This window comes from Mesorhizobium sp. M3A.F.Ca.ET.080.04.2.1 (assembly GCF_003952525.1).
Lineage (GTDB): Bacteria > Pseudomonadota > Alphaproteobacteria > Rhizobiales > Rhizobiaceae > Mesorhizobium.
In genome coordinates this window covers 115,344-346,029 of record NZ_CP034451.1, presented here as the reverse complement: position 1 = coordinate 346,029, position 230,686 = coordinate 115,344, and the positions used below count along the sequence as shown (strand labels likewise).

The following is a 230,686-nucleotide window of genomic DNA, read 5'->3' as shown; positions in this document are numbered from 1 at the left end:
GACGCCCACGCCATGGTGAACGTGGCGAAGCCTGACCAGAATCGCTTCTGCTGGGTCAAAGGTGCGGCGACATTCGACGCATTACGCCAGGCATGTATCGAGCCGCGCCGCGCATATGTGGGTGAATCCCCTACCGCTGGCGCGACGCCTTCTCAGGTGATCTCTCGCATCGAGATGCTAGGGTGCGACTGGGCCACTACCCCAGACATCGCCCTCAACCCGGGCATGGTCGCGATCATCGGCGCGCGCGGTTCAGGGAAGACCGCACTTGCCGAGATCATTGCCGTGGGTTGCGACGCGTTCCCCGAGGTCGTGAACAGCAAGTCCTTCCTGAATCGGGCCAACGAAGACGGCTATCTGGCTGGCGCCCAGGTGCGTGTGAGCTGGCAGGACGGCATAGATCCTGTCGTTCGCTCGCTCGATAATCCCGTCATCGACGACTGGGACAGGTACCCGCGCGCAAGATACCTGTCACAACAATTCGTTGATGAGCTGTGCTCCTCAGTGGGCATGACCGACGCGCTGTTGGGTGAGATCGAGCGGGTGATCTTCGATGCCCACCCGTTCGCCGAACGTGACGGTGCCGTGAGCTTCAAAGACCTTCTCGATCTGAAGGCGTCACGCTTCCGCGAGGCGCGGGTGCGCGAGGAGGCAGCGCTCGCGTCCGTGTCCGAGCGCATCGGCCAGGAGAGGGACAAGGTCAAGCAGACGCCCGCCCTCCGGCTTCAGATCGACGAAAAACAAAAGCTCATCGATCGTTATACCTCCGATCGGTCCAAGCTGATCCCGAAGACATCGCCGAAGGAGGCGGAGCGCCTCGCCGAACTCGTCCAGGCGGCCGAACAAGCCAGATCGAACGTCCGCTACTTCGCGAACCAGCAGGCGGCGCTTGCATCCATTCGTGACGAGGTCGCCGACCATCGTGAGAACCGTGGGCCGGAGGCACTGCGGACGATCATGGAGCAATATAAGGTCGCCCGGCTCGACGACGACCAATGGAAACAGTTCCTTCTGGATTTCAAGGGCGATGTCGACGCTGTGCTCAAGGACCGCGACGGGGCGGCCCAAAGATCGATCGCGACCTGGAAAGGTCAGGCCCCGGCCGCGCCGGCCTCGGAAGATATCCCGCTGATCCCTCCTGAGGCGGACATCTCAAACCTCCCACTCGCGCTTCTCGAAGCGGAAATCAAACGTCTGGAAAAGATCATCGCAGCCGACCGCGATACGGCGCAGCGGCTTGGAACGTTGACGAAGCGCATCTCCGAGGAAACCTCCGCGCTTCAAGTCCTGAAAGATCGACTTCTGGACTGCGAAGGGGCTAGGGACCGTGCCGAGCAACTGACCAAGGATCGAGAGTCCGGCTACAAAAAGGTGTTCCAGGCCATCCTGAGTGAGGAAAAGATTCTCGCTTCGCTCTATGCCCCTTTGATGACCCGCTTGGCCGCCTCCGGCGGCACTGTCCGGAAGCTGACCTTCTCCGTCGAGCGGACCGCCGATGTCGCGCAATGGGCCAAGCGCGGCGAGGACCTGCTCGACGGCCGGAAGAATCCCCTCAAAGGTCAAGGAAGCCTGCTGGATGCGGCTACCCGCCTACTGCTGTCAGCCTGGGAAAAGGATGATGCAGATGCGGTCTCGGCGGCAATGGCGTCGTTCAGGGCCGAGTATCAGGACGATTTATTGGAAGCGGCAAAGGTGCCGAAGGCCGACCAGTCCTATCGGGCTTGGTCGCGGAATTTCGCGCAGTGGCTGTTCAGCACCGACCATATCGGCCTGCGTTACGGAATCGATTACGATGGGGTGGAGATCACCAAGCTGTCTCCCGGTACACGCGGAATCGTGCTTCTGCTTCTCTATCTTGCATTGGACGATGCTGATGATCGCCCGCTCATCATCGACCAGCCGGAGGAGAATCTTGATCCGAAATCCATTTTCGATGAACTGGTCGGCCTGTTCCAGGCCGCGAAGGCGAAGCGGCAGGTCATCATCGTGACCCACAATGCAAATCTCGTCGTCAACGCCGATGCAGACCAGATCATCGTGGCCGGCGTAGGCCCTCACCCGTCTGGTGCCCTTCCGCCGATCACCTATACATCAGGCGGTCTGCATGAAGCTGGAATCAGGACGCAGGTCTGCGACATCTTGGAAGGGGGCGAGAAGGCGTTCCTGGAGCGTGCCCGACGGTTGCGGGTACCGCTAAAGAGGACGTCTCGTTGACAGCGCGATACGGGATGGGGACCGGCGAATGAAGGAGACGAGAGATAGCAGTCTGGAGCCCAGGGACACCTTCGAAACGCTTGTCGACGATATCGTCGCAGGTCGCGTTTCGATTATGGATGTGATGCGATCGGCGCCCGCTGGCGATTATTTCGCATTCGTGCAGCAGTTGCGGCTCTCGCGAATGCTGATAGCCGATCGCCGGGTGCTGGATCGGCTTACGATCGAGATGCGCGAAAAGATGATCGAAGCGGGGGTCAATCCCGACAATCGCGATATCGGGAAGGAGCTGTCGCGTAAGGACGGCGCGCGGCGCTTCCCGAGACTGCTAGAGGAGCGATCGAACGCGATCAATACGCAGCCTTCGCTGCTCACGGGCACCACCTTTGAAACAAGGCTCGAACAGTACAAGACGCTCATATCGTACGTCGAAAAACTGTGGTCCGACGCGTGTCAATTGTTCCATCGCGGCAATTTCCCGATCGCTGCCTTCTTGTCGATCCTCGTCATCGAGGAGGTCGGCAAACTGACGCGCCTGGCCGAAGAGCTCATCTATCTTGATGAGCCGCTGCCGATCGCCGGCAATCCCTCCGTCGAAAAGAATCATCGCAAGAAGCACTTCATCAGCGTCATGTCCGGCGCACTTATCAATGCCAGGCTGGACCGTATCCTAGGAAAGAATACGGTCCAGCGTGTGCTCCATGAAGCCGAAAGCGATGACCTGGAAAAGACGCGGCAGCAGTGCCTCTATATCGATATCGAGAGCGGCCGCGCCATCACGCCTGCCGCGAGGATCACCGAGCTGCGTGCCCGGGAACTCACCATCCTCGCCGGCGAGCTTATGGCCGAGATACTTGGGCACTTCCCATGGGAATTCCAGCGGATGATCAAGAACGTCGTCAGATTTGAGCGGTCGATCGGCCTGTCCGAAAAAAAGATATCCCGCCGCTAGCTCGGCGCTGGCGAGCGCGCCGTTATCACTCGGCACACAAGATGTTCGTCGCCCCACCGTGTGGTGAAGGTATTCGACCCTCAACACCCAAAAGCGGGCCGCCGTTGTCGGCACAACGACGACATGGCGGCTTCGCGCCTCACCATCGTCGTTCAGCCCCAAGCTATGGTCCCTAGAAGCTGCACATTCAGGTTTCAGCGGGGCTGCGTTCTAATCTTGACGACGATGGTGAGCCATGCTGAGAGCGAAGTTGGGGATGTCTGTGGGGGAATCATGGAAAAGGGTTTCCGGCTGCTGCACGCGCGGCTGGCTGAAGCAGAAAACAGGCCGCGCTGGCGAGTCGAGGACATGCCTACGCAGTCGACAGCTGTCGAAATCTCGTTCCAGTCCGCGACGAGCGAAGCAGCCCGTTCTACCAACGACAGTCACCTATCTGTACTGCTCGGCAGAAACGGTGAAGGCAAGAGTCGGATATTGTCGGGGATTGCCACGACATTCCAGCTGCTTCAAGACTATGGCCGGAGCGGTTCGTCACGCGGCGTTCCTCTGTCGCGCCTAGAATATCTCGCCGAGGGCAGCCACCATTTGGTTACCTGCGAGGGCTCGAAGGTCCTGCTTAGCATCGACGGCGCAGAGGCTCCCCTCTATGAGGCCATCTTGCCGAAGCGTGTGATCGGCCTGTCTATGACACCATTTGATAAGTTCCCAATCGGCGGGGCGCGGCATCGACGCGGCCTGTCCGATCCGGAGTTCCCCGACATCTACTCGTATCTGGGCATGCGGGAGCGGATGGGGCAGGTGTCTACCGCAGCGCTATTGACGCGCGCGCTTGAAGGGATGGTGTCGCGCATAGCGCTCGACGACCGCGGCCGGCTGACTCGAGTCTTTGAAATGCTAGGGTTCCTGCCCGCCCTCGATGTCGTCTACCGCCTTCATGAACGAAGCGTGCTGGACGGCCTCGCGGGGGAGGTCAGCCTCGACGAGGTGCTCGAGGCACGTCGTCGAGATTCCATTTATAGCGCCAGGTTGCGTCATCTGCTTGAGAGGGACGAGGTAGTGCTCGGTGAATCGCGTAAGGCCGCCCGCTACGCACTGGACGAATCGAATAGAGGGTTCGTCCATCTCAGGTTCGATCTTGAGCGTCCCGACCTTTCGGCGCTGCGGTCGTATGAGAGGCTACAGTTGCTGCGCCGGCTCGGGCTCGTCCGGCTGTATGCTGTCGAGGTTGGTCGGAAGGACGGAGGGATGATCGATCTCAAGGAGGCGAGCTCCGGTGAGCTGAGCATCGCGATTACCTTCATGTCCTTGGCCGCTGGGCTCGAGGACAACTCGCTTATCCTAATTGACGAGCCAGAGACCAATCTGCACCCCGAGTGGCAGGCTCGCTACCTCGATCTCCTGCTCAGCACCTTCGGATCCTATCGCAACTGCCACTATGTACTCGCCACCCACTCTCCGCTCATTCTCAGCGACGCGCCTCCCAACGCAACCCTAGCGTCACTGAGTAGTGCTTCTCTGAAGCACGGCAGCGAAGTCTCCGGTCGGCCCATCGACTACCTTCTGGTCGAGGCATTCGACGTCGCGAGCGGCGACAATTATTATGTCCGAGAACAGCTTGTGAAGGCGCTCCGTCTTGCGGCTGACGGGGGGCGAGAGGCGCTGAATATCAGGATACTGTCCGTGCGCTCGTCAGAATTCGACCGATGATTGAAGACAGCCCTGGCGTCGTAGAACTAATCGGCGATCTGGAGGCAATTGCGCGGAAGGCAGTGGTAAGGTGATTGCCAATCCGGTGGTCTATGATGGCGACGAACAGGCTCTCGTCGATGCGATGCTGACCGAGTACGGGTTCGACGGCACTTTCTGGGGCAAGGAAGAACTCGATGAATTGAAGTCGCGAACCAAGCAGCACTACATCCGCGAACAGAATTATCGCTGCTGCTATTGTCAGCAGCCTCTTTATGCCCATCACGGGCGCGTCTGGGACCTCGAGCACGTCATCGCGCGCGCGACGCGTTGCGATTTCATGTTTGTTCCCCGTAATCTAGCCGTCGCCTGTGTTGAATGTAATCAAGCGAAGGGGGTCGTGCCGGTGGCCGATCCCAGCCGGAGGAGCTTTCCTGATCGCGCCGACCTCTACCGAATTGTGCATCCCCATTTCCACACTTGGGAGGACCACATCGAGCTTGAGGGCGAGGGCACCTATCATGCCCTTTCTCCAGAGGGAAAGTTCACGATCTACCACTGTGATTTGTTCCGCTTCCGCGAGCGCGTGTTGGGAACTAGACAGCCTATACGCGACCGCAGGTTCGAGCGCGACATAGGCGAACTTCGATTGGCGAAGTCTCCGGCGGAGGCGCGGCCAATCATTGCCTCAATCATGGCTCGATTGGAGATCGAGGACGAGCGCCGGCAGTCCGCTGATGGGAGCGTCTGACGCAGGCGTCGTCTTACCTCTGCGGGTGCAATGTCCTTCGCCAATCGGCGTGTTACGCGCCATCAGGCTTTGGGCAGCCGCCCACAACCGAGGGGTTAGGATCGCCGGGTGGTTTTGTCGGCTTCCTCCTGTAGTCGAGCGAGTTGCGTTCGGCAGATATCCTCAGTCCGATCGATGAGATCCGAGACTCGTTCTGAGAGCCAGTGGAGTGCTTCTTCCGTGATCTCGAAGTGGCGCGAATAGCGTGCCTTCACATAGGCTTCGTTGATGACGTTGAACCACGAAACGAATCGCTGTTGGTCGCGAGGCCACACTTCGGCAAGTTCCTGGGCCTGGTCCTCGGCCAGACTGCGGAGAAATTTAATGTTGTGCGATGCGGGGCTGTAGTTCGTAAGGACCAGCAACAACGCCGCGTAGGCTTGCTCGATGGATTGATGGAGGAGGAATGCAGCTTCTTTGTAGTCCTTCTCGTGAACAAAGAATATCGCACCCTTCACGAACTTCTTGGCATGGGGTAATCGGTCATGAAAATATTCGGTCGCAAGCCGAACGGCCTCGGTCATGTTTGCAGAGACCGGATTCGCCAACGGCTCCTCATCCAGTTCGTAGAGGACGATGCCGTCGCGCCGAATGTCGACGAAGAAATACTGACCTTCCCTCAGGGCCGTGTTCACCTCCCTGCGTGAGTGGACGATGAAACTGACGGGAGTGTTGACTTCGCGCATCAGCCGGTCTGCCGCGGTCTGCCAGTAGCTGGCGAAATCGGTGAGCTTGCGGTTGTTCACCACCACGAGGAGGTCGAAATCCGACCGGTATCCCTTCCTCGTATGTGGCTCGTCGACCCAGCCGCCGCGTGCATAGGATCCGAACAGGATGACCTTGAGTATCCGACCGCGCTTCTTGAAATCCGACGTTCCTCCCTTGACCGCGTCGTCGAATTCCTCGAGCAGTAGGTCGACTGCTTTTCTCAGCTCGCGCTGCTTTGGAGGCGGGAGATGATCGATGCTGGATTTCATAAACAAGGGTCGTTCGTCCATTGCACATGCATAGCCGGGTGAAGGCCGCGAATCTACAGCCTGACGGCTCCGGTAGGTTTGGGCAACAAGAGAGTTAAAAAATATCATTGAAAAGTGTATTGCAGTAATATGAAGAATAAACGAATGCTGCTTGCTGTTACGCGAAGTCGTAACCGGATGCCAAGGAGGGACAGGGCGTAATTTCTTTGAGGTCATCTACGCACGATTCGTGCTGGTGCCACCTCAAGCACCCGCTGAGCGGTCCTTATGAGGACCATGCGCAGCTGGAGCGCAGCAGGGCGGAAGTCGTCAACGCCGTCGCCGAGCGCATCGGAGCCCTGATGCGAGAGATCAACCGGAGCGATTTCGAGCGCGTGTTCACAACCGCCCACGTGCGTGTTAGGCCCCTAGGATGCGTAATCCGACTATTCTTCTTCTAACCGATCGACCGGACGCAGTTCTCGAGACACTGGGTGAGTTGCATCCGGACCTGCGGCCGCATGTCTGTGACACCTACGCCGGGTTGTCAGAGAAGCTGGCTGATACGAAAGCCGAGGTGGTCTACTCTATTTTACTCAGTGGCCAAGCGAAGTTCCCCAAAGATGTTCTGATGCAGGCGCAAAGCGTCCAATGGATCTCGGTAGGTGGTTCCGGCATTGACCATCTCGGGTATTGGGACCCGGGGAAGATTATGGTCACCAATTCCCGCGGCTTGGCTGCTGGCATGATGGCGGAATACGCATTAGGGACGATACTCTCATTTTCGCTGCGGCTGCGTCATCTTGGCCGGCTACAAATAGCACGCCAATGGTCGGTCGGACGAGTCGAGCCAATTGAAGGCAAGACTATACTGATTGTGGGCGTTGGAGGAGCAGGCAGGGCGGTCGCCGCTCGCGCCAAGGCGTTGGGGATGCACACCCTTGGCATTCGCGCGCGACCGATCCCGATAGCGGATGTGGATGAAGTTCACGCCCCAGCCTCTATATGCGATGTGGTTGGCCGTGCGGACTACATCGTTTGCTGCGTCCCCCTGCTTCCCGCCACACGCGGCCTTATCGGCTCTGATGCCTTTTCGGCCATGAAACCTTCAGCGTTTCTGGTGAATATGTCACGCGGAGGTGTCGTTGACGAGAAGGCCCTCGTGGATGCTCTCGACCGCGGGTTAATAGGGGGCGCGGCACTCGATGTATTTGACGTGGAGCCCCTGCCACCTGATCATGTATTGTGGGGATATGAAAACGTCGTGATCACCCCACATTGTGCCTCAGCCTATCCCGACTGGGAACGCGATTCGGCACGCATGTTTTGCGACAATTTAACAAGATGGCGTAACGGTGAGGCGCTGGTAAACGTCGTTTACCCGGACCGCGGATACTAGCCTTAAAAGGCGGCGGATTCTGGGGGCGTTCTCAATCAACGGAGGTTAGACGCTCCAGCTTGCCGCCGGATAACCAGAGACGTCGGAAACGTGCGACGAACCGGTCGATCGCCACCATAGCATTGGTTAAGCAAAGAGGCGCATGCGCTTTCTACGATGTCGGCGATAGGCACAGTGACGGTGGAGACCTTAGTGGCTATGTAGCTTAGTAGGTCCCAGCCGCCATGCCCGAAGATTTCCGGGGGATGATCGGTGCTGGAGAGGATGGCTTCGGCGGCGATAGCCTGTTCATCGTTTCCGCAGCATACCGCGCTAAATGGGCGACCGATGGCAAGCAGTCTTTCAGCGGCGACTTTTCCACCGCAAAAATCGAGACTGCCCTCTATAATCAGGTCCGGGTCGACAGGAAAACCAGCCGCTGCAATCGTATCCACGAAACCTTTGTGCCGAAGGCTTGCGTCCTGATAATGCTCGTCGGGGCCTTTGACGGCTGCAAACTGCCTATGTCCTTGCCGCAATAGGTGCTCAGCTATCGAATGGCCGACGGCATAATGATCAACAGAAAACGACGCATTCGGCTGAAACGTTAGCTGCCGGTTCACAAAGACTATCGGCCTCGTTCTCCCAGCCAGCACCTGTGTGAGTTCGCGTTCAGACCAGGTGCATCCAAGCACCAGAATGCCGTCGCAATCGCGACTATCGAGAAAAGAGAGCGGTTCTCCGTTACACCAGTCAGAATCTGCCTGGCTGGGAGAGGAGGCGATAACGGCATGCTTGCCGGCGAGCCGGATCTCGCGCTCCGCAACATCAACCGCCCTGGCGAAAAAGGGCGAGCGAAAGCCTTGGGTTAGCACGCCGATCATATCTGACTGGCGCTTTGATAAGGCCCGCGCAATGGACGATGGCCTGTAGTTTAGCTGGCGTGCGGCCTCACGGACGGCCGTTTGCTTTGCTTGCGACACTCCAGGCTTGCCGGCCATCACATTTGAAGCGGTTCCAGACGCCACCCCGGCCAGCTTTGCGACATCGTGGATCGTGGTCATGGAAAGGGACGATGTTGTTTGTTTGGGCATATCCATACCCGCGCCGAAGGCTGGGTTTCTCCAGGAACCCGCGGGGCGTGCTTCAAATTATGTGCCGTTAAATAACAATGTAATCGTTGACATTCGATCACAAAGACGTGTTGTATACGTTAACATGTCCCCAGCGCGCCGGCAGTGGCGCTTTTCGTATGCACCGAACGTCCTCCACCCGGTGGACCATCCGGATTTTAACAGTGGGTGCCGCCGGACGCCCATAAGGGAGAGAGAAAATGAAGCAATTGATTATTGGGGCCGTCGCAATGGCCCTTGGAGCGGCGCCCGCCTTGGCTGGTGATATCGGCGTGGCCATATCCCACACCGACTCTTTTCTCGCCGTCATGGTCGAAGGAATGAAAAGTGAAGCTGCCAAAACCAACCAGCCGCTTCAGATCGAATTCGCGGAAGCTGACGTCAATAAGCAGCTGTCCCAGATCCAGAATTTCATCGCCGCCAAGGTAGACGCGATTATTGTGAACGTGGTCGAAAGCTCTGTTTCGCCGACGATCACCAAGATGGCGGCCGACGCGGGCATTCCGTTGGTTTATGTAAACAACACGCCTGACGATCTTAACACCCTGGGACCCAAGGCAGCCTTTATCGGATCCGCCGAGCTCGAGGCAGGGACGATCGAGACCAAAGAGATTTGCCGCATCCTGAAGGATGAAGGAAAGACAAAAGATGCCGGTATCCTGATTATTCAAGGAATTTTGGCGCAGCACAGCGCTGTGATGCGCACCAAGGCCATCCACGATGTCATTGGCACGCCCGACTGCAGTTTCATGAAGGTCATCGATGAGCAGACCGCGAACTGGGATCCGGTCAAGGCGCAGGATCTGATGAGCAACTGGATCACGGCCGGGTACAAGCCTGCTGCGGTGATCGCCAACAATGACGAAATGGCTCTGGGCGCGATCAACTCAATGAAGGCTGCCGGATGGGATATGAAGGACGTGGTTGTGGGCGGCATCGACGCCACACAAGAAGCCATGCACTACATGCAAAATGGCGATCTTGACGTGAGCGTCTTCCAGGATGCCATCGGCCAGGGAGCCGGCTCGGTGGATGCGGCCATCAAGCTTGCCAAGGGCGAAAAGGTTGCTTCTCCGGTATGGATTCCGTTCGAACTGGTGAACCCTGCCAACGTCGATAAGTATCTGAGCAAGAATTAGTTCTTCGACGGCGAGTAGTGGTCGGTGGCAGCTTAAAAACTGCCACCGACCCCGCCCTTGAACCAGCCGGCAGGTGTCGTGTGCGTTCTCGATTGAAGCCGCACGCGACACAAGTTGGCTATCTCGGGCTGGCGCCGTGATCTTAGAGCCCTTTTGGCCCGCCCATTTGGTCACGATCAAACGGGGTCGACGCTCCGATTGGCTTTGGCATATCGGCCAACGTGCACGACGGTTCCTTAAGGTGCCATGGCCAATGCTAAGAGCCACATGGTGCGAGGTGGCCCCGCGGATGCTAAGCTGACTTTCGCAGCTTCAGTTTGAATGGCAAGATCAAGCTCTCTTCCCTGCCTTCCAGCGAAGGTGAGCCAATCAGATTGGCGATCGCCGGTCCAAAATCGTCAGCCGATACCTGCACGGTTGACAGCCAGGGGGCCAACCAATCGTTCATCCTGTTATCGTCAAATCCAAAGATAACCAGATCCTCGGGCACGCCGAGACCGCGTTCGACGGCCGCCCGATGTAACCCATAGGCAATCATATCGTTACCGCAAAAGACGGCGTAGCGTCGACGGCGGCGGGCGAGTAGCTTTTGGCCGCACTTGTAGCCGCCTTCCATTGTGAAGGGGCTCTCGAACTGGAGGACCGGCTTCTTCTTCCCGAGGCCGGCAAGAAACCCTTCGAGGCGTTCGCTACTGCCGGAATAGTGATGGGGTCCCGAGATCGCGACGCAGTTTTCATAGCCTTGCTCAACGAAGTATCGACCGACCGCCAGGCCAGCTGCGTGGTTATCAATGCCCACATAAGGAGCAACGATCCCAGGCGCTGGGCGGCGATTGACGAATATGATGTTATCCTGGCGCTCGGTCATCTGACGAAGCTGCGGTGTGTCTATGGCGCCCTGCAGAATGATTGCCCTTGCCCGGAGCCCGTGCGCGTCCGTCAAAAGTCGGTCCTGCTGATCAGGATCCTCGGCCGAATTGGCAAGCACCATGGACAGTTCGTATTGTTTCAGTGCCTGCTCAACTGACGCGGCAACGTCCGTCGTAAACGTGTTGGTGGCGTCCGGGACCATCATGACAACAACACGGCTGCGTGCCAGCCTGAGGGAGCGGCCGATTTCTGATGGTGTATAGCCGAGCGTCTCTGCGGCTTTACGGACGTTTTCGAGTGTTTCGGGCGCCAGAGCGCTGGCCTTGCCTCCAAAGTAACGAGAGACCGTTGCGGTGGAAACACCCGAGAGTCGCGCGACGTCGTGAACTGTAGGTGGTTTCGACATGAGGACTTTCTAGCGCGCCGGCCTATCTTAGACTTCTCAATTACCGGCTGCAAACTAGGGACATCGAACAGCCGAGAGGAGGTCGACGCCCAAATCGAGTTGGACGTGAGCGGGAATCGCCTCCCTGGGCCATATTTGAATGCCAGCGCAACATCGTCAACGACCACGCGCAAGCTTGGCGCGTATAGGCTTTGAAAACGTTGACATACTTATAGTAAACGTTTACATCGCGCTGCTGATGGCTGCTGGCACGTGGGAGAGTGTGGGCCTGCAATGCACCATCGGTAAAGATCTGTAGTTTTCCTGCTCCGCGGATCCTTGGGCGCGGGGGCCGCCGCTCGATATTTGGCTGGTTCTTGGGAGGCATTTGCTCGATGGTTCGATTTGGAATTCTGGGCTGTGGCAGAATTGGGCAGGTGCATGCCGGCTCCCTTCAACGCATCGCTAACGCCAAGCTCGTCGCGGTTGCCGACGCTTCACCGGAAGCGGCGCGGGCATGTGGGGAGCGTTTCGGGGCAGAAGTGCGCGAGGCGTCTTCCATCGTTTCCGCCGCCGATATCGACGCCGTTATAATAGCGACGTCGACTGATACGCATTACGATATGATCCATCTGGTGGCGCGCGGGCGAAAGGCAATCTTTTGCGAGAAGCCGATCGACCTTTCCTCGGAAAGGGTGCGCATTTGTATCAAGACGGTTGAAGACGCAGGCGTTCCCTTCATGACCGCGTTCAATCAACGTTTTGATCCCCACTTTGGTGCGCTGCAACGTCGCGTTGCCGAGGGCGAAATCGGCGATGTCGAGACAGTCTCGATCGTTTCGCGCGACCCTGCTCCTCCTCCTGTCTCCTATCTGAAAAGTTCCGGGGGCCTGTTCCGCGATATGATGATCCATGACCTCGACATGGCGCGTTTCGTTCTGGGAGAGGAGCCGACCAGGGTGTTCGCCATTGGATCAACCCTGGTCGATCCGGCGATTGAGCAGGTCGGGGATGTCGACACTGCCGCGGTCATTCTCACAACCGGATCCGGCAAGATCTGCCAAATCACCAACTCCCGCAGGGCGACGTATGGGTACGACAAGCGGCTTGAGGTGCATGGCTCCAAGGGTATGCTGCGTGCTGCCAACGTTCTGGAAAATTCAGTCGAGAGCGCTACAAGCAAAGGCTTCACCCTCGCCAAGGCAGAAGCTTTTTTCCTTGAGCGATTTGGCGCGGCGTATCTTGCCGAGTTGCAGTCTTTTGTCGATGCAATCCTCAACGGCCGCAAACCGCGGCCTGACGCCCAGGATGGTTTGAGAGCCCAACTGATCGCCGACGCGGCAACGCAGTCTCGGATGGAAGGGCGGCCAATCGAAATTCCGGCTTAGGTCTGCCGGCAGCTTAGCCGCGGGCACATTTGTTCAAACCAAGGGACTGCCAGATGAAGATGGGTATCATAGGGCTCGGACACGTCGCCGAGCTTCATGTTCAGGCTTTGAAACAGATTGGTCCAGATATATTCGCGGGCGGGTGGAATCGCTCATCTTTCCGTGCTGAAGAGTTTTGCGCTCGCTTTGGCGGCATAGCCTACGCCAACATTGGTGATCTCCTAGCAGACAAGGAAGTCGCTGCGGTGCTGGTTGCCACAAGTACTGCCTCGCACTTTGAGTTCGCGAAAAAGGCACTGGAGGCAGGAAAGCATGTCCTGTTGGAAAAGCCGCTTTGCGAACGGCCCGCACAAATTCGCGAGCTTGCCAGGATTGCTGACGCCAAGTCGCTCGTGTGCATGCCGTCGCACAACTACATCTATGCTGAGACCATGCGGCGTCTGCACGCCCATATCGAGGGCGGTCGCCTCGGTAAGGTCGTGAATTTCTGGGCGATCTATAATAAGCGACATGATGCTTCGATCGGCGCGCCGGATCTCACCATGCGCGAACTCATGATCCATCATGTCTATTGCATGCTGTTTTTCCTTGGCCGTCCGGCTCAAGTCTATGCGACCGGGACGAGCGTTCATTTCGAAGACGCGTCCGCACACGACCAGCTCATGATCACGGCCGAATATGCTGACGGCAAGATTGCGAACCTATGGGGTAGCTTTTCTGCGGATGACCGAAGCCGCGAGCCGTGGTCCTGTTATTTCAAGATTATCGGCATGGAGGGGACTGGCGTCATTCCCTGGGACGTCACTAAATTCGGTGAGCCTGAGTTGCCGTTTTGGGATGACGCGACTTATTGGGATAGTTTCCTGCAGGTGCAGACCTATTTCTTGAACGAGTGTCTGGGAAAGGGACAACAACCTTTGTCGAACCTCGACGACGCGTACGACGCCGCAGTGATTTTGGACGCAGCGCGCCAATCGCTTGTAGACAAGCGGCGGATCGGAATTGACTTTAATTGACGCCGATTAGCGTGGTGCGTCGGGTGGACGCCGGAAGCCTGCCGGATGGTCAGCTCCAGGCAACACCGTTCAACATCAGTGCCCTGATCAACGGTACCGACCTGCCTGCCGGTGCGCCTCGTCCTGTCTGCGGTTGCGCCAGAATGTCTTCCTTCCCAGACGTCCTCCGCACCGCCTCACGGATGGTCTGCAGGAGGACCGTTAGGGCAGCTTGGAGCCAGGAATGGGCATCGGCTGATACCCTGACGTGAACGTCGCCTGAGCTTTCAGGGCGGGCCTAGGCAGTTGCAGGCGCGACGGCTTCGTCGACGACATCGCACAGCCGCTTCAGGCGATCGCGGGAATCGGTTTGAAGTGCGGTCAGCGGATCAGCGGCTGCAATTGCATTCTTCCAGATCGCCCGACCTGCCAGGAAGCCTCGGGCGCCTTCCTGACAGGCCCATCGAACAGCCATCGGAAAGCGATCAGGCAATACGCCTGACGACAAAACGACCCACGGCGATCGGATCAACTGGGTGAGCTCCGCGCATTGACGGCGGATATCATTCTCCTCGCCCTGCGCATGAAGCGGAACCTCTGACTTGTATAGGTCCTGTCCTCTGTTGCCTAGTTCGCGTGCCGCTGCAAGGATGCCTTTTTGGGTATCGGTGGCGCGGCCATCGCGCGCTTGACGGGATACGGGCTCGATAATGCTTATCAGGCCTGCCTGCCGGCAACGGCTGACGAACTGGTCCACCATCGCCACGCGTGCTTCGGGGCTTTCATCAGGGCGCCATATTACCAGAAGCTTGAGAGCCTTGGCGCCCTGTTCACGCAATTCAGCGGGCGCAATCCGGTCGTCGATCTCCGCGCGAGCCACGATTTCATCGCCGCTGGAGTAGAACCGGTCGGCGGCAGCTATCAGGCTGCAATTTGGCGCGGTCACACCCTCTTGGACCGCGCGGTTCCAGGCGAAATCCCTATCAATGAGAACGGCAGACGCCAGTGGAGAAAGCGTCCTGAGCGCCGACAGCTTGAACTCGACAATCTGCTCATCGCTGACGGGTGCCTGCTGCCGTTCCGCAAACATTGCTCGCATCGTCTCGCGCTGATCAAGCGCAAGCATCGCGAAAGCTCCCGATGGCCGCGTCAGCGCCGATAAGTCGAAACTTTGGTTGTTCGTCATTCCTGTGATCTTTCTCGTCCGGTTGGCCTTGCCCCTTCACGGCGTGGCCGAACTTGCCCCATCGGTTTCAGCCCGAGAGCCAAAACCCGTCTTCAGACGTATCGAATTTTCGGCTATTGTAAATACGTAAATACATATTATAACCCTTGCCGGCCGACAGAGGCCCTGGGCGCCCAGCAAAAAACGAGGGCATCCGCTTGTCGGTTTGCGTACGACGCTGCGCCAGAAAGATCGCCTGGCCTGGCTTATCGGAGGGACAAAAGAAGTGGCACTGTTTCGGGCTACCTTGGCTCGCCCCGACATTAGCGGCGCTGGCCCATACGAGGCAGACCTTCGATCCGTCTGCCCTGACATCGACCACTCCCACGGACGGGCAGATTGCCGGGGGCGGCTCTTTGCTGACCACGCAGAGTTGACCATGGACTTCGTCGGCAGGGACGGTGATCCGAGCGCACCCGCCACCGTCAGGACAGAGTTCGCACGAGCCGTTGCTGCCGGCGTCTCGCATGAGATAGACATCAAGGGCGCCCTCTATATTCAGCGGCTGCTTGATCGGGCAGAGCGGACGCTGGCCCCTTGATCATCGCCTCTGCGAGACCGCTGCATGCATAGACCAGCAATTGCCGACCTTCCGGACTCGATTTTCGAGATCGATCGAGCCTCGTCGGTTCCGATCTATCGCGAACTGGCCTCGCGGCTCGCCGACGCCATCACTTCGGGAAAGCTGCCGCCCGGAGCGCGTCTGGAGAACGAGACCTCGCTCAGCGAACGGCTGGGAATTTCACGCCCGACGATCCGTCGGGTCATAGAAGAGCTGGTCGGGATGGGCCTTCTTGTTCGCAGGCAAGGCATTGGTACGGTCGTGGTTCCACCGGCGCTGTCGCGCAAGATGGAGCTGGTCAGCCTCTGGGACGATTTGCTTAAGATGGGCCAGAATCCATCGACGAAGTTGCTCAAGCGCGAAATCATACCGGCAGACGCCCATGTGGCGGCAGAGCTGGGGATCACATTGGGAGAGGACGTTCTTCACTTGCGCCGACTACGTCTGGCCAACGGCGTCCCCCTCGTGATCATGGAGAACTTTCTGCCTGGCCAGTACGCCGACATTTCCGCGGAGGACCTGACAAGTCGCGGCCTCTATCAAAATCTCGGACGCCGGGGCGTAACCATCCAGGTCGCACATCAATCGGTCACGGCACGCCTGGCAACCTCGGCGGAATCGGATCTGCTCGACCTGCCCTCCCATGCTGCGCTGTTGACTTCCAAACGAACGGCCTACGACGCTTTGGGTAAGGCATCGGAGACCGGCAACCACTGTTACCGGCCCGATCTCTACGCATTTGAGTTCACACTGGTTAGAGGATGATGTGGCCTCCGCCTTTGGGGCGTGCCGCGATGTTTATGCCAATGTCTATTTCGTCAGATGCGGCTTTGAAACCCTCGCTTGGCATAATAGCCGACGATTATACCGGCGCGCTCATGGTCGCGTGCTATCTCGAGGCAGCCGGTATTTATGCTCCCCTGGTATTTGATGCAAAAGCGGCGGTGCCCGGTGCCCGGGTCATCGTGGCGGGCACTCGCACCAGACTGGCCCCGGTCGAAGAGGCATTGTCGGATATCAAGGCAATCGCCGATGCTTTCACGCAGCTCGGCTATTCGCGACTCTCCTACAAAACCTCCGCCGGCTTCGATTCGACAGAACGTGGCAACATAGGTCCAGTCGCGGACTACCTGGCGGATCGTCAGGGAATTCGTCCCGTGGTCATGGCCGCAGGATTTCCAGAATTCAACATCACGACGCATCAAGGTTATCTTTTTTACCGCGGCCGTCTCGTGTCGGAATCGATAAAGAGGTTCGATCCCCTGACGCCAATGTCGGACCCGGACCTGGTTCGTTTCCTGTCTCGTCAGACCACACATGGTGTTGGTCTGATAAATCATATTCAGATGCGTCAGGGGCCGGAGGCAGTTGCATTGGCAGCTGATGCCTTGGCAGGTGCCGGAAACGGGCACATTTTCTTTGACATAAGCGACGACCAGGACATTGAAATCGCCGCCCGCTTTGCGATCGAGCGCGAGTTGGTGGTGGTGGCGAGCGATCCTTTTGCCGTGGAATACACCAGGATGCTGGCTTCCGGCGAAGGACCACAAAAGCCAGCTCCCCATCATGCAAAGGGACCTGCGGCCGTCCTTGCAGGCACTGTCGGACCGGTCATCTTGCGACAGCTGGAGGCTTTCGCGAAAACTTACCCGGTGCTTTCCCTTGACCTTCTTGATCCGCGAGGCAGCGAGGCGGTCATCGGCGGCGCGCTCGCCTGGGCCGATCAGCATATCGGTGCTCAGCCATTTGCAATTTCGACAGCCAACGATGCTGGTGCGGCTGAACGGGCTCAGGCGGCGTTCGGACCGATCGCGGCTGCTCGCAAAGCTGAGTACATTCTTGCATCGATCGCCAGCGCACTGCGAGACCGAGGTATCCGACGCTTTGTTGTGGCCGGCGGAGAGACCTCCGGTGCCGTCGTCAGGTCGCTTGGTATCGGCGCGGTTCGTGCCTTCGCCGAAGGGCCGATAGGAACGGGCTTTTGCGTGGCCGAAGGTCCGGACCCGATTTCGCTGTTTCTCAAGCCGGGTAAGCACGGGGGAGATGACATTCTGATCCAGGCTCTTGATCACATGGTTTAGCAAAGCATTGTCGGGTGATCGCAGAATGCGACACCAGAAGTGTGCCTGATGCTGCAGTCGATTGGGAACTGAAAGGTCGGACCGGTTCGACGCGACAAGCCAACGTCATTCGAAACTGAAACTGCAATGCTGGAGGTTGTTATGACAAAGCGGTGGAAGGTGCGTCCTCAGAATTCAAATTGGGGCGAGTTCGGTGACGACGACCAGATTGGCAGGCTCAATCTCATCACATCCGAATGCCGGCGCAACGCAGCCAAGGAAGTGATCGAAGGCTTGGCATTTTGTCTGAGTGTTCCTCTCGACCTGCCGGGAGGCAATCTGCTGGTCTCCAACAGGCTTCCTCCCACCCGCACCATCGCAAGAAAGGAAGGGCGGCCATTCGTCAACTTTCCGTTCTGCTGCGATAATCCTGACTGGAACGATATCGGCAGCGATGATGCCGTGACGATCTATACGCAATATTCGACCCAGTGGGATGCACTTGGCCATATCGGCTACGAGTTCGATGCCGACGATGATGGTGTCGCCGAGGTTGTATATTACAACGGATATCGAGGTGGCCGCGATATTGTGGGGCCGGATGCGGAAGGCGGCGCCGGTGCACGTCGACTTGGCATCGAAAACATGGCCGAGACCTGCGTCCAGGGACGGGGCGTGATGGTGGATGTGTTTTCGCGGTTCGGGGCAGACCGCAAGTTCGTCGGCTACGACGACCTCATGCAAATAATGGAACAGGACAAGGTCGTGGTGGAGCGAGGCGACATGCTTTGCATTCACACCGGCTGGAGTACCGCGGTGGTGGAGCGCAAGGATAACCTTGACACTCAGCTGCTCCATGAATCTCACAGCGTGCTTGATGGCTCCGACGAGAAGCTTCTGCGCTGGATTGATTCCAGCGGCGTTTCGGCCATCATCGCGGACAACTTCGCCGTCGAGGGTTTCCAGACGAGCAGCGCGGACGGGAGCAAGCGCTTTCCCGCGCTCCCGCTTCATCGGCGCTGCATCGTGGAGCTGGGCATCCATTTGGGCGAGCTTTGGCTTTTGTCCCCGCTTAACGCCTGGCTTAAAGCGCATGGCCGGTTTCGGTTTCTGTTGACGGCTCCGCCTCTGAGGATGCCGGGTTCCTTTGGTTCTCCCCTTACACCGGTGGCGACGGTCTAGGCAGTTCGCCGCCCAGTCTGCCTTGAGGCTGCTCGAGCCTTTTTTGCGAAGCGCCGGAATGGCGCTTCGGCGGTGCGCTGCAGCAAATGTAATCGTTGACATGCCGATCCTCCTGTGATGTATACGTTTACACGGCTCCCGCTGGCCGTGATAGCCGGTGAGACGTACCGCTCAAAATTGATCGCTGCAGGCGATTGCGCCCGGACAGACAGGGGACTTGCGTTGGAAAAACTTAACGTTGCGATGATCGGCACAGGGTTCATGGGGAAGGCGCATTCCATCGCCACCGCGGTCGTGCCGATGTTGTTTGGGGCGCCAATCGAAATTGAGCGTCGCGTGATTGTGGACGTCGAGGAGACCCTCGCCAAGAACGCCGCCAAAAATTACGGATTTTCCGAATACAGCACCAACTGGCGCGAGGTCGTCGAGCGCCCCGACATCGACATCGTCGACATCTGCACGCCGAATGATACTCATGCCGCGATCGCAATTGCCGCAGCCAAGGCCGGCAAGCACGTCATGTGCGAGAAGCCGATGGCGATGAGTGTGGCTGAGGCGGAAGAAATGTTGGCCGCAGCCAAGAAGACCGGCGTTGTGACGATGGTGTCCTACAACTACCGCCACACACCCGCCCTGCAGATGGCAAAGCGACTGATCGACGAGGGGCGCATCGGCAAGCTGCTGACGTTTCGTGGCTATTACCTCCAGGATTGGGGCGCGGATCCGAAGGCGCCGCTTTCTTGGCGCTTCAACAAGGCAAAGGCTGGCTCGGGCACGCTTGGCGATATCGGAACGCACGTGATCGATGCGGCCAGGCTCCTGGTCGGCGAGGTCGAGGCGGTCAACTCGATCGTGAAGACCTTCGTGCCGGAGCGTCCCTTGCCGGCAGGTCACTTCTTCGGCCAGCGGGGCGAGGCCTCAAAGGAAATGGGCAAGGTAGACGTTGATGATCATGCGCTCACCATGATCAAGTTCACCAATGGCGTTTTCGGCACCATCGAAGTCACCCGCAACGCGTACGGCCATCATAATCAGCTTGGTTTCGAAATCGCCGGTACGTGCGGCACCATCGCATTCGACTATCAGCGTCTCAACGAATTGCGTGTCGCTTTCGCAGATGACGCTCCGGACGCCTTTGGCTTCCGCACTATCTATTCGGGCCCTAACCAGCCTTACGGCGACTTGCTCTGGCCGGTTGCGGGCATGGGTCAAGGTTACATCGATATCAAATCGATCGAATGGTACAACTTCCTCAAGGCCATTGCCGAAAAGAAGCCGGCTGCGCCGAACTTCGAAGATGGTGTGCAGATCGAGCGTGTAGCCGAGGCGATTCTTGCCTCGGGTGAAAGCGGTGCCTGGGAAAAGGTGCCGCAGCTGGCCCACTGAGATTTGAGATTCAACGAAGCCGCGCCGCGCTGGGCAGTGCGCGATGGCCTCGACAATGGAGATACCCAATGACCATCAAGCTCGCCATGCATACCTGGCCTTATGCGAGCAACCCGACGTGGTTGCCGGCCTACACGCTTGAAGAAACCATCAGGCGCATCAAAAAGATCGGCTACGACGCCATCGAAATCGGCGCGGCCAGCCCGCACGTTTTTCCGCCGACGCTTAGCAAGCAGCGCCGCAAGGACATCGGCCAGATGCTGAAAGATTACGACATGGACCTGGCCGCGATGCTGCCGGCCCATGGCGGTGGCCCTGGCAACAACGTGGCGTCGCCAATTCCGGAGGAACGTCGTTGGGCGATCGATCACTACAAGGATATGGCGCAGCTTACGGCCGACTGGGGCGGCAAGCGACTGATCTGCCTGCCGGGATGGTACATCTTCGGTACGACATATCGGCAGGCTTGGGACTGGGCTGCCGAGGCAATCCGCGAGATAGCACGGTTCTCAAGGGATATTGGGGTCGAAATCGTTATCGAGCCCACGCCCGAAGACAGCAACATCGTCAACACCTGTGACAACACGATCGACATGATGAAGGACGTCGGCGAACCCAACGTACGATTGATGTTCGACGCCCATCACGTCATCACGGAAAAGGAAGTGATGAGCGACTACGTCTATGCCATGGGCAAGGACCTGGTCCACATCCATGCCTCGGACAACAACCGGCTGCCGCCGGGCAAAGGACGAGGTGACTTTCCGGCCTTGATCGAGGCGCTGCACGAAACGGGCTTCGACGGCTATCTATCGATGGAATGCGGCTTCCATCAGCGTGGAATCGAGCCTGACTGGGTGGCGCGGGTGTGCCTGGAATACCTCAAGCCACTTGTTGATGCCGCTAACAGGTCGGTCACGCCCGTCAAGGATAGAGCTCGCGCGTAATCATTTGGCGTTGGCTCTCCGCTGCAATGACACTGCTTTTCGACAAGACATTCGGGGCATTGCGGAATTACTCAGAGGTCGCCTGCATAGAGATGACCAAGAAGCCTCCAACCATCCGCGATGTGGCGCGCCTGTCGGGCGTGTCAACGGCCACCGTCTCACGTTTCTTTTCTGGCAAGGAAAGCGTGATTGCTCCCGAGACCGGCGAGAGCGTTCGTAGTGCCGCGCAGGCGCTGGGCTACACGCCTTCCGAAATCGGCCGTTCTCTACGCCTGGCGCGCAGCAACGTCGTGATGATGCTGGTTCCTGATGCGACCAATCCTTTCACGGCCGACGTCGCGGCATCCGTTGAGCAGTCACTCAACGGCCTTGGGCTTTCGATGGTGCTGGCCAATGCATCGGAGGATGCCGATCAACAGGATCGGCTGCTGGCCGATGCAGAGGGACTTCGCGCTCGCGCCGTCATCTTGCAGGGCGCCATGGATACGCCGCGGCTGCGCGAGATGGCCGTGCGCCACAACAACCTCATCTTTGTGAATCGCCGACCTGCGGAAGGCATTTCAGCGCCTTATGTTGGAATTGACAATTACGCCGCCGGCGTCGCCGTTGGCCGCTATTTTTCGGAACGCGGCTACCAGAACCAGGTTGCCATCCATGGTCCACGTCCATTCTCAGGCAGCATCGAGCGTCTGGACGGGTTCCTCGAAGGCCTGGGCGGTCCAAATGTTTTAAAGTTTGAAAGCTCGTACAAGATGGAGGCCGGCTATCACCAGGCCTTGGGTCTCCTGTCTGATCGCAGCCGTCGATACTCGGTCTTCTGCGGCAATGACATGATCGCCTACGGTGTTTATCGCGCTGCCTCTGAACTGAAGCTGAGCGTACCCGAGGATGTTGTCATCTTCGGTTTCGACGACAATCGCCTGAACGAATGGCTGGCTCCTTGGCTGACGACCGTCAAGGTGCCGGCTTTTGAGTTCGGGCCAGCAGTTGCTGCGTTGATCGACAAATCAAACGAGGATGAGTGCGAGCAGAACGTAATCTTGCCTTTTAAGCTGCAGATCCGGAAGTCGGCCTAGCGAGGATAATACGCAAAGGGCGATCATGTCTGAAAGCAGACACGAGAGGCAGGATCATTCGGGAGGAAATGTTCATGAAGGAAATGTTCTTTTTAGGAGCTGTAGCGCAAGGCCGGACAATCGAAACATCGGTCCGAAAAGCACTCCGGAACACTGAGATGTACTTGGGCGGCAACTAGACCATCTGTGGATGATCCCGCGCGCGGATCATTCTTGTATTTGTCGCAGTCCAAGGAGGCCAGTTCAATGCTCAGTTCATCCACAATCCAGGTTGTGCGCGAAAGTGGTGCCCCTCCCGGCTCGCAATATCTTCTCGACGTCAAAGGCGTCCGCAAGGAATTTCCCGGTGTCCTTGCTCTCGATGACGTCGAGCTCTGTCTGAAACCCGGCACGGTTCATGCCTTGATGGGCGAAAATGGCGCCGGCAAATCCACTTTGATGAAGATCATTGCGGGAATCTACACACCTGACTCAGGCTCGTTCAAACTTCGCAACCAGGAAATACGGCTTTCATCGCCCCTCGACGCGCTCGAGAATGGAATTGCCATGATCCATCAGGAGCTCAATCTGATGGCTCCGATGACGGTTGCCGAAAACATCTGGATCCGTCGCGAGCCAAAGACTGCCTTGGGGTTCATCGACCATCGCGAGCTCAGGCGCCGAACCGGAGCCCTCTTCAAGCAACTTAATATTGGCATCGACCCAGACACTGAAGTCGGCATGCTGAGCGTCGCCAATCGCCAGATGGTCGAGATCGCGAAAGCCGTTTCTTACGATTCCGATGTCCTGATCATGGACGAGCCGACCTCGGCACTCACAGAGCGTGAAGTCGAGCATCTTTTCGAGATCATTCGCACGCTGAAGGCCCAGGGCAAGGGCATCATCTACATCACCCATAAGATGAATGAGCTGTTCGAGATCGCCGATGAGGTTTCGGTCTTCCGTGACGGCAAATACATCGCAACGAAGCCAGCTGGTGAAGTAACGCGCGACGAAATCATTCGCATGATGGTCGGTCGCGAGATTTCGCAGATGTTCCCGAAGGCAACTGTACCGATTGGCGATGTCGTCCTGCGGGTGCGTGATCTTGCCCTGAAGGGAGTTTTCGAAGGTATCAGCTTCGATGTCAGGGCAGGCGAGATTTTAGGAATAGCCGGCCTGGTGGGGGCTGGCAGGTCCAACATCGCTGAAACCATCTTTGGTGTTACCCCGGCCACTTCGGGCACGGTCGAGATCCAAGGCAAGACTGTTTCGGTCACCACTCCAGCGATCGCCATGCAGCACGGGATGGCGTTCCTCACTGAAGATCGCAAGGAGACGGGCTGCTTTCTCCTTCTGGACATTCAAGAAAACGCTCAAGTGGCAACGCTGGGCAGTGGTTATGTCCGCCACGGATTCGTGGAAGAAGGGCGGCTCACGCGCGATTGCGAGGCAATGACGAGTGCGCTGCGCGTCAAGACCCCCGATATGAACGAGCCGATTTTGAATCTGTCGGGCGGCAACCAGCAGAAGGTCCTAATCGCCCGTTGGCTTTTGACGAAGCCCCGGATCCTTATTCTGGATGAGCCAACACGCGGCATCGACGTTGGTGCTAAGGCAGAGATTCATCGAATGATCTCTGACCTCGCAGGGCAAGGCGTGGCGGTAATCATGATCTCATCCGAGATGCCCGAGATACTTGGCATGAGTGACCGCATCATGACGGTTCGTCAGGGCCGCATGGCAGGCATTCTCGATCGCGCCGAGGCGAGCCAAGTCAAGATAATGGAGATGGCAGCACAATGACTTTGACACAGAGCGCCACCTCAGTGGCCAAATCCCAAAAGAGGAAAAAACTGTCGAACGAGCTGTCGATCCTGGGCGTGCTCCTTGGGATCGCCTTGATATTCGAGGTACTTGGCTGGGTCTTCGTCGGTTCGTCGTTCCTGGCCAATCAACAACGGCTGTCGATCATCATTCTCCAGGTTTCGGTGACCGGCATCATCGCGGTTGGTATGACGCAGGTGATCATCACCAGTGGTATCGACCTGTCGACGGGGTCGGTCGTTGGCCTTGCAGCCATGGTGTCGGCATCGCTCGCGCAGAGTTCCACCGATATGCGTGCCATCTATCCCGCTCTCACGGATTTGTGGCCGATTTGGCCAATCTTGTCGGGGCTCCTCGTTGGCTTGCTTGTTGGCGTCATCAACGGGCTTTTGATTGCCAAATCCAACATTCCACCTTTCATCGCGACTTTAGGTACGATGGTGGCGGCTCGGGGCTTGGCCAAATGGTACACCAATGGCCAGCCCATTGCCCTGCTGACGCCTGAATTCACCTGGCTTGGCCGCAGCTTCAATATCCTGGGCTTTCCCCTGCCACTGCCTGTGATCATCTTCCTCGTCGTTGCGCTTTTGGGCCACATTGCGCTTCGATATACGCGCTACGGCAAGTTCACCTATGCCATTGGCGCGAACCCGCAGGCCGCGCGCGTATCGGGCATCAACATCGGAGCCCACCTCATCAAGGTCTACATCGTGTGCGGCCTGCTGTCCGGACTTGCGGGCGTTGTCACCGCGGCACGCGCAGCTTCCGCGCAAGCCGCAATGGGCACGGGCTATGAACTCGACGCCATTGCCGCCGCGGTGATCGGCGGAACGTCGCTTGCGGGAGGTGTTGGACGCATCACCGGTACCGTGATCGGCACCATCATCCTCGGCGTCATGATGTCTGGCTTCACCTTCCTGAAGGTGGGCTCTTACTACCAGGAGGTCATCAAGGGAGCCATCATCGTCCTTGCTGTCGCGATCGACCAATATCGTCGCGCGCGACGGACCCGAGTCTGAGCTCACTTCCACGAAACAAAACATCGGCGAGAGATAGATGTCCGCGTTGCAACTTTCCCACCAAGACCTTCTGAAGATTTACCGAACGATGCGCATGATCCGCCGTTTCGAGGAACGGGTTATGGCCGAGATGGCGACCGGCGACATTCCGGGCAACACCCATCTCTATGCTGGCCAGGAGGCGAGCGCTGTGGGGGTTTGCCTGCAGCTTGAGGAGGGCGACTACATCTCGTCGACCCATCGTGGTCATGGCCATTCGATCGCCAAGGGCGTCGACATCGACAGCATGATGGCGGAGCTGTTCGGCCGCGCCAGCGGCACCTGCGGCGGCAAGGGGGGCTCTCAACACATAGCGGACCTCCGCAAGGGGATGCTTGGCGCGAACGGCATCGTGGCGGCCGGCGCGCCGATCACCTGCGGGGCGGCGCTCAGCATGAAGGTGCTGGGCTCCAGGCAGGTCGCGGTGGCCTTTGCCGGCGACGGCGCCATGAACGAAGGGGTGATGTCGGAGAGCTTCAACCTCGCCAAGATCTGGAACCTGCCGATCGTCTTCGTCATCGAGGACAACGGCTTTGGCGAGGCCACCGCCAACGCGGCTGTGTCGGCCGGCAGCTTCACCCGGCGCGCCGAGAGCTATGACATCCCGACCCTGGAGGTCGACGGGACGGACGTGTTTGCCGTCTACAGCGCCGCCGGCGAGGCGGTGGAGCGGGCGCGAGGGGGCGGCGGCCCGACGATGCTGCATGTGCATGTGCCGCGCTACTACGGCCATTACAGCGGCGACCCCGACACCTACCGCACGCCCGAGGAGAAGAAGGCCATGCGCCAGGAGCGCGACTGCCTGGTCAGCTTCCGCCGGCGGATGAAGGAGGTGTCGCTGCTGGAGGAAGCCGAGCTCGACGCGGTCGACCAGGAAGTCGAGGCGGCGATCGACCAGGCGGTCGCTGCTGCCCGGGCGGCGCCGTTCCCGCCGCTGTCGGCGCTGACCAGCGATGTCTATGTGAAGTATTTGTGAGGGGCTGACGGACAATGGCACAAAAATCTTTCCGGCAGGCGCTCAACGAGGCGCTGCACTTCGAGATGGCGCGCGACCCGCGCGTCATCATGATGGGCGAGGACCTGACCGGCGGCGCCGGCGCCAATGGCGTCAAGGATGCCTGGGGCGGCGCCTTCGGCGTGACCAAGGGGCTGCTTGGCGCCTTCGGCCCTGAGCGCATCCGCGACACCCCCATCAGCGAGGCGGCCTTCATCGGCGCTGCCGCGGGGGCCGCGCTCACCGGACTGCGGCCGATCGCCGAGATCATGTTCGTCGACTTTGCCGGCGTGTGCCTCGACCAGATCATGAACCAGGCGGCCAAGTTCCGCTACATGTTCGGCGGCCGCGCCAAGACCCCGCTGGTCATCCGCGCCACCTATGGCGCCGGCAGCCGCTCGGGCTCGCAGCACACCCAGGCGCTGCATTCCATCTTCACCCATATCCCCGGCCTCAAGGTCGTCATTCCCTCGACGCCTTATGACGCCAAGGGGCTGCTGTTGCAGGCGATCCGCGACGACGATCCGGTCATCTTCCTGGAGCACAAGATGCTCTACGACACGGTGGGGGAGGTACCGGACGGCGCCTACACCATTCCCTTCGCCGAGGCGCGGGTGGCGCGCGATGGCAAGGACGTGCTGATCATCGCCATCGGCCGCATGGTCTCGGTTGCCGAGGAGGCTGCCCGCAAGCTCGCCGCCGATGGGATCTCGGCCTGCATCATCGACCCGCGCACCACCTCGCCGCTCGATGAGGACACGCTGCTCGACTTCACCGACAAGATCGGGCGTGTCGTCATCGTCGATGAGGCCAATCCGCGCTGCAGCGTGGCCACCGACATCTCGGCGCTGCTCGCCGACAAGAGCTTCGATGCGCTGAAGGCGCCAATCAAGCTGGTCACCGCGCCGCATTCGCCGGTGCCTTACGCCCCCAATCTGGAAGACGCCTACATCCCCACGGCCGCGGCCGTGGCGAAGGCGGCGACTTCGATTGCCAAGAGGTAGATGAAGATGTCGACGATCGAGGCCGTGACGGTGCCCAAATGGGGCATGACGATGACCGAGGGCACCATCACCCAGTGGATGGCCAAGGAAGGCGACAGCGTCGCCCATGGCCAGGAACTGCTGGAGATCGAGACCACCAAGGTCACCAATGTCGTGGAGGCGGCGGCAAGCGGCATCCTGCGGCAGATCGTGCTGAAGGAAGGCACGACCGCGCCGGTCGGCGCGCTTGCCGGCGTCATTGCCGACCAGGCGGCAAGCCAGGAAGAGATCGATGCCTTCATCGCCTCCTATGCCGACCGGCTGGGCGCATCCGGGGACGGGCAGGCGGGCGCTGTGGCGCCGCGCGCGATTGCCGTCGGCGAGGGCGTCATCAACGTGCTGGAGACGGGACTGGCGGGCGAGGAGGCGGTGGTCTTCCTGCACGGCTTCGGCGGCGACCTGTCGACCTGGCTGTTCAACCAGGCGGCCATCGCCGAAACGCACCAGACCATTGCCATCGACCTGCCCGGCCATGGCGCTTCCTCGCCGCTCGCCGGTGGCGATGACCTTCTGGCCAGGATCGTGACCGCCGTCGAGGCAGCCCTTGAGGCGGTGGCGCCGACCAGGATCCATCTGGTGGCGCATTCCTTCGGCGGCGCGGTCGCCGCGGTCATTGCCGCCAGCCAGCCGCAGCGTGTCGCCTCGCTCACGCTGATCGCGCCGATCGGCCTTGGCAAGACGATGAACCGCGACTTCCTCACCGACTTCATCGCCGCCGAGCGCCGGCGTCCGCTGCTTGGCGTGCTGGAGCGCCTGTTTGCCGATCCTTCCAAGATCACCAGCGACATGGTCGAGGGCACGCTGCGCTTCAAGCGCCTGGAAGGCGTTCCGGAAGCGCTGACGGCGATTGCCGACATCATCGCCGACGACACCGGCCAGCGCCAGTCGATCACCGAGGCGCTCGCAGGCCTCAAATGCCCGGTGCTGCTGATCTGGGGCGACCAGGACCAGATCGTGCCCGTGCCTCAGGCCGCCGACCTGCCGGCCAACGCAAGGCTCATCATCATCCCAGGCGCCGGACACATGCCACAGATGGAAGCCGCCTCAACCGTCAACAACGCCATCAGCGAAAATATCAAAAGCGACACCTGAGCAAGGCCTGAGTCCAAAGTGCGAAGAACGTCAAACCAGCAGAAAACCTCATGACAGAGCAGGACTACTATCGGGCGCGGCTGTTGGGGTATTCCGATCGCCTCAGCGCCAGACGGGGTGAAAAGCTGACCTTTTTCGTCAGCGCCCCCAAGGGATCCTTCCAAGCCGAAGTTCGCCGTCTAATCAGCGTGGATGGAAGACCAGGAGCGGGTGGCGTCAAGCATGAGGCGGTATCAAGTTCATTGGCTGAGCAGTACGAGGGCTGTGAACAGCGCTCCTCCATTGGTGGTTTCGCCGCCTTCACAAATCCGGCCCTGCAGACCAATGGGCTGCCGCTCAGTCTTGCCTTCTCGTTTCGCCCGACGGTGCTTACTTCAAAAAGCCAGGTACTGTTTTCATTCAACGGCAAGGAGTCATCGACGGCCATTCGCATCCGCGACCGCAAGATAGAATTGGTCATAGACGGTCGGGGAAGATCGTTGCTGCCGCTGAACGTGGCCACTCAGAACTGGTATAGGCTGGTGATCGTCGTCTCGTCCAAAGAAGCAACGATCTTTGCCGCGCCGCTCAACGGGACCGGGGGCAGGGGACCCGTCGCGGAAGCCGTGGTTGCCCTGGAAGACAGCGTTTTCTTTCCAAGCGGCTTTGAAGGCGACGTCACGATCGCTGCTGCCCGACAGGAGCGGGACACTGTTCAGCACTTCACCGGCAAGGTCGGAGAAATCGAGATCTGCAATTCGATTCTTGGCCGCGAGCATGTGATGCTGATGCTAAACGGCGTCGAGGCGAAGATGCTTGTTGGGACTCAGGTGACCTCCTCCTGGTCGATGGGCAAGAATGTCGCCCCCATGACGATCCCTAACGATATAGAGGGCGGGCCGTCACTTTCCCTTTTCAATCTGCCGATGCGCGCCGTTACTGGATCTCGCTGGCGAGGCAGGTATGACCGCGCGGAACTGGTGCCGGAGGAGTACAACGCAACCCTGTTTCACAGCGACATGGTCGAAGGTGGCGACTGGAAACCAAGCCTGGAACTGGAGGTCGAGCGGGGTTGGCGTTCCGGAATCTATGCGCTGCGTGTCCATGACGGCCAGGATGAGGACTGGATTCCATTCTATGTGCGGCCGGCGGCCGACAGCAAACACGCGCGGGTGGCGTTCCTCGCTCCAACCGCCACCTATGTGGCCTATGGCAATGAGACGAACAGCACTGCCTCGATCGGCGATGATCTCAGTCTGATGAAGACCGAGTTCATCGGTCCCCAGGACGCTGACAAGTATGTATCGGTCCATCCCGAGCTTGGCCTGTCGATCTATGACAACCACCAGGATGGCGCCGGCGTCGCCTACGCATCAAGATTACGCCCGCTTCTCAATTTCCGGCCGTTCCATATCCACTGGCTCAACAACTCCTACAGGCATTTTGCCGGTGACTTCTATCTGATCGACTGGCTGGAGCATCATCGTTTCGACTATGATGTGCTGACAGACGATGATCTCCACCTCGAAGGGGTAGCCTCGCTGCGCAGCTACGCGGCGGTCATCACAGGCTCACATCCCGAATACTATTCGGAACGAATGCTCGACGCGGTCACCGAGTACGTCGATTCAGGCGGCAATCTGATGTATCTCGGCGGCAACGGTTTTTATTGGGCGACCAGCTTCCATCCGGACAAGCCGCATGTGCTGGAAGTCCGGCGCGGCTACACCGGCGCACGCAACTGGAGCTCGCCTCCGGGAGAGACGGTCCATGCCTTTACCGGTGAGCAGGGCGGCCTGTGGCGAAATCGCGGGCGAAGCCCCCACCGGCTGACCGGTATTGGAATGGCGGCAAACGGCTTTAGCAAGGCCGCCCCGTTCAAACGCACCAACACATCCGGCTCATCTGAACTCGACTGGATTTTCCAGGGCGTGGGAGACGAACTGATTGGTGCTGAAGGCATGATGCTTGGGGGCGCTGTCGGGGATGAGATAGACCATACCGATTATGATCACGGCACGCCGCCTGAGACGGTTGTGCTAGCGACCTCGACCGAGCTCTCGACCCATTTCCAGCCCGTAATAGAATACTACACGAACATGCTTCCGGAGCAGGGGGGATCAAAGAACCCTCTGGTGCGGGCGGATATGACCTGGCTGCGAAGGCCCGGGGGAGGCGCGGTATTCTCCGTCGGATCGATTTGCTGGATCGGCTGCCTTCCCATAAATGGATACGAGAATCCCGTTTCCCGCGTCACGCACAACGTTCTTTCCCACTTCGTGGGAAATATGGTTTAGGCGACAATGTAAACGTTGACATGAGCGGTGATGTAATCGATAACATGTGGTGCCGCCAAGGGCTTGTGGGCCGAGAGCGAATTTCACGATGCCCATGTTGTGATCGATGAGATCCGTCTGGGAGGACGGTTCCGGATAATCAAAGGTGCTTCCGGACACCGACAGTGAAATGGGAGAAGAAAATGAAGCGAATGATCATCACTGTAGCAGTGGTGGCGCTGTCAGCATCGAGTGCCTTGGCAGGCAACATTGCCGTAAGCGTCGCCCCGGCAGGCCAATTCACGACCGTCATGGTCGAGACCATGCAGAAGCGCGCCGCGGAGCTGAACCAACCTATTCAAGTGGAATATATTGAACGTGACGCGAATAAGCAGCAGTCACAAATACAGAACTTCATTGCCGATAAGGTCGATGCGCTTATCGTGGTCCCCGTGGAGACGTCCGCAAGCCCGCCCATCACGAAGATGGCCGCGGATGCCGGTATCCCACTCATTTATGTCAACGCGGGACCGTCCGACCTGGACCAGCTTGGTCCGAAAGCTGCATTCGTCGGGTCGGATGAGATACAAGCCGGAGTTCTGGAAACCGAGGAAATCTGCCGTATCCTCAAGGAGCGAGGCAAGACCAAGGACGCTGGCATTCTGATCATGGAAGGCATCCTTGCTCAGGAAGCGGCGGTGAAGCGGACAAAGGCTATTCATGACGTAATTGCCAAGCCTGAGTGCAACTTCATGAAGGTCATCGACGAACAACCCGCAAACTGGGATCCGGTCAAGGCGCAGGACTTGATGACTAACTGGATCACCGCCGGCTACAAGCCAGTAGCTGTTATTGCCAACAATGATGAGATGGCTGTCGGCGCCATCAATTCGATGAAGGCCGCAGGATGGGACAGGGAAGATGTTGTCGTTGGGGGCATCGATGCTAACGATGAGGCCTTGCACTACATGAAGAACGGCGATCTCGATGTCACTGTTTTCCAGGATGCTGTCGGCCAAGGTGCCGGGGCCGTGGATACCGCGGTGAAGCTTGCGAAGGGTGAGAAGGTAAAATCACCGGTGTGGATTCCGTTCGAGCTGGTGACGCCAGCCAACGTGGATAAGTACATCAACAGAAAATGACATAGCAGGCCGGCACAGACGCAAGTCCGCTGTGCCGGCTCCACATCTCATATGTCCAGCGCGCGCTCTGGCCGACCGGTTAGAGTGCGGCAGAAGCCCTTTTTTGGACTGATCAGGAGAGGACCATGTCGGAACGTATGGCTGGAAAGCGCGCCCTCATCACCGGAGGAGTCGCCAATATCGGCCTTGCCATTGTTGAGGCATTCGTGGCTGAGGGCGCGATCGTCACCGTCGCGGATATCGACGCAACCAGGGGGGCTGACCTGGAACGCCGGCTTGGCAGCAAGGTGAAGTTCTTCCAGACGGATCTGTCCAAGGAACAAGAGATCAAGGCTGTCATTGCCAATGCAGCCAAATGGATGGGTGGCATCGATACTTTGTGCCTGAACGCCGGTATTCAGCTGTCAGGCAAGGCCGAGAGCTTCTCGACGGCGGATTGGGACAAGGTTTTTGCAATCAACGTCACAGCCAATTTCGTCTTTGTCCGTGAATCCCTGAAATTCCTCAGGCAGGGTGGGAAGTCCTCCGTAGTGATGATGTCTTCGCTGGCCGGCAAGCGCGGAGCGCCAGGGCTGACCGCCTATTCATCCTCCAAGGCGGCAGTGATCGGACTGGCCACAACGCTGGCGCTTGAGCTGGCATCAGACGGCATTCGCGTCAATGCCGTGTGCCCGGGCTGGATCGACACACCCTTCAACCAACCGGTCATCAATTTCATGGGCGGCCGCGAGAAGCAGGAGGCGGCAGCCAAGGCAATCATCCCGCTCGGCCGCCAGGCGCGCGCCGAGGAAGTCGCTCCGCTGTTTGTCTATCTCGCCTCGAATGAGTCGTCCTATGTGACCGCGCAGGCAATCAACGTCGATGGCGGCGTCTACAACTGACGCCACCCGCTTCCGGTCAAAGCAAGGATCTCGTCATGACTAAGATGATTACGCATGAAGCTGTGCTGAAGGCGCTACAGGCAGGTGCGGCAAAGGCAAGAGAATTGGCAGAGCCCTCCTCCCTGGCGGTCGTTGATCCGGGCGGCAACCTGCTGGCGTTCATGCGTGTAGACGATGCTGCACTCTCAACAGTCGAGATCGCGCAAAACAAAGCCTATACCGCGCTTGCCCTGCGCTCGCCATCAGGCAACTGGCTCGAGGCCGTCCAGCCGGGGGCGGCGCTTTACGGCCTCGAGGCATGTGGCGGCAGACGGCAATTCGTCGTCTTCGGCGGTGGGCTGCCGGTACGCCATGCCAAGACCGTTATCGGTGGTGTCGGCGTGTCGGGCGGTCCAGTCGATGCCGACGTAGCGATCGCCGAGGTTATGGTTGCCATTCTTGAGCAGGCATAGCTCGTCGGCCGACAGCAGAAAGGGGCATTAAGATGTCAAAACACAAAATCCGTCTCGAATGGACTGCCAATCCTCACCCGCAGCAACCAACCTATAATCGCGATCACAAGGCAATCATCAGCCCGCAGGTGACAATCCCGGTGTCAGCGGCGGCGGAATATCTCGGCAATGCAATGCTGGCCGACCCAGAGCAACTGCTGGTCAATGCACTGGCGAGCTGCCACATGCTCTACTTCCTGGCGATCTGTGAAGGCAGCGGCTACAAAGTTACCAGCTATACCGACGAAGCGGTGGGCGAGGTATCCAAGGGCTCGGACGGCGCCCATTCGGTCTCATCCATCACGCTGCACCCCGTCGTCACCTTTGGTTCTGAAAAGCAGCCCGACCGCCAGGCACTGGAGCGACTTCATCATCGCGCTCACAAAGGCTGCTTCATCGCCAATTCAATCAAATCAAACGTGACCATCGATCTGGATTGACCCGCTTAGGATCGGAGTCTCGATCGCGACATTCGCCGACGACGAACACGGTCAAAGGCCGCCGGCTACCGGTGTGGTCGTCCGTTGGCGCCGCATTTGGGAGACTAAGGAATGAAAGTGGAAACGAACTTCAACGAGATGGAAGTTGGCTTCGACGTACCAGCCCTTCCGGGGATGAGCGTCGACGAAATCCAAACGCCGTGCCTGATCCTCGATCTTGATGCGCTTGAGCGTAACATCCGCAAAATGGGCGACTATGCCAAGGCCCACAAAATGCGCCATCGGGCCCACGGCAAGATGCACAAATCCGTCGATGTCCTACGCCTGCAGCAGGAATTGGGCGGAGCCATCGGCGTCTGTTGTCAAAAGGTCTCCGAAGCAGAGGTTTTTGTCCGCGGCGGCATCAAGGACGTGCTGGTTTCGAACCAGGTTCGAGATCCGCTGAAGATCGACCGGCTGGCGCGCCTGCCAAAGCTCGGGGCGCGAATTATCGTTTGTGTCGACGATCTCAAGAATGTTGGCGAGTTGTCCGCTGCCGCTCAAAAGCACAACACCTTGATCGAATGCTTCGTCGAGATCGACTGCGGTGCCGGTCGCTGTGGCGTCACCACAAGCGAGGCCGTTGTCGAGCTTGCCAAGGCCATCAATGCAGCTCCAGGCCTCAAGTTCACCGGGATCCAAGCCTATCATGGGGCCATGCAGCACCTGGACAAGTATGAAGATCGAAAGGCCAAGCTCGATGCCGCGATCGCACAGGTCAAGGATGCCACACAGGCACTTAATGCTATTGCCCTCGAGCCTGAGCTCGTCAGTGGCGGTGGCACGGGCAGCTACTATTTCGAGAGCAATTCCAATGTTTATAACGAACTCCAGTGCGGCTCCTATGCTTTTATGGACGCCGACTACGGGCGCATTCTTGACCAGGACGGAAAGCGAATTGACCAGGGCGAATGGCAGAACGCACTTTTCATTCTCACGAGCGTGATGAGCCATTCCAAGCCGGACAAGGCCATTTGCGACGCCGGACTTAAAGTGCAGTCGGTCGATTCCGGCTTGCCCTTCGTCTACGCCCGCAGTGACGTCAAATACGTCAAGGCAACGGACGAACACGGCGTCATCGACGATCCAAACGGTGTTCTCAAGATCAACGACAAGCTGCGGCTGGTCCCTGGTCACTGCGATCCAACCTGCAACGTGCACGATTGGTATGTCGGCGTGCGCAACGGCAAGGTCGAAACGCTGTGGCCCGTCTCTGCCCGTGGCAAGGCTTATTGACCGTAAGCGGTACGAGATGGCCCTCCCGCCAGCTAGCGGCCGGACTTAAAGCGGGTCGGCATCCAAAACTGACGCATGGCCTCGACGGCGGCCGGAATGTCGGACCATGCGTTTCGGCCGGCAATCGAAGAAGGTGGCACTCGCAAGGGGCGACCGTCTTCGGTATAGAAGCCCATGCACCAGGGCCGTGCGTCGACGCCGCCGTTGGCCATCCGCACGAAGAGCGGCTCGAAGCTCTCCGGCCTCGTCGATAGCGTTTCGCTGATCGCGTTGTGCCGCATGAGCGTGGCCGCGATCGCCGAGAACTCCTCCGTGTCGTGATTGAAGGCATCCGGATCGAGGCCCAGGAGGGGGCATACCCATTCTTCGGATGGCATAGAGACCGGTCCGGCGACGACCGCAGCCACGGCGCCGTCGAGCATCGAGAGCGAGCTTGCCCTGGGGCGACGAAGCGTCGCCGACTGCCCTCGCTTATCCAGCCAATGTCCGAGCTTCTCGAAGGACATCGCGTAGTCGGCCATGGTGGTCTTGGCAGGCCTGCGCTCCTGTCGTGGCTTGTGTCTGGTCATGCAGCTGCTCTTTCGACTTCGCGTGCCGCTTTCCAGTTCCAAACCAGGAGCTCGTGGAGTTGATCGTTCGTCGTGGCGCCGCTGACCATGCGCTCGAGAACGTCGGTGAGATAGGCTTCGGGATCGACGCCGTTCAACTTGGCCGAGTTGAGCAGCGAAGCCAGGATCGCCCAAGTCTGTCCGCCGCCTTCGTCACCACTGAACAGACTATTCTTTTTTCCGATTGCTATCGGTCGAATCGATCTCTCCACGGCGTTCGTGTCTGGCTCCAGCCGCCCGTCATTCAGGAACGCCGTTAGTCCGTCCCAGCGTTCGAGCGTATAATCGATCGCCTTGATCAGCGTCGACTGGCGAGAGACACCGTCCTTCACGGCTTCGAGACGCGCCTTCAAAGCCTCCATCAGCGGCTTCGTTTCCGCCTGGCGCACAGCTCGGCGCCTGTCAGCACTCAAGCCGCGGATGCGCTTCTCGATCGCATACACCGCGCCGATGCGCTCGATGACCTCCCTGGCGAAGGGCGAGTTCGTCGTCTTGTGGACCTTCACGAAGTTGCGGCGTGCATGGACCAGACAATACGCCAGGCGGATCTTGCCCGACGATTTGGCTCCTCCCGCCAACGACGTATAGGCAGCATAGCCGTCGACTTGCAGCACGCCCTTGAACCCGGCCAACTGGCCGGCAATCTCCTTTTTGCCACGGCCACCCGCAAAGACGTAAGCGACCGCCGGCGGCGCGGGCCCTTTCCAGGGTCGGTCGTCCGTCGCATGCGCCCAGAACTGGCAGGTCCGTGTTCGACCTCGGCCGGGATCAAGCACCGGCATTGGCGTTTCATCGCAGAACAGACGCTCGAAGCCATGCATCGTCTTCAGCTGCAGTTCATAAAGGCCCTTGGCCATCTGCGCGGCACTCTTCATCCAGCGCGAAAGCGTCTGCCGGTCAACCTCCACGCCCCAGCCCGCCAGTATCCGGGATTGACGATAGAGCGTCGACTGCCAGGCGTATTTCGCCGCGGCGACATGCGCGACCAGCGCCGTGGTCACCATGCCGCCCTCGATGAGCCGAGCCGGTGCTTTCGCCTGGACGACCGCTTCCTCGCAAACTCGGCAAGCGTATTTGGGGCGGATTGTCCGCATCACGCGCAATAGCGCAGGAACCCGGTCAAGTGCTTCGGCGACGTCCTCTCCGATCCGACGCATTCGCGCCGTGCAGCATGGGCACAGCGTCGAGGATGGTTCAATCACCTGCTCGTGGCGGGGCAGATGCGCGGGTAGTGCTCCAATGTTGCGCCGGGCCTTTGTGCGCTTCCTCCCCGCCGTGCCCGGTGCCGTATCGTCGTTGGCCGCAGTCGGCGCAGCAGCGTCCTCGCCTCCCAGGCCAAGCGCCAGTTGCTCGGCACATATCACCACCGCGCGCTCCGAGCGCGTCCCAAAAATCAGCGTTTTCAGCATCGAGATTTCCGCGCGAAGAGCGTCATTCTCACCCTGCAAGGCAAGCGCCATTTCGGTGAGCACAGCTGGATCGCGAGAAAGGTCTTCGGGCCGAAGGGGCATGAGGCAAGCTAACCAAATCACCCCAAAATAACCAGCAAAATCAGATACCTCAGGCAACATTTGTCGGCCGCTTGACTGCGCGCGGCTCGACCCGGTGCCACTCGCTCAGGCCCTCGAACAGCATCGCAAATTGCGTCGCCGTCAAGCGCATCGTTCCTGCCTGGATCGGCGGCCAGGTAAAACGCCCTTCCTCCAGCCATTTCGTCGCCAAAATCATCCCGCTGCCGTCAAAAATCAGAAACCGCAATTTGTCTGCGCGTTTCGACCTGAAGACAAAGACGTCCCCGCTGTATGGATTGCCCGCCAGCCCCTCCGCGACCAATGCGACCAAGCCGTGCACACCCCTGCGGAAGTCGACCGGCTCCGTCGCCACGAACACCCGCGTGTCCGATCCGAACGCGATCACCGTGTCGATCTCAGTGCCGCAACGATACTCCGAAGCGTCGCGGCATCCGCACCCTGAGGCACCCGCACCCGCGCGTCCCCAATCTCGATTTCGATCCTGTCGCTCGACGACGCATTACCCTCCTGCCTGCCGACAATCGAGCCGCCCGAAACGCCTTCCACCTGCATCTGCGCAAACATCGGCGCGCCGCGCAGTGCCTCTCGTGCCTGGCGCCGCCACACCGAAAGCAAACCCCGGTGCACCCCGTTGCGGCGCGCTACCTCGGAGACGCTGACATCCGGATCCGCGCTCTCGGCAACAATCCGTGCCTTCTCCTCGGCGCTCCAATCGCGCCTTCGCCGATCGCCGGTGATTACCTCGATGCGCCGGTAAGTGTCGGCATCATGCCTGTATCCATCCATGGAATTTGCAGCCTCTGTTAATCCGAAGCTGCGAGCCTCGCTCAGCGCGTGCGCGGGCGCCAGATGGGATGCTCGTACCGGTTACTATTGACCGACCGAACGATCCTTCGGCAGCCGACCAGTGTCGCTTGAGAGGCTGGGAATGCTCCCAGGATTCCACGAGCTCGCAATACGCAACTGATCGACAGCTTTTCTGGAGAAAAGACCATGCTTGATCCGTCAAGCCACAGCGGCAAGAAGATTGCCAGGACGATCGAGAATTTCATGACGCTCGACCTGACTGGCGTCGGATTGATCGGCAATCTCTATGATGCGCTCCAGAAGCGTCAGCCAGGTCCTGCCTGCATGAACGCTGCCAGTCTGATTTGCGAACGCGTACGGCAAGTTGGTGGACCGGTCGTGATTGCGACAGGCTTTCCGGAGGGCGCCGGTGTACCTGAAACCGATGGACCAGTTGGGGCGGCTCTCCTGGCGCGAGCCCTGTTTCTCGGGCTCGGTGTCGAGACCGTCATACTGACGGACGATGATTGGGTTGAGATGATGGTCGGCACCTGTCGCGGTGCCGGGCTTGCTCCGTTGGCATTTCCCTCTGACGGCGTGATCAGGCCGGTAGACTTCATACGACCGGTCTATGTCCGCAGCGTTCCGAAAGATGACGCGGGTTGCAAGGCCATCACGGACGGGTTGCTTGATGTAACCAAACCCTCCCTGGTTATCTCGATCGAACGGCCCGGCCGTAACGACCGTGGGCTATACCACGGTCTCGGTGGGCGGCCTCTCGACGGCCTTGTCGCCGACCTCGACCAATTCTTCCTGCGCGCCAAGGCTCAAGGCATTCCCTTCATTGCCATCGGCGATGGTGGCAATGAACTTGGCATGGGGCTCATCGCAGAGGACCTTCGAACATTCTCGCCCAAGGCCAAGGATAGCGGGCACGAAGGACGCGGTGGTGTTGCTGCGGCCACAGCCGCTGATCATCTGATCGTCTCCAACGTCTCTAACTGGGGTACCACAGGTCTCATCGCCGCACTTTCGGCGCTGCTGGAGAGGCCGTCTGTCTTTCACGACGGCGAGTTGGAACGCAGGTGTATCGAGCAGTGCGTGTCTTTCGGGGGCGTCGATGGCATGTTCATGGGACCCGAACCCGCTGTGGACGGAATTTCCGCGGCCGAATGGGCAGGACTTGTCACAAGCCTGCGCAACACTCTTGATCGCCTAAGCGGCCGTGTCATCGGCTGGAAGGGCCAAAGTGGCGACTGGCGACAGCTGAAGTAGCGCCCGCTGGGTATACCAGGTGAGCAGTTGGGCATTAAGACGCAGGCGCCGACATCCACAACCGAACGCTTGTCAGGTTTCTTCGCAGTGCTGCCCGGAAAATCTCTCCTCGCAAGGTAAAGCGCGAAGCCAAATGAAAAAGCTAAACTGCTGATCTATAAAGGCAATTAAAGACAAAGCGAAAATGGAAAAGATTTTCAAAAAAGTTTTGATAGCGGATCCTGTGTGTTAATGATTGTTCATCGCAGGAGGTTCAGCCGTGTATAATCAGAATCCGATCTTCATCCCCGGTCCAACCAACATTCCCGAGGCCTTGCGCAAGGCCATCGACATGCCAACCATCGACCACCGCAGTCCTGTGTTTGGTGAAATTCTGCACCCGGCCCTGGAGGGTGTGAAGAAAGTGCTCAAGACAAAGCGGTCTGCCGTATTCGTGTTTCCGTCGACCGGCACCGGTGGATGGGAAACGGCAATAACCAACACCCTGTCGCCGGGCGACAAGGTGCTGGCCACGCGCAATGGCATGTTCAGCCATAAATGGATCGACATGTGCAGGCGCCATGGCCTCCAAGTAGAAGTGGTGGCGCAGGAATGGGGCGAGGGTATTCCCGTCGACCGCTTTGAAGAGATCCTCACGGCTGACAAGGCCCACCGTATCAAGGCCGTTCTTGCCACCCACAACGAGACTGCAACCGGCGTCTGTTCCGATATTGCGGCGGTGCGAACGGCCATAGATGGCGCCGGACATCCGGCGTTGCTTTTTGTCGACGGCGTCAGTTCCATCGCATCGATCGATTTTCGTATGGACGAATGGAGGATCGATGTCGCCGTTGCAGGAAGCCAGAAAGGCTTCATGCTGCCGCCAGGCCTCGCGATTGTCGCCTTTTCACCGCTTGCCCTTGAGGCGGTTGCCGCCGCGAAGTTGCCGCGCACATTCTTCGATGTTCGCGACATGCAGCACGGATATCCAAACAATGGCTATCCGTACACCCCGCCAGTCGGTCTGCTGAATGGTCTCAAGTTAGCGACGCAGATGCTCTTGGACGAAGGCATCGAAAACGTCTTTGCGCGCCACCATCGTATTGCTGAGGGCGTTCGCAGAGCTGTCGGTGCATGGGGCCTTGGTCTTTGCGCGACACGTCCCGAACTCTATTCAGATACGGTCAGCGCGATCCGTGTTCCGGATGGCTTTGACGCCAACAAGATCATTGCGCACGCCCTCCAGACTTATGGCGTCGCATTTGGGACCGGGCTTGGCGATGTTGCCGGCAAGGTTTTCCGGATCGGTCATCTAGGAAGCCTTACTGATGTTATGGCGCTCTCCGGGATCGCCACGGCGGAGATGGCAATGGTCGACATGGGGCTCGACGTCGAATTGGGATCAGGTGTGGCCGCCGCACAGGATCATTATCGTCGCAGCGTCGCTGGACCTCGCAAGATTGTGGCGTGACAGATGGGAACCATGAAAATTCCAACCATTGGTGACATGCTGACTGCTCGCGGGCGGATCGCAGCTTGCTGTCACCACACTCCGGTCTTGACGTCGAGCCTGCTCAACGTGATGACGGGTGCGCAACTCTACTTCAAGTGCGAGAACTTTCAGAAAGCCGGGGCATTCAAGGCCAGAGGTGCTTCGAATGCCGTTTTCGGCCTTTCAAAAGATCAAGCGAAGAAGGGGGTCGCCACACACTCCAGCGGAAACCATGGAACATGCCTGTCGTACGCCGCCGGACGCCGCGGTATACCCTGCACAGTTGTCATGCCACGCACAGCCCCTCAGGCCAAGAAGGACGCCGTCAAGGGCTACGGTGGCCGCGTTGTCGAGTGCGAGCCATCCACATCCAGCCGTGAAGCAGTATTCGCTGATGTGGTCGCGGAGACGGCTGCTGAATTTGTCCACCCTTACAACGACCACCGCGTGATCGCCGGCCAGGCAACATGTGCAGCCGAACTGGTGGAGCAAGTCGAAGGCCTTGATGCTGTGGTCGCGCCCATCGGGGGAGGCGGAATGGTTTCGGGGACCTGCCTGACACTGTCAAGCCTCGCCCCCAAGGTGAAGATCTTCGCAGCTGAACCTGAAAAAGCCGATGACGCTTATCGCAGTTTCAAGGCCGGACATATCATCGCCGACGACGCTCCCGAAACGGTAGCCGATGGCCTGAAGGTTCCACTGAAGGAACTCACCTGGCATTTCGTCAGCAGATACGTCAGCGATATCCATACCGCATCTGAGCAAGAGATCGTTGATGCTATGAAGCTTATCTGGAAGCGGCTGAAGATTGTAATAGAGCCATCGAGCGCCGTGCCTCTGGCGACGATCCTGAAACACCCCGAAGTGTTCGCCGGCAAGCGTATCGGCGTGATCCTCACTGGCGGCAATGTGGACCTCGAAAAATTGCCGTGGAGCTAGAACAGCATGACGAGGCGCCTCCGTCTGGAGCCGCCCTAGGTGGAAACATGATCATCATCCCCGAACGCGAAATCGCCGGTCTCGTCTCGCCTGCCGACTGCTTGATTGCGGTCGAACGGGTGTTTGCTTCCATGGCAAACAAATCGGCCTACAATTTTCCCGTGGTGCGGGAAGCAATCGGGCACGCCGAGGCTCTTTACGGGTTCAAGTCGGGTTTTGACCGCGAGAAGCTTCTTCTTGGATTGAAATCGGGTGGCTTCTGGCCAAACAATGTCCAGCACGGGCTGTCAAACCACCAATCGACTATCTTTCTCTTTGACGCTGATAGTGGCCGGTGCCGTGCCGTGGTTGGCGGCAATCTGCTGACGGCCCTGCGAACTGCCGCGGCTTCGGCCATTTCAATCAAGTATCTGGCACGTCCCAAATCAAAGGTGATAGGCGTGATAGGCGCTGGCCATCAGTCGACCTTCCAATTGCGGGCCGCGCTCGACCAGCGGCCATTCGAAAAGATCGTCGCCTGGAATATCGATCCCTCGATGCTGGTTCGTCTGGAGGAAGTCGCGAAGGAGCGAGACCTTCCGTTTGAATCCGTCGATCTCGACCGACTCGGTCAGGAAGCCGATGTAATCATTACGATCACGTCATCCTTCAAGCCGATCCTGAAAGCGTCGCAGGTGCGACCAGGCACACATATCGCCTGCATGGGGACGGATACAAAGGGCAAGCAGGAAGTCGAGCCGGAAATCCTCGCCAGGGCAATCATATTTGCCGACGAGATCACGCAATCGGCGACGATTGGCGAAGCTCAGCATGCGGTCGAGCTGGGTCTGATCACCTCGGCAGAAATCACCGAGATCGGGGCCGTGATACGCGGCGATCACATTGGTCGTACCGACGCTGAAGAGATCACCCTATTTGACGGAACAGGTGTCGGACTTCAGGACCTGGCAGTAGCCTCCGCAGCCGTAGAAAAGGCCATCTCGAAGGGAGTTGCCGTTGAGGTGGATTTCTAGACCGGACCGCACGCGATTCGCGAAGAGCGCCAGGTCCAGTTTGCAAATAGCATGATCGTGCCGTGCCATGGACCAAGGAGTGGATTGAACAGGCTTTTCCAACAGGCCGCACCAGTCGCAACGACCAGCAGCTTCTCTAGACTAGCTGAGCTCAATGTGCCTACCCGCCCTTTCAGGAAGTGGCAACGTCGCGTGAGCTGCAGCCATGGCATCGAGCCTTGCCTTGACATCGTGCGGGAAGGGAACCACCCTCGGGCCGTCCAAGTCGACATGCAGCGACATAACCTCTGTGGTGGCCGCCAGCCACCCATCCAGATGATGGATCTCCTGGTACGAGCGTATTCGCTTTTCGTCAAAGTCGAGAATCTGGAATTTGACCACCACCCGATCGCCGGCGTGAAGGGGACGAACGAAGCAGACATGCGCTTCCGCCGTATAGAAAGACAGCCCGCGCCGGCGAGCATATCCCGTGCCCAATCCCAGGGATTCGAAGGCACCCTCTGCACCTCGGTCGAAAACAACATTATAGTAGGCGTTGCCAAGCTGTCCGGCGCCGCCGCACCACTCGCTCTGGATTTCTATCGATTCGGAGATGAACGGCGAGGGAATGGACATAGTCTTCCTTACTGTCTTCGACGGTGCGGACGAGCGCTTTCCAAACCGGTTTTCAACGAGGACCTTACGAGGCAGCGCGCTGCAGCTGTGCACCTAACCCCTTCGGTCGCAGAATTGGTTTCCATCTTTTCAAGGCCGCTTCAAGGCAGTTCGACATGTAGGAGGTGGTGGGCGTCCTCTTCCGCAAGGAGGTATCGACATGCAACATCAGGTGCTCCCCCGTCGCGACCGTTATGTTGCGGGCCTGATCGACCACATATTGGTAGATGTGCAGACGTACAGCGTCATACCCAATCATCTCCGTGAATACGCTGAGTGGCGTTCCAACTCGGCACTCCTTGAGATTGCGCATTACGCCATGCACTGAAAAGAAGCTGAAACCTTGTAGGCGGTATTGCTCGGTGAAGCCGAGCGCACGCAGGAAGTTTTCACCCGCGTCGGCGAGCACCTTGTAGTACTGCCACTCCGTCATATGGCCATTGTAGTCGATCCAGATCGGATCGACCGTGGTTTCCAGCGTCAACAGCGCGTTTTCCTGTGGCGCCTCGTCGGATGCCTCGGCGGTGAACCCTACAACCGGCATCTCAGTTGAGACCCATTATGTCGGCATCCATGTCGATGAATGACCCTTGTGCGACATTTATCTTGGCAACGACGCCAGCGATTTCAGCCACGACCGGCTGCTCCATTTTCATTGCTTCCATGATGGCAACGGTGTCGCCTAGATTGACGGCGTCGCCCTCCTTTACGCACAACTCCATTATGATCCCCGATAACGGCGCCTTGATTCCAGCGCGATAAAGCGGCGCATCAGTCTCCGACGAAGGGGTCGGGTCCTGTTCGGCTAATGATGGTTCCACGAATTCGGCTGCCGGCGGCTGGGGCAACGCAACGAGCGACTTGGCTGCATCAGCCAACCGTTGCAGTACGGCGTCTATCCATCGGGTATGGATGGCGAAGTTCTCGATCTCGCCCGCAGAAAATTCGGGGGATGAGAGGATTGCCTGGTGCAGCGGGGCGATCGTGGTAAGGCCGATCACCTTCATCTCGCTCAACGCTCGGCGGGCACGAGCCAAGGCTTCGGGCCGATCCGGCCCGGTGACGATGACCTTGCCGATCATCGAATCATAGTAGGGTGGAACGGTGTCGCCAGTGGCGTAGCCGAAATCAATCCGAACACCAGGCCCGCCCGGAGCCTGCAGCGCTTCAATGCGACCCGGTGTCGGGCGAAAATCGGCCCAGGGATCTTCGGCATTGATGCGAAACTCGATTGCATGTCCCCTGACTGGGGCAAAGCTCTCTGGCAACGGAGAGCCCTCGGCGATCTTGAACATCTCGCGAATGAGATCGACCCCTGTCACTTCTTCCGTCACCGGGTGTTCAACCTGGATTCTGGTATTTACCTCGAGGAAGAAGATGTCACCCTCGCCGGTCAGCAGAAACTCGCAGGTTGCCGCACCTCGATATCCGACCGCCGACAGCACCGCTATGGAGACCTCACTCAGCCGCTTGGTTTGCTCTTCGCTAAGAAATGGAGCTGGCGCCTCTTCGATCAGTTTCTGGTGTCGCCGTTGTAGGGTACAGTCGCGCGTCGAAATAACGGCGACCCGGCCGTGAGTATCTGCCAGGCATTGGGTTTCGACATGCCGAGCATGGTCGATATAGCGTTCGATGAAACATTCGGGGCGTCCGAACGCGAGTTCGGCCTCGCGCCGGGCGGCAGCGATTTGCCCTTCAAGCTCGGCTTGTTGGCGCACAATCCGCATGCCGCGCCCGCCGCCGCCATTTTGCGCCTTGACGATTACCGGCAGGCCATGTTCGGCGACAAACGCAGACGCCTTCTCGACGGTCAGCTCGTCTCCTTCCCACGAAGGCAGCAATGGCGCTCCGGCCCGCCGTGCGATCGCGCGCGCTGCGACCTTGTCGCCCAGCTGAGCGATGGCCTCGGGTGAGGGGCCAATCCAGGTGAGGCCTGCCGCCATGACGGCAGCGGCAAATGTTTCGTTTTCCGAGAGCAATCCATAGCCGGGGTGCACTGCATCGGCCCCAGCGCGTGCGGCAATGGAAAGGATCGCTCCCTGGTTCAGGTATGTATCGCGTGGCGCTGTGCCCGTCAGGATGTGGGATTCGTCAGCGCTTCGAGCATGAAGAGCCTGACGATCGGCCTCGGAGGCAATGGCAACCGAAGTGTAGCCGGCATCCCTGCAGGCGCGCACGATACGAAGCGCGATTTCTCCACGATTGGCTATAAGGATCTTCTTCATATCGTCGATGACTCGCTTTCGTCAGCTACCCAGAAGCACTGTCGCCGAACGGTCCCATGTGATCGACACGGCCTCGCCTTGCTGGGGAAGGCCGGACTTGTTGCATTCGACCAACAACTCTTTGCCATCGGGCGCCTTCACCGTGACCAGGCACCTGCTGCCAAGAAAAAGCGTCTTTAACACCTCGACCTTCAGCGGCTGCGCAAGTGCGCTCTGGGATGTTGCGGTAGGCGATGTCCGGTTGGAACTGAACGCAATGTCCTCGGGTCGCACCAACAGTGCGGGTGTTGTCGTTTGGCCGTTTGTGCTCGTGTGACCGGCAAAGCCGATCGATCCGTAGGCTGTCATGGCGTGGCCCTTGCCGTCCGTTGATTGAGCATCGATCAAGTTGGCCTCACCCAGGAACTCGGCGACAAATCGGGATCGGGGACGTGCATAGAGCTCGCCCGGCGACGAGTATTGCAAAATCTCGCCTTGGCGCAGGACGGCGATCTTGTCGGAAAGGATGAAAGCTTCTTCCTGGTCGTGGGTAACATAGACGGCCGTGATGCCGGTTCGCTGCTGCAGGTCACGAAGATCCGCGCCAAGTTGCTGCCGCAACCGGCGGTCAAGCGCGCCCATGGGCTCGTCAAGAAGCAGCAGCGACGGGCGGTAAGCCAATGCACGCCCAATGGCCACCCTTTGCTGCTGGCCCCCACTGAGTTGGCCAACGCTATGCCCGGCCGCATGCGAGAGCTCGATCAGGTCGAGTATTTCCTTGACGCGGGCAGTGCGGTCCGCAGCGCTCCATTTGTGCAGCTTTAGCGGGTAGGCAATGTTATCCGCGACATTCATATGCGGAAACAGCGCGTAGTTCTGAAACACGAAGCCGATGTTGCGCGCCTGCACAGGCAACGTCGTGACGTCCTTTTGGCCAATGGCGATACGGCCGCGGGTCGGAGTGACGAGGCCTGCGAGAGCACGCAACAGCGTCGTCTTTCCCGAGCCTGAAGGCCCCAGGAGCGTGCAAAACTGTCCTCCCGGCACGTGCAAGTTTGTAGACTTTAGGCCGACGTAGCCGTTCGGAAACCTCAACTCCAGGTTATCGATAGTGACGCTGTTTGCCTCTATCGGCGATCTGTCCGGATGGGCAGCCTGAACGTTCTGCATTGGCGATCCATTTTATTACTGCCGTCCTAAATACGGTTCGACCCAAAGGCGGCTATAAGTGATTTAACGTGGAACTTGCGCAAAAATCAAGTCGGTCAACGTAGCTAGATGGCGATCGTCTCATTTTTCGCGCTTGACGGGACGAGGTCTCGCTGCTTTTAATATCACAACTGTCTTAAATCGAAAAAGAAAGGGGAATCGCATGACGACGCTTAAGGCACTTGCTTGCGCGCTTATCTGCAGCGTGGGCGCACAATCCATCGCATTGGCGGCAGACATTCTGCCGAAGGAAATACGCGACAAGGCAAAGGGCGAGCTTGTTTGGCACGACGCGTCCGGCGGAGCGACCACACGCGCCCGCGACGATACCACCAACAAGGACTTCACGGCTGAAACCGACGTAACGTTGAAGTCGGACTTCAATTCAGACACGACGAAATTCTTCGCCGCAGAGGATTCGGGAGCGCAAATTCCGTGGAGCTTGATCGAGTTTCCGACCAAGGGCGACTTCATCCGTGCGCGCGATGCCGGCTATGTGGAAAAGCTCGATCCTTCGATCGTCGATTTCTCCAAGCTCGATAAGGATGCTCATGACGACTATGGCGTCGACGTGATGCGCTACGGCATCGTGCTTACCTACAATACAGACAAGTTCTCCGGCGCAAACGCACCAACCAGCCTGCGGGACCTCTATGACGAGCAAAAGTTCCCGGGAAAGCGCTGCATGTTCAAATATCCGCAGTTTGGCGCGGTTTTGGAATCGGCGCTGCTGGCCAATGGCGTCTCGCCCGACAAGCTTTATCCCCTTGATCTGGATAAAGCATTTGCCAAGCTGGATGCCATCAAGTCCGACATCTTGTGGTGGAGCAATGGCGACGACGCTATCCGGCTCTTGTCCAGTGGCGAGTGCTCGATCGGTGTAGCCTGGAGCGGTCGCGTCTATAATGCCGTCAAGCATGACAAAGCTCCGCTGGCCATCGCCTGGCAGGATTCGCTTTACTCGTCTGCCGTCTACGCTGTGCCGAAGGGCGCTCCGAATGCGTTCGCCGGGCAGGCGATGATCGCCCATTTCATTGCCGACACGGAGGGCCAAAAGGCGCTGGTGAAACAGATCACCTACGCGACAGGGATCGTGGGGTTGTCGCCGTCAGACTATGGTGAGGATGTTGCGCCATGGATTGTGGCGGGCGAGAATGCCAAAAAGGCAATCCTGGAGAATGCCGATTACTACGCAAAGAACCTTCCGGACGTAGTCGATCGGTTCAATCGTTGGGTCGCCCTGAACTGACCCACGGGAGATCCTGCCGCCATGCCTCGGATTGTGAACCACGAAGAACGGCGCCGCCAGATCTGCGATGTCCTGCTGGACATCGTGGCGGAGTCCGGGATGACGGGTGTCACAATCCGGGCCGTGGCGGAACGCTCCGGCTGGTCGACGGGCGTAATTGGCCACTATTTTCATGGTCGCCAAGATCTGCTGCTAGGTGGGCTTCGTCGCGCCGCCGAAATTCTGGCGGAGCACAACACGCGCGTGCTGGCAACGCTTGATGGGCTGCAGGCCTTGGAGCAAATCCTGGAAGGCAGCGTTCCGCTGGATGGCCGACGCCTCGCCCTGAGCCGGATCTTCTTCTTCTTCTTCGTGGAAGCCATCACGGACCAAGGGTTGCGTCAGGAAGTGGAGACTTATCTGGTGGGATGGCGCAAGTCTGTCGCAACCGCCTTGCGGCGAGCTCAGGAGCGCGGCGATCTTCCAGAAGACATCGACCGCAAGGCAATCGCCACGGACCTGGTCGGATTGGCCGATGGCCTCAGCCTGCATGGGCTCCTCGATGAGGACGTGATGGCGCGGCTACGCGAGCACTCGCCAATACGGTTCTGGATACGGCGCCTTACGACGTCCGGGGAGACCACGAACGCGATTGACCCCGCCGAGCAAGAAGCAGTTCGGGCGGCCGGCTAAAGCCGCCCATCCAGTCACGGAAGCAAAAAATTATGGTCATCTCCAGCATGAGTGCGCTCGGCTGCGTCTCGTCAATTCTTGGCGATTATGGTCCGCAGGCATTGCAGCGTCCCGACAAGCTCGCGCTTTTGTGGGAACATGGCTCACGGACATACGCTCAACTCAGGCAGCGGGCACTGCGGCTTGCCTCAGCGCTGCGGGAGATGGGGCTGGAGACCGGTGATCGCGTGGCGTCGCTGCTCTTCAACCGGGGCGAGACGTTTGAACTCTATTTTGCGTGCGCCTATGCAGGCCTGACTTTTGTTCCTGTGAGCTTTCGACTCACATCGCCGGAGATCGCTTCGATCCTGAACGATTGTCAGGCAAGGATCGTCTTTACCGAACCTGAGTTGATGAGCCTGCTCGATGGCGCATTGCCCTCCCTTGGTCGGCAACCTCATATCGTGGAAATGAAAGCCGACGCCGGAGGGGCCGTATTCGAGCAGTTCGCGACAACCACGTCGCCCATTGCCAGGCCAATCGCCACTGACGTCCAGATGATCCTTTACACCTCCGGTACAACCGGCCGCCCTAAGGGAGTTGCCATGCGATCGCAGGCGATCGTGTGGTGCGCCATGCAGCAGGTCACCCAGTTCCGCCACCTCGACCACAACGCCGTGATGCTCCTCAATGCGCCGATGTTCAACACGGCCGCGATGAATGAAAGTTCCATCCCTACGTTTTTCGTAGGCGGCACGGTGGCGATCATGCCGAGCCGCGGCTGGAGCGCCAGGCGGCTGACCGATCTCATAGAGCGCTGGCGGGTCACCCATGTGCTCATGTTTCCGTCCATGTTCCGCGAATTGATTGCCGCTGATAACGAAGAGCGCATCCCGCTATCGACAATGTCGTGGTGGTACACCGGTGGCGAAAACTGCCCACCGGCATTGATGGCTGAAGTCCGTCGTCGCTGGCAGCACGTCAGCCTGACCATCTCCTATGGCTCGACCGAATCCGGCATGGCAACGCTCATTGAAGGCGATGACATCGAAAAACATCCTGGCTCCGTCGGCAGGGTCGCGCCGGGCCAGTCGATCCGGCTCCTCGACGCCAATGGCGTCGACGTTCCGATTGGCGAGGTGGGTGAGGTCTGGACCGCGGGCCCGTCGGTGATGGCGAACTATTGGGAAAGCCCCCAACTTGACGCCGAGACGGTTCGCGATGGGTGGTTGAAGATTGGTGATCTTGCCCGCATGGATGACGAAGGGTGGATCTACATCGTCGGCCGGACGAAGGACCTGATCATCTCGAAGGGTCAAAACATCTACCCGGCTGAAATCGAAAACGCAGTGCGCCAACACCCCGCCGTCCTGGACGTCGCGGTTGTCGGCGTGCCCGATGCGGAATTCGGCGAAGCCGTGTGCGCATGCGTGATGCTGCGCAAGGGGGCGAGCGCCGGCAAGGACGAAATCCTCGCTTTCGCCCTGCAGCGGCTCGCCTCGTACAAGAAACCGCGTCACCTGCTTTTCCTCGACGCTTTTCCCGTTCGTAACACGACCAAGGTCGACAAGGTCGAACTCGCCCGCATTTGCGCGGCGATGCTTGCCGACAACAAAGTGGGGATCTGATATGGCTAGCGCTCCGCATCCAGACTGGACGCCTCTGCTGGAGGAATTGGAAAAGCGCCGGGTCGTCGCAATGGCGTCCGGCGGGCCAGAGCGCGTTGCGCGTGAGCACAAGAACGGCCGCTCCACCGCTCGCGAACGCATTCTCAAGCTGGTTGACGAGGGCACTTTCCTGGAGGTGGGAACATTCGTAACCACCCCCACGAAGGATGGATCGCTGTTGGGGTCGACTTATGTTTGCGGCCTTTGCGAGATCGACGGTCGCCCTGTCGCCATTGGTGCCGAGGACTACAGCGTCGAGGGTGGAGGGACCGGGGTCCATCTGCCGCGATATAAGGGAGGGTGGACCGGATTTATTGAAGACTTCGCCCTTGGTTATCGAATTCCGCTTGTCCTGTTGATTAACGGCGTTGGCGGTTCCGTCATCCTGCAGGAAGCAATCGGCTATCCCGAATTGCAGGCGGCAAAGTCCACATATCCGATGTTCGACCTCATGGACTACGTGCCAGTTCTCACCGCTGTCCTTGGCCCTACCGCAGGCAGTTCGGCAGCCCGTGCCCATCTGTCGCATTTCTCGGTCATGGCCAAGGACAATGGCTGCCTGTTTGCCGGTGGTCCACCGGTCGTCAAGCAGGCGCTTGGTCTGGACATCGACAAGTTCGCATTGGGCGGCGTTGACGTCCACGTGCGAACCTCGGGGATCATCGACAACCAGGTGGCGAATGAAGATGAAGCGCTGGCCACGCTGCGGCGCGTTTTTGCCTATCTTCCCGACAATGTGGGACAGCGTCCTGCCGCGTTATCCAAATGGTCGGCCAACGATCAGGAGGAAATCCTGGCGATCGTTTCACCGAGCGCCCGTCGGGTCTATGATGCCCAGGCGCTGCTGCGGTGCATCGCCGACACGGACAGCTTTTTTGAGATCGCGCCCGATTATGGTCGATCGGTCCGCACCGGCCTTAGTCGTATCGAGGGCCATGTCGTCGGCTTGATTGCATCTGACAACCGCTTCCTTGCCGGTTCGCTGGACGTGGCGTCCTCCCTAAAGCAGATGAAGTTTGTCGACTTGTGCGACCGTTTCCATATCCCGATAGCCTACTTTGCCGACGTGCCTGGATTTCTTGTCGGTCCAAAGGCGGAGGAAGCAGGCGTTCTCAAATTCGGCGCAATGGCGTTACGTGCGATCCAGAAAGCCAAGGTCCCTGTCTATACGGTGCAGGTACGACGCTCTTACGGCCTTGGCGGCGTCGCCACCGGCAGTGCCAACCCGATGAGCCTGCGCCTGTGCTGGCCGAGCGCGGCTTGGGGCGATATGCCAATCGAAGGCGGCGTGGAGGCCGCGTTCCGTGCTGAGCTCAGCGCCGTCTCGCCGGAGGAACGGCCCGCGCTCAAGGAGAAGCTGACCAAGCGCTTTGAAGCGCAGACGTCTGTCTGGCGCGCCATCGAGAACTTTTCTGCCGAAGAGATGATCGATCCGCGTCAAACCCGTGGCCATCTGGCACGCCTTGTTAAGTTGTTCTACGCGCGTCCGATCGCTGGCCCAGCATCATGACGATCATTGCTGCCGATAGCGGGCGCTGGGCAACGCGCGCAGGGCGCATGGCCCTAATGGCACCTGCGGCATTGCTGTTGGCCCTGATGCTGTTTTGGCCGCTTTACAGCATCGTGTTGCGAAGCTTGAACCAGCGAGGTCGCGCTGCCTTCGACAGTATCTACTGGGGAAATTACGTGGCGATCGCCAAGGACGATCTGCTGCGACAGGTGGTGCTGGAAAGCCTGATGCTTGCCGTCGTTGCGACGGCGATAACCATCATCCTTTCATTCCCGACAAGCTATATCATTTCGCGCCTGTCGCGTCAGATGTCTTCGCTCATGATGGTTGTAATCGTGATGCCCTTTTGGGTGTCCATCATCGTGCGTCTGTTTGCCTTTACGACGATCCTGGGACAGCAAGGCATTATCAATGCAGCGCTTGCCCCGTTCGACCTCGGCCCGTTCCCGCTCCTCTATAATACCTTTGCCACCATCACCGGCATGGTGGCTTACCTGCTTCCGTACTTGATCCTGGTGCTCGTCTCCGCGATGCGTTCGATCGACGTCTCGCTCCTGACGGCGGCCCGCACGATGGGCGCGGCCGAACGGCAGGTTTTCCTGGACGTCTATTTTCCCCAGATACGACCGACGCTGCTGAGCGGAACGCTGTTGGTCTTTGTGCTGGCGCTCGGCTTTTTCCTGACTCCGGCTATCCTGGGCGGTCCCCACAATTTGACTATACCGATTTTTATCCAGCAGCAGATTCAGATCTACCAATGGGGCAAGGCAGCCGCGATGGGCGTGGTGCTGCTGCTGGTATCGGCCGCAGGATATCTGGTCGCGTTGCGCGTTGGCGGCAAAGGCATCCTGACGCCGGTGCAATCCGGTACACGCGGCGCCGCGGCGGACGAGCCGCTGAAAATGACGGCTACGACGGTGCTTTGCTGGATAGCGCTGGCGATGGTGATGATCATCCTGATATCGCCGCTTCTGATTGTCATTCCAACAGCCTTCACCGAAACCACGCAGATCCGCTTTCCACCTCTAGGCTTCACGTGGAAATGGTTCGCGGAAGTTGTCACGTCCGATATTTGGATCGGTGCCTTCATGAAAAGCGTGCGCGTTGGGATCGCAACCGCGATCGTGTCGACGTTGGCAGGGCTCGCCCTTGCACGCGTTGGCTCGAGATTGGGCTCGGGCTTCTGGCAGGGCCTTATTCAGGTCGTCGCGATCGCGCCGCTCATCGTGCCAGTGATCCTGCTGGCGATCGGCATCTTCGATGTCCAGGGACGGCTAGGCCTTATAGGAACCGATGCGGGGCTCGTTCTGGCGCATGCGGTGCTTTGCGTCCCACTCACGTTCTTGGTTATGGCCAATGCTCTGTCCTTTGTCGACCTGTCGATGGAGCAGGCATCCTGGACCATGGGAGCAAGCAACATCAAAGCTTTCTGGTCCATCGTGGTTCCAAACATCATCCCGTCAGTCATTGGCTGCCTGATCATCGCTTTTGTAACGTCGTGGGACGAGGCCGTCATTGCGATGTTCCAGACGGGTTTCGACAAAACCCTCCCGGTGACGATCTACTCGCTGCTGCGCAGCGGCATCACGCCGGCTGTCTCTGCAGTCGCCGCCATTGTTACGGCACCAGTTCTCGTGGGCGCACTGATCTACGGCGTTCGCGCTGCCCGCAACGCCAATTGAAAGAGGATTGTGAATGAGCGCACACGAAAAGTTTCCAAGCGGATCCGCCTGTATCGTCGGCGCGTATGAATCGCCACGGCGCAAGGCACCCGACATTCATCCCTTCCAGATCCACGCCGAAGTAATCGCCGGGGCTCTTGCGGACGCCGGCCTCAGCCTGGCGGATGTCGATGGCTTCGCCACGGCCGCCTCCTTCCCGGCCGAAGCCGGCTGGCAACTCAGCGCGGTTGAGGTGGCAGAATATGTCGGATTGCGGCCCTCGTGGTTGTGCAGCACTGACATAGGGGGGGCGATGACGTTGAGCCATGTGGGCAACGCCGTTGCGGCCATCCAGGCGGGGCTGTGCAAGGTGGTTGTTATCAGCTACGCCGCCTCCGGTCGCTCATGGCGGCTGCCCGCGACCGACTTCAACACCGGGCGCACCGGGCCTGGCCAGTATGAAGTTCCCTACGGCGCTTCGACGATCTCGGCCTATGCGCTCGCCGCGACCCGCTATATGCATCAGTTTGGCTTGAAGTCCGAGCAACTGGCGCAAATTGCGGTGCAGATGCGGGCATATGCCAACCGCAATCCGCAAGCCATGTATCGTGACCTGATCACCGTCGACGACGTCTTGTCGTCGCCGATGATTTCCACCCCCTTGCACAAGCTCGATTGCTGCGTGGTGAGCGACTCCGGCGGAGCGATTGTTGTCACATCAGCGGACCGGGCGAGGGATACCCGGCGAAGCGGTCCGGCGGTGCTGGGCTTTGGTGAAGCAATCAGCCACGGTCAGATGAATCAGATGGCCGATCTGACAACGACAGCAGCCGAACATTCGGGCCGTCGCGCATTCGCTTCCGCCGGGTTGGGGCCACAGGATATTCGTGTGGCACAGATCTACGATTCCTTCACAATCACGGTCGCACTGACTCTGGAAGCCCTGGGTTTCGTCAAACGTGGCGAGATCGGCGATTTCATCGCCAGCGGCCAGCTCGGTCCTGAGGGCCGCCTGCCAATCAACACCGATGGCGGTGGTCTTTCCTCCAACCATTCTGGTCGCCGCGGCATGTATGCCGTGATTGAAGCTGTCAGGCAGCTTCGGGGTGAAAGTCCCGGGCTGCAATTGCCTTCGCCAGAACTTTGCCTTGTCAACGGAACCGGCGGCTGGCTCTCCGCCACCGCAACCCTGATCCTGGGGAATGCAAATGACTGAAATGGATTCGATCCTTCCCGTCCAGGATTCGGTGTCTGCCGTGTGGTTCGACGCCGTCAAGAACGGCAAACTCCTGCTGCAGCGCGACCCGGTCAGCGGACGGCTCCAGTATTATCCGCGCGCTCATGTCGTCGGCGCGCCCGACCGGCAGCCGGAATGGGTCGAGGCCTCGGGCGCCGGCACCCTTTATTCCTACACCATTGTGAAGCGATCTGTTCATCCCCAGTTCGCCAGTCACACGCCTTTCACCCTGGCTATTGTCGAATTGGCCGAGGGACCCCGCATGACGTCATGGATCGTGGACGTGCCAGAGGATGAAATCCACTGCGACATGAAACTGACTGTTGTTTACCGCGAAATTCATCCCGGGCTGATCATGCCCTGCTTCACAAAGGTCTAGCATGGAAATTACGTTCGATAAGATCGAGATTGGTACCGAGTACCATTCTGCCGGCCGCACCGTATGCGAGGCTGACATTGTCAACTTCGCCGGCGTCACCGGCGACTTCAACCCGCTCCACATGGACGAGCAATGGGTTCGCTCCAACACCCAATACCCGACCCGAATTGCGCACGGGCTTTTGGTTCATGCCATCGGGGAGGGCTTGCGCTGCGGCGAGCTGGACAGTTGGAAGATCCTCGCCTTCCTTGAAACGCAAAGAAGGATGCTTCTGCCCGTGTTGCCTGGCGACCGGATTCAACAGAGCTACCGCGTAGCTGCCAAGAAGCCATCATCGAAGGACCCTTCGAAAGGCGTTGTCGAAGTCGACGTCACGGTGACCAACCAAAAGGGCGAGACGGTGCAGTCTGGATACAATCGGTACCTGATTGGGGGAGCTTCTTGATGCGTGGGCTGAAAGACAAAGTCGTAATCGTTACAGGCGCGGCCCAAGGGATCGGCAAAGCAACGGCGCTGCGACTAGCGGAAGAGGGAATGATTGTCGCTGCCGCAGACCGCAACTTTGCCGGTGTGGAGCAAGTGGCGGAGGCGATCTCTGCGGCAGGCAGCCGAGCCCTGGCGGTGTTCCTGGACGTCGCGAGCCGTGTCAGCTGGAGCGAATGCGTCGCGCGCGTGGTCGGTGCGTTCGGCTGCATAGACGGGCTCGTCAACAATGCCGGCATGACACGTGACAGTTCACTGTTGAAGATGAAAGACGAAGACTGGAGCGACGTGATCGATGTCAATCTGCGAGGCCCATGGCTGGGTTGCCAAAGTGTGATCCCGCATATGACCGGCAAGGGTGGTGCCATTGTCAATCTGTCGTCAGAGTCGCGATGGGGAGCGTTCGGACAGTCCAACTATTCTTCCGCGAAAGCTGGGCTTGTCGGCCTGACCCGTACCGTTGCCTTTGAGCATGCGCGCCACCGCGTAAGGGTAAATGCGGTTGCACCCGGAACAGTGTCGACAGCAATGGTTGAAGCGGTTCCGGCCGATATACGAAAAGGCTGGCTGCAAAACATCCCGCTGCGCCGTGAGGCTGATCCATCAGAAATCGCTTCCGTCATCGCATTCCTGCTCTCTGACGATGCAAGCTATGTCACTGGCCAGATCATCGGTGTCAATGGAGGCTCCATCATCTGACATCGGCATCATTTACATCTTGTGGACTGCCGCGGCACAACGACAACTCAAAGGCATTGACTATGAATATTCCTTCAAGGGCTGACGTGGTGATCGTTGGCGGTGGGGTCGCGGGGTGTTCGATCGCCTATCACCTAGCCAAAATTGGCATCACCGACGTGGTGCTGTGTGAGCGCCGTCAACTGACATGCGGCACCACCTGGCATGCCGCAGGCCTGGTCACCCAACTTCGCGCCACGCAGCGTATGACTGAGCTGGCAAAATATACCGGAGAACTCTTCACGAGCCTTGAGGATGAGACTGGCCAGGCCACCGGGTTTAAGCGGAACGGGTCACTGCGCATCGCGACAACCCCGGCCAGGTACGAGGAATTGGCAAGGGGCGCTTCCATGGGCCGCAACTTCGGCCTCCCAGTTGAGGCTGTTACCCCAGGTGAAATCAAGGAGCGATGGGCCCCGGTAAACCTGGACGGAATAGTTGGAGGGTTCTGGTTCCCTCATGACGGCCAGGTCAACCCAGCTGACGTAACGATGGCTTACGCCAAGGGCGCTCGCACCGGCGGCGTCCGTATCGCCGAGAACCTGCCAGTAACTCGAATCCTTGTGGAGAACGGTCGCGCCATCGGTGTCATGACCGAGCAAGGCAGGATTGACGCTCGTACTGTCGTGATCTGTGGCGGCATGTGGTCGCGCGACCTGGCAGCCGAGATCGGCGTAACCGTGCCGCTCCACGCCGCTGAGCATTTCTATGTGGTCACGGAGGCCATTTCCGACCTGCCACGCAATCTTCCTGTGATGTTTCTGGGCGACGAGTGGACCTACTACAAGGAAGACGCGGGAAAGCTTCTCGTCGGCTTCTTCGAACCTGTGGCAAAACCTTGGGGGCAGGGTGGCATTTCGAAGGATTTCAGCTTCGATGCGCTCCCCGAAGACATTGACCATATCGCCCCGCACCTGGAAGCTGCGGCCAGTCGCGTGCCTCTTCTGGCGAACACGGGCATGCAGCTTTTCTTCAACGGGCCGGAAAGCTTCACCGCAGACGGCCGCTATCTGCTCGGCGAGACCGCTGAGATCTCCGGCCTTTACTGCGCCACTGGCTTCAATTCGCTTGGCATCTTGTCCTCCGGCGGCGTAGGCAAATCGCTGGCGTCCTGGATACGCGACGGCAGGCCGCCTGTGGAATTGATCGACGTCGACGTGCGCCGCACCCAGAGCTTCCAACGCAACCGGAAATATCTGGAGGACCGCACGGTCGAAACCCTCGGCCTCAACTTCGACATGCATTGGCCCAACCGGCAGTTCCTATCCGCACGCGGCGTGCGGCGATCGCCATTCCATGATCGCCTGGTTGCGGCCGGAGCCTTCATGACCGAAGCGGCGGGGTGGGAAAGGCCTGGCTTCTTCGGCACGCCCGAGGAAGTGGCCAACATCGAATACTCCTACTATCGTCCCAGCTGGTTTGCCAATGTAGGCGCGGAGTGCCGCAACACCGCCGAAAACGTGACTGTCTTCGACCATAGCTGTTTCGTCAAATACCGAGTTGAAGGTCCGGACGCGCTCAAGACGATGAACTGGATTTGCGCTGCCGACTGCGACGTCGAAGTCGGTCGCGTGGTCTACACGCAGTGGCTCAACGAGATTGGCGGTATCGAGGCAGACGTCACGGTGACACGTCTGGCGCATGACACGTTCCTCGTGGTTACCGTGGCTGTCTCGCAGCGCCGCGACCTCGCCTGGTTCAAACGGCACCTGCCAGAGGACGCGCGCGTTCACATCGTCGACATTACCTCCGGCCTTCCAATGCTTGCCATCATGGGCCCAAAGGTGAGGGAATTGATGGCGCGCGTGTCACCGGACGATTTCAGCAACGACGGCTTTCCTTTCGGTACGAGCCGCGAGATCGACCTTGGCTACGCTCGCGTGCGTGCCAGCCGGCTGACCTTCGTGGGCGAGCTCGGCTATGAACTCTATCCGGAAGCGGAATTCGCCGCCCATGCATATGAAAGGATCGTTGAGGCCGGACACGATCTCGGTCTGAGACATGGTGGCTTCTTCGCCCTGAATTCCTTGCGAATGGAAAAGGGCTACCGTCATTGGGGGCATGACATCGGCGAGGAAGACACCCCTTACAATGGCGGCGTGGGCTTTGCCGTCGCCTTGGACAAGCCTGGCGGGTTCTTTGGCCGCGACGCGTTGGTCAAGCAGCGAGCAGAAGGCCCGATCAAGCGCCGTCTGGTGCAAATCAAACTTGCCGGCGGACCAGACATGCCAATGCTGTATCACAACGAGCCGCTGGTACGCGACGGCGCCATCATCGGGTCGGTGACATCGGGGGCTTACGGCCATCGCATCGGTGCATCGCTTGGTCTTGGCTATGTGAGAAATGCCGAGGGCGTCACCAAGGACTGGCTTGCCAATGGCCGCTGGGAAGTCGAGGTTGCGATGAAGCGTTACCCGGTCGAGCTCCAGTTCGGCCCTTGGTATGATCCGCAAAATGTGAGAGTTCGTGGGTAGCGCGCAAAAGTATGTCCGGGCCGACAAAGGAGCGGCCTTAGCTGCTCGCGCCGTCGTCTCGCATCGCAAGTAGCCATTTAGCAAAAGTCTTGGCAGCAGTGGAAAGTGGAATGTTTCTCCGCCAGACCAGATAGATTCCACCGTCGGCCTGGATCTTGTCATCAAAAAGCTCGACCAATTGACCCGCTCGGACGAACTCGGTCGCGGTCCCGATCCATCCCAGCGCGATGCCTTCGCCGGCAAGGGCGGCCTGCATCATCGTCAAATGATTGTCAAAGTGCGGCCCTGGGAGCGAGTTGGTTTTGATGCCGTAATGGTCAAACCATTGCTCCCAATCGAACCAGGTTTTATCGTCGGCCCTTGCATGCAAGAGAAGATGCTTGGTCAGCTCACGCGGCGTTTCGACGGTCGGTGAGCGTGCAAGGTACGCAGGGCTTGCGACCGGCGTGATCAGTTCCGACAGGAGCAGTTCGGCGTCGCAATCTGCCCAATTGCCCTTGCCGAACCGGACTGAAAGATCGATTCTTTCCGATAGCTCGGGCAGGCCCTGATAGGCAGTCACCATGTTCACAGTGATCTGAGGGTGAATCTCATGGAATTCCTTCAAACGGGGCAATAGCCAGAAGTTCGCATAGGCGAGGTTGCACGAGACAGTCAGGCTGTCTGCATTACGGCCTCGCTGCAGCGCCTCGCCCTCTAGCCGAATGATATCAAGGCCTGCAACAAGTGCACTCACATAACGCTTGCCTTCAGCCGTGGTCCGCACCGGCCTGCTTTGCCTGTCGAAAAGCCTGACCGCCAAAAAATCTTCCGCCTGCGTCAGGAGATGGCTGACGGCCGACTGCGTGACATTGAGCTCGATGGCCGCCTTCGAAACGCTCTCCAGACGAGCTGTTGCCTCGATGGCCAGCATCACACGCAACGGCGGAACATGGCGCCAGTACTTCATGAGCTGCTCTCATAGTTCCATGAAGGGGATGTGCGTATCGTAAAGCCTCACACTGGCCTACGCTATGGGTTACTGCAATTCGCCAGCTTTCATTCGCATGAAGGCTATTAATACCTTTCGCAAGGACGCCGCGCACGTAATGCCTAGCCATCTTACGATCGAAATCGAAACCGGCGTCATGGTGGTGACTATGAATAAGCCGCCCGCGAACGCGATTGATACCGAATTCTCCAATGAATTGTATCGCGCCTTCAAGTTGCTTGAGGACGATGATGGCCTCCGTGTGGCCATTCTGATCGGCGGTGAAAACCGGAAGCGCATCTTCTCGGCGGGCTGGGATTTGAAGGCGGTCGCGCGCGGCGATGGACGCGATGCCGATAAGGGGTTCGACCTCGGTCCTGGCGGGATAGGCGGCTTGCCCGAATTCTTTGAACGGACAAAACCTGTAATCGCTGCGGTCAACGGCGCGGCGGTTGGCGGTGGCTTCGAGCTGGCAATGTCTACCGACATCATCGTGGCGTCCGAAGAGGCGTACTTTTCCCTTCCGGAAATGCAGCGCGGCTTTCTTCCAGACGGGGGCGCCGTGCAGCGCTTGCATCGCTTGGTGCCATACAACGTAGCCATGGATCTTATGCTGACCGGCCGCAAGATGTCTGCGCAGGAGGCCAGGCATTGGGGCATGGTTCGTGACGTGGTTCCCCGGGGTCAAATTCTGGGACACACATTGGAGATCGCGAGGAACATCGCCGCAGGCGCGCCTTTGGTCGTCCGGGCCCTCAGGCAGTTCATGCGCGCCACGGCACATCTGTCCACCGAAGCCGCGCATCAGATCAGCAAACAGGCGTGGGTTGGGCAGAGCGGCCTGCATCACTACGAACGCATGTTGACTTCGGAAGACTTCGATGAGGGCGCAATCGCCTTTACGGAAAAGCGTCAAGCTCGGTTCAAGGGGCATTGATGATTGTGTTTGCCGCCAATCCCGCAGAAGCACCCTGTTCCGCAACCCATAGACTGTCGCCTATGTTCGAAGCCCGTTCCATTGCGGTGGCGGGTGTTTCCGACCGCCTTGGATCGTTTGGACGTCGCCTGGCCCAGGCAATCACCAGCACGTCCTTCTCCGGCAAAATCGACTTCATCAACCCCAAATATGGCACTGTTTTAGGTCGGCCCTGCCACAGGCGGTTCGGCGATCTCGACGCAGCACCGGATTTGGCCGTGCTCGGCATGGGGGGCCGCCATCTCGAGCTGGGTCTGCTCGACGCCATTGAAGCGGGCGCCAAGTCGGCCGTCATCTTCGACGCCTGTTTTGGCGAAACAGCAGACGGAATGTCGTTGCTGGCCAGGCTTCGCGGGATTGCGGCGGAGCACAATATTCCGGTCTGCGGCGGTGCTGGGATGGGGCTTGTCAACGTAGGCTCGGGCTGTGTTGCCAGTTTCTACGGGGCCGCGCACCTCAAGCCTGGTGGGATCACCTTGATCGCCCATTCCGGATCGGTTTTCACCACGCTCGCGATGAACGACCCCCGCCACCGTTTCGACGTCCTTGTGTCTCCTGGCCAGGAAATCGGCGCGACGGTCGATGAATACATTGATTACGCTGCGACCCGGGACAGCACTAAAGTCATCGCAGTGTTCATGGAAACAGCTCGCAACCCTGGCGGCTTCCGAGCAAGCCTGAGACGCGCGCGCGAGCGTGGGATCCCGGTGGTCGTGTGCAAGGTAGGCCGATCCGAAGAGGCAGCCCGCATGGCCCGCTCGCATACCGGAGCTTTGGCTGGCTCGAAGGCTGCCTATGAGGCTGTGTTGGAAGAGACAGGCGCAATTTGCGTGCAGTCCGTCGATGAATTGATGAACCTTGCCTCGCTGTGCTCAACTGGTCGATTGCCCGGGAAGGGTGGGGCTGCGCTCGTCACGGACTCCGGCGGTCTCCGCGAACTGGCCATGGATCTGGCGGCAGAAACGCAGGCGGGGCTGGCGCGATTCACGGATAGGACCATTCAAAGCCTGCGACAGGTTCTGCCCTCGCAGCTCGAGCCTTCAAATCCCTTAGACTGTGCGGCGGACCTGACTGAAAACTTCAGCAAACCTTTTGAAGATGCCATCGACATCCTGTCGGGCGCTGAGGAAGTGTCCATGATCGGACTGGAGGCAGACCTCAGAGACGACTACGTATACGAGGAGCGGCTGCTGCGCCTTGCACTCGATCTCCCCCAACGCACGGGAAAACCGTGTTTTTTTTATTCTAGCTTCGGTCGGGCGAACAACTTCAAGCTTGGCGAAAGATTGATCGAAGGGGGCATCCCCTGCATCAACGGCATCGGGGGGGCCCTCAATGCCGTCACAAAACTCCAAGCCTGGTCGGAACGCGGTAGCCTGCCTGCCGGATCCGAAACCACGGTCTTGAGTGACAAGGATCTCGGGTGGAGGCAACGCTTGTCGACCGGCAAGCCGCTGGGAGAGCACGAGGCATTGTCGATGCTATCCGCCTTCGGCATTCCGGTGGTAGGCAGCGAAGTCCACAACGACCTCGACGGGGTCATGGCAGCCGGAGAACGGCTTGGCTATCCGGTTGCCTTGAAAACGGCCACTGAGGGTGTCGACCATAAGAGTGACGTTGGCGGTGTTCTCCTCAACGTAAGAAACAGAGACGAGCTTGCCCAAGCGTATGAGCGCCTCGCGGCTTCAATAGGGCCGCGGGTCATCATCCAGGCAATGGCCCCGCGTGGCGTCGAACTTGCCTTTGGCTGTGTGCAGGATCCGGACTTCGGGCCGCTGGTGATGATATCCGCCGGCGGCATCCTCGTTGAGCATTTCGGCGGACAGCAGTTTGCGCTGGCACCATTCGGTCAAGACCGCGCACTCGAACTCATCGACCGCCTCCCTGTCTCGCCTTTGCTTGATGGAACCAGGGGCGCCGCGCCTGCCGACAAGCTCTCGGCCGCGCGGGCATTGTCCCGCTTCTCAGCCATGTGTGCCTCACTTGCAGAGGGGTTGAGAGAAGTGGACGTGAATCCGGTGATCGTCTCGGCGAAGGGTGTTCTGGCCGTCGACGCACTCGTCGTGCCTGCAACAATTGGTGGCAGCATGGCGAGGATAGCCCCGGGACTCAATGTCAACAACTAGGCTCAAGACGGGCCGGTCTTGGAACAGCAATGCCTCGGGCCCATCGAAGGCTAATCAGCTAGCGGGATCTGAATGTCAGGAACTTACGACGCGATCATCATCGGTGGCGGGCACAACGGATTGGTCTGCGGTTCATACATGGCCCGCAACGGGCTGAATGTTAAGGTCCTGGAGCGGCGCTCCGTGGTGGGCGGAGCGGCCGTGACCGAGGAATTCCATCCGGGCTACCGGGCTTCGACGTTCTCTTACCTGATGAGCCTGCTGCACCCGAGGATCATCCGCGACCTCGAGCTCGCTAAGCACGGGCTCCAGGTACTGCCTTGCTCGGATATGTACTCCCCCCTCGACCACGACTACATTGTCTTCTCCGACAACGTGAAGAAGACGCAGGAACAATTCGGCCGCTTCAACCGCCACGACGCAAAGGTCTATCCGGAATTCGACCGCTACATCAGCGAAGCGGCCAATGTGGTGCGCAAGCTTCTGTTCGAGGTTCCGCCAGACCCGTCGCGAACCGACTTCAAGTCACTTAAGAGCCTGGCTTCGTTCGCCTGGAAGTACCGGAAGATCGGGGATCGCTTCTATCGCCTCATCGACCTGCTCACGATGAGCGCCGACGATTTCCTTCGGGAATGGTTCGATGACAGTCGCATACGGGCGGTCCTGGCCTACTACGCCTCGATCGGAACGTTCGTCAGCCCGCGTACTCCCGGGTCTGCCTACGTGATCATCCACCACATCATGGGCGAGCACGAGGGCGCCGGCGGGTGGGGATTCATCAAGGGAGGCATGGGCGCGATCACCCAATCCATCGCGTCCTATGGCCGTACCAAGGGCCTCCAGATTGAGACCGAAGCCGACGTTGAGCGGATCATCGTTGAGAACGGCAGAAGTGTCGGCGTCGCCCTGCGAAACGGGCGCGAATACCGCACGAAGATTGTCGTCTCGAATGCCGCGGCGCCCGTCACGTTCCTGAAGCTGGTGGACTCGAAGGAACTGCCGTCGGAATTCGTGCGCGACATCCGCAACTATCGTACGCGCTCCTCCGCCTTCAAGATCAACATAGCCTGCGAGCGCCTGCCGCAGTATCGCGCACTCGGCAAGGCGATCTCGGATGGGGCGCTCGGGAGCTTCACCTACCCCACATACGTCCACATCGCGCCCGATGTCGAATACCTCGACCGCTCGTACACGGACGCTAAGGACGGCTGGTATTCCACGGAGCCGTTCCTTACGCCTGTCGCCCCCACGGTGGTTGACGACACTCTCGCTCCTCCAGGAAAGCATGTCCTCAACCTATTCGGCGGGCACGCCGCGTGTGACCTGAAGTCCTCGAACTGGGAAGCCGAGAGGCCGAACCTCGTCAAGAACGTGATGTCCACCATAGACCGCTTCGCGCCCGGATTTTCGAACGACGTCATCGCCATGGACGTGCTGACGCCCGACGAGATCGACCGCCGGGTGAATCTGCCGTCGGGCCACATTTTCCACGGCGAACTCGCGCCGGACCAGCTCTTCTTCAAGCGGCCGGCCGCCCACTACTCCGACTACAGGTCGCCCATCGGCGGGCTCTATCAGTGTGGCTCGAGCACCCACCCCGGCGGCGGAGTATCCGGCATCCCGGGCCATAACGCCGCGCGCGAAATTCTCAGGGACCAAGGGAGGCGGATGCGCTGAGTTCGCGCCACCACAAACATTTCAGGAAGGACACACTAGATGGCGATGATCCGCCGGACGCCCTACTATCATAAGCATGCAGCCGCAGGCGCTGAGTTCGTGGACCGCATCGGCTTTGCAGCCGCCTTGCATTTTGGCTCCGTCGAAGCCGAGCACATAGCCGCTCGCGAGAAGGTCGGTCTCTTCGACGTCTACTCGCAGTACTTCCTGGAGGTGACCGGAGTCGATGCGCTTCGCCTGATGCAGAAGCTTTGCGTCAACGACATCGGGCGCATGCGGCCGTCGGGCGTTGTCTACACCTCACTGTGCAACGCCGAGGGAGGGATGATCGACGACCTGTTGGTCTACCGTATGGCTGAGGACACCTTCAGGGTTTGTCCCACGCCATCCAGGATCGTCGCGGTCGAAGCCTGGATACGCGAGGTGGCGGGCGACCTCCGGGTCCAGTTGATCAACTATGGCGCCCGGTTCGGTTACATGTCGGTGCAGGGCCCGAACTCCCGGGCGCTCCTTTCAAGACTCACCGACGCCGATCTCTCGGCGGCCAAGCTGAAGTACTTCAGCTTCGTCATCGGCGAACTGGCAGGCATCCCCGAAGTGATGATCTCCCGCACCGGCTATTCCGGCGAACTCGGATACGAGCTGTTCTACCCATCCGAGTACGCGGAGCACGTCTGGGACCGCCTTATCGAAGCGGGCACTGACGTTGGTGTGAGGCCTTGCGGACTTGGCTCGCTCGCCACCCTCAGGATGGAGAAGAAGTTCCCCCTGTACGGGCTTGACCTGTCGACGGGCAATACCCCTGTCGAAGCGGGGCTCGAATGGACGGTTCGTCTCGACAAGCCGGAATTCATCGGCCGCGACGTCATCGCGCGTCAGATGGAGGAGGGGCCGTCCAGGCGCCTTATGTTGATTGCGGCGGCCGATCTCGATGTGCCGCTGGAAATCGGCGCCGACATTACGGTCGACGGCAGGAAGGCCGGCACCGTCACATCGGTTGCCAAGGGGTTCACCGTCAGGAAGGCCCTGGCGCAAGGATACGTCATTTCGGAACTGGCAAAGGACGGGCAGCAGGTCGTTGTCGAAGCCAAGGCGGGGCCCAGCCAAGCTGTCCTTCATGGCGAGGCGCTTTACGACCCGAATAGGGAGCGCGCGAGGGCCTGAGGAGTCAGTTGGGCGAGAGCCTCGCCCCACTGGGCATGCGCATTAGACAGTGAATGGGAACAAGAACAGGAGGAGTGCATGAAATACTTCAAGTCAAATGGCGGGCGCGTTCCGGCGTCTGTCGAAGCAATGGCCAAGGACGCACGCGAGGGCCGAATGGACAGGCGCGAGTTCCTCGCCATTGCTAGCGTGTTCGGCGCATCGGCCGTCGTGGCCTACGGCATGGCGGGCCTTGCCCTGCCGCAGCCGGCTTTCGCTGAGCAGCCGAAGAGGGGCGGGACCCTTCGCGTCGCGATGTCCGTCAAAGGACAGAAGGATCCACGCACGTACGATTGGGGCGAGATGGCGAACGTCTCCCGCTGCTGGCTGGAGCCTCTGGTTCGCTACACGCGCCAGTTTACCTTCGAGCCCGTCCTGCTCGAGAGCTGGGACGTCAACCACGACGCCACGGAGTACGTGCTGCACGTGCGCAAGGGAGTTACCTGGAACAACGGCGATGCCTTCAACGCCGACGATGTCGTCTTCAACATCACGCGGTGGTGCGAAAAGGGAGCTTCCGGCAACTCCATGGCTGCCCGCATGGGCTCCCTGCTCGACGACAAGCCGGGTAAGGCGAAGGACGGCGCGATCACGAAAGTCGACGACTATACGGTCAAGCTGAAGCTGAATGGGCCCGACATTGCGATCATCCCTGGCTTCACCGACTACCCTGCGCTCGTCGTGCACCGCAGCTTCGAAAAGGATGGGGCGGACCCAATCAAGAAGCCGATCGGCACCGGGGCTTTCGAGCTGGTGTCTTATGCGGTTGGGTCGAAGGCCGTCGTCAAACGCCGCGAGAACGGCAAATGGTGGGGTGGCGAAGCTCCGCTCGACGGCGTCGAATTCATTGACTACGGCACCGACTTCAACGCCACCGTCAGCGCCTTCGACTCAGGCGAGATCGACTTGGACTACGAGACTCCGTCCGACTACATCGACGCGCTCGACAAAATGGGGCTGGTGAAGTCCGAAGTATCGACGGCAACGACCGTCGTGGCGCGCACGAACATCACGCACAAGCCCTATGACGACAAGAAGGTGCGCAATGCCTTGCAGATGGCCGTCGATAACAATGCCGTGCTGCAGCTCGGCTACAACGGCCGCGGCACGGTTGGGGAAAATCACCACGTCAGCCCGATTCAGCCCGAGTATTTCCCGCTTCCGAAAAAGGCGCGTGACGCCGCAGGCGCCAAGAAATTGATGGCGGACGCCGGGCAGGCGGATTTCGAGCACGAGCTGATCACCGTCGAGGACGATTGGCAGAAGGCCACCGGCGACGCAATCGCCGGCCAGTTGCGCGATGCCGGCATAAAGGTGAAGCGCACAGTATTGCCCGGTTCAACGTTCTGGAACGATTGGACGAAATATCCCTACTCGCTCACCATTTGGTACATGCGGCCGCTCGCCGTCCAGACCCTCGCGCTCGCCTATCGTTCGGGGGAAGCCTGGAATGAAACCGGCTACGCCAATCCTGAGTTCGACACCAAGCTCAAGGAGGCACTTTCGATCGCCGACGCCGCGAAGCGCAAGGAAGTCATGAAGGATATCGAGCAGATCCTACAGGATTCCAGCATCATCATTCAGCCGTACTGGCAGAAACTTTACTGCCACATGAGCAAGAAGCTGAGGAACTACGGCATGCACCAGACCTACGAGATTGACCTTCAGAACGCATGGCTGGACGCATAGCTAAACAGCAGCGCTACTGCGAGCTCTCTTTGCCGGCCGTCGCCCTTCGCCTTCCCGGCGAGGGGCGTGCAGTAACGATTGAACGACAGGGTAATCGCCACCGAGTTGGCCGTAAAATGCCCGGCATCTGATCATGTCGGGCTTTGGCCGTCCATGGTGTCTAGGTCAACATTGCGCTTCGCCGCAGGCTCTGCTCGGAAACACTGTTTCAACATCCGCTTCGAGATTGGACTCGGCAGAAAATCGTTGGGTGTCCTGGCGTGCAACGGCCGACCGTGGAGTTGATCGAGGTCGACACCCGCGCACACCGACCTTTCAACGAAACGGCACGTTTCGGGAGAAACGCAAGACCGCCGCCGCGACCCATGCTTGGTTTTAACGACACCTGCCAGAGCCGCCAGCCCACAACCTCGACGTCACGCCGACGCTCTTATCCTTGCCGTGAGGGGCCTGAAGGTGAGGCCACGAAAAGCCAAGATCGATCTTGCGGCTCGTGCCGACAACAAAGGCGTCCGATGACGGACGCGCCAATCCAGAAATTGGAACGAGCGAACTTCGCCTTGGCCGGCTTTCAAGAGATGGTCCCCGATCGACAGCGGAGAACAAGCGTGCCCGCGCCAATGCCCGGCGGCCCCTGCGGTACGCGCAATCAACCGATGCTTCAACATGTTTGACAACCGGGCCCACCTGTGGTGCAATATCAAAGAACGGGACAAAGTTCTATTTTCCGGGAAAAAGGGAGGAAAGCAGTGCTTGCTAAAATTGGAGAATGGGGAGGCTTAGGCGCGCTCCTCGCGGTCGCTCTGGCATCTTCTGGCGTCAGAGCTCAGGCCGATGAACCCATAAAGATAGGCTTTGCCATCGCGCAGTCGGGATGGATGGCCAATTATGATGTCGGGCCGTTCCAGGCAGCTGTCCTCAAGATCGAGGAAATCAACAAGGCTGGCGGCCTGCTTGGTCGGCAGATTCAATATAGCGTCATCGATACAAAGACGGATCAGACGCTGGCGGGAACAGCTGGCTCGCAGCTGTTGGACTGGGGTGCCGACATGCTCGTGGTGCCCACGGACTATGACTACGGTGCTGCGGCCGCGCTTGCGGCTCAGAACGCTGGAAAGATCGCGATCTCGCCAGGTGCAGGTGACCCGAAAATGGGTGTTCAGGGGGTTGGTCCATACGTGTTCACCGCCCACACGGCCGCACAGACGCAGGGCATCGTGATGGCCGAGTACGCAAAGAAGGTCATGGGCTTGAAGACAGCTTATGCCCTTGAGGACGTTTCCATCGAATATAGCAAGTCGGGCTGTGCAGGTTATAGGGCCGGATGGCAGAATGTCGGCGGCACGCTTGTGGGTTCCGACACGTTCAAGAACGACGAACCTTCCATCGCTGCACAGATTACGCGGCTGAAAAGCGCGAGCCCGGCACCCGATGTGATCTTCCTTTGCTCCTACACACCTGGCGGTGGATCCGCCGTCCGCCAGATCAGGGCGGCTGGTATCGATACGCCAATCGTTTCACTGACCGGCATGACGGATAACTATTGGCTTGGCGCGGTTCCCGGCCTGAAGGACTTTTACATCCCGGCGATTATGTCCTTGTATGGCGATGACCCCCGTCCGGAGATCGGCAAGTTTCTAGCCGCCTACAAGGCGCGGTGGAAAGAAGAACCGACTTCTTCGTTCGCGGTGCTGGGCTACAGTACGATCGAGCAGTGGGCGTATGCCGTCGAAAAGGCCAAGACGACCGACTCGCAGGCCGTTCTGGCGATGATGAACCAGTACAAGGACCAGCCGTTTACGGTCGGGTTAACGTCCTACACGGACCAGCTTCACATTCAGATCAACCGACCTCAGTTGATCATGAAGGTGGAGAATGGCTCTTTTCACGCCGTGGAGATGTATAGAAACGAGTTCATGCCGGACATGAAGCTCCTGTTCCGGTCTGGCCAGTAGCGGTCTGGACCTGCCAAAATGGCGTGCGCCGGTGTGGCGCACGCCCGCAAGCAAAGGCGCATTTTAAATGAGCAGGCATCGGAAGCGAGTGCTTGAGGCGAAGGACATTCATGTGGACTTCGGCGGGATCAAGGCGTTGAACGGTGTGACGCTGAGGCTTTCGGCTGGCGACATTCTTGGGCTGATCGGGCCCAACGGGGCTGGCAAGACGACGATGGTCAACGTCTTGAGCGGCTTTCAAAAGCCGAGCCCCGGCACTTTCGAGCTGGATGGACAGGACGTTTCGGCTTTGTCGCCCCGCAAGATGGCGCAGGCAGGGATTGGTCGCAGTTTTCAGTCGGCGCGGCTGTTTCGTAAATTGACGGTGCTGGAGAACCTGGTTGTTGCCGGCCTTGGCGTTGGCCTGTCGACCAAGACGGCGACGGCGCAGGCGCGCGAGATCCTGAACTGGATCGGCTACCGGCACGACCATGATCGTCGCTGCGATTCCCTGCCTTACAGCGACGAACGGCGCATCAGCATCGCCCGCGCGCTGGCCCTGCAACCCTCCTTCGCGCTGCTGGATGAGCCGGCGTCTGGAATGAACGAGCAGGAATGCGAGCAGCTGATGGAGACGATCACCAACATCCCGCGGCATTTCGGCTGCGGCGTCATGCTGATCGAGCACAACATGCAGGTGATCATGGGGGTCTGTCACAGGATCCACGTGCTGGACGGCGGCAGGAGCCTTGCCGAAGGCACTCCGCAACAGGTGAAGCAGGATCCGAACGTGCTGCGCGCATATCTCGGAGACCAGGCCTCGCGCGCAGACGCAGTCATATAGGATCTTTCATGGCGCACTTTTTCCAGGTCCTCATCGACGCTGTCGCTCTCGGCAGTCTTTACGCGCTCGTCGCGCTCGCCATCGGCCTCGTGTTTGGCGTGATGAAGCTCATCAACTTCGCCCAGGCTGACTACATCACCGTCGGCGCCTATTCGCTGGTCGTGCCGACCGCTGCCGCGTCGCCCGCTCTGATGTTTGGCTCACTGCCATGGGTGGCGATGATTTTCTGCGTTGTGCTGACGGTGACCATTCTGGCCCTGATCACCGAGCGAATGGCTTTCCGCCCGTTGCGCAATTCCGACCCGACCACCCTTTTGATCTCTTCCTTCGCCGTCAGCTACTTCCTGCAGAGCCTTATCCTGCTGCTGCATGGCGGCCGCCCCAAATCTGTGAGCATCGGCGATGCGCTGACGCGCGCGGTCGAGCTGTTCGGCATCCGCATCCCGGGCGTCCAGCTGCTCACGATGAGCGTGGCGCTGGGCCTGCTTATCCTGCTGGTCGTTTTCCTGAAGAAGACGCCGATCGGCATCCAGCTGCGCGCAGCCGCCGAGAACTTCCAGATGGCGCGCCTCCTCGGCGTTCCGGCCAACCGCATCATAGCCATAGCCTTCGCCATCAGCGGCATGCTGGGCGCGACGATCTCGCTGCTGTTCGTGATCCAGACCGGCACGCTCGACATCCGCATGGGCATGATGCCCACGGTCTACGCCTTCTTCGCCACCGTAATTGGCGGCATCGGCTCCCTGCCCGGGGCGGTTGTCGGAGGCTACGTCGTCGGCATCCTCAGTGTCCTTCTTCAAACCTATCTGCCCGACGAGATGCGTCCGTTTCGCGATGCAGGCGTGTTTTCCATCGTCATTTTGATCCTGCTCCTGCGCCCGCAGGGACTGATCGTGACGAGCGCAGCCAAGGAGCGAGTTTAATGCGGGTTGTTCAACGGCTGTTTCCCGTCCTGGCGATAATTGTCCCGCTGCTGGTCCTCATCATCGCCATCGATCGCTTCGGATCGCCAAGCATACAGCGTGTCACGACCGAGGCCCTCATTCGCCTCGTCTTCGCCGTCGGCCTCTACATCTTCGCCGGCAACTCCGGCATCGTGTCCTTCGGGCACATGACCTTTTGCGCGGTCGCCGCCTACGCGTCAGCGTGGCAGACCTGTTGCCGGATGCTGAAGCCCATCACGATGCCTGGACTGCCTTCCTTTGTGCGCGACAACACCATACCGCTTGTTCCGGCAGGGTTGATCTCCATCGGACTGGCTGGCGCCACCGCGATTGTCTCGGGCCTCGTGCTCATGAGACTTTCAAGCCTCAGCGCCTCGATCTCGACGCTGGCTTTGCTGTTCATCCTGAACGTCGTCTATTCAAACTGGTCCACCGTGACGATGGGCAATTCAACCATCGTGGGCCTGCCAATCTATGTTAACGTCTGGGTCGCCCTGGCGTGCGCGATTGTCGTCATCCTTGTCGCCTTCTTCTATCAGACATCGCGCTGGGGCCTCATGCTCAGAGCCACCAGGGAAGACGAGGTCGCAGCACAAGCCTCTGGCATGTCGCTTTATTGGTCGCGCCTGATCGCCTTCAGCCTGTCCGGCTTCGTGGCCGGCCTCGCAGGCGTCCTGTACGCCCACTTCATGGGCACCGTTTCCATCAGCAACTTCTTCCTCAACCAGACCTTTCTCATCGTCGCCATGCTCGTCATCGGAGGCATGCAGAGCCTGGCAGGCGCCGTCGTTGGCGTCACCGTCATCAGCGTGGTAACCGAAGTGTTCCGCCGCGCCGAAGCAGGCTTTTCCCTCGGCTCCCTCGACATCTCAATACCGCCAGGCTCTCAGGAACTCATCCTCGCCGGCATCATGCTCCTCATCCTCATATTCCGCAAAAACGGGATCATGGCAGGTCGAGAACTAAACTGGCCTTGGCCGGTGAGACAAGATCACGTTGTCGCCGATGGCACAGGCAGCGGCGCCGCCACGCCTGTTGGCGACCGCGCCTGATGTGCCTTCAGCGTGCCTCGCCGGCGACCGAGATGCGATCCGGCTAAAACACAAACAGGATAGATCATGATTATGCAAATACCCGAAAAGGGCGTTTCGAAGGACGTCATCATGCAAGAACTGCGGCAGATGAAATCCTTGGATTTCGACTGGCGCGCCGGCCGAGTGCCTTCTTACACTTATTTTGTCGATGACGAGACACTGGACATTCAGCGCGAAGCCTACGGCGAATACATCGCGGAGAACGGGCTTGGTGCGGGCCGTGCCTTCAAGAGCCTTGAGCGGATGACAGACGACATCAAGTCGATGTCGAAGGCACTCTTCAATGCACCCTCCGGCGCTGGCGCCTCTTTTACCTCTGGGGGTACTGAGAGCGTCTTCATGGCGGTAAAGACCGCGCGCGACCTGACGCGTCATAAACGGGGCGAGCATGGAGGGCGTTTCAACATCGTCGCCTGCGAAACGGCCCATCCTTGTCTCGACAAAGCCGGCCAATTGCTCGGTGTAGACGTCAAGCGCACCCCTCATAACGCCGAGTTCCGGGCGGATCCTGAATCTTTGCGCGCCGCGATCGACGATAGAACCATGATGCTGTTTGCGTCCGCGCCGAACTATCCGTTCGGCACATTCGACCCCATCCACAAAGTCAGCGCACTGGCACAGGAAAAAGGACTTCGTCTTCACGTTGACGGCTGCTGGGGTGGATTTCTCTCCCCATTTGCCGAACGGCTCGGCTACCCGATCCCCGAGTGGGATTTCCGTGTGCCCGGCGTTTCGAGCCTATCTGCCGACATTCACAAATTTGGATATGCGGCGAAGGGCGCGAGCGTTGTGCTGTACCGCGACGCAGAAGATCAGGAGTTTGAACGCTTTTCCTTCAGCGGCTGGCCGCGGGGGACTTATGCGACGCCAACCTTTCTTGGTACCAAGGCGGGCGGGGCAGTCGCGTCTGCCTGGGCGGTGATGCAGTATCTCGGCATGGAGGGCTATTTGCGTGCCGCTAAACTGACCATGGATGCCACCATGCAATTGATCGATGGCTTGAACGCGATTCCGGAGATCTATTGCCTGACCCCCAATGGCGAGAGCAACCTGATTTCCTTCGCGTGCCGCGATCCGGGCGTTGACATCTATGCGGTCGCGGACCGTCTGGAGGAGCGCGGATGGTTGAGAGGCCGCATGCGGGACCCTCAGGCAATCCAGCAGGGTGTCAATCCAGCTCACCTGGCAGTCGTCCCCGAGTATCTGGAGGCTGTTCGTGAAGCGATCAATCACGTGAAGGCCCGCAACTCCGCGCGGGTGGCTTATGACGAACACAGCTACTAGGCCAACCAGGCGATTATAGTCCTGCAGATAGTGGCAGCGCGAGGCTTGCGGTCGCATGGAGGATGCTCGCGCGGTTTCAGGAAAGGCCAGCGTTTGAGAGCTCGATGTTTATTGCGTGACTTGCGAGATGCGCTCGGTGAAACCGCCGTCAAGACGGACCCGAACGAGATATCTCCGTATCTTGTCGATTGGCGGGGTCGCTACAGCGGGACTGCAGAATGCGTCGTCGAGCCGCGTACAGCGCAGGAGATGGCACGCGTGGTCAAGACGGCAGTTGCACATGGCGCTGCCGTCGTTCCGCAGGGCGGCAATACAGGCCTGGTTGGCGGCGGTGTGCCTTCAAATGGGGCCGACGGCCGCACGCAAGTCGTCATATCGATGCGGCGCCTCAACCGCATTCGTGAAGTTGACCCGCTGGATAATGTCATCGTGACCGAGGCAGGCGTGATCCTTAAGCACGCACAGGAAGCTGCCGGCGCGATGGGTCGCCTTCTGCCGATAAGCCTCGCGGCTGAAGGCAGCGCGCAGGTCGGCGGTGTCGTCTCCACCAATGCCGGAGGTATCAACGTACTGCGGTACGGCTGCACGCGCGATTTGGTGCTCGGCCTCGAGGTGGTGATGGCAGACGGAGCGATCTGGAACGGTCTGCAAAAACTTCGCAAGAACAATACAGGTTACGACCTCAAGCAGCTGTTCATCGGCGCCGAAGGAACGCTCGGGATTGTCACGGCGGTCGCGCTAAAGCTTTTCCCGCTACCTCATTCGCACACAACGACCTTCATCGCCGTTCCCAACCCCGATGCAGCCGTCAAGCTGTTGCGGCACCTTCAGGCGGAACTTGGCGATTCCATTGTTGCCTTTGAACTTGTCCAGCGTGCTTGCCTCGATCTTGTACTCTCCAGCGTGAAAGACGCCCGCGATCCACTTTCGGAGCGATCGCCCTGGTACGTACTTGCCGAGGTGTCTGCGACCATGAAAGGATTATCGATCGACGATCTTGTCGAAGACAGCCTCGCGTCGGCGGCCGAGCAGGGTTTCGTCAGTGACGCGGTGCTGGCGAGAAGTGCAGCACAACGGGCCGAATTCTGGCGCCTGCGAGAGGAAATCACAGACGCAGAGCGTCGTTACGGGCCAAGTGCGAAGCACGACGTCTCCATTCCTGTCTCGTTGATCCCTGAGTTTCTTGCGAAGGCAGACGATGCCGTGCGATCTCGCTTTCCTGAGGCAAAGCCGATCGCCTTCGGCCATGTTGGGGACGGGAATATCCATTTCAATGTGCTTGCTCCCGTCAGTGACACGGAAGCAATCGGCATGGTCGTCTACGATCTCGTCTCAAACTTGGGTGGCTCGATCAGCGCAGAGCACGGCATAGGCCTTTCAAAGGTCGACCTTCTGCCGCGCTACAAGGATGACATATCGCTGACACTGATGCGGCAGCTGCGGCTTACGCTCGATCCCCTTCAAAGCTTCAATCCAGGCAAGCTCGTCCACGTGCGCCCGTTGGAGAACTGAGCCGCGACGAGCTGAAATGGTTTGGGGGGAATTGTCTGGAAGCTTCGGTCCGCCGATGCTGCAGCCGCTAGGCTGCATGTGTTGCGTTCTTGACGCTGTTTTGCTTGCGTGCGCGTAGCGAAAGGATGGGCGCGAGGGTTTTAGCGGTGTCTTCCAGGAGGTTCACGATCGTCCCGAGTTCTTCGGTAACGATTCTTGTTATCGGGCCGGTGATACCGACCGAATAGATCACACCATCCCCTGGAATGTGGATTGGGACCGAAAGCGCCGACATGCCCTCATGGATCGATTCCAAGCACATCGCGTATCCGTCCTTGCGAGCAGCCGCGATTTCCTTCCGAACGATCCGGGGATCGGTGACAGTATTGTGCGTAAAGGCCTCCAGCGGTCTCGCGAGCGCCTGGTCCACCAATTCACTGTTCTGATGGGCGAGAATGACCTTAGCGCTGGCTGCCGCATGTGGGGGAAGCTCCTGTCCAGGGACCACATAGCTCTTCCAGCGCGGGTCACCCGCGGCGGACGCGACAACGAAGACGCGATACCCTGCGAGCCGCGATACGAAGAGCGAAGCGCTCGGAAACTTAGAGGTAGCTTGGACCAGCGTTGGCAACACCGCTGCCTCGATCCAGTCAGCATGACCAGCCGCATAAACAAGCCGTGTCAGGCGGTTACCCAATGACAGGGTGCGGTCCCTCTGATCGCCCCCTTCGATCAAGCCGGAGCGGCTCAGCACGCGCAGCAGCCGGTGAGCAGTCGACTTCGGCAATTGAAGCGCATGTGCTGCGTCGGCAGCCGTCAACTCTCCGGGAAATGCCGCGATCAGCTCCAGCATCGAAACATATCGTTCAAGCGGTCCCGCAGCCGCTTCCTCATCATCGGCCATCAATGCTCTCCCTGGATGCTTCTTTGCATGAGCTTTGGCTGGAATACGCCTCAAACGACAAATTCGAAGGCCAAATATTCGGCACACTGTTCCAGAAAGTTGGTCGAATTGCAACGTGGCTCAGAGTCCACCGCGATTACATATGCTCCGAAATTAAACTTGAGAATGCGTTGAAGCAGTCTGCGTGGGGGCGCTGCATTTCCATGTGGAAGTCGCATGTGCGACGAGCGAGTCGGAGGAATCCGCCAGCCGCGATTCGAGGAAGGCAATGCTCTTGCCGCGCTTAATGAATTGACCGGTGCAGACGGCGCTTCCCGTTGTCAGGGGACGCAGGTACTGGACCTTCATCTCGATGGTGGCCCCGCTTCGACCGTAGATATGATGAATGAGATGCCCCATGGAGATGTCCATGATCGTGCCGATAATGCCGCCATGGAGTGAGCCTTGCGGGTTGAAAAGAAAGTCTTGAACGGGAAATCGGATCGTGCACGTGTCGTCGCTGTAAGAAATGTCCAGCGCCAGCAGCTGGGCCAGGAAAAACGCCCCGAATTCAGGCCTTTGATCCTTAATTGCGCGGTCGAATGCGCTTCTGGCCAATACTTCGTCCACTACTTTCACCATCCAATTCAAAATGCCGCTCACGGTTGGCTCAGCGCTGGCTGGGTCCCTCGCTAGGCCCTTGCGTTTTGCTCCGCCAGAGCGCGGATCAGGTCGCCATATTCGGAAATGAACGAGGTGAGGACCGATTTAGCCCTATCGCGATGCTCAGACGTCATTGGGAGCGACTGGTAGAAGTCGCCGCGTCCTGCAATGGCGATCCCGTTGAGCATGCCGAACATGTGAAAAAGAAGCCCGACCTGCCTGCTAAGAGGCGTGACGTCCGCGGCCTTTTCAAGGAGCTTGCCACCGAGATGCAAAGTGAAGAATGATCCGAGCCCGGTAAAGCTCAAAGGCACGGCTTTGGCGTCAGCGATGGTTTGAAAATCAACACGCATCTGCTCGCCCTCCTTGTGGAAGGCGTCGGCCCGCGCAGGCGTAAACACCTTAGTCAGGCCCGCAAGACCAGCTGCCATTGAACAGACATTGTTGTTGAAGGTTCCCGCATGCCGCAGCGATCCGGCTCTATGCGGGTTGAAGTGGTCCATGATGTCCGCACGCCCGCCAAAGGCGCCGGTCGGCAAACCGCCGCCCAGATATTTGCCAAGCGTCGTCAGGTCCGGCTTAATCCCGAACAAGCCTTGCATACCCCCCGAACCACAGCGCGACGTTTTGACTTCGTCGAAGATTAACAACGCACCTGCCGCCTCCGTTTCCCGACGCAGGGTAGAGAAAAAGTCGTTTGTACCGGGAAGGTTGCCACCCGCGCCCAGGATCGGCTCCACCAGGACCGCTGCCAAGTCGTTCTTGTTTTCCCTGATCCGCCGTGCGGCGGCGACGACGTCGTTATACGGGCTAATGATAAAATCGAATGGCAGATTGAGTGGATTTCCGCCAGACGGAAAAACGAGAACACCCCCATGATAGGCGCCATCGAAAACCAGAATCTTACGCCGGCGCGTGAAATGCTGGGCCGTGACAAGCGCAAGGATGTTCGCCTCGGTGCCTGAATTGCAGAAGCGAAGCAGTTCCATGCTCGGGAACCGCGCCTTTATCGCCTCGGCGAATTTTGCCTCGTAGACGTTGGGTCCAGCAAGCACGATGCCGCCGTCCAGTGCCTCCACAACCGCCTGGCGGATTACCGGCTCGGAGTGTCCATAGAGGCCTGCAGAAAACTCGCCGACGAAATCAAAATAGGTGTGGCCGTCGACATCGGTTACCTCAGCGCCTCTACCGGATGAGATCGTGAGCGGAAACGGTTCGTAAAACAGAACCGATCGTGTGCTGCCTCCAGGAAGCGCTTTTTGTGCCTCGCGTGCCGATCGTTCACTCAAGGGATTGCGCGCGGCAAATTCATATCTCAACCGGGCAATCGCGTGGTTCAACTCGTCAGTCGCATTTGCAAGTGAAAGCATGTCTTGATATCCGTCGGTCGAAAGCTCAGCGGCGTTGGTCTAACGACCTGCCCTTGAAGGCACCTTTAGAGGTAGCCCCTTTTTCCGTCATCCTCGGCCAGCCCAGGATCTCGATCACTGGGGTCTCCGTAGCCGCCGCCGCCCGGGGTCTTTACGTCAATCCAGTCGCCTGGCCGCAGGACATAGCCTTCGCCCTTCGACAGATGCTCGGGTATCTCCGCTGTGCCACCACGAGATACGACGATCTCGTTGGGGGATCCTGGCTGTCCGCCGAGTGTCCCTGGGGGACCCTGTCGCCCATGATCCATCATGAAGGAGGCCGCTGCCGTCCCTCGCAGCAGCTTCATCCGATAGGCGACGCCGAGTCCGCCCCGAAATTTGCCCGCACCGCCGGATCCATCTCGAAGTGAGTAATGGTCGAAGATGATCGGGTAACGCTGCTCGAGCACCTCAACAGGCTGGCTCTTGGAAATGCCGATCGTTGCACAGCCATTGCTGATGCCGTCGCCATCATACCAGCCTCCGTAGCCGCCGCCGGAGAAGTAGTACATCACATAGGTTTCGCCCGTCTCGGGATCCACGCCGCCAAGGCAGAGGTTCCCGCTGGTTCCAGCGGGAGGGGCAAATATCTTGTCGGGGATGGCTGGCGCCAGGGCCAGCAGGATCGCCTCGATAATTCGCTGCGAGACTTCGGCGGCTGAACCGGCCGTCGGCCTTGGATACTCGGCGTACAGGAAGGTTCCGCGGGGCTTTTCCACTGTGATCGGACGAAAGCAGCCCGCGTTCATGGGGACATCGGGAAAGACATGTTTCAACGCAATGTAGACCGCGCTGAGCGTGGTTGCCCAGACTGTATTGAGCGGACCTGCGCAAGGTTCGCTCGAACCTTGGAAATTCACGCGAATGTCGGATCCGGCTACCTCGACATTGACGTGGATCGTAAGCGGCGCGTTGACGATGCCATCACTGTCGACCTCGGCCGCCGCTCTCCACGTACCATCGGGGATCGTTTCGATGTGAGACCGCATCAGCCGTTCGGAGCGAACTTCCAGTTCCGAGATGGCTTTGTCGACAACCTCCTCGCCATAGCGGTCCAGCAGGCTTGTGAGGCGTTTTGCGCCGGCCCCGAGTGCTGCGATCTGAGCCTTCACGTCTCCGAGGGAGTCATTCGGTACTCTGATATTGTTGAGGATTAGCTGGAGAACATCATCCTCGATCCTGCCAGCCTTCACCAGCTTTATTGGCGGGATGCGCAGCCCCTCCTGGTGAATCTCCGTCGACTTGGTGGCAAAGCCTCCTGGAACCGAACCGCCGGTATCGCGCCAGTGGCCAACATTGGACAGATAAGCCCATAGGCGCCCCTTGTAGAAGAACGGACGCACCATTCGAACGTCCATCAGATGCGATCCGCCGAGATAGGGGTCGTTCATCACCACGATATCGCCGTCTGCAAGATCGTTCCGTGATTGGATGACGGTGTTCGTGGTGACCGCAAGTTGGCCCAGGAAGATCGGCAGTCCGAGCTCGCCCTGAGCGATCATCCTGCCATCCTGGCGATGATAGATGCCGTTGGCGCGGTCGTATCCTTCGGAAATGATGGGCGAGAAGGAGGTCTTCTCATGCACCAGATCCATTTCCGTGCAGACATGCTGCAAACCCTTTTCTATGACTGTCAAAGTCACGGGGTCGACGGCGGTGCCAGCGCAGGGTGCGTCGTCGCGTTTGAGAGTTTGAGGCGTCATGGTTTCCTCCAGTGGCGACTTCAACCGTGAACATGGACGAGCAGGTTGCCGATATCGTCCACCTGCGCGGTAGCGCCCGGATCAAGAACAAAGGTGCTGTCCTGCTGTTCGATAATCGCCGGCCCCTTAATCGTTGCGCCTTCAGGCAACTTGTCGCGGTCGTAAGTGACCGCCGAGCGCCACGCCCCATCGAAGTAGACGTCACGGGACCCCTTGATGGCGTCTTGGAGCCGGCCCTGTTTCGGCTTGAAGATGCCAAAGTCGATACCTTCCCGGACACCGACCACGGTGGTGCGGACATTCGTCAACATCGGGTGCATCTCGGGAAGCGACAGGTCGTAACGGGCCAGGTACTGTTTGACGAACTCTGCCTCAAGTTCCTGCGGGTCAAATCGGGATCCGCGCATCGGAACGCGTAGTGCATGCGACTGGCCGCGGAAGAGGAGATCGAACTCATGCGAGACGTCCACGCGAACGACGCTGACTTTTTCCCGAGCCAGCAGATCGCGGCCAGCCCGCTCCTGATCTGTCAGTATCTTTTGGATTGACGCACGGTCGAGGCCTCCGAGTGCTTCATTGACCCCCTGAACGAAGTCATGACGAACGTCGGCTAGCACGCAGCCCAGGGCCGAATTGAGCCCCGGATAGCGTGGTACCAGAACGCGCGGGATGTTCAGGTCTCGAGCGATGGAGACGGCATGGAGCGGTCCGGCGCCGCCGAAGGGCATGAGCGCGAAATCGCGCGGATCATGTCCCTTCTCGATCAGGACCAGCCGGATCGCGCCGGCAAGCTCAGCATTCGCGACTTCCAGGATCGCCGCTGCTGTCCTGCATGCATCCATGCCAAGGATATGTCCGATCCTGCTCTCAAATGTCGTCGCGATCTTGTCGAGCGGCGCCTCTTTCGACGAGCCGGTGATCGCCCGCGGATTTAATCGTCCTAACAGGAAATTGGCGTCGGTTATCGTCGGCTCGGTGCCACCTCTGCCGAAGCCTATCGGGCCGGGGAACGAGGCAGCGCTTTCGGGGCCGACGCGGATCATCCCGGCCTTGTCGAGGCGCGCGATGCTGCCGCCGCCAGCCCCCACTGTGTGGATGTCTATCATCGGGATACGAATTGGAACGGCATAGGCCAGTTCCTTTTCAGCTGATATGATCGGTTCGCCGTTGGCGACGATCGCGACGTCGAAGCTCGTGCCGCCCATGTCCCCCGTCACGACGTTGTCGATCCCCGCCCGCTTTGCAATTGCGGAGGCCGCCAGCACGCCGGCAGCCGGGCCTGACATGACCGTCTGCACGGCATGCCGGGCGACCAGTGAGGAGGCCATCATGCCGCCATTTGCCTGCATCACGAGCAGTTCGTTCTTGAATCCACTCTTTTTCAATTCCGAGGCCACGTCAGAGATGTAGCGGCTGACCACGGGGCCGATCGATGCGTGAATAGCCACCGTGCTCGATCGCTCGAATTCCCGCATCTCACGGATGATTTCGTGGCTTGCCACCACATGCTCGTTTGGCCAGAGGTCCCTGACGATTTGCGCAGCTCGTGCCTCGTGTTTGTCGTTGGCGTAGGAATGCAGGAAGATCACTACGATCGCTTCCGCTCCCATGTCGAGCAGGCGGCGCGTCGTGGCACGTACCGCCTCTTCATCCAACGCAATCACTATATTTCCATGGGAATCAATGCGTTCCGGCACCTCGAGGCGGAACTCTCGATTGATCAAAGGGCGGAAATTTCCAGATAGGCCGTAGGCGTAGGGTCGAGTCCGACGCCCGATCTCCAGGACGTCGCGAAACCCTTTTGTCGTTATCAAACCGCAGCGCGCGCCCTTGCGCTCCAGCACGGCATTCGTGCCGGCAGTTGTGCCGTGGATGAGCCAGTCGATGGCTGCCGGTTGCACGCCGAGCTCATCGAGACCCTGGAGGAAACCTTGCGATCGGTTGTCCACCGTGGTCGGCACCTTTGCCGTGTGGAACGTCAGCTTGTCCGTGTCCATCATGAACAGGTCGGTGAAGGTGCCGCCTACATCAACGCCAACGCTAATGCCCATAATCCATCCAATGCAATTGGCATGTTCCGAAAATCGGAACTTAATCCTATTTAATGGCAATAGAGACTGTTGGGAGGCGCTTGTCAAGAATGCTTCGGTGGAATCAGTTGTGGCAGCAGCCTCAGCTTCTGCGGCTCCCTCACGCAGCGGCAGCCCGTTTGACAACGCGGAAAAGCTGTGATCGTATGTCATTTACTGGGACATAGTCTCAGTTTTCGGGACAACGGGAGAACAGAAAAATGGGGAACTTTCGAGCCCTCCTAGGGCTAGCTGTTTGCGGCGTAATGGCATCATTGATGACGACGGCTGCTTTTGCTCAGGACAAAGAGCCGATCAAGATCGGATTTGTGACTGGATTGTCGGGTTGGCTGGCGGCCTATGATGACAATCCCCACAAAGCGGCAATCCTGAAGATTGAGGAGATCAACAAGGCGGGCGGGCTGCTGGGTCGGCAGATCGAGTACAAGGTTCTTGATATGAAGACAGATCTCGCCCTGTCTGGTTCCACCGCCAGCGAATTGGTCAGCTGGGGTGCAAATATGATGATTGTGCCGCCAGACTATGACTATGGTTCACCCGCAGCCCTCATCGCTCAGAACGCCGGCCTGGTTGCGATTTCCACTGGGGCCAGTGACCCGAAGATGGGGGTGCAAGGAGTGGGCCCATACGTATTCACAGCCCACACCGCCGGGCAAACCGCAGGGATAGTCATGGCCGAATATGGCCAAGCCAAGCTTGGTCTTAAGAGCGCTTTCATCCTTGAAGACGTTTCGATCGAAGCGACCAAGTCTTCATGTGCGGGCTTCGCAAATGCTTGGGAGCGCAAAGGCGGGACCATTGTTGATCGGGACACTTTCAAGAACGACGATCCCTCGATCTCGGCCCAGATCACGCGCATCAAGGGATTGCACAAGCAGCCAGATGCCATCTTCCTGTGCAGCTACACCCCAGGCGGTGCATCGGCGGTGCGTCAGCTTCGTGCGGCCGGCATAGACACCGTGATCTTGTCGGACACCGGTATGAGCGGGAATTCTTGGCTGAACGCGGTTCCGAACCTGAAGGATTTTTATCTGCCTTCCATCATGTCACTCAACGATGATCCGAGGCCAGAGATTAACAAGTTTCTCGAGGCCTACAGCGCACGCTGGGGACAGAAGCCGGAGACGGAGTTCTCCGTACTCGGCTATTGCGCGATCGAGCAATGGGCAAGCGCTGTTCAAAAGGCGAACGCCATCGACAGCCAGCCCGTTGTTGATGTGATGAACAACTTCAAGGACGAGCCCACCACGTGCGGGCCTACCTCCTATACCAGCGAAATCCACATTCAGGTCAATCGTCCACAGTTGATCATGAAGGTCGAGAACGGGGTCTTCAAGGCGGTGGAGAGCTACCGGAATGATTTCGTTCCGGACCTGAACATGCTGCTTCGCAAATCGAAGTAACGGTGTCGAGTGACGCGCGGCCCTCCGGTCGCGCGTTCCCATCCAACAGATGCTGCCATGACAGGTGATGATCCAGCAGTGACCTGCTGTGGTTGTGGCCACGCTGATCGTTTTTGAGGAATATATCGATGAAAGCAGTTAGGTTTTACGCAGCCAAGGACGTCAGGGTCGACGATGTGCCCGCGCCTTCGGAGATCGGCCCAAGCCAGGTTCTGATAAAGAGCTCACTTTGCGGCATATGTGGCACTGACTTGCATGAGTATCTTGACGGACCGCATTGGACGCCGAAGGTACGAAACCCCTATAGCGGTGCCGAACTCCCGCAAATATTGGGCCATGAATTCTCCGCCCAAGTCATTGAAGTAGGCAAGGATGTCGCAACCGTTCAGGCAGGCGACCGCATTTCCATTCAGCCCATGATTGGCCCGCCCACGGACTATTTCGGGCGCAGAGGACTTTATCACTTCAGTCCGCTGTGTTCGTCCGTTGGACTGGGCTGGCCCTGGGGCGGTATGGCCGAATACGCGGTGGTAAATGACTACAACGCAATTCCTTTGCCTGATGACGTCACGGATGAGCAAGGAGCGCTCATTGAGCCGGCCGCAGTCGCAGTGCAGGCCGTAGATCTTGGTGGCGTGCGCTCGGGCGACACTGTTCTTGTAACTGGCGGCGGTCCGATTGGCGTTCTTGTGGCGATGGCCGCAAGGGCCGCTGGCGCTGCGCAAGTCATTATCAGCGAGCCGAGTCTGGGCCGCCGGGGAAAGCTTGCTTCGCTGGCCGTGGCGGACCTCATCATTGATCCGACCGAAAGCGGCTTTGTCGAAGCTGTCCGTGCGGAAACGACCGAGAACGTTGGCGTGGATGTCGCGATCGAATGCTCGGGAAACCCTCGTGCGTTCAATCAGTGCACTGAGGTCACGCGTGCCTTGGGTTCGGTCGTCATCACCGGCGTGGTCCATGGCGGAGCGAATGTGGATCCGTTCCAGTGGCTACTCAAGGGCCTGACCGTTCGGGCTTCTCTCGCCTATTCGAAGGATATGTGGCCGCGCATCATCGCAATGATCCGCTCGGGCAATTTCCCTGTAGAGAAGTTGATTGACGGTACTATCAGCGCGGATCGAATCCTCGACGATGGTTTCCGTCGCCTGCTTGATCCAAAGGAATCGCTGCTCAAGATCTTGGTCAAGACCTGAACCGAATGTTCGCGCCGGTGCCGCGGGAGCTGTCATATGGTTGGTGGCCCTGATTGTGCGAGCAACTGCCAGCCGTGATACCGGACGAAAACCGGTGACCTTGCTGAATTCAATCGCACGTCGCGCTTTCGAGCTCGGAGAAGACAATGCAATACAGGAACATGGGTCGAAGCGGCCTGAAAGTCTCTGCGCTGAGCATGGGGACATTGTCCTTCGGCGAAGCCCATGGAGTTGCTGAAGCACGTCGCATGGTGGACGTCTGTCTCGATGGCGGCGTCAATATGTTCGACACCGCGAACATGTACAACAACGGTCGATCGGAGGAAGTCCTGGGAGAAGTGTTGGACGGCCGACGCAACCAGGTTTTGATCACGTCCAAGGCGCGGATGCGGGTTGGCGATGGCGCCAATGACGAGGGTGGGTCGCGCTACCACATTGTCCGAGAGTGCGAGCGCAGCCTGAAGCGGTTGCGCACGGATTACATAGATCTGTTTTTGATGCACGAATGGGACGGATCGACGCCACTGGAAGAGACAATCGAGGCCCTCGACGCGCTCGTGCGGCACGGGAAGGTTCGTTATATAGGGTGCTCAAATTACTCTGGGTGGCATTTGATGAAGGCACTGCATATTGCGGATACTAAGATGCAGTCGCGCTTCATCGCCCAGCAGATTCACTACACGCTCGAAGCCAGGGAGGCGGAGTACGAACTGCTGCCGATTGCAATCGACCAGGGGGTTGGCGTGATGGTGTGGAGCCCTTTGACGTCCGGCCTTCTCTCGGGCTTTTTCAGTCGTGAGTCGCCGCCCGACTGGAGCGGTCCGAACCCTGCGTGGAGTGGACCTCCCATTCGCGACAAAGGGCGGCTATGGCGCATTGTCGATGTAATTACGGATATCGCAGGCGCGCGCGGCATACCGATGTCACATGTGGCTTTGGCCTGGGTCCTCGCAAGACCGGGCGTGGCTTCAGTTGTAACTGGTGGGCTCACCGAGGAGCATTTTCGGGAAAACATCGCGGCTGTCGACGTGGCATTGAGCGACCAGGAACTTGAGCTGCTCAACGAGATCAGCCGGCTGCCATATATCTACCCTTACTGGCATCAGCGAAAATTCGCTGCCGATCTGCTTGGCCCCGCGGACTGGGCACTGCATTCTAGTTTCTGAATGCGCAGGATCAAATTTGTCGTCACCTGGCTTGACGATCTGCAGCTCGATCGAGCTTGCAGTCCTGTTCGACCAATTGGTAATCCGGCGAGAGCCCAAACGATCAGGAGGCGTCCGCGCTGTCGAAGCCGAAATATGCTGCGTTGACGGCCCGTCCGTCGCGGAGCTTGTCTGGGGTACCCTCAAGGACGACTCTGCCGTTGCGAACGACATAGATGCGTGAAGCGAGATCCATGATCCTTCCCGTCGACTGTTCGACGATGAGCAAAGTCAGGCCGGTCCGGTTCAGCTTCCGCAGACTTTCATAGACCTGGTCGATGACCAGAGGCGCCAACCCTAGCGAGGGTTCATCAATCATCAGCAGGGAAGGGCGCTGCAGAATGGACCGGGCGATGGCGAGCTGCTGTTGTTCGCCGCCCGAAAGATATCCCGCAATGCCGGTGAAGCGTTCTCGGAGGATGGGAAAGGTATCGAGAACGCTTTCCAGATCCGCACGTACCTCCGCGGAATTCTTCCTGATCATAGAGCCGACGCGCAGGTTCTCCTGGACTGTTAACGTCTTAAAGATGTGGCGACCTTCCGGAATCAACGTCAGCCCGCCGCGGCATAATTCCTCCGGAGGTTTCCCGTCGATCCTGCGGCCGCGAAATGTGATTTCGCCGGCGGTCGGCGTCATGAGACCGCATATGGTCTTCAGCAGCGTCGACTTTCCAGCTCCGTTCGGTCCGACAACGAAAACGATCTCACCCTCGTTGACCGTCAGGTCTACTTCCTTGAGAGCCGTAAGCCGGCCATAGCCGGCGACCACTTGTTTGACGCTAAGCACCAGAACCTCCCGGCTTCGGCAGGACGGGCCCCGTATCCCGGGGAGCGGGCCAACCTCAGCATATCCAAAGAACCGAAAAACAGTACGTCATCTTGTTTTTCGGCATTGTGCATGACGGAGGAGCCTTGTCAAATGCCCAGAGGGCGTGTGTTTAGTCCGATCATCATGTCCATTACGATTTACCCTTCTTCTGAGTTGACTTGGCAACATTTCACGACATACTCGCAATAAGCTGAATTGTGTCCCGAAATATGGAACTGATCCGATTGGGGCGACAGCTGACAAATTTACCAGGGCAAGTGAGAAAGAGGAAAAAATGGGAGCCACTACGACCCGCGAAATCGCCGAATTCGTTCGAGCGACATCTCTCGCGAACATGCCGACCGCGGTGGTCGATTACGCGAAACTGCTTGGCCTTAGTCATGTCGGGATGAACGTAGCCGGCACGAGGATGAAGGTTGGCAAAACAGTAATCGGTTACGTACAGAGCAAGGGCGGTCACAACGAGGCGGGCGTATTTGGCGCCGGCTTCCGCGCCCCCGTCGAGTATGCGACGATCGCCAATGCCAACTCCGCTCACGCCACAGAATTGGAAGACGATAGCTTCCCTGAAACGATGTATTCGTGCGGTCACTGGCCCGCTGTCTTCGCACTCAGCGAAAAATACAAGCTCTCCGGGGATCGGCTGTTGGAGGCGCTTATTCTTGGCTACGAAGTGGCTGCGCAGCTCGGCTTGGCCTTTGATCGCGGAATGAAGAAGGGCTGGGCGAGCTGGGCCGCTCTGGGCACCATCGGTAACGCCGTTGCTGCATCAAAGTTGATGGACCTCGACGTTGACCAGACCACGGCGGCGATCAGCCTCGCGGTTTCGCAATCGGCTGGTCTGCTGAAGCAGACCGGTAGCGGCGCACACATCATTGAGGCGGGCTTTGCCGGCCGTAACGGCATCTGTTCGGCTGAACTGGCATCGCTGGGCTATGTCGGGCAGCCCGATATCCTGGAAGGAACGCATGGCTTCGGCGAACTTTGGGCCGATACACCGACCTTTGACCTGGACCTGGGTGCCGACTACCGCATTTATCACGTTGGCATCAAGAAATACCCGTGCTGCTTCTTCAAGCACCGCAACATGGATGGCCTTCTGGAACTGATCCGTGAGCATGGCCTGCGTTGGGACGATGTCGAAAGCGTCGATCACGGCATCAACGTGACGCACTCCCAGATTTTGAAGTACGACCAGCCAGACAGCGCCGAGCAGGCTCGCTTCAGCCTGTCTCACGCCACCGTGGCATGCTTCTTTGAAAAGTCCGTCTTTTTGAGCAGCTTCTCTGATGAAAAAGCCGTGGACCCCAGGTGGCAGGAGGCCAGGAACAAGGTCTCAGTGACCGTTCATAAGGATTGGCCGAAGGGAGGCGTAGAGGCCTTTGATAGCCCTATTACGGTCAAAATGAAGGATGGCCGCGTATTCGAGAAACTGGTCCATGACTCGCCCGGTGAACCCGCCAACAGCCGTTTCGGCTCGAAGGAAGTCATCGCCAAGTTTCAAAAGTGCCTCGATTTCGCCGCGCTCTACTCCGCAGACGAGATCAAAGGCATCGAACGGCAGATGCTTGAGCTGGATCAGGTTCGCGATCTCACAGGCCTTGTTGAGACCTTGACCTTCCCGAGGCGGCTGAACGCCTGAACGTGTTGTCTATGCAAGCCAGCCGCGTCCACTTGCGAGGGAAAGACATTCGGCAATGCCAACGATAATCACTTGTGCCGTCACGGGTGGGGACGATTCCGCTCAACGCCATCCGCAAGTCCCGGTCACTCCGCGCCAAATTGCGGACGCGGCCATTGAGGCCGCACAGGCAGGAGCCGCGATCGCGCATATTCATGTGCGCGATCCGGCGACCGGCAAAGCGAGCATGAATCTTGATCTCTACCGTGAGGTCGTGGATCGTGTTCGTGACGCGAAAACCGATGTCGTCATCAACCTTACGACCGGCCCCGGCGGGCGGTTCGTCCCTAGCCTTGAGCAGCTCAACGGTTTCGAGGCAGGTTCAAATGTGAGGCCACCCGCCGAGCGGGTTCGGCACATCGTGGAGCTGAAGCCAGAAATATGCAGTCTGGATATGGGATCCTTGAATTTCGGCAAGGGAGCCCTGATCAACACGCCAGCTCAAATTGAGCTCATCGCCGCCAGCATTCGGCAGGCAGGGGTAAGACCAGAACTGGAGATATTCGAGCCTGGGCATCTCGCCTTGGCCGTTAAAATGATGGCGTCCGGTTCCATACCCTCGGATAGCTTCCTTCAGTTCGCTCTTGGCGTTCCTTGGGGCGCCCCGGCAAGCGCCCAGATGCTGTCATATTTCATGGGCGCAATACCACACGGGATGCAGTGGTCGGCCTTCGGCGTAGGTCGCGCGGAGTTTCCAATGGTCGCCCAGGCCTTCATTATGGGGGACATACGCGTGTGGGGCTGGAGGACAATTTCTATCTGGACAAAGGTGTCGAGGCGACATCGAATACTCAACTGGTGGAGAAAGCTGTAAGCATTATCCGTCTGCTCGGCGGCGAGCCGGCAACCGCTGCAGAAGCTCGCACGATCCTTGGGCTGAAGCATTGATTGCTCCGATGGGACACTGGTGGATGTCGACTATTTGTTGACCAAGCCGTGTTCACGGGTGCCGTCGATCTCAGGTCTCATCGGAGCATCCCGTCGTGCCCGTTCTGCGATCGTCACCTGGACGGAATTGATCCATACAAACGCCCAGCCATTTGCGGCGGTCGGGCCAGGAATGCGGGCTAGCGTGCCCAGGGCATTTCCCGTACGGGGTCTTCGGCAGTGACGGCTGTGGACGGAAGGATGAAATGAAGACCTATTCAATCGCCACCATTCCCGGTGACGGCATCGGGACCAGCGTGACAGAGGCTGCTTGGGCAGTCCTGGAAAAAGCGGCGGGCGGCGAGTTCCGGCTCGAAGGTAAGACGTTCCCCTGGTCCTGCGCATTCTACAAACAGACGGGCGCGATGATGCCCGCGGACGGGATCGAGATCTTGCGTGACTTCGACGCCATATTGCTGGGAGCAGTCGGCTGGCCGGCTGAAGTGCCGGACTCCGTATCGCTCCACGGGCTGTTGCTGCCTATCCGTAAGGCCTTCGTGCAATATGCCAACATTCGGCCGCACCGCCTCCTGCCGGGCGTGACTGGCCCGTTGCGGGCCGAGGGTTTCGACATTTTGTGCATTCGTGAGAACACCGAAGGCGAATATAGCGGTGCCGGCGGGCGCCTGCATCAAGGCACGACCGGCGAGGTGGCGGTGGAAACGTCCATCTTCACCCGTGCCGGCGTCGAGCGCATCCTGCGCTTCGGCTTCGCGCAGGCCCGCATGCGTCGCGGCAAGCTTGCCTCCGTAACCAAGTCCAACGCGCAGAAATTTTCGATGGTGTTTTGGGACGAGGTCACCCGGCTGCTATCAGCTGAATATCCCGACGTCGAGGTGACGAGCTATCATGTCGACGCCATGGCCGCGCGCATGGTGATGGCGCCCGAAAGCCTCGACGTCGTGGTCGCATCCAACCTGTTCGGCGATATCCTTACCGACCTTGGCGCGGCCATTCAGGGCGGGTTGGGTTTTGCTGCCTCCGCCAACATCAATCCTGACCGCACTGCGCCATCGATGTTTGAACCGGTGCATGGTTCGGCGCCCGATATTGCCCATCTTGGCATCGCCAATCCAATCGCCGCGATTTGGTCGGGGGCCATGATGCTCGACCATCTGGGCGAACACGCCGGTGCGGGACGGGTCATGGCAGCTATCGAGAAAACCACCGCGCAAGGCGTCGGTGTCGTTCCGGGGCGTCACAAGACCGATGCCATCACCGCCACGGTTCTGGCCGCGCTCGACTGACGGGGAGGGGGAGATGGACGTGACGAACAACATATATGGCGGCCTGCTGGTCCAGGCTGGATTGATCGACGGGCAGTGGACGGGGGCGGCGTCCAGCCGGACCGTCGATGTCATGAACCCGGCCACGCAGGAAACGATCGGCACCGTACCTGACATGGAGCGGGCCGAAACGCGCGCCGCAGTCGAGGCCGCTGCGCGGGCCTTCGGGCCGTGGAAAAAGAAAACCCACGCCGAGCGTGCCGCCCTTCTAGAAGCATGGCACAAGCTCATGCTCGAGAACCTCGAAAACCTGGCGCAGATCCTTACGCTGGAGCAGGGTAAGCCGCTCGACGAGGCGCGTGGCGAGATCCGCTACGGCGCATCCTTTGTCAAATGGTTCGCGGAAGAGGCGCGGCGCATCGGCGGGCATACGATTCCCTCACCGACGCCCGATCGCCGCATCGTGGTGGTGAAGGAGGCGGTGGGCGTCTGCGGGATCATTACGCCGTGGAATTTTCCGAACGCCATGATCACGCGTAAAGTCGCCCCGGCACTCGCCGCCGGCTGCACGGTTGTGATTAAGCCGTCCGAGCTCACCCCCTATTCCGCCATCGCCCTTGGTGTTCTGGCCGAAAGGGCAGGGATGCCCGCCGGTGTCGTCAACGTTGTCACCGGCATGCCAAACGAGATCGGCAACGAACTGATGCAGAACGAAGCCGTGCGCAAACTTTCCTTCACCGGATCAACGCGTGTCGGGTCGCTGCTAATGCGTGGAGCGGCGGACAGTGTAAAGCGGCTCTCTCTGGAGCTCGGCGGCAATGCGCCATTCATAGTCTTCGACGATGCGGATCTCGATGCCGCAGTCGAGGGTGCGATCATTTCCAAGTTCCGCAACGGCGGCCAGACCTGCGTGTGCGCCAACCGTATACTGGTGCAGGCCGGCGTCTATGACGCCTTCGCGGAGAAGTTGACCGCCCGCGTGAACGCCATGACGGTCGGAAACGGCATGCAGCCAGGCGTTTCCATTGGCCCGATGATTAACGAGGCCGCGGTCGACAAGATCAGCCGCCACCTCCAAGACGCGCTCGCCAAGGGAGCGAAGATCGTCACCCGGCGGCACGCCCTGCCGACCGGCCCCCAATATGTGGCGCCGCAGGTTCTGACCGGCGCGACGACCGAGATGCTGCTCGCGAACGAGGAGACCTTCGGCCCGGTAGCGCCGCTCTTTCGCTTCGAAACGGAGGAGGAGGCGATCGCGATCGCTAACGGCACGCCCTTCGGGCTTGCCTCCTATTTCTATACCGAAAGCCTTAGGCGCGCCTGGCGCGTCGGCGAGGCGCTCGAATTCGGCATGGTCGGTTTGAACACAGGCCTGATCTCGACCGAGGTCGCGCCGTTCGGAGGTGTCAAGCAGTCCGGCCTCGGCCGCGAGGGTGCGCAGCTTGGTATTGAAGAATATCTTGAAATCAAGACCTTCCATATGGGCGGCCTTAACTGAGGCCGTCCATAAGTCCTCTATGAACAAGGGATGCCTTGCCGGCACTTGGCCAGGATCATGCGCTACCGAAGACGGTGCCGATCCGCTGAGACCCGGATTCGTGGCGACGTCGACGCTGTTTCCGCTGGTCGACCTTCATCAGATGGAACGGGATCTCTCAACCTCCGGCTGGCTCGCCGGGCTTCCTCTGCTTGAGGCCTAAAGCGGGCGAGCCTTGGCCACGTGAAAGCCGAAGGTCTGGCGACGCTCGTTATGTGCAGATCGTGTCCCCGCAACCAATTTTATCATAAATCAATTACCGTCCCGGTCTAACCGGGGCGGTTTTTTGCGTTCAGGAAGGGCACGCAATCGCCGTCGCGGCCGCCGGGCGTACCGAAGCATTTCGCCGCTCTGGTTTCGAGCCGAGCAAAAGAGCCCTGATGATTCCCTTCGACACTGTACTCGTCCACCTCCGCGGCCACCGGTCAGCCGTCGACGCCAAGCAACTCACGCACGCGCTCGTTGAGCACGAGAAGGAACGCCCGGCTGCCAGGCTGCGCTCGTTAATCGGAGAGATCATGCTGACGCCCGGGGACAAGCCTGGGGAGGCTCGTGCCATCTGCGGTCCCGCTCTTCGGCATCGTCCTCGAACTCGGCAAGGCGAACCCGGCACACCCTGGAAGCTTCGATCCGCCTTCTGGCTGCGGATCGGCCTATGGGGCTTGACGACTTAGGAGAGCTTCCTGAGAAGGAAATCGAAGAACCGATCCTCGTCGGCGCGGGCAACATTGATCCTGATGCCGGCGGCCATCGGGTTCTGCTTGTTCAGACAGAAGACGCTGCCGGGGGCGATGAAGATCCCTTTCTGCGCCCCCAGTCTTGCCAGCTCGATATCGTTGATCCCCTGGGGCAACATCAAATAAAGGTAATACCCTCCACCATTCCCGGAGAAGATCGAATGCCCGGACCGGGCGAGGGCGCCATGAACCCGATTGGCGGCGGCCTCGATCCGTTGGCCAAGGCGCTTCAGATGGCGATCGTAATGTCCGTCGGACGCCACCCGGTGCAGCAGCCGCTCGACATGACCTGAGCTGTTGACCGTCGTCAGCATTTTGAGCTCGGCAAGCGCCGCGATCTTGTCTGCATGCCCAGCAATGTGACCCGAACGCAAGCTGGCCGACAATGTTTTCGAAAACGTGCCGATCGAGATCACATGGTTGAGTTGATCGAGCGTGGCAAGCCTGTTGGGCGGCGTCGGCGACAGGTCCGCGAACGGATCGTCTTCGACGATCGTTACATTGTGCCTGGCCGCTACCGTGAGGATCGAGTGCGCGACCGACAGGCTGATGCTGCCGCCGGTCGGGTTGTGCCCGATCGATTGCGTGATGAACAGTTTCGGCCGCTCCGTGGCGGCCTTGCCGGCAAAATCTTCGGCATCCGGTCCGTCGGGGAGCCGCCGGACGCCGACGACACGGACCTGAGCGAGCTTGAGCTTTGCAAACAGCGGATAATAGCCTGGCTCGTCGACCAGAACGACGTCGCCAGGCGTCAGGAAGGCCCTGATCACCAGGTCGAGCGCGTGATTGGCGCCGAAGGTGAGGATGATGTTCTTCTCGGACGCCTGGATATGCTGCTTTTCCAGCCGCCTGGCAATCTGCTGCCGCAGCGGCGGGAAGCCCCATGCGGAGCCATAGCCGTCCGTGCTGGAGGACGGCCCTCTGCCCACGAGGCCGAGATGACGCCGGATTTCGGACTCCTCGGTCCACGAGGCGGGCGGGCGGCCGTCGCCAACCCTGATCTCGAAGCTCTCTTCCAGCTGCGCGTTGAGCAGCGACACGATGTCGACCGCTTCGGACAGATGCTTGGGCCGGCCTGCCGTCGGCTGCGCGGACTTGGCGACCACGAAGCCCGACCGCGGCTTGGACACGATGTAACCGGCGGCCGCGAGGCGTTCATACGCCTCGACGATGGTGTTTTTCGAAACGGCGTATTCACGTGCCGCGTTGCGGATCGAGGGCAGCTTGCTGCCAGGAACGCGATCCCCCGACTGGATCTGCTCGATCAGCCGCGCCGTGACATTTTCCACCAGGGTGACGGCGCCTTGTCTTTCGCCTGAAGCAGCCATCTGCAGATCCCTCTTGTGGGTACAGATAAAGACAATTTCTCATATCTGTACCTTATGTGGATGGTAACAATGATCCATCTTGCCGCAAGAAGAAAATGACACATTGCGTGGGAGGCGCTTGTGACAGATCCCCAGAAGGGCGCGACGCGCCCCTCCGTCAACTCGCGGCTTGAAAATCTGCGCAACCTTGCGCCGGCGGAGCGTCTGGCCCGGGTCGCCGATGCCGTGGCTCTGACCGAGGCGGAGCGCGGGACCTTCGGGCCGGGCGGCCTGCCGCTGACGCTCGCCGACGGGATGATCGAGAACGTGATCGGCACCTTCGAGCTGCCGATCGGGGTCGCCGCGAACTTTACCGTGAATGGGCGGGACTACCTGATCCCCATGGCCGTCGAGGAGCCTTCCGTGCTGGCGGCGGCTTCTTTCATGGCGCGGCTGGCGAGAAAGAGCGGCGGCTTCTTCACCTCCAGCTCCGGTCCCATCATGCGGGCTCAGGTACAGGTCCTGGAGCTGCGCGACCCGCATGGCGCCAGGGCGCGCATCCTGAAGGAGCGGGACGCGATCATCGCGGCGGCCAACGTCAAGGATAAGGTCCTCGTCTCGCTCGGCGGCGGCTGCCGCGACGTCGAGGTCCATGTGTTCGATCAGACGGCGGCTGGACCGATGGTCGTGGTTCATCTCATCGTCGACGTGCGCGACGCCATGGGAGCCAACACCGTCAACACGATGGCTGAAGCGGTGGCGCCGATGATCGAGGCCATCAGCGGCGGGGTCGTGCGGCTGCGCATCCTTTCCAACTACGCCGACCTGCGCATCGCGCGCGCCATGGTGAGGGTCGCGCCTGAGACGCTCGAGACCCCGGAATACAAGGGCGACCGGATTGCCCGCGGCATCGTCGAGGCTTGCGCGCTTGCGGTCGTCGATCCCTATCGCGCCGCCACGCACAACAAGGGGATCATGAACGGCATCGACCCGCTTGTCGTGGCCACCGGCAACGACTGGAGGGCTATCGAGGCTGGCGCGCATGTGTGGGCGTCCCGTTCCGGGCGCTACACGTCCCTGTCGACCTGGGAACTCGACGCCGAAGGGCATCTCGTGGGCACGCTGGAGATGCCGATGGCGCTCGGGCTCGTCGGCGGCGCGACCAAGACGCATCCCGCCGCGCGCGCCTGCCTGAAGATCCTCGGCGTGGAAAGCGCACAGACCCTGGCCGAGGTGGCGGTGGCGGTCGGCCTCGCCCAGAACATGGGCGCGCTTCGCGCGCTGGCGACCGAAGGCATCCAGCGCGGGCACATGGCGCTGCACGCCCGCAACATCGCAATCGTGGCCGGGGCGACCGGGGACGAGATCGACAGGGTCGCGTCCTCCCTCTCTTCCAGCCACGACGTGCGCGTCGATCGCGCCAGGGAGTTGCTCGAGCAGATGCGGGCGGAGAAGGTATGAACCTTCGTCTTGATGGCGGTGAGCCCGTCGCCTCGACTAGCGTGCGATGATCGGCGCCGCTTCGCTGCCCGGCATCAAACCAAGCCATTGGAAACCAAAACGTGACTGAAGTGGATCCCAAAAGCGATTTTCCGGTGCGGAGCGGCCCGCTCGCCGGCGTCGTCGTCCTCGACATTACGCGCGTGGTCGCCGGACCGTTCTGCTCGATGCTGCTCGCCGACCTCGGCGCGTCGGTGATCAAGATCGAGAATCCGGAAGACCCGGACTACGCGCGCACCTTTCCGCCCTTCGTCGGCGAAGAAGGTTCCGAGCTCAGCGCCTTCTTCACCCAGTTCAACCGCAACAAGCTCGGCCTCACCGTTAATCTCAAGTCGCCCGAAGGCAAGGCCCTGCTCAAGCGGCTGGTGAGAAAGGCCGATGTCCTGGTCGAAAACTTCCGGCCGGGCACCATGGACAAGCTCGGCCTCGGCTACGAGGTGCTCAGGGCCGAGAACCCGCGGCTGATCTATACTGCCATCAGCGGCTTCGGCCGCACCGGTCCGAACTCCTCCAAACCCGCTTACGACAACACCGGCCAGGCGGCCGGCGGGCTGTGGTCGATGAACGGCTACCCGGACCGGCCGCCGGTCCGGGTCGGCACGATCATCGGCGACCTCGCGGCGGCGCTCTATGCCGCGATCGGGACGCTGGCAGCGCTGCGCCAGGTCGACAAGACCGGGATCGGCCAGGTGGTCGACGTCTCGCAGCAGGACTCCGTCCTGACGCTGACCGAGAACGCCGTCGTTCGTTATACGGCCAGGAAAGAGATCGCTTCGCCGCTCGGCAACGATCATCCCTTCGTGCGCCCCTACGGACAATTTCCGTGCAAGGACGGCTATGTGTTCTTCGGCGGCTACACCGACAAGTTCTGGGCGATCACCTGCGGCCTCTTCGGCGAGCCGGACAGAGCGACGGACCCCGAAATCGATACGATGGAAAAGCGCTTCGATCCGGTGGTCGCCGAAACGAAGGTCAAGCCGCTGCTCGATCGATGGTTCAGCCGCTACACCAAGGCCGAGCTCGAGGAGCTCGCCGGCGACAAGGTGCCGCTGAGCGCCATCAAGACCATCGCGGAGGTCGTCGAGGATCCGCATATCGCCGCCCGCAACATGATCGTCCAGGTGCCGGTCGGACGACAGCTTCTCGGCATGTTCGGCCTGCCCATCAAGCTCTCCGAAATGGCCGAAGCGGCGCCGCAGAAGGCGCCTGCGCCCGGCGAGCACAACGATCTGGTTCTCGCCCGGCTGGTCGGGCTCTCACCGCAAGAGCTGGATGTCATGAAATCGCAAGGGACGATCTAGGATGGCGATCGATTTCGGCGTCGACGGGCATATCGCCACGATCCGGATCAACCGTCCGGAAAAGCTCAATGCCTTGAGCCTTTCCATGTATGAGGATCTGGGCCGCGCCTTCGACGAGGTGCGCGTCGACGACCGGATCCGCGTGGCGGTGCTTGCCGGAGCCGGGGACCGGGCCTTCTGCGTGGGCGCCGACCTGAAAGAGTCCATTCCAGCGCTTGCTTCCGACAGCTTCGACATTTCCGCGTGGGACCCGGCGCACATCAAGACTTCAGGTTTCTACAAGCCGGTCGTGGCCGCCATACGCGGCCTGTGCATCGGCGGCGGTTTCGAGCTGATGCTGGCCACCGATATCAGGATCGTGGCCGAGGACGCCGTCTTCCAGCTGCCGGAACCCGCGCACGGCTTCGTCCCCGCCGGCGGCACGCTCGTCCGCCTCGTGCGCCAGATCGGCTACGCGCATGCGATGGAAATCCTGTTGACGGGAAGGCGCTTCACGGCGGCCGAAATGCTCGCCTGGGGCGTCGCGAACCAGGCCGTGGCGAGCGGCGAGGTTGAGCGCGTGGCGCGCGATATTGCCGAGCGCATCGCCTCCTTCAGCCCGACAGCCATCCAGACGATCAAGGAAGCGGTGCTGACATTGCAGCACCTGCCGCTTGGCGACGCCTTCCAGCAGGAAGCGCGGCTCGGACAGCGCACCTTTACGAGCGACGACGCCAGGCGCGGACTCGACGCTTTCGCCAACAAGGGCAAGTGACCGTGGCAACAGCATCCGAAAAAATGACGCCGAGCGCGACGACGAGGACCAGGCACCGGATCGGCCTCACCCAGGAATTGATCATCTTCGTCGTCGCCGTGCTGCTCTTTGTCTATTTCTCCGTCGCCCTCAACGGATTCTTGAGCTCGGAGAACATCCTCAACCTGATCCGCAACGTCGCCATGCTGGGCATGCTCAGCCTCGGCATGGCGGTGGTGGTCATCGGCCGCGGCGTCGACCTTTCCCTGGTCGCCGTGATGGCGGTGTCGCTCACTTTGTCGATCGTGCTTGCCAACCAGGGCTACGCGTTCTCGACCGCCTTGGCTCTGGGGCTGGCCTTCGCCATCGCCGTCGCGGTGGTGATGGGTTTCCTGATCGCCTATGTCGAAATCCCCGCCATCTTTGCGACGCTCGCGGTGTCGGCGATCGTCTATGGCCTCGGGCGAGGGGTGATCGCGTCGCTCGACGTCAACAACATCCCCGACAATCTGCACTGGTTCCTGTTTCTCGGGCGCGGCGCCGTGCTAGGCATCCCGATGCCGATCTGGCTCTTCGCGATCTGCTCGGCCGCGCTCTATCTCTTCCTCAGGAAGACTGGTCTCGGGCGCTTCATCTACGGCATCGGAGACAACATCTCCACGGCGCGGATCACCGGCATACCGGTCCGGCCGATCATCATCCTGCAATATGTGATCTCGAGCGCCATGGCCTTCCTGGCCGGCTGCGCGACGGCGGCCTCCGTGGCCAGCATGAACATGCGCATGGTCAATTCCACCCTGATCTATGACGTGCTTCTGGTCGTCATATTGGGCGGCATCGGCCTCACCGGCGGGCGCGGCGGCGTCCGCAACATCCTGGTCGGCACGGTGCTGATCGGCCTGCTGCTGAACGGCATGACCATCCTCAACATCTCCTACACGGTCCAGAACCTGCTCAAGAGCACCGTGCTGCTCTTCGCCCTGGTGATCGACGCCCTTCTCAACCCCCGAGACGAACAAACATCGCAGCAAGGGGACATCTGAAACCGACAGTCATCGAATGGGAGGAACCGAGATGATGATCCTGAAATACGCGGCGGCCGCGCTCACGGCGGCCTTCATTTCCACGGGCTGCGCGATGGCGCAGGAGGGCATGGCCGATGCGCTCAGGCAGCCGACACTCGATTCGCTTGCCGGCAAGAAAGTGGTCTTCGTGCCGATGTCGATGAGCTTCGACCTGCCGGAAGGCTGGGCCGCGATCATGGAGAAGGAAGCCAAGCGGCTCGGCTACACGATCGACATCCGCGACGCCAACTGGAGCACCGACACCGGCACGCGCGCGCTGACCCAGGCGATCACCGAGAAGCCGGACATCATCGTCGTGCAGAATTTCGATGTGGCCTCCTACGCGCGCACCCTGAAGAAGGCCGAGGATTCCGGCATCAAGGTCATCCAGGTCAACATGAAGTCGAGCTATCAGACAGACGCCTTCGTCGGCGCCGATTGGTACGGGATCGGCCAGTACGCCGCCAACCGCATGATCGAGAAATGCGGCAAGGCCAGCGGCAAGAGCGGCAAGATCGCCATCATCCAGGGTCCGGCCACAGCGGCGGCAAGCGTCTATCAGCTCAACGCCATCACCGAAACGCTCAAGGGACATGACGATATCAAGATCGTCTCCAGCCAGACGGGCGACTGGGACCAGTCCAAGGCACATGGCATCGCCCAGACGGTGATCCAGCAGAACCCGGACCTCTGCGGCATCATCGGCTTCTGGGACGTCATGGATGCGGGCACCGGCGCGGCCATTCAGGAGTCCGGCAAGGACATCTACCTGATCACCTCGGGCGGCGGAAACAAGACCGCGTGCCAGGGGGTGCAGAACGGCACGTTCAACGAGGTCATCTCCTATGATGTCGAGGGGCAGGGCCGCGACCTGAACAACACCATCAAGGTGCTGCTGCAGTCGAAGGAGCCGGCTGGCTCGCTCAAATTCGCGCTCTACACGCCCAACAAATTCATCACCAAGGACAGCATGTCAGCGAACAGCTGTTGGGACCTCGATCAGCTGAAGAAGTAGCGAACAGGCCGGGCCGTTGCGCGATGCACGGCGCCCGGCCAAGCCAAATTTGATTGGGACGTTGTGATGGAAGCGATCGAGCGCCTCTATTTTCGTTATTTTCCTGAGAAGGTGCTTGGCGAAGTGCTGTCGAAGCGCTGGAGCGACAACGCCGTTCCGGTCTTTGCCACCATCCTCACGATCGGTTTCTTCCTGCTGGAAAATCCGCATTTCTTCACCCTCGACAGCGTGACCGAGACGTCACGCCAGCTTTCGGAGTTCGCGCTGGTCGTCGTCGCGATGGGCATCGTGCTGCTTGCGGGCGGACTCGACCTTTCGGTCGGCAGCGTCTTTGCGCTTGCCAACATCACGGCGCTGATATGCATCTCCCTGTTGGGCTGGCCGGTCTGGGCCACGGTGCTCGCCACGCTGGCGGTAGGAGCCGTCTGCGGCGCGGTCAACGGTTTCCTGATCGGCTATCTGCGCATCCGGGCCTTCCTGACGACGCTTGTCACGCTGATCATCATCCGCTCGATCGTCGACCTCATCCTGCTCCACTATGCGGTCGACGTCTCGGCGGTGTTTCCGGATTCCGACCTCTGGGCCTTCATCGGCGAAGGCAGCGTCTTCGGGATCTCGTTCTCCTTCCTCGTAGCCTTGGTCGTCATCGTGCTGTGGCATGTCGTGCTCACCCGCGCCAGGACGGGCTGGCATATCACCGCTGTCGGTGGCAGCCGCCGCTCGGCCTACAATGCCGGCCTGAAGGTCAAGTTCGTCATTTTCTCGACCTATGTCTGGTCGAGCGTGCTGGTTTCGCTGGCCGGCGTGTTCTTCGCGGCCCGGCTTGGCAGCGCCGGGTCGGATACCGGCGTCGGCCTCGAGATCGCCGCGCTGACGGCGGCCGTCCTCGGCGGCAACAGCCTGGGCGGAGGCCGCGGCTCCGTCGTGAAATCAGTGCTGGGCGCGGTGGTCGTGCTCATCCTCACCGACAGCATGGTGCGCATCGGCATCTCCGGCGGCATCAGCTCGATGATCCTCGGCATCGTGCTGCTCTGTGTCGTGGCCATTGACGTGCGCTGGCTGAAGAACAGGCACAAGCTGCTCAACAAGGTCTATGTGTCGCCGAGCTATTTCCGCCTGCCGGAACTCCCCGACACCGATGCCGGATCGGCGAGCCCCTATGCGCTCAACGACCGGCTGAAAGACGTCACGCTGATCGGCAAGGGCGAGATCGAGGGGCCGGAAGACGTCATCTTCGACCGCCAGGACAACCTCTACTGCCCCAATCGCCATGGCGACATCGTGCGCTTCCTGGCGCCCGATTATGCGCGGTGGGAGATTTTCGTTCACATCGGCGGCCACCCGCTGGGGATGGCGTTCGACGCCGACGACAACCTCAATGTCTGCATCGGCGGCATGGGTCTTTATCAGGTCTCGCCGGAGCGCAAGGTGACCAAGCTCACCGACGAGACCAACCGCACCTTCCTGTCGGTCATCGACGATTCCCGCCTCAAGCTCGCTGACGATCTCGACATCGCGCCGGACGGCCGCATCTTCTTCTCCGAAGCAACCATCCGCTACGACATGCATGACTGGCCGACCGATGCGCTGGAGAGCCGCGGCAACGGACGCCTGATCTGCTACGACCCGAGGGATCGGTCGACGGCGACGATCCTGCGCGACCTGCAGTTCCCGAACGGGGTCTGCATGGCGGGCGACGGCGAATCCTTCTTCTTCGCCGAGACCTGGGGATGCCGCATAAACCGGTACTGGTTCGCGGGACCGAACAAGGGCAAGCGCGAGGTCACGATCCCGAACCTTCCAGGATACCCAGACAACATCAATCGCGCCTCGGACGGCAATTTCTGGCTGGCCCTGGTCGGCATGCGGTCGCCGGCGCTCGACCTCGCCATGCGCATGCCGTCGCTGCGCAAACGCATGGCCAAGCGGGTCGCCCGGGACGAGTGGCTGTTCCCCAACATCAACACAGGCTGCGTGCTGAAGTTCAGGCCCGATGGCGAGATCGTCGAATCCTACTGGGACCTTGGCGGCAAGAATCATCCCATGGTGACGTCGATGCGCGAGCACAAGGGCCATCTCTATCTCGGCGGCCTCTACAACGACAGGATCGGCCGCCTGAAATTGCCCGGCGCCGATCCGGACTGGACGTCGCAGGCCGCCTATTGGGGAGCGCGCGCATGAGCTTCTCGCGCTTCGTCGGCGGCATCGTCGACCGGTTCATGGGCGGCCGCGGCGAGCATTCCATCACCGTGCCGGTCATGGACGGCGCGCTGAAGCCGAATAATCTTCTCGAACAGGTCTCCAGCGTCGCAATGCTGGAAGGCGCCGACAACCTGGCCGTCGCCGGCAACCTTTTCCTGGCGTCATCGGGGAGGAGCCTGGTCGAGGTCGCGAGCGACGGCTCGGTCAAGACGCGGCAGACCTATGAGGCGGACATCACGTTCCTGGCGGCCTCCGCCGGCGGCGCGATCGCCGTCGGCCTGGATGGGCAGGGGGTAGCGATCGCCGGCGGGCCGCATGATGGAAAGCGCCTGCCCGTGAACATCGGCAATCAACGGCTCAATTGTCCGACCGCCGGCGTGTTCGTCGACGAAGACACGCTCGTGGTCTGCAACGGTTCGGGCGCCCGTCCGGTTGGCGAATGGGCGCGGGACCTTCTGGAGCTCGGGCGCAGCGGCAGCGTGCTGAAGATCGATATCGCAAGCCAGAACGCCTCGGTGATCCAGGGCGGCCTCGGCTATCCTTCCGGCGTGTGCATCGCCGACGGCGATCGTGTGGCCGTCAGCGAGGCATGGCGGCACCGTCTGCTGACGCTCGGGATCGGCGGCGAAGGCCGCGAAACGCCACTGGCGGATTTGCCTGCCTATCCGGGTCGCATCTGTCCGTCGAGCCGGGGAGGGTACTGGCTGACCCTGTTTGCTGTGCGCTCCCAGCTGCAGGAGTTCGTGCTGCGCGAAAAGCGCTACAAGCGCGAGATGATGGAGACTGTCGCTCCCGAATACTGGATCGCGCCCACGCTCTCCAGCGGCCACAGCTTCAAGGAACCGCTGCAGGCGGGTGGCGTCATCCGGCTTGGCATCCACAAGCCATGGGCGCCCACGCGCTCCTACGGGCTCGTGGTCAGGCTCGACGATCAATTCCAGCCGATCTGGAGTGCCCACAGCCGGGCCGACGGCAAACGCCACGGCATAACCTCCTGCGTGGAAGAGACCGGGCGACTGCTTTTGACCTCGAAAGGCTGCGGCGAAATCCTCGCACTCGATCACCTCGATCCCAGCGAGCCGGACATCGTTTCCACCGTGGATGCCGCAGCATGACACCCATTGTCGAACTCAAGGCGGCAACCAAGGATTTCCGCGGCAATCCGGCGTTCCTGGATGTCGATTTCCAACTGCTGCCTGGCGAGATCCACGCTCTGCTCGGCGAAAACGGCGCCGGCAAATCCACGCTCACCAAGGTCATAGCGGGGGTCTATCCGCTGAGTAGCGGCAAGCTGTTCATCGACGGCCGGGAAGAGCGCCTCAACACTCCGGCCGAAGGCCTCGCGAAAGGCATCGCCATGGTCTACCAGGAAAACAGCCTGGTGCCATCGATGACGGTCGCCCAGAACATCTATCTCGGCAAGGAAAAGCCGCTAAACCGACTGCGTGGCGTCTATATCTCGGCGCAGCAATTCCTGCAGTCGCTCAATTTCCATGTCGATCCCTCTGCGATTGTCGGCTCGCTCGGCGCTGCCCAGAAACAGATGGTGGAGATCGCGCGTGCGGTTCACCACAAGGCCAAGGTAATCATCTTCGACGAGCCGACGGCGACGCTGACGCCCGAGGAGAAGAGCTATTTCTTCAAGCTGATCAGGAAGCTGAAGAAAGAAGGGGTCTCGATCATCTTCATCTCGCATGCGCTGGAGGAAGCGCTGCTGGTGGCGGATCGCATCACCATCCTGCGCGACGGCAGGCTGGTCGCATCCGACAAGGCGTCCGCCTTCGACCGCCAGAAGATCATCCAGGCGATGGTCGGCCGCACGCTCACCGACGAGATCTACAGCGGCGCTTCGCGGAGCCGCGCGCCGCGTCCGCGCGGACCAAAAGTGCTTTCGGTCGAGAACCTGTCGATGGGCAACATGGTCCGCAACACGTCCTTCTCGCTTTATGCCGGCCAGGTGACGGGTATCTTCGGCCTGGTCGGATCCGGCCGCACCGAGACGCTGAAAGTCGTCAGCGGCGTGCTCAAGCGCGACTTCTTCCACGGCGGCGAAGTCAAGATCGGCGGCCGGCCCAAGCGCTATCTGGTGCCGGCGCCCGCCGTCCGCGACGGCATCGTCTACGTTACCGAAGAGCGCAAGGCCGAGGGCTTTTTCGAGACGATGAGCATCGCCGAGAACATCTATATGGGCCAGCTCGGCGGCCAGGCCTATGGCGGCCTGAACATCATATCGATGAAACAGGCGCGTTCGCTCGCCGAGGATTGGCGCAAGCGTCTGAACATCCGCGCCATCGACCCCAACGCGAAGGTCATCGAGCTCTCGGGCGGCAACCAGCAGAAGGTCGTCATCGCCAAGGCCCTGGTACAGAAGCCGAAACTGGTGATCTTCGACGAGCCGACGCGCGGCGTCGATGTCGGCGCCATCGCCGAGATCCACGCCTTCATCAACCAACTCGCCGACCAGGGAATCGCGATCGCGGTGATCTCTTCCTACTTGCCGGAGATCCTCACGCTGTCGGACCGGATCCTCATTGCGCGCCAGGGCAAGATCGTCGAGGAAATGGATCGCCGCAACGCAACGGAGGAGGCGATCATGTATGCCGCGGTCCATTAGGACCGCATATCCAAAGCGGTGTGTCAGTCGTGCGGACCAGCCTTCAACCGCAGCGCCAGGGCACGGGCATGCGCCAGCTTCCCGGCGTCTATTCCGGTGTCGTAGCCAGCCGCCGCCAGATGCGCGACGACGGCCTCGGTGGCGACATTGCCGGCTGCGCCCGGCGCATAGGGGCAACCGCCCAGCCCGCCGACAGCGCTGTCGAAGATCCTGATGCCGAAGGCCAAGGCGACGTCGATGTTCGCGAGGGCCTGGCCCGACGTGTCATGGAAATGACAGGCAAGCTGGGAAGCAGCAATGCCCTGGGTGGTCTCGGCCAGCATCCGATCTACCCGTTCAGGGCTCGCGCGTCCGATCGTGTCCGCGACGGCCACCTCCCCACAGCCGATGCCAATCAGGCGCTCGGAGACATCTCTGACCGCTTCCGGCTCGATCGCCCCCTCATACGGGCAGTCGATGGCGCAGGAGACGTAGCCTCTCACAGGAAGGCCGTGGACGGCGGCAAGAGCCATCACCGGCCTGAACCGCTCGATGCTCTGCGCGATCGTGCAATTGGTGTTCTTGCGGGCGAAGGTCTCCGATGCACTGGCGAACACGGCGAGTTCCTGGGCGCCGGCCGCGATCGCCGCTATGGCGCCTTCTTCGTTCGGCACCAGCGCGGAGAGGACCAGGCCAGGCCGGCGCGGAGCATTCCGCATGACCTCGTTATGGTCCGCCAGCTGCGGCACCCATTTTGGCGAAACGAATGCCGTCGCCTCTATCCGCGTCAGCCCTGCATCCGCCAGCAGCCCGATCAGGGCGACTTTCCGGTCGCTGGCAATGATCGTCTTCTCGTTCTGCAGGCCATCACGAGGGCCCACCTCGACGATTGTAACGTTCCCTGGCTGGGTCATTGGTCGATTGCTGTTTGCTCGCACATATTGCGCGCTAACAAACTCTCTCCGGGTCGTGCCCGAACAGGTACAGAGTCGAAGAAAATGGGATGATCTGTGCCCGAGCTTCGAACGGCTGGAGATTTGTCAAACTGAGTTATCCACGGTCAAGCAGGCGGCAGAATTGTGCCCTGCTCATCAGATGGACTGACGGCTAAAATGCTTTTCGAAAGAGGTGACCCCTCTTGCGAGCTCAAGTGTCAACGAACGTTACTCAAACCACCGCGATTAACGAATGTCGGGATCGGTGGCTACGTGTCCCCGCAACCAATTCTATCATAAGTCACTGGCCGTCTCGATCTGATCGAGACGGCCTTATTGTTTGCCCTAACGCCCCATCCTGCGCTGGGTTTCGCCGTTAACGAGACAGGGTCGGCCTCTTCCCTGCTGCCACCAATGCTCGCATTAGTCTCGAGCGCCATCAAATTTGCGGCAGAGCGGCGCGAACCAACAGGTCATTAAGTCGATCGAGGCATTCGCTGCGGCGACGCTCAAGATCGCGCCCCAGGCAGTGATCCCGTACATCGAGATATCCGCGTCGCTGTTCTAGCCGGCCATCCTTGATCCCGGTAACCAGTAATCCTCGCAGCTCGGTCAATTCATCGTCCAAGTCCTTCAGGCCGGCTTTCCAAGCAGGTTCATCGAGGTAGCGCCACCGTCCGTACGCCAGAATTGAGAGCTCATGGTCACCGGCGGCAAAGATAAATCGTTTTAAAATCCCTTGCTAGCGGCTGGACCTTTCCGATAAATCTCGCCCACAGCAACCGGAGCCGCACGTTCCATCGACGTCGAGAAGCGACTCTTGTTGCTCCAAATGTAACGATGGAAGGCCTCATGAAGCGTCAGACGCGACAATTCACCGTAGAAGTCAAACAGCGACGCCACTACCAGAAAGGATCAGGCTCGATCTGGGCTAACGTTGATTTGTCGGCAGCGGTCGCTGAGACAGCGAGGCATTTCCAGGACATGGAGCAGCATAATGGTGGGGTTATTGACTCCGGTCTTCCCACCGCAGAAGCTCATAGCTTGCACGAACCACGAGTGGAACCTCAAATGGCTAATCCTCTGGAAGACCCAGCAGAAGTTGCCGCCGAACCGGTTATGAAGGTGGCAACTACAGAAACGAAGAAGAGAGGCCTAAAGGCGCGAAAGGTTAAGAGCGGACGCCCGCAGTCAGCCCGGCCAAACGATGCCGCCGCCACAGCTTCCAAAGCGGAAGAAATCGCAACACCGACGACGCGAACCGGTCGCAAAATCTACTCCGAAAACGAGCGCGCGCACAAACTCGGCCAGATAGAAAAATCGATTGGTCGCGGTGGCACACTCAAGGCTGCGGTCAAGGAAGTCGGAATTACAGAACAGACCTATTATCATTGGAAGAAAGCCGCCGCCGGCCCAGCTGAGGGTGATGGTCTCAAGGATCTTGTGGCGCTCGAAGAAGAAAACAAACGACTGAAAGGCCTGCTAGCGGCGCAGCTCCGCAAGGAGAATGCGGAACTGAAGAAACGCCTTGGGCTTTGAAAGACCCGGAAGCGCAAATCCGTACGGCGATCTTGAGCTGGCCATCGGATTGTGCGCGCATGCGGGCGCTTGCGTTGGAGACTGTGCCCAGAGGTAGGACTGGTGATTAAGCGCGGCGGGGACTCTCGTCGTGCACTTTATGACTGCTCGATAATTTTCTCCGAAGTACGAGTCGGCATCGGCTTCATAGTACACATTTCCGTTTATATCCGTGCCCTGGCAGCAGCAAGAGGTTGGATGAGCTCCTTGTTTGCCATCCGGGTCAACCTGCATCTTCGTTAAGCGACGCTCTGGGCCGGCTGCTCTTAAAAGCGACCTTCTATTTCCGCGCCGCCGCAACGATTGTGGTGTCGTCCGATCCGGCATTGACACTCAGTATTCGGCGGACCAACCGAAGTTCCAGTCGAACGGATGGTGCTCCCGAATGTTGCTCACTTTGCGCCGTGGCAGCAGCAAATAGCTAAAAAAGGAACATACTATTTAGGTTGAGCGAGGTTATTTCCCGTGCACAATCTGCCGCAGGAACCATCCCTTGGCGCAATCGCAATCAAACATGAATTCGCACGGTTCAAGGTTACTGACTCTGGGCGGCGAGATATCGCAGTCGTACCAAGGTGAGCCCCTATCCGAGCGCGCTTCCGGCAAGATTTGGGCCTGGCAAGACCTCGAAGTGCGATCGTCTTTCACTGGAGCTTGGCCTTGCCGCCGGCGGCGCTGAGTTCGCACACCTCTGTTGCTCGGTGCAGTTCGCTCGCGTGGCAAATTCGGATTTTCCGAGGACCGTCAGAATCCTGTTGTCAAAGGAAATGCCATGAGGATCGTTGTTATCGGCGGAGGCATCGTGGGTGCGAGCATCGCCTATCATCTAGCGTGCAAGCGCGCTCAGGTGATCGTGGTCGAGCGGGGCGACGCAGGCCGAGCGACGTCGGCAGGAGCAGGCATTATCTGTCCGTGGTTGGACAGAGAGAATAGCCAGGCCTTCTATGAATTGGCCTACCGCTCAGCCGCCTATTATGATGACCTCATTCCGGCTTTGGCTGAGGAAGGTGAAACCGAACTCGGCTTTCGGCGAACTGGCGCCATGCTGTTGGCCATAGATTCCGACGCCCTTGCTGGGCCTGAGGCGCTGGTCCGTGCCCGCGCTGAGGCTGCACCTCAGGTCGGTCAGATTTCGCGACTCGATCCAGCCCAGACGCAAGACCTGTTTCCAGCGCTTGATAAGCAGTTTTCAGCTCTTCACATTGCTGGAGGCGCCCGCTTGGACGGACGCCTTCTGGCAGGAGCACTGGAACGAGCCTCTATTCGCCGCGGCGCTTTGTGGAGACGTGGGGATGCCAATCTGGTCGTCGAGCGGGGCCGGGCCGTCGGTGTTAATGTGGATGGCGAGACATTACACGCCGATGCGGTTGTCGTCACGGCTGGTGCATGGGCAGCCGAATTGCTGGAACGCTTTGGCGTAAACTTGCCGGTAAAACCGCAGCGTGGTCAGATTGTTCACCTGCGTCTGCCAGGTGTCGATACGGCTCCTTGGCCGGTGCTGCACCCGGCCGATGCCGACAGCTATCTGGTGACATTCGATGATTCGCGCGTCGTGGTCGGCGCGACCCGCGAAACGGGCTCCGGTTTTGATTGTCGCGTTACCGCTGGTGGGATCCACGACGTCATTCGCGAAGCCTTGCGCGTCGCGCCTGGTCTCGCAGGAGCCACTTTAGTCGAGACCAGAGTTGGCTTTCGGCCGGTTAGCGCCACGTCCAATCCGCTTCTGGGGCCAGCGCCAGGCATTGCTGGCCTTTTCATCGGAAATGGAATGGGTGCGAACGGGCTGACGCTTGCTCCATATTCGGCAAGCCTGCTGGCCAGCCAAGTGCTGGGAGAGCCGGCCTCGCCCCTGCTTGCAGCTTTCTACTTATAACGCCAAAAACCAAAAGGATCTCGTGAACATGGCCATCGAGCGCATCGGCCCATCCGAAATCATGCACAGCGTCGTTGCCAAGGACGGCACACTTTATCTGGGCGGCATCACCGCCAAGGACACCACCGGCGATATGTACGTCCAGACGAAGGATCTGCTCGAGAGGGCCGATTCAATTCTGGCAAGCGCTGGCTCCAGCAAACAACAGCTTCTTTCGGCCGTCATCTTTATCACCGACTTCGCACAAAAACCAAAGATGAACCAGGCCTGGGCCGAGTGGCTAAACCCGTCGGACATGCCGGCGAGAACAACCGTCGGTGTGGCCCAGTTGGGGCCTGGCGAATTGGTCGAGATATCCTTTACGGCGGGCCGCTAGTCAGCCCCTGCAGCGCAGCGACCATACGGACTGAACGTCGAACTCTATCCAGCCTTGATTGGACGGTGGCTGGGAAGGGGCGCCTCCGCAAGTTGCGGATGGCCGTGCTTGTTCAAGGCGGATTTCGAACGCGAAACAGCGTTTCGTCATTGTGTATGTCGTTCTTGATTGTCCGCTTGATTGCGGCAGGGATGACTACATCATCAGCGTCGACAGCGCCCAGCATCTTCAACGCAGCGCGAATATCAATCTTCTTCCCGAGATATTCCATTACAAGCCGGGCTGAGGTGATGGGACGATCCCAGCTATGTCCGAGGCCGATCACCATACCGTCAAGACGTTCCAGCAGCCGACGCTTTGGGTAAAGCAACATCATCGAAACCTCGCTTCCCGGCCTCGGATCAAAGTCGAGAGCGAACAGCCTGTCATCCAACGCTCCCACCACGCCTCGAAATGTAAGGTAGCGACTCGACGCCGCGCTTCTTTCATCCTGACCGAGATAACGTTGCTTGGTCGAGGAGATAAAAACTCCCTTTTCGTAACGCCAATAGACAAGCTCGCGCTTGATGCTGGGAATTCCGAGAAAAGTGTAGAAATATTTGAAATAGAACCCTTCGTACTCTTCGAGCGCCGAGGCGTTGTGCCCCGAAATCGATCGAATAAGTGGCTCCAAACGATCCAGAGCGAAAGGGGAGGGAGGTCCAGCCGTACGTCGCTTGAAAGATGCAACGAAAGCATCATGGGGTGTGAACAATTCCTCCTCTTCAAGCCCGAAGAAGTCACTGATCTTCTTGTGATTGTGTCGCGAAGGCGTCGTTGTTCCACCGAGATAGCGATTGAACTGTTGCCGGTTGATGTTGAGACGCCGGCAAATCTCAGACACAGAGCGATAATGGTCGCAGCAGAACTGAAGATTGGCGCAATAGTCGCGCTGCCGTTCAGGGCTCATAAGGCGAAGCCTCGCCAGGATGTCAGTCATGAAAGTATGCAGCTAACTTTAGTTGGAAGAGCAGCAATTAGCTGCAGTTAGCATACACAATTTACGTTGAGTCAAGATGCCTGCCGTGCAAGCATGCCCTTAAGCAACGTTCGCACTCGAAAGCGGCACGAGGTCGTGATGAGCGATTGGACTGTTGGCAGCGAGTCCCGGGAAAGTGCCGCGCACCTGATCAGACCAGACCGAGCCGCTGGCGGCCCGTACGAATAATCCGTGCATTCGTCGACGTGACGGCGGTTCCTCCGTCCGCTGCTCTGACGGCTCTTCCGAAAAAGAAACCGTGCAGCAAGGGTTGAAGGAAAGGTAGCTTTGTCCGCATTTCAGCAAAAGCTTGGCTGGCAGCCCTTGCCGAGCATCGCTCGCCTTCCAGCAGCTGGAACAACAAAAGCGCTGTTGATGGCCCCGTACCTGGCCTTAACCGCTGTATTTTTCGTTCTACCTTTAGCACTGGTAGTCACGCGCAGCCTCACATTGGACAGCCCGGCGCCAAATGGGGGCGGCATCACTCTGCAAAACTATATTGAGGTTCTGTCGAGTTCGGTGCTGCGCAGCGTGGTGGCCAGGACGTTCGCAGTCTCAGCGTACACCACAGTGGCATGTTTCACGCTCGGATTTCCAACCGCATATTTGATCTCAAAGCTGTCGAGAACGCCGGCAACGATATTAACCACGCTGATTTTCCTGCCTTTCTGGGTGTCAGTTCTGGTTCGGCTTTTTTCGCTGACGATAATTCTGGGCCGCGATGGGCTGGTCAATTCGGTGTTGATAGCGATGGGGGCTGGTCGGCTGGAGCTGCTGTTCAATACGACAGCAACCGTCATAGGAATGACAAACTATCTTTTGCCATTCATGATCATCATCCTCTATTCGGGCATGATACGTGTAGACCCGGCCATTCTTCTGGCTGCCCGCGCAACAGGCGCTACGCCAGGTCAGGCGTTCGTCCAGGTGTTTTTGCCGCAGATCAAGCCGGTCGTCGCAAGCGCGTGCACGCTCGTTTTTGTATTATCGCTCGGGTTCTTTCTGACCCCGGCGGTGCTCGGTGGGGCCAGTGGGCTGACCGTCGCCCTTTACATCCAGCAGCAGATTTCGGTTTTTCGTTGGGGAGTGGCAAGCGCGATCGGCGTTCTGCTGCTTGTCATCTCTCTGTTAGGTTACCTGATCGTCATCAGGCTGGCTGGGCTCTCACAACTTATTAGGCCGTCTTCGTCTGGAACGAAGGGAACCAGCGGGACTGAAAAACTCAAGTTCTCCGCCACGGTGACGTTGTTGTGGTGCGTTGCCGCAGCGTCGATCACATTCTTATTGCTTCCGCTGATCGTAACCATCCTCACATCGTTTGGCGCCTCCCGCATTATCCATTTCCCTCCTGAACGATGGACGTTCAAATGGTACCAAGACATCTTTCATGATCCTGATTGGATTCACGCCATAGGCAGGAGCCTGGCAGTCGGACTGCTGACGGCGATCCTTTCAACGCTAGTTGCCTTGGGACTTGCTCGTGCGGTTTCAGGGTTCCGTTCCCGATTTCTGCGCGCCGTGATGCAGACCGCCGTCTACGCGCCACTGGTGGTGCCGATCATCCTTTTGGCAATTGGGATGTTCGACGTGGAAACGCGCCTCGGCCTGCTTGATTCGATTTGCGGGCTGGTGCCGCTTCACATGGTGATTGCAATCCCGCTTGCGTTCGCGGTTCTCTCATCCGCCCTCGATGATTTCGATCCAGATCTCGAAGCGGCGGCACGCGCACTTGGATCGTCAAGAACCCGCGCATTTTGGAGTGTGACAATTCCCAATATCAAAGGGTCCTTGCTGGGGTCGCTGATTATTAGCTTCGTGACCTCATGGGACGAAGCTGTGATCGCCCTGTTCCAGACCAGCTTCAACAAGACACTGCCGGTCAGAATCTTTTCGTATCTCCAAAGCGGCGTTGAGCCGGTGGTTCCTGCGCTTGCGACGCTGCTGATTGCCCTGGTGGTGCTTGGGATGGCGATACGCGTTCAGCAAGTAAGATGAACGCCACTAACTTTTGATGAGGATTAGACCGTGACGATCAGCGTGCGAGAACTCAATCCTACAAGACCGCTTGAATCCGCGGCTCTCGATATCCGATCTGTGAAGAAGCTGTTTGGACAGCTCATCGCGCTCCATGAAATCTGTCTTCGTGTAAGGCACGGTGAATTCTTGACGCTCTTAGGATCAAGCGGCTCTGGAAAGACAACTCTCTTGCGGATCATTGCCGGGTTGACGGAGCCGACAGAGGGGGCCGTGTCGATCGGGGGACGCGATGTCACACATCTTCCTATAGAAAAGCGCGACATAGGCTTCGTCTTCCAGAACTATGCGCTCTTTCCGCATCTCAGCGTCAGAGACAATATCGGGTTTGGGCTCAAACTGAGAAGATACCCGGCCGCTAGGCTAAAAGCTCGCACCGATGAGATGATGGAGCTCACGCATCTATCGTCTCTGGGGAGCCGGTTCCCTAGCGAATTGAGCGGTGGCCAGCAGCAGCGCGTGGCGGTCGCCCGCGCTCTGGCACCGGCGCCAAAACTCTTGTTGCTGGACGAGCCTCTCGGAGCGTTGGATCGGCGCCTTCGTCAAGAGCTCGGTCTTGAGCTCAAACGCATACAGCGCGACACCAAAGTCACGGCCATTTACGTCACTCACGATCAGGACGAGGCATTTCTGCTGTCGGACAGGATTGCTGTCATGGAGGCTGGCAGGGTCCTCCAACTCGATAGTCCTCGAACCATATACCGTGATCCGACAAACCTTTTCGTCGCCAATTTTGTGGGCGAAACCTGCCGGATGAAGGGTCTGTTAAGGGAGATATCAGGTGGGGCAGGCCGTGTCGATGTAGGTGGACTTGTGATTGACGCGGTCCCCGCGGACGGCGCAACAGCTGGTATGCCAGTCGTTGTTGTGGTGCGTCCTGAGCAGATTTCCGTAAAGCGCTGTAAGTCGATGCAATCCCGTTCCGGTGCACCGGCTACTTTCGTCGGTGGCTTCGTGCGATCCCGCACATTCTTGGGAAATCGGCTGAGGCTGAAGTTAGAGGCGAGCGGAATTGACTTGGAGGCAGAGCTTGATGGCTCGCGTGACGAGGAATTCGAGGACGGATGCTTCGTCGAAATAGCGTGGCAGTTCGGATCGCCCAGAGCCTTTCCTGCGCAAAGTGAGAAAATAATCTAGGAGGAGATACCAATGCATATTGTCAGTCGTTCCACGATTGCGGCAATCGTCGTGGCTGGTTTGGCGTCATTGGCAACAGGCGCCGCGGCACAGTCGCGCAACAGCGATGAATTCCCCAAAGCAACCTTTCCGGAAAAGACGTTCGATGGCTTGAAAGGGGAAGTGTTGTTCTACGACACCAGTGGCGGCCCAACGACCGAAGCCCGCAACGCTACGGTCTTTAGCAGATTTGCGGATCTTACCGGAGTCCGATTTCGCTCGGACGTCTATCCTGATCCGACCAAGTTTTACGCCTGGATGCAAACCGGAAATCCGCCCCCCTGGTCGCTAATTGAGTTGCCGGGCACGTCGGAGTTGGAAAGAGCCAAAGCTGCAGGTTATCTGGAGAAGCTTGACCGGTCATTGATCCCGCTCGACCAACTCGACCCCGCCGATGTGGACGATTACGGCATCAGAATGATGAATTACAGCATCCAAATGATTTGGAACACGCAAGCGTTTCCCATGTCGGGTCCACACCCCGGAAGCTGGGCGGATTTTTACGATCTCAAAAAATTCCCTGGCAAGCGCTGTATGTTTAAGAATGCTCAGACCGGGGCAACCTTCGAATCCGCTTTGCTTGCCGACGGCGTCAAACCTGACCAACTCTACCCGCTGGACGTCGATAGAGCACTAAAGAAACTGGATACCATCAAAGATCAGATCGTCTGGTGGAGTAGCGGTGCCCAAGGCATTCAGTATCTGACGACGGGTGAATGTCAAATCGGGGTCAGTTGGAACGGACGCATCGCAGGTGCGGTGAATGAGGATCATGCACCTATCGGTTTGTCTTGGAACCAGGCGCTGTACAGCACTGCGGTGTTGGCCGTTCCAAAGGGAGCGCCTAATGATCGGGCCGGTCAGGCAGCGATCGCCATGTGGATTTTGGACAAGAAGGGCCAGATCAATTTCGTCTCTCGCGTGCCATACGCCACCAACATCAAGGGACTCTCACTCACCGATTACCCAGCTAATGTCAGATCCTATCTGGTCGGGGGAGAAAACCTTAAAACCGCTATAAGGGAGGATTCCTCATACTATAAAGAGAATCTGCCTTCGCTCACCGAGCGTCTTAACGCGTGGCTGCAGCAATAGGTCAGCTGAATGACGGCCGCCCATAGTGATCAGGCTTTTGGAGCAAATTCGTCAAAATGAGGAGAACCGCTTTGGCAAGGTCACCTCAATGAGGCAAGGATCCAATCGGCCTGCGATAATTGGTTTCATGCTACCAAACATGCTCGGAGGCATCGGAACGGGCTTCGTATTGAAATGGCGCTTCGATGTCGGCGTTATTGTTGTTACGCCCGGCGGCATAAAAGCGCCATCGGGGAGGCCCGGTCGATCTCATCCGCGCAAATGCGCGAGGCTATGTAAACGTTGACATATGGCATTTTCGGGATGTACAGTGCGATAAATTCTGCATGGCGCGCGGGAGGGCCGTTTGGAAGCCGGCATGAGACAGACACGATATCTGGCTGCTGTGTCGATCGTTCTCTCACTTTGTTTGATGGATGGGGCGCTCTTTGATTGGCGCGTCTCGACAGCTTTAGGCAACTTGCTCGCGCACAGCGTGGAGAGGCAGGCCGAAACCGCCGAGACCAAGGTCGAAATATATGACGCGCTTTGGTCCGGGTTGCTGGGTGTGCCTGTAAAAAAACGATAGCTGCCGACAGTTTCCAGTTGAGATCGCGGCAGCCGATTGCCGCTGCCATGCGTCACTTGGTGCTATGCTGGGCCGCGACCTGTTGAGCGATGTCGGCCACGATCGAGTTCAGGGGCATGTCGGCGCGCTTGAAGAAACTGGCCGTGAATGACAGCACAGGCATCTCGTGTCCGGTTTCGACGACGCGTAATTCCCCGGTCGCGAGATGTTCAGCGACCACTTGGCTTGGGATCGCGGCCACACCAATGCTGTCGAGGGTCATCCGGATGATCGAAGAGAGCGAGGAATTGGCGAAAAGGCGGACCTTGTGCAAATGCGCCTTCTCGAATAGCTCAAGCAATTGCCAATACGGCCGGGTGCGGCGAGCAAAGGTGATGATTGGAAATGCCGTCAGGTCCTCCAGCGTCACCGGGCTTGCCTTTAGCGGCAATTGTGCTGGCACGATCCAACTGAGGGGATAATCGCAAAGGGGCAGATTTGTCGCATTGCCGGCGTTGACCGGTCCAATAAGCAAGGCGACATTGATAGTGCCCTCCGTCAGCGCCGTGGCCAGATTGGCTGATCCGTCAACACTGATTTCCAGTGTTATGGACGGGTACTCCTGGTTGAGGCGTTTGAGCAAATCCGGCAGCCAAGTGTGCACGATGGTTTCCGACACACCGAGTTGGACTGTCCCGCCGAGCCCGTCGCGGCCGGCGACCGCCATCACCATCTCGGTTCGAAGCGCCATTATCCGTTCGACATAACCCAAGAGCTCCCGCCCTTTGGCTGTGAGGTGGCTGCCGCGCTTGTCGCGCTCGAGAAGTCTGACTTTGAGTTCTTGTTCGAGTTGGGCAATCCTGGCCGAGACGGCCGGCTGCGTGGTGTTCAGTTTCTCGGCCGCCCGATGAAATCCCCCGGTCTGCGCTACCACATAAAACGTCTCGAGCGTCCGCAGGTCTATCATGAGTTCCCCTTCCTGTGGACTAGTTAGCCCCATGGAGTGAGAGAACCCAAGCCAAAAATCAACAGGTCGCGTCCCGCAGACGTGCTAGACGCCTTCGAGGCCCAATCAACATAACTCCTCTCCCCAACCTCTCACACGGAAGCCGGCTCAAATTGGAAGCGGCCATTCAGCAGGTCTTCTTCACGGATATCTGTGATGAGCATGCAGCCCGGGCTATGGGTGATAGCAATTGGTGGCTTTGCCTCTGCCAGCGCCACTTGCGGTGTTACGCCACAAGCCCAGAAGAGCGGAATTTCACCTTCGTGTACCGGTACTGCATCGCCATAGTCCGGCCGGGCAAGATCCTCTATCCCGATTGCCGACGGATCGCCAAAGTGCACCGGCGCTCCGTGAACCTGAGGCATACGCGAGGTGATTTCTATTGCGCGGATCGCGGCCAGCGGCTTCATGGGACGCATCGACACGACAAGCTTCCCTGAGAAACGGCCTGCGGGCAAGCAGTCGATGTTTGTGCGGAACATCGGCACATTGCGACCAAGATCGATATGACGCACAGCGATTCCGGCGTTCTGCAGGGCCCATTCGAATGAGAAGGAACACCCGATTACGAAGGACACGAAATCCGGGCGCCAGTGAGCCGTAATATCTGGCGTTTCCTCGACCAGTCTGCCTTCCCGAAAGATCCTGTAGCTTGGCACATCCAAGCGAATGTCGATGCCCGCGCCCAGGCTCGGCAAGCCCGGGTCCCCCGGCTTGCCCACCGCAAGCAACGGGCACGGCTTGGGATTTGCCTGGCAAAACCGCAGAAAATCGGCCGCCCAGAACTTGGGCAATATGACCAAGTTGCCTTGCGCAAAACCCGCGGCCATGCCTGAGGTCTGATGGGCTATGCGGCCGGCGCGTATATCGGCTCGAATTGCTCGGGAATTGCGCTTCGCGATCGATTCGTCCTTTTTTAGCATGGCCCGCCTGAACCTCTCCTAGTCTTTCTTTGAGCAAGAGGATTTGTCGTGGAAGCGGACAGCGTCAAATCTCAATATTGGATGACCTCAGATAGAAATTCTTGATCAGGCAAGATTGGTGAAATTCAAACGCGGTCTGAGGCTGCGTTCGGATCGTGGAGTCTTCGGATTTCGAATCTGGGCGGCGCCAGTTAGTTCCAGCTGTTGAAAAGATAGGCCGCCGCATTTCGATGACGATCAGATACCCGCGCAGTTGAAGTGAAAAGCCCATGCGGGTCACTGCACAGGCGAAAGGCACCTGAAACGACAGACATGGTTCGATGCAGAGCCACAATTTCAAAGAGAGTTCCGACAAGGGGACAGGCGTGCGTATCTGCACCCTGCAGGATGTCACTGGCGACCTACCTCCCAACGCAATTAGCGCATCAATTGCGCATGGTGCCAGGCAGCAGTGACAGCTCGGGGAAACCCACATCAAGGATCATATGATCCACTTGACAATGATCTGGATCATGTTGTTTACTCGCCCCCGAGCTAATGCAACGACGGGCAGAAACGCCAGCAGCCGCGCAAAAATGCACGATGGGTGTAGGGCGGGAGGAAAGATGGTTCCAGGCGAACCTGGCGTTGGCCCCCTCTGGCGAGCGCGGCGACAGGGGGAGCTTCGCGATCCGGCTACGACCGCCGCTGTTTGTGAAATCGCTGTTTGGCCGTCATCGCCTTGGCGCTGACGGCATCTGGTGCAACGGAACTACTCCGGGGTGGTGCTTTTAGTCCCCTGACGGGCAAACGAGGATTGGGCCTAGATGACGCATAAAGAACGTACGACTGTCTATGACGTCGTTATCGTCGGTGCCGGGCCATCCGGGGCGGTAGCCGCAAGGCGTCTTGCGGAAGAGGGCATGTCCGTTATCTGTCTGGAACAGGGCGAATATCCCGACTACACGAAGCTGCGGCACTCCGGCTTCGAATTCGAACTGACCAAGAACCAATATTTTGCCTCCAATCCCAGGCGGCGCATGGCGCCGTCGGATTACCCCGTCAACGTTGTCGATTCAGACGTCGAACCGCTGATGTGGAATGGGGTCGGCGGAAGTTCAGTCCTCTATGCAGCTGCGTGGCATCGACTCAAGCCAAGTGATTTCCGGGTCCGGACCGTTGACGGAATCGCCGACGACTGGCCTTTGACCTATGCTGATCTCGAACCTTATTACACGCGCGTCGAGAATGATTTTGCTGTGTCCGGCGTAGGGGGCGACCCTGCATATCCTCCAGGGTACGAGATACCGCTGCCGCCGTTCCCATTAACGCAGATGGACCGCAAGCTTGCGGCCGCCCATGACCGGCTGGGATGGCATTGGTGGCCTGGCAGCAATTCGATCGCGACGGTCAAGCATAACGGGCTTCTTCCTTGCGTGCGTCGCGGTGCCTGCACATGGGGTTGCTTCGATGGCGCCAAGGCCTCGGTTGACCGGACGCATTGGCCTACATGTATCAGGCTCGGTGTGAAGCTCGTGCAGAACGCCCGTGTATTGCGCGTCGAGACCGGATCTGACGGCCTCGCAACAGGCGTCACTTATGTCGACAGAGGAACGGGGCGCGCTCATTTCCAGCCAGGTCGAACCGTTATCGTTTCTGCCAACGGCGTCGGCACGCCAAGGCTCCTTCTCAATTCCGCTTCGAAAGATCATCCAGATGGATTGGCCAATTCCTCAGGTCTGGTGGGCAAACGCTTGATGATGCACCCCTATGGCACGGTGAGTGGCCTGTTCGATGACTTCTTTGAAAATTGGCAAGGACCCTACGGGCAGCGGTCATACTCGCTGGAATTCGCCGAGACGCGTAAAGACACGAACTTCTACCGAGGCGCAAAGTGGCAACTGATGGGAATGGGCGGCGCGCTCGCAACGGTAGGCACCTGGCCCTGGGGCGGAAACAGCGATGTATGGGGTGAGAACTTTCATCCTACCGTGCAAAAGCGGTTCGGGCGTTCAGCATACTGGGGCATCATGGCTGAGGACCTTCCGAGCGAAGACAACATGGTTTCGCTCGATCCCGACCTGACCGACGCCGACGGTATGCCTGCCGCGAAGATCACCTACAAGGCCTCGCAAAACACCTGGGATCTCTTGCACTACAACCAGGAGCGCGCCGTTGAGTCCATGAGGGAGGCTGGTGCCTACGAAACGGCGGTGATGCCGCTTCAACGAGAGACCGGCTGGCATATTCTGGGATCGGTGCGCATGGGCGAGGATCCACGCAACTCCGTTGTCGATGCCTTCGGCCGGTCACATGACGTACCCAACCTTTTCGTGATGGACGGAAGCGTCATGCCTACATCCGGAGCGGTAAATCCGACTGGAACGGTTGCCGCGCTGGCACTGCGGAACTCTGAGGCCATCATTGAAAACAGACGCTCGCAGCCAGTCAGTAAGGCTGCCGAGGCTCTGCGCGTTGGATCCTAAGGCCATGACCCACAACATCAATGATTTTCAATCCAGGATCGCATGGGTGGCGGACACCTTGATTCCGTCAGACTCGAAATCCGGCATGCCTTCCGCCACAGAGGCCGGCGTGCCCGAACGTCTGCTGCCGCGTGCCCTTAAAGAGCGTCATGACCTGGCGCCGTCATTTTTCCTGGCCTTGTCGCGTTTGCCTGAGACTTGCCCAAGCAGCCCGTTGGACGCGATTCGAGCTCTGGGTTCCGACGATTTCCACACGATCTCGTTCCTGATTGCGGGAGCCTATTTCCTGGACGAAACAGTCAACCGGAAACTGCGCTATCCGGGACAGGAAGCGCTTCACGAGACGCCCGACTACGACGAGATCATGGAGGCCATAGAACGTGTCCAGGCAAGAGGCTCGGTCTATGTCGACGTCGCCTGAAGCATGTGGCCCGCGCAGACGTTTCGAAGCGTTAAGGACAGCCAGCGGTTTGGGCGACAGCGTGAGGTCGGATGGACCCCGGAGCGGCAGCTAACGGGAACCTATGGTGGGCGATGCTGATCGCTGCCAGCCCGCCAGCGTTGAAAGTCAGATCGGGCGTCAGCGTTCTGGCGGTGCGAGAAGTAAGCTCCCCTCATAACAAAGTGCCCAAGCCGAAGCCGGCTAGTCACAAAGGAAAACAAGATGAGTGAACCGAAATTTCGTGTGCTGCACACGATGGTGCGGGTGAAAGATCTCGAAAAATCAATAGACTTCTACACCCGCCTCCTCGGTATGAAGCTGTTGCGCAAGATGGACTTTCCAGAAGGCAAGTTCACTCTCGCTTTTGTGGGCTATGGTCCGGAAGAGACCCATGCGGTCATCGAATTGACGCATAACTGGGATCAAGAAACGCCCTACGATCTTGGTACCGGCTATGGGCACATCGCGCTTGGCGTGAGGAATATCTACGGCATATGTGAGGAACTGCAGGCAAGCGGCGCTCGGATTCCTCGTCCGGCTGGTCCCATGAAGCACGGCACGGCCGTGATTGCCTTCGTGGAGGATCCCGACGGATACAAGATCGAGCTGATCGACCTCGACACGATAAGTTAACGGTTGGCCAATTCCGCAGTTTTGCGATCCGGCACAACAGCTTCAGCAGGGGCTGCCAAGGCTTGGCCGCAGCGCTGCCCAAGCCCCGCCAAATGAATCGAATGAAAAGCGGAGATTTCGTAATATGGCAATGGCAAACGAGAAGGGGAGTATCCTTGTCGCTCCCCATCGATTCCCGAACCTCAACAGGGAACGTGCTTTGGCTGAGAGCTTGGGTCGCGAGATCGTGGTTGCGGAGGATCAGGCCTCATTTCGCAGTCGTATGGCTGACGCAGAGGTGGTGATGGTCACGCCCTATGCGAAGATGACTGCCGATGAATTTGGGCTATTGCGACGCTGCAAGGCAGTCGTGCGCTATGGTGTTGGCTACGACAACATCGATGTTACCGCGGCATCTCGCGTAGGGGTTCCGGTAACGATCGTTCCCGATACGGCATCCGAGGAAGTGGCATCGCATGCGCTGGCGATGGGATTGAGCCTGGCTCGACGCATCCCGCAGGGCCAGGCGGCCATAAGGTCGGGCGAGTGGGCGGGCGTCATCGGTCTGGATGCACCGAAGCTATCGAACCTGCAAGTAGGTGTCGTCGGAATGGGACGCATCGGACGACTGGTCGCAAATTGGTGGGCGGCTATCGGCGCCAAGGTCCATGCCTACGATCCAATGGCAACCTTCTCCAATATTCCTGCCGCAACTTTGAAGCAGGTTCTGGAGGAGTCGGATGTCGTGTCTCTCCATCTGCCTCTCAGCGAGCAGACCCGCCATCTCATTTCGGCCGAAGTGCTGGAGCGCATGCGGCGCAACGCGGTGGTCGTCAACGTCTCGCGCGGCGGATTGATCGACGAGGACGCCTTGGCCGCAGCCCTTTCCGCTGGCAAGATCGCGGGCGCAGGGCTTGACACGTTTGCACAAGAGCCCTTGTCACCCAGCCATCCGTTGCGCGAGGCCCCCAATACGGTGTTCACACCTCATGTGGCCTGGCGCTCCAACACCTCGCTCGATGCATTGCAGGAACAAGCTGTTGAGAGGGCAAGACGTGCCCTATCAGGTGAAGCGCTTCCAGATCTCGTGACGGCCTGATCTTCGGTTGGCGTCCTGTCACTGGCCATCTGGTTCTGCCATGGCGGTGGCATTCTAACAATACTGACGACAGAAGGGCCAGTTAGACATAGCGCTCGCCCGACAGACCGCGGACGCGATCTTCCAGGCAGTCGGATCAATTCGGTCCAGGCAGTCGCCTCGTTAAACCCAGGCGCAGCATGGGGTCGCGCGCAGTCTGACGACCCATCACCTGCGTTCGATGAAATCAAACTCTCGTACGGCGCCCTTCGCCGGGGGCTGTCGGTCCCGCATCCCGCTTGACGGCGGCGCTATGCTGATGCTCCTGCGGCCGCCCTGTTGAACCGGTCTCAGGGCCACGAACTTTCTCCAGCGCCGAAATGAAACTTTGGTCCCCTGGCCGGCATTTCGGCGCTTCCGCTTTGTACGTGCTTGTTGGTTTAAATCGGAGAAGGGGCGCGGCCCCCTCCCTGGCACGAGGGGTGACGACATCGCTCTCAGGCAAAAAGAATCCCGCCTTGGATCACATGATCCTGTTGACAACAGTCTGGATCATAGTGTTCACTGCTCAAGCTTTACTAGCGGATGGAGAGCAGGATGAATCTCGGGCTGGGTCAAAACGGAGGTGCGGTCGATTCGGCAATCGGCAAGCGCTCCGAGACCGCGTTCTTGCGAGAGAGGAAAGTGGTTCCGGGCGGGTCGATGCGTGCAGCCTCCTGGTTTCAGCCGCATCCGCCATACGCTGCTCGCGGCGAGGGGTGCTGGGTCGTTGACGTGGATGGTCGGCGGCTTCTGGACTGCGCCAACAACTTCTTTTCGCTTATTCATGGCCATGCGTTCGAGCCGGTTCTCGACGCTGTTCGTGCCGCGATGGTGAAGGGGACGGCCTTCGGGATGCCCACCGAGAGCGAGATCTTGCTTGCCGAAACGCTGGCGGCCAGGAACCCGAGGATGGAGCAGACGCGGTTTTGCAACTCCGGGACTGAAGCTGTGCTTGCCGCAGTCAAGGGCGCGCGCGGCATAACCGGCCGTGAGCGAATTGCAAAATTCGAAGGTTGCTATCACGGAGCCTATGACTGGGTTGAGGTGAGCCTCGATCCGACGCCCGCCAACTGGAACGACAACAACGGTGATCCCGCATCGGTGCGTTGCAACGCCGGCACACCGGACTCCGTGCTGCGGGAGACGCTGGTGCTGCCTTATGACGATCCTCAGCGTTGCGCCGAAATTCTGCGACGCGAAGGCGCTACGCTGGCTGCCGTCATCATAGATCCCCACGCCTCGCGGGCCGGCACGGTGCCGATTTCGAAGGATACGGCTGCTGTTGTACAGGAGGCGTGCCGCCGGGACGGCATACTTTTGATCGCTGACGAAGTGATCAGCTTCCGCCTGTCGTTTGAGGGAGCTTCGCCGCTTTTCGGCCTGGAGCCTGACTTGGTGACCACGGCCAAGATCATCGGCGGTGGATTGCCTATTGGAGCGGTCTCCGGATTGGCCCGGCACATGTCCGTCTTCGATCATTCGGCCGGCAAACCCAAGGTATCGATGGGCGGTACTTTCAGCGCCAATCCGCTGAGTATGGCGGCGGGTCTTGCCTCGCTTACGCACTACTCGCGATCGGCTGTGGATCGGATGAACGCACTCGGCGACAAGCTTCGGGCGGAGCTTCGCCAAGGCTTTGCCAAAGCTGGTGTGGCCGCAACGGTAACCGGCATGGGATCATTGTTCCGGCTGCATGTGGGTCCAGGCGAGGTTACAGGCTACCGCAGCGCGTTTGCCGACGCACAAACTGCCAAGCAGATCCGCCGTATCCACCTGGCAATGCTTGATGAAAACGTCCTGCTTACGCCGAACTGTTCGGGAGCGCTTTCGACACCCATGACCGAATCCGAGGTCCATTCGATCGCGGAAAAGCTCATAAAAGTCGTTCAAAGGGAGCTTGGCAGCCGCCCGGATGCGGCAGCCTGAAGGCTGCTACCCAGCATTTGCGAAGACAGCGCATATAGCGAATCCCAAGCAAGGATAAATGGACACCAATGTTAGTTGCACCCTACCGCGTCGGAGTTGATATCGGCGGTACATTTACCGATCTGGTCATGGTAGACGCCCGAGGGGCCGTGCGGGCATTCAAGGCCCCCTCGGTGCCGTCTGATCCAACGGAGGGTGTGCTCAACGCGGTCCGACTGGCGGCCGAAGCTTTGGCCACCGACGTGTCGACGTTCCTTTCCAATACAGAATTGTTCGTTCACGGCTCAACGATAGCCACCAACACGTTGCTCGAAAAGAAGGGCGCGAAGGTCGGGCTTCTCGTCACCGAAGGTTTTCGCGATTCGCTGGAGATCCGCAGATCCATTCGCGAGAACGTCTGGGACCATAGACGGCCCTTCCCAGAGGTTCTGGTTCCCCGCTATTTGCGTCTGCCGGTGACTGAGCGAGTGGAACATGATGGTTCGGTACGCATCCCCTTCGACCCTAAGAGCGTCGCCGCGGCGGCGCGCATCTTTGCGGAAGAGGGTGTCGAGGCAGTAGCGATCTGCTTCCTGCATTCTTATGCCAATCCGGCCCATGAGAGGGCAGCCAAGGCCGAGCTCAAGAAACATCTTCCCGATGTCTGGGTCACCGCATCGTCGGAAATCTCGCCGACGATTGGCGAGTACGAGAGAACCTCCACGACCGTCGTCAATGCATATGTCTCGCGACGGGTTGTCCCATATTTGGAGAGCCTGGCCGCGCGGCTCGCCGCGTTAGGGCTGCCGCGTAAGCTTTTGATGATCCAGTCGAACGGCGGAGCGATTTCTATCGACGAGATCGGCTATGCACCCGCGAGCCTGGTTCTATCTGGACCCGCCGCAGGCGTCGGCTCGTTGAAGTTCTTTGGCCAGGATACCGGATCGGAACACCTGATTTCGATCGAGGTCGGCGGAACGAGCTGCGACGTCACGTTGATGCAGCACGGCATGGTCTCCATGACCGATCAGATCGTGGTCGACGGCTACCACCTGAACATTCCTTCCGTCGATATCCACACCGTGGGCGCCGGCGGCGGCACGATTGCATCCGTGGATGGTGCGGGCCTCCTGAAGGCCGGCCCGGAAGGGGCTGGCTCGACGCCGGGACCCGCGTGTTATGGTCGTGGCGGCGAACGTCCCACCGTGACTGATGCGCAGCTTGTGCTGGGCCGGCTCAAGCCGGGTCCCTATGCAGGCGGCGCGATAAGCTTGAGCCTGGAAAAGGCGGTAGAGGCGATTGAAACCCATGTCGCCAAACCGCTGGGTCTCAGTGTCACCGATGCCGCGGCCGGCATCATCCAACTCGTCGAGCAGAACATCCTTCATGCAGTGGAGCAGGCCTCCCTGGAAAAGGGCTACAATCCAAGGACATTCACTCTTGTCGCCGCCGGTGGCGCCGGTCCTTTGCATGGTCCCTCCACAGCACGATTGCTCGGCAGCCCAAGCCTTTATATCCCGAGGCTTGCAGGCGTGTTCTGCGCATTCGGTATGTGCAATTCCGACCTTCGCCACGACTTCGTAAGAAGCTGGCTCAAGGATCTCGACAATAAGGCGGTGTCGGGGCCGGACCGGCTTGAGGATGCGTTCGAGGCGATCCAGGCCGAAGCGAGCGAAGTTCTCGCTCGTGAGGGGTTCACTGGAAGCAAGGCCCAGCTCAGGCGGGCCTATGATCTACGCTATTTCGGCCAGCAGTGGACTATTGCCGTGGAGTGCGCTTCGACCGAGGGGAGCGCAATACGGGCAGCCTTCGAACAGGCCTATCAACGCCTTTTCGGCTACGTGCAGCCCGCCGGCGCCATCGAGATCGTCAATCTGCGACTGGCAGCGATAGGCAAGCTGGATGCGCTCGATCTGGCAAAGGATTCTCCGCTGGTTTCCGATCCGGTAGCGCATTCGCGCCGCCCGGTATGGATCGACAGGAAAGTCGGCTTTGTTGACACCCCCGTCTACGACGGCACGGCGCTGACCTCACGCCAGCAACTGGTCGGGCCGGCCATTATCGAGGAAGCCACCACAACACTCATTCTTGGTATGGGCGATAAGCTCGTCATGACGGATGCAGGCAATTATCATGTCGATATCGCACATGGCGTGGCGGGTTGAAAAGGCGCGCCATCTGTTTGGTTATCGCGGGCCACGCAGCGCCTGGCGCGCATGGCAGCCCTTCTGGTGCCGGCAAGTCGCTTGATGCAAACGGTCGATAAGGTCAAACCATGAGCACTGCTTCCTCTATCGAGTACGATCCCATCCTCATTGCCATTCTGCAGCGCCAGCTGGATCACATCAGCCTGCAGATGGGGATGATCATGGTCCGCACTGCGCGAAGCCCGATCTTCAGTCAGAGCCATGATTTTTCTTGCTTTTTGAGCAACGCGAACGGCGAGACCATCGCCCAGGCCGACGGCTTGCCGATCCATTCGGGCAGTGGCGGGTTCGCGGTCCGCGCGGTGTTGAGGGATTTCGCCGGGCGCATCGAGCCGGAAGATGTTTTCATCTTGAGCGATCCGTATGCTGCCGGCGGCAACCATCTGCCTGACTGGACCCTTATCCGCCCCGTTTTCGTGGATGACGAACTGATTGGGTTTTGCAGCAACCGTGCGCACCAGTCCGATATCGGTGGCGGCGCAGCGGGTACCTACAATGCGAAGGCGACCGAAATCTTTCATGAAGGGATTCGCTTGCCCGTTCTCAAGCTGATCGAGAAAGGCCAACTGCGTGACGATCTGTGGCGCATGCTGCTCTTGAATTCGCGCTGCCCGGATCTGCTGGAAGGGGATCTCGGTGCCATGATCGGTTCGACGCGCATCGGCGGTCAGCGCCTGGCCGATGTCGTCAGCCAGCTGGGTGTCAAAAAGGGCAACGCCTACCTGGACGCCCTTCTCGATTACGGCGAGCGGCGGATGCGCCAGGCAATCTCGGAACTACCAAGCGGTACGTGGGAAGCGTCGGACGTCAGCGACACGGACTGCTTCGACATCGTCAACGTCGAAACCCGCGTCAAGCTTACAATTGACGGCGATACGATGACCTTTGATTTTGCCGGAACGTCACCGCAAATCAAAGGCTTCAAGAATAGTGGCATCGCCAACACGCACTCGGCTGTGTACTGCGCTCTTTCCGCGTTCCTGGATCCCGAAATTCCCCACAATGAGGGGACTTATCGCTGCGTGAAGATCATAGCCCCTGAGGGAACGATCGTGAATGCGCTGCCACCGGCGCCGATGACGATGAATACAGTCTATCCAGCAATCGATATTATGAACGCGTGCTGGGGGGCGCTGGCGCAGGCTGATCCGGAGCGCGCTTGCGCGGGCTGGGGCAAATCCGTATTCGGAATTTCGTCCGGCAAGAAGCCTTCCGGAGGCGTCTTCGTTCTGTACCACTGGCATGGCAGCTCGGGTGGCGGCGCGGTCAAGGGAAGGGATGGGTTCCCCACCACCAGCCACCAAATGACACTGGGCGGAATGTTCATCCCCAACATTGAAACCTATGAACAATCCTATCCGATGCGCGTGCATCGCTACGAAATGCGCAGCGATACCGGTGGCGCTGGCCAATACAGGGGCGGACCCGGCGTCGATTACGTTGTCGATGTGCTGGCCGGCGGCGAACATCTGCTACGCGGAGAAGGTGCCCGCAAACCGACAGGTGCCGGTGTCAACGGCGGGCAATGGGGTGTCAAGGGATCGATAAAGGCATTCGATCTGGCGACTGGCGAGGAGCTTCGTTGTCCGCCCTACGGCGTTGAAGAAGTCGAGCCGCTCCATCTGGTCATTGAAGCTTCAGCCGGCGGTGGCTGGGGTCATCCGCACTTGCGCGATCCGGAGGCCGTTTTGCGTGACGTCCGTGACGGCGTTGTCTCGCGGCAGGCAGCGCTTCAAACATATGGAGTGGAGATCTCCGAAGATGGGAAATCTGTTGTGTCTACCGCAGCGAGGCAAAGGTCAGGGGCGCAGCCGTTCGCCCACTGATTTTGGTGCATGTCCGAATGCTTCATTGCGGAGCTCCGAAACATGCAACTTTCTTTGATGCTTTCGGCAGGGATTCATACGCCGACGAAGGGATGGGACGAAAATGAGCAAAAAGCGTGCGATTGAGATTTTGCGAGACTATCACGATGCCTGGTCGAGTGGAGACATCGAAAGGGGGTGCAGCTTCTATGCCAAGAACCTGGTGGTCCACATGGGCGGTACGCATCCCGTCCTTTCCAGAGATTTTCATGGCGCGAAAGACTTTCTCGAAGGTTGGGTGAACAAGGTCGCAGCCTACACCGACAAGTGGATTACGGGGGGCGAGGCCGGCCACGATGAAGTCATCGCAGAATCGGATGACGCAATCCTCATCATGGTCCATGAAATCTGGTCGCGTGGCGACAAGCGGGTCCGTACCGACCGGCTTGCGGCCTACCGTTTCGAGAATGAAGAAATCGTGGAGTGTTGGTTCAGCGACATGCGCCAGGCAGAAGTCGATAGTTTTTTCGCCGGCATTCAATGAGCCAGATCATCATCCGTTGATCGACCCTTGCAGGCGGCTTGGCTGCGATTGGCCGAGGGTTGATCGTGTTCTCGATAGCTGATGCAAGCCTACATTTCGGGCAGACCTAAAATTGGAAGGAAGAAAGCGCCATGCCCGACTTCATCGTTGTAGGCGGAGGATCTGCTGGATGCGCGGTGGCCGGCCGATTGAGCGAGGATCCCGACGCGTCGGTGACATTGTTCGAGGCAGGACCCAGGGACAGCAGCATCTGGATCCGGTTTCCGGTCACGTTCTATAAGTCCTTCAAGAGCTCCTTGATGCAATGGTACAAGGTCGAAACCCTTAAGCATCAGAACAATCTTGAAACTCAGGTCGGGCAGGCGCGCGTCCTGGGCGGCGGCAGCTCACTCAATGGTTTGATCTATATGCGAGGGGCGCCTTCAGACTACGACCGCTGGGCTGCCCACGGGGCCGACGGCTGGGGTTATAAGGATGTCCTTCCGTACTTCCGCAAAGCAGAAAACAATGAGGTCTATTCGAATGAAGCGCACGGGCAGGATGGCCCGTTAAGCGTATCGAACCAGCAGCATACTCTTCCGCTGACCAAGGCTTGGGTAAAAGCCTGCCAGGAGGCCGGTATCCCCTTCAACCCGGATTTTAATTCTGGAGACCTGAAAGGAGCTGGCTTCTACCAGTTGACGACTAAAAATGGCCGTCGATGCAGTTCAGCAGATGCCTATATTCACCCGGCCCGAAAACGACGTAACCTGAACGTCGTGACGAACAAGCAGGTCACAAAGATCATCGTTGAAGGCGGCCGTGCAACGGGTGTTCAATACCTCGACAACGGCCGACTGGTGACCGTGCGTGCGGAGCGCGAGGTGGTGGTCTCCTCCGGGGCCATCGGATCGCCGCGCCTTTTGCTGCTTTCGGGCATCGGACCTGCAAGCGATCTCCAACGCATTGGCGTTGATGTGGTGCATGATCTTCCAGGCGTCGGTCAGAATCTTCAAGACCATACCGATTGCTTCCTAATCTATAACCTTAAGTCGGATACCAGCTACGACAGGTACAAGAAGCTGCGCTGGCAAGTGGCCGCGGGCGTGGAATACGCACTGTTCGGTAGCGGGCCGGTAACCTCCAACATTTGCGAGGGAGCGGCCTTCTGGTGGGGAGACAAGACGGATCCAACGCCCGATCTCCAGTATCACTTCCTGGCCGGCGCCGGCATCGAGGAAGGCGTTGAAACCACCGCGAGCGGCAATGGATGCACACTTAACGTCTATGCCTGCCGCCCGAAATCGCGGGGCCGGGTTGCCCTCAGATCTTCGGACCCGAGCGTTGCGCCAATTGTTGACCCCAACTATCTGAGCCATCCCTACGACGTAGACCGCATCGTTGACGGCATCCGGCTCGGCCAGGAGATCATGGCGCAGCCGTCGATGCAGAAATTCGTCAGTGAGGCGCATCTGCCTCAAAAGCCGCTCACAACGCGTGCGGAGCTCGAGGCCTTTGCCAGAAAGTACACGCAAGGCGCTTACCACTTGAGCGGCGCCTGCAAGATGGGGACAGACGAAATGGCTGTCGTGGATCCTCAATTGCGCGTCCATGGCATCGACGGTCTGCGTGTCGCCGACACCTCGGTCATGCCATTTGTCACATCCAGCAACCTGAACGCTCCCGCGATCATGATCGGTGAGCGCGCCGCCGATTTTCTCAAGGGAAATCGTATCTGAGACCTATCCATCCAGGAACTCTCGCGACGGCTCTGGCCAGCGGCCACAGATCTTCGATGCTTGATTGAGTAGGGCCCCGGAAGGGGGAGCAGGAGAACCAATGAAACTCGTTTCTTACGAACTATCCGGCTCTTGGCGGCCAGGCATCGTGCTTGAGTCCACGGTATTTGATATTGCGGCCATCCTTGGCGATCGTCACGGTCAAGCCCCTGGCTCGGTCTCCTCTATAAGCGCTCTGCTGCGCGAACACGGAGCAGCATTGCCGGAGCTGTCAAAGCGGCTCGCCGCTGGTGCCCGCGAAAATCCGCGGGCTGCTGTTGGACCACTCGAAACCACGCGGCTTGGCCCGCCCGTCACGGATCCGGCAAAAGTGCTTTGCATTGGTCTCAACTACAACGATCACGTTGCCGAGACCGGCCGGGCGCTTCCCACCCATCCCGATATCTTTGCCAAGTTCGCCAGCACGTTGATTGGCCCGTTCGAAGAAATTCGCTGCTCGAACATCACGCAGAATCTGGATTTCGAAGGTGAACTTGCGATCGTGATCGGTCGCGAATGTCGGGGTGTCAGCGCGCAAGACGCGCTCGACTTCGTGGCTGGGGTGATGGTCCTGAACGATGTCACGGCACGTGATCTTCAGTATCGCGGAACGCAGTGGTTGGCGGGGAAGGCGGTTGACGCTTCCACGCCTTGCGGCCCTGCAATTGTTACCCTTGACGAAGTGGGAGATGTGCAGAATCTTGACATCAAAACCCGTGTGAACGGAGTTGAAGTTCAGTCCTCCAACACGCGCTACATGATTTTCCCGGTGCGCGATCTGGTCTCTTACATTTCATTTTTTCTGACCCTCTCGCCGGGAGATATCATTACCACCGGCACACCTCAGGGCATCGGCGCCAAGCGCCAACCTCCATTATGGCTGAAGCCTGGCGATACCGTTGAGGTCGAGCTCCAGAAAGTCGGCCTGTTGCGAAACATCGTCCGCTAGCGAGAGGTTAGGCGACATCAAAGGATGTGGTGCGAGGATCGGGGATGGCAACGGGCCATCTCAGTCGGCACGTTGCAGTTCGCTATCGGGTCGTGCAGATACAACCCGGAGCCGTCTGGCTAGGGCGCCCGGTGTGGACCTTCATTTCTGGGTTGTCGAATGAAATAGCCTCAGCTCTTTTCTGAAGCGCGCCGGCGTTTCTTGGGGCCGTTCGATAGCAGGTACTCGCCGGAATTGACAAGAAATCGTTCATTCTCGCGGATTCTGTGCTGCGCCACCTCACCGAGCTTGCTGATGGTCAACGCAGCAAGGATATTAGAAATAGCAATCGCTCCTAAAGCGGATTCGGGAAACGCGCGGCCGGAGCTTTGTGCTACGAAATGCAACGGCCCCGCGAACTTGCTGATCGGGGCGGCGAAACTGTCGGTGATGGCGATAACTTTTGCACCCGCGTGAGAGGCCTTTTCGGTCAACCTGTGGACTAGCCTGTTGAAAGGAGCAAAAGTTACCCCAACGAAAGCGTCACCTGGGCGGATATCGTCAAGCGCTCCCTCAGGCGCTCCACCAGGAACATCCAATAGGACTATGTTTGGCCGAGCCTTCTGCAAAGTGTAGGCAAGGGTGAACGCGGGTGTGAAGGCGGTTCGGCGGCCGATCACATATATCTTAGGGGCGTGCACAAGCACTTCGACGGCATTGGCGAGCTTTTCTTCCGACAGATGGGACCTTGCCTGCTCAACGACAGCCAACTCGGTAGCGAAGAAGGAATCGACAAAATCCTTCAGCCCCGAGCTCTTTCCCATTTCGGTGATGAGGGTGCGCGCGCTCGACTCGTTGCGGCTGATGGACTGGCGATCGCGTTGATTGCGCTCTTGCGTTGCGTCGATGAACTGCTGCCGGAATTCTCCATAGCCGGCGAATCCCAACTTCTGCGCCAGCCTCACCAGGCTCACGGGTTGGATGCTTGCGCGTCGAGCAACTTCCCGCATCGTATAGAACGGGATGTCGTCGGCATTGTTTATTACGTAGTGAGCCGCATCCACCGTCTGTCCAGACAGTTCGACGCATATCTTCTTAATACGGTCAAGCAGATCTGTTCCGGTCAAAAGATCTCTCCGGCAAGTCGAGGGGGCACAGCGTCTCCCCGGGGGAGGTACGGCGTGGACCACTTGACGAATCCCGCCCACCCCTACTTGACACACTTCAAGCGTCGTCTGCAACAATTGATCCATGAGATTATCTCTTCAGCCGAGATCGCCTGGCATCATTTGGGCGCCTGGCTGGGTTTGACCATGGCGCCGACCGATGGCGAAGATTTCAGTCGCGCCCTGTCGTTCGCATAGGCGACCGCGCCTTGGACGGAACCCGAAAATTGGTTCACCCCGGACAGGCAGTTGAGTTGGCAAAACGCAGAGTTGATAAAATCCAAGTACTTCCACGTTGCTCATACTCGATGCGTCGGTGTCGCAGCCGCTCCATTTTGGATCTCAGCGCAGGGCATATGGATCGCAATTCGGTCCCTAGCAGTCCCGCCGTCTTCCACTGTCAAATGTCGATTTCGTCTCGATATCGCAAAGTCGATACGACCTCCCGGATTGCAGCCAAAAATGCTCGGATCACATGATCCACTTGACAAAGCATTGGATCATGCTGTTGAGTACAGAAACAAGAACCGCTGAGGATGGGTGAGAACGGGCTACGGATCAGGAACGGTAGGCGGGCCGCATGCTGCCGAGTGAACCAGCCAAAACGACCCCGTCTCGCCAATTCTGATAAAAATGGATGATCTGCTCCCATCACCGATCAAAATTTGACAGTGAGGGACGGGCGTCTGAAGGTAGAGACAGGAAAAGAACTGCCGCTTGAGCACTTGTCGGAGAACGAGGCTTCAGCTTGCAGGGGAACAACGATGATGAAAACGCCACCAACCATGGCAGATCCGCGGCAACGCTAACCGCCTCGCCAAAATCCGATCAAGGGAGACCGGCTGTCTCTCTAATCGCATTCGCAACGCGAATGGGGGTGAGATTGTTCTCGCGCGGCATTCGGCGGAACGGGCTTGGCATCGGCAAGGTCCATTGGTTGCTGAGGGAGAACTGGATTTGCAGCGTATCCGTTCCATCGAATGGTTGTTTGGTACTCCGGACCGAAGCGGCTTCTCCGGCAATAACAACGCAACGAACGTAGGAAGTATTAGCAGGACCATGGCTTCAGTAACATTCCAGAGCGTATGGAAGCGCTTCGGTGCAGCCACAATTATACATGACCTCAACCTTCAGATTTTCGACGGCGAGTTCATGGTTTTTGTCGGACCGTCTGGCTGCGGCAAGACAACGACACTGCGAATGTTGGCTGGCCTTGAGACCCCGACTTACGGCAAGATCTTGCTGGATCAGAAAGATGTGACGCTTACGCCGCCTGGCGGCCGCGACACGGCGATGGTGTTCCAGAGCTACGCTCTTTACCCCCACATGACGGTTCGCAAGAATCTGGCATTTGGTCCAGGCGTCCGCGGCGAACCAAAGGCCGACGTAGCGAACCGCGTCGAAAGAGTCGCGCAGCTGGTTGGTCTGGACAAGCTTCTGGATCGGCGGCCGGCAGAACTGTCAGGAGGGCAGCGTCAGCGCGTCGCGTTGGCCAGAGCCATGATCCGCCGGCCACGCCTTTTCCTGCTAGACGAGCCGCTTTCCAACCTTGATGCGGCCTTGCGGTCGCACATGCGGACGGAAATCTCGGATCTGCAAAGGCAGCTCGGGGTGACAACCGTTTATGTGACACATGATCAGGTCGAAGCCATGACGATGGGTCACCGCATCGCCGTCTTTGACAAGGGTCGTATCCTGCAGGTCGCTACCCCGGCGGAATTGTATCGTAGCCCCGCCAATAAGGCGGTCGCCACGTTTATCGGTTCGCCGAAGATGAACGTCTTGCCTGCCACGGTTCAAACGGAGGGCGGCAGCGCTCGCTTCAGCAGCCTTGGCACCACATTCAAGCTGGCATTGCAGGCGTTTTCCGATGCTCTGCCGGCGGAAGTGGAACTCGGCATTCGTCCCGATGACCTGCATTGGACGAAGGATGCCCCCTCGCGCTGCTCGCAAAAGATAACCGGTACGGTCGCGTCCATCGAGACAACCGGCTCGGAAACATTTGTGCTGGTCAATGTCGCTGGGACAGAGATCAACTCCAGATTTCCCAGCTTTGCTCCCGTTCGCATCGGCGACCAGGTCGATCTGGTATTTGATCCAAGAGACCTTCACTTCTTCGACAGTATTTCTGGCGCGAACCTTTGTTCACCTCAGAAAGAACTGCTGAGCGCGGCCGAACCGGCGCGATCGGTAGGTTGAGCAATGCAACTGAAATTCGGCCAACAGGTGGAACACATGAACTGCAGCAAGGAGGAACGAATGACCATTGCAAATACAGGTTGCTCGCCATCGTCGCGAAAGCGTCGTGGCAAGCTTATTACCGCGGCGCTGGTAGCATTGGCTTGCAGCGCGGCTGGATTCGTTCAGCAGGCTGCCGCCGCCAACGTCAAGGTTGCATATGCCCTTGACTACATGTTCTCCAAGCCGGAACTGATCACAAAATGGTACGGCAACATCAAGAAGGAATTCGAAGCCGCCCATCCCGGGGATACCTTGGAGCTCGTTCCAATTCCCGGTGGCTATGAAGACTTCATGACGAAGCTCAGCCTTCTGTACAACTCACCTAAAACGGCACCCGACATCATTCACGTGATGAGCGTCAGCATCGGGCAATTTGCCGATGGCGGTCTTCTGCTTCCCTTGGATGACAAGGCCAAGGCAGCTTCCTGGTGGCAGGACTTTCCGAAGCCCGTGCAGAACGAGGGTTTGGTCGATGGCACCCACTATGGCGTTGTCGTGGGCATCAATACCTACCAGCTGCTGTTCAGCCGCCCATTGATGGAGAAGGCAGGCCTGTCGGCCGATTGGACACCCAAGAACTGGGACGACATCCTCACCGCGGCGCGCGCCATCAAGAAGGCGGTTCCGGACTCCTGGCCTATTTGGCTCATCACCGGCACCGCCCAGGGACCAGCAAGCCTAGGTAATGGGCCTGGGCTGTTGCTGACGGCCTCCAGCGAGCCCAAGATCTACGACCAGAAGACCAAGAAGTGGGTTGTCGACAGCAAGGGCATCCGCGAGGTTCTGGAGTTCTACAAGAAGGCCGCCGCCGACAATCTGCTCGCCCCTTCGTCGCAGATCATGAACCCGAACGCGACCAACAACTCGGCGACCATCTTGCCTGAGGGTAAAACGGGTATCGTGTTTGCAGGCAACTGGATCCCGATTGACTGGAATCCCCAGGTTTGCACGCCGTGCTGGGGAGAAAAGGAGCAGGAGACCATCGGGTCGACGGCAGTTCCAACGTCGAATGGTCAGGCCCCGCACACCGCCGCGACGATGGATACTCAAGCCGCGGCGATCTACAAGGATACGCCGAATCCGGATCTGGCGTGGGCTGTAGTCAACATCATGACCGAAAAGCAGCAGCAACTTGATCTGAGCGCATGGGGCCCGGCTATTCCGCCGACTCCTGCGCTCAGCAAGGATCCGGTATATCTGGGTTACAGTCTGCCGCGGTTCCAGACGAGCTTTGCGGATCTTACTGCGACAGCGACCAGCATGCCGTCCAGCCCCGAGCTTCCTGTCTGGGCTTATGCCTTCCAGATGGCAACGCAGACCATGGTGCTGAAACCGGATACCTCGATCGACGATGCTGTCAAGGTGATGCACAAATACGTCGCCGATCAGCTGGGAGAGGATAAGGTCGAGACGCTGCCATGAGTTCGTCCCTGTCCTTTGGCGTGCCAATCGCCAAAGTCGGAGCTCAAGAAGGGGGGGCTGTCAGCCCCCCCGACGGCCCGCGCCTGGACAAGCCGCGCGTCGATCCTGTGAGCTTCGTGTTTCTTTCGCCGGCGGCCATCCTTCTCGGCGGCTTGTTCATTGGCCCGGTGCTCTATGCGATCTATCTGGGTTTCACGAACCTTCAGCTGATCGGGCTTCATGCAATCCACTATCAGTTCACGGGCCTGGCCAATGTCATCGATCTGGTGGACGATCCGACGTTCTACCAATCCATATGGTCGACCCTGGTCTTTGTCGTCGGATCCGGCGCTGTGGGAGCCACATTGCTGGGCTTGATCCTGGCGATTGCCATGCAGGGCAGTGCCGCGCCAGCCAGATGGGTCGGCAATACATTCGCCATCCTGGCCTGGACGTTGCCGCCAAGCACCATCGCCTTCGTCTGGCTCGCCACGACCACGCAGTCAGGCATTATTGCAATGCTGGTGGGCATGCCTAATCTGGATCTGCTTTATCAGCATGCCATGCTCTTTGTGTCGTTGGCCAATGCCTGGTCCTTCGCGGGCCTCAGCCTGATCATGTTTTCGGCTGCGCTGCGCAGCATTCCGGAAGATCTTTATGAAGCAGCCCGACTTGAAGGAGCTTCTTCAGCTCAATGCCTGATGCAGATCACGATACCGATGCTGAAGCCAACCATTGTTACGGTGGCGCTGCTGATGATGCTCCAGACGTTTGGCAATTTCACGATCGTCTATCTCATGACAGGTGGCGGACCCGGCAATGACAGCAACATTCTGCCGGTCTACGCCTATCTGCAAGGATTCAAGTTCCACAAGCTTGGCTATTCGGCACTTCTGGGCAACGTGATGGTCTTGCTTTCGGCCATACTCGGCTGGCTCTTCCTGTACTTCGGGCGAACGCGTCGCTGAATGCTTCCACCCAGAAATCATCGACCAGTCGGTTGTTCATAAGAGGTCGTGGAAATGCATGCATCCCCGCTCACCAAAACTGATCTCCCCTGGGGCGGTCCACCCCCGACGAATCCGCCTTGGGGCGATCTGCCGTTGAACAAGCCCAGGTCCTTCACCGTCGGCAAGCTGATCAGCAACACCACGGTATTGGTCATCACGCTTTTCTTTGCCATCCCAATGCTTTGGCTCGTGCTGGCGTCTATCGACCAAACGGCGTCGTTCCAGTTCAAGATGCCTGTCCCGACGGTCAACCACTACATCACGGCTGTCGAGGCGGAAAACCTGAGCGCATTGGCCAACAGCCTGGCTCTATCCGGCATCGCAATGGTTGTCGGTACAACCGCCGCATTCATGGCGGCTTATGTGTTCTCGAGGCATCATGTGCCCTTCAAGAACCCGTTGATGTTGACCATCCTGTTTCTATCGGGGATTCCGATCTCGATCCTGATCGTCCCGACGTATAAGATGTTTGCCATCTTGGGCTGGTTCTCGCTTGTGCCCACCGGGGTTCTCCTTGGTGTGACGGGGCTTCCGTTCCAGATCTACCAGTTGAAGAACTTCATCGATGCGATCCCTTCGGAACTCGAGGAAGCGGCCTTTATGGAAAGGGCCTCCAGCTTCCAGATACTTCGTCTGGTGATTTTCCCTCTCACCAAGCCCGGCCTGGCATCGGCAGCCATCTTCGGCTTCGTCAACGCCTGGGGTAATTTCCTCATCCCCATTGTGCTTCTGAGCGATGTTGATCAGCAGCCAGCACCTGTGCGTTTGTACGGCTTCATGGGATCCACCTCGATCAACTATGGGGCGGTGGCTGCCTATTCGATCGTCTATTCTGTTCCGGTGCTCGTTCTGTTCCTGAGCATGTCGCGCCAGTTCAAGGCCGGATTCTCGCTCGGAGGGGCCGTGAAGTAATTAGAGGCGGGAGCGGCATCCGGCGGGCCAAGGCATTTTGGATCGTCCCACGCTTGGCCGGGCCGGTGACCTCAGCGGCGTGACCTCTTCGGTGTTGATGTCGCCGCTTCCGCTATGTCGGACTGCGAGGAAAGCAAGGCACGGCTAACGGCTATGGCGTGCTCCACTTGGGCGTTCAGATCGCCCTCGTCGCCTGACCATCTGCACCAGGAGGTCGCGCTGTCCAACACGGCGACTACTACATGCACGGCGGTCTCGCAGTTTCTATAGCCCATTTCATGTGCGGCAGCTTCATACATGCGAGGAAACAGTTGCAGCCAATAGCCAATTTCCTCTCTGATTTCCGAGGGAAGGAACCCGCCAATGCGGTCCATGGCCACAAGAATGTCCCAAAGGTCGCTCTCTGGAAGCGAAAGCTGCCGCGAAAGATGTACCCGCACCATCGCATCCCAGATTTCGTTCGCGCCGTCACATTGATCGACTGCTTCGAGGAATGCGCTTCCCCATTCGTAGTAGTGCCAGCGCATCGACTCGGTAACGATTTCGTCGCGGCCGGCCGGGAAGTGGAAATAGATGCTGGACGCCTTTACCCCTATGGCCCTGGCGAGACGCCTCATGGTGACGGATGAATAGCCTTCCGTCGTGGCAAGCTTCAAAAAAGTCTGCAGTATCTCGCGCCGCCGCGCGGTCTGCCCTGCCCAGTCGAATTTGTCCAGATGGCGCCTTAGTTCGTCACGCGCAAGCTGTACCTGAGCTGGAAGAGACATCTTGGTTCCTATCACCCTCGGCAAAGAATCGATCCTCGCAACCGGGCTGTTTGTACCTTTTCGAAGGTGACGACGATAGCGTCACCGTGGAGCGCAAGCCGAGGGGCAGAAAGCAGCTATTGGCTGAATCATGGACCTTGCAAATGCGCATCGTTTTATCTAACGTACGTTAGTTAGGTTATGATGCCTTGCCAGTGGCGTCCATGATCGGAGTTAGCTTTGAGCGGGCAGGCCCGCCTTTGCAAAGAGCGGTCCTGGAGCTTGGCCGTTCTCGATCCAAACGCGTCATCGCCAGCGAAACCCATCTTGAGCCAGGGACCCGATGTCAGCTCTGCAACTCTCCCATGATGAACTTTTGAAGGTGTATCGAACGATGCGGATGATCCGCCGGTTCGAGGAGCGTGTGATGGAGGAAATGGGGACCGGTGACATTCCGGGCAACACCCATCTCTATGCTGGCCAGGAGGCGAGCGCTGTGGGGGTTTGCCTGCAGCTTGAGGAGGGCGACTACATCTCGTCGACCCATCGTGGTCATGGCCATTCGATCGCCAAGGGCGTCGACATCGACAGCATGATGGCGGAGCTGTTCGGCCGCGCCAGCGGCACCTGCGGCGGCAAGGGCGGCTCGATGCACATAGCGGACCTCCGCAAGGGGATGCTTGGCGCGAACGGCATCGTGGCGGCCGGCGCGCCGATCACCTGCGGGGCGGCGCTCAGCATGAAGGTGCTGGGCTCCAGGCAGGTCGCGGTGGCCTTTGCCGGCGACGGCGCCATGAACGAAGGGGTGATGTCGGAGAGCTTCAACCTCGCCAAGATCTGGAACCTGCCGATCGTCTTCGTCATCGAGGACAACGGCTTTGGCGAGGCCACCGCCAACGCGGCTGTGTCGGCCGGCAGCTTCACCCGGCGCGCCGAGAGCTATGACATCCCGACCCTGGAGGTCGACGGGACGGACGTGTTTGCCGTCTACAGCGCCGCCGGCGAGGCGGTGGAGCGGGCGCGAGGGGGCGGCGGCCCGACGATGCTGCATGTGCATGTGCCGCGCTACTACGGCCATTACAGCGGCGACCCCGACACCTACCGCACGCCCGAGGAGAAGAAGGCCATGCGCCAGGAGCGCGACTGCCTGGTCAGCTTCCGCCGGCGGATGAAGGAGGTGTCGCTGCTGGAGGAAGCCGAGCTCGACGCGGTCGACCAGGAAGTCGAGGCGGCGATCGACCAGGCGGTCGCTGCTGCCCGGGCGGCGCCGTTCCCGCCGCTGTCGGCGCTGACCAGCGATGTCTATGTGAAGTATTTGTGAGGGGCTGACGGACAATGGCACAAAAATCTTTCCGGCAGGCGCTCAACGAGGCGCTGCACTTCGAGATGGCGCGCGACCCGCGCGTCATCATGATGGGCGAGGACCTGACCGGCGGCGCCGGCGCCAATGGCGTCAAGGATGCCTGGGGCGGCGCCTTCGGCGTGACCAAGGGGCTGCTTGGCGCCTTCGGCCCTGAGCGCATCCGCGACACCCCCATCAGCGAGGCGGCCTTCATCGGCGCTGCCGCGGGGGCCGCGCTCACCGGACTGCGGCCGATCGCCGAGATCATGTTCGTCGACTTTGCCGGCGTGTGCCTCGACCAGATCATGAACCAGGCGGCCAAGTTCCGCTACATGTTCGGCGGCCGCGCCAAGACCCCGCTGGTCATCCGCGCCACCTATGGCGCCGGCAGCCGCTCGGGCTCGCAGCACACCCAGGCGCTGCATTCCATCTTCACCCATATCCCCGGCCTCAAGGTCGTCATTCCCTCGACGCCTTATGACGCCAAGGGGCTGCTGTTGCAGGCGATCCGCGACGACGATCCGGTCATCTTCCTGGAGCACAAGATGCTCTACGACACGGTGGGGGAGGTACCGGACGGCGCCTACACCATTCCCTTCGCCGAGGCGCGGGTGGCGCGCGATGGCAAGGACGTGCTGATCATCGCCATCGGCCGCATGGTCTCGGTTGCCGAGGAGGCTGCCCGCAAGCTCGCCGCCGATGGGATCTCGGCCTGCATCATCGACCCGCGCACCACCTCGCCGCTCGATGAGGACACGCTGCTCGACTTCACCGACAAGATCGGGCGTGTCGTCATCGTCGATGAGGCCAATCCGCGCTGCAGCGTGGCCACCGACATCTCGGCGCTGCTCGCCGACAAGAGCTTCGATGCGCTGAAGGCGCCAATCAAGCTGGTCACCGCGCCGCATTCGCCGGTGCCTTACGCCCCCAATCTGGAAGACGCCTACATCCCCACGGCCGCGGCCGTGGCGAAGGCGGCGACTTCGATTGCCAAGAGGTAGATGAAGATGTCGACGATCGAGGCCGTGACGGTGCCCAAATGGGGCATGACGATGACCGAGGGCACCATCACCCAGTGGATGGCCAAGGAAGGCGACAGCGTCGCCCATGGCCAGGAACTGCTGGAGATCGAGACCACCAAGGTCACCAATGTCGTGGAGGCGGCGGCAAGCGGCATCCTGCGGCAGATCGTGCTGAAGGAAGGCACGACCGCGCCGGTCGGCGCGCTTGCCGGCGTCATTGCCGACCAGGCGGCAAGCCAGGAAGAGATCGATGCCTTCATCGCCTCCTATGCCGACCGGCTGGGCGCATCCGGGGACGGGCAGGCGGGCGCTGTGGCGCCGCGCGCGATTGCCGTCGGCGAGGGCGTCATCAACGTGCTGGAGACGGGACTGGCGGGCGAGGAGGCGGTGGTCTTCCTGCACGGCTTCGGCGGCGACCTGTCGACCTGGCTGTTCAACCAGGCGGCCATCGCCGAAACGCACCAGACCATTGCCATCGACCTGCCCGGCCATGGCGCTTCCTCGCCGCTCGCCGGTGGCGATGACCTTCTGGCCAGGATCGTGACCGCCGTCGAGGCAGCCCTTGAGGCGGTGGCGCCGACCAGGATCCATCTGGTGGCGCATTCCTTCGGCGGCGCGGTCGCCGCGGTCATTGCCGCCAGCCAGCCGCAGCGTGTCGCCTCGCTCACACTGATCGCGCCGATCGGCCTTGGCAAGACGATGAACCGCGACTTCCTTACCGACTTCATCGCCGCCGAGCGCCGGCGTCCGCTGCTTGGCGTGCTGGAGCGCCTGTTTGCCGATCCTTCCAAGATCACCAGCGACATGGTCGAGGGCACGCTGCGCTTCAAGCGCCTGGAGGGCGTTCCGGAAGCGTTGACGGCGATTGCCGACATCATCGCCGACGACACCGGCCAGCGCCAGTCGATCGCCGAGGCGCTTGCAGGCCTCAAATGCCCGGTGCTGCTGATCTGGGGCGACCAGGACCACATCGTGCCCGTGCCTCAGGCCGCCGACCTGCCGGCCAACGCAAAACTCATCATCATCCCAGGCGCCGGACACATGCCACAGATGGAAGCCGCCTCAACCGTCAACAACGCCATCAGCGAAAATATCAAGGGGTGAGGCACGTCTGGGGAGGTCACCAAACCTTCGTTGAGAATTTATGACGGTCAGCCAAAAGCAGGAAGGTAAACGACGTTGAACTACTACAGCAACAAGGTGGTCATAATTACAGGTGCGGGGTCTGGTATGGGCCGGGCCATGGTCGGTGAGTTCGTGTCCAGGGGAGCAAATGTTGCAGCTTTGGACATCAACCTTGACCGCGCCATTGAAACGGTGGAGAAGCTGGAAAAGCCATCCATGGGCCTTCCCCTGCAAGTCGACGTAAGCGATGCACAAAGCGTCAAGAATGGCGTAGACGCGGTCATTGCCCAGTGGGGTCGAATTGACCTGCTTTGCAACAATGCTGGTATTCTTGACGGTCACGCGCCCGCCCACGAAGTGAGCCTCGAGGAATGGAACAGGGTCATGGCCGTCAACCTGACCGGGCCCTTCTTGATGTCGCGCGCTGTCATCCCGCAGATGTTGAAGCAGGGCAAGGGCGCCATCATCAACACCTCTTCGACGTCAGGCTTTAGCGCCGCAGGAGGTGGGTCGGCCTACACGGCCTCGAAGCACGGCGTTCTCGGACTGACGCGTCAAATGACGTTTGAATACGGCGCGCGCGGCATAAGGATCAATGCGATTTGTCCTGGCGCAACCGCGACGCCCATGGCGATGCCGGAGCATACCACATCGAACTCACCGGACATGGATCTGGCGATCAGCAAGGTGCCTGCGCGGCGATGGTGCAAGCCAGAAGAGATCGCCCGGTTGGCTGCGTTTTTAGGGAGCGATGACGCGGATTATGTTCATGGAAGCGCCTATGTGATGGACGGCGGCTGGCTCACGGCGGCCAGGGACCCATTCTGACAACTGCGCCGACCACTTTTTTTGATAATCCTGGATGGATAAAGGGTCGACTGCTGCAAAAAAATCGGCCATGTTTCCCAGGGATGTAAACGATAACATTTGAGGCCGTGGAGCTGACGGGAGAATAGTTCCCGTTGCCTTCGGCAAGCGTCCAGCAGAACTGCGAAAGGGAAAATCGATGAAGGAAAAGCTCGTTGTCGTCGCTTTGGTCAATGCCAACAAGGGCAGTGAGGACCTGCTTCGCCAAGGCCTCATGACTCTTGTCGAGGTGGCCCCCAAAGAGCCGGGCTTCGTCCAGTACGATCTGCACGAGTCACTCGAGAACCCGGGCCAGTTCCTCTTCTATGAAATTTGGGAAAGCGAGGACGCGCTCAACGTTCACAACAATACCGAAACGATGAAGGCGTTCGGTGCGAAGGCAGGTCCGTGGATTCAGTCGGTCACGCTGAGCAAATATAAGCGACTGCACTGAACGGCCGAAAGGCCGGCGCATGGGAAAATGGGAGAGGCCTACATGGTCAGAATGGAATGGCCGGCGATAGGAATTGATGGTTTCCGGCGCGGTTTCACGACCGTCGACGGCGTCAGGCTCCATCACGTAACCGGAGGACGCCCGGACGGCGAGGTGTTGGTTCTGTTCGCCGGCTTTCCGCAGAGCTGGTACGCCTGGCGCAAGATTCTGCCAGCGCTCGGCAAGACTTTCAGGATTGTCGCACTCGACCTTCCGGGGCAGGGCGATTCCGATCGCCCAAGAGCTGGCTGTGACACGATGAGCGTAGCCAAGATCGTCCGTAAACTTCTCGAAAAGCTAAACGTCGATCGTCACTACCTGGCTGCGCACGACATCGGTGCCTGGGTGGCGTACCCTTACGCAGCCTTGCACGGAGCCAGTGTCGCGGGCTTGGCCATTCTAGACACTGGTATACCTGGCATCAGTCTGCCCGACGCCCTGCCATGGTCTGCGGAAGTCGCATGGCGCACCTGGCATGTTGCGTTTCACAATGTGCCCGATTTGCCGGAAGCTCTCATCGATGGGCGCGAGCATATCTACCTTCGCTGGTTCCTGGAGCGCAAAGCGGCCAATCCGCAGATTTTCTCAGACGCCGACCACGAAGAATACTTGCGCGTTTTCCTGACCAACGGCCTCAAAGGCGGTCTTTCCTATTACCGCGCAGTCTCAATGTCTGCCGAGCAGAACCGTGCGTTGAGCGCCAAGGGAAAGCTTGAAATGCCGGTGCTTGCGGTGCGCGCCGACCAGGGATCGATGCCGGATCTGGTTGCGCAGCTGCAAAAGATTGCGACCAATGTCCGTGGCACAGCCGTAGAAGCGTGCGGCCATTATCTGGCAGAAGAACAACCCGACGCGCTTGCACGGGAACTGCTCGGCTTTTTCGGCTGATGCCGGCGCGTGGGCAAAATCTTCACCCTCCCAAGACGGGTGTATCGCGGCGGCTGCGGTTGATGGAAGGCCATCACCGCAGCCGTTCAACCTTGCTGGTATTTGGCAGGTTATCTCCGACCGGGGCGTCGGAAATAGTCGCTCTGCCCGGTTGCACAGGCGGGGGCTTTCTCCAAGGTATGTTGCCCCAGCATACCTCGGGTTGCTTCTAATCTTTCCCTGAGAGGTGCGAGATGAGTTTAGCGGTTGGTGTGATCGGCGCGGGTGTGATGGGTTCTGAACATGCCCGCATCCTTCGCAAGGAAACGATTGGTGCCCATCTGGCGGCAATCTGCGATGCAGACGAAGCCCGAGCTCGCTCAGCTGCCGGCGACCGTCAGGAACTGGTGTTCACTGACCCATTGGCCCTCATCAACTCCGATCGGGTCGAGGCGGTGGTCATTGCTGCGCCGGATTCCACACACAAGGGCCTTGCCCTGGCTTGCATAGAAGCAGGCAAGCCAGTCTTGTGCGAGAAACCCCTCGCGGTGACTGCAGCCGAAGCATTTGAGGTGGTCGAGGCAGAGGTCGCAAAGGGGCGGCCGCTCGTTCAGGTCGGCTATATGCGGCGTTTTGATCCGCCATACATTGAGATGAAGCGGGCTCGGGAAGCCGGCGAGATCGGGGATCCCGTGATCCTGCACAATGTCCACCGAAATGCCGTGGTGCCGGCGTGGTTCACTGGTGCGATGTCGGTTACGAACGCCTTCGTTCATGAAATCGATGTAAGCCGCTGGCTGTTGGGCTCCGAGATGGTGTCGGCCCAGGTTCACTGTGGAGAAGGCGGCGATCCGCTGATGATCACCATGGTGACCGATCGGGGCACGATCGTTTCGACAGAGGTGTTCATGAACTGCCGCTACGGCTACCACGTGCACGCGCAACTCGTTGGTCGCCACGGCACCATCGAGACAGCGGTGCCGGTCACGACGCTATCAAACGCTTCTGGAAGGCACGGCTTCAGCTATCCTGATAACTGGGTGCCCCGCTTTCGAGCCGCCTATGCAAACCAGATGAATGCATGGGTGACGGCCGCCGCCGGCGGCCAGAGTTGCGGCGGAGCAAATGCCTGGGACGGATACGTGACGACCTCGATCGCGGAGCAGGTCGTGGCTGCGCTGGAAACGCGGACGCTGACTCGACTTTCTCTGCCACCGCGCCCCGCCTTCTACGACTAGCTTGCGAACATGACAGCTTTTGCCTCCTGCGCAGCTGCGCAGTGTCCGGCCAGGTTGTCTCATTCAAGCCGGTCTTCTTCGACAAAAATGAAGGCACGAACTGTCTCGGCTTTTGAACTCGGGACGAAAAAACCAGGAAGATAAGCATGATCAGATACGCCGTTGTCGGAGCGGGTTGGATCGCTCAAGAGGCATTCATGCCGGCGATCGAACAGACAGGAAATTCTGCCTTGGCGGCCATCGTATCGGGTGATCAGGACAAGGCCCGAAAGCTCGCCGATTTCTACGGGGTCGAACGTGTGGTCGGGTATGACGCGTTCGATGCCCTGATCGAAAGCTCCGCGGTAGATGCGGTCTATATTGCGGTACCCAATCCGTTGCATGCAACTTATGCCATCCGAGCGGCCAAGGCGCGCAAGCACGTAATGGTGGAAAAGCCTATTGCGACAAGCGTGGTTGACGCGCAGGCGATGATCCGAGCGGCTCGGGAAAACAATGTGCTGCTCATGACCTCTTATCGTCTCCATCACGAAGCGGGCACCGTGGCTGCGTTGGACGCCGTCCGGTCCGGCAGGATTGGCGAACCTCGGCACATCTCGGCAATTTTTGGTTTTCAATCTCAGTCCGGCAATCATCGTCTGGATGCGCGTCACTGGGGCGGCCCGCTTCAGGATATCGGCATCTATTGCATCAACGCCGCACGGCACATTTTTGCCTCGGAGCCGGTCGAGGCGATCGCAATGACGGCGAAGTCAGTCAAGGATCCCCGTTTCGGCGAGATCGACGAGGCAGTCTCCGCGACCCTGCGGTTTCCGGGAGACAGGCTCGCTCAGTTTTACTGCAGCTTCGGCAGTTCCGAGATCGATATGTATCGCGTCGTCGGAACGGAGGGCGACCTGATGATGGAGCCTGCTTTTCGCTTTGAGAAGGCCAATCGCTTCCGTTTGAACATAAACGGCAAAGTTGAGACGTTTTCGTATCCGCTTTCCGATCAGTTTGCCGGGCAGATAGCCTATTTTTCCGACTGCATTCGCGACGGCACCGAACCGGAAGCGGATGGCGAGGAAGGTCTTGCCGATCTGCGCGTCCTGTTGGCCGTCGAGAAAGCGGCCCAGACCGGTCGGGCACAAAAGATTTCATCCCCCGCTCGCACCCGCCACCCAACAACCGATATGGTGAGAACCGCACGCACCACGACCAGACGACTGTTGGTTTAACCAACAGACCAGACACTTTGATCGCGATCGGGGCATTCCGGCCGATCGGGTGGCGCCGTGCGTCCCAGACAATCGGTCAGATGGAGGCGGCGCTGCGTGATGCCTGGTCATAATGACCAGAAAGCGCGCGCATGCGGAACGCCACCGAAGACAGCACCTCACTCGATACTTCCGTAGCCAGCACCGATTTGACGAGCAGCTCTTCGCGGATCGCGGCATAGCGGCGGCAGGCGGCCTCGCCCTCTGGAGTGATCATCGCCAGCTTCTCCTTGCCGCGCCGGCCGGACTTAACCAGTTTCAATCGCTCAAGCTTCTTCAGCGCGTAGGCGACGACATGAGTGTCCTCGACGTTGAGGACGAGACAGAGGTCAGCAAGCGTCTTCGGCTTGGCGCGGTGGGCGATGTTGTGAAGCACCAACACGTCGATGGCCGACAGATCTGGCACGCCGGCAGCCGTCATGCAGCGCACAATCCAGCGGTTGAAGGCATGGCTCAGCATGATCATGCCGAACTCTATCTCCGACAGAGCTGGCAATGCACCGCCGGCCAGATGTCCCGACGAAACGATGGGTCCTATCGGTGCCTGGCTGATGCCTGTGTTGTCTGCGTTTTTGCTCATCTGACCTGCCTCCATTTTCTTTTACGATAACATATTGACGACAAGATGTCGATAATTTATCGATGAAGTCACGACGAATGAGGAGACGGCCATGTCCGCACAGTGGGATTTCTGGATCGATCGCGGCGGCACCTTCACCGATGTGATCGGGCGCCATCCGAACGGTCAGCTTACGGCGCGCAAGTTGTTGTCGGAGAATCCCGGCGCTTACCGTGACGCAGCGGTGGCGGGCATCCGCTCGCTGCTCGGCCTGGATGCCGGCGAGCCCATTCCGGCCGGATTGATCGGCGACGTGCGCATGGGTACCACCGTCGCCACCAACGCATTGCTGGAGCGCAAGGGCGAGCGTTGCGCGCTTGTGACGACGCGCGGCTTCCGGGACGCGCTCGCCATCGGCTATCAGGCCCGCACCGACATTTTTGCCAAGCATGTCGTCAAGCCAGACCTGCTCTACGACCGCGTGGTCGAGGTCAACGAGCGGGTGCTGACGGACGGGACGGTCGAGGTGCCGTTGTCCGAAGGCGAGCTTCGTGCCGCGCTGTCCAGCCTGGTCGACGCGGGCTATCGTGCCGTGGCCATCGTGTTCATGCATGCGTACCGGCATCCCGAGCACGAACAGATGGCGGCGCGTGTGGCACGCGACATGGGTTTCGGCCAGGTCTCCGCCAGCCACGAGATCTCGCCGCTGGTGAAGTTCGTCGGCCGCGGCGACACCACCGTTGTCGATGCTTATTTGTCTCCGATCCTGGGGCGCTATGTTGCGCAGGTGGCCGAGGAACTTGACGTCGCGCGCACCGGCGCCCGTCTAATGTTCATGATGTCGTCCGGCGGCCTGACGGCGGCAAACCTGTTCCAGGGCAAGGACGCCATCCTGTCGGGCCCGGCCGGCGGCGTCGTGGCGCTGGCGCAGACCGGCGCGGAGGCCGGCTTCTCGCGTGTCATCGGTTTCGACATGGGCGGCACATCGACCGACGTTGCCCATTACGATGGCGAGTACGAGCGTGCCTTCGAGACGGAGGTGGCCGGTGTGCGGATGCGTGCGCCGATGATGCTCATCCATACGGTTGCTGCCGGCGGCGGTTCCGTGCTGCATTTCGATGGCGCGAGATTTCGCGTCGGCCCTGACTCAGCTGGCGCCAACCCCGGCCCCAAATGCTACCGCCGCGGCGGGCCGCTGGCCGTCACCGATGCCAATGTCATGACTGGCAAGCTTGTGCCCGAGCTGTTCCCGGCAATCTTTGGCCCCGGTCAGGACGAACCGCTCGACCGTGAAGCCGTGCGTCTCGCCTTCCAGGATCTGGCCGACCAGGCAGGTGACGGCCGTTCGGCGGAAGCGGTCGCCGACGGCTTCCTCAAAATCGCCGTCGCCAATATGGCAGAAGCGGTGAAGAAGATTTCCATTGCCCGCGGCTACGACGTGACGCGCTATGTGCTGAACGCCTTCGGCGGCGCCAGCGGCCAGCATGCCTGCCTCGTCGCCGACGCGCTCGGCATGACCAAGGTGTTGGTGCATCCGTTCTCGGGACTGCTTTCGGCTTACGGCATGGGCCTTGCCGACATCCGCGCCATCCGGCAGATATCGGTCGAGAGCAAGCTTGGCGAAGCAGCCGGAGCGATCGTCGAGGCGGCGGCGCCGCTATGCGCGGAAACCGGCGCCGAGGTGATCGCGCAAGGGGTTGGCGAAGCGAATGTCACCGTGCATGTCCGGGCCCATATCCGCTACGCTGGTACCGATACGACGATCGAGGTTCCGGCGCTGACAGTGGCGGCCGGCGTCCGGCCGGATGAGGCTAGCCTCGATGCCCGCGGCATGGCCGACGCCTTCGAAACGGCGCACAAAGCCCGATTCGGCTTCATCGATCGCAACAAGGAGATGGTGGTCGAAGCGATCTCGGTCGAAGCGATCGGCGGCGGCCGCAGGCGCGTCGCCGCCACGCTGCCGCCGGCGACGGGGGCGCTGCCGGACCCTGAGCGGCAAACTCGCTTCTTCTCGGGCGGCGCATGGTACGACGCGGTCGTCTACCTGCGCGAACAACTGCAAGCCGGGCATCAGGTGCACGGTCCGGCGCTCATCATCGAGCCCAACCAGACCGTGGTGATCGAGCCCGGCTGGGCCGCCACCTTGACCCCGCTCGACCACCTGGTGCTGGAACGGGTGGTGGCTTTGCCCAAGCGCGTTGCCATTGGCGCCGATGCCGACCCGGTCATGCTGGAGATATTCAACAATCTGTTCATGTCCATCGCCGAGCAGATGGGTCTGACGCTGCAGAACACCGCCTATTCAGTCAACATCAAGGAGCGGCTCGACTTCTCTTGCGCCGTCTTCGACCGCAATGGCGCGCTTGTTGCCAATGCGCCGCACATGCCGGTGCATCTCGGGTCCATGGACCGTTCGGTGGAATCGGTGATCCGGAACAACCCGGTCATCCATCCGGGCGACGTCTTTGTCATCAACGCGCCATACAATGGCGGCACCCACCTGCCGGACATAACCGTCTGCACCCCGGTTTTCGGCGAGGATGGAAAGTCGGTGCTGTTCTGGGTCGCCTCGCGCGGCCACCACGCCGACATTGGCGGCACGGCTCCCGGATCGATGTCGCCCAATGCGCGCACGATCGAGGAGGAGGGCGTCTACATCGACAATTTCAAGCTGGTCGACCAAGGTCGCTTCCGCGAGGCGGAGCTGGTGGAGATCCTTACGACCGCGCGCTATCCGGTGCGCAACGTGTTCCAGAATGTCGCCGACCTGAAGGCGCAGATCGCCGCCAACGAGCGCGGCGTGGCGGAACTGAAGAAGATGATCGCCCATTTCGGCCTGTCTGTCGTCGAGGCCTATATGGGCCATGTCCAGGACAACGCCGCCGAAAGCGTGCGGCGGGTGATTGCCCGCCTGTCAGACGCGGAGTTCCGCTATCCCATGGATCAGGGCTGCGAGATCAGGGTCAGGATCAGCGTCGACCGGGCGAGCCGCGAGGCGATTGTCGATTTCACCGGCACCTCGGAGCAGCGCGACGACAATTTCAATGCGCCCGAGCCGGTGACGCGCGCTGCCGTGCTCTATGTATTCCGGGTCATGGTCGAGGATGTAATTCCGATGAACGCCGGCTGCCTCAGGCCCATCCGCATCGTCGTGCCGGACGGCACGATGCTGTCTCCGCGCCGGCCGGCGGCGGTGGTGGCTGGCAATGTCGAGGTCAGCCAGGCGGTGACCAACTGCCTGTTCGGCGCGTTGGGCGCGCTGGCCGCTGCGCAAGGCACGATGAACAACCTCACTTTCGGCAACGACCGGTACCAGTATTACGAAACGATCTGCTCCGGTGCTCCTGCGGGCGAGGGGTTCGGCGGCGCGCCGGCGGTGCACACGCATATGACCAATTCGCGACTGACCGATCCGGAGATTCTCGAACTGCGCTTCCCCGTGGTGCTGGAGGATTTCCACATCCGCGAGGGATCTGGCGGCCGTGGCCACTGGCACGCCGGCGACGGCACCAGCCGGACCATCCGATTCCGGGAGAAGATGAACTGCGCCATCCTTTCCGGCCATCGCAAGGTGGCGCCGTTCGGCCTCAAGGGCGGCAATGCCGGCGAGAAGGGCCGCAACCTGGTCCGCAGACTCAACGGCAGCATCGAGGAACTGGCAGGGTGCGCCGAAACGATCCTGGCACCCGGCGAGGCGATCACCATCGTCACGCCGACGGGCGGCGGCTTCGGCGAAACTCCGCCTTCAGGCGCAAAGACCTCGTGAGCAGGCAGCCAAGCCGGAGGGCCTCCGCGAGGTTGGCGAGGGGCTGACCGCATTGATGCGCGAGACGAGGGCTCCCGATCCGTCCGGTGGCCACATCGGCGATCTCGTGCGTTGGGTCGAGGTCAACAAGCCCAAGCTAAGGGCCACAGAATTGTTATCAGGATACGAAAGTGCGCTGACGCCGATACTCGGCGGCATCCACCGAGGCTGGTAGGCAATTCCAGCGAGCCGATAAAGATGGCCAGCGGGCACACTTCTGGCGCGAACCATTTCAGGTTCGGGAAGCGTTTCGCGGTTGAAAGTCCCAACTGGGTTCGTAAGGCACGCGTCGATCTTGTCTTACCCATTGAGGCTGGCCGTAGATTGACGCGCCGCCATCAACCAACAATGAAGCACCGGTAATGAACCCTGCAGCTTCGCTTGCGAGGAAATAAACAGCTTCGGCGATATCTTGGGTCTGACCGATGCGACCGAGCGGCGTGTCTGCCAAGACCGCCTCGAGGCGGCCAGGTTCGGCGAGGGTCTGGCGGGTCATGGCCGTGTCCACAATTCCGGGAAGGATGGCGTTCGCGCGGATACGGTAGACGCCGAGTTCGGCCGCCATGGTGCGGATAAGCATCAAAAGCGCGGCCTTGGTCGCGTTGTAAGCGCCGGTCTGGTCTGTGTGGTAAAGAGCCAGGCAGGACGAGATGACGACGATGCTGCCGCCCGCGCGTTGCTCTGCCATTACCCGGGCGACGGACTGGCAGGTGTGAAACGTCCCACTCAGGTTCACATCGACATGCCGATCCCAGATCTTTTCCGGCATGTCCAAGAAGCTCGAGAGGCGAGCATAACCGGCATTCGCGACCAGCGTCCCGATTGGGCCGAGATCAGATCTAGCCCGCTCAACGGCTGTATCGACCGCGCCTCGATCGCATTGGTCCGCTGCGTAGACGCCAACCTGACTTGCTCCCAGGGCCTTGAGTTCGCCGGCGAGGGCGCCAAGCGCTTCATCGGTGCGGTCGAGCAAGGCAATTGCACGGCGATCCGCCGCAAAACGTCTTGCAAGAGCACCGCCCATGTCGCCTGCGGCTCCGGTCACGATCACGGCCGAGGTAGAGGTCATTTTCAATCTCCTGGAGTCCCGTTCAGAAGCGGGTCACAACGATGCCATCTGCAAACGCGCCCTCGGCAACCGAGAGGGCCCTGAAATGCTTCAGCCCTCGTTCGAATGGAATGGCCTCGACGCCGTTTGCGCCGGGCGGCACGTTGCCTTCCAGCAGTGCCAGCGCGGCCGCGGCCATGCCTATCCCGGTCCCGCGGCTCATCTCGCTCTCATCGGTGATAGTGTGCATCACAACAGGGCTGTCGCCTTGGAGGCCGATTACGTTGATCTGGGTAAAGGCGGGGCGTTCTCGCGGTGGGCTGGCATTGTGCCGAGCCCATAGGAGCTTCCAAAGCACCTCTATGGGCTGGATGGTCTGATCCCCAACAGTGACGGTGAGGTCATCATGGCCAAAGCCAATGCGACCAAGCGTCGAGAATGCCTGGTTGGCCCATCCTGGATACAGCGAACCCTTGCACTGCACCAGCTTGAGATCAGGTCTATGGCGCGCAAGTGTCAATGGTTCCGGGTGGGCGGTATCGTAGGCTTCGATCCTCCCGAAAGGAGGCGGGACGTCGAACGACATGGCCGTCTCGGGCTGGAATCCCTTCGAGTACTCCATCCGGCCGCCTCGCCAAATCGGGCAGGGCGCCACCGTCATGTGAAGCATGTGACGAAGCACGGCGAGACCCCCGGGGTCGCGCTCTCGCGTGATCCATACGATCTGGATTCCGTCAACGTTGCTGTTCGACTGGAGGATGTCGCATGCCAGCCAATTGGAGATGCCCGGCGAATTGCCCCCGCCCGTGATTACCGGCACCTTGCGCTCGCAAGCCGCCTGGTGAAGATCGAGGATTGTCTGCGTTCCCTCAGCATCATCACAGACATCGACATATGCAGCGCCGGCAGAAATTGCCGCGCGGGCAGCCGCGTCGGAGCCCAGGAAGAACGGACCGGCGAAATTCAGGACCAAGTCCATGCCCGCCGCGTCGACACCATTTCGCGAAATATCGCGCAATTCTCCCTCTATGCGGTCCGGGGCCACGGCCAGCGCGAGCGCCAGGTTCTCGGGGGATCGGTCGACAATCCTGAAGCGGGCATCAGGAAGCTGGCGCGCAAGCATGCCAAGCGAGCTACGTCCCATGTGCCCCGCTCCGATAAGCAAAATGGCCTTGCTCATAAAGCCTCCCATAACGAACGTTAATTCATAATTTTAGTCCAATCGCCCGTCAAGTCGGGGTGGGCGAGAGTTTCGTTCTCTCTCGGCTATGTGCCCTCTGCGGAGCCTTTGCGCCGTCGCGCGATCCTTGACAGTTGACGTTGCTTGCATTAACGATCGTTCACATTCCAAGGATGGAGGCTCTTTGCGATGGCCCGGAAGCCGAACACAGTGAACTGGGAGCGGGTGAACCAATGGGTGGCCCGCGAGGGTGTGCAGGCAAACTGGCAAGTCTACGGTGCGCCGGCGATCATGGCCGTCAACAAGACGGCCTTTTCGGATGCCGAGCCGATGCCGCGCTGGGCCGAACCCGAGAAGCTGATCCTATCGGTTGCTATCAACGGTGCTTTCTTCCGCAAGGACGAAAATCCCAACCAACCGATCTCGTCGGAGGAGATCATCCGCTCGGCACAGGAGTGCATCGACGCCGGCGCGCAGATCATCCATATCCATGCCCGCGATGAGCGAGGCTACAACGTGCTGGACACGGGCCTCTTCAAGGAGACGCTGACTCATCTTCGGCGTCAGAACAACCACATAGCGCTCGATGCCTGCCTCGTTGCGGTCAACGATGAAGAAGAAAAGATGATGAGCGAAATGATGTCGCTGGGTGTGATGGAGGGTGTACCGGTAAACGCCACGTCGATCGTTCTCGGCGACAATCGCTTTGTGAAGTCGCCGGCGGCCATGATCGAGAAGACGCGCCGCGCGCTTGCCCAGGGCCTGACGCCCCAAATCGCGGTCTATTCCGACGCTGACATCGACAACGCCCGCCGCTATCTGATCGACAGCGGACTGATTGAGGGTCCACTGAACTGGCTTGTCCTGCCCGGCCTACCCGGTTGCAGCCCCACCTACAGCCCTGAGACCATGATCGACGGCTTCATGCGACTGGTCCGGCTCATTCGGCATATCGATCCTGCATCGGTTATCGTCGCCTGCACCGGCGGACGCTCGAGCAGCTATCTTGCCACGCTTGCGATCCTTATGGGCGTGCACGTTCGTGTCGGCATGGAAGACACTGTATGGAAATGGCCGCACCGGGACGACAAGATCCAGAGCAACGTGGAAGTGTTCCGTCAAATCAGCGGCATTGCCTCGGCTCTGGGGCGCGATCTCATGGGGGCTGATGAATATCGCAAGCTGATGACGCTGGCCTCATAGTTTAGGCGAAGCGGATCCGATGGACGAGCTTGCAAGCCAGGAGAAACGGGCGCCATGCCATTGAATGCCGTCGTGACCGGTGGGTCGAAGGGGATCGGTTTTGGCATTGCGGCTTGCCTTTTGGCGCGAGGCTATGCTGTCACCATAGCAGGCCGCAACGAGACGGACCTCGCGGCCGCCGTTTCGAACCTCAATTCACTGGGGCCGATCGAGGCAGTCGTCGCAGACGTCACCAACGAGGATGACGTCGAGCGCCTCATGTCGCGCTTCGACGATCCGGCCAGACCGCTGTCATTGCTGGTCAACAATGCCGGCGTGTCTGACTACAAGACGCTCTTGAAGATGGATCTGGCGCGTTGGCGTTCGGTCCTCGACATCAATTTGACCGGCGTTTTCCTCAGCCTGCAAAGGGGCGCGCGGCGCATGCGGGTCTCAGGCGGCGGTGCTATCGTCAACGTAGCTTCCATCGACGCTGCCGGAACTGATGGGCGGCAGTCCGCTTACGGCGCGGCAAAAGCCGGCGTCGTCAACTTGACCAAAACCGCGGCGGTCGAGCTTGCGCCCTATGGCATCCGCGTCAATTCCGTAAGCCCCGGCTGGACACTGACCGCCATGATCAAGGATCATGTCAGCGAGGCCGCCCTCCGGCACATGACCGAGAGCTTCTCGCGTGTTCCGCTTGGCCGGTTGGTCGAGGTCGACGAAATTGCGCGCACTGTTGCATTTCTTGGCAGCGATGAGGCGAGCGGGATAACCGGTATCGATGTCCCGGTCGATTGCGGCACGCTTGCCAACCTCTATATCGCTGAAACCCTGCCCAAGGAATGATGCGGTCCGACCGATGACGAAGCCCGAGATTGCGTTGGTCAGTGGTGCTGGCTCGGGTATAGGGCGAGCCGTCTCGCTCGTCCTCGCCGCTCGCGGCGCGCATGTTGGTGTCCTTGATCTGTCGCGCGAAAGCGCTGAGGAAACTGTCGGATTGGTCGAAGGTGCGGGCGGAAGCGCAACCCCGCTTGCAGCCGATGTGAGCAGTCTAGAAAGCCTGGCGAGCGCAATAGACTCCTTCGCAGAAGCGAGCGAGGGGCTCGACACCGTGGTTGCGGCGGCAGGGGTCGCACGCGGCGGCCTCATCCAGCGCATGTCCGAAGCCGCCTGGGATCACGTCATCGGCGTCAATCTCAAGGGAACGTTCCTGCTGGCGCGGCAGAGCCTGCCCCTCCTGCAGCGTCGCGCCGGCGGGTCATTCGTTGCCGTCAGCTCGGACGCGGGCATTATGGGGTCTGTCGCCTATGGCGCGTACTGCGCCTCCAAGCATGGCGTGATCGGGCTCGTCAAAGCCATGGCCTTGGATCATGGGCGCGAAGGTATTCGCTCTAATGTGGTGTGTCCCGGTTTCGTGAACACGCCGATGGCGACGCGCATCTTTTCGAAGGCTCCTCCTGGCACCCGCGATGCCTTCGAAAATGCTGTTCCAATGGGCCGCTTTGCCGAACCGCAGGAGATCGCGGCGGTCATAGCCCACCTATCCTCTCGCGAGGCCGCCTACACCAACGGCTGCGTGTATCTGGTCGACGGCGGCAGTAGCGCCGGTCACCTGATCGGTCAGGACTGATGACGTAACCTGTAGTTGATTTGGAATGAAATTGTGAGCCAGCAGATTTATCCAACTATCGTCCATGCCTTGGAGGGGCGCGCCGTGCTCGGGCCCAAAACCACGGCGCTCACAGACGCTGACGAGGAACTTGACTACGCTCGCCTTCAGACGGAAGTGGACGCTGCGGCCGCGCGCCTGGTGACCCTTGGGGTAGCGCGCCAGGAGCGCGTGATTGTCGTCGGCGACAACACATGGCAATGGGTCGTCGCCTATCTCGCGATCCTTCGCGTCGGCGCAATTTCGGTTCCGATGAACAACCGGTTGGCCCCCGCGCAGGTGAGCGACCTCGTCACGCTGCTGGATGCGCGGATTGCACTGGCTGACGATGCGCATATCCACATGTTCGGCGATTGTGTCGGGCTACGGGTATTCTCGATCAATGGCACTTTCGCTGCCCCGTTTTCTTCCGTTGACAAAGCTTCCGCTCTTCCCGACCTGCCACGCCCGGCGGATAATGCTGTCATCAGCTTCACGTCAGGAACCACCGGAGCGCCGAAAGGCGCCGTGATCAGCCATGATGCATTGCGCAAAGCCTCCCAGGTCTATGTCAACCTCATCGGGGCAAGCGAGCAGTCCTCCACGCTCATTGTGGCCCCGCTTTTCCACAACACCGGTTTCGTCGACCAACTCGGCACGATGCTGCTTTGCGGAGGGCGCGCGGATCTTTTGCTGCGGTATCGCACACAAGAAGCGATTGCAGCCTGCCGTCGCAGGCCAACGACATTTGTAACCGCGGTGCCGAGCGTACTTCGGATGATGATGACGGCGGAGGGAGCCGACGCTGTCTACGGTCCAGCCAAGGACGTGCTTTTTGGCGGTTCTCCAATGCCTGCCCCCTGGTCGCTGGAGATGCACAAGCGTTGGCCGGGCTTACGGCTCTGGCACGGCTATGGACTTACCGAATTCACCTCCTGCTGCACGGTATTGCCGGCTCAATTGATCCTGACATACGGCGATTCAATCGGGTATCCGGCGGAAGGTGTGGAGCTGCGCCTTGTTGGAGAGGACGGCGAAGATGTTCCCGATGACACCGTCGGCGAGATCTGGGTCGCCGGAGACACGCGCATGCGGGAATATTGGCGGCGACCGGACGTCACTGCCGAGAAACTCAACGGGCGCTGGTTGCGAACTGGCGATCTGGCCGAGCGCCGGGAAAAGGGTCTGATTTATCATGTCGGACGCCGCGATGACGTCATCAATCGCGGTGGCGAAAAGATCCTTCCCTCGTTCATCGAAGCTGCCATGGCTGAAATCCCCTCTATCGCCCAGGCGGTGGTTTTTGCGGTGCCGCATCCGGTGCTTCAAAACAGTGTGCTGGCGGCCGCTGAACCGCGCCCAAAGATGGCGGTCGACGTTGCGGAGGTTCGTGAGTTCCTGCGCCATCGGCTGCCAGGCTACGCCGTGCCGGAAGACATCATCGTCAGCCCCGATCTGCCGCGTACGGCATCCGGCAAGCTCGATCGCCGAGCAATCCGCGCCGGCTACCTGGAATCCCTAAAGGAACCAAAATAGGAGGCCACCAGATGGCAAGGAAGTGGAAGGCCGTTGTCATAGGCGCGGGCGGCTCACAGGCGCAAGCCATGCTGCGAGCCCTCGCGCGCGGTGGGGCAACGCAGGGCTGGCTGGCGGTAGACCGCGCTTGGCGCGCCGAAACTAAGAATGCCGCTCAGTCCATGGGATTCGTCACCCAGCAGATGGATGCTCTCGCCGACATCGGCAAGCTCGACGAATTGCTCTCGCAGACCGAGCTCGTTGTTAACATGGCTGGTCCCTACTACAGGACAGGCACCGCGATCCTTGACCAGGCGATCGCCACCAAGACGAACTACCTAGACATCTCAGATGACGCCGACGTCACGATCCCCATGCTCACCCGAAATGCAGCAGCTGAGGCGGCCGGCATTTCCGCGCTGATCGGTATGGGATCTTCCCCCGGTACGACCAACATCCTCATCAGGGCCGCGGTCGACAAACTGGGGCCGATGGATGACGTAGACATCTATTGGACAGTTGATCTGGCCGACATGACGAATGCCGCGGTAAGGCATTTCTGGCATTGCTTCAATCTCGTGGATCCCGACGGCAGCACGCACGATGTCGCGGGCTGGGAACAGCTTGAATTTCGCGACATTGATTTTCCCGATCCCGTCGGCCGTCAGCGGCTTGTGCGACTTGCACACCCCGAACCTATAACGGTGCCAAAGTACTTGGCCGTGAAGCGGGCTTCCAATTTCGGAGGACTGAATCCCGAAGAGGCTTTGATCACTGGCTGGTGCTTGGCGCATATCGCCGACGAACGCAGGACCAAAGGAAAGCTGACTGACGCTGCGGTCGATCTGTTCCTGCATTATCGTGATCAGCGGGCCGGCGCCCCGCGCATTGGCAGCGGCCTGGTCATCGATGTCCACACAAATGGCAACGGTTTGCGTTTTGCCTCCGGAAGTGATGGGGGCATGGACGATTCGACAGGCATCCCTGCAGCCGTTGGCGCGATCTTGCTGATGCAAGGCCTGATCGAACGAAAAGGCGTATTCCCGCCCGAAATTGTTTCGCCCAAGGACTTTTTCTCGATCCTGCGAGATGTGAGCGTCGGCGGCGGCGGCCTGACCCTGTCATCCCTTGAAAATGGCCAGGCTGGCGACAAAATGCGGATCAGGGACCTGCTCGCTTGAGAGCCTTCGAAGCTTGGTCCCGACCATCCGGTTAAAGCTATTCGGCTTCGAGCATGCTGCGAGCCAGTTTGGAAAAATGCGCGGCAATCTTTTGTTTCGGGTATCGGCCATTGGGACGGTACCATGAAAGCACCTTGTCGCACATCGATCCAATCGCAAGCGCGACCAAGCGGACATCCTTAGGCTCGCGACCGGCATCGCGGACGACTTGGGTGCAGATGTCTGTCATTGTGTCGAGGTATTTGCGCAGCATTGACCTGATCGCCTCGCGCTGCTCGTGATTGAGGCGGTCCATCGCAGACGATTCAATCAGCCGATCATTGGCTTTCGCGGTGCGGGCGTGATCAATCTGGTAGATCACATGTCGCGATACGATGTTCTCAAGACGCTCGAGGCCTGACAAATTGGGATCGTCGCGTTTGGTGACCTCAGAGTGGAAGTCTCCAAGCGTGACCGTGATGGCCTCGATGAAGATCTCTTCTTTCGAGCGGAAATGATTGTACAGCGCCGGCGCCTTGATGCCCACTTCTGTGGCAAGGTCGCGCATGGAAGTCTCGTTGAAGCCGTTGGCACCGAAGAGTTCGACCGCGGCTTCAATCAGCCTGTCGCGAGTAGTCGAGCGCGGGACCCCGCGCGTGGGCTGGTTGGATTTCAGCTCAATGGTCGCTTCAGTGTCGGCCATTGGCCTTCCTCTTTCACCTTCGCTCTGCGTCATACTCAATCTATGTCGTCAATGCTCGTCACTATATACGGCAAACCGCTCTTTTTTGCCAAAAATTGTTTGTATGCCAAGGATTTCGGGCAGCAAAACATGTCGGTCAAGCTGACTGCCCGGGCAAACTCGCGAGGGAGCCGACATGCCCGGAAAATCCAGGCCAGATGCCACAGCGGGCGGAGCGTTCGCTACCCAAAGGCAGCAGCAAGGCGCTCAACGCCGCGGCCAGATCGAGCCAAATATAAGTTCGCGACCACCCATGATTCCGGCGGGGCGAAACATCATGACCAGGATCATCACCAAGCCGAGACCTACTTCCTGCAAGCCGGCAGGAAGACTCAATATGGTTCCGCCGACCGGGATTCCGGCTTCGAGACGCCTCAATATTTCGGTCACCGCAGTGAGGGCCATAACGCCGATGACCGCACCCGATAGGCTTCCTGAACCACCAACGATCAGCATCGCCAAGGTCAGGAAGGTAAGTGGCAAGTAAAAGGCATCGACCGTCACGATGCCGAGGAAGCCGGCATGCATCGCGCCGCCAATGCCGACAATCAGGCCGCTGAGGCTGAATGCGACTGTTCGAACAAACCAGACGTTGACGCCAGACCCCTTGGCCGCGGTTTGATCGTCGCGTGCCGCCCGAAGCATGAATCCGTATCGGGACTCCTGATGAAGCCAGGCAATCAATATGGCCAACGCCGCCAGACCGGTGCCGACTGACGGACCGACAAATACGGGCAAGTTCGCCAGAAGCGCTGTCCCGCCTGTTACGCCACTCCAATTCATGTAGAACGCATATTGCCCAGCCAGGAACGCGAAGGTAGCGATGGACGCGGCGGTTCCCGACAACCGCATCAAAATGGCCCCAACCACGATTGCCACGATGCCAGCCAGGGCGGCTGCTCCAAGCAGACCGATAGGAGGGCAACGCTATGTGTTGCAGGAAGATCGGCAGACCCCGCAGGTTCATCGGCTTTAGCATTGGCAACGTGCAGCAGCTCAGCCACACGAAGGCGTAGGCGCCGATCGACATGAAGCTGATGTGGCCGAACGACAAGATTCCCGAGTTGCCGACGAAGACATAGAGACCGACAACAAGGACCACGCGGATCATCATCTCGGTTACTGTCTGTGCCGAACCGCCAAAGTGGCTGCTGACCAACGCGATCAGTCCGAGCAGTATTACAAGCACTATCGGCGTCTGCGCCTGAGTCCAGACTGGGCGTGCTCCTTCGGACGCGATTGACGTTAAGACCTGGCCTCGAGCTTGCATCTCAGACCCTTTCTTCGAACTGCTTCAGTCGGATGATCCCCGAAGGGCGAACCAGCAGCAGCAGGATGACGAACAGGAAAACAAATGCGTCGCGGAACGCCCGGATGCTGTCGGGCAAATAAGCCTGCAGCAAGGAAGTGGCGATCCCGACGAGGAGGCCGCCGAGCACCGCCCCGGGCAAGCTGCCCATTCCGCCTATGACGGTCGCGATAAAGGCGAACGTCACGATGTTGACGCCCATGGTCGGCGCAAGCAGACCGGTCTGCACGACGTAGAGCAAGGCGACAACGCCCGCGAGAAGGCCGCTCAATGCAAAGGACAAGGCAATGACGAAGTCGGCGCGTACCCCCAAATAGCGGGCCATCCGAAAATCCTCAGCCGCCGCACGCATCTGGATGCCGAAAGACGTTTTGCGCATGAACAGCAGGATCGCAAGCAAAAGCAGCAACGTTACGCCGATCGTCACCGGTTGAAGGAGCGGAATCCTGATCCCGCCGAGCTCGGTGGCTTGTGTCAGGGACGACCACAGGCCAATGGCCTTCGGGCGCGCGCCATAGACCATCATCAGCAGATTCTGGATGATGTAGCCAAGCGCGAAGGACACGACCATCAGGTTCTGCGGTGCGGCACTGCGCAAGCGCCGAAACACCAACAAGTTCGAAAGGAGCGCGATTGCCATGCCAAACGCCAGGATCGCGAAGATCAACAGAGGCCAGCTCCAGCCACCGATCAACAGCTTGGCGGTGACGTCAGCCGAAGGAACAATGAGCGCATAGGCCGACATCGTCACGAACTCGCCATGCGCAAAGTTGATCAGTCGCATGATGCCGAACAGCAGCCCAATCCCCAAGGCGGCAAGCGCATAGAGGCTTCCGAGGCTTAGCGCATCGATGAACGTCTGGACAAAGTATGTCAGTGTACCGCCTCCCCGGAGTCGCGATCAAACGTTCCCGTGCCGAAATAGGCGTCGTGCAAGGCATGGCTCTTCGCCAAATCGGAGGGACGGCCCTTCAGTTGCACCCGACCGTCGCGCAGCACGATGATTTCATCGACAAAGTTCATCACGCGGCGCGAGCTCTGCTCGTTCACCAGGATGCTGACGCCTTCTTGCGATCGCAATCGATGCAGGATGGCGTAAACCTCCTCGACAATGCGAGGAGCCAGGCCAAGGCTCGGTTCGTCTATGAGTATGAGTTTGGGTCGGGTCATGAGCGCACGCCCGATCACCAGCATCTGTTGCTCGCCACCGGAGAGCTTTCCCCCAGCCTGACGAATGCGCTCTTTGAGCTTCGGAAAATAGTTCAGCACAAGCTGCAGATCGCGTTCCGCTCGCTGGCGGTCGCCACGCATGAAAGTCCCGATTCTGAGGTTTTCCTCCACGCTCAGGCTGCCAAAAACGTGGCGACCTTCGGGCACGAAGCTAAGCCCTGAGCGTGCGATCGCTTCGGGTTTGAGACCCAGGATCGGCTGACCATCGAAACGCACGTCGCCGGTGCCTGAAACACCGCCTGCGATCGCCGAAAGCGTCGAGGATTTGCCGGCACCGTTTGGCCCGACGATTGCCAGGAGCGCGCCGGAAGGTACATCCAAGGACACGCCGTGCAGGACCTGAACACGGCCGTATGCAATGCGCAGATCCGTGACACGCAGGATGTGGTCGGAACTCATCATTCCGCCTCCGCGCCGAGATAGGCGCTGATCACGGATTTGTTGGCTCGAACGTCAGCGGGCGTGCCTTCCGCAAGCGTGCGACCTCCATCGAGGACGTGGATACGAGCGCAAAGGCCGAGCACCACGGCGACATTGTGCTCGATCAACAGAACGCCGCACCCATGATCCTTGGGAATCGAACGTACCAGCGACATGAGTTCTTCACACTCATGATCCGACATGCCCGCAGCCGGTTCGTCCAGCAGCAGGAAATCAGGCGAACGAATGAGCCCTCGAGCAATGGCGACCCTGCGTTCGTCGGTGTAAGGCAGTGTGCTTGCGAGTTGTCCGCGCATGTGCCCGATACCCATCCAGTCTAAAAGCAACGCAGCCTCGTGGGCGGCCGCGCGGCGCGACAGGCCCAGGGCAACGGCAGTCACCTCGACGTTCTGCTGCACCGTCATTTCGCGGAAAAGCCGTCCGCCTTGGAAGGTGCGCGCGACACCTGCCTGGCGAAACGTTGCTGTCTTCCACTTGGTGGTATCGCGACCGCCGAGCGTAACCCGGCCTGCCGAGGGCTTTTGGAAGCCGGTGAGGCAGTTGACCAGTGTCGTCTTGCCGGCGCCATTGGGGCCGATAAGGCCTATGATCTCTCCCTTGGCGATGGACAGCGTTACGTCGGAAAGGGCTCGAAGACCCTCGAAGCTTACCGAAACTGCTTCGCTTGTAAGTGTGATCCCGTTAGAGAAGCTCACATCGTTCTCCGGGCGGAAAAGGCTGTTTCGAAACCGCGCTTCGTGCACTCAAGAAGCCCTCCTGAGCGCTGCTGTCGCCTCGACATCCACGTTGAGAGTTTCATCCGCCGTCGATCCGCTCAAGACCACTCCATAGATGGTCTTTGCGCGTTCAAGGGTCTCGTATCGTTCAAGCACGTCCTTGAGCACGCGTGCCGGGTCGCGGTCATAGGGCTTGCCATAGCCCCCGCCCGATGTATGCCAGCCCTTCAGTGTTTCGCCCTTTTGAAGGCTGATGATGACCAGGCTGGGAAGGAGTTCCTCAGTGCCGTCCGCACGAATGATCAAATGCCCCGCACGGGTACCGTCTTGACCGCCGCGAACTCCTTTCGGCGGTGTCTCGCCACCGTCGCAGGCCCAGATGAACTGAATGGGGAGTTCCTTCGGCGTTACGGCCATCTCCAGCGCCGCTCCGCCACGGAACTGGCCGGCGCCGGCCGTTCCCATGCGCAGTCGCACACAGACTACCTGAAGCGGGTGCTTGAGCTCGTCTATCTCGATGGAATCGCGATACATCAGTCCTGCCACGACGGGAATGCCGTAGGTGGGCCAGCCGTCGGCGACGGGGCTGCCGGGACCTCCTGCAGAACCCAAGACCAACTGGTTGACATAGGGCTCGCCACCGAAGCGGTGGTCCTGCCCGGAGACCACGGCGTAGCCCAAGCCCACTCCCAGCCCACCTTCGGCCAACCCCCAATCAGGACTAACCTCGGCAAAGGCGGCTTGCACCGTGTTGATGAGCCTGTCGGCAAGATTGGTCGTCGAAACCGAGCAACTGTGTGGGAATTTTGGCTTTCCGATCACTGAGCCGTCGCGAAATTGCAACTTGATGCGGCGAAATGATCCAGCGTTGCGAGGCACCGAAAAGCTGAGTGAGTTGAACACCCCGGCCACCGCGGCCGCCGAGGCGCTGGCCAGGCTCAGGTTGAGGCCCACCGGAACGGAATCGATATTGTCACGCAGATCGATATTCACCGTCGCCTTGGCCGGATCAATTTCGAGCGAGACGTTGAGTGGCACTCCCTGTGGCAAGAGACCCGGCAGCGGGTCGAGCCTGCCGGAATTGGAAAGACGTGTCGCAGGCATCGACCGCAGCGCCTTCACCATCAGGTCTTCTGAATAATCGAGCCAGTTTGCGATGAAGGCGCGGATCGTCTCCTTGCCATATTTGGCGCACAGTTCCTTCAGCCGACGTTCGGCGATACGGGCAGAGCCGATACCGGCAATGAAGTCGCCATGCCACTGGTTGGGAACCCTGATACGGGCCCGGCACATACGCACGATATCATCGTTGGTTTTGTAATCACGCTGGATCCGGACCGCGGGAAAAATCAACGCGCCCTCGGCATACTGGTCCGGCGCACCAGCCATGTAGGTCGTCGGCAGGGCATTGCCGATATCCGCCTGGTGGGCCTTGGCGACCGCCGTGAACAAGTGTTCGCCTTCCACGAACACCGGAACAAGAAAGGCGTGATCCGCAGCGTGGCTGTTTCCGCTATAGGGATCATTGTGCAGATAGCAGTCCCCTTCGCGAATATCACCAGGATGGAATTGCTGCATTGCCGACGTCAGAAGGTCGCTGCCGAAAATGTGGATTGGCAGCCCCTCGGCCGAGGCCAGCAACTGGTTGTCTGCGGTCACGATCGAGCAGCTGAAATCGCGCGCGCTGTTGATGACAGCCGAACGAGCGGCACGCAGCATGGTGTTGGTCATCTCTCGGATGATGGCGTCCATCCGATTTGCGATGATTGCCGTGAGGAACGGATCGAAGGAAGACTTGTCTGCGATTGCCATCAGAGCCGCCCCCCTCAAATCTCAAGCAGGTAGTTGCCAGCGGCGCTGAGCGTCACCGACATGCCTGGATAGACCACCAGTGTCGTGGTCGGCTCTTCGATGATGGCCGGACCGGCGACACGCATGCCGGGCGCAATACTGCTCGCCTTGTAGATCGGAGTGGCGACGGCGGTCGCATCACCGAAATAGCAATCCCGCCTCGCAACAGTATCCTTGCCGGCTGGCGCCGCATCGACGATGTCGACATCCGCGATCGGAGATGGAGGATCGGCCAACGGAATGCTGAGCCGTGCTTTCCAATTGATGAACTCGACAGCGCTGCCTTCATCGCGGACAGCGAAGACGCGTTCATGCGTGCGATGGAATTCTTCCTGCAGCTCGGCAACGGACGCGAGGTCCTTGAGATGGCCCGACGGGATCGGCGTATCGAGCTCCCAGACCTGTCCCGCGTAGCGGGCTTCCGCGATATATTCGATCGCGTGATCGGCCCTGTCATGCGCCAAGCCTTCTGCGAACCTGCGCAACTTGGCGGTCAAGGAATCGAGTACCCGGCCAACACCGGCGAGGTCGAAGCCTTCGGTCGATGTGACGTGGCTTGCTGTCTCTTCGGCGACGATGTTGGCGTACTGCATGCCGGCGGCGGAGAGCGCCGAGGCGGTCTTGGGGAGGATGACCCTCTTGCAGCCAAGCTCCTTTGCAATCAGCATGATGTTCATGCCGGCAGCGCCACCACCAGCGACGATCGCGCTTTCACGCGGGTCGAGGCCTTCGTTGATCGTGATGTCACCGATGGCGCGGATCATGAGCTCGCTGGCAAGCGTCAGAATGCGGAAGGAACATTCCTCGACGGTCAAACCAATGCGCGAGGAGATGGTCTCAATGGCGCGACGTGCCGCGGCGACGTCAAGCTCCATGCGCCCGCCAAGAAAGTAGTGCGGATCGAAATAGCCAAGCACGGCGGCGGCATCCGAAACAGTTGGCTGCAGGCCACCACGGCCATAGCAGGCGGGGCCGGGCTCCGATCCCGCCGACTGTGGCCCCACATGCATCAGTCCGCCTTCGTCAATCCACGCGATCGAGCCACCGCCGGCGCCGACCGATCGCATATCAACGGCCGAGATGCCCATCAGATCGCCGGTGTATTGCGGGCCAAGCCACGTCTCGCGGGTAAATGTCAGCCGGCCGTCGCGCACCAGGCCGACGTCAAAGGTCGTGCCCCCGGTGTCGCAGACAATGACATTGTCACCAAAGCTTTCCTGGACCGCATAAGCCCGCGCCGAGATCGGCGCCATCGCCGGGCCGGAACCGATCGTGTAGATGGGCTTGGCAACCATAGCATCGATGTTCGTGCATCCGCCCGACGTCGTCGAGACGAGTATTTCGCCTTTGTAGCCGGCATTGCGCAGATCGGATTCGAGTCCCCGCAAGTGGCTTTGCATCAACGGCTTGAGCGAGGCATCTATGGCGGTCGCCGAGGCGCGACGATATTCGCGCACGATCGGGATCAGCTCATGGGACAAGGTGTAGGGCAGACCGGGGGCAAGCTCATCCAGAAGCTGCCCGAAACGGCGCTCATGCTCACCATTGGCGACCGACCATAGGAAGCAGACGGCGACGGCCTCGAACTTCTGCGCCACGATCTCGCCGATCACCGCCCGAGCCTGGCTTTCGTCGAAGGGGATGGCAACCGTTGCTTCCGAGCTCATACGCTCGTTCACCTCAAAGGTGTGGCGGCGTGGAATGTAGGGGTCGGGATAAGGCGCGCGGAAGTCGTGCGGATCGAATTTCCCGGCTTCTTTCAAAACGAGAATATCGGGGAACCCGGCGGTTGTGACGAAGGCAGTTTTTGCGACGCGTTTCGTCACAATGGCGTTGGTTGCGCGCGTTGTCCCATAGACGAGCAGCGCCGTCTCGGCGAGCAACTGCTCCAATGAGAGAGACTTCTCCGACGCGGCAGCGGCAATCGCCTCCCGCATGCCCGAAAAGATCCGGTCGTGGGTTGTCAACGCCTTGCCGATCACCGGCACACCGTCCGGGCCGACGACCACCACATCGGTGAATGTTCCGCCGGTATCTAGCGAAATAACGTACGCCATCTGTCTCTTGCTCGCGCGCATCGGTGAAATATCGTTCGGGCCCCGGCGTCCGCCCTGCCGGGGCCCGCCGACCAGAAAGGGAGGTCAGTTCTGGCCGAAGAGCACGTCGACCGGCACCGGCTGGGGTAGCGCGTAGTTGCTTATGACTTTGACTTTGCCGTCCTTGTACTGAAGGATCTGCATCTTGGCGTTCTGCTGGATGTGCAGGTCCGGCGTGAAGCTGCGCGGTCCGATGAAGGTCTGTTCGTCATGCATCGTGTTTAGGATGTCGGTGACCTTGGCCGAGTCAGCGGTCCCCGCCTTTTCGACCGCGCGCGCCCAAAGGTCCAGGAAAGCGTAGATCGGGTAGGCGTAGGTCGTTGCTGGCAGCGTGCCGTAGCGAGCCTTGTACCGCTCGTTGAGGGCCTGAACCTCCGGGCGGGGGTCATCGCCGTGCACCGAAGCTGCGACCGGAACGTAGAAGTCACTCAGACCGGGAACGGCATCCGTCCAATAAGTTCCATCCATCGCGCTGCCGGACACGATGGGCGCTTTGATGCCGGCCGCTCGGATCTGTCGGATCGCGCTCGCCCCGCCGGGCGTAAAGCTGCACAGCATGATGGCATCAGGCTGGTCGGCCGAAGCGGTGATGCGGGTGATCTGGGATTGAATTGAAGGGTCGTCGTTCTTGAAGGTGTCCTCGCCTACAATCTTGACACCGTCCGTCTGTGATGCGGCCCAGCGGAAGCCGGCACACAGCGACTTGTCGTACTCGGCTACTGTATCGAGCAGGACATAGGGATGTTTGACGCCAAGGTTCTCAGCCGCCCAATGCAGCGCGACCGCACCTTGCACATGCGCGGCCGCCGAAGTGGTGAATGAATTCGACCCGACACCCTGCACACCGGCCTTCGGATCCTCCGCGCACAGGAAGACCGAGATCAGATTGGCTCTCTGTGCAGCGCCCGCCGCGGGCGAGCCCTGGTCGTAGTCACATGACACGATGACGATGTTGGCGCCTTGGTCGACCACGGATTGGCCCGCCCGCGCGCCTTCGACGCGATCCGATTTGGTGTCGGCCATGATCGTTTTGATAGGTTGGCCGAGCAGGCCACCCGCCTTGTTGCGATCCTCGATCCATAGCTGTGCCATGTTCCTGCCATCGCCGTCATAGGCAACCATCCAGCCCGACTGCGCGGTGGCGAAGCCGATCGTAACCGGATCGGCCGCCCAGGACATCGCGGACGTTGCCGACAGCATCACTGTCGCTAGTGCTGCCCGATGAAGGAGGGCACGACCGACCGAGGCAACTCGTTTTTTGCGGATATGCGTTTTCATATTTGTTGGTTCCCCTAATTAACGCTCATTAATATAAGAGCAAATGTTGGATTCTTGTCAAGCACCGAACTTGAGGTGGCACAGCGCCGCGGGGGGCGATCAGCTCAAAGGTCTATTTTTCGCCGACGATGCTGACGGTGAAGCAATGGATCCGAAAACAGACGTGCTTTGCGCGGGAAAACGTCCCGCCGGCCGCTATCCTCGCTGTAACTTCGCGCCTGACGGCGCAGCCACACCCCCGCACCTGTACCCCCCAGCAGGCATCACGGCTCTGTTGCCAAACTGTCGCCTTGGGTTCTCAACGTCATGCCGCGGACCACCAGTGTCAAATACTGATCGGTGATGTCGCCAGATCAGGCAATTTTATCAGTGTGACCAAAGCGAGTTGCAGACCGCTTGGCGACTCGGGGCGGTTTGGGCGCAACCCGTTTGAGGCGTGAGATCGCCGCTTGCCGACATCTTCAAGATTGCCGATACCGTGACTTTGCGACCCGGCGCGTACGGTTTCTGGATCGCAAGAATTCTTGGACGGACTGAAGAAGGCTGGTTCGAAAAAAATGCGAAGAGCACCGACGATTATCGATGTCGCTTCCTACGCCGGAGTCTCAAAGTCCTCGGTATCAAACGTCCTGCAGGGCAAGAAGACGGTTGATGCAGACATTCGCAAGCGCGTCCTGAAGGCGATCGACGAGCTCGGCTACAGGCCAAACGCCGGTGCCAGATACATGCGCCAGCGATCCAAGGTGCTTGGCGTGGTGGTAGACGACCTGACCAACCCTTTTCACGCCGAACTCGCCACGTATATCGAAGCTTATGCCGCGCAGCGAATGCACAGCATTTTGCTCGTGGTCACTGGCAGCCAATTGGAGCACCAGAGCAGCCGGGTAAGAAGCCTTATTGAGCATCGGGTAGCTGCCATGATGTTCTTGTCAGCTCCAGGCAAAAAAGCTCTTGAACTCGTCGGCCCCGAAATCCGCAAGGTGTTCGTCGGCATCCGCATGGCCAAGGAGCTGTCCATTGCTGTCGATGACAGCGCCGGCACCAGCCTTGCGGTTGAACATCTGGCAGCGCTCGGCCACGAAAAGATCGGGTTCGTCAGCGCCATGTTGGGAAACGACCCGAACGTGGAAGCGGCGCGGTTCCAAGGTTATAAGCACGGCATGCAGGTTGCGGGGCTTGGCATAGAGGAGGCGCATCTTTTGCGCGAGGTCGGCAATCGCAACAAAGAGCCGCGTCCCAACTATCAGGAAATACTCAGGCAGTTTCTAAAAAGAAAGAATCGTCCGACTGCCCTGGTCGCCGCGCTCGACCGCGTCGCGCTCGAACTCATCTCCGCTGCCGACGCGCTTGGGCTACGCATTCCTGAAAGCCTGTCGCTTGTCGGCTTCGACGACATAACCATCGCCAGCCACAGTCGCATAGCGCTGACGACGATCGCGCAGCCGATGAAGGACCTGGCAAGGCTGGTGGTCGACACCGCCATCGACGGGCCCTCTGCCGAAGCCGATGGAAAGCTATCGACCAGCATTGCCCTGCCGCCTCGCCTTGTGGTGCGCCGCACCACAGCGCCGTACCTACCAAACGTTAGATAATATTTTTGCAAAAATTCTCTTGACACCTTACCCAAGGGAGCGGGATAGTTGTGGAACGTTCCACGAGCCGGCCGTGGAAGCGCAAAATCGAACAATAAACAACAACGACAAGGGGAAGCCATGAAACCGCAGTCCTGCAATGGATCGATCAATGCTGCTCAGCCGCAATTGTCTCGCCGTGGCTTTCTGGCCGGCACAGCCAGTGTCGCGCTGGGCTTGGGTGCTCTGGGCGCCGGTCCAGTCCGCGCCGCCGAAGAGGACGTGGTCGTGCTTGGCTGGACGAGCTACATCACGCCGGAAATCGTCGCCATCATGAAGAAGGCCGGGGTGAACGTGCGCGGCGTCCCGGCCGCGACCGATCAGGACATGTTCACCAAGGTCAAGGCTGGTGGAGCGGGATCCTACGATATTGTCTTCGCCAATTGCGGCTTCTCACCGACCTACTACAAAGCTGGGCTCATCGAGGCCCTCGACATCAAGGAAATCCCGGGCTGGGATCAGCTGTGGCCCGTCTTCCGCGAGGATACGTCGTTTCCGTACGTGGTCGAACCGAACAAGCTGATGTTGTTCCCCAACATGTGGGACACCGAAGGCCTCATCTGGAACATAGAGCAATTCAAACCATCCGAGCCGTTTTCCTGGAACGCCCTTTGGGACGCCAAGCTTCCGCAAGGCAAGGTGATCATGCGCGATGGACCGGAAGATTTCTTGGCGATCAGCGGATTGAGCCTAGGTGTGCCGCGAAACGAGATCTACTCGATGACAGGCGACAAACTTCAGGCGGCCGCCCAGCATCTGGCAAAGCTAAAGCCGTTCCAGATTGCACCTAGCGATGAGGTTCTGATGGATGCCCTGCGCACCGGCAAGGCCTTCATCGGCGAGACATCCAGCCTTGCATTGGCAGCCCGTCTCAACCGTGCCGCAGGTAAGGAAGTCGTGAAGGCCGTCATTCCCGAAGAAGGCAGCCTTGGCTGGATTGACGGCCCCATGGTGGTCAAGGGCGCCAAGAACCGAAAGGGCGCACTCAAATTCATCGAGGTCTGGAACAGTCCGGAAATCCAGACATACCTCTACGCGACCTACGGATTCCCGCAGTGTAGCAAGACCGCCACGGAGCGGACCCTGGCCCAGGGTGGCGACGGGGCGCAGCAACTTCTTGACCGCGGCGCGGATAAACCCGACGCCGTCCAGAAATTGCTATTCCAGGGGCCGCCGGCCAATCCGTCCGAATGGACGCAGGCCTATGTCGAGGTTGTCGGAGGCTGAGTGTGTTCGCGGTGCCCCACGACATCCCGGTCGATCTTGTCACAATGAAGTCAGCCAAGGTAGCCGCGACGCCGCCTCGCCGGCGCAAGTGGATGCGGCGCGGACTGGAAAGCCCGCTGCTGAGCCTTCCAGCGGTCGCAGTAATCGTCATCGGCGTCTTTTTGCCGATGGCGGTGCTCGCGGTCTATTCCCTTTGGCCGACAGTCGATCAGCAAATCGTTCCGCAATGGACGCTAAGCAACTACGCCCGGTTCTTCGCAGCCGCAGTCTATTGGCGCGTACTGCTGCTTAGCCTGTTGTTTGCCGGGCTGGCGTCGGCGGTGACGGTCTGCGTCACGTTTCCCTTTGCCTATTTCGTCGCAACCAAGGTCCCCCCGAACCAGCGACTACTGTGGGTGTTGTTCGCTGTCTTGCAGTTCTTCACCAGCTATCTGATCCGTGTCTTCGCCTGGATGAACCTGCTTGGCGACACCGGTCTGATCAACCAGGGGCTCGTGCAGATCGGTCTGATTGACCAGCCACTGTGGGTCTTTGGGTTGAACAAGGCTGGGATCGTCATCACGTTCGTCTATCTGCTTTTTCCCCTGGCGTTCCTGACCACCTTCATCGCGCTCGAACGCTCCAACCCCACCGTTCTGGAAGCGGCGGCTGATCTCGGCGCCAGGCCTTGGCAAGGGCTCCTGCACGTGACGCTGCCAATCGCCCGGACTGGTATCTTGGGCGGCTTCGTGTTCGGCGCCATCATCATCCTCGGCGACTACGTGACGCCGCAGTTGATTGGTGGCACCGACGGCTATCTTTACTCCAATATCATCCAGCTGCAGTTTGGCTCATCAGTACAATGGGGTCTTGGATCGGCGCTCGCCCTTATCCTGATGATCGTTGTTTTCGGCCTGCTTCTGGTACTGCGCTGGGCCACCGGGGGGGCTGCCCAGGTCGGGACGTTCTCGCGGGCTTTCACGCCGACGCGCGCGCCGTTGCTGCGAGCCTATTCGTACCTGTTCCTTGGGTTCCTCTACGCGCCGATCGCGCTGCTGTTCATATTTGCTTTCAATGCAAACCCAAGCATCGGCTTTCCTTTCCTCGGGTTCACCACGCAGTGGTTTGTCGCCGTCTTCCAGGACCCTTTGATGATCGAGAGCATGAAGAACAGCCTGATCGTTGCGGTGACCGCCGTCGGAATCAGCCTCGTCCTTGGAACGGTGGCCGCTGTCCAGCTTGCGCGCAGCCCGGGTCGCTGGCGCCAGGTCAGCATGGCAATCGTATCCCTGCCGATCTTCCTGCCGCCGATGTTGCTGGGCCTTGCCATTATCATCGGGCTCAACGCGTTGGGGGTCGAACGCGGTCTGTGGACCATCGTCGCTGGCCACACCGTGCTTAGTCTACCCATCGTCACGCTTCTCGTGCTGATCCGGCTGGAAGGCCTGGACCCCAACTTTGAACTCGCCGCCATGGATCTGGGCGCGACGCCCTCGAGAGCGTTCCTGTTGGTGTCCGTCCCGCAAGCCCTGCCAGGTATCGTGGCGGCCGCCCTGATCACCTTCGCGCTATCGATCGACGAATTCATCCTGACGGCTCTCGTGACCGGCTCCGACAGCACGCTGCCTCTCTACATCTTCGGGCAACTGCGATTCAGCGTGACACCGGCCGTCGTCGCCGTTGCCGTCATGCTGCTCACGGTCTCCTTCATCCTGCTCGTGCTTGGTGCATTCGTATCCAACATCGGGCAGCGCAGAGACAAAAGCAGTGCCGCCGGCCCGTTCTCTCTCGAGCACGCCGCTTGAGATGCGGCTGCCTGAGCCCGCTTCAAACAAAGAGGAAGCCTTGTGATGCCATCTGCCTTGCAGTGCACCGATCTGGCCAAGCGATATCCAGGGCAGCAAGGACCTGCGTTGGGCGATGAGGGGAGGGGTGTTTCGTTCGAAGTCGAGCGGGGAGAGCTCTTCGCTTTGCTCGGCCCGAGCGGCTGCGGCAAGACAACGATCCTGCGCATCATCGGCGGCTTCGTCGAGCCCGACCGCGGTTCGATCACCATCGACGGCCAGGACGTCACGAAACGGGCGCCGTATCAGCGCCCGACCAACACGGTCTTCCAGAGCTACGCACTCTTTCCACACATGCGCCTCGGCACAAATGTCGAGTTCGGCCTGAAAATGGCCGGACGCGGCCGAAGAGAGCGCGAGCAACGTGCCCGAGAGGTGCTGGACCTGGTTGGCCTTCACGGAATGGAGAAACGCAAGATCGCCGAGCTATCAGGCGGCCAGCAACAGCGCGCGGCGCTCGCGCGCGCTCTCGCGACGCGTCCGTCGGTGCTTTTGCTCGACGAGCCGCTCGGCGCTCTCGACCTGAAATTGCGCCGGCAGATGCAGGATGAACTGGTTGCGCTCAAGCAGGAGACCGCGACGACGTTCATCCATGTCACGCACGATCAGGAAGAGGCCTGCGCGATCGCCGATCGCATTGCGATCATGGATCGCGGGCGGATCGTGCAGATCGATACCCCCGAAGATCTCTATCGCAATCCGCGCACGACGCATGTGGCGAGGTTCATCAACGTCGGCACCGTTGTCGAGGGTCACGTGAAGCGCTCAGGCGACCGGCTTCGCCTCGAAGCGCCTAACCTTACGCTCGAGGGAACGGCTCCCACCTGGCTCACTGGATCAGCCCGCATTGCAGCGGTCCTGCCACGGGCGCGAGTAACGATCTCCAGGCAAGAGACACAGGCCGGGATCAATCAGCTGGCGGGCGTCATCCAGCGCTGCGTCTTCACCGGCTCGCAATATGACATCCATGTGCTTGCCGAACACGGCCTGAGTGTCCAGGTCTCGGCCGGGCCCCAGGCGTTTGCGCCACCACCGGCGGGGACCCGGATCTTTTTAAGTTGGCTCGCTCAGGATGTTCTGTTCGTCGAAGATGACTTTCAGCGGTTGCCAGCGCCGTAGGCCTCTTCCAAATCGAATCGCAAAACATCCACCTGCCGCAACTGCTCGGCACAATGCCAAGAGGAACATATGGGAATTCTCGCTGACAAGGTCGCAATCGTAACCGGCGCCGGCAACGGCATTGGCCGCGCGACGGTGGAGCGCTTTTTGCGTGAGGGCGCAAAAGTTGTGGCACTTGATCGCGTCGTCGACCAGTCGCTTCAGCAGCCACAGCTCAAGTGGGTCAAGGGCGATGTCACCGACGAACGGGACTTAGCGCAAGCCGTGGAACTGGCGAAGAAATTCGGCGGCGTGGATATTTGCGTAGCAAACGCCGGTGTTGGGCAGATTGAACATTTCGTAGACGGGACCCGCGCTTCCTGGATGCGCGTCATCGACGTCAACCTGGTCGGCGTGATGATGACGTTGCAGGCTGCGGCCCGCGCAATGATTGAATTCGGCAAGGGAGGGCGGCTTCTTGCCACCGCGTCGATCGCCGGCCTTCGCGGCGAAGCACATGCCCCATCAACGGCCTACGCCGCCAGCAAAGGGGCCGTCATGGCTCTTATGCGGGCCTTGAGTGTTGAACTGGCCGAGCACGGCATCACCGCAAACGCCGTCGCTCCGGGCCAGATCGATACCGAGATGAATTCTTCCGACCTTGAGGTGATGAGCGCCATGATCGGTCGCAAGGCGACCGACGTTAGGGCGGAGTTCCTCAAGAACGCTGTGCCGTTGCACCGAATGGGCGCCCCTGCTGAAGTAGCCGGACTGTTCACCTATCTCGCCTCGAGCGATGCATCGTTCGTGACGGGGTCCACGTTCCGTATCGACGGAGGCGAACTGGCTATCTAGCGCAAGACGAGGCGTCTTCAGCAAAACGATTGGAGATGTCGCGGCAAAGCAGTTGATGTCGCCTTTGGGCGTGCGTTCAACCGGTCGAGCTCGGCTGCTTGCGGTGCTTGGCCAAAACTCGTCTGGCGATGTCGAGACGTTGCGCGATCAAGGATGTGCGGCGGAGAACCTCTTGTCTCATGCCAGCCTTGTGCAAGGCGCAGGATGGGCAAACCCGGCAAGAAACCGCAGATTGTCCAGATCAACCGGGGCCGGACCGCCTCCTCCTTTGAGCTGACATGGACAGGATGTCGAAGACGTGCCGTTTGGCTGCAGCTACACTTGCTTCAAGGGGGCTGTTCAACGCAAGGCAAGCGGATATGGCGCTGGAGAGCGTGCAGCCTGTCCCCCTTTCCTGTCCAAACGGGGTGCCTCCAAACGCAAGACCGGGCAGTCGGGTTGCACAAGCAGGTCCACGGCAGGCTGACCTTCTCGCGCATGCCCACCCTTGGCCAACACTGCAGTTCCTATCATCGTAGACAGTGCCTCGCCTTGAAGGCTGGCCTCTCCTTCATCCAGTGCCGGTGGCGATCCGGTCAGCGCCGCCAACTCGAGCAGATTGGGTGTCACCAGCCGACAGACCGGCATCAGGTCGCGGCGCAGCACGTCGATGGCGTCGTCCTCCAGCAGCACTCGTCCCGAGGTGGAGGCCAGTACAGGGTCGAGCACCACCGGCACTTTCGGACTGCTCACCAGGACGGAGCCGACCGCTTCGATCGCCGCCGCCGTCCCCAGCATGCCGATCTTGACCGCAGCGACTTGGTTGGCGGCAAAGGCGGCACGCATCTGGGCGGCAACAAGTTCCGGCGGCATATGCTCGATTTGCTCGACGGTGTCGTGCGTTTGCACCGTCACGGCCGTGATGGCGAGGCAGCTGCGCAACCCGAACGCCGAAACGGTCTCGACATCGCGGGCTATTCCCGCGCCGCCGCTCGAATCGGAGCCGGCGACAATCAAGACATGCGGCGTCATCGCCATGGCGCCGTCGCCGTCAGCCATTCCAGCGCGCGCGCCTCGGGGTGCGCGTTGCGGGTGATGTCGGTAACCACCGCGGCGCTCTCAGCGCCTTGGGCGAAGACACCGGCAATGCGATCGACGGTGAGCCCGCCGATGGCCACGAGCGGAAGACCGCCGACGCGCCTCTTCCAGACAGCGATACGGTCCAGTCCCTGCGGCGCCCATTTCATCGCCTTAAGGATGGTCGGGTAGATCGGGCCAAGCGCGACATAGTCGGGCTCGGCTTGCAGCGCGGTCTCGAGTTCCGCATCGTCGTGAGTGCTGAGGCCGAGCCTCAGGCCCGCCCTGCGGATGGCCTTCAAATCGGCTTCGAGCAGATCCTCCTGGCCGAGATGGACGAAATCGCAATTCTCCTCGATCGCGAGGCGCCAGTAGTCGTTGACGATGAACTGGCAGCCATGACGGTCGCAGACCGCCTTCGAAGCATGGATCTCGCGGCGTAGCGAAGCTTCGTCCCGGTCCTTGATGCGCAGTTGCACCAGTTTCAAGCCGAGCGGCACCAGCCGTTCGATCCAGGCGGCGGAATCGACGATCAGGTAAAACGGATCGAGCCTCATGAGAACGCTGCCATGCCGATGACGGGGGTCGAGGGGACGGCCATGTCGCGCGGCTCGAGCAAACCGGCGCAATAGGCCTCGCGGCCGGCCTCGACCGCCTTGCCGAAGGCCGCTGCCATGGCGACGGGATCGCCTGCCTTGGCGACCGCCGTGTTGAGCAGCACCGCGTCGTAGCCGAGCTCCATCACGGCTGCGGCGTGCGATGGCCGGCCGATGCCGGCATCGACGATCAGCGGCACGCCGGGAAAATGCCCGCGCAGGCTTCGCAGCGCATCGGGGTTCTGCGGCCCGCGCGCGGAGCCGATCGGCGCGCACCAGGGCATCAACAGCCGGCAGCCGGCGTCGAGCAGGCGCTCGGCCACGATGAGGTCGTCGGTCGTGTAGGGAAAGACCTGGAAACCTTCCGCGGCAAGGATCCTGGCTGCTTCGACCAGCCCGAAGACGTCGGGCTGCAGCGTGTCGTGGTTGCCGATCACCTCGAGCTTGATCCAGTCCGTGCCGAACACCTCGCGCGCCATTCGCGCCGTCGTCACCGCTTCGCTCACCGAATGGCAGCCGGCGGTGTTGGGCAGGACGCGAACCCCCAGCGACTGGACCAGCGACCAGAACTGGCCGCCGGCTTTGCCGCCCGATGTTTCGCGGCGGAGCGACACGGTGACGATCTCCGTGGCGGACGCCTTGATCGCCTCGGCCATGATGGCAGGCGAGGGGTAGAGCGCGGTGCCAAGCAGAAGGCGGGACGAGAATTTATGTCCATAGAGGTCGAGCATTGGATCAGCCCCCCTTCATCGGCGAGAGGATTTCGATGCGATCGCCATCGCTGAGACGGCAGCGGTCGCGTTCCCTGGCAGGCACGACATCGCCGTTCCTCGCGGTGGCGAGCCAGCTGCCCTGGAAGTCAAGTTCGCTGAGCAGCGCGGCAAGCGTTTCGGCCGCGACTTCATGGGTTTGGCCGTTAACGATGAGCTTCAAGGGCAAACTCCTTTGCTGCCGGATTTCCCAGGATGAGGTCGGCTGCCTGTCGCGCCATGGCCGGCGCGAGCAGGAAGCCGTGGCGGTAGAGGCCGTTGATGCGAATGTGCCCCCCGTCGCGCTCGACGCGCGGCAGGTTGTCGGCGAATGCAGGACGCACGCCGACGCCTGTCTCGACCAGTTCGGCCTCGCCGAAGGCGGGATGCAGCGCATAGGCGGCGCTGAGCAGCTCCATGGTCGAGCGCACAGTGACCGGGCCATCGGCATCGCACTCGATCATCGTCGCGCCGACCATGAACAGGTTCTGCTCGCGCGGCACGACATAGACGGGGATGCGCGGATGCAGCAGCCGCACCGGGCGGGCCAGCGAGACCTCGTCCGTTCGCAGCATCAGCATCTCGCCGCGCACGCCACGCAGCTCCGGTCGCCTGTCGGCGATGCCGGCGCAGTCTACCTCGATTTCCGAAGATGCAGGCGCCAGGCCGCGGCCGAACTCCAGGCGCACGCCCATCCCGCGCAGCTTGTCGCTGAGGGAAAGCATCGCCTTGCGCGGGTCGAGATGCGCTTCCTGAGCGAAGTACAACCCACGTCCGAACCGGCCTTGGAGGGCCGGTTCGAGAGCCGCGATCTCACCGGCGCCGAGCTGCCTGAAACCGGACGTGCGGCGCCCGAACCGGTCCAACTCACGAGCGTCGCGGGCAGGAGCCAGCACCAGCGTGCCGCGGCGCGAGACATGGCCGGGCAAGGCCGCGTTCCACCAGTCGGCGGCGCGGCGCCCGAGCGTCAGCACCGCCTCTTCGGCGCTCTCGCGCTCGCACCAAGGCGCGAGCATGCCGCCGGCCTGCCAGGAGGCGTTGCCGGCGATCTCCATGCGCTTCTCGGTGACGGTCACCTCGGCGCCGCGCGTTGCCAGCTCGTGCGCGAGCGTCAACCCGGCAACGCCTGCGCCGCGAATGAGCACCTTCATGGCCGGCCGGTGCTCTCCGATGCGTTGTCGAGCGGTATGTAGAGATCGCCGCCGTCCCGGTACTTCGCCGCCATGGCCGCAAGCCCTTCCTTCTGCGCTTCCGCGCGGATGTCGTGCGAAATCCGCATCGAGCAGAATTTGGGGCCGCACATCGAGCAGAAATGCGCCACCTTGTGCGCCTCCTTGGGCAGGGTTTCGTCATGGAAGGCGCGCGCCGTCTCGGGATCGAGCGACAGGTTGAACTGGTCCTCCCACCGGAACTCGAAACGCGCCCGCGACAGCGCGTCGTCCCTGATCTTGGCGGCCGGATGGCCCTTGGCCAGATCCGCGGCATGGGCGGCGATCTTGTAGGTGATGACGCCTGTCTTGACGTCGTCGCGGTCCGGCAGGCCGAGATGCTCCTTCGGCGTGACGTAGCAGAGCATCGCCGTTCCGAACCAGCCGATCATCGCAGCGCCGATGCCCGATGTGATGTGATCATAGCCGGGCGCGATGTCGGTGGTGAGCGGTCCAAGCGTGTAGAACGGCGCCTCGCCGCAGACCGCGAGCTGCTTGTCCATGTTCTCCTTGATCTTGTGCATGGGCACGTGGCCGGGGCCCTCGATCATCACTTGGCAGTCCTTGGCCCAGGCGATCTTGGTGAGTTCTCCCAGCGTTTCCAGTTCGGCGAATTGGGCCGCGTCGTTGGCGTCGGCGATCGAGCCGGGGCGAAGACCGTCGCCGAGCGAGAACGCCACGTCATAGGCCCTGGCGATGTCGCAGATCTCCTCGAAATGCTCGTAGAGAAAACTCTCCTGGTGGTGATGCAGGCACCACTTGGCCATGATCGAGCCGCCGCGCGATACGATGCCGGTGACGCGGTCGACGGTCAGCGGGATATAGGGCAGGCGCACGCCGGCATGGATCGTGAAATAGTCCACGCCCTGCTCGGCCTGCTCGATGAGGGTGTCGCGGAACACCTCCCAGGTCAGTTCCTCGGCGACCCCGCCGACTTTCTCCAGCGCCTGATAGATCGGCACCGTGCCGATCGGCACCGGCGAGTTGCGCACGATCCAGTCGCGGATGTTGTGGATGTTGCGCCCGGTCGAGAGGTCCATCACCGTATCGGCGCCCCAGCGGATCGCCCACACCATCTTCTCGACCTCCTCGGCCATCGACGAGGTGACGGCGGAGTTGCCGATATTGGCGTTGATCTTGACCAGGAAATTGCGGCCGATGATCATCGGCTCGCTTTCGGGATGGTTGATGTTGGACGGGATGATGGCGCGTCCGCGCGCCACCTCGTCGCGCACGAATTCCGGCGTGACGAAATCCGGGATCGCGGCGCCGAAGCTCTCGCCGTCGCGGCGAAGTTTCGAACGCAACTGCTCCCGGCCGAGGTTCTCGCGGATGGCGACGAACTCCATCTCAGGCGTAATCATGCCGGCGCGCGCATAGGCGAGCTGGGTGACGGCGCGGCCGCCGACGGCGCGGAACGGCCTGTTGTGCACCGGGAACTCCGGCGTCAGCCGATCGGCCGAGACGAAGCCGTTGTCCTCGGGCTTGATCGTGCGGCCCTCGTAGCGCTCGACGTCGCCGCGTGCCTCGACCCATGTCTCGCGCAACCGCGGCAAGCCGCGCTCGATATCGGTTTTGACCGCCGCATCAGTGTAGGGACCGGACGAGTCATAGACCGTGACCGGCGGCTCGCCGGCGCTCGGGTGGACCGAGATCTCGCGCATCGGCACCCGCAGATCGGGGTGAAGCTGGCCAGGCTTGTGGACCTTCTTCGAAGCGGGCAATTCGCCGACGGTGACGGTCGGGGTGTGGGCATTCATGAGTGAGCCTCCTTGCTCGAGTGCAACGGAGACCCAGTCCACGCGATGAGGAGGAAGTGACGCTTCGCGCAGGATGCGGGCACTGCCCGAATACCGAAGCCGGATTTCCGACCCGCGAAACCTCGCACCGTCCCTACGCCAGTATGAACTGGATCAGGTTCAACGGGTCACTGCGCGCTATTAGCAGTATCTCAGCCCCTTGCCGGGACTCCCCTGGTGAGGCGTCTAGGTTGGACGATGCGAAGTCGCTCTGTCAACTCTTGTGACGGCGGTCCTGTTCGACAATCGGCTGCCTGCATCAAGGTTGGATTGAAATCCGAAGGCATTGTTGCCCAGATTGGGCAAAAAACGATGCGCTGGACAAATGCCGAGTGTCACGCTGCAGCTACGCTGCTTTCCGCGATGTTTCTAAGACGAGATGTCGCCTTATCCTGAGGAGCTCTTCTGTGCCGGGCATAAACAGTTCTCTGCTTCGCCATCTCAAACAACCGGAGCGGTTTGCCGCGCTGGATCGCTTGGCACGCCAAGGCGATCGGTGGGATGGAAGCGTCTTCCAGGTCTTCAATCCCTCGACTAGCGAATTGCTCGCCGAACTCCCCGATATGGGCGCGGAGCAAACGAAGGCTGCAATCGACAGGGCCTATGTCGCGCAAGCCAAATGGGCAGCTTTGACGGCCCGGGATCGTAGCGACACATTGTGGCGCTGGCACCAGCTGATCCTCGATCACACCGATGACCTGGCTGCAATCCTGACCGCCGAAATGGGCAAGCCGCTGCCTGAAGCAATATCGGAAGTCTCACATGCCGCCGCTTACCTGCAATGGTACGCGGAAGAAGCCAATCGGATCTACGGCGAGACGATTTCCGCGCCTTCGACAGATCGGCGCATGCTGGTCATCAAGCAGCCGATTGGCGTCGTTGGCACCATTACGCCCTGGAACTTTCCCGCTTCGATGGTGGCCCGCAAGATTTCACCGGCACTCGCGGCCGGATGCGCGATCATCCTGAAACCGGCCGAGCAAACCCCGCTCGTCGCCGGCGCGATGTTCGCGCTGGCGGCGGAGGCAGGCTTCCCCGAGGGTGTCGTAAATTTGATCTATGCCTCGGAAGGTGCCGCGGTCGGGCGTGAGCTCTGCGCCAATCCGAAAGTGCGCAAGATCAGTTTCACCGGTTCGACCGAAGTCGGGCGGCTGCTCATGCGCCAGTGCTCGGATCAGGTCAAGAAAGTCAGCCTCGAACTCGGCGGGAACGCGCCGTTCATCGTCTTCGACGACGCCGATGTCGATGCTGCCGTCGATGGTGCGATCCAGGCAAAGTTTCGAAATGCCGGGCAGACCTGCGTGTCCGCCAACCGGCTCTATGTGCAATCCGGCGTGCATGACGAATTCGCCGAGAAATTTGCCGCACGGGTTCGCTCGCTCTCGGTTGGCGACGGCTTCAAACCGGGTGTCGCCATCGGACCGTTGATCGACACCCACGCGCTCCTCAAGATCGAGGCTCATATTGCCGACGCGATCGGGAAGGGCGGAGCGATCCGCTGCGGCGGAAGCCCGGCAGCTCACGGCGGTACCTTTTTCGAGCCGACCGTGCTGACGGGCATCACCAGTGAAATGCTGCTCGCGCAGGAAGAGACTTTCGGGCCGCTCGCGCCGATCATCCGTTTTGAGAATCCCGATGAGGTGGTGCGCGAGGCCAATGATACGATCTACGGTCTCGCCGCCTATTTCTATGCCTCCAATCTGAAGCGCGTCTGGCATGTGGCCGAGGCACTCGAATACGGCATGATCGGCATCAACACCGGCCGGATGTCATCGGAAGCCGCTCCCTTCGGTGGCATGAAGCAATCAGGGATTGGTCGCGAAGGCTCCCGACATGGCTTGGAGGAGTATCTCGAGATGAAGTATCTCTGCATGGGCGGAATCTAGGTCAAGACGCCGTGGACCACACTTAGCCATTGGGCATCGGCCAAAGGCTAAACGCCAACCACCAGCGCTCCGCCGATAAGCCCTGCGCCGGCCGAGGCCAGCAGCAGTTTCTCACCCGGCCGAAGAGGGTTGGTGCTGTGAGCAATCGACAGCGACAGGGGGATTGTTGCAGCCGACGAGTTGCCATAGTCGGCGATGGTCTTGACGATGCGCTCGTCCTCGATGCCGAGCGACTTGCCGACGGCGTTGAATATACGGGCGTTCGCCTGGTGCGGCACGAAGCGGGCGACATCCGGCGCCGCAAGGTCGGCCGCCTCCAGCGCCTCTAAGGAACAGCGGCTCATCATCTCCACCGCCTTGGCGAAGACTTCGCGGCCGTTCGCGATGGTCATGCGGGTTTCGGCGATGTCGATCTCTTCCGAGAAGGGGCGGTTGCTGCCGCCCGCCGGGATATGGATCAGGTCATAACCGGACCCATCCGAGGCGAAAGAGGAACCGAGTATGCCGTGGCCGGGATCACTTGACGGGGCGAGCACCACCGCGCCGGCAGCATCGGCGAACAGCACCGCGCTTGCCCGCTCGGCCGGATTGATCCGACGGCTCAGTATGTTGGCCGCAATGACGACGGCCGGCCTGTTGTGCAGGCGCACGAAGCCGTCGGCGAAGGCCATGGCGTAGATGAATCCCGCGCAGGCGCCGGCGAGGTCGATCCCGCCGGCCCTTTCGAGGCCGAGCCTGTGCGCCACCAGCGGCGCGCTCGGCGGCAGCAGATGATCCGGCGTCGATGTGGCGAGCAGAAGCAGGCCGATGGCCTTGCGATCGATGCCGGCGGCCTTGAGCGCCATGTCTCCCGCCTTGGCCGCCAGTCCGGACAGCGTGTCGCCGGGCTCCGCCCAGAAACGCGAGCGGATGCCGGTGCGCCCCTCGATCCAACCCGCCTCCAGCCCGAGGCTTGCCTCGATCTCGGCATTGCCGACGCTGCGCGCCGGCACGGAATGGCCAAAGCCTATGATGCGCGCCGTGTGGTTCATCTCTTGTCGCCCGCAAGACTGGCTGCCTCGTCGATAGCGTCGTAAAGCCGGTCGAGATCGCCCGACGTACACAGTATGGCGGCAGCACGTAGATGACGTTGCCGAGCGGTCTCACGAGCAATCCGCGATCGAGGAAGAAGGCGCGCAGCCTCGGCCCGACCTCGGCCAGATAGCCGGCATTGCCGACTCTGAGGTCGAGCGCGGCGATGGTGCCGGCCGTGCGCGCATTCTCGAAACGCGGATCCTGGCTGAACCGCGTAACCTTTTCCGCCTGCATCCGCGACAGGGCGGCCACGCGTTCCGCCACGGGTTCGTGACGCCAGATGCCGACATTTGCGAGCGCTGCCGCGCAGGCGATCGGGTTTGCCGTGTAGGAACTCGAATGAAAGAAGGTCCTGGCCCGGTCGCCGGAGTAATGCGCTCGGAAGATCGCATCGGTGGCAAGCGTCGCCGCGAGCGGCAGCGAGCCGCCCGTCAGCCCCTTGGACGTGCACAATATGTCGGGTGCGATCGCTGCCTGATCGCAGGCGAAGATCGTGCCGGTGCGGCCCCAGCCGGTCATCACTTCGTCGGCGATGAACAGTGTTCCGGAGCGCTCGGCAATGCGCTTGAGTTCGGTGAGTACCCAGGCGGGATACATCAACATGCCGCCGGCGCCGAGCACCAGCGGCTCGACGATCAGGGCGGCAACTTGACTGTCGCGCGTGAGCCGTTCGAAGGCGTCGAGCGTTTCCTGCTCCCGGCCCGCGGCGGGGAAGGGGATGGTGTCGACCTCAAACAGCAGGGGCTCGTAAGCGGCGTTGAAGATGCCGCGCGCGCCCACACTCATCGTGCCGATGGTGTCGCCGTGATAGCTGTGCTCCATGACGACGATGCGCGAGCGCGGCGTGCCGTTGTTGCGGTGAAAGCCGAGCGCCATTTTCAGCGCGACCTCGACACTGGTCGAGCCGCTGTCGGAATAGAAAACCCAGTCCAGGCCCGGCGGAGCCATGTCGACCAGCGCCGAAGCCAATCGCTCGGCCGGCTCATGGCTGAGGCCGGCGAAGATCACCTGGTCGAGCGTCTCGGTTGCGTTCCGAATCGCCTCCACGATCTTTGGATGGCGGTGGCCGTGGGTGATGACCCACCAGGACGAGATCGCATCGAGGATGCGCTTGCCCTCGCGCGTCTCGACATAGGCGCCCTCGGTGCGCGCGATGGTCGGCGGAACCGGCTCGGTGGCATGCTGGGTGAACGGATGCCAGACGGCGGAGCTCATGGTCGGACCTCCGTGAAGTCGGACACATGGAACGAGGACCGCATGGCCGCGGCAAGCGCCTCTGGCGTCAGCGGATCGAGCCGAGGCAGGCGGCCGAGCACCCGCACCTTGCCCATCTCGGCGATCGTCCTTTGCGTATCCGTCATCTCGTCGCCGATGAAGGCGATGCCGAGCAGCGGTATCGAGCGCGCGCGCAGAGCCTCGATCGAGAGCAGCGTGTGGTTGATGGTGCCGAGCCCGGTTCGGGCGCAGAGCACGACTGGCGCGCGCCAGCGCGCGAAGATGTCGATGTAGAGCGTGCGCCTGTTGATCGGCACCATCAGCCCGCCGGCGCCTTCCACGACCAGTGGCCGGTCGGTCGCGGGCAGCATCAACGCGTCCGGATCGATTTCCACCCCGTCCAACTCGGCGGCGCGGTGCGGCGAGAGCGGTTCGTTGAGACGCCAGGCTTCGCGCAGCACTCGATCCGCGGGCAATCCTGCGAGCCGGGAGACAGTCTCGCTGTCGGTTTCTTCGCCTAAGCCGGCCTGCACAGGCTTCCAGTAGATGCCGTCGAGCAGGCCGGCCAGGCCCGCCGCGAACACCGTCTTGCCGATGCCGGTGTCGGTGCCGGTCACGACGATCTGCACCGTCATCGCGCGCGCTCCCATTCCCCGGCAAGTGCATCGAACAGTGCGGAAACGTCGCCCTCGCCGACATTCAGGGTCAGCGAGATCCTGAGCCTTGCCGTCCCCTCCGGCACGGTTGGCGGGCGGACGCCGCGCACATCAAAACCACGCGACTGCAGCGCTCCTGCCAGCGCCATGGCGCGGCTATTCTCGCCGACGACGACCGGCAGGATCTGCGAACCGCTCGCGGGCAGGCCAAGGTGATCGGCCCTCTTGCCGGCGAGCGCAACCAGCTTCGCCAGCCGCTCGCGGCGCGCCGGTTCGTCAGCGACGATGTCGAGGGCCGTTGCCGCCGCCACCGCCATCAGCGGCGAGGGCGCGGTGGCATAGATGAACGGCCGGCAGCGGTTGACGAGAAAGTCGCAAAGCGCAGCCGGCGCCGTGACCAGCGCGCCGGATGCGCCCAGCGCCTTGCCGCAGGTGTGGAGCACCACGACATTGTCGCGGCCCTCGAGATCGTGCGCGAGCCCGCGCCCATCCGGACCGTAGACGCCGGTGGCATGAGCCTCGTCGACGAACAGGAACGCATCGTGGCGATCCGCGACCTCGATCAGTTCACCGAGCGGAGCCCGGTCGCCATCCATGCTGTAGAGGCTCTCGGCCACGATCCAGGGTCGGCCGGCGCCGCCCCTCGTGCGCCAGCCCCGGATCGCACCGTCGACGGCGCCTGCATCGTTGTGCGCCGCTTCCGCCACATCGGCGCGACCGGCTCGCGCGCCCTCATGCGCGCTGGCATGGATCAGTTCGTCCAGTACGATCAGATCGCCCTTCTGCGGCAAGGTCGTGAGCACCGCGAAATTGGCGACATAGCCGCCGCCGAAGAACAGCGCGCGCTCGGCGCCGAAGAAGCCGGCCGCCTTGGCTTCGAGGGCCTCGTGTTCGGGGTCGTTGCCGCGCAGCAGCCGAGAACCCGTCGCCCCAATGGGCGTACCGGCGGCGAGTGCCGCCGCAACCGCCTCTGCCATGCGCTTGGAGCGCGCCAGGCCGAGATAGTCGTTGGAGGCGAAGTCGGCGCCCGAGCGGGCGCTGAGGCTCCGCAATCGGTCCTTGCGGGCCAGCCCGCGCAGGCTGGCCTCGTAGCGGTCGAGCAAAGCCCGGCCGTTCGCGCGCCCGTTCACTGGGCTTCGCGCTCCATCGGCTTGATGCCCAGCCGGCGGAACAGCGCGCTGTCCTTGTCCTCTCCGGGGTTTTCGGCGGTCAGCAGGGTGTCGCCGACGAAAATGGAGTTGGCGCCGGCGAAGAAGCACAGCGCCTGCATCTCGTCGCTCATCGCCGTGCGGCCGGCGGAGAGCCGCACATGCGATTTCGGCATCATGATGCGGGCCAGCGCGATGGTGCGCACGAATTCGATCGGCTCGATCGGTTCGGCCTCGCCGAGCGGCGTGCCCTCGATCGGGATCAGCATGTTGATCGGCACGCTGTCGGGCGGCTCCGGCAGGTTGGCTAAAGTCACCAGCATGTCGATGCGGTCAGCCTTCTCCTCGCCCATGCCGACGATGCCGCCGCAGCAGACCTTGATGCCGCTGTCGCGGACATTGACCAGCGTGTCCAGCCGCTCAGTGAAGGTCCGCGTCGAGATGATCTCGCTGTAGTAGCGCTCGGAGGTGTCGATGTTGTGGTTGTAGTAGTCGAGGCCGGCTTGCTTCAGCCGCTGCGCCTGATCGAGGTCGAGCATGCCGAGCGTCATGCAGGTCTCCATGCCTAGCGCCTTCACGCCCTCGACCATGGCGACGACCGCCTCCATGTCGCGCTCCTTGGGTCTACGCCATGCGGCTCCCATGCAATAGCGCGTGGCGCCCGCGTCGCGCGCCTTCCTGGCCTCGTCGATGACGCGCTGAACCTCCATCAGCTTCGAGGCCTTGAGGCCGGACTGGTGATGCGACGACTGGCTGCAATAGCCGCAATCCTCAGGACAGCCGCCGGTCTTGATCGAGAGCAGGCGCGACAGCTGCACCCGGTTGGGATCGAAATTCTCGCGATGGATCGTCTGGGCCCGGAACAGCAGGTCGTTGAAGGGCAGGTCGTGGATGGCCTGGGCTCCCTCTCGCGTCCAGGCCGCAAGGGACCAACCCACAGGGTCCGACGTTAGGTCCGGGCTAAGTTCCGCGTTCATTTCACCTCCATCAACAAAAAACATTTGGGTAGCAACCAAGACACCAGACTTGGGGCCCATTATGATCTGCCCACCAGCGTCGGCACGGGGAGGGAGTTGCGGGCCCCGTCGAGTATGGAAAAACTGTAGCCTCCCTCCACGTTGCGCGCGACCGAGTAAGTGAGGCGATCAACGATGCGATTGTCCTTGTCGAAGGTCAGCACGCGGGGCTTGAGCGCGGTCAGTTCCCTCTCGTGCACATAAACCGAATTGCAGATGATGACCTGATCGCCCGGCTGACAGGTGCGGGCCGCGGCGCCGTTTAGGATGCAGCAGCGCGATCCGCGCTCGCCCAGGATGACATAGGTCGAGATCCGTGCGCCCGAGTTCTTGTTCCAGATCTCGACGAATTCCATCGGCAAGATGCCTGCCTCCTCGCAGTGGTCGGGGTCGAGCGTGATCGAGCCATGGTAGTCGAGATTGGCCTCGGTGACGTGAATGCCGTGCAGCTTGCCGGCGACAATTTTGCGCATCCCTTCCTCCGATGTCACTTCTAATCCTGTGTCACCGTGTCTCGCGCTCTCGGCGCCTATCGCGTGCTTTCTTCGGCTTGAGCGCATGAACGCTCCCTTCTGATCGCGTCACAGGATTCGGTGAAGGCGACGTCCAACAGACAACTGAGTGCTTCCAGGCCGTGAGAGGAAGCCATCTGGCGCAGTTCGTCGAGCCGACAGATGATAAAGCCAAGTGCTTCCACGCGGTCCTTTGTTTGTGCCTGGCCCGTCGCTTTCTCCCTGCCGCTTGAACTGCGTCGTCCGGCAGCGAGCAGGCTCAGGTCGGTGGTCGGTGGAACCAAGGACGTGGTGGCGCGAGTTAGTCTGCGGCCAAAGGAGTTGCTGCGGTCCCGGTTCATGTCCTCTCCCTCAGTTCAGATGCCTGCTGCAATTCCGGTCCGCGGGCATATCAAGGCCAATGTCGAGGATGGGAGCGCTGTGGGTAAGCCAGCCGACGGAGATAAGGTCGATGCCGGTCGCCGCGATTGCCGGAGCCGTTTTCAGTGTCACCCGACCCGACGCCTCGGTGACAGCTCTGCCTCCGACCATTGCCACGGCCTGGCCAAGATCCTCGAGCGACATGTTGTCGAGGAGAACAGCGTCGACGCCGACTTGGAGCGCCATCTCCAGCTGATGCAGCGTGTCGACCTCCACCTCGATCTTGATCATGTGGCCTACGGCATCACGCGCCAGCTCGATTGCGGTGCGGATGTCGCCGGCAATGGCGATATGGTTGTCCTTGATCAGCACCGCATCGTCGAGCGCGAAGCGGTGATTGGCGCCGCCGCCCGCGCGCACGGCATATTTTTCCAGGACACGCAGGCCTGGCGTTGTTTTTCGCGTGCATACGATCTTCGCGTTATGGCCGCGTACCGCGTTCACAAGCGAGGCCGTCGCCGTTGCGATGCCACTCAGCTTGCATAGGAAATTGAGCGCGGTCCGCTCGGCCGTCAGCAGGCTTCGCGCCGGCCCGCTTACGACCGCGATGGTCTCCCCAGCGGAAACCTTGCCGCCCTCGAGACAGCGCAACTGCATGCTGATCCCAGGATCGACGAGGAGGAACGCGAACATCACCAGATCAAGCCCTGCGACAACGCCGGCCTGCCGGGCATTCAACGCGAGCGTTGCCTTGCAATCGGCGGGGATGATGGCTTCGCTGGTGATGTCGCCGGCTCTGCCCAGATCCTCCAGCAAGGCAGCGCGGACGATCGGCTCCATGACAATCTGGGGAAGCGGCGCAAGTGAACTCATGTCAGCGGCTCCGTTGGGCTACTTGCCAATTGAGCGCGACCGCCGTCTCGAAGGCTGTGCAGAGCGTAAGCCGGGAGGGTAGGGGGTCAGCATCGCGCTGCGGGAAATCGGATCGGTAGTGCGAGCCGCGGCTCTCCTCGCGCCGAAGGGCCGCGATCGCAATCAACAGCGCCACCAGCGCCGGATCGGCCGCCGCTGTCTCGCCAACAGCGGTCGGCAGCAGAGCTGCGATCGCGTCGCGCAACCCCTTGCCTGTCCGGATGATGCCAAGCGCATTGGAGACAAGTTCGCGAATGGGTGAAGGGTCGGGTCGCATCGGAACTATTGCTGGGAGTCTAGACCACTGCCAGCCTGCGCAGGTGCCGGCGACACTTGCCGCTACCCAGGCCGCTGTTGCGACTGCTTCGGCCAACGAGTTGCTGGCCAGGCGATTTGCTCCGTGCAGCCCCGTGCAAGCGACCTCGCCACATGCCCACAGACCGCTCACGGAACTGCGCCCCTCAGCGCCCACGGCCACCCCGCCCATGTGGTAGTGGGCGGCCGGGCGCACGGGGATCGGCTCCACGCCCGGATCGATGCCGGCCTGCTTGCAAATTGTCCCGATCGCCGGGAAACGTGTGGCAAACTTCTGCCCGAGGCATTGCCGGGCATCGAGATAGACACGACGCCCAGCGGCGAGTTGATTGGCGATCGCCCGCGCGACCACATCTCGCGATGCGAGCTCGGCGCCAGGCGTGTCGGCAAGGAAGCGCAGACCATGTTCATCGGTCAGGACCGCGCCTTCGCCCCGCACTGCTTCGCTTATAAGCGGCATTGGCCGGCGCTCCGTGTCGAGCGCCGTCGGGTGGAACTGCACGAATTCGAGGTCGGCGAGCTCTGCGCCGGCACAGGCGGCCAGCGCCAGCCCGTGTCCAAACGAGGAAAGCGGGTTCGTCGTATCACAAAAAAGGCCACCTATGCCGCCGGTCGCAAGCACGACGCGGCGGGTGGGCAATGCGAAGACGTCGCTGTGCACGACAGCCAGCAAGCCCACGATGTTGCCCTCCGCGACCACGAGGCGAAGGGCTGTTATGCCTTCCATGATTGTAATCGAACGGGTCCGCCGCGCCACGGCGAGCAGCGCACGGAACAACTCGTGACCGGTGGCGTCTCCGGCGGCGTGCACGATGCGGCGACGCGAATGCGCGGCCTCCAGGCCGAGCCGCAGTTTTCCATCCAACGCGCGGTCGAAGGGAGCTCCCAAACGTAAGAGGTGGTCGATAGCGTCAGGTACAGCTTCGACCACCCGCTTGGCCATGTGTTCATTGCAAAGCCCGTCACCTGCTGCAAGCGTATCGGCGAGATGCAACTCGGGGCTGTCGTCCTCCCCCAGACTCGCTGCGAGCCCGCCCTGAGCGAGTGTGCTTGAGGCATCCGTTCCAAGTGGGGACCTGGAGAGCAGGACGACTGGTTGAGGCGCCAAATGCAGTGCCGTCATCAGGCCGGCGAGGCCAGCGCCTATAATGACCGGCACCCCGGCAATGTCATGGATGTATGGCGTCATGCGAAGAGCATGCGCTCCACTGCCCGTCGTGCGCGGTCGGCGACGCCTGGGTCTATGGTGACGATGTGGCGGCTCTCCTCAAGTGCCGCGCGGATATTGGCAAGCGTGATTCGTTTCATGTGCGGGCAGAGGTTGCACGGGCGCACGAAGTCGACTTCAGGGTGCTTGACGGCGACATTGTCGCTCATCGAGCATTCAGTCATCAGCACGACACGTGCCGGCTTGTGCCGTCCGACATAGTCGGACATCGCCGCCGTCGAGCCTGCGAAATCCGCTTCCGCGACGACCTCCGGCGGGCATTCGGGATGGGCCAGCACAGTGACGCCGGGATGCGCCTCGCGCAGTTCGCGTATGTCGGCGGGCGTGAAGCGCTCATGCACCTCGCAGTGTCCCTGCCAGGCGATGATCTCGACCTCTGTCTGCGCCGCGATGTTTTTTGCCAGATATTCGTCGGGCAGCATGATCACGCGCGGCGCGCCGAGCGATTCCACCACTTGAAGCGCATTGCCGGACGTGCAGCAGATGTCGGACTCGGCCTTCACCGCTGCAGAGGTGTTGACGTAGGTCACGATAGGCGCGCCGGGATAGCGTTGCCGCATCAGGCGTACATCCGCAGCCGTGATCGAGTCGGCGAGCGAGCAGCCGGCGCCGAGATCGGGAATGAGCACGGTCTTGCCGGGATTGAGGAGCTTCGCTGTCTCGGCCATGAAATGCACGCCGGCCAGCACGATGACGTCCGCATCGACCGTCATGGCCTTGCGGGCGAGCGCCAGGCTGTCGCCGACGATGTCGGCCACGCAATGAAAGATCTCCGGCGTCTGATAGTTGTGCGCCAGGATGACAGCGTTGCGCTCGCGCTTTAGCGCGAGGATGGCGTGGATGTCCTCGGTGAAGGCCGGCCATTCGATCGGTGGAATCACCCGCCGGACGCGCTCATACAAGGCCGCAGCCATAGGTAATGCCGCGGTCATCGGCGCCTCCCCTTATAGTCCAATTGGCTATAAGGGGTATATTTCTACTTTGACTATAAGTGGTGTCAAGCCCGGGACAGCGGCAATCTCGTCCCTGCACCTGCCGCCGCATCGAGGACCGCGTGACGGAACCGAAAAAGCTTCGCTGGCCGACCGCCCGTTTCGAGAGACGTCTCGCCCGTCTCCTCGACCAGTTCTTGCTGCTCTATGAGCCGGCGGAAGTTCGGTTTGTTGATGAGCCTGCCCGCTAGGGCCTCAACCGCTCGCTGTAGTTGGAGCAGGGTGAAGGTCGGCGGCATCAGTTCGAAGACTACGGGTCGGTATTTGATCTTCGAGCGCAGGCGCGCGATGGCGGTGGCCAGGATGCGGCGATGATCCGCGATCATCGATCTGCCAAGCGCCGGAGCGATGTCGTTCGAATCCCCTTCGCGCGCTATCTCCTCCACAAGGCCGGCTTCGTAAAGCAGCTCATAGCGCTGAAGCGCCAACTCTTCGTTCCACGGGCGGCCTTCGAAACCAAAGGCAATCGCCGCCCGCCATTGGCGCTCGCGCCGGATGGCGGCCTCATGCACCCGTTCCGCCCATTCGATCAGCCGCGGCCGCAGCAAATCGCCGATCAGCCGCGGCGTGCCGGCTCGATGGTCCTCCCACGGAAAATATTCGTACCAGCTTTGCCAACCGCAGTTTGACGCGCCGGCTGCCTGTTCCTTGCGGGTGAGAGCGAGATAGCTGATCGAGATGACCCGCTGTTGTTGCTCATTGCCGATGCGGTCCCGATCGGCGAAGGTGTAGAGCTGTTCGATGTATCCCAAGGCATGGCCGGTCTGCTCCTCGACCCACTTTCTCAAGCCGGATTGCAGCGATCGATGATCAAGCTCAAAAGGCCCGGAGGGCAGGCTGTCTTTCAACCCGATGGTGAGGACATAAGGCTCATTGTCGCCGACCGCCACGACGACGGCGATCAAGTCCGCCTTGATGTCGGACGTTCCGGGGGGCCTGCTTTTCTTGGTTTCTGTCGGCTGATCGTCCATGTTGCAGAAAGTCGAATAGAGCCGCAGTCGAGTCTTGCTTGAATCGATTTAGTAGGAGTTTGTAGCACACCTGCCGACACCTAGCCACCAAGGCGTCAGCTGCCCAAACTATGCCTTCGACGCTCTACAGAAATGCTCTAAACGCGACACCTGCTATGGGTAACGTCACGTAAGGAGGCGCGCGGTTGCGGCGGGCTTCGCTTTCGCAGGACCTTGAGTTGCACGCAGCGAGCCTGTGTTCGGCAGCGCAGTTGGCCGAGCCAAAGGACCGAAGCACTGAAGTTCGGTGACCTTGCCGCTTGTACGGTACAGGTCAAAGCAACGTGGGGGTGAAATAACGCTGACAAGATTGCGACAGTGATGCGTGCTTGGCGCCGAATGCAGGGACGTGCTGCCTTCCATGATCTCAAGCCGACCGTCAGGATAGTCGCAGACGACACGACTGCCTCTTTGCCCGCCAGACTCTTCGCAAATGCGCTCGGCTCGAGGATGAACAGCACCTTGTCGTAGCGTAGCGTCAGGGCCTGCGACAGCGTGCGGAACTCTTTGCGGCGTCATGCGCTCTTGCATCGATGTTGAACGTAGGCTACGTTATGTTCAACATAGGAGTTTGCATGGGCGCTCAAATCCATTCGGCTACAGACAACGAAGCAAAGGTTGCGTTAACCCGTAACAAACTCATCCTCGAGCAGGCGAGGGCTGCTGGCCTCCTTGGCACCGTAAAAAATACGCGTTTGTCGGGACGTGTACCGTCGGAGCTAGTCGATGCTGCCAAGAAGCGCGCCCACGTCACATCGGACACCGAGCTGTTGGAGCTTGCGCTGTCGCGGTTGGCGCTGGAGGACGATTTCGGGGCTCGTCTCGTGAAGCGCAAGGGGAGCATCCCCTCGGATATCGACCTTGGGATTTAATCTTGCCGAGACCCTCCGATCACTCAAGCCACACAGACGCCAGGGGACACTGGTTCGTCGGGCCGATGACGAATTGCCGTGGGTAAACGACGAGCCGACTATTGGCGGTCCGTTGTTTCTGGATGCCACCGTTTATCTCGATGTTCTGCAGGGCCGATCGCCGGCCGAGGTGGATAGGCTGCTGACGTATCGGCTGTGTCATCACTCGGCTGTTTGCCTTTCCGAACTGACACACGCATTCGGCCGTCTGGATCCAAAGCACACTTCTACGAAGACCGTTCTGAAAACGATCCAAGCAACGCTCGCAGATATACCTGAACATCGGCTTCATGCTCCCGATGTTACAATCTGGGGGCAAGCCGGTATTCTCGCCGGCCTCCTTTTCCGAATGAGCAATTTGCCGAAAGGCGAAGGTCACCAACGCAAGTTCGTCAACGACGCTCTAGTTTTCTTGCAGGCGCGGCAACTGGGCGGGAGCGTGCTTACGGGCAACATCCGGGACTTCGACTTTCTTTCCCAACTCGTTCCGACGGGACGTATTGTTCTCTACCGAACTCCATAAGCTTCCGGATCCGTCTGAATTCGCCAGCCTTCCTTTCCCGCTTCAATCGGAAGGTGGGAGGTGTCGCATCTCTAACTGGGGCAACTGTCGCATTACTAAATAGCTGCTACACGCAAAAGTGGCATAACAAACATTATGGAACTTTATTACGTCCGACTAGATCATTCAGTTACAAATGTATTCGATTAACGTCGAGCGTTACCACGCTCAATTGAGGAGCTTGCGCACCATTGCAATACGGACAGCGTGTGGCAGATTAATTGCCCCGAGCTTTTCTCGCACATTGTCGAGATGATATTGCACGGTTCTGTGCTCTATTCCGAGAATGGCAGCAATCTCCGGCATGTATTTTCCCAGGGACGACCACGTGAGGCATGTCGCCTCCTGCGTTGTTAGCCGCGTTTCCGTCCTCTCACACTTAGGCTCGCTTAGCATGCTCAGCTTGATGTGGACGAATGCCACCGCCGTCGCTGTCCGGTGACTGTCATGTGGGGGCGAGATTTCAGTGGATTGACGGGAGGACGCCAAGGTGAGCATCGCCACAGTTCCAAAACTCACTTGCAGCGGAATTGTCAGTCCTGACCGAATACCAAAGTCGGTCGCCTCTGCAACGAACCGCCGCTCTTCCGGCGATCGCCGCCTTGGATGTAGATCCTCGGTCGACCAGGAGAACGGTGCATTGAGTCGTTTCGCTTTCGTCACCACGGGATCGATGCTGGAGTACCGTTTGCGAAAATAGGTGTCTCGCCATTCGGGTGGATAATCGCTCGATACCCCGACGCCAGTCAGACCGGAATGGAGATATGCGTACCGCTCAAAGCCACAATCCACTACAAACTTCTTCAGAGCGTTTCGCACCGCGCGTTCGTCGCGAGCAAGATCGATGGCGTCGATCAAAGCGTGAACTTGTTCGTCCAACGAGGTACCCCTATTAGCCTGACTCTATCTCGTCCCCACCTAAATTGTCGTATTCCAGCCGATTGCGTGGCCGGGCTCGGGAGCTTGTTCGATGTCAATCTGCACCGCGGCGAGTTGCATGCCGGTCACCTCGACAAACGACCCGAGGAGCCCATAGCGAAAACTCGCGGCATCGAACCGCGTCAGCCAATTAGGCTCTATCACGCTTGTTAATCTCGATATGCCCAGAAGCCTGCACACGCTGGGAACTGAACCCATCAAATGCCGGAAGAGCTTCCCTCCGCGACGATCCCGTCTTATGAAAAATCGGGACCATTCGTGGATCTCACGCCCATGCGGTACCGGTCCATCGACCAGGTGCGAATAACGATCTTGGAGAAGATGAGGGGCGCTCGTCGGCAGCAACCTGTACCCTCCGACCACATGGTCCTCCTCGAGGGCGAGCACATAAACTGCCTGGGGTGTATCATAGCCGTCGACCTCGCGCCCGTCGGGTCGGGCAAGCGCCCCCCACCCACGCTCGCCGACAAAAATGTCGTGACGCAACCTGTAGTGTTCCTCCAGGAGATCTTGGTGGCGAGGGTCAGCGCTACCGGTGATGAGACGAATCATGAAATGCGGCCACTCCTCTTTGGAGCGACATTCTTAGGAGGAGCTCGCGCCGGCTATTGCCATCTTTAGCCATTGACGCCCGGCTTCCTTCAGCCGGCGATCTCCATCGAGCTCAAAGCTTTTGCGACGGCCTGCGTGCGCGTGACGGAGCCAGTCTTCCGCATAGCCCCTTCCCTCATGATGCGATCGCCAACGGATCCCAACTCGCTGGCGCGCATACTGGCCTCTTTCCAGGTGAAAGGTGTCCTAAGGACAAGGGAGGCCATCGCAACCGGATCGCGCTTGATGTAGTCGCGCGATAGATAGTGGGACATCCAGTCTTCGGGCCAGAGCCGTTCAAGAACCAGATTTTCGAAGCGCTGGCCGTGGCTTGGCAATCCCGTCACGATGAAGTGGCTAAACCCGAACTGGCGGATAGCGGCGCGATAGAGTCCGATGAGCGCCCCGACGGTCGGGGCATTAGCCAACTGTAAGGCGTCCTGAAGTATGTGCATGGTATTCATCCGGCGCTTCCTTTCGCGTGAATGCCACGGACACGGTCAGAGTTTAGTGATGCATTGAGGCTATTGAAACTGTTTTCAATCATCGGAAGCGACAAAACAAGCCAAGGCTCAGATATTAGCACTGCCGCAAATTCAGCTGGCAGCGCTCTCGCTTGACCTTCCAATGTGCTATCATCCGGGCGGTTTCTGTTCGTCCGACAAGGTTTTCCCTGCGGGCGGTTCTTTTCCATCACTGCGCCTCAGTCGCGAAAAGACAGTGAACCAAAACCGAAAATCATCCTCGCGGCCCGCGTAGCGGGCAGCGAACGCCGCGGACGCAGCTGCGAGCGAAGCCCCTGAACCGTAAAGGGCGATTGCGGCGTCAGCCGCCTCCGAAGGATTTGCAAAATGCCATAGTGTTAAGCGATTTCCGCCAGCCAGTATGTCTTCGCTATCATATTGTTCCACGCCAAAATCTCCCGCGGGTTGCGTCCGGCGCGGGGCTGACGAAGCCATTAGACCGGACGTTGATCTCCCACAGAAGTGAGCCACAGTCTCGGGCATCTGCCCGGACGTATTCGTGCCGTCCCTGGTCTTGCGGCCAAGGTGCGCGGTGAGCGCCTCTTGGCAAGGTGGTAATTCTACTACCTACCCCGCTAGGATCGATTGCAGTAGCGGTCAGTGTTGATTGTGTCACCTTCGAGGTCGGAATCCAGCGGGTTGCTGGCATTGCGGCGAGAGGAGAACGACCGCGCGCGATCTCGTATATCGGCTCGCCTTCGACCGGGAGCAGAGCTGCCGATGGAGCCAGTGGCAATTATCTGCTCGCAAGACGCAGAACTCTACATCATCCTCGAATACATTCTTGGCTTGGAAGGATACAAGGCCCTGCTCGCGGGCAACGTCGAGCATGCGGTGGAACGGGCGAGGGAAATGTCTCCCGCCGTAGTCATCCTGGACTGTCGTCCCGGCGGCCTCCCGATCGCCACGCTGTGTGCCCAGCTGAAGCAGGAGCCGACGACTCGAGCTGCCCTGCTTGTCGCGCTGATTGCACCAGGCGCGGAAGACCAGCATATCGAACTTTTGAAGGCAGGTGTTGACGACAGCCTCGTCCGGCCTCTGGTACCAGCGAAGCTGTTAGCTTCCTTGCGGTCGAAGCGAACGACAGGCGCGCGCAGCAATATTCACGGCCACCACGTTCTTGGCTTCGGCAACATAGAACTGCGGCCCGACAGTTTGCGCGCGCGAAGTGGCGATAGGGAATTCCAACTAGGGGCGATTGAATTCCGCATGCTACGGCACCTGCTCGAAAATCCGCGCCAGGTTTTCAGCCGCCAGGACCTAATTGCGATCGCTTGGCCAAAAAACATCCATGTCGACGCCCGCACGGTGGACGTACATGTCAGTCGGCTACGCAAGTCGCTGTACAAGCTCCGAACGGGAGTCTCGATCCGAACGGTCCGATCCGCTGGCTACATGCTTGATGATACGGACAATTCCTGATCGGCAGAACTGTTGCCTGCACCAACATCTCCACCACTTGCGGCATGCCGTGAACTTAACACAAAGCTGATTGTCCCTCGCCGGCGTGGGTCAGCCGGATCCGGATGCGAGTTCCGCCCCATCTTGTTACAACACTGTGAATGTTTGACTTGATTGTTAATTTGCTTGTCAAAAGAAATTAACAACAATTCACGCGCAAGCACAATATTCTTCTTTATATCCATCCTCTCTTTTGGAAGATGCTTACCCGCGAAAGAAGGATGGGCTTATGTGCCACATCTGCTCGATCCTTTATTCGCGAAAGGAGGTTCAGATGTCAGCAGCAGAATCTCCAGCAAGCGCTGGCCGCGCTGCTCGCTTCCGCAACACTGCCTCGGTCATCGACCGGACTCGAACGTTTTTCGAGGAGGCTCACCGCCGCGGGCTGATGGCCGTTTACGGGCACTCCGGACTGGGAAGGGCCGTCTCACTCACGGCAGGAGACCGCCGAGGGAATACTATCACAGACTATGTGCGCTGTTCCTACCTTGGCCTCGACAATCATCCGGCTATCGTTGCCGGCGCCATCACGGCAGTCGAAGAATATGGCTCGCTTCACTGGTCCTGTGCGCGCACTCGGTTGAATTTTGGGCTCATAGGCGATCTGGAGGGCACCCTTTCCCAACTCTTTGGCGCACGCGTCATTGCCTATTCAACGGTTATGGTCGCCAACATGGGGGCACTGCCGATCATTGCCTCTGGACATCTGACGGAGGGGCAGAAACCAGTGATGGTTTTCGACCGTCTGGCCCATGCCTCTCTGGCTTTTCACAAACCAGTCGTTGCGCAAGAAACGCAGGTCGAGACTATTCCTCACAGCGACCTCGATGCCTTGGAGCAGATTTGCCGGAAGCATCCGGTCGTCGCCTATGTATGCGATGGCGTCTATTCGATGGGCGGCTTTGCGCCGATCAAAGAACTTCTGAGGTTGCAGGAAAAGTATGGTCTTTTTCTCTATATCGACGATGCGCACGGAATTTCGCTCTTTGGTAACAACGGCGAAGGTTTTGTGCGCTCGCAATTGCCCCCCGAACTTGGCGAGCGCACGATCGTCGCGGCTTCGCTCGGCAAGGGCTTCGGCGCTTCGGGCGGCATGCTCATGCTGGGAACGGTGCATCAGGAGGCGCTGTTTCGCTGCTACTCCCTTCCTCATGCATTCTCCGCTTCACCCAATGTCGCCGCCGTTGGCGCCGCCCTCGCCTCGGCGAAGATTCACCAAACGGCCGAGCTTAAGCTTCGCCAGGAACGCTTGGCCGAGCGGATTGCCTTTTTCGACAAGCACATCGAGACAGACCAGCGCGGCGCCCTGCTGCCGATCCGCATGATCAAGGTCGGTGACGAATTCGCGGCCATCAAGTTCGCGGAGCGCCTGCTCGACGAAGGCTTTTACACATCCGTGACGTTCTTTCCGACGGTTGCTCAGGGTCGGTCGGGCATACGCATCTGCCTGACGGCAAGTCACGAGCTTTCGGACCTGGAGCAGCTCTGCGCCAAGATTGCTTGCTATGAGCAAGAAGCACTAACGGCGGCCTGAGCCCCGAATGACTTCGCTTCCGACGCGGCATCAAGCGGCTTCGTCGAGGCTTGTAGGGCCGAGCTTTCCACCCAATCAAGTCGCATCCGGACAAGGCGTCTTATCGGAGTTTCGGACCATGACCGAGCAAATGAGGACCTCTCGCCTGGCTCATGAGCGTGCGAAAAAGGTCATGCCTGGAGGCAACACCCGCAGCAGCGTCTACGAGGCGCCCTTTCCGCTTTATCAGAAATCCGGAAAGGGAGCCTATGTGATAGATGTCGACGACAACGCCTATCTGGATTTCCAGAACAATTTCACGGCCCTGATCCATGGCTATGACCACCCGGACGTGAACTCGGCGCTGATCACACAAATCGGCCGGGGACTGAGTTTTGCCAATCCCACCGAGAGTGAGATCGATCTCGCTGAGATTCTTTGCGAAAGGGTGCCCTTCTTCGAGCAGGTGCGCTTCACAAATACAGGATCTGAAGCGGTGATGATGGCCATCAAGGCCGCACGTGCCCTCACCGGGCGCCCGCAAATAGCAAAATGTGAGGGCGCCTATCACGGCAACTACGACTATGTGGAAGCAAGTTTCGATCCTGTTCCGGCCGACTGGCAAACGGGGACCGCAGAGGCCCAGGCGTATAACCACGGAACCCCGGCCTCAGTCCTGGCCGAGGTGGTCGTCATTCCTTTCAACAACGTCGATGCGACTGAGCGGGTGCTGGAGCGGCACAAGCAGACGCTGGCCTGCATTGTCATCGACCCCCTTCCATCGCGCGCGGGGCTGGTACCCGTCGATCACACGTACCTGCATTTCCTGCGCGAGTTCACGGCCCGCCATGGAATTCTGCTGATCTCGGATGAAGTTCTGAGCTTCCGGCTGAGCTATCGCGGCGCGATTGCCACCTACCGGGTCGAACCGGACCTGTGCACCTTCGGCAAGATCGTCGGCGGCGGACTGCCAATCGGGGCTGTTGCCGGTCGAGCCGAAACCATGCGCGTCTTTGATCCAAGCCGCGGCAAACCGCCCGTCTCCCAGGCAGGGACCTTCACCGCCAATCCACTAAGCATGGTTGCAGGGGCTGCCGCCATGCGCGCCCTGACCGAAGTGGAGATCGAGCGGCTCAACGCCCTTGGAGCGCAAGCTCGTTCGGAACTTGGCGCAACACTGGCTGCCTCAGATATAGGAGGGCATGTCACCGGCGCCGGCTCCCTTTTTTGCGTGTTCGTTGGCGACGGAGAAGTAAAGGACTACGCGAGCGCCTATCATGCGTGGCACCAAAGACAGCGCCTTTCGCGGTTGATTTCGCTCTGCCGCAACGAAGGCATTCTCCTATCGCGCATTGGCCTGGGGGCCCTTTCAACCCCAATGGCAACGGCCGAGATCGCCACGCTCGCCGTCCGGTTCGGGCGAGCATTGGCAAAGCTGGCCGCCACGACACCGTCCGCCGCTGTCGGGTGAGGCAGGAGGATGACAGTCATGAAGGGCGCCTTTGCAGTTGCTAACGATCGGCGATCGCTCCTCGCCTACCTGCTGCTCGCCGCCGTCTCAGTTTGGTGGGCGGGCTCTTATATTCTCATCAAGATTGCGGTTCTTGATGTGCCGCCGGCAACCCTTGCGACGGCGAGGCTGCTGATCGCTGCAACCGTGCTGCTTGTGTGGTTGAGGTTTGGCCATGCAGAATCCCTTCCCGCAAGCTTCGATGCCTGGGCCAGATACGCGCAGATCGCATTGTTCGGCCACGCTCTGCCTCTCTATCTGATCGCGTGGGCCTCCATGACCGTGCCGGTGAGCGAGATGGCGATCCTGGTCGCTACGACGCCTCTCTTCGCGGTGCTTCTCGCCTGTCTTGCCCTTCGTGAGAAGCCATCGCGAGCAATCATCTTCGGTCTGTTGGTGGGCTTTATCAGCCTGGCCGGGTTCCTGAGCCCGTCCGGAATATCGACGCTGCATTCAAGCAGAAGTGCCGCACCGCTTGCGGCCCTTTTGGGAGCAGCTGCAAGCTATGCGCTGTCCGGTCGCGCGGTGGCCCGACTACAGGACAAGAATGCACTCGTGACTGGAACGGCGGTCATGATCTGCGCAATTCCAATGTTACTGCCGCTGAGCCTTGCCTTCGAACGCCCTTGGGCGATCACCCCGACAGCGCAGGCTCTTGTTGCTCTGCTGCTACTCGGCGTCGTGTCCACAGCAGTGATGTACGTCGCCTACTATCGCTTGATCAGGTTGAGTGGGCCGGCCTTTGCCAGCACGCACCATTACCTGGTCCCTGCTTTGAGTATCGCCTTCGGCGCCGGGTTTCTCGGCGAGAGGCCAACTCCAATCCAAATGATGCTCATGATGCCGATAATCGCCAGCGTCTTTTTCGCTCGAGGGCTCATCTCCCGAAAATTATGACACGCTTTTGAGGAAACAATCATGCTTGCTCTTGAGACGCCGCGACTTTTTATGCGCCCGCTGGCCAAGTCCGACCTCGAAGACGTTCATCGCCTGCACACCGATCCGTTGGTCGTACAATCCCTGTTTTCAGGCGAGCCTCCGTCCCGCCGGAACACCGAGGAAAAGCTGGACCAGTATGTCCAGGCTTGGCGGCAGAACGGATTTGGCTTTTTTGGCGTGTTCTTGAGAGGAAATTCGCGGGCAGGAAACGAATTCGCGGGCCGCGCGGGCCTGCGCCGCTTCGAGGATACGGCGGATGTCGAGTACGGCCTTTGCTTGTTCGGGCATATTGCTGGCCGCGGGATCGGTCCCGAACTCGGCGGGGAGATCCTGCGCTATGCCTTCGAGGAACTTGGCCTGGAGCGGGTGGTCGCGCTGATCAGGCCCGAGAACGCACGCGCGATTCGCGCGGCCGAAAAGATCGGGTTCACACATGTCGAAGACAGAACATACGGCGATTGCGTGAAGGGTTTTTACGAGGCGCGCCCGCGCCGGTAAGGCGATCGAGAAAAAATGCGAGCCAACAGCTCGCACCATGCTCGTAAGTAGGGAGAGAAATCATGGAAGCCTTGACCGCGAAGACGATGGGTCCCTCGAAGAATGAGAGGCAAGTGTATGACCTTGTCGTTCACAATGCGGTGCTTCTGACGGTCGATGCGAAAGACCAGGTGATCGCGAACGGCGCCGTGGCGGTCCACGATGGGCTGATTGTTGCAGTCGGATACAGTCGGGATATCCTTTCTCACCATGATTTCCGCGAGGTCATCGACGCTGGCGGAGGAATCCTCCATCCCGGCTTCATCGACGCCCATGTCCATATTTCCCAGTACACCTCGCGCAGCGTCCTTTCCTGCATGGACGGAACAAGTGTCACGATGGGCGACTGGAAAAGCGCGCTTACACCCGATGATGAGCACGCGAGCGCGGCCCTAGCGGCTGTCGACTATTTAAGAAGCGGTTACACTGGCTTCGTCGACCCGGGCACCATATTTTGTCCGGACGCGGTCGCCCCGGTCGCGGATGAATTCGGCATTCGCATATGGCTGACCGATCCGTATGTCGCCGACGCCGGCACGGAACTCCAGAAACACTTTCCGGAACTTGTCAGCGAGTCGTTTCTTGCCCTTTGGCCAAAAAATCGGGACGAAGCCTTCCGCCGTTTGGGATCACAATTATTCCGCAACAAGGACCGGAACAGTCTCGTCAGAGCATTTGTTGGCCTCTATGGCGAAGGCACGGACTCGCAAGCGCTTTTTCGCACCGCCTTCGATCTGGCCCGTGAGCATGGCGTGCAATTGCAGGAGCATCTGGGCTACGCGCCTCTGCTTTACCGTCAACGTGAATACGCGCTCGGGGCCAGTATGATGGAGCATATGAGCGGTGAAGGTCTCCTCGATAGCCATGTCACCTTTGTCCACATGAATGCTGTTCATCCGGGGGACGTCCAGATCCTCAAGGCACGGGATGTCGGCATAGTATGGTGCCCCTACGGGCAGTTGCAGATGCTTGGCCGGGGCGGCGCCGAAGGCCGGATGGTGGAGCTGCATCGGGCCGGCGTAAAGGTTGGGATCGCAAGTGACATTCCTCGCGCTGTGCATTTTGGCGGGCTCGGTACATTGGCCGCCGTGACGGCGGCGGCAACGGGGCTGGCCGCGTCTGGGCACGAAATCCTGCGCATGCGCACAATCGGATCAGCTGCCACGGTGGGCGCGGCTTCGGAACTTGGTAGTCTCGAGGTCGGCAAGCGCGCCGATTTCGTAGTCCGTAGGCCGGATGTATCCGAAAACCTGGGGTTTGATCCGGCGCTGGAATTCGCGGTCATCGCCGACGCTGGCACCATCGACTCCGTGTTCGTTGACGGCAAGTGCGTTCTAAAGCGTGGCGAGGTGCTGAAGGCCGACAGGCCCGCCGTGATAGCTCGCGCCCGTCAGTCAGTGCGAGGCCTTGCGGCCCGCCTTCACCTTGCCTGATCGGCCTCAGGCGCGAAGGCCTATCCTGGATGCAAGCGCGCGCGCCGAGCGATGCGCTGCGGCAATGACCGAGTCGTCGTCCAGCGTGACGACCTTCCCGCCATCGACGACCTGACGACCGCCCACGTACACCGCTTTCACGGTGTGGCGGCCGCCGATGACTCCAAGCTCAAGGCCCGGATCGAAGCCGAAATTCACAGAAGCGCTCGGACACCGCACCACGAAGTCGGCGCGCTTGCCGACCTCGAGACTGCCTAGCTCTCCATCGGCACCGATCGTCGCCGCGGCGCCAAGCGTGCGCATGCGCAGAATCTCCCTCGGCTTTGCAGGCCGTCCCGAGGTCGCGGCAGCCGAGGCGGCCAGGCTTCCAAGGACATCGAAGTCGGCAACACGAGGGATATCACTGGCGATCCCGACCTTCACGCCGGCGCGATGCATGTCCGCCATGCGTGCCTGGGCACCGTCCTTGCCAAGCATTTGCAGCTGGCCCCACGGACACCAGACGACGCGCACTCCAAATTTCCCGAGAAGCGAAATCTCGTCTTCGCGCACCAGGTTCATGTGAGTGAACGTGACGTGGGAATCCAGGAACCCACGTTCCTCGAACCACCTCAGCAGTGGCTGCCCAAGCGCCTTCTCGCGTTTCAGCTGAAAGGCCGGAAGATATCCAAGATGCTCTTGAAATCTCACATCGCGATCACGGGCTAGGCTCAGGGCGGCTTGGTAGAGTTCGGGTGAATCGGTCGCCTCCCCGTAGAGTCCGACGAAGGCTTTCACCAGGCTGTCTGGGTTGCGATTGCGAAACAGCTGGCCCCCCAATCTCTTCAACGCTTCATCGGTGTTTCGCGGCCAGCGGGCGAGAAAGTTCTCGCTGACCAGTTCAGGTAAATCAGCGGCCAGCGCCTCACCGCCGTCGGCGACGTAAGGGTCAGTGAGCCAGATGCGAATACCGGCTTCATCAGCAACGGCCGCGACTGCGTCAGGCTCAAAGACAGTTCCAGGATCGACAAAGCCGGTATAGCCACATTGCAGGTAATCGAGAGCAGCCAAACGGGCGCTTGCATACTCATCTTCTGGGGTCAGCCCGCCTTTCCAGTGCCCCATGGTAACGGAGGTCCCTTCCATCAGGGGCAAAACGCTGCGCGCCGTGTACTGGGAGACATGAACGTGGGCGTCTATGAACCCCGGATGGACCGCGCCTCCTGCCGCATCGAACAACTGGTCTGAGGCATAGCTGGCGAAAATCTTCTCTTGCCGGTCAAGCGCGACGATGCGTCCGTTTCGGACGGCAAGCGCGCCGGTCCGAATAACGCGATCATCGGCGTCCACCGTGAGGATTGTGGCATTGTGGACGATGAGATCACTGCGTTGCGGCTCATTCGAGCCGGCTGGCACCCCTGAGGCGTTCGTTGCAAAGGGCATGGTAATCATCCGAATTTTTGTGGCTGGCTCGACAAGCGCTGAAGGATTCATGGGGGCGTGAATTCGCCTCCATTGATGTCGAGCACCGCGCCGTTCAGGAAGTCGGCGTCCGGCGCGACCAGGAAAGCAACGGCACGGGCGATGTCCTCTGCTCGACCGAGCCTGCCGATGGGAATGCGTGTAAGGGCCTCCTTGTTGACGAGCGAATCCGTGGGACCCGTCATGTCCGTCACGATGCGACCGGGCGTGATCGTGTTGGCGGTGATGCCGAACGGGGAATATTCGCTGACGATTGATCGAGCGAGACCGGCAAGCCCGCTCTTGGATGCGGTATAGGCAGCACCGGCTATCCTTGGCATCGTACGACCGGCGAGCGAACCGATGAAGACGATGCGTCCGTATCGGCGCTCGGCCATCGCCGGCAGAACGCATTGGCAGCAAACCAGCGCACCGGTCAGATTGATCCCCAACACTTCATTCCAGTCGGCAAGGTCGATTTCAGCAATCGGGATCCGGCCGCCATTGCGTTTGGGCGAGTAGCCGGCATTGCAGACGAGGACGGATGGAGCCGGCCAATGGGCGGCGAGTTCGTCGAAGAACCGGCGCACTGCCTCTGGGTCTCGCAGATCGACCACCGCCGACCTTATTCGCTCTGCCCCGTAGGAAGCGGACAGCGCGCGAGCGGCAGCCTGAACCCGTTCCGGCTGATGACTGAAGAAGGCGACACGATAACCTGCCCGCAAGAGCGCGTCGGCAGTTGCAAGGCCTATGCCGCTCGAGGCGCCAGTGATCACCGCAACCGGTATCTCTTCGCCAAGTTCCGCCATCAGACAGCCTCCGCAAGAGCAGGAGACGGCTCGGCCGCGTCAAGCGTCCCGTCATACAAAGATAAAGGCGGGTGGGCATCGGGATCGGTGATAATCTCGATCAGCCATGGTTCCTCCGCAGCAAGGGCCGTCTGCAGCGCCGGCAGGACCTCTTCCTGGTTCTCGACTCGGAAGGCGCTGCAGCCGCAAGCTCTGGCCAGCGCCGCATGATCGACAGGCGCAAAATGACAAGCACTGGTGTATCGGCCAAACTTCACCGTTTCGGCGTCTTTTTGGTACCCCAGCACGCCGTTGTTCAGGACGACGACGGTGACGTTGACGCCAAGGCGCACCATTGTTTCGAGTTCGGCCCAGGAGTGAGCAAAACCGCCATCGCCGACGAGGGCCACAACAGGAGCATCAGGATTGGCCAATTTGGCGCCGATCGCCATGGGTAGCCCCCAACCCAGGCCCGCCAGACCGCGCGGCGTGAGGAAACGTTGGCCCGCCCCAAGGGCCGTCAGTTGGCCTGCCACCCACATGGAGGAGTAGCTGGCATCGGCAACCACCGTCACGGTCGGCGTGAGGCAGCGTTGAAGATCCATCATCACCCGCTCGGGTCGAATTGGGCTCGCTTGGCCAGCCAGGAGCCTGCCGCGCTCCGCCTCGAAGGCTCTACGCATCCCCGCAATCTTTCGCTCCAACCGACCGCGCGCCTCGTGACGTCGTGAAAGGTCGCAGAGACTAATCGTTTCGGTGAGAGCCCTAACCGTTTCCGCCGCGTCACCGACAAGGCGGAGCGCCTCATAGTTGCGGCCGATTTCCGCAGGATCGACATCGACATGAATGAGGCTTGCTGACTTCGGAATGGAGCGCCAGCTGTCCGTTCCGTTTTGATTGGTTCGCGTGCCGACCAGCAGGATCACATCCGCCTCACGCAGAAGCTGCCGTGAATAGCGCCCCATCGATCCCGGACCAGTAAGTGGACCAAGGACGCCAAGGGAAAGCGGGTGCGTTTCGTCCACCGCTCCCTTGCCCATGGGTGTGGTGATCACTGGCAGGTGCGCCGCTTCCTGCAAACGAGCGAGCGCCTGCGGCGCCCCTGTGGTCAATGCCCCACCCCCGGCCATAACGATCGGCTGGCGAGCCTGCGCCAGCAATTTGGCGGCAGTAGAGATAGCCCAATCGCTTGGTCGCGGTCTGTCGATTGGCCAAGCGCCGAGCGTCGCGGTGCGTGGATGCCCGGATTCGACGGCCACCTCCCGCAACAGATCCGCCGGCAGCAACAGCACCGCGGGGCCAGGTCTGCCGCTTCCAGCCGCGGTAAAGGCCGCGTCGACGTAATCATCCACGCGGTCCGCGGTGATGAGACGCCTGACCCACTTGGCGCAAGGCTGGAACAGGGCGATATGGTCAAGCTCCTGGAAGGCATTGCGATCGAAATGCGCCCTCCCCACCTCCTGGACGAGCGCCACAATCGGCACACTGGCCTTCAGCGCCTCGGCGAGCGGGGCGACCAGCAACGTTGCCGCTGGGCCGTTTTGGGCAGCAACGACCGAGATACAGCCCGATCGCCGCGCATATCCGTCAGCCATTGCGCCGCCCATGTTCTCCTGGCGGTAGGCGATCTGCCGAATGCCGATCGCCTCGGCGGCCAGGATGACCGCGGAGGGAAGGCTTTGTGCGAAAATGATCTCGACGCCATGGCGCTTCAGTGCCTGGGCGATAAGCTCAGCGACGGTTTCGCGAGGCGCGGACATCAGGCTATCTCCTCGATGAGGGCGGAATTTTCAGAAAGGAATGCTTCAAAGACGCCGGCGACCGCATCGATTTCCGCCTCGCCCATAGTCGTCGAAAGACAGGCCGCCGCGCCAACGGGAAGGACGATACCTTGTCCCGCGAAGAATCGGGACGTCTCCTTCATGGCTTTGGCTTCGGCAGGGTTCCAATGCGCTTCCCGGAACTCGCGTGGACGCGTCGGCTTCGGGTGGATACGGAAGAGCGAAGCCGCCCCGGTAATGCTAAGCGGCGCATTTGCCCGTGCGATAATGTCCTCCAAGCGGTTCCGCAGTTGGTTACCCAGCCGTTCAAGCCGGGCAAAGGCGATTTCATCGAGGGCGTTCATTGCGGCCCGGCCAGCCACCATGGAAATCGGATTCGCCGAAAACGTCCCGCCTTGCGGAAGCAATGGCCGGCCGCGGCTGCCGTCGAACACGCTCATGATTTCGCCCAGACCTCCGACCGCTCCAATCGGAAACCCGCCCCCAATAATCTTGCCCAAGGCAAACAGGTCCGGCTGGAGACCATAGTGTGCCGAGGCGCCGTGATAGTCCTGACGAAAATTGAGGACCTCGTCGGCGATGAGAAGAATCCCGTGCTTGCGCGCCGTTTCCTGGAGAGCGGAAACGAATTCCGGTTCGGGGGCGATGAGCCCGGCCCGGCTGGGCATCGGATCGATTAGCACCGCCGCGATTTCGCTGGCGCGCCGGTTCAGTAATTCGCGCGTTCCAGCCGCATCGTTGAACCGTAGCACCACCACATCGTCCAGCACCGAAGCCGGCATGCCGCGGTAATAGGGCGTCGCCGCCGGGCTGTCCGGAAGGCCCCAGTTCTCGGGGACGCTTGCCTGAGCCACTTCCACCCAATCATAAGCCCCATGATAGGCGCCTTCGATCTTGGCGATGCGAGATCGTCCGGTGAACGCGCGGGCCGCCTTGATCGCGAACATGACGGCTTCAGTGCCTGTATTGACGAAGCGGATCCGCTCCAGCCGAGGCACGCGGGCGCATAGGACGGAAGCGAGCTCGACTTCCGCCTCCGTTGGGTTGGCAAAGCAGGTGCCGCTCCTCATCTGGCTTTCGACGGCCGCACGCACCGGTTCGAAAGCGTGCCCGTGAATGAGCGTGGTGAAATTCAAGTTGAGGTCGAGGAAGCGCCTGCCGTCGACGTCGGTCAGATAGGCTCCCTCTGCGCGCGCAATGTAGCGAGGAACGGGGTCGCGTTCGACGGTGATGCGTGTCGTTCCGTCAGGGAAGACGGCATGAGCGCGCTCAAACAGTGCCCGCGAATGCTGCCCCGGCGGAAAAGCCGCCGCTTTGGACGTCTGTAAACTGGCCGGAACAGGGATCACACTCCACCTCCATGGTCGAACGTCAAACGACGCGTCCTGACATTGGCGGGAGGAAAATCAGATTTTGAAATTTGATGCAACAAAAAAGTTAGGTATGCGATTCTCCTTGCTGCTCTCCTATTGCAGCAAGTTGCGAGGACAAGCGACGGTAGCCGCTGCGAATATCGTTCTCGATCGCCGCTCGAACCGCCGCGGGATCGCGGTCATGCAAACCACGTAGAGCCCACAAATGGTTGGAAACGCCAGTGCGTGATTGCGCGAACTCCGGATAGAGGCCGTTGAACGCCGGCCCCATGCGGAGCCATAACGATTCAATGATGGTTACGAGCCGACGCATGCCGGAGCGGCGATAGATCAGGAAGTGAAAATCCTTATTGGCATCAAGCACATCCGTGTATCGCGCCTCGTCCAGACCGCGATTGATCCGTTCCTGTAGAGTTTCCAATTCATGGATGTCTGACTCGGTCACGTGGTTTGTGGCCTGCTCGGCCGCCAAGCCCTCCAGGGAAAGGCGAATTGCCGTGAGCTCATCGAGGTCTGGAAGACTCAGATAAGGCACGATGACGGTTTTGGGCCCGGCATTGATCAGCCCCCCCTCCCCGATCAGCCGTGTGATGGCATCGCGGGCTGGCGTGGTGCTGACCTCGAGGACTTGGGCGACCGACCGAAGGGTAAGCTTCGTGCCTGGCTGGAGCGCTCCTCGAATGAGCGAGTCTTTCAAGGTCGCGTAAGCGCTCTCGCCTAGGCTGCTGTGCCGCCCAATCGGCGCAATATCGCCCGGAAGCGCTTCTTTGCCTTTTTTTGGCGCAGCAAACATTGGTTCCCGTCCGTTCCGTCATGAATGCGATGCGGGGAGTTAAGGAGCTTCTCCCACGCGATTCGCTAAGAAAATGCGGCTAAACCTAGTCTTGGGACATAACTAGCGCCAGAGGGGTCCAAAAAGCGTCTCGACGGCTTGACAGAATTATGAACGGTTTGTTACACCAAATTTCATATTTTAAAAAAGTACATGTTCGTGGCTGGAACCGGGAGAATGGAAAAGTGGGCAAATCGCGGATCGAGGCAGCGGCAATGAGCAGGCGCAGAGCGCTTGGCATGGCCGCTCAAGCGGCGGCCGCCGCAGGCGTTGGCTTGACTTTGCCCCAGCTCGTCATGGCGGCCCCCTTGGATGAACTCGTCGAGCGCGCACGCCAGGCGGGGGAGAGACATGTTGTGGTGGCGGGCGGCACCGGCGCCTACGGGGATCTTGTCAACAGGCACTTCTATCTCCCGTTTACCGAAGCCACGGGCATAGAGGTCGTCCCGACCGGCGGCGGCTATGGCGAGAAGCTCGCCAAGCTGAAGGCCATGACATCTGTTGGAAAGGTTGAATGGGACGTCATCACCCTTTCGATCGACTCGCTGACCCCAGACGTCACGAGCCTGCTTCGTGATCTTGGTGATTGCGCCGGCTTGCCGGACGTGGCCAGCCAGGGTGTCGACGGTTCATGTCTGCGCGAGGGCGTGATGTTTGATATCGGAGGCGGCGTTCTTGCCTTCGACAAACGCAGCTTTCCCGAAGGCCAGGCACAGCCGGCCAGCTGGGCGGATTTTTGGAACGTGAAGGCTTTCCCTGGACCGAGGGCGCTACCCAACATCGGCAATCCGTGGTGGGCATTAATTGCGGCGCTCGAGGCGGATGGCGTCAGCCGAGATGCGCTGTTCCCACTGGACATCGATCGCGCCTTTCGCAAGCTGGACGAGATCAAGCCGCATGTGACGGTATGGTGGAAGAGCGGCGACCAGAGCCAGCAGATCTTTCGTACGGGCGAAGTGGTGATGGCTATGCTGTTTTCGGGCCGCGCCTTCCGGCTGCGCGGCGAGGGAATTCCGCTCGGCATTAGCTGGAACGGTGCGCCGCTGGATGCAGCATTTTGGGCCGTGACCAAAGCGGCTCAGCATCCAAACGCCGCACTTGCGCTGCTCGATTTCATCTACACGCGCCCGAAGGCGCATGCCGAATTCGCGGCGGAGTCTTTCGGCTCGACAGCTCAGCGCGGAGCCCTCGATTTCTTGCCGGCCGATGCCAAGGCCTCAAGTGTGCTGCAGCCCGCCAACTGGTCAAACATCGTTCGTGTCGACCGCGAATGGCTTGCCGCAAACCGCGAGAAGGTTTTGCAGCGCTGGAGCATGTGGATCGCGAGCTGAACTGATTTCCGAACGCCAGGGCTGCCAAAGCCATCAGGCTTGGCGATCCTGAAATGTCGTCCCTCAACTTTCGACTTTTTTGGAGGTAGCCGAGCAGTGGATGGAGCAAGTGTTTCGGTTCGGGGGCTAGGCAAGCGTTACGGCGTGGTTCGCGCCGTGAAGGAGGTGGGCATCGAGGTTCGTTCCGGCGAGTTCCTCTCGCTTCTGGGACCGTCAGGGTCCGGCAAGACGACGCTCCTTATGATGATTGCCGGCTTCGAGATGCCAAGCGAAGGCGCGATCCGGATTGGCGACCGCGACGTGACCTATGTTGCGCCGAACCGGCGCAATATCGGTATGGTGTTTCAGCGATACGCGCTTTTTCCCCACATGACGGTTGCGGACAACGTCGCCTTTCCGCTGCGCATGCGCAAAGTTGTGAAAGCCGAGATTGCGCGTCGGGTCACCGACGCCCTCGCGCTGGTGCAACTCCAAGACTTTGGCAAACGTCTGCCGAGCGAGCTGTCGGGCGGGCAACAACAGCGCGTGGCAGTGGCGCGCGCTTTGGTGTTCGAGCCGCCCGTCCTCCTTATGGACGAGCCACTTGGCGCGCTCGACAAGAAGCTGCGTGAGCAGATGCAAATCGAGATAAAGCGCCTGCAGCAGCGGTTGGGCGTGACCGTCATTTATGTGACTCACGACCAGGAGGAGGCGCTCACCATGTCGGACCGTATCGCGGTCATGCGCAACGGCTCGCTGGAGCAGATCGGTTCACCGACCGAGCTCTATGACAATCCCGCCACGCCATTTGTCGCCGATTTCGTCGGCAAGACAAACTTCCTGGAAGCTGTCTGTCACAGCTGCAACGGAACCGGTCTCGAATTCGGCCTTGGCCAAAGCGGCTTCATTCAGCTGAAAGAATGCCCACCCCATCTGCCCTCGCCGCCCCGGCCTGGCGACAAAATGCGTGTGGCCGTGCGACCGGAGCAGATACGAATCTTGCGCCCAGAAGACAGCGATAGACCGCCTCTCAACGGCGTCGTTGAAGCCGTGATCTTTGTCGGCTCGTTCCGGACGTTCCTGGTGCGCCTTGCCGGAGGCGAGCTCGTCCATGTTCAGGCCAGCACGGATCATGGCATTGCGCACCCGCAAGAAGGCGAACGCGTCGGCCTGACCATACCAAGCCAGGCAGTGCAGGTCTTTCCGGAGCGGAGGCCGTGACGATGCGCGCCAAACCCTTGGCAGGGAGTCCTTTTGGGGGCCGCCCAACTTCGGCGCAGGAATATGGGCCGGGTCTGTCGCTGCTTCTCGTAGCCCCGCTTGTCCTGCTTCTCGTTGGGGGCTTCCTCTACCCGGTCGGAAAGCTCTTTTGGGGCAGTGTCTTCGTACCGGAAGCGACGTTTGCGAACTACGCGCGAATCCTGCAGGAGCCGCTATTCCTGCTTGTTCTGTGGCGCACGTTCGAGATCGCCTTCGTCGTTACCGCTCTCGCCTTGCTGCTTGGCTACCCGGTGGCTATGGCGATGGCCCGCGTCTCTGGGCGCACAGCAATGCTGATTGCCGCCTGCGTGCTCATCCCCTTGTGGACGAGCGTCCTCGTTCGCTCCTACGCCTGGATAGTGCTCCTCCAGCGAAACGGTGTCGTCAACAACGCCCTGATCGAGACAGGGCTGACAGGGACGCCGTTGCGGCTCCTCTATACACAGGGCGCCGTGATCGCGGCGATGACGCAGGTTCTGCTGCCCTTCATGATTTTGCCGATCTATTCGGTTGTCCGCAACATTCCCGATGACTTTGTGAGAGCGGCGCGCAATCTTGGCGCCGGCAGCCTCCAGGCTTTCTTTCGCGTCACGTTGCCGCTGAGCCTTCCCGGCGTGACGGCAGGGGTGCTCATCACCTTCATTCTGTCGCTTGGGTTCTACATCACGCCGGCGCTCGTCGGCGGACCAGGCACTCTTATGATGTCGACCTTGATCGGTCAGCAGACGACGGAACTCCTTGACTGGCCATTCGCAGGAGCGCTGGCCGCGGTTCTGCTCGCCGCCACGCTTTTGCTGGTCATTGTTTTCCGGCGCGCGCTCGCGCTTAACAAGGGGTTCAAACTTGGCTAACGCTGACCTGGTTCTTGCTGAACGAGCCGTTCGAGAAAAAGGCCATATCGCCAGCAATACGGCGGCACTTCTTGCCGCGGTGCCGATCGGGTTAATCCTGTTTTTCCTTCTGCTGCCGACGCTCATCGTCATCCCGATGTCTGTCGGCACCTCACCCTACATTGAGTTCCCGCCCCTGGGGCTCACATTCAAGTGGTACAAGGCGTATTTCAGCGACCCGGATTGGATGGCCGCGACCTGGTTCAGCCTTCGTATCGCTGTTGCGACGACGTTCACGGCCACGGTCATCGGCACGCTTGCCGCTGTTGCATTGATCCGAGGCCGACTGCCTGCCAAAGAGTACCTCCAGGCGCTGACGCTGGCTCCGCTTATCGTCCCCCATATCGTCATCGCCGTCTCGCTCTATCTTTTCTTTGCCCCCCTCGGCCTGGTGGGCAACTTCTACGGGTTCGTCATTGCCCACTCGATGCTGGCGGTGCCCTACGTGGTGATCACAGTAAGTGCCGCTCTGCAGCGCTTTGATCCGAACCTCGAGCTTGCGGCACTCAATTGCGGCGCCACGCGCCTGCAGGCGTTTTTCCACATCGTGCTGCCGAACATCCGGCCCGGCGTTGCCGCCGGCGCGGTCTTCGCTTTCCTCGCCTCGTTCGATGAGGCGACCGTTGCCTTCTTCATCTCCGGCACCGAGGGCAAGACGATCACGCGCAAGATGTTCGAGGACATCGATTTCAATCTTACGCCGGTGATCGCCGCCGTTTCGACTGTCCTGACGCTGGTCTCGCTGGTGCTCATGAGCACGATTGAGATTGCGCGGCGGCGGAGCGACCATGACCGTCTGGGATGAAGCTTGGGCCCGGCTAGCGCCACGCGCCAATAAAGGGAGAAATCTTGTGCATGGAGCAATGCCATCAGGCGGAGCCAAACATCGGCGCCGACTGGACGAAAGGCCGTCGTCTCGCAGACGCATTCTCGTTGGGCGCCTCTTTCATGAGTCTCACAGTTTCAGCCCGCAGATCACCTTCAGTGAGGCGTTCGAAGTGAAGCGTGGCGAGCACGTGCTCGCTCACGCACGGCACTCCGGGACGACCCTTGGCGGCATCGTCAAGCGGGCAACGGAGCTTGGCTACTTGCTGGTGCCGACAGTCTCGGCCGTTGCTCCTCCCGGTGGCTTGGTAGACCATGACTTTTATGTTCAGCTGCGGGACGCGCTGATCGCTCTGGCTCGCCAAGAGCGGTACGACGCCATCGCGCTCGAATTGCACGGCGCAATGGCCACGACCGAGCTGCCGGATGCCGACGGGGATCTTCTGGTTCGTTTACGCGAGGCCGTGGGGCCGGACGTCCCGATAGGCATCGGTCTTGACCTGCATGCCCATGTTACAGGGGCCATGCTCAGTTCGGTTGATATCTGCATCGCATGCAAGGAGAACCCGCATTCCGACGTGATTTTATGCGGTGAGCGGGTAGTTGAATGCCTGGCGGCAGTGCTGGACGGAACGCTCGACCCGGTCCTCACCATGGCCAAGGTGCCCATGATTTTGCCCGGAGCCGCCGAGACCGGTAGCGGCCCTCTTGCCGAACTGCATGCACGTGCACGTGTGCTCGTCGCTGCGCATACGGAGATCTGGGACGTCTCTCTGTTCAATGTCTATCCCTATGCAGATGACCAGGGCATGGGACAGGCAGTGGTCGTGCTGACGCATGGCCTCAGCCGGCTTGCGCAAACTGCCGCAATTGAGCTCGCTGAGTTTTTCTGGGCTTGTCGCGAGCACTTCCAAGACGGCCTTCTGACTATCGATCAAGCGTTCGAGCTCATCGCTCGCGAGCCCGATCGGCGCCCTTACATCCTGGCCGACATGGGAGACCGGGTTCTGGCAGGGGCGCCTGGCGATAGCACGGCCATCATCGAAACAGCGCTGGCCCGGGCCGACCGCCCTCGTGGTGCCGTCCCGGTCACCGATCCCGAAAGCGTCCAAGCGGCAGCAATGGCCGGCATCGGAGCTCAGGTTACACTTGCCATCGGTGGAGGCCTAACGCCGGGATTCGTGCCTCACACGGTTTCCGGCGTGGTTGCCGCGATCAGCGATGGTCGCTTTGTGATCGGTGGACCGTTCGGTGCAGGCGAAGAAACGTCGCTCGGCCGCACCGCGGTGCTGGTGGTCGATGACCGGCTGAGAATCATGCTGACGAGCAAGCCGGGCTTCACCCACGACCCGGCGGCTTTTGCGAGCCAAGGCATCGATGTCGCGAGCCAGGATTTCGTCGTCGTGAAATCCGGATATCACTTCAAGCTGAATTTCGCTGGGATCGGCGCGCCGCTTGGCGTTGCGACGCCGGGAATTGGCTACTACACGCCAGGACTGCTGCAGTGGAGGAGAGCGCGATTCTGGCCTGAGCACGAAGTCCATCAGCCTGAAATCAGGGCTTATGTGAATGCCAAATCCGCCAAGACGCCGGCTGATTGAACGATCGAGGCAAGGGCGTCAGCCGACCACGGCTTCCTTCAACCGCCGCAGGTGGCCACGGCAGATTTCTTCGACCAGCCTCTGCAATTCCGCAGTGCGCTCACCGAGCCAACCAAGCGCTTCTTCGCTGATGTCGTAATGCTTTGAGTATCGTGCTTTGACATAGGCCTCGTTCAACGTATTGAACCATGCGCGGTACCGCTGCTGGTCGCGCGGCCAGACTTCGGCGAGTCGCCGGTCCTGATCTTCCGCCAAAGCACTCAGGAATGACAGCTTGTGCGAGGGCGGGCTGTAATTGGTCAGGACGAGCAGCAGCGTCGCATAACCATGCTCAAGGGCTTGATGCAAAAGGAATGCGGCCTCCTTCCACATTCTACCCTCAAGGGCAGTGGCAAACAGTTTGTGGAAATTGCGAGCTCCCGGAAATCTGTTCTCGAAGTGCTCTCTGGCAGTTTCGTATGCTTCCTTGGGAGTGAGCGGCCGGGGTTCGGCCAACGGCTCCTCGTCAAGCTCATAAAGCACGATACCATCGCGACGGATGTCAGTGAAGAAGTACTGCCCTTCGCGCAGCGCCGTATTCACCTCACGGCGCGAATGCACGATGAAGTTTGTCGGCGTTTCCACAGTCTGGTCGCGAATAAGGCGGTCCTTTGCCTTGTACCAGTAAGCGAAATCGGCGAGCTTGCGATTGTTGACGACTATCAGCAGGTCGTAGTCCGATCGGTAGCCTTTCATAGTATGCGGCTCGTCGACCCAGTCTCCACGTGCGTAGGAGCCGAACAAGATCATCTTGAGGATCCGGCCCTTCTTCTTGAATTCGGTCGTGCCATCTGCAATGGCGTCGTCGAATTCTTCATGGATGAGTTCCATGATCCGGGCAAGCTCGCGCTGCTTTTTCTCCGGCAGATGATCAATGCTGGTCTTCATCATCGGTAGGCGTTGCAATCCGGATCAAACGTCACAAGGTCGGCTGCATGGATTCTGCCATCGCTAGGCAGTCAACGGAAGGCGCCAACGGATGCGGTGCCGAGCTTCGCGTCGCGACAATGCCTGCTTGGTTTTGTCTCGCAATTTTTCCCATTGCAATAGCAAGAATTTCCCACGTTCGGACAGCAAGGCTACTCGGAAACTATGCTGCCTCGGTCGCTCGGCCGGTAAGCGAAGGAAAACTTCGGCGACCAAGAACCACAGTATAATCTAGGGGAGGCGAATGGTCTGAACCTCAAGACCCTTCTTGCCCTGCCCGCTTTCAAAGAGAACCTTTTGCCCTTCCGCAAGTCCGCCGAGCCCCGAGCGGGCCAGCGCGGTCGCATGAACAAAAATGTCCCTACCGCCATCAGAGGGCGCGATGAAGCCAAAACCCTTATCTGGATTGTACCACTTCACCATTCCCTCGCTTGTCGTCCCCGAACCGCTTCCGGAGGGCGCTCCGGCGCGCCCGCTATGGACAGAAGGCTTGGAGACGGCCTCGCCAACCTCCAGCACCTGCGCCACCTGCCGTCCTCTTGGAGTTTCTTCAATCGTAACTTTCAGGCGAGTTCCATCGGAGACGCCTCCGCTCCCCGCGGCCTCCAGAACTCGTATGTGCAGGTAGGCCTCAGCACCGTCAGCGAGCTTCACGAAGCCGAAGCCCTTGTTGGCGTTGAACCAGACCACCTCAGCGGTCGTAGGATCAGCAGCTACCACGGGCCGACGCTGAAAATAGCTGGGTTCCGACGTTCGATCGGAAGATCGACTGTCTTCGCCATAATCTCGACGCCGCCCTTGATCGCGATGGTCTCTATATTTGCTCATGGTCTTCTCAATTGATCCGGTGCGTACGCCGAGCCGGCCGGCAGTATCACTGTCTAGGACATAGCGCTTGAGTCAAACTGCAATTCCCGCATTTCGACAAAATCGGCAATCATGCGTAACCGTCCCAAGTCGAAACTATCTGGAGTGCAACCGCGGAAATACGATGTCCTGGTCGACGAGAACGTTGAACTTGTAGCCCGGTCTGATTTCCAGTGTCGGCTGCACGTCCATGTTCCGCTGGATCGTCCGGTCGGCGACACGGCCGAACGTTTCCGCAAAATTCCGCCGCGCCGCGTCGGATGCCGTGTCCTGCGCCGCGAGCGTCGAACTCTCCGGAACGGCCATGTCGATGCCGGTCCCGATCACCGCGATCAGGATTGCCGATCCGAAGGTCTGGAGCCACTTGCGATCGACCTTGTCACGAAACCCGCCATAGCCTTGGGCGTCGGTTCCCGCCATTCCGCCGATCTGGAGCGTCGCTCCATTCGGGAAGATGATGTCGGTCCAGACTACGAGAACGCGGCTCTGCCCGAATGATACCTTGCTGTCATAGCGGCCGAGGAGCTTTGTCCCCTGCGGTATAAGGAGATGGTGACCCGTGGCACTATCGTAGACGTTCTGGGAGACCTGTGCGGTGATGCGGCCAGGCAGATCCGAGTTGATGCCGGTAATGAGCGTCGCTGGGATAACAGACCCCCGCTTCAGCTCATAGGGAGATTGCTGCGGAACCACACGGCTTGGAAGGTACCCGAGCTCCTTCAGATCCGTGTTGAAAAAGTCCTCCTTGCTACGCTGGCCATTGGGATCGACGTTGGCGTCGCCAAGCCCGGCGCGCAAGGCCGCCGCATAGAGATCAGACGTCGACCCGATCGCTGATGCATTGGAAGAGCCCGGACCGGCGCCTTGAGTGACCCGCGAGCCGGGCTCGCTTTCCCGTCCCAGCTTGCCCTGATCGATGGCGATCGGCGCGTCATAGGCTGCGTCATTGGCCTGCAATCGGCCCATCCGCTGGCGGTGACGTTCGCGCAGATACTGCTCTTTCTGCTCTCGATCCAGGCGGGCTCGCCAGATTTCTTCGGGTTCCAGTTCTTGCGCCCTGCCAGGCTCCTCCTGATGCGACGGCTGCGACGGCATGATGTCGGGTTCCGTCCGGGTCGGCTTGTTCTCGACAGGCGTGGGTTGGTAAGTGGTTTGCTGCGGCTCCCCGATGATCCCGTCCGAGACTCCGCGCTTGATCTGGTCGGCGAAGGTGGATGCCGGATTGCCGGATGTTTCGCCGATGCCGGGATCCTTCCGAAAGTACAGCCCGCGCGAGGTCAGCCCGTAGAGAATGACGGCGAGGAAGGCGACTACGAGCAGGATGACGACGATGACCGGCAGCCGGTTGAGTCGCCTCAAACCGGAGCCCTGCTCCGCCTCCGGGGTGCCGCCCAGCTTGAGGGATTGGACCATACTGTACCTCCTAGCTTCGCTTCATGACCGAGAGCGCGCTGGAGGGCTGCGCGCTGCCAGGAGACGTGACGTACGCACGACCGAGTTCAACTTGATCCGTCGACAGGCGCGCGAGAACCTGGCCGTCATAGGGCACGATCTGATAGGTGAGCGGGACAGTCCTTGTTTCCTTGCCGGTCTTCTGATCCGTGACGACAGCGTAGCCCCAGCCGCGCAGGGCAGATTGAAGCGCCTCTCCGAAGGGCGAATTGTCCTGTTTGAGCACGACCGTCGCCTTCCCCGGCCCCACGTGTTCGGCCAGCCGACTCACCATGTCGCCGGCGATCGCGCTTGCAGCCGGTCCAGAAATCTCGGCCGGAGCATCGCTTGCGCCAAGACCGTCGGTTCCGACTGATTGACATCCGGAAAGTAAGGAGGCGAGGACTGCGGCAGCGACGAGGGCGCGGAAGGGGGAAGCTGCCATCACCGCCCTCCCCGCCGGATCGTCACCTTTTCCTGACGCCAGCCGACGCCGGAGACGAGAACCGCGCGGTCGACATGATAGTCGACCACCATCATGTCGCCCTTCATTCTGTAGTTGACGATCCTGTTCTGCCCGCCCGAGATCACGAAGAGAACTGGCGCGTCCTGTCCGGAGAGTGAGCGCGGGAATTGGATGTAGGTCTTTTGCCCGTCCGAATAGACGCGGGTCGGCCGCCAGCCGGCGTTGCCCGAGATAGAATAAGAGAAATTGAGCTGTTCGGCCGGCACACCGGCACCGGGGATCGTGCTTGCCTCGATGCGCGCATTGATGTCGGCGAGTTTTTCCGAAACATCCTCCGGATATTCGAAGCCGACGCGCGCCATGTACTGGGTCTGGTGCGATTTGAGCTGGAAGTGATAGGTCCGCCGCGAGGTCGTGACGATCATCGACGTCACCAGGTCCGGCTCGGAAGGCTTGACGACCAGATGGATGGACTGGCCGCCGGCAGCGCCCGACGTCGCCGGCTCAACCTTCCAGCGAACGGTGTCGCCGACGAGGACGTCACGCACGACCTCGCCCTGCTGAAGCTCGATGTCGCAAACCTGGAGCGGCGAGCAGACCACGGATGGCTGGACCTCGCCGTAGAGGAAGATGACCTTTCCGTCGGCGCCCTTGGTCACGAGCCCGCGGCTGCCGCGCCACTGGCTCGAGATCCCGATGCCCTTCGCCTCATTGGCCGAGACGCCATCGGCAAAAGAAGCGGTCGGGATGGAGGATGCGGCGGTGAACACGGACACGAACACCGAGATGGGCACGGCTCCGTATTTGACGGTCGGGGAGATCATAGCCAGGAGGGGCCTTTCAAAGCTGCGCGGTCCAGTCGAAATCGCTGAGATAAAGTCCGATCGGATTGAGGCGGATCACGCCTTCGTCCTGAGGTGGCGTCAGCGTGACGGTGGCGATGGCGCGAAACCGGCGCACGGCCGTCTCTCGGCCGCGGCGGTCGCGCTCGAACTCGGTCCAATCGATCTGATAGCTCTGGTTCGAGAGCGCGACGACGTTGTTTACCTCAACCGCGATCGTGGCGTTCTTGGCCTTTTCGAACGGGGAGTTCGAGCGGAACCAGGCGTTGACTTTCTCCGTAGCCGGGTCGGAGGTGCGCAGCAGCGCATAGGTGCGGTCGATGTACTGCTTTTGCACGACCGCATCCGGCGTCACCGACCGGAAGTTTGAGACGAAGCCGCCGAGCGTGGCCCGCACAACCCGCGGGTCCGCATATTCGATCGGTTGCGGAAAGCCCGCGTTGACGGCGGTGCCGAGCTTGTCGACCTCGACAATATAAGGGACCAGCTTGACCTGCGTGCTTTGGTAGATCGAGTAGGTGAAACCGACGACGGCCATTGCCATGCCGGTGATGCCGACGATGCGCCAGGCCGAGGCGGCCTTCACGTAGGAGCCGTAACGCTCGTTCCACTCATTGCGCGCAGCAAGATAGGGATTGTCGGGCGGGGTGCGTCCGGCCATGCTTCACCAGTTCTCGATTACTTGTTCTCGTTGAGGGGCGGAGGCGTCGGAAGCTTCGCCGATATGCCGGGGCTGCGCGAGTGGTCGAGCTTGGCGTTGGCGAGGCCGAGCAGCGAGCCGGCATAGGCGCCGGGGGAAGCGATTGCCTTTTCCTTGGCTGCCGATCCTGCCGCCCATCCGGCATTTCCGATCCCTGACGCCATGCCACGGAGCGCGGCACCCGCCATAGACGAGCCCCCTGCCCTCGCCGCACTTGCCGCCTGAGCGCCGGTCCTCGCAGCGCTTGCGCCAAGAAAGGCACCGCCGGCGGCGAAGGTCGCTGTCTGCCCGCCGTGGCGGATCGCTTCCATGCCACCCGAGACCGATGCGCCCTGGACAACGCCCTGAATGATCGGCGGCACATACATAGCGATGACGAACACCACCACGGAGATGCCGGCGATGGCGAGCGTGGTGATGAACTGGTCGGATTCGGCCGTCGGCGCTTCGGCCAGTCCGAGAAGAATATCGGAGCCGATCTTGGCGATCATGACAAGCGCCATCAGCTTCATGCCGACCGAGAACGCATAGACGAGGTACCGAACGGCGAAATCCTTGGTGTAGGAGGATCCTCCGAGGCCGAGCATGATCATGCCGGCGAGTAGTCCGATATACATCTCCACCATGACTGCAACGAAGATCGCGGCAACGAGGCTGAAAGCGACGACGATCACCACCATGGCGAAGACCGCGGCGATTGCCAGCGCGTTGTCCTCCCAGAGCCCGAACTTCGCCTGTTCGGACATTTTCGAGGCGACATGGATGCCGGCGTCGAAGATATTGGCGGGCGAGGCCGAACCGCCGTCGGCGCCGATCTGAAAGAGGCTGTCCACGATCGCTTTGGCCAATGACGGACCTCGATCGAGGATGAAGGCGAACAAGCCGATGAACATGATACGGCGCACCAGTTCAGCGAACCAAGCGTCGAGCGAGGCGGCATTGATCGCTAGCCACACCGCCGCTATCCCGATCTCGATGCCGGCGAGGATCCAGAACAGGGAGCGCGCGGCATCCATGATCGTCGATTCCCAGCCCTTAGTGGCCGTGACGACCTGGTTCTCCAGCGTGGTCAGGACCTGGCCCTGCTGGGCGAACGCCGGCGAGCTCGCGATCAGCAGGATCGCAACGACAACGAAGGTCGTTTCGAGCGCACAAGCGCGTTTGAGACTCACCATCTCGGCTTCATCTCCTGTCCGCTGCGGATGTCGCGATCCCTATCGCCGCCAAAGAACTTCTCGCGGCGCTTGGCGCGCTCTGCGTCGGAATCGGGAGCGGCAAGAGGGCCGGCGGGTGAGGTGCCCGGCTGGACAAAGACCCAGACGGTAATCCCTCCTCCGACGAGAGCGATAAGTGTCGCAATCACGACGGCGACTTTGAGGCTCACCAGCGGGGCTCCATCGTCTGGCCGCCGCGAATGTCGTTCGCCGGTGCGTTGAAGAACTTTTCGCGGCGGGCCTGGGCGACGTCCTTTTGCGCCTGCTCGGACTGGTACCAGGTGCCCATCATGGTCATCTGTTGCGAGACGAGACCGCGCAGTTTCCGGAGCTGCGCGACTTCCTGCGCCGCGATCTGATGCCCGACCTGCAACGCCTTCATCTGGCCGTCGGCGCTCTCGGACATTGAGCGGAGGGAAGCCATGGTCGACTCCTCGCTGGAAAACTGCTCGGCCGTCAGGTTCGCTGCCTTCAGCGTGCCGCCGATCGTGTCGCGATTGGTGTCGGACCAGCTTTGATAGGTGGATGAGAAGGCCTCTCCGTTTGGCAGGTTGGTTTTCATGTCGGCGAAGCTCTGGAAGCGCTGCTTCAGCACGTCGTCGATATTGCCCATTGAGAAGGCGACGCCGTTCCCCTGCGCAACGATGCCCTGCAGGCGGTTGAGGTCGTTTTCGACCTGACCCCAAATGTGATTGGGCAACTGCGCCGTGTTCTGGAGCATGTTCTGATAGATGTTCAGCTGATTTTGGATCTGCTCGGCGAGCTGAGCGATCTGCTTGACCTGGTTTTCGACTTGCACGCCTGAGCTCTCGAGGAGCTTGACGAGTTCGGCGTTGTTGGCGAGCTGCGTCCATTCGGTTGCCTGTCCGGTTACGCCGCCGGCGAGAGCCAAATGAGGAGCGGCGAAGGACAGCATTGACACGGCGATGACGGCGCCGCGCGCCGCCTCAAGCCGCCGGGAAAAGCGAGTTGGCATGGGCTATCCCCCTCTGCTGGAGCCAGTGACGGGGCCAGTCGGCCCCATATTCGATTTGAAGGGCGCGGATGCGCTTGAGGTCTTCCTTGCCCGACGCCCCGACGAAGGAGAGTGTGACCGGACCGAGCGCCATGTCGAACAGCCGACGGCCATCCGGCGAGGCGACGTAATATTCGCGCTTGGGCAGCGCTCTCGCGACGATCTCGATCTGGCGCTCATTGAAGCCAATCCGCTCGTAGAACTCCCGCGTGCCGGGCTCACGCGCTGCCCCATTCGGCAGGCAGATTTTTGTGGGGCAGCTCTCCTTCAGGACGTCGATGATACCGGAGCGTTCGGCGTCCGATATCGACTGCGTGGCGAGCACGACGGCGCAATTGGCCTTACGCAGCACCTTCAGCCATTCCCGGATCTTGTCGCGAAAGATCGGATGACCCAACATGAGCCACGCCTCATCAAGAACGATGAGGCTCGGATTGCCCGTCAGGCGCTTCTCGACCCTGCGGAACAGATAGGTGAGCACCGGAACGAGATTGCGCTCGCCCATGTTCATGAGCTCTTCGACCTCGAAGCATTGGAAAGCGCCAAGCGCGAGACCGTCTTTCTCCGCGTCGAGGAGTTGTCCCATTGGCCCATCGACCGTGTAGTGATGCAGCGCGTCCTTGATCTCGCGCATCTGCACACCGCTCACGAAATCCGACAGGGAGCGGCCGCGCGACTCCGCCATTAGGCCGATCTGCCGCGAGATCGCTTTGCGATGATCCGGGATCACGGGCAGGCCCTGCAGCGTGACCAGCGCTTCGATCCACTCGCACGCCCAGGCGCGATCGCCCTCCGTCGCCAGCTCCGCGAGCGGACAGAAGGCGAGACCAGGCGATCTCCCCTCCCCTTCTCCGGCCGCGTCGCCACCGATCTCGTAGTGATCCCCACCGATGGCCAAGGTCAGCGGCAGCATCGAGCGACCCTTGTCGAAGGCGAAGAGCTGCGCGTCTGCATAGCGCCGGAATTGGGCCGCGATCAGCGAAAGCAGCGTCGATTTGCCCGAGCCGGTCGGACCGAAGACAAGTGTGTGGCCGACGTCGTCGACATGCAGGTTCAACCGGAATGGCGTCGAGCCGCTGGCGACCTGGCAGAGCGGCGGCGAACCCGGCGGATAGAACGGGCACGGCGCCAAAGGGTTTCCCGACCAGACGGAGTTCAGCGGCACTAGGTCGGCAAGGTTACGGGTGTTGATCAGGGGCTCGCGGATGTTCGCGTAAGACACCCCCGGCAGACTGCCGAGAAAGGCATCGGTCGCATTGAGCGTCTCGATCCGCGCCCCAAAACCTTCCGCCTGGATGAGGCGCCGGACCGCCTCGCATTTCTCCTGAAGCCGCTCATTCCCGTCGTCGAAGAGCACGATGACTGGGGTGTAGTATCCATAGGCGACGAGCTGCGAAGCGGCCTCGGCAATGGCGTCCTCGCTCTCGGCCACCATCGACATTGCGTCCTGGTCGAGCGACCGGCTCTGCGTCTGGAAAAGCTGGTCAAAGAACGGGCGAACCTTCTGTTGCCACTTCTTTCGCGTGCGCTCCAGCTTGACACGCGCTTCCTGCTCATCGAGGAAGACGAAACGGCTCGACCAGCGATAGGTGATCGGCATCAGATCCAGCGCATTCAGGATACCGGGCCAGCTTTCGGCTGGCAGACCGTCGATAGCGACGACACCGAGAAAGCGATTCTCCACCTTTGGCGTCAGACCGTGCTGAAGTTCGGCCGTGACCAGCCAGTCGAGATACATCGGAATGTCCGGCAACCGGACCGGATGGTTCTCGCCGGTGATGCAGAAGCGGATGAACTGGAACATCTCGTCGTAGTGCGCCACGCGATGGCCGCTGCGCTCCTCGATCTCCCGTGTCACCATCCGACGGATTGAGACGACATTCGCGAGATACTGCTCGACTTCGCGGGTCGACGTCCGGAACCTGTCGAGGATCGTATCCGCGTAGGTGGCGGAGCGGCTCGCAGTGTCCGAGTAGACATAGCGAGTCAGAGCTGATCGACGGGGTTCAGGCGGGCGCCAGGTGAGGATAAGCGCATGCCGACTTTCGAAATGCCCCCTCTCCCGTTCGAAATGGGCCCGTCGCTCAGCATCGATGGCGCGCGTCACCGGATCGGGAAAATGGCAGGCTTCCTCTGATGGATAGTCGGTCGTCGGCACGCGGACGGCCTCGACCTGGATCATCCACCCCGAGCCCAGCTTCGAAAGGATCGCGTTGATCTGCCGGCTGATTTCGTTGCGCTCGGCATCGGTCGAGCTCTCGCTGTCCGGCCCAGCGAAGTACCAGCCGGCCATGAGCGAGCCGTCCTTGAGCAGCATCACCCCGTTGTCGACCAAGCCCGCATAGGGAACAAGATCGGCAAAGGAGGGACTAGATACCCTGAATTGCTTCAATGCGACCATGAGCGGACCTCAGTACCGTCGCCATGGCGTCGAGGTCGCCCGGTAGCAAGGTCTGAAGGAGATGTGGCGAAGATAGACCCGGCGCATCAGCGGGTCAGACCTTGCCATCATGCGAAGTGCTGCCACCGCCACGAGCCAGGTGGCGATGCCGAAGAGGGCCGCATACCAGGTGAGCACGACGAAGATCAGGATCACGGCCGTGAGACCCGTGAGCAACACCAGCTCGCGATCGGCACCCATCAAAAGGTTCGGGCGAGACAGCGCGCGATGGACGCGGGAGCGCACCAGGCTGGAGCTGGGGTCACTCATTGCGCGCCCTCCCCCTGCGGGCGAGGTCTGCGATCATGCTGTCGTCGATGGTTTTAGAGGGTCGCGGTTCCTCACCAATCGTTGCGCCGGTTGCGCCGAAAAGGCCCACGATCTGCGTGGCGCCAAGCAGCACGCCTCCGACGAGGGCGATGTAGCAGAGCCGTCTGGCGAAATCGTTGAGTTCGCCGCCGAAGATGAGCATGCCGCCGGCGATCGCGACGGCGGCGAGCGCGATGAAGCCGGCCACGGGCCCGGTGATCGATTGCTGGATCTGCTGAAGCGGCGCCTCCCACGGCAACCCGCCGCCACCCGACGAGGCCAGCGCCGGACTCGCGAGCGCAAGCGCGGTCAGGACCAGAAGCCCACTGGTCAGGAGAGATCGGCGGTCACGCTGCATGGCTGTCCTCGTCAGGCTGGGCGTAATGTTCGGTCTGGTATCGGGAGCCGTCGAACCCCTCGACGTGAATGATCTCGCGGACGCGCCGCCCTCGTCCGGTCCTTTCGATCGAGACAATGAGATCGACGGCTTCACCGATAACCTCTCGCATCGACTGTTGGCTGGCCTCCGAGATCAGCTGCTCAAGGCGCCTGAGCGCAGACATCGCCGTATTGGAATGAACGGTCGTGACGCCGCCGGGATGGCCGGTGTTCCAGGCTTTCAGGAGTGTGAGTGCTGCGCCATCACGAACCTCACCGACGATGATCCGGTCGGGGCGCAGACGCATCGTGCTTTTGAGCAGACGCGCCATATCTACCGTGTCGCTCGTATGGAGTGAGACGGCGTTCTCGGCCGCGCACTGGATCTCCGTCGTATCCTCGAGGACGACGACCCGGTCGTCGGGCGAATGCTGGACGACCTCGGCGATGACGGCGTTGGCGAGCGTCGTCTTTCCCGATCCCGTGCCGCCGGAGATGACGATGTTCAGGCGAGACGCGATCGCGTTGCGAAGAACGGACGCCTGCTTTTCGGTCATGACCCGCTTCGTCACATAATCGTCGAGCGGGATAAGCCGGGATGCGCGCCGGCGAATTGTGAAGGCCGGCGCCGACACGATTGGCGGCAACAGCCCCTCGAAGCGATGCCCGCCGATCGGCAACTCGCCGGAGATAATTGGTTGGTCGTCATCTGCTTCGGACTGGAGAGCGTGTGCTACGCTTCCGATGACGATCTCTGCGGCCGCTGGCGTCATCTCCCCGGCGGGGGCAACGCCGTGGCCGAGCCGCTCGATGAACAGTTTCCCGTCCGGGTTCAGCATGATCTCGACAACCGTGGCGTCATCGAGCGCCAGGCATAGATGGTCGCCCAGGGCGTCCTGAAGCTTGCGGACAAGCCGCGAGTGCGATCGAAGATTGGGCACCGATGGCCTCTCAAGCTGCCTGCCGCCGCGCAGTCTGAAACGCCGACCTGTAGCCTGGCGGACAAACCTGCATAAAACTCGCCCGGTTAGCCGGAAGTATCCCGGCGATGGCGATCGTGTTGCCGATGCGGCAGGGCATTCCGAGCCGCTTCATCGGCCAGCCGGCGCGATTGAGGATCCGTTCGAACCTGAGATCTGTCGCGGTGGCGATCTCCGTATATCCGTTCAGCATCGACCATTCGATGATGGCCGCGAACATGGTGAGCGTTGCCTGATGCAGCGGCCCTCCCCTGCCCTCGCTGGATGTGGTGTCGACACAGAAACGCGAGCTTTCGATCAATCTGGCATGCGCATTGAGACGGCCGACCGCGAGCAATTGCGGAAACGTCCGCTCCAGCATTGTGTCCCCAAGTGCGGGAAGCAGGCGCGCACCCCCTATGATGGCGCCGTCGTCCGATGTCACCACGATGTAAGTCGGATCGAGCAGGTCAAACTCGTCGGTTTCTCGGTTGTTGCGGACATGCACGTTCCACTCCAGTCGGTCAGCAAATATGACCGCTCGCAGTCGACAATAGGCATCGATGAGTTCTCGGTCTCTCTTCCCCGAGCCATTGCGTATTGCGCGTGCCAGCATTCGCCGAAGCCCCTCACTGATTGCGATGAGCTTCATCAATCACAGATGGCCACGCTGCTGGAGCTGTAGAATTCTACAGTCCCTGAGTCGGGTCTACGGAGGGGCTGACGGGCCTGAAGCTGGTAGTGGCCGCGGAATTTCCGGCGGTTTACCTCCGAGATTTAACGGGGGTCCCGGCTGAGGGTTGGAGAACACAAGGAAGAGCTTAAGCGCTTGAATCTATGTGTCAAATTTGGGTTCCGAGTCTGCCTGATCGGCAACTTATGGATCTGGCGTTAACTACTTGTTAACTCTATTCTCCTTGCCACGAGAGGGGAATCGGACATACTGGCGCCAAATTGGCCGGATCACCGCATTCTGGCGCTATTTTCTTCCCGGAGCCGGTCAGAATGAGTGCGCTTCCACCTTTCGAATTTGACGAGAAGATCCTGGCGCAAGGCGCCGAGATCTCCCGTAAGCTCGACCAACTGCGACTGGAGAAGTTTCCGCCGAACGCCAAAAAGACACTTCGCCGCTTCCCTATGTCGGAGGTCGCACATTACCTCGGGATCAGCCCGAACAATCTCAAGCGTCTCCACCTCGAAGGGAAAGGCCCCGAGCCACTCATAGCGGCTGGCGGGAGACGCTTCTATACCGCCGAGCAGACGATCGAGCTGCGGCACTATCTAGACAAGAACGGCCGCTCTGACGCCAAGAAGTATGTTCCTTCCCGGAAGCCCGGAGAGAAGCTTCAAGTCATCGCAGTTGTGAACTTCAAAGGCGGCTCTGGAAAGACCACAACGGCTGCTCATCTGGCGCAGCATCTCGCGCTTACCGGGCACCGGGTTTTGGCGATCGACCTCGATCCGCAGGCGTCCCTGTCGGCATTGCACGGGTTTCAGCCGGAACTCGACGGCAATCCGTCGCTCTATGATGCAATCCGGTATGACGAGAGGCGTCGATCCATTGCGGACGTGATACTGCCCACGAATTTTCCCCTGCTCGAGATCATTCCAGCCAATCTCGAATTGCAGGAATACGAGTTCGACACTCCCCTCTCCATGCAGACTTCGAATGAAGGCAAGAGATTTTACAGCCGGCTTGGGCGGTCATTAGAAGAAGTGGATGACCGGTTCGATGTTGTTGTCATCGACTGCCCACCCCAACTCGGCTTCCTCACTCTGACAGCGCTCACCGCATCTACTTCGGTCCTCGTAACGGTCCATCCTCAGATGCTGGACCTGATGTCGATGAGCCAGTTCCTACTCATGCTGGGCAATTTCGTCGCCTCCATCCGCGAGAAAGGTGCGCCAGTAAAGATCGATTGGCTCCGCTATCTGATCACTCGCTTTGAGCCGACCGACGTCCCTCAGACGCAGATGCTGGGATTCATGCAATCCATCCTGGCGGAGGAAATTCTGAAGAATCCAATGGTCAAGTCGACGGCAATTTCCGATGCCGGCTTGACGAAGCAGACGCTGTACGAGGTCGAGCGTGCGAACTTCAATCGCGACACCTACGACCGTGCGATTGAAGCATTGGACGCGGTGAATTTCGAAATCCAGGGCCTGGTTCACAAGGCTTGGGGCCGGCTGTGATGTTGACTGCCGTCAAAACAGTCAAAAGTTACGGTGTTTTCAATAGCATAAGAGATATTTGAGACCGCGCGATGGCTCGTAAAAACCCTTTCGCTAACATTCTGGACAGCGACGAGAGACCTGTCGAGCGCTCGGTGGTCGAATATGCGGCGAGGGGCGCATCTCGATCGATTCTAAGCACGCTGGACGAAATGGCGTCGCGCGCGGATAAGCTCGCATCGGGAGAGACCATTGTCGAGCTCGAGCCTGACGTCGTCGATGTCTCCTTCGTACGCGACAGGCGTGCCGACAACGAGCAGGAGTTCAGCGAGCTCCTCGAGGCAATACGCGAGAACGGCCAGAACTCCCCTATCCTGGTCAGACCGCATCCAAAAGCAACCGGCCGTTACATGGTTGTGTTTGGACACCGGCGCGTTCAGGTCGCCAAGGCGCTTGGCCGAAAGGTACGAGCCGTCATCAAGCAGATGGAAGATCGTGAGCATGTCCTCACGCTCGGGCAAGAGAACTCGGCTCGCGCTAACGTGCCGTTCGTTGAACGCGCGCTCTTTGCCGCGGATCTGGCACGGCTCCGCTACGACGAGGACAACGCGACCATCCTCAAGGCGCTTTCGATCGACCGCACGACACTGTCGAAGATGCTGTCCGTGGCAGCCCTCCCCGCTGACATTCTCGATGCGATTGGCGAGGCCAAAGGTATTGGTCGCGATCGCTGGTATGAGCTCAAGCTGCTCATGGACAAGCCATCGAACCACGATGTGGCTTCAGAGGTGGTCAACGAGGACGGCTTTGCGGTTCTTTCGAGCGATGCTCGCTTTGATCTTCTCGTGCGGCGGCTGAAATCAGCCTCCTTTCGAAAACGTACCCAGTCTGGCCCGCAAAAGCGCAGCTGGACGCCGAAGGGAGGCTCCCTTTCGGCTGACATAACAACTGACGCAAAACGCTTCACCTTGGCGATCAGGGCCAAGAGTTCGGAAGCGCGTGCGTTTGGCGACTATTTGTCGGAGAACCTTGATCGTCTTTATGAGGCGTTTCGACGGGATTCGACGCAACCGAGAGAGGAACCGTAACCGCAAAGGAAAAAGGCCCCCGAAACGAGTTCCGGAAGCCCTTCTCAAGATTGAACACCTAGAGAATCGCATTTCCCGGAATCACAGTCAAGAGTCCCGTGAGGGGCAAACGCCGTTTTCGGCGGGCCTAATTCTTTTGCCTAGCGATAGGTGAAGGAAGATGGGGACGCATATTGCAACGACGCCCTTTGGGCGGCGGCCGATGACGCTTGGCCTGATTTCAAGCCAGGCAACGGCCAGGAACGTCAAACAGGACGCCAAGGTCTCAAAATGGCAAGTCTTCCGCGACATTCGCGAGGCCAAGGAAGCCCTTGGGGCAACTGATCGCGCCCTGGCGGTGCTCAACGCCTTGCTGACGTTCCATCGCGACGAGGAACTGACTGGGGAGGGCAATCTCATCGTCTTCCCGTCGAATGAGCAACTCATCCGCCGCGCCAACGGCATGCCACCGACCACGCTCAGGCGCCATATCGCCGTGCTGGTGGATTGCGGCTTGGTCATCCGCCGCGATAGCCCGAATGGCAAACGATTTGCCCGCAGAGGGCAGGGCGGTGCGATTGAGCAGGCCTACGGCTTTGATCTGTCGCCGATCCTGGCGCGCGCCGAGGAGTTCCGCGAGCTCGCGAGCGCTGTCGCGGCCGAGCGCAAGGCGTTCCGCCTGGTCAAGGAGAGGCTGACGATCTGCCGGCGCGACGTGGTCAAGCT

200 protein-coding genes, 3 pseudogenes and 1 riboswitch (2 of these 204 only partly in view) are annotated in these 230,686 nt (G+C 60.1%); of the genes and pseudogenes, 124 read left to right on the top strand and 79 right to left on the bottom strand.

What is annotated here, in order from left to right:
- The 4 genes from EJ074_RS01515 to EJ074_RS01500 all read left to right on the top strand — a co-directional run.
- Positions 1-2,214, top strand: the 3' portion of a protein-coding gene (locus tag EJ074_RS01515; RefSeq protein ID WP_129552694.1) for a TrlF family AAA-like ATPase. The gene continues 747 nt to the left of window position 1, outside the view; the window shows 2,214 of its 2,961 coding nt (coding positions 748-2,961); its start codon lies off the left edge, out of view; the stop codon is at positions 2,212-2,214.
- Between the two features lie 28 nt (positions 2,215-2,242).
- Positions 2,243-3,166, top strand: a complete 924-nt coding sequence (locus tag EJ074_RS01510) for an AbiV family abortive infection protein (RefSeq protein ID WP_129552693.1) — start codon at positions 2,243-2,245, stop codon at positions 3,164-3,166.
- Positions 3,167-3,439: 273 nt separating this feature from the next.
- On the top strand, positions 3,440-4,873 hold the full coding sequence (locus tag EJ074_RS01505) for an AAA family ATPase (RefSeq protein WP_165349816.1): 1,434 nt from the start codon (positions 3,440-3,442) through the stop codon (positions 4,871-4,873).
- 70 nt (positions 4,874-4,943) lie between these two features.
- A complete protein-coding gene (locus EJ074_RS01500) occupies positions 4,944-5,603 on the top strand; it encodes an HNH endonuclease (RefSeq protein WP_129552691.1) in 660 nt (219 codons plus the stop codon).
- Positions 5,604-5,698: 95 nt separating this feature from the next.
- On the opposite strand, the gene EJ074_RS01495 is transcribed toward EJ074_RS01500, so the two are convergent.
- Complete coding sequence (locus EJ074_RS01495) at positions 5,699-6,619, bottom strand: nucleotidyltransferase and HEPN domain-containing protein (RefSeq protein ID WP_129552690.1); 921 nt, start codon at positions 6,617-6,619, stop codon at positions 5,699-5,701.
- A 412-nt stretch (positions 6,620-7,031) separates the two neighbouring features.
- Between EJ074_RS01495 and EJ074_RS01490 the strand changes: the two genes are divergently transcribed.
- The gene (locus tag EJ074_RS01490) at positions 7,032-7,997 is read left to right on the top strand and encodes a D-2-hydroxyacid dehydrogenase (protein WP_129552689.1); all 966 of its coding nucleotides are present in this window, start codon (positions 7,032-7,034) and stop codon (positions 7,995-7,997) included.
- A 35-nt stretch (positions 7,998-8,032) separates the two neighbouring features.
- On the opposite strand, the gene EJ074_RS01485 is transcribed toward EJ074_RS01490, so the two are convergent.
- Complete coding sequence (locus tag EJ074_RS01485) at positions 8,033-9,076, bottom strand: LacI family DNA-binding transcriptional regulator (RefSeq protein ID WP_129552688.1); 1,044 nt, start codon at positions 9,074-9,076, stop codon at positions 8,033-8,035.
- A gap of 233 nt (positions 9,077-9,309) precedes the next feature.
- Here EJ074_RS01485 and EJ074_RS01480 point away from each other — a divergent pair, with 233 nt between their 5' ends.
- Entirely contained in the window at positions 9,310-10,248 is a 939-nt protein-coding gene (locus tag EJ074_RS01480) for a substrate-binding domain-containing protein (RefSeq protein WP_129552687.1), read from the top strand.
- A 292-nt stretch (positions 10,249-10,540) separates the two neighbouring features.
- Here EJ074_RS01480 and EJ074_RS01475 read toward each other — a convergent pair whose 3' ends face one another.
- Positions 10,541-11,524, bottom strand: coding sequence for a LacI family DNA-binding transcriptional regulator (locus tag EJ074_RS01475; RefSeq protein ID WP_129552686.1), 984 nt, complete (start codon positions 11,522-11,524; stop codon positions 10,541-10,543).
- A gap of 374 nt (positions 11,525-11,898) precedes the next feature.
- Here EJ074_RS01475 and iolG point away from each other — a divergent pair, with 374 nt between their 5' ends.
- Positions 11,899-12,891, top strand: coding sequence for an inositol 2-dehydrogenase (gene iolG, locus EJ074_RS01470; protein ID WP_129552685.1), 993 nt, complete (start codon positions 11,899-11,901; stop codon positions 12,889-12,891).
- Between the two features lie 53 nt (positions 12,892-12,944).
- Positions 12,945-13,907 (top strand): Gfo/Idh/MocA family oxidoreductase, encoded by a 963-nt coding sequence (locus EJ074_RS01465; RefSeq protein WP_129552684.1) that lies wholly within the window; start codon positions 12,945-12,947, stop codon positions 13,905-13,907.
- A 277-nt stretch (positions 13,908-14,184) separates the two neighbouring features.
- Here the strand turns inward: EJ074_RS01465 and EJ074_RS01460 are convergent, their stop codons facing one another.
- Complete coding sequence (locus EJ074_RS01460; protein ID WP_129552683.1) at positions 14,185-15,072, bottom strand: aldolase; 888 nt, start codon at positions 15,070-15,072, stop codon at positions 14,185-14,187.
- Positions 15,073-15,490: 418 nt separating this feature from the next.
- Here EJ074_RS01460 and EJ074_RS29490 point away from each other — a divergent pair, with 418 nt between their 5' ends.
- The 18 genes from EJ074_RS29490 to bhcC all read left to right on the top strand — a co-directional run bounded on the left by EJ074_RS29490 (position 15,491) and on the right by bhcC (position 34,801).
- Positions 15,491-15,652: a hypothetical protein gene (locus EJ074_RS29490; protein WP_165349815.1), complete on the top strand. Its 162-nt coding sequence runs from the start codon at positions 15,491-15,493 to the stop codon at positions 15,650-15,652.
- Positions 15,653-15,676: 24 nt separating this feature from the next.
- A complete protein-coding gene (locus EJ074_RS01455; protein ID WP_095808427.1) occupies positions 15,677-16,438 on the top strand; it encodes a GntR family transcriptional regulator in 762 nt (253 codons plus the stop codon).
- Between the two features lie 29 nt (positions 16,439-16,467).
- Positions 16,468-17,754: a four-carbon acid sugar kinase family protein gene (locus tag EJ074_RS01450; RefSeq protein WP_245454784.1), complete on the top strand. Its 1,287-nt coding sequence runs from the start codon at positions 16,468-16,470 to the stop codon at positions 17,752-17,754.
- A gap of 141 nt (positions 17,755-17,895) precedes the next feature.
- A complete protein-coding gene (locus EJ074_RS01445) occupies positions 17,896-18,915 on the top strand; it encodes a cyclase family protein (protein WP_129552682.1) in 1,020 nt (339 codons plus the stop codon).
- Positions 18,916-19,137: 222 nt separating this feature from the next.
- Positions 19,138-20,301 carry a Gfo/Idh/MocA family oxidoreductase gene (locus EJ074_RS01440; protein WP_165350035.1) on the top strand — a complete coding sequence of 388 codons (1,164 nt, stop codon included), beginning with the start codon at positions 19,138-19,140 and terminating at the stop codon, positions 20,299-20,301.
- A gap of 68 nt (positions 20,302-20,369) precedes the next feature.
- The gene (locus EJ074_RS01435) at positions 20,370-21,248 is read left to right on the top strand and encodes a sugar phosphate isomerase/epimerase family protein (protein ID WP_095808424.1); all 879 of its coding nucleotides are present in this window, start codon (positions 20,370-20,372) and stop codon (positions 21,246-21,248) included.
- Between the two features lie 92 nt (positions 21,249-21,340).
- Positions 21,341-22,324: a LacI family DNA-binding transcriptional regulator gene (locus tag EJ074_RS01430; protein WP_129553974.1), complete on the top strand. Its 984-nt coding sequence runs from the start codon at positions 21,341-21,343 to the stop codon at positions 22,322-22,324.
- Positions 22,325-22,570: 246 nt separating this feature from the next.
- The gene (locus EJ074_RS01425) at positions 22,571-24,109 is read left to right on the top strand and encodes a sugar ABC transporter ATP-binding protein (protein ID WP_129552681.1); all 1,539 of its coding nucleotides are present in this window, start codon (positions 22,571-22,573) and stop codon (positions 24,107-24,109) included.
- Positions 24,106-25,149, top strand: coding sequence for an ABC transporter permease (locus EJ074_RS01420; RefSeq protein WP_095808423.1), 1,044 nt, complete (start codon positions 24,106-24,108; stop codon positions 25,147-25,149). Before EJ074_RS01425 ends, EJ074_RS01420 begins: the two co-directional genes overlap by 4 nt.
- A gap of 37 nt (positions 25,150-25,186) precedes the next feature.
- Positions 25,187-26,164, top strand: a complete 978-nt coding sequence (locus tag EJ074_RS01415) for a thiamine pyrophosphate-dependent dehydrogenase E1 component subunit alpha (protein WP_129552680.1) — start codon at positions 25,187-25,189, stop codon at positions 26,162-26,164.
- 14 nt (positions 26,165-26,178) lie between these two features.
- Complete coding sequence (locus EJ074_RS01410; RefSeq protein ID WP_095806394.1) at positions 26,179-27,186, top strand: alpha-ketoacid dehydrogenase subunit beta; 1,008 nt, start codon at positions 26,179-26,181, stop codon at positions 27,184-27,186.
- Between the two features lie 6 nt (positions 27,187-27,192).
- Positions 27,193-28,317, top strand: coding sequence for an acetoin dehydrogenase dihydrolipoyllysine-residue acetyltransferase subunit (locus EJ074_RS01405; RefSeq protein ID WP_129553973.1), 1,125 nt, complete (start codon positions 27,193-27,195; stop codon positions 28,315-28,317).
- A 50-nt stretch (positions 28,318-28,367) separates the two neighbouring features.
- Complete coding sequence (locus EJ074_RS01400) at positions 28,368-30,593, top strand: N,N-dimethylformamidase beta subunit family domain-containing protein (protein ID WP_129552679.1); 2,226 nt, start codon at positions 28,368-28,370, stop codon at positions 30,591-30,593.
- A gap of 182 nt (positions 30,594-30,775) precedes the next feature.
- On the top strand, positions 30,776-31,714 hold the full coding sequence (locus tag EJ074_RS01395) for a substrate-binding domain-containing protein (RefSeq protein WP_129552678.1): 939 nt from the start codon (positions 30,776-30,778) through the stop codon (positions 31,712-31,714).
- A gap of 125 nt (positions 31,715-31,839) precedes the next feature.
- Positions 31,840-32,595, top strand: coding sequence for an SDR family NAD(P)-dependent oxidoreductase (locus tag EJ074_RS01390; protein ID WP_129552677.1), 756 nt, complete (start codon positions 31,840-31,842; stop codon positions 32,593-32,595).
- A 35-nt stretch (positions 32,596-32,630) separates the two neighbouring features.
- Positions 32,631-33,047 (top strand): heme-binding protein, encoded by a 417-nt coding sequence (locus tag EJ074_RS01385; RefSeq protein ID WP_129552676.1) that lies wholly within the window; start codon positions 32,631-32,633, stop codon positions 33,045-33,047.
- Between the two features lie 32 nt (positions 33,048-33,079).
- A complete protein-coding gene (locus EJ074_RS01380; RefSeq protein WP_095806458.1) occupies positions 33,080-33,526 on the top strand; it encodes an OsmC family protein in 447 nt (148 codons plus the stop codon).
- Between the two features lie 111 nt (positions 33,527-33,637).
- Positions 33,638-34,801 carry a 3-hydroxy-D-aspartate aldolase BhcC gene (gene bhcC / locus EJ074_RS01375; RefSeq protein ID WP_129552675.1) on the top strand — a complete coding sequence of 388 codons (1,164 nt, stop codon included), beginning with the start codon at positions 33,638-33,640 and terminating at the stop codon, positions 34,799-34,801.
- 32 nt (positions 34,802-34,833) lie between these two features.
- On the opposite strand, the gene EJ074_RS01370 is transcribed toward bhcC, so the two are convergent.
- From EJ074_RS01370 to EJ074_RS01355, 4 genes are read right to left on the bottom strand one after another with little or no spacing between them, the layout of a single operon-like run.
- Positions 34,834-35,322, bottom strand: a complete 489-nt coding sequence (locus tag EJ074_RS01370; RefSeq protein WP_129552674.1) for a UPF0149 family protein — start codon at positions 35,320-35,322, stop codon at positions 34,834-34,836.
- Between the two features lie 44 nt (positions 35,323-35,366).
- On the bottom strand, positions 35,367-36,920 hold the full coding sequence (locus tag EJ074_RS01365) for an IS66 family transposase (RefSeq protein ID WP_129553972.1): 1,554 nt from the start codon (positions 36,918-36,920) through the stop codon (positions 35,367-35,369).
- Between the two features lie 49 nt (positions 36,921-36,969).
- On the bottom strand, positions 36,970-37,326 hold the full coding sequence (gene tnpB / locus EJ074_RS01360; RefSeq protein WP_129552673.1) for an IS66 family insertion sequence element accessory protein TnpB: 357 nt from the start codon (positions 37,324-37,326) through the stop codon (positions 36,970-36,972).
- Positions 37,323-37,727 (bottom strand): transposase, encoded by a 405-nt coding sequence (locus EJ074_RS01355; protein ID WP_129552672.1) that lies wholly within the window; start codon positions 37,725-37,727, stop codon positions 37,323-37,325. Before EJ074_RS01355 ends, tnpB begins: the two co-directional genes overlap by 4 nt.
- 207 nt (positions 37,728-37,934) lie before the next feature.
- On the opposite strand from EJ074_RS01355, the gene EJ074_RS01350 reads away from it, so the two are divergent.
- The 4 genes from EJ074_RS01350 to bhcD all read left to right on the top strand — a co-directional run bounded on the left by EJ074_RS01350 (position 37,935) and on the right by bhcD (position 42,425).
- Positions 37,935-39,002 (top strand): glutamate cyclase domain-containing protein, encoded by a 1,068-nt coding sequence (locus EJ074_RS01350; RefSeq protein ID WP_129552671.1) that lies wholly within the window; start codon positions 37,935-37,937, stop codon positions 39,000-39,002.
- A gap of 259 nt (positions 39,003-39,261) precedes the next feature.
- On the top strand, positions 39,262-40,452 hold the full coding sequence (gene bhcA, locus EJ074_RS01345) for an L-aspartate--glyoxylate aminotransferase BhcA (RefSeq protein WP_129552670.1): 1,191 nt from the start codon (positions 39,262-39,264) through the stop codon (positions 40,450-40,452).
- A 12-nt stretch (positions 40,453-40,464) separates the two neighbouring features.
- The gene (gene bhcB, locus EJ074_RS01340; protein WP_129552669.1) at positions 40,465-41,412 is read left to right on the top strand and encodes a beta-hydroxyaspartate dehydratase BhcB; all 948 of its coding nucleotides are present in this window, start codon (positions 40,465-40,467) and stop codon (positions 41,410-41,412) included.
- 47 nt (positions 41,413-41,459) lie between these two features.
- A complete protein-coding gene (gene bhcD / locus EJ074_RS01335; protein ID WP_129552668.1) occupies positions 41,460-42,425 on the top strand; it encodes an iminosuccinate reductase BhcD in 966 nt (321 codons plus the stop codon).
- Between the two features lie 141 nt (positions 42,426-42,566).
- Here the strand turns inward: bhcD and EJ074_RS01330 are convergent, their stop codons facing one another.
- The 4 genes from EJ074_RS01330 to EJ074_RS01315 all read right to left on the bottom strand — a co-directional run bounded on the left by EJ074_RS01330 (position 42,567) and on the right by EJ074_RS01315 (position 46,453).
- Entirely contained in the window at positions 42,567-43,040 is a 474-nt protein-coding gene (locus EJ074_RS01330) for a thioesterase family protein (RefSeq protein ID WP_129552667.1), read from the bottom strand.
- 64 nt (positions 43,041-43,104) lie between these two features.
- Entirely contained in the window at positions 43,105-43,623 is a 519-nt protein-coding gene (locus EJ074_RS01325) for a thioesterase family protein (RefSeq protein WP_129552666.1), read from the bottom strand.
- A 1-nt stretch (position 43,624) separates the two neighbouring features.
- A complete protein-coding gene (locus EJ074_RS01320; protein ID WP_129552665.1) occupies positions 43,625-45,304 on the bottom strand; it encodes a biotin carboxylase N-terminal domain-containing protein in 1,680 nt (559 codons plus the stop codon).
- A gap of 21 nt (positions 45,305-45,325) precedes the next feature.
- Entirely contained in the window at positions 45,326-46,453 is a 1,128-nt protein-coding gene (locus EJ074_RS01315; protein WP_129552664.1) for an ABC transporter ATP-binding protein, read from the bottom strand.
- Between the two features lie 202 nt (positions 46,454-46,655).
- Between EJ074_RS01315 and EJ074_RS01310 the strand changes: the two genes are divergently transcribed.
- The 10 genes from EJ074_RS01310 (at position 46,656) to EJ074_RS01265 (ending at position 58,541) form a co-directional block, all read left to right on the top strand.
- The gene (locus tag EJ074_RS01310) at positions 46,656-47,741 is read left to right on the top strand and encodes an extracellular solute-binding protein (protein WP_129552663.1); all 1,086 of its coding nucleotides are present in this window, start codon (positions 46,656-46,658) and stop codon (positions 47,739-47,741) included.
- A gap of 21 nt (positions 47,742-47,762) precedes the next feature.
- On the top strand, positions 47,763-48,413 hold the full coding sequence (locus EJ074_RS01305) for a TetR/AcrR family transcriptional regulator (protein ID WP_095806448.1): 651 nt from the start codon (positions 47,763-47,765) through the stop codon (positions 48,411-48,413).
- A 32-nt stretch (positions 48,414-48,445) separates the two neighbouring features.
- Positions 48,446-50,020 (top strand): AMP-binding protein, encoded by a 1,575-nt coding sequence (locus tag EJ074_RS01300; RefSeq protein ID WP_129552662.1) that lies wholly within the window; start codon positions 48,446-48,448, stop codon positions 50,018-50,020.
- A gap of 1 nt (position 50,021) precedes the next feature.
- Entirely contained in the window at positions 50,022-51,569 is a 1,548-nt protein-coding gene (locus EJ074_RS01295) for a carboxyl transferase domain-containing protein (RefSeq protein ID WP_129552661.1), read from the top strand.
- The gene (locus EJ074_RS01290) at positions 51,566-53,251 is read left to right on the top strand and encodes an ABC transporter permease subunit (protein WP_129552660.1); all 1,686 of its coding nucleotides are present in this window, start codon (positions 51,566-51,568) and stop codon (positions 53,249-53,251) included. Before EJ074_RS01295 ends, EJ074_RS01290 begins: the two co-directional genes overlap by 4 nt.
- 13 nt (positions 53,252-53,264) lie before the next feature.
- Positions 53,265-54,446 (top strand): hypothetical protein, encoded by a 1,182-nt coding sequence (locus tag EJ074_RS01285; RefSeq protein WP_129552659.1) that lies wholly within the window; start codon positions 53,265-53,267, stop codon positions 54,444-54,446.
- Positions 54,439-54,846, top strand: coding sequence for an OB-fold domain-containing protein (locus EJ074_RS01280; RefSeq protein ID WP_165349814.1), 408 nt, complete (start codon positions 54,439-54,441; stop codon positions 54,844-54,846). The genes EJ074_RS01285 and EJ074_RS01280 overlap by 8 nt, the downstream gene beginning before the upstream one ends.
- Position 54,847: 1 nt before the next feature.
- Positions 54,848-55,291: a MaoC/PaaZ C-terminal domain-containing protein gene (locus EJ074_RS01275; protein WP_095806442.1), complete on the top strand. Its 444-nt coding sequence runs from the start codon at positions 54,848-54,850 to the stop codon at positions 55,289-55,291.
- Positions 55,291-56,028 (top strand): SDR family oxidoreductase, encoded by a 738-nt coding sequence (locus EJ074_RS01270; protein ID WP_095806441.1) that lies wholly within the window; start codon positions 55,291-55,293, stop codon positions 56,026-56,028. Before EJ074_RS01275 ends, EJ074_RS01270 begins: the two co-directional genes overlap by 1 nt.
- 62 nt (positions 56,029-56,090) lie before the next feature.
- Positions 56,091-58,541 (top strand): FAD-dependent oxidoreductase, encoded by a 2,451-nt coding sequence (locus tag EJ074_RS01265; protein ID WP_129552657.1) that lies wholly within the window; start codon positions 56,091-56,093, stop codon positions 58,539-58,541.
- 37 nt (positions 58,542-58,578) lie between these two features.
- Here EJ074_RS01265 and EJ074_RS01260 read toward each other — a convergent pair whose 3' ends face one another.
- Positions 58,579-59,490, bottom strand: a complete 912-nt coding sequence (locus EJ074_RS01260) for a LysR substrate-binding domain-containing protein (RefSeq protein WP_129552656.1) — start codon at positions 59,488-59,490, stop codon at positions 58,579-58,581.
- Positions 59,491-59,629: 139 nt separating this feature from the next.
- Between EJ074_RS01260 and EJ074_RS01255 the strand changes: the two genes are divergently transcribed.
- The 8 genes from EJ074_RS01255 (at position 59,630) to EJ074_RS01220 (ending at position 70,883) form a co-directional block, all read left to right on the top strand.
- Positions 59,630-60,448: an enoyl-CoA hydratase-related protein gene (locus EJ074_RS01255; protein ID WP_129553971.1), complete on the top strand. Its 819-nt coding sequence runs from the start codon at positions 59,630-59,632 to the stop codon at positions 60,446-60,448.
- A 62-nt stretch (positions 60,449-60,510) separates the two neighbouring features.
- Positions 60,511-62,613 carry an acetate--CoA ligase family protein gene (locus tag EJ074_RS01250; RefSeq protein WP_165349812.1) on the top strand — a complete coding sequence of 701 codons (2,103 nt, stop codon included), beginning with the start codon at positions 60,511-60,513 and terminating at the stop codon, positions 62,611-62,613.
- Between the two features lie 72 nt (positions 62,614-62,685).
- Positions 62,686-64,290, top strand: a complete 1,605-nt coding sequence (locus tag EJ074_RS01245; protein WP_129552654.1) for an NAD(P)/FAD-dependent oxidoreductase — start codon at positions 62,686-62,688, stop codon at positions 64,288-64,290.
- 39 nt (positions 64,291-64,329) lie between these two features.
- The gene (gene gcvT / locus EJ074_RS01240; RefSeq protein WP_129552653.1) at positions 64,330-65,454 is read left to right on the top strand and encodes a glycine cleavage system aminomethyltransferase GcvT; all 1,125 of its coding nucleotides are present in this window, start codon (positions 64,330-64,332) and stop codon (positions 65,452-65,454) included.
- 78 nt (positions 65,455-65,532) lie between these two features.
- The gene (locus EJ074_RS01235; RefSeq protein ID WP_129552652.1) at positions 65,533-67,182 is read left to right on the top strand and encodes an ABC transporter substrate-binding protein; all 1,650 of its coding nucleotides are present in this window, start codon (positions 65,533-65,535) and stop codon (positions 67,180-67,182) included.
- Between the two features lie 749 nt (positions 67,183-67,931).
- The gene (locus EJ074_RS01230) at positions 67,932-69,137 is read left to right on the top strand and encodes an ABC transporter substrate-binding protein (RefSeq protein WP_245454783.1); all 1,206 of its coding nucleotides are present in this window, start codon (positions 67,932-67,934) and stop codon (positions 69,135-69,137) included.
- 67 nt (positions 69,138-69,204) lie between these two features.
- Positions 69,205-69,960 (top strand): ABC transporter ATP-binding protein, encoded by a 756-nt coding sequence (locus EJ074_RS01225; RefSeq protein ID WP_095806434.1) that lies wholly within the window; start codon positions 69,205-69,207, stop codon positions 69,958-69,960.
- Positions 69,961-69,968: 8 nt separating this feature from the next.
- Positions 69,969-70,883 carry a branched-chain amino acid ABC transporter permease gene (locus EJ074_RS01220; RefSeq protein WP_095806433.1) on the top strand — a complete coding sequence of 305 codons (915 nt, stop codon included), beginning with the start codon at positions 69,969-69,971 and terminating at the stop codon, positions 70,881-70,883.
- Here EJ074_RS01220 and EJ074_RS30040 read toward each other — a convergent pair.
- Positions 70,880-71,071: a hypothetical protein gene (locus EJ074_RS30040; RefSeq protein WP_245454894.1), complete on the bottom strand. Its 192-nt coding sequence runs from the start codon at positions 71,069-71,071 to the stop codon at positions 70,880-70,882. The two genes, EJ074_RS01220 and EJ074_RS30040, sit on opposite strands and share 4 nt — an antisense overlap.
- Here EJ074_RS30040 and EJ074_RS01215 point away from each other — a divergent pair.
- The 3 genes from EJ074_RS01215 to EJ074_RS01205 all read left to right on the top strand — a co-directional run bounded on the left by EJ074_RS01215 (position 71,003) and on the right by EJ074_RS01205 (position 74,794).
- Positions 71,003-71,956, top strand: a complete 954-nt coding sequence (locus EJ074_RS01215) for a branched-chain amino acid ABC transporter permease (RefSeq protein ID WP_245454855.1) — start codon at positions 71,003-71,005, stop codon at positions 71,954-71,956. The genes EJ074_RS30040 and EJ074_RS01215 overlap by 69 nt on opposite strands.
- 66 nt (positions 71,957-72,022) lie before the next feature.
- Positions 72,023-73,282 (top strand): aminotransferase class V-fold PLP-dependent enzyme, encoded by a 1,260-nt coding sequence (locus EJ074_RS01210; RefSeq protein WP_095806431.1) that lies wholly within the window; start codon positions 72,023-72,025, stop codon positions 73,280-73,282.
- Between the two features lie 93 nt (positions 73,283-73,375).
- Entirely contained in the window at positions 73,376-74,794 is a 1,419-nt protein-coding gene (locus EJ074_RS01205; RefSeq protein WP_348626985.1) for an FAD-binding oxidoreductase, read from the top strand.
- A 67-nt stretch (positions 74,795-74,861) separates the two neighbouring features.
- Here the strand turns inward: EJ074_RS01205 and EJ074_RS01200 are convergent, their stop codons facing one another.
- From EJ074_RS01200 to EJ074_RS01180, 5 genes are all read right to left on the bottom strand, one after another.
- A complete protein-coding gene (locus tag EJ074_RS01200; RefSeq protein ID WP_095806430.1) occupies positions 74,862-75,677 on the bottom strand; it encodes an IclR family transcriptional regulator in 816 nt (271 codons plus the stop codon).
- 153 nt (positions 75,678-75,830) lie between these two features.
- The gene (locus tag EJ074_RS01195; protein ID WP_245454782.1) at positions 75,831-76,319 is read right to left on the bottom strand and encodes a PaaI family thioesterase; all 489 of its coding nucleotides are present in this window, start codon (positions 76,317-76,319) and stop codon (positions 75,831-75,833) included.
- A 29-nt stretch (positions 76,320-76,348) separates the two neighbouring features.
- The gene (locus EJ074_RS01190) at positions 76,349-77,689 is read right to left on the bottom strand and encodes an aminotransferase class III-fold pyridoxal phosphate-dependent enzyme (protein WP_129552651.1); all 1,341 of its coding nucleotides are present in this window, start codon (positions 77,687-77,689) and stop codon (positions 76,349-76,351) included.
- A gap of 65 nt (positions 77,690-77,754) precedes the next feature.
- Positions 77,755-79,431 carry a hydantoinase B/oxoprolinase family protein gene (locus EJ074_RS01185; protein ID WP_129552650.1) on the bottom strand — a complete coding sequence of 559 codons (1,677 nt, stop codon included), beginning with the start codon at positions 79,429-79,431 and terminating at the stop codon, positions 77,755-77,757.
- A 20-nt stretch (positions 79,432-79,451) separates the two neighbouring features.
- Positions 79,452-81,482: a hydantoinase/oxoprolinase family protein gene (locus EJ074_RS01180; protein ID WP_129552649.1), complete on the bottom strand. Its 2,031-nt coding sequence runs from the start codon at positions 81,480-81,482 to the stop codon at positions 79,452-79,454.
- Between the two features lie 296 nt (positions 81,483-81,778).
- On the opposite strand from EJ074_RS01180, the gene EJ074_RS01175 reads away from it, so the two are divergent.
- From EJ074_RS01175 to EJ074_RS01165, 3 genes are all read left to right on the top strand, one after another.
- Entirely contained in the window at positions 81,779-82,924 is a 1,146-nt protein-coding gene (locus EJ074_RS01175; RefSeq protein ID WP_245420362.1) for an ABC transporter substrate-binding protein, read from the top strand.
- Between the two features lie 128 nt (positions 82,925-83,052).
- Positions 83,053-84,117, top strand: a complete 1,065-nt coding sequence (locus EJ074_RS01170; RefSeq protein WP_129552647.1) for a 2,3-butanediol dehydrogenase — start codon at positions 83,053-83,055, stop codon at positions 84,115-84,117.
- Between the two features lie 146 nt (positions 84,118-84,263).
- Entirely contained in the window at positions 84,264-85,283 is a 1,020-nt protein-coding gene (locus tag EJ074_RS01165; RefSeq protein WP_129552646.1) for an aldo/keto reductase, read from the top strand.
- Positions 85,284-85,386: 103 nt separating this feature from the next.
- On the opposite strand, the gene EJ074_RS01160 is transcribed toward EJ074_RS01165, so the two are convergent.
- Complete coding sequence (locus EJ074_RS01160) at positions 85,387-86,109, bottom strand: ABC transporter ATP-binding protein (protein WP_129552645.1); 723 nt, start codon at positions 86,107-86,109, stop codon at positions 85,387-85,389.
- A gap of 316 nt (positions 86,110-86,425) precedes the next feature.
- Between EJ074_RS01160 and EJ074_RS01155 the strand changes: the two genes are divergently transcribed.
- The 5 genes from EJ074_RS01155 to EJ074_RS01140 all read left to right on the top strand — a co-directional run bounded on the left by EJ074_RS01155 (position 86,426) and on the right by EJ074_RS01140 (position 91,483).
- Positions 86,426-87,793 (top strand): MmgE/PrpD family protein, encoded by a 1,368-nt coding sequence (locus tag EJ074_RS01155; RefSeq protein ID WP_129552644.1) that lies wholly within the window; start codon positions 86,426-86,428, stop codon positions 87,791-87,793.
- 55 nt (positions 87,794-87,848) lie between these two features.
- Positions 87,849-88,646, top strand: coding sequence for a 3-keto-5-aminohexanoate cleavage protein (locus EJ074_RS01150; RefSeq protein WP_348626984.1), 798 nt, complete (start codon positions 87,849-87,851; stop codon positions 88,644-88,646).
- Positions 88,592-88,720: a 3-keto-5-aminohexanoate cleavage protein gene (locus EJ074_RS30705; RefSeq protein ID WP_348627016.1), complete on the top strand. Its 129-nt coding sequence runs from the start codon at positions 88,592-88,594 to the stop codon at positions 88,718-88,720. Before EJ074_RS01150 ends, EJ074_RS30705 begins: the two co-directional genes overlap by 55 nt.
- A 245-nt stretch (positions 88,721-88,965) precedes the next feature.
- Positions 88,966-90,006, top strand: coding sequence for a tartrate dehydrogenase (locus EJ074_RS01145; protein ID WP_129553967.1), 1,041 nt, complete (start codon positions 88,966-88,968; stop codon positions 90,004-90,006).
- A 13-nt stretch (positions 90,007-90,019) separates the two neighbouring features.
- A complete protein-coding gene (locus EJ074_RS01140; RefSeq protein WP_129552643.1) occupies positions 90,020-91,483 on the top strand; it encodes an NAD-dependent succinate-semialdehyde dehydrogenase in 1,464 nt (487 codons plus the stop codon).
- Between the two features lie 709 nt (positions 91,484-92,192).
- Here the strand turns inward: EJ074_RS01140 and EJ074_RS01135 are convergent.
- Complete coding sequence (locus tag EJ074_RS01135; protein ID WP_129552642.1) at positions 92,193-93,587, bottom strand: PLP-dependent aminotransferase family protein; 1,395 nt, start codon at positions 93,585-93,587, stop codon at positions 92,193-92,195.
- Between the two features lie 120 nt (positions 93,588-93,707).
- On the opposite strand from EJ074_RS01135, the gene EJ074_RS01130 reads away from it, so the two are divergent.
- The 8 genes from EJ074_RS01130 to EJ074_RS01095 all read left to right on the top strand — a co-directional run bounded on the left by EJ074_RS01130 (position 93,708) and on the right by EJ074_RS01095 (position 103,995).
- Complete coding sequence (locus EJ074_RS01130) at positions 93,708-95,027, top strand: hydroxymethylglutaryl-CoA reductase, degradative (protein ID WP_129552641.1); 1,320 nt, start codon at positions 93,708-93,710, stop codon at positions 95,025-95,027.
- A gap of 101 nt (positions 95,028-95,128) precedes the next feature.
- Positions 95,129-96,367 carry a CoA transferase gene (locus EJ074_RS01125; protein ID WP_129552640.1) on the top strand — a complete coding sequence of 413 codons (1,239 nt, stop codon included), beginning with the start codon at positions 95,129-95,131 and terminating at the stop codon, positions 96,365-96,367.
- 1 nt (position 96,368) lies between these two features.
- Positions 96,369-97,121: an enoyl-CoA hydratase-related protein gene (locus EJ074_RS01120; RefSeq protein ID WP_129552639.1), complete on the top strand. Its 753-nt coding sequence runs from the start codon at positions 96,369-96,371 to the stop codon at positions 97,119-97,121.
- Between the two features lie 23 nt (positions 97,122-97,144).
- A complete protein-coding gene (locus tag EJ074_RS01115) occupies positions 97,145-98,143 on the top strand; it encodes an ABC transporter permease (RefSeq protein WP_129553966.1) in 999 nt (332 codons plus the stop codon).
- Positions 98,144-98,174: 31 nt separating this feature from the next.
- Positions 98,175-99,179 carry a sugar ABC transporter substrate-binding protein gene (locus EJ074_RS01110; RefSeq protein ID WP_165349811.1) on the top strand — a complete coding sequence of 335 codons (1,005 nt, stop codon included), beginning with the start codon at positions 98,175-98,177 and terminating at the stop codon, positions 99,177-99,179.
- A gap of 66 nt (positions 99,180-99,245) precedes the next feature.
- The gene (locus tag EJ074_RS01105) at positions 99,246-101,360 is read left to right on the top strand and encodes an SMP-30/gluconolactonase/LRE family protein (protein WP_129552637.1); all 2,115 of its coding nucleotides are present in this window, start codon (positions 99,246-99,248) and stop codon (positions 101,358-101,360) included.
- Positions 101,357-102,496 (top strand): strictosidine synthase, encoded by a 1,140-nt coding sequence (locus EJ074_RS01100; protein WP_129552636.1) that lies wholly within the window; start codon positions 101,357-101,359, stop codon positions 102,494-102,496. The genes EJ074_RS01105 and EJ074_RS01100 overlap by 4 nt, the downstream gene beginning before the upstream one ends.
- The gene (locus EJ074_RS01095) at positions 102,493-103,995 is read left to right on the top strand and encodes a sugar ABC transporter ATP-binding protein (protein ID WP_129552635.1); all 1,503 of its coding nucleotides are present in this window, start codon (positions 102,493-102,495) and stop codon (positions 103,993-103,995) included. The genes EJ074_RS01100 and EJ074_RS01095 overlap by 4 nt, the downstream gene beginning before the upstream one ends.
- 23 nt (positions 103,996-104,018) lie before the next feature.
- Here the strand turns inward: EJ074_RS01095 and EJ074_RS01090 are convergent, their stop codons facing one another.
- On the bottom strand, positions 104,019-104,888 hold the full coding sequence (locus EJ074_RS01090; protein ID WP_129552634.1) for a hydroxymethylglutaryl-CoA lyase: 870 nt from the start codon (positions 104,886-104,888) through the stop codon (positions 104,019-104,021).
- Between the two features lie 873 nt (positions 104,889-105,761).
- On the opposite strand from EJ074_RS01090, the gene EJ074_RS01085 reads away from it, so the two are divergent.
- From EJ074_RS01085 to EJ074_RS01075, 3 genes are all read left to right on the top strand, one after another.
- A complete protein-coding gene (locus tag EJ074_RS01085; RefSeq protein ID WP_245454781.1) occupies positions 105,762-106,448 on the top strand; it encodes a transposase in 687 nt (228 codons plus the stop codon).
- 811 nt (positions 106,449-107,259) lie between these two features.
- Entirely contained in the window at positions 107,260-108,360 is a 1,101-nt protein-coding gene (locus EJ074_RS01080; protein WP_129552633.1) for an FAD-dependent oxidoreductase, read from the top strand.
- A 28-nt stretch (positions 108,361-108,388) separates the two neighbouring features.
- Entirely contained in the window at positions 108,389-108,736 is a 348-nt protein-coding gene (locus EJ074_RS01075) for a RidA family protein (protein WP_129552632.1), read from the top strand.
- A 112-nt stretch (positions 108,737-108,848) separates the two neighbouring features.
- Here EJ074_RS01075 and EJ074_RS01070 read toward each other — a convergent pair whose 3' ends face one another.
- Positions 108,849-109,715: a helix-turn-helix transcriptional regulator gene (locus EJ074_RS01070; RefSeq protein ID WP_129552631.1), complete on the bottom strand. Its 867-nt coding sequence runs from the start codon at positions 109,713-109,715 to the stop codon at positions 108,849-108,851.
- A gap of 327 nt (positions 109,716-110,042) precedes the next feature.
- Between EJ074_RS01070 and EJ074_RS01065 the strand changes: the two genes are divergently transcribed.
- Genes EJ074_RS01065 through EJ074_RS01055 form a run of 3 tightly spaced genes read left to right on the top strand, consistent with a single transcriptional unit; the run spans position 110,043 to position 114,059 of the window.
- Complete coding sequence (locus tag EJ074_RS01065; RefSeq protein ID WP_129552630.1) at positions 110,043-111,749, top strand: ABC transporter permease subunit; 1,707 nt, start codon at positions 110,043-110,045, stop codon at positions 111,747-111,749.
- 30 nt (positions 111,750-111,779) lie between these two features.
- The gene (locus tag EJ074_RS01060) at positions 111,780-112,925 is read left to right on the top strand and encodes an ABC transporter ATP-binding protein (RefSeq protein WP_129552629.1); all 1,146 of its coding nucleotides are present in this window, start codon (positions 111,780-111,782) and stop codon (positions 112,923-112,925) included.
- Positions 112,926-112,937: 12 nt separating this feature from the next.
- Complete coding sequence (locus EJ074_RS01055) at positions 112,938-114,059, top strand: extracellular solute-binding protein (RefSeq protein ID WP_129552628.1); 1,122 nt, start codon at positions 112,938-112,940, stop codon at positions 114,057-114,059.
- A 620-nt stretch (positions 114,060-114,679) separates the two neighbouring features.
- Here EJ074_RS01055 and EJ074_RS01050 read toward each other — a convergent pair.
- Positions 114,680-115,573: a LysR family transcriptional regulator gene (locus tag EJ074_RS01050; protein ID WP_129552627.1), complete on the bottom strand. Its 894-nt coding sequence runs from the start codon at positions 115,571-115,573 to the stop codon at positions 114,680-114,682.
- 131 nt (positions 115,574-115,704) lie between these two features.
- On the bottom strand, positions 115,705-116,535 hold the full coding sequence (locus EJ074_RS01045) for a putative hydro-lyase (protein ID WP_129552626.1): 831 nt from the start codon (positions 116,533-116,535) through the stop codon (positions 115,705-115,707).
- Positions 116,536-117,341: 806 nt separating this feature from the next.
- Between EJ074_RS01045 and EJ074_RS01040 the strand changes: the two genes are divergently transcribed.
- From EJ074_RS01040 to EJ074_RS00995, 10 genes are all read left to right on the top strand, one after another.
- On the top strand, positions 117,342-119,000 hold the full coding sequence (locus EJ074_RS01040; protein WP_129552625.1) for a GMC family oxidoreductase: 1,659 nt from the start codon (positions 117,342-117,344) through the stop codon (positions 118,998-119,000).
- Between the two features lie 4 nt (positions 119,001-119,004).
- Positions 119,005-119,421, top strand: coding sequence for a hypothetical protein (locus EJ074_RS01035; protein ID WP_129552624.1), 417 nt, complete (start codon positions 119,005-119,007; stop codon positions 119,419-119,421).
- A gap of 243 nt (positions 119,422-119,664) precedes the next feature.
- Positions 119,665-120,075, top strand: a complete 411-nt coding sequence (gene gloA, locus EJ074_RS01030; RefSeq protein WP_129552623.1) for a lactoylglutathione lyase — start codon at positions 119,665-119,667, stop codon at positions 120,073-120,075.
- 124 nt (positions 120,076-120,199) lie between these two features.
- Entirely contained in the window at positions 120,200-121,153 is a 954-nt protein-coding gene (locus EJ074_RS01025) for a C-terminal binding protein (RefSeq protein WP_129552622.1), read from the top strand.
- A 576-nt stretch (positions 121,154-121,729) separates the two neighbouring features.
- A complete protein-coding gene (locus tag EJ074_RS01020) occupies positions 121,730-123,100 on the top strand; it encodes an aspartate aminotransferase family protein (RefSeq protein WP_129552621.1) in 1,371 nt (456 codons plus the stop codon).
- Between the two features lie 68 nt (positions 123,101-123,168).
- Positions 123,169-125,244, top strand: coding sequence for a hydantoinase/oxoprolinase family protein (locus tag EJ074_RS01015; protein WP_129552620.1), 2,076 nt, complete (start codon positions 123,169-123,171; stop codon positions 125,242-125,244).
- 110 nt (positions 125,245-125,354) lie between these two features.
- Complete coding sequence (locus EJ074_RS01010; protein WP_129552619.1) at positions 125,355-127,112, top strand: hydantoinase B/oxoprolinase family protein; 1,758 nt, start codon at positions 125,355-125,357, stop codon at positions 127,110-127,112.
- A 103-nt stretch (positions 127,113-127,215) separates the two neighbouring features.
- Positions 127,216-127,635, top strand: a complete 420-nt coding sequence (locus tag EJ074_RS01005) for a nuclear transport factor 2 family protein (RefSeq protein WP_129552618.1) — start codon at positions 127,216-127,218, stop codon at positions 127,633-127,635.
- A 131-nt stretch (positions 127,636-127,766) separates the two neighbouring features.
- On the top strand, positions 127,767-129,353 hold the full coding sequence (locus tag EJ074_RS01000; protein WP_129552617.1) for a GMC family oxidoreductase N-terminal domain-containing protein: 1,587 nt from the start codon (positions 127,767-127,769) through the stop codon (positions 129,351-129,353).
- Positions 129,354-129,453: 100 nt separating this feature from the next.
- Positions 129,454-130,341 carry a fumarylacetoacetate hydrolase family protein gene (locus EJ074_RS00995; protein WP_129552616.1) on the top strand — a complete coding sequence of 296 codons (888 nt, stop codon included), beginning with the start codon at positions 129,454-129,456 and terminating at the stop codon, positions 130,339-130,341.
- A 170-nt stretch (positions 130,342-130,511) separates the two neighbouring features.
- On the opposite strand, the gene EJ074_RS00990 is transcribed toward EJ074_RS00995, so the two are convergent.
- Positions 130,512-131,447: a MurR/RpiR family transcriptional regulator gene (locus tag EJ074_RS00990; RefSeq protein ID WP_129552615.1), complete on the bottom strand. Its 936-nt coding sequence runs from the start codon at positions 131,445-131,447 to the stop codon at positions 130,512-130,514.
- Positions 131,448-131,501: 54 nt separating this feature from the next.
- On the opposite strand from EJ074_RS00990, the gene EJ074_RS00985 reads away from it, so the two are divergent.
- From EJ074_RS00985 to EJ074_RS00965, 5 genes are all read left to right on the top strand, one after another.
- Positions 131,502-131,684, top strand: coding sequence for a hypothetical protein (locus tag EJ074_RS00985; RefSeq protein WP_129552614.1), 183 nt, complete (start codon positions 131,502-131,504; stop codon positions 131,682-131,684).
- A gap of 759 nt (positions 131,685-132,443) precedes the next feature.
- Entirely contained in the window at positions 132,444-133,685 is a 1,242-nt protein-coding gene (locus EJ074_RS00980; protein ID WP_348626983.1) for an ABC transporter ATP-binding protein, read from the top strand.
- 60 nt (positions 133,686-133,745) lie between these two features.
- A complete protein-coding gene (locus EJ074_RS00975; protein WP_129552613.1) occupies positions 133,746-135,149 on the top strand; it encodes an extracellular solute-binding protein in 1,404 nt (467 codons plus the stop codon).
- Entirely contained in the window at positions 135,146-136,096 is a 951-nt protein-coding gene (locus EJ074_RS00970; protein ID WP_129552612.1) for a sugar ABC transporter permease, read from the top strand. The genes EJ074_RS00975 and EJ074_RS00970 overlap by 4 nt, the downstream gene beginning before the upstream one ends.
- A 135-nt stretch (positions 136,097-136,231) precedes the next feature.
- Positions 136,232-137,050 (top strand): carbohydrate ABC transporter permease, encoded by an 819-nt coding sequence (locus EJ074_RS00965; protein ID WP_245454780.1) that lies wholly within the window; start codon positions 136,232-136,234, stop codon positions 137,048-137,050.
- 71 nt (positions 137,051-137,121) lie between these two features.
- Here the strand turns inward: EJ074_RS00965 and EJ074_RS00960 are convergent, their stop codons facing one another.
- Positions 137,122-137,817 carry a TetR/AcrR family transcriptional regulator gene (locus EJ074_RS00960; RefSeq protein WP_129552610.1) on the bottom strand — a complete coding sequence of 232 codons (696 nt, stop codon included), beginning with the start codon at positions 137,815-137,817 and terminating at the stop codon, positions 137,122-137,124.
- Between the two features lie 322 nt (positions 137,818-138,139).
- On the opposite strand from EJ074_RS00960, the gene EJ074_RS00955 reads away from it, so the two are divergent.
- The 8 genes from EJ074_RS00955 (at position 138,140) to EJ074_RS00920 (ending at position 145,946) form a co-directional block, all read left to right on the top strand.
- Entirely contained in the window at positions 138,140-139,117 is a 978-nt protein-coding gene (locus EJ074_RS00955) for a thiamine pyrophosphate-dependent dehydrogenase E1 component subunit alpha (RefSeq protein WP_129552609.1), read from the top strand.
- Positions 139,118-139,131: 14 nt separating this feature from the next.
- Positions 139,132-140,139 (top strand): alpha-ketoacid dehydrogenase subunit beta, encoded by a 1,008-nt coding sequence (locus tag EJ074_RS00950; RefSeq protein WP_095806394.1) that lies wholly within the window; start codon positions 139,132-139,134, stop codon positions 140,137-140,139.
- A gap of 6 nt (positions 140,140-140,145) precedes the next feature.
- Positions 140,146-141,264 (top strand): acetoin dehydrogenase dihydrolipoyllysine-residue acetyltransferase subunit, encoded by a 1,119-nt coding sequence (locus EJ074_RS00945; RefSeq protein ID WP_129553963.1) that lies wholly within the window; start codon positions 140,146-140,148, stop codon positions 141,262-141,264.
- A 75-nt stretch (positions 141,265-141,339) separates the two neighbouring features.
- Positions 141,340-142,113 (top strand): SDR family oxidoreductase, encoded by a 774-nt coding sequence (locus EJ074_RS00940; RefSeq protein WP_129552608.1) that lies wholly within the window; start codon positions 141,340-141,342, stop codon positions 142,111-142,113.
- A 178-nt stretch (positions 142,114-142,291) separates the two neighbouring features.
- The gene (locus EJ074_RS00935; RefSeq protein ID WP_129552607.1) at positions 142,292-142,585 is read left to right on the top strand and encodes a putative quinol monooxygenase; all 294 of its coding nucleotides are present in this window, start codon (positions 142,292-142,294) and stop codon (positions 142,583-142,585) included.
- Positions 142,586-142,627: 42 nt separating this feature from the next.
- Entirely contained in the window at positions 142,628-143,512 is an 885-nt protein-coding gene (locus tag EJ074_RS00930; RefSeq protein WP_129552606.1) for an alpha/beta fold hydrolase, read from the top strand.
- Positions 143,513-143,745: 233 nt separating this feature from the next.
- Positions 143,746-144,729, top strand: a complete 984-nt coding sequence (locus EJ074_RS00925; protein ID WP_129552605.1) for a Gfo/Idh/MocA family oxidoreductase — start codon at positions 143,746-143,748, stop codon at positions 144,727-144,729.
- 146 nt (positions 144,730-144,875) lie between these two features.
- Positions 144,876-145,946 carry a Gfo/Idh/MocA family oxidoreductase gene (locus EJ074_RS00920; protein ID WP_129552604.1) on the top strand — a complete coding sequence of 357 codons (1,071 nt, stop codon included), beginning with the start codon at positions 144,876-144,878 and terminating at the stop codon, positions 145,944-145,946.
- 76 nt (positions 145,947-146,022) lie between these two features.
- On the opposite strand, the gene EJ074_RS00915 is transcribed toward EJ074_RS00920, so the two are convergent.
- On the bottom strand, positions 146,023-146,565 hold the full coding sequence (locus EJ074_RS00915; protein WP_095806498.1) for a winged helix DNA-binding protein: 543 nt from the start codon (positions 146,563-146,565) through the stop codon (positions 146,023-146,025).
- A gap of 91 nt (positions 146,566-146,656) precedes the next feature.
- Between EJ074_RS00915 and EJ074_RS00910 the strand changes: the two genes are divergently transcribed.
- Positions 146,657-150,310: a hydantoinase B/oxoprolinase family protein gene (locus EJ074_RS00910; RefSeq protein ID WP_129552603.1), complete on the top strand. Its 3,654-nt coding sequence runs from the start codon at positions 146,657-146,659 to the stop codon at positions 150,308-150,310.
- Positions 150,311-150,581: 271 nt separating this feature from the next.
- Here EJ074_RS00910 and EJ074_RS00905 read toward each other — a convergent pair whose 3' ends face one another.
- Together EJ074_RS00905 and EJ074_RS00900 are read right to left on the bottom strand one after the other, a co-directional pair.
- Positions 150,582-151,418, bottom strand: coding sequence for an SDR family NAD(P)-dependent oxidoreductase (locus EJ074_RS00905; RefSeq protein WP_095806389.1), 837 nt, complete (start codon positions 151,416-151,418; stop codon positions 150,582-150,584).
- A gap of 22 nt (positions 151,419-151,440) precedes the next feature.
- Positions 151,441-152,577 (bottom strand): saccharopine dehydrogenase NADP-binding domain-containing protein, encoded by a 1,137-nt coding sequence (locus EJ074_RS00900; protein WP_245454779.1) that lies wholly within the window; start codon positions 152,575-152,577, stop codon positions 151,441-151,443.
- A 189-nt stretch (positions 152,578-152,766) separates the two neighbouring features.
- Here EJ074_RS00900 and EJ074_RS00895 point away from each other — a divergent pair, with 189 nt between their 5' ends.
- Genes EJ074_RS00895 through EJ074_RS00875 form a run of 5 tightly spaced genes read left to right on the top strand, consistent with a single transcriptional unit; the run spans position 152,767 to position 158,106 of the window.
- Complete coding sequence (locus EJ074_RS00895) at positions 152,767-153,780, top strand: 3-keto-5-aminohexanoate cleavage protein (protein ID WP_095806388.1); 1,014 nt, start codon at positions 152,767-152,769, stop codon at positions 153,778-153,780.
- Positions 153,781-153,834: 54 nt separating this feature from the next.
- Positions 153,835-154,608: an SDR family oxidoreductase gene (locus EJ074_RS00890; RefSeq protein ID WP_129552601.1), complete on the top strand. Its 774-nt coding sequence runs from the start codon at positions 153,835-153,837 to the stop codon at positions 154,606-154,608.
- A gap of 13 nt (positions 154,609-154,621) precedes the next feature.
- The gene (locus EJ074_RS00885) at positions 154,622-155,392 is read left to right on the top strand and encodes an SDR family NAD(P)-dependent oxidoreductase (RefSeq protein ID WP_165349810.1); all 771 of its coding nucleotides are present in this window, start codon (positions 154,622-154,624) and stop codon (positions 155,390-155,392) included.
- Positions 155,393-155,425: 33 nt separating this feature from the next.
- Positions 155,426-156,946 (top strand): class I adenylate-forming enzyme family protein, encoded by a 1,521-nt coding sequence (locus tag EJ074_RS00880; RefSeq protein WP_165349809.1) that lies wholly within the window; start codon positions 155,426-155,428, stop codon positions 156,944-156,946.
- A gap of 11 nt (positions 156,947-156,957) precedes the next feature.
- Positions 156,958-158,106 (top strand): saccharopine dehydrogenase NADP-binding domain-containing protein, encoded by a 1,149-nt coding sequence (locus tag EJ074_RS00875; RefSeq protein WP_129552598.1) that lies wholly within the window; start codon positions 156,958-156,960, stop codon positions 158,104-158,106.
- A gap of 37 nt (positions 158,107-158,143) precedes the next feature.
- Here the strand turns inward: EJ074_RS00875 and EJ074_RS00870 are convergent, their stop codons facing one another.
- From EJ074_RS00870 to EJ074_RS00835, 8 genes are all read right to left on the bottom strand, one after another.
- Positions 158,144-158,788: a TetR/AcrR family transcriptional regulator gene (locus tag EJ074_RS00870; RefSeq protein ID WP_165349808.1), complete on the bottom strand. Its 645-nt coding sequence runs from the start codon at positions 158,786-158,788 to the stop codon at positions 158,144-158,146.
- 246 nt (positions 158,789-159,034) lie between these two features.
- Entirely contained in the window at positions 159,035-159,736 is a 702-nt protein-coding gene (locus tag EJ074_RS00865; protein ID WP_281033667.1) for a branched-chain amino acid ABC transporter permease, read from the bottom strand.
- 362 nt (positions 159,737-160,098) lie between these two features.
- Positions 160,099-160,989: a branched-chain amino acid ABC transporter permease gene (locus EJ074_RS00860; protein ID WP_348627015.1), complete on the bottom strand. Its 891-nt coding sequence runs from the start codon at positions 160,987-160,989 to the stop codon at positions 160,099-160,101.
- A gap of 20 nt (positions 160,990-161,009) precedes the next feature.
- Positions 161,010-161,768 (bottom strand): ABC transporter ATP-binding protein, encoded by a 759-nt coding sequence (locus EJ074_RS00855; RefSeq protein ID WP_245454777.1) that lies wholly within the window; start codon positions 161,766-161,768, stop codon positions 161,010-161,012.
- Complete coding sequence (locus tag EJ074_RS00850; protein ID WP_245454776.1) at positions 161,765-162,550, bottom strand: ABC transporter ATP-binding protein; 786 nt, start codon at positions 162,548-162,550, stop codon at positions 161,765-161,767. Before EJ074_RS00850 ends, EJ074_RS00855 begins: the two co-directional genes overlap by 4 nt.
- Entirely contained in the window at positions 162,551-164,335 is a 1,785-nt protein-coding gene (locus tag EJ074_RS00845) for a hydantoinase B/oxoprolinase family protein (protein WP_129552594.1), read from the bottom strand.
- Between the two features lie 14 nt (positions 164,336-164,349).
- Positions 164,350-166,431: a hydantoinase/oxoprolinase family protein gene (locus EJ074_RS00840; RefSeq protein WP_129552593.1), complete on the bottom strand. Its 2,082-nt coding sequence runs from the start codon at positions 166,429-166,431 to the stop codon at positions 164,350-164,352.
- Between the two features lie 84 nt (positions 166,432-166,515).
- Positions 166,516-167,670, bottom strand: coding sequence for an ABC transporter substrate-binding protein (locus tag EJ074_RS00835; RefSeq protein WP_207210058.1), 1,155 nt, complete (start codon positions 167,668-167,670; stop codon positions 166,516-166,518).
- Between the two features lie 602 nt (positions 167,671-168,272).
- On the opposite strand from EJ074_RS00835, the gene EJ074_RS00830 reads away from it, so the two are divergent.
- The 5 genes from EJ074_RS00830 to EJ074_RS00810 all read left to right on the top strand — a co-directional run bounded on the left by EJ074_RS00830 (position 168,273) and on the right by EJ074_RS00810 (position 174,382).
- The gene (locus tag EJ074_RS00830; RefSeq protein WP_245454775.1) at positions 168,273-169,340 is read left to right on the top strand and encodes a LacI family DNA-binding transcriptional regulator; all 1,068 of its coding nucleotides are present in this window, start codon (positions 168,273-168,275) and stop codon (positions 169,338-169,340) included.
- Between the two features lie 48 nt (positions 169,341-169,388).
- The gene (locus tag EJ074_RS00825) at positions 169,389-170,606 is read left to right on the top strand and encodes an extracellular solute-binding protein (RefSeq protein WP_245454774.1); all 1,218 of its coding nucleotides are present in this window, start codon (positions 169,389-169,391) and stop codon (positions 170,604-170,606) included.
- Between the two features lie 2 nt (positions 170,607-170,608).
- Entirely contained in the window at positions 170,609-172,390 is a 1,782-nt protein-coding gene (locus EJ074_RS00820) for an ABC transporter permease subunit (protein WP_245454773.1), read from the top strand.
- Positions 172,391-172,435: 45 nt separating this feature from the next.
- Positions 172,436-173,548, top strand: coding sequence for an ABC transporter ATP-binding protein (locus EJ074_RS00815; protein ID WP_129552591.1), 1,113 nt, complete (start codon positions 172,436-172,438; stop codon positions 173,546-173,548).
- A 69-nt stretch (positions 173,549-173,617) separates the two neighbouring features.
- The gene (locus tag EJ074_RS00810; RefSeq protein WP_129552590.1) at positions 173,618-174,382 is read left to right on the top strand and encodes an SDR family oxidoreductase; all 765 of its coding nucleotides are present in this window, start codon (positions 173,618-173,620) and stop codon (positions 174,380-174,382) included.
- Between the two features lie 241 nt (positions 174,383-174,623).
- Here the strand turns inward: EJ074_RS00810 and EJ074_RS00805 are convergent.
- The 6 genes and pseudogenes from EJ074_RS00805 to thiC form a co-directional block, all read right to left on the bottom strand.
- Positions 174,624-175,393: pseudogene (locus EJ074_RS00805) on the bottom strand (hydroxymethylpyrimidine/phosphomethylpyrimidine kinase).
- Complete coding sequence (locus EJ074_RS00800) at positions 175,390-175,995, bottom strand: thiamine phosphate synthase (protein ID WP_129552589.1); 606 nt, start codon at positions 175,993-175,995, stop codon at positions 175,390-175,392. The pseudogene EJ074_RS00805 and the gene EJ074_RS00800 overlap by 4 nt, the downstream one beginning before the upstream one ends.
- Entirely contained in the window at positions 175,992-176,765 is a 774-nt protein-coding gene (locus EJ074_RS00795) for a thiazole synthase (RefSeq protein WP_129552588.1), read from the bottom strand. Before EJ074_RS00795 ends, EJ074_RS00800 begins: the two co-directional genes overlap by 4 nt.
- Before the next feature lie 4 nt (positions 176,766-176,769).
- Positions 176,770-176,967 (bottom strand): sulfur carrier protein ThiS, encoded by a 198-nt coding sequence (gene thiS / locus EJ074_RS00790; protein WP_095807832.1) that lies wholly within the window; start codon positions 176,965-176,967, stop codon positions 176,770-176,772.
- A complete protein-coding gene (gene thiO, locus EJ074_RS00785; protein WP_129552587.1) occupies positions 176,951-177,934 on the bottom strand; it encodes a glycine oxidase ThiO in 984 nt (327 codons plus the stop codon). The genes thiS and thiO overlap by 17 nt, the downstream gene beginning before the upstream one ends.
- The gene (thiC, locus tag EJ074_RS00780) at positions 177,931-179,751 is read right to left on the bottom strand and encodes a phosphomethylpyrimidine synthase ThiC (protein ID WP_129552586.1); all 1,821 of its coding nucleotides are present in this window, start codon (positions 179,749-179,751) and stop codon (positions 177,931-177,933) included. Before thiC ends, thiO begins: the two co-directional genes overlap by 4 nt.
- 112 nt (positions 179,752-179,863) lie before the next feature.
- Positions 179,864-179,976: riboswitch (TPP riboswitch) on the bottom strand.
- Positions 179,977-180,197: 221 nt separating this feature from the next.
- Between thiC and EJ074_RS00775 the strand changes: the two genes are divergently transcribed.
- The gene (locus EJ074_RS00775; protein WP_245454772.1) at positions 180,198-181,676 is read left to right on the top strand and encodes an NAD-dependent succinate-semialdehyde dehydrogenase; all 1,479 of its coding nucleotides are present in this window, start codon (positions 180,198-180,200) and stop codon (positions 181,674-181,676) included.
- A 47-nt stretch (positions 181,677-181,723) separates the two neighbouring features.
- Here EJ074_RS00775 and EJ074_RS00770 read toward each other — a convergent pair whose 3' ends face one another.
- From EJ074_RS00770 to EJ074_RS00715, 12 genes and pseudogenes are all read right to left on the bottom strand, one after another.
- A complete protein-coding gene (locus EJ074_RS00770) occupies positions 181,724-182,707 on the bottom strand; it encodes a beta-ketoacyl-ACP synthase III (RefSeq protein ID WP_129552585.1) in 984 nt (327 codons plus the stop codon).
- Positions 182,704-183,965: pseudogene (locus EJ074_RS00765) on the bottom strand (adenosylmethionine--8-amino-7-oxononanoate transaminase). Before EJ074_RS00765 ends, EJ074_RS00770 begins: the two are co-directional and overlap by 4 nt.
- Positions 183,962-184,600, bottom strand: a complete 639-nt coding sequence (gene bioD / locus EJ074_RS00760; protein WP_129552584.1) for a dethiobiotin synthase — start codon at positions 184,598-184,600, stop codon at positions 183,962-183,964. Before bioD ends, EJ074_RS00765 begins: the two are co-directional and overlap by 4 nt.
- Positions 184,597-185,751 (bottom strand): 8-amino-7-oxononanoate synthase, encoded by a 1,155-nt coding sequence (locus EJ074_RS00755; RefSeq protein WP_129552583.1) that lies wholly within the window; start codon positions 185,749-185,751, stop codon positions 184,597-184,599. Before EJ074_RS00755 ends, bioD begins: the two co-directional genes overlap by 4 nt.
- Entirely contained in the window at positions 185,748-186,746 is a 999-nt protein-coding gene (bioB, locus tag EJ074_RS00750; RefSeq protein ID WP_129552582.1) for a biotin synthase BioB, read from the bottom strand. The genes EJ074_RS00755 and bioB overlap by 4 nt, the downstream gene beginning before the upstream one ends.
- Positions 186,747-186,805: 59 nt before the next feature.
- The gene (panD, locus tag EJ074_RS00745) at positions 186,806-187,258 is read right to left on the bottom strand and encodes an aspartate 1-decarboxylase (protein ID WP_129552581.1); all 453 of its coding nucleotides are present in this window, start codon (positions 187,256-187,258) and stop codon (positions 186,806-186,808) included.
- A gap of 56 nt (positions 187,259-187,314) precedes the next feature.
- On the bottom strand, positions 187,315-187,638 hold the full coding sequence (locus tag EJ074_RS00740; RefSeq protein ID WP_129552580.1) for a hypothetical protein: 324 nt from the start codon (positions 187,636-187,638) through the stop codon (positions 187,315-187,317).
- Positions 187,639-187,648: 10 nt separating this feature from the next.
- Positions 187,649-188,530 carry a carboxylating nicotinate-nucleotide diphosphorylase gene (gene nadC, locus EJ074_RS00735; RefSeq protein WP_129552579.1) on the bottom strand — a complete coding sequence of 294 codons (882 nt, stop codon included), beginning with the start codon at positions 188,528-188,530 and terminating at the stop codon, positions 187,649-187,651.
- 1 nt (position 188,531) lies between these two features.
- Entirely contained in the window at positions 188,532-190,073 is a 1,542-nt protein-coding gene (locus tag EJ074_RS00730; protein ID WP_129552578.1) for an L-aspartate oxidase, read from the bottom strand.
- Positions 190,070-191,044: a quinolinate synthase NadA gene (gene nadA / locus EJ074_RS00725; RefSeq protein ID WP_129552577.1), complete on the bottom strand. Its 975-nt coding sequence runs from the start codon at positions 191,042-191,044 to the stop codon at positions 190,070-190,072. The genes EJ074_RS00730 and nadA overlap by 4 nt, the downstream gene beginning before the upstream one ends.
- Before the next feature lie 65 nt (positions 191,045-191,109).
- On the bottom strand, positions 191,110-192,075 hold the full coding sequence (locus EJ074_RS00720; RefSeq protein ID WP_129552576.1) for a hypothetical protein: 966 nt from the start codon (positions 192,073-192,075) through the stop codon (positions 191,110-191,112).
- Between the two features lie 381 nt (positions 192,076-192,456).
- Positions 192,457-192,626: pseudogene (locus tag EJ074_RS00715) on the bottom strand (ISNCY family transposase); the annotation flags it as partial.
- 63 nt (positions 192,627-192,689) lie between these two features.
- Between EJ074_RS00715 and EJ074_RS00710 the strand changes: the two are divergent.
- Both EJ074_RS00710 and EJ074_RS00705 read left to right on the top strand, forming a co-directional pair.
- The gene (locus tag EJ074_RS00710) at positions 192,690-192,986 is read left to right on the top strand and encodes a hypothetical protein (protein WP_129552575.1); all 297 of its coding nucleotides are present in this window, start codon (positions 192,690-192,692) and stop codon (positions 192,984-192,986) included.
- On the top strand, positions 192,976-193,548 hold the full coding sequence (locus tag EJ074_RS00705) for a hypothetical protein (protein WP_129552574.1): 573 nt from the start codon (positions 192,976-192,978) through the stop codon (positions 193,546-193,548). Before EJ074_RS00710 ends, EJ074_RS00705 begins: the two co-directional genes overlap by 11 nt.
- A gap of 207 nt (positions 193,549-193,755) precedes the next feature.
- Here EJ074_RS00705 and EJ074_RS00700 read toward each other — a convergent pair whose 3' ends face one another.
- The 4 genes from EJ074_RS00700 to EJ074_RS00685 form a co-directional block, all read right to left on the bottom strand.
- Complete coding sequence (locus tag EJ074_RS00700) at positions 193,756-194,466, bottom strand: autoinducer binding domain-containing protein (protein WP_129552573.1); 711 nt, start codon at positions 194,464-194,466, stop codon at positions 193,756-193,758.
- Positions 194,467-194,505: 39 nt separating this feature from the next.
- Positions 194,506-195,078 (bottom strand): acyl-homoserine-lactone synthase, encoded by a 573-nt coding sequence (locus tag EJ074_RS00695; RefSeq protein WP_129552572.1) that lies wholly within the window; start codon positions 195,076-195,078, stop codon positions 194,506-194,508.
- A gap of 89 nt (positions 195,079-195,167) precedes the next feature.
- Positions 195,168-195,581, bottom strand: coding sequence for an autoinducer binding domain-containing protein (locus tag EJ074_RS00690; RefSeq protein ID WP_129552571.1), 414 nt, complete (start codon positions 195,579-195,581; stop codon positions 195,168-195,170).
- Positions 195,582-195,752: 171 nt separating this feature from the next.
- Positions 195,753-196,028, bottom strand: coding sequence for a hypothetical protein (locus EJ074_RS00685; protein WP_129552570.1), 276 nt, complete (start codon positions 196,026-196,028; stop codon positions 195,753-195,755).
- A 333-nt stretch (positions 196,029-196,361) separates the two neighbouring features.
- On the opposite strand from EJ074_RS00685, the gene EJ074_RS00680 reads away from it, so the two are divergent.
- From EJ074_RS00680 to EJ074_RS00655, 6 genes are all read left to right on the top strand, one after another.
- Positions 196,362-197,063: a response regulator transcription factor gene (locus EJ074_RS00680; RefSeq protein WP_129552569.1), complete on the top strand. Its 702-nt coding sequence runs from the start codon at positions 196,362-196,364 to the stop codon at positions 197,061-197,063.
- 313 nt (positions 197,064-197,376) lie between these two features.
- A complete protein-coding gene (locus EJ074_RS00675) occupies positions 197,377-198,636 on the top strand; it encodes an aminotransferase class I/II-fold pyridoxal phosphate-dependent enzyme (protein ID WP_129552568.1) in 1,260 nt (419 codons plus the stop codon).
- Between the two features lie 118 nt (positions 198,637-198,754).
- Complete coding sequence (locus tag EJ074_RS00670) at positions 198,755-200,086, top strand: aspartate aminotransferase family protein (protein ID WP_165349807.1); 1,332 nt, start codon at positions 198,755-198,757, stop codon at positions 200,084-200,086.
- An 18-nt stretch (positions 200,087-200,104) separates the two neighbouring features.
- The gene (locus EJ074_RS00665; RefSeq protein ID WP_165349806.1) at positions 200,105-201,022 is read left to right on the top strand and encodes an EamA family transporter; all 918 of its coding nucleotides are present in this window, start codon (positions 200,105-200,107) and stop codon (positions 201,020-201,022) included.
- A 21-nt stretch (positions 201,023-201,043) separates the two neighbouring features.
- Positions 201,044-201,562 (top strand): GNAT family N-acetyltransferase, encoded by a 519-nt coding sequence (locus EJ074_RS00660; RefSeq protein WP_129552565.1) that lies wholly within the window; start codon positions 201,044-201,046, stop codon positions 201,560-201,562.
- Between the two features lie 62 nt (positions 201,563-201,624).
- Positions 201,625-203,034 (top strand): amidohydrolase family protein, encoded by a 1,410-nt coding sequence (locus EJ074_RS00655; RefSeq protein WP_129552564.1) that lies wholly within the window; start codon positions 201,625-201,627, stop codon positions 203,032-203,034.
- Between the two features lie 6 nt (positions 203,035-203,040).
- On the opposite strand, the gene EJ074_RS00650 is transcribed toward EJ074_RS00655, so the two are convergent.
- From EJ074_RS00650 to EJ074_RS00630, 5 genes are all read right to left on the bottom strand, one after another.
- A complete protein-coding gene (locus EJ074_RS00650; RefSeq protein ID WP_129552563.1) occupies positions 203,041-204,507 on the bottom strand; it encodes an amidohydrolase family protein in 1,467 nt (488 codons plus the stop codon).
- Positions 204,504-205,283 carry a 3-oxoacyl-ACP reductase FabG gene (fabG, locus tag EJ074_RS00645; RefSeq protein WP_129552562.1) on the bottom strand — a complete coding sequence of 260 codons (780 nt, stop codon included), beginning with the start codon at positions 205,281-205,283 and terminating at the stop codon, positions 204,504-204,506. Before fabG ends, EJ074_RS00650 begins: the two co-directional genes overlap by 4 nt.
- Positions 205,283-207,022 carry an acetolactate synthase catalytic subunit gene (locus tag EJ074_RS00640; protein WP_129552561.1) on the bottom strand — a complete coding sequence of 580 codons (1,740 nt, stop codon included), beginning with the start codon at positions 207,020-207,022 and terminating at the stop codon, positions 205,283-205,285. Before EJ074_RS00640 ends, fabG begins: the two co-directional genes overlap by 1 nt.
- Positions 207,022-208,320 carry an aspartate aminotransferase family protein gene (locus tag EJ074_RS00635; protein ID WP_245454893.1) on the bottom strand — a complete coding sequence of 433 codons (1,299 nt, stop codon included), beginning with the start codon at positions 208,318-208,320 and terminating at the stop codon, positions 207,022-207,024. Before EJ074_RS00635 ends, EJ074_RS00640 begins: the two co-directional genes overlap by 1 nt.
- 160 nt (positions 208,321-208,480) lie before the next feature.
- Positions 208,481-209,209: a GntR family transcriptional regulator gene (locus EJ074_RS00630; RefSeq protein WP_129552560.1), complete on the bottom strand. Its 729-nt coding sequence runs from the start codon at positions 209,207-209,209 to the stop codon at positions 208,481-208,483.
- A gap of 278 nt (positions 209,210-209,487) precedes the next feature.
- On the opposite strand from EJ074_RS00630, the gene EJ074_RS00625 reads away from it, so the two are divergent.
- From EJ074_RS00625 to EJ074_RS00605, 5 genes are all read left to right on the top strand, one after another.
- Positions 209,488-210,579 (top strand): extracellular solute-binding protein, encoded by a 1,092-nt coding sequence (locus tag EJ074_RS00625; protein ID WP_165349805.1) that lies wholly within the window; start codon positions 209,488-209,490, stop codon positions 210,577-210,579.
- A 96-nt stretch (positions 210,580-210,675) separates the two neighbouring features.
- The gene (locus EJ074_RS00620) at positions 210,676-211,779 is read left to right on the top strand and encodes an ABC transporter ATP-binding protein (RefSeq protein WP_129552558.1); all 1,104 of its coding nucleotides are present in this window, start codon (positions 210,676-210,678) and stop codon (positions 211,777-211,779) included.
- 2 nt (positions 211,780-211,781) lie between these two features.
- Positions 211,782-212,669, top strand: a complete 888-nt coding sequence (locus EJ074_RS00615; protein WP_129553955.1) for an ABC transporter permease — start codon at positions 211,782-211,784, stop codon at positions 212,667-212,669.
- 46 nt (positions 212,670-212,715) lie between these two features.
- Complete coding sequence (locus EJ074_RS00610; RefSeq protein ID WP_245454892.1) at positions 212,716-213,513, top strand: ABC transporter permease; 798 nt, start codon at positions 212,716-212,718, stop codon at positions 213,511-213,513.
- The gene (locus tag EJ074_RS00605; RefSeq protein ID WP_129552557.1) at positions 213,497-215,134 is read left to right on the top strand and encodes a M81 family metallopeptidase; all 1,638 of its coding nucleotides are present in this window, start codon (positions 213,497-213,499) and stop codon (positions 215,132-215,134) included. Before EJ074_RS00610 ends, EJ074_RS00605 begins: the two co-directional genes overlap by 17 nt.
- Before the next feature lie 18 nt (positions 215,135-215,152).
- Here the strand turns inward: EJ074_RS00605 and EJ074_RS00600 are convergent, their stop codons facing one another.
- The 14 genes from EJ074_RS00600 to traI form a co-directional block, all read right to left on the bottom strand.
- The gene (locus EJ074_RS00600) at positions 215,153-216,061 is read right to left on the bottom strand and encodes a nucleotidyltransferase and HEPN domain-containing protein (protein WP_127228136.1); all 909 of its coding nucleotides are present in this window, start codon (positions 216,059-216,061) and stop codon (positions 215,153-215,155) included.
- Positions 216,062-216,331: 270 nt separating this feature from the next.
- The gene (locus tag EJ074_RS30515; protein WP_129552556.1) at positions 216,332-216,928 is read right to left on the bottom strand and encodes a cold-shock protein; all 597 of its coding nucleotides are present in this window, start codon (positions 216,926-216,928) and stop codon (positions 216,332-216,334) included.
- Between the two features lie 135 nt (positions 216,929-217,063).
- Complete coding sequence (gene trbI / locus EJ074_RS00590; RefSeq protein WP_129552555.1) at positions 217,064-218,380, bottom strand: IncP-type conjugal transfer protein TrbI; 1,317 nt, start codon at positions 218,378-218,380, stop codon at positions 217,064-217,066.
- A gap of 10 nt (positions 218,381-218,390) precedes the next feature.
- Entirely contained in the window at positions 218,391-218,843 is a 453-nt protein-coding gene (gene trbH / locus EJ074_RS00585; RefSeq protein ID WP_129552554.1) for a conjugal transfer protein TrbH, read from the bottom strand.
- Complete coding sequence (gene trbG / locus EJ074_RS00580; RefSeq protein WP_245454771.1) at positions 218,843-219,688, bottom strand: P-type conjugative transfer protein TrbG; 846 nt, start codon at positions 219,686-219,688, stop codon at positions 218,843-218,845. Before trbG ends, trbH begins: the two co-directional genes overlap by 1 nt.
- Positions 219,689-219,704: 16 nt before the next feature.
- Positions 219,705-220,367: a conjugal transfer protein TrbF gene (locus EJ074_RS00575; RefSeq protein ID WP_129552553.1), complete on the bottom strand. Its 663-nt coding sequence runs from the start codon at positions 220,365-220,367 to the stop codon at positions 219,705-219,707.
- Positions 220,368-220,384: 17 nt separating this feature from the next.
- Positions 220,385-221,581: a P-type conjugative transfer protein TrbL gene (gene trbL / locus EJ074_RS00570; protein ID WP_129552552.1), complete on the bottom strand. Its 1,197-nt coding sequence runs from the start codon at positions 221,579-221,581 to the stop codon at positions 220,385-220,387.
- Positions 221,575-221,790 carry an entry exclusion protein TrbK gene (gene trbK / locus EJ074_RS00565; RefSeq protein WP_129552551.1) on the bottom strand — a complete coding sequence of 72 codons (216 nt, stop codon included), beginning with the start codon at positions 221,788-221,790 and terminating at the stop codon, positions 221,575-221,577. The genes trbL and trbK overlap by 7 nt, the downstream gene beginning before the upstream one ends.
- Positions 221,787-222,536: a P-type conjugative transfer protein TrbJ gene (gene trbJ / locus EJ074_RS00560; protein ID WP_245454890.1), complete on the bottom strand. Its 750-nt coding sequence runs from the start codon at positions 222,534-222,536 to the stop codon at positions 221,787-221,789. Before trbJ ends, trbK begins: the two co-directional genes overlap by 4 nt.
- 31 nt (positions 222,537-222,567) lie before the next feature.
- Entirely contained in the window at positions 222,568-225,036 is a 2,469-nt protein-coding gene (locus tag EJ074_RS00555) for a conjugal transfer protein TrbE (protein WP_129552549.1), read from the bottom strand.
- 9 nt (positions 225,037-225,045) lie between these two features.
- On the bottom strand, positions 225,046-225,345 hold the full coding sequence (locus tag EJ074_RS00550) for a conjugal transfer protein TrbD (RefSeq protein ID WP_129552548.1): 300 nt from the start codon (positions 225,343-225,345) through the stop codon (positions 225,046-225,048).
- Positions 225,338-225,742, bottom strand: a complete 405-nt coding sequence (locus EJ074_RS00545; protein WP_129552547.1) for a TrbC/VirB2 family protein — start codon at positions 225,740-225,742, stop codon at positions 225,338-225,340. Before EJ074_RS00545 ends, EJ074_RS00550 begins: the two co-directional genes overlap by 8 nt.
- The gene (trbB, locus tag EJ074_RS00540; protein ID WP_129552546.1) at positions 225,732-226,703 is read right to left on the bottom strand and encodes a P-type conjugative transfer ATPase TrbB; all 972 of its coding nucleotides are present in this window, start codon (positions 226,701-226,703) and stop codon (positions 225,732-225,734) included. The genes EJ074_RS00545 and trbB overlap by 11 nt, the downstream gene beginning before the upstream one ends.
- Before the next feature lie 10 nt (positions 226,704-226,713).
- Positions 226,714-227,337 (bottom strand): acyl-homoserine-lactone synthase TraI, encoded by a 624-nt coding sequence (gene traI, locus EJ074_RS00535; protein ID WP_129553952.1) that lies wholly within the window; start codon positions 227,335-227,337, stop codon positions 226,714-226,716.
- Between the two features lie 389 nt (positions 227,338-227,726).
- Here traI and repA point away from each other — a divergent pair, with 389 nt between their 5' ends.
- From repA to repC, 3 genes are all read left to right on the top strand, one after another.
- Positions 227,727-228,914, top strand: coding sequence for a plasmid partitioning protein RepA (gene repA, locus EJ074_RS00530; protein WP_129552545.1), 1,188 nt, complete (start codon positions 227,727-227,729; stop codon positions 228,912-228,914).
- Positions 228,915-228,985: 71 nt separating this feature from the next.
- Entirely contained in the window at positions 228,986-229,981 is a 996-nt protein-coding gene (gene repB / locus EJ074_RS00525; protein WP_129552544.1) for a plasmid partitioning protein RepB, read from the top strand.
- Between the two features lie 160 nt (positions 229,982-230,141).
- On the top strand, positions 230,142-230,686 hold the 5' portion of the coding sequence (repC, locus tag EJ074_RS00520; RefSeq protein ID WP_129552543.1) for a plasmid replication protein RepC. Its footprint extends 784 nt past the window's final position; the window shows 545 of its 1,329 coding nt (coding positions 1-545); its start codon is at positions 230,142-230,144; its stop codon lies off the right edge, out of view.

Bases quoted from the DNA above. Each gene is read 5' to 3' on its own strand.
- EJ074_RS01510 (WP_129552693.1), top strand. From the start codon at position 2,243: ATGAAGGAGACGAGAGATAGCAGTCTGGAGCCCAGGGACACCTTCGAA.
- EJ074_RS01505 (WP_165349816.1), top strand. From the start codon at position 3,440: ATGGAAAAGGGTTTCCGGCTGCTGCACGCGCGGCTGGCTGAAGCAGAA.
- EJ074_RS01495 (WP_129552690.1), bottom strand. From the start codon at position 6,619: ATGAAATCCAGCATCGATCATCTCCCGCCTCCAAAGCAGCGCGAGCTG.
- EJ074_RS01490 (WP_129552689.1), top strand. From the start codon at position 7,032: ATGCGTAATCCGACTATTCTTCTTCTAACCGATCGACCGGACGCAGTT.
- EJ074_RS01485 (WP_129552688.1), bottom strand. From the start codon at position 9,076: ATGGATATGCCCAAACAAACAACATCGTCCCTTTCCATGACCACGATC.
- EJ074_RS01480 (WP_129552687.1), top strand. From the start codon at position 9,310: ATGAAGCAATTGATTATTGGGGCCGTCGCAATGGCCCTTGGAGCGGCG.
- EJ074_RS01475 (WP_129552686.1), bottom strand. From the start codon at position 11,524: ATGTCGAAACCACCTACAGTTCACGACGTCGCGCGACTCTCGGGTGTT.
- iolG (WP_129552685.1), top strand. From the start codon at position 11,899: ATGGTTCGATTTGGAATTCTGGGCTGTGGCAGAATTGGGCAGGTGCAT.
- EJ074_RS01465 (WP_129552684.1), top strand. From the start codon at position 12,945: ATGAAGATGGGTATCATAGGGCTCGGACACGTCGCCGAGCTTCATGTT.
- EJ074_RS01460 (WP_129552683.1), bottom strand. From the start codon at position 15,072: ATGACGAACAACCAAAGTTTCGACTTATCGGCGCTGACGCGGCCATCG.
- EJ074_RS29490 (WP_165349815.1), top strand. From the start codon at position 15,491: ATGGACTTCGTCGGCAGGGACGGTGATCCGAGCGCACCCGCCACCGTC.
- EJ074_RS01455 (WP_095808427.1), top strand. From the start codon at position 15,677: ATGCATAGACCAGCAATTGCCGACCTTCCGGACTCGATTTTCGAGATC.
- EJ074_RS01450 (WP_245454784.1), top strand. From the start codon at position 16,468: ATGTTTATGCCAATGTCTATTTCGTCAGATGCGGCTTTGAAACCCTCG.
- EJ074_RS01445 (WP_129552682.1), top strand. From the start codon at position 17,896: ATGACAAAGCGGTGGAAGGTGCGTCCTCAGAATTCAAATTGGGGCGAG.
- EJ074_RS01435 (WP_095808424.1), top strand. From the start codon at position 20,370: ATGACCATCAAGCTCGCCATGCATACCTGGCCTTATGCGAGCAACCCG.
- EJ074_RS01430 (WP_129553974.1), top strand. From the start codon at position 21,341: ATGACCAAGAAGCCTCCAACCATCCGCGATGTGGCGCGCCTGTCGGGC.
- EJ074_RS01425 (WP_129552681.1), top strand. From the start codon at position 22,571: ATGCTCAGTTCATCCACAATCCAGGTTGTGCGCGAAAGTGGTGCCCCT.
- EJ074_RS01420 (WP_095808423.1), top strand. From the start codon at position 24,106: ATGACTTTGACACAGAGCGCCACCTCAGTGGCCAAATCCCAAAAGAGG.
- EJ074_RS01415 (WP_129552680.1), top strand. From the start codon at position 25,187: ATGTCCGCGTTGCAACTTTCCCACCAAGACCTTCTGAAGATTTACCGA.
- EJ074_RS01410 (WP_095806394.1), top strand. From the start codon at position 26,179: ATGGCACAAAAATCTTTCCGGCAGGCGCTCAACGAGGCGCTGCACTTC.
- EJ074_RS01405 (WP_129553973.1), top strand. From the start codon at position 27,193: ATGTCGACGATCGAGGCCGTGACGGTGCCCAAATGGGGCATGACGATG.
- EJ074_RS01400 (WP_129552679.1), top strand. From the start codon at position 28,368: ATGACAGAGCAGGACTACTATCGGGCGCGGCTGTTGGGGTATTCCGAT.
- EJ074_RS01395 (WP_129552678.1), top strand. From the start codon at position 30,776: ATGAAGCGAATGATCATCACTGTAGCAGTGGTGGCGCTGTCAGCATCG.
- EJ074_RS01390 (WP_129552677.1), top strand. From the start codon at position 31,840: ATGTCGGAACGTATGGCTGGAAAGCGCGCCCTCATCACCGGAGGAGTC.
- EJ074_RS01385 (WP_129552676.1), top strand. From the start codon at position 32,631: ATGACTAAGATGATTACGCATGAAGCTGTGCTGAAGGCGCTACAGGCA.
- EJ074_RS01380 (WP_095806458.1), top strand. From the start codon at position 33,080: ATGTCAAAACACAAAATCCGTCTCGAATGGACTGCCAATCCTCACCCG.
- bhcC (WP_129552675.1), top strand. From the start codon at position 33,638: ATGAAAGTGGAAACGAACTTCAACGAGATGGAAGTTGGCTTCGACGTA.
- EJ074_RS01370 (WP_129552674.1), bottom strand. From the start codon at position 35,322: ATGGCCGACTACGCGATGTCCTTCGAGAAGCTCGGACATTGGCTGGAT.
- EJ074_RS01365 (WP_129553972.1), bottom strand. From the start codon at position 36,920: ATGCCCCTTCGGCCCGAAGACCTTTCTCGCGATCCAGCTGTGCTCACC.
- EJ074_RS01355 (WP_129552672.1), bottom strand. From the start codon at position 37,727: ATGGATGGATACAGGCATGATGCCGACACTTACCGGCGCATCGAGGTA.
- EJ074_RS01350 (WP_129552671.1), top strand. From the start codon at position 37,935: ATGCTTGATCCGTCAAGCCACAGCGGCAAGAAGATTGCCAGGACGATC.
- bhcB (WP_129552669.1), top strand. From the start codon at position 40,465: ATGAAAATTCCAACCATTGGTGACATGCTGACTGCTCGCGGGCGGATC.
- bhcD (WP_129552668.1), top strand. From the start codon at position 41,460: ATGATCATCATCCCCGAACGCGAAATCGCCGGTCTCGTCTCGCCTGCC.
- EJ074_RS01330 (WP_129552667.1), bottom strand. From the start codon at position 43,040: ATGTCCATTCCCTCGCCGTTCATCTCCGAATCGATAGAAATCCAGAGC.
- EJ074_RS01325 (WP_129552666.1), bottom strand. From the start codon at position 43,623: ATGCCGGTTGTAGGGTTCACCGCCGAGGCATCCGACGAGGCGCCACAG.
- EJ074_RS01320 (WP_129552665.1), bottom strand. From the start codon at position 45,304: ATGAAGAAGATCCTTATAGCCAATCGTGGAGAAATCGCGCTTCGTATC.
- EJ074_RS01315 (WP_129552664.1), bottom strand. From the start codon at position 46,453: ATGCAGAACGTTCAGGCTGCCCATCCGGACAGATCGCCGATAGAGGCA.
- EJ074_RS01310 (WP_129552663.1), top strand. From the start codon at position 46,656: ATGACGACGCTTAAGGCACTTGCTTGCGCGCTTATCTGCAGCGTGGGC.
- EJ074_RS01305 (WP_095806448.1), top strand. From the start codon at position 47,763: ATGCCTCGGATTGTGAACCACGAAGAACGGCGCCGCCAGATCTGCGAT.
- EJ074_RS01300 (WP_129552662.1), top strand. From the start codon at position 48,446: ATGGTCATCTCCAGCATGAGTGCGCTCGGCTGCGTCTCGTCAATTCTT.
- EJ074_RS01295 (WP_129552661.1), top strand. From the start codon at position 50,022: ATGGCTAGCGCTCCGCATCCAGACTGGACGCCTCTGCTGGAGGAATTG.
- EJ074_RS01290 (WP_129552660.1), top strand. From the start codon at position 51,566: ATGACGATCATTGCTGCCGATAGCGGGCGCTGGGCAACGCGCGCAGGG.
- EJ074_RS01285 (WP_129552659.1), top strand. From the start codon at position 53,265: ATGAGCGCACACGAAAAGTTTCCAAGCGGATCCGCCTGTATCGTCGGC.
- EJ074_RS01280 (WP_165349814.1), top strand. From the start codon at position 54,439: ATGACTGAAATGGATTCGATCCTTCCCGTCCAGGATTCGGTGTCTGCC.
- EJ074_RS01275 (WP_095806442.1), top strand. From the start codon at position 54,848: ATGGAAATTACGTTCGATAAGATCGAGATTGGTACCGAGTACCATTCT.
- EJ074_RS01270 (WP_095806441.1), top strand. From the start codon at position 55,291: ATGCGTGGGCTGAAAGACAAAGTCGTAATCGTTACAGGCGCGGCCCAA.
- EJ074_RS01265 (WP_129552657.1), top strand. From the start codon at position 56,091: ATGAATATTCCTTCAAGGGCTGACGTGGTGATCGTTGGCGGTGGGGTC.
- EJ074_RS01260 (WP_129552656.1), bottom strand. From the start codon at position 59,490: ATGAAGTACTGGCGCCATGTTCCGCCGTTGCGTGTGATGCTGGCCATC.
- EJ074_RS01255 (WP_129553971.1), top strand. From the start codon at position 59,630: ATGCCTAGCCATCTTACGATCGAAATCGAAACCGGCGTCATGGTGGTG.
- EJ074_RS01250 (WP_165349812.1), top strand. From the start codon at position 60,511: ATGTTCGAAGCCCGTTCCATTGCGGTGGCGGGTGTTTCCGACCGCCTT.
- EJ074_RS01245 (WP_129552654.1), top strand. From the start codon at position 62,686: ATGTCAGGAACTTACGACGCGATCATCATCGGTGGCGGGCACAACGGA.
- gcvT (WP_129552653.1), top strand. From the start codon at position 64,330: ATGGCGATGATCCGCCGGACGCCCTACTATCATAAGCATGCAGCCGCA.
- EJ074_RS01235 (WP_129552652.1), top strand. From the start codon at position 65,533: ATGAAATACTTCAAGTCAAATGGCGGGCGCGTTCCGGCGTCTGTCGAA.
- EJ074_RS01225 (WP_095806434.1), top strand. From the start codon at position 69,205: ATGAGCAGGCATCGGAAGCGAGTGCTTGAGGCGAAGGACATTCATGTG.
- EJ074_RS01220 (WP_095806433.1), top strand. From the start codon at position 69,969: ATGGCGCACTTTTTCCAGGTCCTCATCGACGCTGTCGCTCTCGGCAGT.
- EJ074_RS01210 (WP_095806431.1), top strand. From the start codon at position 72,023: ATGATTATGCAAATACCCGAAAAGGGCGTTTCGAAGGACGTCATCATG.
- EJ074_RS01200 (WP_095806430.1), bottom strand. From the start codon at position 75,677: ATGGCCGATGATGAGGAAGCGGCTGCGGGACCGCTTGAACGATATGTT.
- EJ074_RS01190 (WP_129552651.1), bottom strand. From the start codon at position 77,689: ATGCTTTCACTTGCAAATGCGACTGACGAGTTGAACCACGCGATTGCC.
- EJ074_RS01185 (WP_129552650.1), bottom strand. From the start codon at position 79,431: ATGACGCCTCAAACTCTCAAACGCGACGACGCACCCTGCGCTGGCACC.
- EJ074_RS01180 (WP_129552649.1), bottom strand. From the start codon at position 81,482: ATGGGCATTAGCGTTGGCGTTGATGTAGGCGGCACCTTCACCGACCTG.
- EJ074_RS01175 (WP_245420362.1), top strand. From the start codon at position 81,779: ATGACGACGGCTGCTTTTGCTCAGGACAAAGAGCCGATCAAGATCGGA.
- EJ074_RS01170 (WP_129552647.1), top strand. From the start codon at position 83,053: ATGAAAGCAGTTAGGTTTTACGCAGCCAAGGACGTCAGGGTCGACGAT.
- EJ074_RS01165 (WP_129552646.1), top strand. From the start codon at position 84,264: ATGCAATACAGGAACATGGGTCGAAGCGGCCTGAAAGTCTCTGCGCTG.
- EJ074_RS01155 (WP_129552644.1), top strand. From the start codon at position 86,426: ATGGGAGCCACTACGACCCGCGAAATCGCCGAATTCGTTCGAGCGACA.
- EJ074_RS01150 (WP_348626984.1), top strand. From the start codon at position 87,849: ATGCCAACGATAATCACTTGTGCCGTCACGGGTGGGGACGATTCCGCT.
- EJ074_RS01145 (WP_129553967.1), top strand. From the start codon at position 88,966: ATGAAGACCTATTCAATCGCCACCATTCCCGGTGACGGCATCGGGACC.
- EJ074_RS01140 (WP_129552643.1), top strand. From the start codon at position 90,020: ATGGACGTGACGAACAACATATATGGCGGCCTGCTGGTCCAGGCTGGA.
- EJ074_RS01135 (WP_129552642.1), bottom strand. From the start codon at position 93,587: ATGGCTGCTTCAGGCGAAAGACAAGGCGCCGTCACCCTGGTGGAAAAT.
- EJ074_RS01120 (WP_129552639.1), top strand. From the start codon at position 96,369: ATGGCGATCGATTTCGGCGTCGACGGGCATATCGCCACGATCCGGATC.
- EJ074_RS01115 (WP_129553966.1), top strand. From the start codon at position 97,145: ATGACGCCGAGCGCGACGACGAGGACCAGGCACCGGATCGGCCTCACC.
- EJ074_RS01110 (WP_165349811.1), top strand. From the start codon at position 98,175: ATGATGATCCTGAAATACGCGGCGGCCGCGCTCACGGCGGCCTTCATT.
- EJ074_RS01105 (WP_129552637.1), top strand. From the start codon at position 99,246: ATGGAAGCGATCGAGCGCCTCTATTTTCGTTATTTTCCTGAGAAGGTG.
- EJ074_RS01100 (WP_129552636.1), top strand. From the start codon at position 101,357: ATGAGCTTCTCGCGCTTCGTCGGCGGCATCGTCGACCGGTTCATGGGC.
- EJ074_RS01095 (WP_129552635.1), top strand. From the start codon at position 102,493: ATGACACCCATTGTCGAACTCAAGGCGGCAACCAAGGATTTCCGCGGC.
- EJ074_RS01090 (WP_129552634.1), bottom strand. From the start codon at position 104,888: ATGACCCAGCCAGGGAACGTTACAATCGTCGAGGTGGGCCCTCGTGAT.
- EJ074_RS01085 (WP_245454781.1), top strand. From the start codon at position 105,762: ATGAAGCGTCAGACGCGACAATTCACCGTAGAAGTCAAACAGCGACGC.
- EJ074_RS01080 (WP_129552633.1), top strand. From the start codon at position 107,260: ATGAGGATCGTTGTTATCGGCGGAGGCATCGTGGGTGCGAGCATCGCC.
- EJ074_RS01075 (WP_129552632.1), top strand. From the start codon at position 108,389: ATGGCCATCGAGCGCATCGGCCCATCCGAAATCATGCACAGCGTCGTT.
- EJ074_RS01070 (WP_129552631.1), bottom strand. From the start codon at position 109,715: ATGACTGACATCCTGGCGAGGCTTCGCCTTATGAGCCCTGAACGGCAG.
- EJ074_RS01055 (WP_129552628.1), top strand. From the start codon at position 112,938: ATGCATATTGTCAGTCGTTCCACGATTGCGGCAATCGTCGTGGCTGGT.
- EJ074_RS01050 (WP_129552627.1), bottom strand. From the start codon at position 115,573: ATGATAGACCTGCGGACGCTCGAGACGTTTTATGTGGTAGCGCAGACC.
- EJ074_RS01045 (WP_129552626.1), bottom strand. From the start codon at position 116,535: ATGCTAAAAAAGGACGAATCGATCGCGAAGCGCAATTCCCGAGCAATT.
- EJ074_RS01040 (WP_129552625.1), top strand. From the start codon at position 117,342: ATGACGCATAAAGAACGTACGACTGTCTATGACGTCGTTATCGTCGGT.
- EJ074_RS01035 (WP_129552624.1), top strand. From the start codon at position 119,005: ATGACCCACAACATCAATGATTTTCAATCCAGGATCGCATGGGTGGCG.
- gloA (WP_129552623.1), top strand. From the start codon at position 119,665: ATGAGTGAACCGAAATTTCGTGTGCTGCACACGATGGTGCGGGTGAAA.
- EJ074_RS01025 (WP_129552622.1), top strand. From the start codon at position 120,200: ATGGCAATGGCAAACGAGAAGGGGAGTATCCTTGTCGCTCCCCATCGA.
- EJ074_RS01020 (WP_129552621.1), top strand. From the start codon at position 121,730: ATGAATCTCGGGCTGGGTCAAAACGGAGGTGCGGTCGATTCGGCAATC.
- EJ074_RS01015 (WP_129552620.1), top strand. From the start codon at position 123,169: ATGTTAGTTGCACCCTACCGCGTCGGAGTTGATATCGGCGGTACATTT.
- EJ074_RS01010 (WP_129552619.1), top strand. From the start codon at position 125,355: ATGAGCACTGCTTCCTCTATCGAGTACGATCCCATCCTCATTGCCATT.
- EJ074_RS01005 (WP_129552618.1), top strand. From the start codon at position 127,216: ATGAGCAAAAAGCGTGCGATTGAGATTTTGCGAGACTATCACGATGCC.
- EJ074_RS01000 (WP_129552617.1), top strand. From the start codon at position 127,767: ATGCCCGACTTCATCGTTGTAGGCGGAGGATCTGCTGGATGCGCGGTG.
- EJ074_RS00995 (WP_129552616.1), top strand. From the start codon at position 129,454: ATGAAACTCGTTTCTTACGAACTATCCGGCTCTTGGCGGCCAGGCATC.
- EJ074_RS00975 (WP_129552613.1), top strand. From the start codon at position 133,746: ATGACCATTGCAAATACAGGTTGCTCGCCATCGTCGCGAAAGCGTCGT.
- EJ074_RS00970 (WP_129552612.1), top strand. From the start codon at position 135,146: ATGAGTTCGTCCCTGTCCTTTGGCGTGCCAATCGCCAAAGTCGGAGCT.
- EJ074_RS00960 (WP_129552610.1), bottom strand. From the start codon at position 137,817: ATGTCTCTTCCAGCTCAGGTACAGCTTGCGCGTGACGAACTAAGGCGC.
- EJ074_RS00955 (WP_129552609.1), top strand. From the start codon at position 138,140: ATGTCAGCTCTGCAACTCTCCCATGATGAACTTTTGAAGGTGTATCGA.
- EJ074_RS00950 (WP_095806394.1), top strand. From the start codon at position 139,132: ATGGCACAAAAATCTTTCCGGCAGGCGCTCAACGAGGCGCTGCACTTC.
- EJ074_RS00945 (WP_129553963.1), top strand. From the start codon at position 140,146: ATGTCGACGATCGAGGCCGTGACGGTGCCCAAATGGGGCATGACGATG.
- EJ074_RS00935 (WP_129552607.1), top strand. From the start codon at position 142,292: ATGAAGGAAAAGCTCGTTGTCGTCGCTTTGGTCAATGCCAACAAGGGC.
- EJ074_RS00930 (WP_129552606.1), top strand. From the start codon at position 142,628: ATGGTCAGAATGGAATGGCCGGCGATAGGAATTGATGGTTTCCGGCGC.
- EJ074_RS00925 (WP_129552605.1), top strand. From the start codon at position 143,746: ATGAGTTTAGCGGTTGGTGTGATCGGCGCGGGTGTGATGGGTTCTGAA.
- EJ074_RS00920 (WP_129552604.1), top strand. From the start codon at position 144,876: ATGATCAGATACGCCGTTGTCGGAGCGGGTTGGATCGCTCAAGAGGCA.
- EJ074_RS00915 (WP_095806498.1), bottom strand. From the start codon at position 146,565: ATGAGCAAAAACGCAGACAACACAGGCATCAGCCAGGCACCGATAGGA.
- EJ074_RS00910 (WP_129552603.1), top strand. From the start codon at position 146,657: ATGTCCGCACAGTGGGATTTCTGGATCGATCGCGGCGGCACCTTCACC.
- EJ074_RS00905 (WP_095806389.1), bottom strand. From the start codon at position 151,418: ATGACCTCTACCTCGGCCGTGATCGTGACCGGAGCCGCAGGCGACATG.
- EJ074_RS00900 (WP_245454779.1), bottom strand. From the start codon at position 152,577: ATGAGCAAGGCCATTTTGCTTATCGGAGCGGGGCACATGGGACGTAGC.
- EJ074_RS00895 (WP_095806388.1), top strand. From the start codon at position 152,767: ATGGCCCGGAAGCCGAACACAGTGAACTGGGAGCGGGTGAACCAATGG.
- EJ074_RS00890 (WP_129552601.1), top strand. From the start codon at position 153,835: ATGCCATTGAATGCCGTCGTGACCGGTGGGTCGAAGGGGATCGGTTTT.
- EJ074_RS00885 (WP_165349810.1), top strand. From the start codon at position 154,622: ATGACGAAGCCCGAGATTGCGTTGGTCAGTGGTGCTGGCTCGGGTATA.
- EJ074_RS00875 (WP_129552598.1), top strand. From the start codon at position 156,958: ATGGCAAGGAAGTGGAAGGCCGTTGTCATAGGCGCGGGCGGCTCACAG.
- EJ074_RS00870 (WP_165349808.1), bottom strand. From the start codon at position 158,788: ATGGCCGACACTGAAGCGACCATTGAGCTGAAATCCAACCAGCCCACG.
- EJ074_RS00855 (WP_245454777.1), bottom strand. From the start codon at position 161,768: ATGATGAGTTCCGACCACATCCTGCGTGTCACGGATCTGCGCATTGCA.
- EJ074_RS00845 (WP_129552594.1), bottom strand. From the start codon at position 164,335: ATGGCAATCGCAGACAAGTCTTCCTTCGATCCGTTCCTCACGGCAATC.
- EJ074_RS00840 (WP_129552593.1), bottom strand. From the start codon at position 166,431: ATGGCGTACGTTATTTCGCTAGATACCGGCGGAACATTCACCGATGTG.
- EJ074_RS00835 (WP_207210058.1), bottom strand. From the start codon at position 167,670: ATGCTGTCGGCAACGTCCGCGATGTCCTGGGCGGCCGATCCGGTTACG.
- EJ074_RS00815 (WP_129552591.1), top strand. From the start codon at position 172,436: ATGCCATCTGCCTTGCAGTGCACCGATCTGGCCAAGCGATATCCAGGG.
- EJ074_RS00810 (WP_129552590.1), top strand. From the start codon at position 173,618: ATGGGAATTCTCGCTGACAAGGTCGCAATCGTAACCGGCGCCGGCAAC.
- EJ074_RS00800 (WP_129552589.1), bottom strand. From the start codon at position 175,995: ATGAGGCTCGATCCGTTTTACCTGATCGTCGATTCCGCCGCCTGGATC.
- EJ074_RS00795 (WP_129552588.1), bottom strand. From the start codon at position 176,765: ATGCTCGACCTCTATGGACATAAATTCTCGTCCCGCCTTCTGCTTGGC.
- thiO (WP_129552587.1), bottom strand. From the start codon at position 177,934: ATGAAGGTGCTCATTCGCGGCGCAGGCGTTGCCGGGTTGACGCTCGCG.
- thiC (WP_129552586.1), bottom strand. From the start codon at position 179,751: ATGAATGCCCACACCCCGACCGTCACCGTCGGCGAATTGCCCGCTTCG.
- EJ074_RS00770 (WP_129552585.1), bottom strand. From the start codon at position 182,707: ATGAACCACACGGCGCGCATCATAGGCTTTGGCCATTCCGTGCCGGCG.
- bioD (WP_129552584.1), bottom strand. From the start codon at position 184,600: ATGACGGTGCAGATCGTCGTGACCGGCACCGACACCGGCATCGGCAAG.
- bioB (WP_129552582.1), bottom strand. From the start codon at position 186,746: ATGAACGCGGAACTTAGCCCGGACCTAACGTCGGACCCTGTGGGTTGG.
- panD (WP_129552581.1), bottom strand. From the start codon at position 187,258: ATGCGCAAAATTGTCGCCGGCAAGCTGCACGGCATTCACGTCACCGAG.
- EJ074_RS00740 (WP_129552580.1), bottom strand. From the start codon at position 187,638: ATGAACCGGGACCGCAGCAACTCCTTTGGCCGCAGACTAACTCGCGCC.
- nadC (WP_129552579.1), bottom strand. From the start codon at position 188,530: ATGAGTTCACTTGCGCCGCTTCCCCAGATTGTCATGGAGCCGATCGTC.
- EJ074_RS00730 (WP_129552578.1), bottom strand. From the start codon at position 190,073: ATGACGCCATACATCCATGACATTGCCGGGGTGCCGGTCATTATAGGC.
- nadA (WP_129552577.1), bottom strand. From the start codon at position 191,044: ATGACCGCGGCATTACCTATGGCTGCGGCCTTGTATGAGCGCGTCCGG.
- EJ074_RS00720 (WP_129552576.1), bottom strand. From the start codon at position 192,075: ATGGACGATCAGCCGACAGAAACCAAGAAAAGCAGGCCCCCCGGAACG.
- EJ074_RS00710 (WP_129552575.1), top strand. From the start codon at position 192,690: ATGGGCGCTCAAATCCATTCGGCTACAGACAACGAAGCAAAGGTTGCG.
- EJ074_RS00695 (WP_129552572.1), bottom strand. From the start codon at position 195,078: ATGATTCGTCTCATCACCGGTAGCGCTGACCCTCGCCACCAAGATCTC.
- EJ074_RS00690 (WP_129552571.1), bottom strand. From the start codon at position 195,581: ATGAATACCATGCACATACTTCAGGACGCCTTACAGTTGGCTAATGCC.
- EJ074_RS00680 (WP_129552569.1), top strand. From the start codon at position 196,362: ATGGAGCCAGTGGCAATTATCTGCTCGCAAGACGCAGAACTCTACATC.
- EJ074_RS00675 (WP_129552568.1), top strand. From the start codon at position 197,377: ATGTCAGCAGCAGAATCTCCAGCAAGCGCTGGCCGCGCTGCTCGCTTC.
- EJ074_RS00670 (WP_165349807.1), top strand. From the start codon at position 198,755: ATGACCGAGCAAATGAGGACCTCTCGCCTGGCTCATGAGCGTGCGAAA.
- EJ074_RS00665 (WP_165349806.1), top strand. From the start codon at position 200,105: ATGAAGGGCGCCTTTGCAGTTGCTAACGATCGGCGATCGCTCCTCGCC.
- EJ074_RS00660 (WP_129552565.1), top strand. From the start codon at position 201,044: ATGCTTGCTCTTGAGACGCCGCGACTTTTTATGCGCCCGCTGGCCAAG.
- EJ074_RS00655 (WP_129552564.1), top strand. From the start codon at position 201,625: ATGGAAGCCTTGACCGCGAAGACGATGGGTCCCTCGAAGAATGAGAGG.
- EJ074_RS00650 (WP_129552563.1), bottom strand. From the start codon at position 204,507: ATGAATCCTTCAGCGCTTGTCGAGCCAGCCACAAAAATTCGGATGATT.
- fabG (WP_129552562.1), bottom strand. From the start codon at position 205,283: ATGGCGGAACTTGGCGAAGAGATACCGGTTGCGGTGATCACTGGCGCC.
- EJ074_RS00640 (WP_129552561.1), bottom strand. From the start codon at position 207,022: ATGTCCGCGCCTCGCGAAACCGTCGCTGAGCTTATCGCCCAGGCACTG.
- EJ074_RS00630 (WP_129552560.1), bottom strand. From the start codon at position 209,209: ATGTTTGCTGCGCCAAAAAAAGGCAAAGAAGCGCTTCCGGGCGATATT.
- EJ074_RS00625 (WP_165349805.1), top strand. From the start codon at position 209,488: ATGGCCGCTCAAGCGGCGGCCGCCGCAGGCGTTGGCTTGACTTTGCCC.
- EJ074_RS00615 (WP_129553955.1), top strand. From the start codon at position 211,782: ATGCGCGCCAAACCCTTGGCAGGGAGTCCTTTTGGGGGCCGCCCAACT.
- EJ074_RS00605 (WP_129552557.1), top strand. From the start codon at position 213,497: ATGACCGTCTGGGATGAAGCTTGGGCCCGGCTAGCGCCACGCGCCAAT.
- EJ074_RS00600 (WP_127228136.1), bottom strand. From the start codon at position 216,061: ATGAAGACCAGCATTGATCATCTGCCGGAGAAAAAGCAGCGCGAGCTT.
- EJ074_RS30515 (WP_129552556.1), bottom strand. From the start codon at position 216,928: ATGAGCAAATATAGAGACCATCGCGATCAAGGGCGGCGTCGAGATTAT.
- trbI (WP_129552555.1), bottom strand. From the start codon at position 218,380: ATGGTCCAATCCCTCAAGCTGGGCGGCACCCCGGAGGCGGAGCAGGGC.
- trbH (WP_129552554.1), bottom strand. From the start codon at position 218,843: ATGGCAGCTTCCCCCTTCCGCGCCCTCGTCGCTGCCGCAGTCCTCGCC.
- trbG (WP_245454771.1), bottom strand. From the start codon at position 219,688: ATGATCTCCCCGACCGTCAAATACGGAGCCGTGCCCATCTCGGTGTTC.
- EJ074_RS00575 (WP_129552553.1), bottom strand. From the start codon at position 220,367: ATGGCCGGACGCACCCCGCCCGACAATCCCTATCTTGCTGCGCGCAAT.
- trbL (WP_129552552.1), bottom strand. From the start codon at position 221,581: ATGGTGAGTCTCAAACGCGCTTGTGCGCTCGAAACGACCTTCGTTGTC.
- trbJ (WP_245454890.1), bottom strand. From the start codon at position 222,536: ATGCTGTCCTTCGCCGCTCCTCATTTGGCTCTCGCCGGCGGCGTAACC.
- EJ074_RS00555 (WP_129552549.1), bottom strand. From the start codon at position 225,036: ATGGTCGCATTGAAGCAATTCAGGGTATCTAGTCCCTCCTTTGCCGAT.
- EJ074_RS00550 (WP_129552548.1), bottom strand. From the start codon at position 225,345: ATGAGTGACCCCAGCTCCAGCCTGGTGCGCTCCCGCGTCCATCGCGCG.
- EJ074_RS00545 (WP_129552547.1), bottom strand. From the start codon at position 225,742: ATGCAGCGTGACCGCCGATCTCTCCTGACCAGTGGGCTTCTGGTCCTG.
- traI (WP_129553952.1), bottom strand. From the start codon at position 227,337: ATGCTGGCACGCGCAATACGCAATGGCTCGGGGAAGAGAGACCGAGAA.
- repA (WP_129552545.1), top strand. From the start codon at position 227,727: ATGAGTGCGCTTCCACCTTTCGAATTTGACGAGAAGATCCTGGCGCAA.
- repB (WP_129552544.1), top strand. From the start codon at position 228,986: ATGGCTCGTAAAAACCCTTTCGCTAACATTCTGGACAGCGACGAGAGA.